The 222,609-nt window shown below is 67.0% G+C and carries 225 protein-coding genes and 4 tRNA genes (1 of these 229 only partly in view); 134 read left to right on the forward strand and 95 right to left on the reverse strand.

Going from position 1 to position 222,609, the window contains the following annotated elements; all coding sequences use genetic code 11:
* The first annotated feature begins 382 nt into the window (after positions 1-382).
* The 6 genes from BN948_RS00005 to BN948_RS00025 all read left to right on the forward strand — a co-directional run bounded on the left by BN948_RS00005 (position 383) and on the right by BN948_RS00025 (position 5,390).
* On the forward strand, positions 383-1,582 hold the full coding sequence (locus BN948_RS00005) for a tyrosine-type recombinase/integrase (RefSeq protein WP_009518509.1): 1,200 nt from the start codon (positions 383-385) through the stop codon (positions 1,580-1,582).
* Positions 1,583-1,692: 110 nt separating this feature from the next.
* The gene (locus BN948_RS00010) at positions 1,693-2,055 is read left to right on the forward strand and encodes a type II toxin-antitoxin system RelE/ParE family toxin (RefSeq protein WP_009518510.1); all 363 of its coding nucleotides are present in this window, start codon (positions 1,693-1,695) and stop codon (positions 2,053-2,055) included.
* Positions 2,055-2,375, forward strand: a complete 321-nt coding sequence (locus tag BN948_RS00015) for a helix-turn-helix domain-containing protein (protein ID WP_009518511.1) — start codon at positions 2,055-2,057, stop codon at positions 2,373-2,375. The genes BN948_RS00010 and BN948_RS00015 overlap by 1 nt, the downstream gene beginning before the upstream one ends.
* A 34-nt stretch (positions 2,376-2,409) precedes the next feature.
* Positions 2,410-3,375: an ABC-three component system protein gene (locus tag BN948_RS00020; protein ID WP_009518512.1), complete on the forward strand. Its 966-nt coding sequence runs from the start codon at positions 2,410-2,412 to the stop codon at positions 3,373-3,375.
* Positions 3,359-3,607, forward strand: coding sequence for an ABC-three component system middle component 8 (locus tag BN948_RS25955; RefSeq protein WP_009518513.1), 249 nt, complete (start codon positions 3,359-3,361; stop codon positions 3,605-3,607). Before BN948_RS00020 ends, BN948_RS25955 begins: the two co-directional genes overlap by 17 nt.
* Before the next feature lie 22 nt (positions 3,608-3,629).
* Positions 3,630-5,390: a DUF2326 domain-containing protein gene (locus BN948_RS00025; protein ID WP_236953862.1), complete on the forward strand. Its 1,761-nt coding sequence runs from the start codon at positions 3,630-3,632 to the stop codon at positions 5,388-5,390.
* Positions 5,391-5,421: 31 nt separating this feature from the next.
* Here the strand turns inward: BN948_RS00025 and BN948_RS00030 are convergent, their stop codons facing one another.
* Positions 5,422-6,117: a helix-turn-helix domain-containing protein gene (locus BN948_RS00030; RefSeq protein WP_035619921.1), complete on the reverse strand. Its 696-nt coding sequence runs from the start codon at positions 6,115-6,117 to the stop codon at positions 5,422-5,424.
* 485 nt (positions 6,118-6,602) lie between these two features.
* Between BN948_RS00030 and radC the strand changes: the two genes are divergently transcribed.
* The gene (radC, locus tag BN948_RS00035; protein WP_035619923.1) at positions 6,603-7,109 is read left to right on the forward strand and encodes a RadC family protein; all 507 of its coding nucleotides are present in this window, start codon (positions 6,603-6,605) and stop codon (positions 7,107-7,109) included.
* 279 nt (positions 7,110-7,388) lie between these two features.
* Complete coding sequence (locus tag BN948_RS00040; protein WP_035619926.1) at positions 7,389-7,775, forward strand: hypothetical protein; 387 nt, start codon at positions 7,389-7,391, stop codon at positions 7,773-7,775.
* Positions 7,776-7,849: 74 nt separating this feature from the next.
* Here BN948_RS00040 and BN948_RS00045 read toward each other — a convergent pair whose 3' ends face one another.
* A complete protein-coding gene (locus BN948_RS00045) occupies positions 7,850-8,683 on the reverse strand; it encodes a hypothetical protein (protein ID WP_035619928.1) in 834 nt (277 codons plus the stop codon).
* A gap of 624 nt (positions 8,684-9,307) precedes the next feature.
* Here BN948_RS00045 and BN948_RS00050 point away from each other — a divergent pair.
* Together BN948_RS00050 and BN948_RS00055 are read left to right on the forward strand one after the other, a co-directional pair.
* Complete coding sequence (locus tag BN948_RS00050) at positions 9,308-10,135, forward strand: DUF932 domain-containing protein (protein WP_035619931.1); 828 nt, start codon at positions 9,308-9,310, stop codon at positions 10,133-10,135.
* A 71-nt stretch (positions 10,136-10,206) separates the two neighbouring features.
* A complete protein-coding gene (locus BN948_RS00055) occupies positions 10,207-12,219 on the forward strand; it encodes a ParB/RepB/Spo0J family partition protein (protein WP_035619934.1) in 2,013 nt (670 codons plus the stop codon).
* A 143-nt stretch (positions 12,220-12,362) separates the two neighbouring features.
* On the opposite strand, the gene BN948_RS00060 is transcribed toward BN948_RS00055, so the two are convergent.
* The 3 genes from BN948_RS00060 to BN948_RS25960 all read right to left on the reverse strand — a co-directional run bounded on the left by BN948_RS00060 (position 12,363) and on the right by BN948_RS25960 (position 15,959).
* Positions 12,363-13,574 carry a PD-(D/E)XK nuclease domain-containing protein gene (locus BN948_RS00060; protein WP_238327217.1) on the reverse strand — a complete coding sequence of 404 codons (1,212 nt, stop codon included), beginning with the start codon at positions 13,572-13,574 and terminating at the stop codon, positions 12,363-12,365.
* Complete coding sequence (locus BN948_RS00065) at positions 13,508-15,691, reverse strand: argonaute/piwi family protein (protein ID WP_035619941.1); 2,184 nt, start codon at positions 15,689-15,691, stop codon at positions 13,508-13,510. Before BN948_RS00065 ends, BN948_RS00060 begins: the two co-directional genes overlap by 67 nt.
* A gap of 130 nt (positions 15,692-15,821) precedes the next feature.
* Positions 15,822-15,959 carry a ribbon-helix-helix domain-containing protein gene (locus tag BN948_RS25960; protein ID WP_236953864.1) on the reverse strand — a complete coding sequence of 46 codons (138 nt, stop codon included), beginning with the start codon at positions 15,957-15,959 and terminating at the stop codon, positions 15,822-15,824.
* Between the two features lie 698 nt (positions 15,960-16,657).
* Here BN948_RS25960 and BN948_RS00070 point away from each other — a divergent pair.
* From BN948_RS00070 to BN948_RS00080, 3 genes are all read left to right on the forward strand, one after another.
* Positions 16,658-16,969 carry a DUF736 domain-containing protein gene (locus BN948_RS00070; RefSeq protein ID WP_009518866.1) on the forward strand — a complete coding sequence of 104 codons (312 nt, stop codon included), beginning with the start codon at positions 16,658-16,660 and terminating at the stop codon, positions 16,967-16,969.
* A gap of 171 nt (positions 16,970-17,140) precedes the next feature.
* Positions 17,141-19,279 (forward strand): helix-turn-helix domain-containing protein, encoded by a 2,139-nt coding sequence (locus BN948_RS00075; RefSeq protein WP_009518865.1) that lies wholly within the window; start codon positions 17,141-17,143, stop codon positions 19,277-19,279.
* A 67-nt stretch (positions 19,280-19,346) separates the two neighbouring features.
* Positions 19,347-20,405: a hypothetical protein gene (locus BN948_RS00080; RefSeq protein ID WP_009518864.1), complete on the forward strand. Its 1,059-nt coding sequence runs from the start codon at positions 19,347-19,349 to the stop codon at positions 20,403-20,405.
* A 38-nt stretch (positions 20,406-20,443) separates the two neighbouring features.
* Here the strand turns inward: BN948_RS00080 and BN948_RS00085 are convergent, their stop codons facing one another.
* The gene (locus BN948_RS00085; RefSeq protein WP_009518863.1) at positions 20,444-20,734 is read right to left on the reverse strand and encodes a helix-turn-helix domain-containing protein; all 291 of its coding nucleotides are present in this window, start codon (positions 20,732-20,734) and stop codon (positions 20,444-20,446) included.
* A gap of 469 nt (positions 20,735-21,203) precedes the next feature.
* Here BN948_RS00085 and BN948_RS00090 point away from each other — a divergent pair, with 469 nt between their 5' ends.
* The 9 genes from BN948_RS00090 to BN948_RS00130 all read left to right on the forward strand — a co-directional run bounded on the left by BN948_RS00090 (position 21,204) and on the right by BN948_RS00130 (position 28,527).
* Positions 21,204-21,551: a DUF2958 domain-containing protein gene (locus BN948_RS00090; protein WP_009518862.1), complete on the forward strand. Its 348-nt coding sequence runs from the start codon at positions 21,204-21,206 to the stop codon at positions 21,549-21,551.
* 356 nt (positions 21,552-21,907) lie between these two features.
* On the forward strand, positions 21,908-22,690 hold the full coding sequence (locus tag BN948_RS00095) for a DUF2285 domain-containing protein (protein ID WP_009518861.1): 783 nt from the start codon (positions 21,908-21,910) through the stop codon (positions 22,688-22,690).
* Positions 22,691-22,773: 83 nt separating this feature from the next.
* Entirely contained in the window at positions 22,774-23,064 is a 291-nt protein-coding gene (locus tag BN948_RS00100; RefSeq protein ID WP_009518860.1) for a helix-turn-helix transcriptional regulator, read from the forward strand.
* A gap of 14 nt (positions 23,065-23,078) precedes the next feature.
* Positions 23,079-23,918, forward strand: coding sequence for a replication initiator protein A (locus BN948_RS00105; RefSeq protein ID WP_009518858.1), 840 nt, complete (start codon positions 23,079-23,081; stop codon positions 23,916-23,918).
* A 289-nt stretch (positions 23,919-24,207) separates the two neighbouring features.
* A complete protein-coding gene (gene parA / locus BN948_RS00110) occupies positions 24,208-24,846 on the forward strand; it encodes a ParA family partition ATPase (RefSeq protein ID WP_009518857.1) in 639 nt (212 codons plus the stop codon).
* Complete coding sequence (locus tag BN948_RS00115; protein ID WP_009518856.1) at positions 24,843-25,085, forward strand: hypothetical protein; 243 nt, start codon at positions 24,843-24,845, stop codon at positions 25,083-25,085. Before parA ends, BN948_RS00115 begins: the two co-directional genes overlap by 4 nt.
* The gene (locus BN948_RS00120) at positions 25,082-25,615 is read left to right on the forward strand and encodes a DUF2840 domain-containing protein (RefSeq protein ID WP_009518855.1); all 534 of its coding nucleotides are present in this window, start codon (positions 25,082-25,084) and stop codon (positions 25,613-25,615) included. Before BN948_RS00115 ends, BN948_RS00120 begins: the two co-directional genes overlap by 4 nt.
* Before the next feature lie 2 nt (positions 25,616-25,617).
* Positions 25,618-26,172, forward strand: coding sequence for a S26 family signal peptidase (locus BN948_RS00125; RefSeq protein ID WP_425444239.1), 555 nt, complete (start codon positions 25,618-25,620; stop codon positions 26,170-26,172).
* Between the two features lie 402 nt (positions 26,173-26,574).
* Positions 26,575-28,527, forward strand: coding sequence for a relaxase/mobilization nuclease and DUF3363 domain-containing protein (locus BN948_RS00130; protein WP_009518853.1), 1,953 nt, complete (start codon positions 26,575-26,577; stop codon positions 28,525-28,527).
* A 40-nt stretch (positions 28,528-28,567) separates the two neighbouring features.
* Here the strand turns inward: BN948_RS00130 and BN948_RS25970 are convergent, their stop codons facing one another.
* Positions 28,568-29,527 (reverse strand): LysR substrate-binding domain-containing protein, encoded by a 960-nt coding sequence (locus BN948_RS25970; protein ID WP_009518852.1) that lies wholly within the window; start codon positions 29,525-29,527, stop codon positions 28,568-28,570.
* Between the two features lie 274 nt (positions 29,528-29,801).
* On the opposite strand from BN948_RS25970, the gene BN948_RS25975 reads away from it, so the two are divergent.
* The 25 genes from BN948_RS25975 to nagZ all read left to right on the forward strand — a co-directional run bounded on the left by BN948_RS25975 (position 29,802) and on the right by nagZ (position 53,605).
* The gene (locus tag BN948_RS25975) at positions 29,802-30,179 is read left to right on the forward strand and encodes a cupin domain-containing protein (RefSeq protein WP_009518851.1); all 378 of its coding nucleotides are present in this window, start codon (positions 29,802-29,804) and stop codon (positions 30,177-30,179) included.
* A 120-nt stretch (positions 30,180-30,299) separates the two neighbouring features.
* Positions 30,300-31,715 carry an OprO/OprP family phosphate-selective porin gene (locus tag BN948_RS00135; RefSeq protein ID WP_009518850.1) on the forward strand — a complete coding sequence of 472 codons (1,416 nt, stop codon included), beginning with the start codon at positions 30,300-30,302 and terminating at the stop codon, positions 31,713-31,715.
* A gap of 254 nt (positions 31,716-31,969) precedes the next feature.
* Positions 31,970-32,911 carry a LysR family transcriptional regulator gene (locus tag BN948_RS25980; protein ID WP_081921843.1) on the forward strand — a complete coding sequence of 314 codons (942 nt, stop codon included), beginning with the start codon at positions 31,970-31,972 and terminating at the stop codon, positions 32,909-32,911.
* Positions 32,908-33,174 carry an EexN family lipoprotein gene (locus tag BN948_RS00145; RefSeq protein WP_009518848.1) on the forward strand — a complete coding sequence of 89 codons (267 nt, stop codon included), beginning with the start codon at positions 32,908-32,910 and terminating at the stop codon, positions 33,172-33,174. Before BN948_RS25980 ends, BN948_RS00145 begins: the two co-directional genes overlap by 4 nt.
* Positions 33,175-33,392: 218 nt before the next feature.
* Complete coding sequence (locus BN948_RS00150; RefSeq protein ID WP_009518847.1) at positions 33,393-35,387, forward strand: conjugal transfer protein TraG; 1,995 nt, start codon at positions 33,393-33,395, stop codon at positions 35,385-35,387.
* Positions 35,384-35,872, forward strand: coding sequence for a ribbon-helix-helix protein, CopG family (locus tag BN948_RS00155; protein ID WP_009518845.1), 489 nt, complete (start codon positions 35,384-35,386; stop codon positions 35,870-35,872). The genes BN948_RS00150 and BN948_RS00155 overlap by 4 nt, the downstream gene beginning before the upstream one ends.
* A complete protein-coding gene (gene trbB / locus BN948_RS00160; RefSeq protein WP_009518844.1) occupies positions 35,869-36,882 on the forward strand; it encodes a P-type conjugative transfer ATPase TrbB in 1,014 nt (337 codons plus the stop codon). The genes BN948_RS00155 and trbB overlap by 4 nt, the downstream gene beginning before the upstream one ends.
* Complete coding sequence (locus BN948_RS00165; RefSeq protein ID WP_009518843.1) at positions 36,879-37,265, forward strand: TrbC/VirB2 family type IV secretion system protein; 387 nt, start codon at positions 36,879-36,881, stop codon at positions 37,263-37,265. The genes trbB and BN948_RS00165 overlap by 4 nt, the downstream gene beginning before the upstream one ends.
* Entirely contained in the window at positions 37,262-37,534 is a 273-nt protein-coding gene (locus tag BN948_RS00170) for a VirB3 family type IV secretion system protein (protein ID WP_009518842.1), read from the forward strand. The genes BN948_RS00165 and BN948_RS00170 overlap by 4 nt, the downstream gene beginning before the upstream one ends.
* Positions 37,535-37,544: 10 nt before the next feature.
* Positions 37,545-39,983, forward strand: coding sequence for a conjugal transfer protein TrbE (trbE, locus tag BN948_RS00175; protein WP_009518841.1), 2,439 nt, complete (start codon positions 37,545-37,547; stop codon positions 39,981-39,983).
* On the forward strand, positions 39,980-40,711 hold the full coding sequence (trbJ, locus tag BN948_RS00180) for a P-type conjugative transfer protein TrbJ (RefSeq protein WP_009518840.1): 732 nt from the start codon (positions 39,980-39,982) through the stop codon (positions 40,709-40,711). Before trbE ends, trbJ begins: the two co-directional genes overlap by 4 nt.
* Before the next feature lie 11 nt (positions 40,712-40,722).
* Positions 40,723-42,084, forward strand: a complete 1,362-nt coding sequence (gene trbL / locus BN948_RS00185) for a P-type conjugative transfer protein TrbL (protein WP_009518839.1) — start codon at positions 40,723-40,725, stop codon at positions 42,082-42,084.
* A gap of 12 nt (positions 42,085-42,096) precedes the next feature.
* Positions 42,097-42,801: a conjugal transfer protein TrbF gene (trbF, locus tag BN948_RS00190; RefSeq protein ID WP_009518838.1), complete on the forward strand. Its 705-nt coding sequence runs from the start codon at positions 42,097-42,099 to the stop codon at positions 42,799-42,801.
* Positions 42,798-43,793 (forward strand): P-type conjugative transfer protein TrbG, encoded by a 996-nt coding sequence (gene trbG / locus BN948_RS00195; RefSeq protein WP_009518837.1) that lies wholly within the window; start codon positions 42,798-42,800, stop codon positions 43,791-43,793. The genes trbF and trbG overlap by 4 nt, the downstream gene beginning before the upstream one ends.
* Before the next feature lie 2 nt (positions 43,794-43,795).
* Positions 43,796-45,091 (forward strand): TraB/TrbI/VirB10 family type IV secretion system protein, encoded by a 1,296-nt coding sequence (locus BN948_RS00200; protein WP_009518836.1) that lies wholly within the window; start codon positions 43,796-43,798, stop codon positions 45,089-45,091.
* Positions 45,088-45,345, forward strand: coding sequence for a DUF2274 domain-containing protein (locus BN948_RS00205; RefSeq protein WP_009518835.1), 258 nt, complete (start codon positions 45,088-45,090; stop codon positions 45,343-45,345). Before BN948_RS00200 ends, BN948_RS00205 begins: the two co-directional genes overlap by 4 nt.
* A gap of 337 nt (positions 45,346-45,682) precedes the next feature.
* Entirely contained in the window at positions 45,683-47,491 is a 1,809-nt protein-coding gene (lepA, locus tag BN948_RS00210; protein WP_009518834.1) for a translation elongation factor 4, read from the forward strand.
* Positions 47,491-48,468, forward strand: coding sequence for a signal peptidase I (gene lepB / locus BN948_RS00215; protein WP_035619950.1), 978 nt, complete (start codon positions 47,491-47,493; stop codon positions 48,466-48,468). Before lepA ends, lepB begins: the two co-directional genes overlap by 1 nt.
* A gap of 25 nt (positions 48,469-48,493) precedes the next feature.
* Positions 48,494-48,841 (forward strand): DUF4845 domain-containing protein, encoded by a 348-nt coding sequence (locus tag BN948_RS00220; protein WP_009518832.1) that lies wholly within the window; start codon positions 48,494-48,496, stop codon positions 48,839-48,841.
* A 19-nt stretch (positions 48,842-48,860) separates the two neighbouring features.
* Positions 48,861-49,559, forward strand: coding sequence for a ribonuclease III (gene rnc, locus BN948_RS00225; RefSeq protein WP_009518831.1), 699 nt, complete (start codon positions 48,861-48,863; stop codon positions 49,557-49,559).
* Complete coding sequence (era, locus tag BN948_RS00230; RefSeq protein ID WP_009518830.1) at positions 49,556-50,569, forward strand: GTPase Era; 1,014 nt, start codon at positions 49,556-49,558, stop codon at positions 50,567-50,569. Before rnc ends, era begins: the two co-directional genes overlap by 4 nt.
* On the forward strand, positions 50,566-51,360 hold the full coding sequence (recO, locus tag BN948_RS00235) for a DNA repair protein RecO (protein ID WP_009518829.1): 795 nt from the start codon (positions 50,566-50,568) through the stop codon (positions 51,358-51,360). The genes era and recO overlap by 4 nt, the downstream gene beginning before the upstream one ends.
* A gap of 12 nt (positions 51,361-51,372) precedes the next feature.
* Positions 51,373-52,125 (forward strand): pyridoxine 5'-phosphate synthase, encoded by a 753-nt coding sequence (locus tag BN948_RS00240; RefSeq protein WP_009518828.1) that lies wholly within the window; start codon positions 51,373-51,375, stop codon positions 52,123-52,125.
* On the forward strand, positions 52,122-52,529 hold the full coding sequence (gene acpS, locus BN948_RS00245; protein ID WP_009518827.1) for a holo-ACP synthase: 408 nt from the start codon (positions 52,122-52,124) through the stop codon (positions 52,527-52,529). The genes BN948_RS00240 and acpS overlap by 4 nt, the downstream gene beginning before the upstream one ends.
* Positions 52,526-53,605, forward strand: a complete 1,080-nt coding sequence (gene nagZ / locus BN948_RS00250) for a beta-N-acetylhexosaminidase (protein WP_009518826.1) — start codon at positions 52,526-52,528, stop codon at positions 53,603-53,605. The genes acpS and nagZ overlap by 4 nt, the downstream gene beginning before the upstream one ends.
* Positions 53,606-53,618: 13 nt before the next feature.
* Here the strand turns inward: nagZ and BN948_RS00255 are convergent, their stop codons facing one another.
* From BN948_RS00255 to BN948_RS00345, 19 genes are all read right to left on the reverse strand, one after another.
* Positions 53,619-54,302 (reverse strand): LON peptidase substrate-binding domain-containing protein, encoded by a 684-nt coding sequence (locus tag BN948_RS00255; RefSeq protein WP_009518825.1) that lies wholly within the window; start codon positions 54,300-54,302, stop codon positions 53,619-53,621.
* The gene (accD, locus tag BN948_RS00260; protein WP_009518824.1) at positions 54,299-55,177 is read right to left on the reverse strand and encodes an acetyl-CoA carboxylase, carboxyltransferase subunit beta; all 879 of its coding nucleotides are present in this window, start codon (positions 55,175-55,177) and stop codon (positions 54,299-54,301) included. Before accD ends, BN948_RS00255 begins: the two co-directional genes overlap by 4 nt.
* Positions 55,178-55,213: 36 nt before the next feature.
* On the reverse strand, positions 55,214-56,023 hold the full coding sequence (gene trpA, locus BN948_RS00265; RefSeq protein WP_009518823.1) for a tryptophan synthase subunit alpha: 810 nt from the start codon (positions 56,021-56,023) through the stop codon (positions 55,214-55,216).
* On the reverse strand, positions 56,020-57,291 hold the full coding sequence (gene trpB, locus BN948_RS00270) for a tryptophan synthase subunit beta (protein ID WP_009518822.1): 1,272 nt from the start codon (positions 57,289-57,291) through the stop codon (positions 56,020-56,022). The genes trpA and trpB overlap by 4 nt, the downstream gene beginning before the upstream one ends.
* A 46-nt stretch (positions 57,292-57,337) precedes the next feature.
* The gene (locus BN948_RS00275) at positions 57,338-58,039 is read right to left on the reverse strand and encodes a phosphoribosylanthranilate isomerase (protein ID WP_009518821.1); all 702 of its coding nucleotides are present in this window, start codon (positions 58,037-58,039) and stop codon (positions 57,338-57,340) included.
* Positions 58,036-58,824: a tRNA pseudouridine(38-40) synthase TruA gene (truA, locus tag BN948_RS00280; RefSeq protein WP_009518820.1), complete on the reverse strand. Its 789-nt coding sequence runs from the start codon at positions 58,822-58,824 to the stop codon at positions 58,036-58,038. Before truA ends, BN948_RS00275 begins: the two co-directional genes overlap by 4 nt.
* A gap of 64 nt (positions 58,825-58,888) precedes the next feature.
* Positions 58,889-61,507, reverse strand: a complete 2,619-nt coding sequence (locus tag BN948_RS00285) for a FimV/HubP family polar landmark protein (protein WP_009518819.1) — start codon at positions 61,505-61,507, stop codon at positions 58,889-58,891.
* 246 nt (positions 61,508-61,753) lie between these two features.
* On the reverse strand, positions 61,754-62,884 hold the full coding sequence (gene asd / locus BN948_RS00290; RefSeq protein ID WP_009518818.1) for an aspartate-semialdehyde dehydrogenase: 1,131 nt from the start codon (positions 62,882-62,884) through the stop codon (positions 61,754-61,756).
* A gap of 246 nt (positions 62,885-63,130) precedes the next feature.
* Entirely contained in the window at positions 63,131-64,201 is a 1,071-nt protein-coding gene (gene leuB, locus BN948_RS00295) for a 3-isopropylmalate dehydrogenase (RefSeq protein WP_009518816.1), read from the reverse strand.
* 14 nt (positions 64,202-64,215) lie between these two features.
* Positions 64,216-64,866, reverse strand: coding sequence for a 3-isopropylmalate dehydratase small subunit (gene leuD, locus BN948_RS00300; protein ID WP_009518815.1), 651 nt, complete (start codon positions 64,864-64,866; stop codon positions 64,216-64,218).
* A 12-nt stretch (positions 64,867-64,878) separates the two neighbouring features.
* A complete protein-coding gene (locus BN948_RS00305; protein ID WP_009518814.1) occupies positions 64,879-65,073 on the reverse strand; it encodes a hypothetical protein in 195 nt (64 codons plus the stop codon).
* 23 nt (positions 65,074-65,096) lie between these two features.
* Positions 65,097-66,518, reverse strand: a complete 1,422-nt coding sequence (gene leuC / locus BN948_RS00310; RefSeq protein ID WP_009518813.1) for a 3-isopropylmalate dehydratase large subunit — start codon at positions 66,516-66,518, stop codon at positions 65,097-65,099.
* 124 nt (positions 66,519-66,642) lie between these two features.
* A complete protein-coding gene (locus BN948_RS00315; protein ID WP_009518812.1) occupies positions 66,643-67,950 on the reverse strand; it encodes a citrate synthase in 1,308 nt (435 codons plus the stop codon).
* Positions 67,947-68,258, reverse strand: coding sequence for an FAD assembly factor SdhE (locus BN948_RS00320; RefSeq protein ID WP_009518811.1), 312 nt, complete (start codon positions 68,256-68,258; stop codon positions 67,947-67,949). Before BN948_RS00320 ends, BN948_RS00315 begins: the two co-directional genes overlap by 4 nt.
* 23 nt (positions 68,259-68,281) lie before the next feature.
* Entirely contained in the window at positions 68,282-68,983 is a 702-nt protein-coding gene (locus BN948_RS00325) for a succinate dehydrogenase iron-sulfur subunit (RefSeq protein ID WP_009518810.1), read from the reverse strand.
* A gap of 23 nt (positions 68,984-69,006) precedes the next feature.
* The gene (sdhA, locus tag BN948_RS00330; protein ID WP_009518809.1) at positions 69,007-70,812 is read right to left on the reverse strand and encodes a succinate dehydrogenase flavoprotein subunit; all 1,806 of its coding nucleotides are present in this window, start codon (positions 70,810-70,812) and stop codon (positions 69,007-69,009) included.
* Positions 70,813-70,816: 4 nt separating this feature from the next.
* A complete protein-coding gene (sdhD, locus tag BN948_RS00335) occupies positions 70,817-71,182 on the reverse strand; it encodes a succinate dehydrogenase, hydrophobic membrane anchor protein (protein ID WP_009518807.1) in 366 nt (121 codons plus the stop codon).
* Between the two features lie 19 nt (positions 71,183-71,201).
* The gene (sdhC, locus tag BN948_RS00340; protein WP_009518806.1) at positions 71,202-71,636 is read right to left on the reverse strand and encodes a succinate dehydrogenase, cytochrome b556 subunit; all 435 of its coding nucleotides are present in this window, start codon (positions 71,634-71,636) and stop codon (positions 71,202-71,204) included.
* Positions 71,637-71,794: 158 nt separating this feature from the next.
* Positions 71,795-72,577 carry a GntR family transcriptional regulator gene (locus BN948_RS00345; RefSeq protein ID WP_035619955.1) on the reverse strand — a complete coding sequence of 261 codons (783 nt, stop codon included), beginning with the start codon at positions 72,575-72,577 and terminating at the stop codon, positions 71,795-71,797.
* A 200-nt stretch (positions 72,578-72,777) separates the two neighbouring features.
* Between BN948_RS00345 and BN948_RS00350 the strand changes: the two genes are divergently transcribed.
* Genes BN948_RS00350 through acnB form a run of 4 tightly spaced genes read left to right on the forward strand, consistent with a single transcriptional unit; the run spans position 72,778 to position 78,197 of the window.
* The gene (locus tag BN948_RS00350) at positions 72,778-73,764 is read left to right on the forward strand and encodes a malate dehydrogenase (RefSeq protein ID WP_009518804.1); all 987 of its coding nucleotides are present in this window, start codon (positions 72,778-72,780) and stop codon (positions 73,762-73,764) included.
* A 17-nt stretch (positions 73,765-73,781) separates the two neighbouring features.
* Positions 73,782-74,558: a trans-aconitate 2-methyltransferase gene (gene tam, locus BN948_RS00355; RefSeq protein WP_009518803.1), complete on the forward strand. Its 777-nt coding sequence runs from the start codon at positions 73,782-73,784 to the stop codon at positions 74,556-74,558.
* Complete coding sequence (locus BN948_RS00360) at positions 74,555-75,541, forward strand: HpcH/HpaI aldolase/citrate lyase family protein (protein WP_009518802.1); 987 nt, start codon at positions 74,555-74,557, stop codon at positions 75,539-75,541. The genes tam and BN948_RS00360 overlap by 4 nt, the downstream gene beginning before the upstream one ends.
* Before the next feature lie 37 nt (positions 75,542-75,578).
* Positions 75,579-78,197 (forward strand): bifunctional aconitate hydratase 2/2-methylisocitrate dehydratase, encoded by a 2,619-nt coding sequence (gene acnB / locus BN948_RS00365; protein ID WP_009518801.1) that lies wholly within the window; start codon positions 75,579-75,581, stop codon positions 78,195-78,197.
* A gap of 501 nt (positions 78,198-78,698) precedes the next feature.
* On the opposite strand, the gene BN948_RS00370 is transcribed toward acnB, so the two are convergent.
* The 13 genes from BN948_RS00370 to BN948_RS00430 form a co-directional block, all read right to left on the reverse strand.
* Complete coding sequence (locus BN948_RS00370; protein ID WP_009518800.1) at positions 78,699-80,186, reverse strand: Do family serine endopeptidase; 1,488 nt, start codon at positions 80,184-80,186, stop codon at positions 78,699-78,701.
* A gap of 26 nt (positions 80,187-80,212) precedes the next feature.
* The gene (locus BN948_RS00375; RefSeq protein ID WP_009518799.1) at positions 80,213-81,292 is read right to left on the reverse strand and encodes a MucB/RseB C-terminal domain-containing protein; all 1,080 of its coding nucleotides are present in this window, start codon (positions 81,290-81,292) and stop codon (positions 80,213-80,215) included.
* Positions 81,292-81,951 carry a sigma-E factor negative regulatory protein gene (locus tag BN948_RS00380; RefSeq protein WP_009518797.1) on the reverse strand — a complete coding sequence of 220 codons (660 nt, stop codon included), beginning with the start codon at positions 81,949-81,951 and terminating at the stop codon, positions 81,292-81,294. The genes BN948_RS00375 and BN948_RS00380 overlap by 1 nt, the downstream gene beginning before the upstream one ends.
* A gap of 28 nt (positions 81,952-81,979) precedes the next feature.
* Positions 81,980-82,621 carry an RNA polymerase sigma factor RpoE gene (gene rpoE, locus BN948_RS00385; RefSeq protein ID WP_035619959.1) on the reverse strand — a complete coding sequence of 214 codons (642 nt, stop codon included), beginning with the start codon at positions 82,619-82,621 and terminating at the stop codon, positions 81,980-81,982.
* A 55-nt stretch (positions 82,622-82,676) separates the two neighbouring features.
* Positions 82,677-83,126 carry a hypothetical protein gene (locus BN948_RS00390; protein ID WP_009518795.1) on the reverse strand — a complete coding sequence of 150 codons (450 nt, stop codon included), beginning with the start codon at positions 83,124-83,126 and terminating at the stop codon, positions 82,677-82,679.
* Positions 83,127-83,130: 4 nt separating this feature from the next.
* Complete coding sequence (gene fabF, locus BN948_RS00395) at positions 83,131-84,375, reverse strand: beta-ketoacyl-ACP synthase II (RefSeq protein ID WP_009518794.1); 1,245 nt, start codon at positions 84,373-84,375, stop codon at positions 83,131-83,133.
* A gap of 7 nt (positions 84,376-84,382) precedes the next feature.
* On the reverse strand, positions 84,383-84,622 hold the full coding sequence (gene acpP / locus BN948_RS00400; protein ID WP_009518793.1) for an acyl carrier protein: 240 nt from the start codon (positions 84,620-84,622) through the stop codon (positions 84,383-84,385).
* Between the two features lie 74 nt (positions 84,623-84,696).
* On the reverse strand, positions 84,697-85,458 hold the full coding sequence (gene fabG / locus BN948_RS00405; protein WP_009518792.1) for a 3-oxoacyl-ACP reductase FabG: 762 nt from the start codon (positions 85,456-85,458) through the stop codon (positions 84,697-84,699).
* Between the two features lie 14 nt (positions 85,459-85,472).
* Positions 85,473-86,423 (reverse strand): ACP S-malonyltransferase, encoded by a 951-nt coding sequence (gene fabD / locus BN948_RS00410; protein WP_009518790.1) that lies wholly within the window; start codon positions 86,421-86,423, stop codon positions 85,473-85,475.
* Positions 86,424-86,469: 46 nt separating this feature from the next.
* The gene (locus tag BN948_RS00415; RefSeq protein WP_009518789.1) at positions 86,470-87,447 is read right to left on the reverse strand and encodes a beta-ketoacyl-ACP synthase III; all 978 of its coding nucleotides are present in this window, start codon (positions 87,445-87,447) and stop codon (positions 86,470-86,472) included.
* Between the two features lie 10 nt (positions 87,448-87,457).
* On the reverse strand, positions 87,458-88,519 hold the full coding sequence (gene plsX, locus BN948_RS00420; protein WP_009518788.1) for a phosphate acyltransferase PlsX: 1,062 nt from the start codon (positions 88,517-88,519) through the stop codon (positions 87,458-87,460).
* Positions 88,520-88,644: 125 nt separating this feature from the next.
* A complete protein-coding gene (gene rpmF, locus BN948_RS00425) occupies positions 88,645-88,827 on the reverse strand; it encodes a 50S ribosomal protein L32 (RefSeq protein WP_009518787.1) in 183 nt (60 codons plus the stop codon).
* A 150-nt stretch (positions 88,828-88,977) separates the two neighbouring features.
* Positions 88,978-89,547, reverse strand: a complete 570-nt coding sequence (locus BN948_RS00430) for a YceD family protein (protein ID WP_009518786.1) — start codon at positions 89,545-89,547, stop codon at positions 88,978-88,980.
* Positions 89,548-89,581: 34 nt separating this feature from the next.
* Here BN948_RS00430 and BN948_RS00435 point away from each other — a divergent pair, with 34 nt between their 5' ends.
* Together BN948_RS00435 and BN948_RS00440 are read left to right on the forward strand one after the other, a co-directional pair.
* Complete coding sequence (locus BN948_RS00435) at positions 89,582-90,181, forward strand: Maf family protein (RefSeq protein WP_009518785.1); 600 nt, start codon at positions 89,582-89,584, stop codon at positions 90,179-90,181.
* Positions 90,178-90,951, forward strand: a complete 774-nt coding sequence (locus BN948_RS00440; RefSeq protein WP_009518784.1) for an SAM-dependent methyltransferase — start codon at positions 90,178-90,180, stop codon at positions 90,949-90,951. Before BN948_RS00435 ends, BN948_RS00440 begins: the two co-directional genes overlap by 4 nt.
* A 7-nt stretch (positions 90,952-90,958) precedes the next feature.
* Here BN948_RS00440 and galU read toward each other — a convergent pair whose 3' ends face one another.
* Positions 90,959-91,846, reverse strand: a complete 888-nt coding sequence (gene galU / locus BN948_RS00445) for a UTP--glucose-1-phosphate uridylyltransferase GalU (RefSeq protein ID WP_009518783.1) — start codon at positions 91,844-91,846, stop codon at positions 90,959-90,961.
* Between the two features lie 122 nt (positions 91,847-91,968).
* Here galU and BN948_RS00450 point away from each other — a divergent pair, with 122 nt between their 5' ends.
* A complete protein-coding gene (locus BN948_RS00450; RefSeq protein ID WP_009518781.1) occupies positions 91,969-93,408 on the forward strand; it encodes a mannose-1-phosphate guanylyltransferase/mannose-6-phosphate isomerase in 1,440 nt (479 codons plus the stop codon).
* Entirely contained in the window at positions 93,405-94,436 is a 1,032-nt protein-coding gene (galE, locus tag BN948_RS00455; protein ID WP_009518780.1) for a UDP-glucose 4-epimerase GalE, read from the forward strand. Before BN948_RS00450 ends, galE begins: the two co-directional genes overlap by 4 nt.
* On the opposite strand, the gene BN948_RS00460 is transcribed toward galE, so the two are convergent.
* The 7 genes from BN948_RS00460 to xdhC all read right to left on the reverse strand — a co-directional run bounded on the left by BN948_RS00460 (position 94,424) and on the right by xdhC (position 100,694).
* Complete coding sequence (locus BN948_RS00460; protein WP_009518779.1) at positions 94,424-95,464, reverse strand: S49 family peptidase; 1,041 nt, start codon at positions 95,462-95,464, stop codon at positions 94,424-94,426. The genes galE and BN948_RS00460 overlap by 13 nt on opposite strands.
* Positions 95,412-95,792, reverse strand: coding sequence for a Rieske (2Fe-2S) protein (locus tag BN948_RS00465; protein ID WP_009518778.1), 381 nt, complete (start codon positions 95,790-95,792; stop codon positions 95,412-95,414). The genes BN948_RS00460 and BN948_RS00465 overlap by 53 nt, the downstream gene beginning before the upstream one ends.
* 13 nt (positions 95,793-95,805) lie before the next feature.
* The gene (locus tag BN948_RS00470) at positions 95,806-96,471 is read right to left on the reverse strand and encodes an HAD family hydrolase (RefSeq protein WP_009518777.1); all 666 of its coding nucleotides are present in this window, start codon (positions 96,469-96,471) and stop codon (positions 95,806-95,808) included.
* Positions 96,472-96,475: 4 nt separating this feature from the next.
* Complete coding sequence (gene fghA, locus BN948_RS00475; RefSeq protein WP_009518776.1) at positions 96,476-97,324, reverse strand: S-formylglutathione hydrolase; 849 nt, start codon at positions 97,322-97,324, stop codon at positions 96,476-96,478.
* Entirely contained in the window at positions 97,324-98,430 is a 1,107-nt protein-coding gene (locus tag BN948_RS00480) for an S-(hydroxymethyl)glutathione dehydrogenase/class III alcohol dehydrogenase (RefSeq protein WP_009518775.1), read from the reverse strand. Before BN948_RS00480 ends, fghA begins: the two co-directional genes overlap by 1 nt.
* 101 nt (positions 98,431-98,531) lie before the next feature.
* Positions 98,532-99,728, reverse strand: a complete 1,197-nt coding sequence (locus tag BN948_RS00485; RefSeq protein WP_035619964.1) for a urate hydroxylase PuuD — start codon at positions 99,726-99,728, stop codon at positions 98,532-98,534.
* 138 nt (positions 99,729-99,866) lie between these two features.
* Entirely contained in the window at positions 99,867-100,694 is an 828-nt protein-coding gene (gene xdhC, locus BN948_RS00490; protein ID WP_009518770.1) for a xanthine dehydrogenase accessory protein XdhC, read from the reverse strand.
* A 140-nt stretch (positions 100,695-100,834) separates the two neighbouring features.
* On the opposite strand from xdhC, the gene BN948_RS00495 reads away from it, so the two are divergent.
* Positions 100,835-101,302, forward strand: a complete 468-nt coding sequence (locus BN948_RS00495; protein WP_238327218.1) for a hypothetical protein — start codon at positions 100,835-100,837, stop codon at positions 101,300-101,302.
* Between the two features lie 375 nt (positions 101,303-101,677).
* Here the strand turns inward: BN948_RS00495 and uraH are convergent, their stop codons facing one another.
* A complete protein-coding gene (gene uraH, locus BN948_RS00500) occupies positions 101,678-102,031 on the reverse strand; it encodes a hydroxyisourate hydrolase (protein WP_009519996.1) in 354 nt (117 codons plus the stop codon).
* Positions 102,032-102,102: 71 nt separating this feature from the next.
* Between uraH and BN948_RS00505 the strand changes: the two genes are divergently transcribed.
* The 10 genes from BN948_RS00505 to BN948_RS00550 all read left to right on the forward strand — a co-directional run bounded on the left by BN948_RS00505 (position 102,103) and on the right by BN948_RS00550 (position 113,940).
* Positions 102,103-102,777, forward strand: coding sequence for a GntR family transcriptional regulator (locus BN948_RS00505; RefSeq protein ID WP_009519994.1), 675 nt, complete (start codon positions 102,103-102,105; stop codon positions 102,775-102,777).
* Positions 102,774-103,721 carry an allantoinase PuuE gene (gene puuE / locus BN948_RS00510; RefSeq protein ID WP_009519993.1) on the forward strand — a complete coding sequence of 316 codons (948 nt, stop codon included), beginning with the start codon at positions 102,774-102,776 and terminating at the stop codon, positions 103,719-103,721. The genes BN948_RS00505 and puuE overlap by 4 nt, the downstream gene beginning before the upstream one ends.
* A gap of 4 nt (positions 103,722-103,725) precedes the next feature.
* On the forward strand, positions 103,726-105,507 hold the full coding sequence (gene uraD / locus BN948_RS00515) for a 2-oxo-4-hydroxy-4-carboxy-5-ureidoimidazoline decarboxylase (protein ID WP_009519992.1): 1,782 nt from the start codon (positions 103,726-103,728) through the stop codon (positions 105,505-105,507).
* A gap of 2 nt (positions 105,508-105,509) precedes the next feature.
* Positions 105,510-106,760 carry a M20 family metallopeptidase gene (locus BN948_RS00520; RefSeq protein WP_009519991.1) on the forward strand — a complete coding sequence of 417 codons (1,251 nt, stop codon included), beginning with the start codon at positions 105,510-105,512 and terminating at the stop codon, positions 106,758-106,760.
* Between the two features lie 75 nt (positions 106,761-106,835).
* Positions 106,836-109,112 (forward strand): NADP-dependent malic enzyme, encoded by a 2,277-nt coding sequence (locus BN948_RS00525; RefSeq protein ID WP_009519990.1) that lies wholly within the window; start codon positions 106,836-106,838, stop codon positions 109,110-109,112.
* 308 nt (positions 109,113-109,420) lie between these two features.
* Positions 109,421-110,455 carry an ABC transporter substrate-binding protein gene (locus BN948_RS00530; RefSeq protein WP_009519989.1) on the forward strand — a complete coding sequence of 345 codons (1,035 nt, stop codon included), beginning with the start codon at positions 109,421-109,423 and terminating at the stop codon, positions 110,453-110,455.
* A gap of 66 nt (positions 110,456-110,521) precedes the next feature.
* Positions 110,522-111,358 carry an ABC transporter ATP-binding protein gene (locus BN948_RS00535; protein ID WP_009519988.1) on the forward strand — a complete coding sequence of 279 codons (837 nt, stop codon included), beginning with the start codon at positions 110,522-110,524 and terminating at the stop codon, positions 111,356-111,358.
* A gap of 7 nt (positions 111,359-111,365) precedes the next feature.
* Positions 111,366-112,148 carry an ABC transporter permease gene (locus BN948_RS00540; protein WP_009519987.1) on the forward strand — a complete coding sequence of 261 codons (783 nt, stop codon included), beginning with the start codon at positions 111,366-111,368 and terminating at the stop codon, positions 112,146-112,148.
* Complete coding sequence (locus BN948_RS00545; RefSeq protein WP_009519986.1) at positions 112,145-112,621, forward strand: nucleoside deaminase; 477 nt, start codon at positions 112,145-112,147, stop codon at positions 112,619-112,621. The genes BN948_RS00540 and BN948_RS00545 overlap by 4 nt, the downstream gene beginning before the upstream one ends.
* A 107-nt stretch (positions 112,622-112,728) precedes the next feature.
* Positions 112,729-113,940, forward strand: coding sequence for a hypothetical protein (locus tag BN948_RS00550; RefSeq protein WP_009519985.1), 1,212 nt, complete (start codon positions 112,729-112,731; stop codon positions 113,938-113,940).
* A gap of 12 nt (positions 113,941-113,952) precedes the next feature.
* On the opposite strand, the gene BN948_RS00555 is transcribed toward BN948_RS00550, so the two are convergent.
* Positions 113,953-114,972, reverse strand: a complete 1,020-nt coding sequence (locus BN948_RS00555; protein WP_009519984.1) for an aromatic ring-hydroxylating dioxygenase subunit alpha — start codon at positions 114,970-114,972, stop codon at positions 113,953-113,955.
* 308 nt (positions 114,973-115,280) lie between these two features.
* Here BN948_RS00555 and BN948_RS00560 point away from each other — a divergent pair, with 308 nt between their 5' ends.
* From BN948_RS00560 to BN948_RS00600, 9 genes are all read left to right on the forward strand, one after another.
* On the forward strand, positions 115,281-116,312 hold the full coding sequence (locus tag BN948_RS00560) for an ABC transporter substrate-binding protein (protein WP_009519983.1): 1,032 nt from the start codon (positions 115,281-115,283) through the stop codon (positions 116,310-116,312).
* Complete coding sequence (locus BN948_RS00565; RefSeq protein WP_009519982.1) at positions 116,309-116,815, forward strand: nucleoside deaminase; 507 nt, start codon at positions 116,309-116,311, stop codon at positions 116,813-116,815. Before BN948_RS00560 ends, BN948_RS00565 begins: the two co-directional genes overlap by 4 nt.
* Positions 116,816-116,850: 35 nt before the next feature.
* Positions 116,851-117,879 carry an ABC transporter substrate-binding protein gene (locus BN948_RS00570; RefSeq protein ID WP_009519981.1) on the forward strand — a complete coding sequence of 343 codons (1,029 nt, stop codon included), beginning with the start codon at positions 116,851-116,853 and terminating at the stop codon, positions 117,877-117,879.
* Positions 117,880-117,895: 16 nt separating this feature from the next.
* Entirely contained in the window at positions 117,896-118,858 is a 963-nt protein-coding gene (locus tag BN948_RS00575; protein ID WP_009519980.1) for an isopenicillin N synthase family dioxygenase, read from the forward strand.
* Positions 118,855-119,325 carry a VOC family protein gene (locus BN948_RS00580; protein ID WP_009519979.1) on the forward strand — a complete coding sequence of 157 codons (471 nt, stop codon included), beginning with the start codon at positions 118,855-118,857 and terminating at the stop codon, positions 119,323-119,325. Before BN948_RS00575 ends, BN948_RS00580 begins: the two co-directional genes overlap by 4 nt.
* Positions 119,298-120,128, forward strand: a complete 831-nt coding sequence (locus BN948_RS00585; RefSeq protein ID WP_009519978.1) for an urease accessory protein UreD — start codon at positions 119,298-119,300, stop codon at positions 120,126-120,128. The genes BN948_RS00580 and BN948_RS00585 overlap by 28 nt, the downstream gene beginning before the upstream one ends.
* 134 nt (positions 120,129-120,262) lie before the next feature.
* Entirely contained in the window at positions 120,263-122,170 is a 1,908-nt protein-coding gene (locus BN948_RS00590) for a hypothetical protein (protein ID WP_009519977.1), read from the forward strand.
* 118 nt (positions 122,171-122,288) lie between these two features.
* Positions 122,289-123,962 (forward strand): response regulator, encoded by a 1,674-nt coding sequence (locus tag BN948_RS00595; RefSeq protein WP_009519976.1) that lies wholly within the window; start codon positions 122,289-122,291, stop codon positions 123,960-123,962.
* Between the two features lie 59 nt (positions 123,963-124,021).
* The gene (locus tag BN948_RS00600; protein WP_009519975.1) at positions 124,022-124,906 is read left to right on the forward strand and encodes a hypothetical protein; all 885 of its coding nucleotides are present in this window, start codon (positions 124,022-124,024) and stop codon (positions 124,904-124,906) included.
* Positions 124,907-125,118: 212 nt separating this feature from the next.
* On the opposite strand, the gene BN948_RS00605 is transcribed toward BN948_RS00600, so the two are convergent.
* From BN948_RS00605 to urtA, 6 genes are all read right to left on the reverse strand, one after another.
* The gene (locus BN948_RS00605) at positions 125,119-125,319 is read right to left on the reverse strand and encodes a hypothetical protein (protein ID WP_009519974.1); all 201 of its coding nucleotides are present in this window, start codon (positions 125,317-125,319) and stop codon (positions 125,119-125,121) included.
* Positions 125,320-125,486: 167 nt separating this feature from the next.
* The gene (gene urtE, locus BN948_RS00610) at positions 125,487-126,191 is read right to left on the reverse strand and encodes an urea ABC transporter ATP-binding subunit UrtE (protein WP_009519973.1); all 705 of its coding nucleotides are present in this window, start codon (positions 126,189-126,191) and stop codon (positions 125,487-125,489) included.
* A gap of 10 nt (positions 126,192-126,201) precedes the next feature.
* Positions 126,202-127,077 (reverse strand): urea ABC transporter ATP-binding protein UrtD, encoded by an 876-nt coding sequence (gene urtD, locus BN948_RS00615; protein ID WP_009519972.1) that lies wholly within the window; start codon positions 127,075-127,077, stop codon positions 126,202-126,204.
* Positions 127,074-128,201 (reverse strand): urea ABC transporter permease subunit UrtC, encoded by a 1,128-nt coding sequence (gene urtC / locus BN948_RS00620; RefSeq protein WP_009519971.1) that lies wholly within the window; start codon positions 128,199-128,201, stop codon positions 127,074-127,076. Before urtC ends, urtD begins: the two co-directional genes overlap by 4 nt.
* A complete protein-coding gene (urtB, locus tag BN948_RS00625; protein WP_009519970.1) occupies positions 128,198-129,796 on the reverse strand; it encodes an urea ABC transporter permease subunit UrtB in 1,599 nt (532 codons plus the stop codon). The genes urtC and urtB overlap by 4 nt, the downstream gene beginning before the upstream one ends.
* Positions 129,797-129,808: 12 nt before the next feature.
* Entirely contained in the window at positions 129,809-131,116 is a 1,308-nt protein-coding gene (gene urtA / locus BN948_RS00630; RefSeq protein WP_009519969.1) for an urea ABC transporter substrate-binding protein, read from the reverse strand.
* Between the two features lie 373 nt (positions 131,117-131,489).
* Here urtA and BN948_RS00635 point away from each other — a divergent pair, with 373 nt between their 5' ends.
* A complete protein-coding gene (locus BN948_RS00635; RefSeq protein WP_035619968.1) occupies positions 131,490-133,679 on the forward strand; it encodes an NEL-type E3 ubiquitin ligase domain-containing protein in 2,190 nt (729 codons plus the stop codon).
* Between the two features lie 37 nt (positions 133,680-133,716).
* Here the strand turns inward: BN948_RS00635 and BN948_RS00640 are convergent, their stop codons facing one another.
* Positions 133,717-134,733, reverse strand: coding sequence for a response regulator (locus tag BN948_RS00640; RefSeq protein WP_009519967.1), 1,017 nt, complete (start codon positions 134,731-134,733; stop codon positions 133,717-133,719).
* Positions 134,726-138,178, reverse strand: coding sequence for an ATP-binding protein (locus BN948_RS00645; RefSeq protein ID WP_009519966.1), 3,453 nt, complete (start codon positions 138,176-138,178; stop codon positions 134,726-134,728). The genes BN948_RS00640 and BN948_RS00645 overlap by 8 nt, the downstream gene beginning before the upstream one ends.
* A gap of 83 nt (positions 138,179-138,261) precedes the next feature.
* On the opposite strand from BN948_RS00645, the gene BN948_RS00650 reads away from it, so the two are divergent.
* From BN948_RS00650 to BN948_RS00690, 9 genes are all read left to right on the forward strand, one after another.
* Positions 138,262-138,564: an urease subunit gamma gene (locus BN948_RS00650; RefSeq protein ID WP_009519965.1), complete on the forward strand. Its 303-nt coding sequence runs from the start codon at positions 138,262-138,264 to the stop codon at positions 138,562-138,564.
* Between the two features lie 18 nt (positions 138,565-138,582).
* Positions 138,583-139,173 carry a HupE/UreJ family protein gene (locus BN948_RS00655; protein WP_009519964.1) on the forward strand — a complete coding sequence of 197 codons (591 nt, stop codon included), beginning with the start codon at positions 138,583-138,585 and terminating at the stop codon, positions 139,171-139,173.
* A 2-nt stretch (positions 139,174-139,175) separates the two neighbouring features.
* On the forward strand, positions 139,176-139,481 hold the full coding sequence (locus BN948_RS00660) for an urease subunit beta (RefSeq protein WP_035619970.1): 306 nt from the start codon (positions 139,176-139,178) through the stop codon (positions 139,479-139,481).
* Entirely contained in the window at positions 139,481-141,214 is a 1,734-nt protein-coding gene (gene ureC, locus BN948_RS00665; RefSeq protein WP_009519962.1) for an urease subunit alpha, read from the forward strand. The genes BN948_RS00660 and ureC overlap by 1 nt, the downstream gene beginning before the upstream one ends.
* A complete protein-coding gene (gene ureE, locus BN948_RS00670) occupies positions 141,214-141,723 on the forward strand; it encodes an urease accessory protein UreE (RefSeq protein WP_009519961.1) in 510 nt (169 codons plus the stop codon). Before ureC ends, ureE begins: the two co-directional genes overlap by 1 nt.
* Positions 141,689-142,405, forward strand: a complete 717-nt coding sequence (locus tag BN948_RS00675; RefSeq protein WP_009519960.1) for an urease accessory protein UreF — start codon at positions 141,689-141,691, stop codon at positions 142,403-142,405. The genes ureE and BN948_RS00675 overlap by 35 nt, the downstream gene beginning before the upstream one ends.
* Positions 142,402-143,070, forward strand: a complete 669-nt coding sequence (gene ureG, locus BN948_RS00680) for an urease accessory protein UreG (RefSeq protein WP_009519959.1) — start codon at positions 142,402-142,404, stop codon at positions 143,068-143,070. Before BN948_RS00675 ends, ureG begins: the two co-directional genes overlap by 4 nt.
* Positions 143,071-143,132: 62 nt before the next feature.
* A tRNA-Ser gene (locus tag BN948_RS00685) sits at positions 143,133-143,220 on the forward strand.
* Between the two features lie 77 nt (positions 143,221-143,297).
* Positions 143,298-143,831, forward strand: coding sequence for a DsrE family protein (locus tag BN948_RS00690; protein WP_009519958.1), 534 nt, complete (start codon positions 143,298-143,300; stop codon positions 143,829-143,831).
* Positions 143,832-143,840: 9 nt separating this feature from the next.
* Here the strand turns inward: BN948_RS00690 and BN948_RS00695 are convergent, their stop codons facing one another.
* From BN948_RS00695 to BN948_RS00705, 3 genes are all read right to left on the reverse strand, one after another.
* Positions 143,841-145,091, reverse strand: coding sequence for a serine hydrolase domain-containing protein (locus BN948_RS00695; RefSeq protein ID WP_009519957.1), 1,251 nt, complete (start codon positions 145,089-145,091; stop codon positions 143,841-143,843).
* 10 nt (positions 145,092-145,101) lie between these two features.
* The gene (locus tag BN948_RS00700; RefSeq protein ID WP_009519956.1) at positions 145,102-145,803 is read right to left on the reverse strand and encodes an aspartyl/asparaginyl beta-hydroxylase domain-containing protein; all 702 of its coding nucleotides are present in this window, start codon (positions 145,801-145,803) and stop codon (positions 145,102-145,104) included.
* A 133-nt stretch (positions 145,804-145,936) separates the two neighbouring features.
* The gene (locus BN948_RS00705) at positions 145,937-146,338 is read right to left on the reverse strand and encodes a DUF4148 domain-containing protein (RefSeq protein ID WP_009519955.1); all 402 of its coding nucleotides are present in this window, start codon (positions 146,336-146,338) and stop codon (positions 145,937-145,939) included.
* A gap of 214 nt (positions 146,339-146,552) precedes the next feature.
* Here BN948_RS00705 and BN948_RS00710 point away from each other — a divergent pair, with 214 nt between their 5' ends.
* Together BN948_RS00710 and BN948_RS00715 are read left to right on the forward strand one after the other, a co-directional pair.
* Entirely contained in the window at positions 146,553-147,236 is a 684-nt protein-coding gene (locus tag BN948_RS00710) for a heavy metal response regulator transcription factor (protein WP_009519954.1), read from the forward strand.
* Positions 147,233-148,621, forward strand: coding sequence for a heavy metal sensor histidine kinase (locus tag BN948_RS00715; RefSeq protein ID WP_009519953.1), 1,389 nt, complete (start codon positions 147,233-147,235; stop codon positions 148,619-148,621). The genes BN948_RS00710 and BN948_RS00715 overlap by 4 nt, the downstream gene beginning before the upstream one ends.
* 25 nt (positions 148,622-148,646) lie before the next feature.
* Here BN948_RS00715 and hemW read toward each other — a convergent pair whose 3' ends face one another.
* From hemW to BN948_RS00740, 5 genes are read right to left on the reverse strand one after another with little or no spacing between them, the layout of a single operon-like run.
* Complete coding sequence (gene hemW, locus BN948_RS00720; protein ID WP_009519952.1) at positions 148,647-149,867, reverse strand: radical SAM family heme chaperone HemW; 1,221 nt, start codon at positions 149,865-149,867, stop codon at positions 148,647-148,649.
* Positions 149,864-150,475 carry an RdgB/HAM1 family non-canonical purine NTP pyrophosphatase gene (rdgB, locus tag BN948_RS00725; protein ID WP_009519951.1) on the reverse strand — a complete coding sequence of 204 codons (612 nt, stop codon included), beginning with the start codon at positions 150,473-150,475 and terminating at the stop codon, positions 149,864-149,866. Before rdgB ends, hemW begins: the two co-directional genes overlap by 4 nt.
* The gene (rph, locus tag BN948_RS00730; protein ID WP_009519950.1) at positions 150,472-151,200 is read right to left on the reverse strand and encodes a ribonuclease PH; all 729 of its coding nucleotides are present in this window, start codon (positions 151,198-151,200) and stop codon (positions 150,472-150,474) included. The genes rdgB and rph overlap by 4 nt, the downstream gene beginning before the upstream one ends.
* Before the next feature lie 31 nt (positions 151,201-151,231).
* Positions 151,232-152,134 carry a PP2C family protein-serine/threonine phosphatase gene (locus BN948_RS00735; RefSeq protein ID WP_009519949.1) on the reverse strand — a complete coding sequence of 301 codons (903 nt, stop codon included), beginning with the start codon at positions 152,132-152,134 and terminating at the stop codon, positions 151,232-151,234.
* A complete protein-coding gene (locus BN948_RS00740; protein ID WP_009519948.1) occupies positions 152,131-153,141 on the reverse strand; it encodes a serine/threonine protein kinase in 1,011 nt (336 codons plus the stop codon). The genes BN948_RS00735 and BN948_RS00740 overlap by 4 nt, the downstream gene beginning before the upstream one ends.
* Positions 153,142-153,200: 59 nt before the next feature.
* Here BN948_RS00740 and BN948_RS00745 point away from each other — a divergent pair, with 59 nt between their 5' ends.
* The 4 genes from BN948_RS00745 (at position 153,201) to BN948_RS00760 (ending at position 157,364) form a co-directional block, all read left to right on the forward strand.
* Entirely contained in the window at positions 153,201-154,112 is a 912-nt protein-coding gene (locus BN948_RS00745; RefSeq protein ID WP_009519947.1) for a YicC/YloC family endoribonuclease, read from the forward strand.
* A gap of 7 nt (positions 154,113-154,119) precedes the next feature.
* On the forward strand, positions 154,120-154,740 hold the full coding sequence (gmk, locus tag BN948_RS00750; RefSeq protein ID WP_009519946.1) for a guanylate kinase: 621 nt from the start codon (positions 154,120-154,122) through the stop codon (positions 154,738-154,740).
* Positions 154,741-154,758: 18 nt separating this feature from the next.
* Positions 154,759-154,962, forward strand: coding sequence for a DNA-directed RNA polymerase subunit omega (gene rpoZ / locus BN948_RS00755; RefSeq protein WP_009519945.1), 204 nt, complete (start codon positions 154,759-154,761; stop codon positions 154,960-154,962).
* A 140-nt stretch (positions 154,963-155,102) separates the two neighbouring features.
* Complete coding sequence (locus BN948_RS00760) at positions 155,103-157,364, forward strand: RelA/SpoT family protein (RefSeq protein WP_009519944.1); 2,262 nt, start codon at positions 155,103-155,105, stop codon at positions 157,362-157,364.
* On the opposite strand, the gene greB is transcribed toward BN948_RS00760, so the two are convergent.
* A complete protein-coding gene (gene greB, locus BN948_RS00765; RefSeq protein WP_009519943.1) occupies positions 157,365-157,919 on the reverse strand; it encodes a transcription elongation factor GreB in 555 nt (184 codons plus the stop codon).
* Between the two features lie 123 nt (positions 157,920-158,042).
* Here greB and BN948_RS00770 point away from each other — a divergent pair, with 123 nt between their 5' ends.
* On the forward strand, positions 158,043-159,143 hold the full coding sequence (locus BN948_RS00770) for a CaiB/BaiF CoA transferase family protein (RefSeq protein ID WP_009519942.1): 1,101 nt from the start codon (positions 158,043-158,045) through the stop codon (positions 159,141-159,143).
* A gap of 111 nt (positions 159,144-159,254) precedes the next feature.
* On the opposite strand, the gene BN948_RS00775 is transcribed toward BN948_RS00770, so the two are convergent.
* Positions 159,255-159,331, reverse strand: a tRNA-Arg gene (locus BN948_RS00775).
* 329 nt (positions 159,332-159,660) lie between these two features.
* On the opposite strand from BN948_RS00775, the gene BN948_RS00780 reads away from it, so the two are divergent.
* The 6 genes from BN948_RS00780 (at position 159,661) to BN948_RS00805 (ending at position 164,599) form a co-directional block, all read left to right on the forward strand.
* Positions 159,661-161,160, forward strand: coding sequence for a site-specific integrase (locus BN948_RS00780; protein WP_156037817.1), 1,500 nt, complete (start codon positions 159,661-159,663; stop codon positions 161,158-161,160).
* 791 nt (positions 161,161-161,951) lie between these two features.
* A complete protein-coding gene (locus BN948_RS26905) occupies positions 161,952-162,203 on the forward strand; it encodes a hypothetical protein (RefSeq protein WP_162182735.1) in 252 nt (83 codons plus the stop codon).
* Positions 162,204-162,363: 160 nt separating this feature from the next.
* Positions 162,364-162,843: a hypothetical protein gene (locus BN948_RS00790; protein ID WP_035619979.1), complete on the forward strand. Its 480-nt coding sequence runs from the start codon at positions 162,364-162,366 to the stop codon at positions 162,841-162,843.
* Between the two features lie 118 nt (positions 162,844-162,961).
* On the forward strand, positions 162,962-163,300 hold the full coding sequence (locus BN948_RS00795; RefSeq protein WP_035619981.1) for a hypothetical protein: 339 nt from the start codon (positions 162,962-162,964) through the stop codon (positions 163,298-163,300).
* Complete coding sequence (locus tag BN948_RS00800; RefSeq protein WP_051755888.1) at positions 163,278-164,312, forward strand: phage terminase large subunit; 1,035 nt, start codon at positions 163,278-163,280, stop codon at positions 164,310-164,312. Before BN948_RS00795 ends, BN948_RS00800 begins: the two co-directional genes overlap by 23 nt.
* A 20-nt stretch (positions 164,313-164,332) precedes the next feature.
* Positions 164,333-164,599 carry a hypothetical protein gene (locus BN948_RS00805; protein WP_035619982.1) on the forward strand — a complete coding sequence of 89 codons (267 nt, stop codon included), beginning with the start codon at positions 164,333-164,335 and terminating at the stop codon, positions 164,597-164,599.
* A gap of 93 nt (positions 164,600-164,692) precedes the next feature.
* On the opposite strand, the gene BN948_RS00810 is transcribed toward BN948_RS00805, so the two are convergent.
* Complete coding sequence (locus BN948_RS00810) at positions 164,693-164,917, reverse strand: hypothetical protein (protein ID WP_035619985.1); 225 nt, start codon at positions 164,915-164,917, stop codon at positions 164,693-164,695.
* 58 nt (positions 164,918-164,975) lie between these two features.
* On the opposite strand from BN948_RS00810, the gene BN948_RS00815 reads away from it, so the two are divergent.
* The 3 genes from BN948_RS00815 to BN948_RS00830 all read left to right on the forward strand — a co-directional run bounded on the left by BN948_RS00815 (position 164,976) and on the right by BN948_RS00830 (position 167,625).
* A complete protein-coding gene (locus BN948_RS00815) occupies positions 164,976-165,431 on the forward strand; it encodes a Mu-like prophage major head subunit gpT family protein (RefSeq protein ID WP_051755892.1) in 456 nt (151 codons plus the stop codon).
* A gap of 625 nt (positions 165,432-166,056) precedes the next feature.
* The gene (locus tag BN948_RS26910; protein ID WP_035619991.1) at positions 166,057-166,269 is read left to right on the forward strand and encodes a hypothetical protein; all 213 of its coding nucleotides are present in this window, start codon (positions 166,057-166,059) and stop codon (positions 166,267-166,269) included.
* A gap of 330 nt (positions 166,270-166,599) precedes the next feature.
* Positions 166,600-167,625, forward strand: a complete 1,026-nt coding sequence (locus tag BN948_RS00830; protein WP_156037818.1) for a DNA adenine methylase — start codon at positions 166,600-166,602, stop codon at positions 167,623-167,625.
* On the opposite strand, the gene BN948_RS25420 is transcribed toward BN948_RS00830, so the two are convergent.
* Positions 167,612-168,637 carry a NotI family restriction endonuclease gene (locus tag BN948_RS25420; RefSeq protein ID WP_081921845.1) on the reverse strand — a complete coding sequence of 342 codons (1,026 nt, stop codon included), beginning with the start codon at positions 168,635-168,637 and terminating at the stop codon, positions 167,612-167,614. The genes BN948_RS00830 and BN948_RS25420 overlap by 14 nt on opposite strands.
* A 100-nt stretch (positions 168,638-168,737) precedes the next feature.
* On the opposite strand from BN948_RS25420, the gene BN948_RS00840 reads away from it, so the two are divergent.
* Positions 168,738-169,181: a hypothetical protein gene (locus tag BN948_RS00840; RefSeq protein WP_035619994.1), complete on the forward strand. Its 444-nt coding sequence runs from the start codon at positions 168,738-168,740 to the stop codon at positions 169,179-169,181.
* A gap of 235 nt (positions 169,182-169,416) precedes the next feature.
* Positions 169,417-169,662: a hypothetical protein gene (locus tag BN948_RS00850; RefSeq protein ID WP_035620000.1), complete on the forward strand. Its 246-nt coding sequence runs from the start codon at positions 169,417-169,419 to the stop codon at positions 169,660-169,662.
* 773 nt (positions 169,663-170,435) lie between these two features.
* Here BN948_RS00850 and BN948_RS00855 read toward each other — a convergent pair.
* Both BN948_RS00855 and hrcA read right to left on the reverse strand, forming a co-directional pair.
* Positions 170,436-170,512 (reverse strand) — tRNA-Ile (locus BN948_RS00855).
* 257 nt (positions 170,513-170,769) lie between these two features.
* The gene (gene hrcA, locus BN948_RS00860; protein ID WP_035620003.1) at positions 170,770-171,780 is read right to left on the reverse strand and encodes a heat-inducible transcriptional repressor HrcA; all 1,011 of its coding nucleotides are present in this window, start codon (positions 171,778-171,780) and stop codon (positions 170,770-170,772) included.
* Positions 171,781-171,869: 89 nt separating this feature from the next.
* Between hrcA and BN948_RS00865 the strand changes: the two genes are divergently transcribed.
* From BN948_RS00865 to rapZ, 3 genes are read left to right on the forward strand one after another with little or no spacing between them, the layout of a single operon-like run.
* A complete protein-coding gene (locus tag BN948_RS00865) occupies positions 171,870-172,787 on the forward strand; it encodes an NAD kinase (protein WP_009519911.1) in 918 nt (305 codons plus the stop codon).
* 33 nt (positions 172,788-172,820) lie between these two features.
* Positions 172,821-174,464, forward strand: coding sequence for a DNA repair protein RecN (gene recN, locus BN948_RS00870; protein ID WP_009519910.1), 1,644 nt, complete (start codon positions 172,821-172,823; stop codon positions 174,462-174,464).
* A complete protein-coding gene (rapZ, locus tag BN948_RS00875; RefSeq protein ID WP_035620005.1) occupies positions 174,464-175,351 on the forward strand; it encodes an RNase adapter RapZ in 888 nt (295 codons plus the stop codon). Before recN ends, rapZ begins: the two co-directional genes overlap by 1 nt.
* Here the strand turns inward: rapZ and mutY are convergent.
* The 3 genes from mutY to mutM form a co-directional block, all read right to left on the reverse strand.
* Positions 175,333-176,394: an A/G-specific adenine glycosylase gene (mutY, locus tag BN948_RS00880; protein WP_009519908.1), complete on the reverse strand. Its 1,062-nt coding sequence runs from the start codon at positions 176,392-176,394 to the stop codon at positions 175,333-175,335. The two genes, rapZ and mutY, sit on opposite strands and share 19 nt — an antisense overlap.
* Entirely contained in the window at positions 176,391-178,334 is a 1,944-nt protein-coding gene (locus tag BN948_RS00885) for a dynamin family protein (protein ID WP_009519907.1), read from the reverse strand. Before BN948_RS00885 ends, mutY begins: the two co-directional genes overlap by 4 nt.
* A 74-nt stretch (positions 178,335-178,408) precedes the next feature.
* A complete protein-coding gene (gene mutM, locus BN948_RS00890; RefSeq protein ID WP_009519906.1) occupies positions 178,409-179,224 on the reverse strand; it encodes a bifunctional DNA-formamidopyrimidine glycosylase/DNA-(apurinic or apyrimidinic site) lyase in 816 nt (271 codons plus the stop codon).
* 93 nt (positions 179,225-179,317) lie between these two features.
* Between mutM and BN948_RS00895 the strand changes: the two genes are divergently transcribed.
* The 7 genes from BN948_RS00895 (at position 179,318) to pth (ending at position 185,095) form a co-directional block, all read left to right on the forward strand.
* Positions 179,318-181,078, forward strand: coding sequence for a tetratricopeptide repeat protein (locus BN948_RS00895; RefSeq protein ID WP_009519905.1), 1,761 nt, complete (start codon positions 179,318-179,320; stop codon positions 181,076-181,078).
* Positions 181,075-181,569 (forward strand): lipoprotein insertase outer membrane protein LolB, encoded by a 495-nt coding sequence (locus BN948_RS00900; RefSeq protein ID WP_009519904.1) that lies wholly within the window; start codon positions 181,075-181,077, stop codon positions 181,567-181,569. The genes BN948_RS00895 and BN948_RS00900 overlap by 4 nt, the downstream gene beginning before the upstream one ends.
* Complete coding sequence (ispE, locus tag BN948_RS00905) at positions 181,566-182,423, forward strand: 4-(cytidine 5'-diphospho)-2-C-methyl-D-erythritol kinase (RefSeq protein ID WP_009519903.1); 858 nt, start codon at positions 181,566-181,568, stop codon at positions 182,421-182,423. The genes BN948_RS00900 and ispE overlap by 4 nt, the downstream gene beginning before the upstream one ends.
* An 82-nt stretch (positions 182,424-182,505) precedes the next feature.
* Positions 182,506-182,582 (forward strand) — tRNA-Gln (locus BN948_RS00910).
* Between the two features lie 94 nt (positions 182,583-182,676).
* The gene (locus tag BN948_RS00915) at positions 182,677-183,651 is read left to right on the forward strand and encodes a ribose-phosphate pyrophosphokinase (protein WP_009519902.1); all 975 of its coding nucleotides are present in this window, start codon (positions 182,677-182,679) and stop codon (positions 183,649-183,651) included.
* 85 nt (positions 183,652-183,736) lie between these two features.
* On the forward strand, positions 183,737-184,366 hold the full coding sequence (locus BN948_RS00920; protein ID WP_009519901.1) for a 50S ribosomal protein L25/general stress protein Ctc: 630 nt from the start codon (positions 183,737-183,739) through the stop codon (positions 184,364-184,366).
* 66 nt (positions 184,367-184,432) lie between these two features.
* Positions 184,433-185,095 (forward strand): aminoacyl-tRNA hydrolase, encoded by a 663-nt coding sequence (gene pth / locus BN948_RS00925; protein WP_009519900.1) that lies wholly within the window; start codon positions 184,433-184,435, stop codon positions 185,093-185,095.
* On the opposite strand, the gene BN948_RS00930 is transcribed toward pth, so the two are convergent.
* Genes BN948_RS00930 through BN948_RS00950 form a run of 5 tightly spaced genes read right to left on the reverse strand, consistent with a single transcriptional unit; the run spans position 185,053 to position 189,194 of the window.
* Positions 185,053-185,343: a YfhL family 4Fe-4S dicluster ferredoxin gene (locus tag BN948_RS00930; protein ID WP_009519899.1), complete on the reverse strand. Its 291-nt coding sequence runs from the start codon at positions 185,341-185,343 to the stop codon at positions 185,053-185,055. The two genes, pth and BN948_RS00930, sit on opposite strands and share 43 nt — an antisense overlap.
* Positions 185,344-185,353: 10 nt before the next feature.
* The gene (gene coaD, locus BN948_RS00935; RefSeq protein ID WP_009519898.1) at positions 185,354-185,866 is read right to left on the reverse strand and encodes a pantetheine-phosphate adenylyltransferase; all 513 of its coding nucleotides are present in this window, start codon (positions 185,864-185,866) and stop codon (positions 185,354-185,356) included.
* Positions 185,866-186,459 carry a 16S rRNA (guanine(966)-N(2))-methyltransferase RsmD gene (rsmD, locus tag BN948_RS26485; protein ID WP_009519897.1) on the reverse strand — a complete coding sequence of 198 codons (594 nt, stop codon included), beginning with the start codon at positions 186,457-186,459 and terminating at the stop codon, positions 185,866-185,868. Before rsmD ends, coaD begins: the two co-directional genes overlap by 1 nt.
* A gap of 24 nt (positions 186,460-186,483) precedes the next feature.
* Complete coding sequence (locus tag BN948_RS00945; RefSeq protein ID WP_009519896.1) at positions 186,484-187,821, reverse strand: M16 family metallopeptidase; 1,338 nt, start codon at positions 187,819-187,821, stop codon at positions 186,484-186,486.
* Positions 187,818-189,194, reverse strand: coding sequence for a M16 family metallopeptidase (locus BN948_RS00950; RefSeq protein ID WP_009519895.1), 1,377 nt, complete (start codon positions 189,192-189,194; stop codon positions 187,818-187,820). The genes BN948_RS00945 and BN948_RS00950 overlap by 4 nt, the downstream gene beginning before the upstream one ends.
* 29 nt (positions 189,195-189,223) lie before the next feature.
* Here BN948_RS00950 and ftsY point away from each other — a divergent pair, with 29 nt between their 5' ends.
* The gene (gene ftsY / locus BN948_RS00955) at positions 189,224-190,276 is read left to right on the forward strand and encodes a signal recognition particle-docking protein FtsY (protein ID WP_009519894.1); all 1,053 of its coding nucleotides are present in this window, start codon (positions 189,224-189,226) and stop codon (positions 190,274-190,276) included.
* Here the strand turns inward: ftsY and BN948_RS00960 are convergent.
* Entirely contained in the window at positions 190,269-190,481 is a 213-nt protein-coding gene (locus tag BN948_RS00960; protein ID WP_009519893.1) for a zf-HC2 domain-containing protein, read from the reverse strand. The genes ftsY and BN948_RS00960 overlap by 8 nt on opposite strands.
* Positions 190,478-191,050, reverse strand: a complete 573-nt coding sequence (locus BN948_RS00965; RefSeq protein WP_009519892.1) for a sigma-70 family RNA polymerase sigma factor — start codon at positions 191,048-191,050, stop codon at positions 190,478-190,480. Before BN948_RS00965 ends, BN948_RS00960 begins: the two co-directional genes overlap by 4 nt.
* A gap of 138 nt (positions 191,051-191,188) precedes the next feature.
* On the opposite strand from BN948_RS00965, the gene BN948_RS00970 reads away from it, so the two are divergent.
* Genes BN948_RS00970 through BN948_RS25430 form a run of 6 tightly spaced genes read left to right on the forward strand, consistent with a single transcriptional unit; the run spans position 191,189 to position 195,766 of the window.
* Entirely contained in the window at positions 191,189-191,470 is a 282-nt protein-coding gene (locus BN948_RS00970) for a BufA1 family periplasmic bufferin-type metallophore (RefSeq protein ID WP_009519891.1), read from the forward strand.
* A gap of 20 nt (positions 191,471-191,490) precedes the next feature.
* On the forward strand, positions 191,491-192,393 hold the full coding sequence (locus BN948_RS00975; protein WP_009519890.1) for an MbnB/TglH/ChrH family RiPP precursor modification enzyme: 903 nt from the start codon (positions 191,491-191,493) through the stop codon (positions 192,391-192,393).
* Positions 192,390-193,187: an HvfC/BufC N-terminal domain-containing protein gene (locus tag BN948_RS25425; protein WP_009519889.1), complete on the forward strand. Its 798-nt coding sequence runs from the start codon at positions 192,390-192,392 to the stop codon at positions 193,185-193,187. The genes BN948_RS00975 and BN948_RS25425 overlap by 4 nt, the downstream gene beginning before the upstream one ends.
* Positions 193,169-193,627 (forward strand): DoxX family protein, encoded by a 459-nt coding sequence (locus BN948_RS00985; protein WP_009519888.1) that lies wholly within the window; start codon positions 193,169-193,171, stop codon positions 193,625-193,627. Before BN948_RS25425 ends, BN948_RS00985 begins: the two co-directional genes overlap by 19 nt.
* Before the next feature lie 33 nt (positions 193,628-193,660).
* Entirely contained in the window at positions 193,661-194,830 is a 1,170-nt protein-coding gene (locus tag BN948_RS00990; protein ID WP_009519887.1) for an NAD(P)/FAD-dependent oxidoreductase, read from the forward strand.
* A 60-nt stretch (positions 194,831-194,890) separates the two neighbouring features.
* Positions 194,891-195,766 (forward strand): DUF4399 domain-containing protein, encoded by an 876-nt coding sequence (locus BN948_RS25430; protein WP_009519886.1) that lies wholly within the window; start codon positions 194,891-194,893, stop codon positions 195,764-195,766.
* Positions 195,767-195,775: 9 nt separating this feature from the next.
* Here the strand turns inward: BN948_RS25430 and BN948_RS01000 are convergent, their stop codons facing one another.
* The 3 genes from BN948_RS01000 to BN948_RS01010 are packed head-to-tail and all read right to left on the reverse strand — an operon-like array spanning position 195,776 to position 197,829.
* Complete coding sequence (locus BN948_RS01000; protein ID WP_009519885.1) at positions 195,776-196,471, reverse strand: haloacid dehalogenase type II; 696 nt, start codon at positions 196,469-196,471, stop codon at positions 195,776-195,778.
* Between the two features lie 27 nt (positions 196,472-196,498).
* Positions 196,499-196,993, reverse strand: coding sequence for a DNA-deoxyinosine glycosylase (locus BN948_RS01005; RefSeq protein ID WP_009519884.1), 495 nt, complete (start codon positions 196,991-196,993; stop codon positions 196,499-196,501).
* Complete coding sequence (locus BN948_RS01010) at positions 196,990-197,829, reverse strand: TatD family hydrolase (protein ID WP_009519883.1); 840 nt, start codon at positions 197,827-197,829, stop codon at positions 196,990-196,992. The genes BN948_RS01005 and BN948_RS01010 overlap by 4 nt, the downstream gene beginning before the upstream one ends.
* A gap of 78 nt (positions 197,830-197,907) precedes the next feature.
* Here BN948_RS01010 and BN948_RS25435 point away from each other — a divergent pair, with 78 nt between their 5' ends.
* Positions 197,908-198,333, forward strand: coding sequence for an META domain-containing protein (locus BN948_RS25435; protein ID WP_009519882.1), 426 nt, complete (start codon positions 197,908-197,910; stop codon positions 198,331-198,333).
* 3 nt (positions 198,334-198,336) lie between these two features.
* Here the strand turns inward: BN948_RS25435 and lolD are convergent, their stop codons facing one another.
* Positions 198,337-199,011: a lipoprotein-releasing ABC transporter ATP-binding protein LolD gene (gene lolD, locus BN948_RS01020; protein ID WP_009519881.1), complete on the reverse strand. Its 675-nt coding sequence runs from the start codon at positions 199,009-199,011 to the stop codon at positions 198,337-198,339.
* A gap of 84 nt (positions 199,012-199,095) precedes the next feature.
* Complete coding sequence (locus BN948_RS01025; RefSeq protein ID WP_009519880.1) at positions 199,096-200,352, reverse strand: lipoprotein-releasing ABC transporter permease subunit; 1,257 nt, start codon at positions 200,350-200,352, stop codon at positions 199,096-199,098.
* Between the two features lie 41 nt (positions 200,353-200,393).
* On the opposite strand from BN948_RS01025, the gene BN948_RS01030 reads away from it, so the two are divergent.
* Together BN948_RS01030 and recJ are read left to right on the forward strand one after the other, a co-directional pair.
* The gene (locus BN948_RS01030) at positions 200,394-201,344 is read left to right on the forward strand and encodes a hypothetical protein (protein WP_009519879.1); all 951 of its coding nucleotides are present in this window, start codon (positions 200,394-200,396) and stop codon (positions 201,342-201,344) included.
* Positions 201,341-203,062 (forward strand): single-stranded-DNA-specific exonuclease RecJ, encoded by a 1,722-nt coding sequence (gene recJ / locus BN948_RS01035; RefSeq protein WP_009519878.1) that lies wholly within the window; start codon positions 201,341-201,343, stop codon positions 203,060-203,062. Before BN948_RS01030 ends, recJ begins: the two co-directional genes overlap by 4 nt.
* A gap of 334 nt (positions 203,063-203,396) precedes the next feature.
* Here recJ and BN948_RS01040 read toward each other — a convergent pair whose 3' ends face one another.
* Positions 203,397-204,137: a LytR/AlgR family response regulator transcription factor gene (locus BN948_RS01040; RefSeq protein ID WP_009517417.1), complete on the reverse strand. Its 741-nt coding sequence runs from the start codon at positions 204,135-204,137 to the stop codon at positions 203,397-203,399.
* Between the two features lie 36 nt (positions 204,138-204,173).
* Entirely contained in the window at positions 204,174-205,235 is a 1,062-nt protein-coding gene (locus BN948_RS01045; RefSeq protein ID WP_035620010.1) for a sensor histidine kinase, read from the reverse strand.
* A gap of 96 nt (positions 205,236-205,331) precedes the next feature.
* Here BN948_RS01045 and argH point away from each other — a divergent pair, with 96 nt between their 5' ends.
* From argH to BN948_RS01065, 4 genes are all read left to right on the forward strand, one after another.
* Positions 205,332-206,783, forward strand: coding sequence for an argininosuccinate lyase (gene argH, locus BN948_RS01050; RefSeq protein ID WP_009517415.1), 1,452 nt, complete (start codon positions 205,332-205,334; stop codon positions 206,781-206,783).
* A 22-nt stretch (positions 206,784-206,805) separates the two neighbouring features.
* The gene (locus tag BN948_RS01055) at positions 206,806-207,693 is read left to right on the forward strand and encodes a LysR substrate-binding domain-containing protein (RefSeq protein ID WP_009517414.1); all 888 of its coding nucleotides are present in this window, start codon (positions 206,806-206,808) and stop codon (positions 207,691-207,693) included.
* A gap of 127 nt (positions 207,694-207,820) precedes the next feature.
* Positions 207,821-208,975: a mandelate racemase/muconate lactonizing enzyme family protein gene (locus tag BN948_RS01060; RefSeq protein WP_009517413.1), complete on the forward strand. Its 1,155-nt coding sequence runs from the start codon at positions 207,821-207,823 to the stop codon at positions 208,973-208,975.
* Positions 208,976-209,009: 34 nt separating this feature from the next.
* Positions 209,010-210,008 (forward strand): Bug family tripartite tricarboxylate transporter substrate binding protein, encoded by a 999-nt coding sequence (locus BN948_RS01065; RefSeq protein ID WP_009517410.1) that lies wholly within the window; start codon positions 209,010-209,012, stop codon positions 210,006-210,008.
* Between the two features lie 20 nt (positions 210,009-210,028).
* Here the strand turns inward: BN948_RS01065 and BN948_RS01070 are convergent, their stop codons facing one another.
* Positions 210,029-210,361 carry a DUF4124 domain-containing protein gene (locus BN948_RS01070; RefSeq protein ID WP_035620014.1) on the reverse strand — a complete coding sequence of 111 codons (333 nt, stop codon included), beginning with the start codon at positions 210,359-210,361 and terminating at the stop codon, positions 210,029-210,031.
* 150 nt (positions 210,362-210,511) lie between these two features.
* Here BN948_RS01070 and BN948_RS01075 point away from each other — a divergent pair, with 150 nt between their 5' ends.
* Both BN948_RS01075 and BN948_RS01080 read left to right on the forward strand, forming a co-directional pair.
* Positions 210,512-211,666 carry an alpha-hydroxy acid oxidase gene (locus BN948_RS01075; protein WP_009517408.1) on the forward strand — a complete coding sequence of 385 codons (1,155 nt, stop codon included), beginning with the start codon at positions 210,512-210,514 and terminating at the stop codon, positions 211,664-211,666.
* Between the two features lie 50 nt (positions 211,667-211,716).
* Positions 211,717-212,466: an AAA family ATPase gene (locus BN948_RS01080; RefSeq protein WP_009517406.1), complete on the forward strand. Its 750-nt coding sequence runs from the start codon at positions 211,717-211,719 to the stop codon at positions 212,464-212,466.
* Between the two features lie 10 nt (positions 212,467-212,476).
* Here BN948_RS01080 and BN948_RS01085 read toward each other — a convergent pair whose 3' ends face one another.
* Positions 212,477-213,202, reverse strand: coding sequence for an SIMPL domain-containing protein (locus BN948_RS01085; RefSeq protein WP_009517405.1), 726 nt, complete (start codon positions 213,200-213,202; stop codon positions 212,477-212,479).
* Between the two features lie 92 nt (positions 213,203-213,294).
* Here BN948_RS01085 and BN948_RS01090 point away from each other — a divergent pair, with 92 nt between their 5' ends.
* Together BN948_RS01090 and BN948_RS01095 are read left to right on the forward strand one after the other, a co-directional pair.
* Positions 213,295-214,533 (forward strand): Y-family DNA polymerase, encoded by a 1,239-nt coding sequence (locus BN948_RS01090; protein ID WP_081921851.1) that lies wholly within the window; start codon positions 213,295-213,297, stop codon positions 214,531-214,533.
* Complete coding sequence (locus BN948_RS01095; RefSeq protein WP_009517403.1) at positions 214,496-215,341, forward strand: enoyl-CoA hydratase-related protein; 846 nt, start codon at positions 214,496-214,498, stop codon at positions 215,339-215,341. Before BN948_RS01090 ends, BN948_RS01095 begins: the two co-directional genes overlap by 38 nt.
* 30 nt (positions 215,342-215,371) lie before the next feature.
* On the opposite strand, the gene BN948_RS01100 is transcribed toward BN948_RS01095, so the two are convergent.
* Together BN948_RS01100 and BN948_RS01105 are read right to left on the reverse strand one after the other, a co-directional pair.
* Positions 215,372-216,382, reverse strand: coding sequence for a porin (locus BN948_RS01100; RefSeq protein ID WP_009517402.1), 1,011 nt, complete (start codon positions 216,380-216,382; stop codon positions 215,372-215,374).
* 6 nt (positions 216,383-216,388) lie between these two features.
* Positions 216,389-218,044: a hypothetical protein gene (locus tag BN948_RS01105; protein WP_138819820.1), complete on the reverse strand. Its 1,656-nt coding sequence runs from the start codon at positions 218,042-218,044 to the stop codon at positions 216,389-216,391.
* Positions 218,045-218,378: 334 nt separating this feature from the next.
* Between BN948_RS01105 and BN948_RS01110 the strand changes: the two genes are divergently transcribed.
* Positions 218,379-219,440 (forward strand): histone deacetylase family protein, encoded by a 1,062-nt coding sequence (locus BN948_RS01110; protein ID WP_009517400.1) that lies wholly within the window; start codon positions 218,379-218,381, stop codon positions 219,438-219,440.
* A gap of 101 nt (positions 219,441-219,541) precedes the next feature.
* Here BN948_RS01110 and BN948_RS01115 read toward each other — a convergent pair whose 3' ends face one another.
* Both BN948_RS01115 and BN948_RS01120 read right to left on the reverse strand, forming a co-directional pair.
* On the reverse strand, positions 219,542-220,090 hold the full coding sequence (locus tag BN948_RS01115) for a DUF3455 domain-containing protein (protein ID WP_009517399.1): 549 nt from the start codon (positions 220,088-220,090) through the stop codon (positions 219,542-219,544).
* Between the two features lie 74 nt (positions 220,091-220,164).
* Positions 220,165-220,734: a ferritin-like domain-containing protein gene (locus BN948_RS01120; protein WP_009517398.1), complete on the reverse strand. Its 570-nt coding sequence runs from the start codon at positions 220,732-220,734 to the stop codon at positions 220,165-220,167.
* A gap of 278 nt (positions 220,735-221,012) precedes the next feature.
* Here BN948_RS01120 and BN948_RS01125 point away from each other — a divergent pair, with 278 nt between their 5' ends.
* Together BN948_RS01125 and BN948_RS01130 are read left to right on the forward strand one after the other, a co-directional pair.
* Complete coding sequence (locus tag BN948_RS01125; RefSeq protein ID WP_009517397.1) at positions 221,013-221,558, forward strand: RNA polymerase sigma factor; 546 nt, start codon at positions 221,013-221,015, stop codon at positions 221,556-221,558.
* Positions 221,559-221,568: 10 nt separating this feature from the next.
* Positions 221,569-222,357 carry an anti-sigma factor gene (locus BN948_RS01130; RefSeq protein WP_009517396.1) on the forward strand — a complete coding sequence of 263 codons (789 nt, stop codon included), beginning with the start codon at positions 221,569-221,571 and terminating at the stop codon, positions 222,355-222,357.
* A 55-nt stretch (positions 222,358-222,412) separates the two neighbouring features.
* On the opposite strand, the gene BN948_RS01135 is transcribed toward BN948_RS01130, so the two are convergent.
* Positions 222,413-222,609 carry the 3' portion of an RNA recognition motif domain-containing protein gene (locus BN948_RS01135; protein WP_272945530.1) on the reverse strand. The gene runs 166 nt beyond the window's last position, so the window shows 197 of its 363 coding nt (coding positions 167-363); its start codon lies off the right edge, out of view — the gene reads right to left on this strand; the stop codon is at positions 222,413-222,415.

A 222,609-nucleotide genomic window follows, 5' to 3' on the forward strand; every position in this document is an offset into this window, starting at 1 on the left:
GTCCACCAAGAGTTGAAGTGGACTCGAGGCTCCTATGAACCGCCTCGGCTTTCAAGATGGGCTGACTGGACGCTCACACTGAGCGCGCGCCGCGTGGCGGTCAGCTTGACATTGACCGTCGGCCCATTGAAAGCCTAACGCCTGGCCACCGGGACATTGACACAGTGCGAAAAAAGGCGCCATCCGCAGGGATGGCGCCTTTTTTATTTCACCATGACTCCAGCACCGAACTTCGCTGGACTACGCCACAGCTCGTTGTGGCAGGTTTATCAAGAACTTACGTGAGTTCATCCTATGCCGGTGCTTTCCGAAACTTGACCCGGCTTCCGTCCGCTTGGCTCCTAACAGGCTCCTGGAAACCGTGTCTTTCCCAGGAGTCATCATGGCCAAGATCAAACTCACCAAGTCCGCAGTCGATGCGGCACAACCCCAGGCGCAGCCCATCGAGCTGCGCGACACGCTTGTTCCCGGCTTCCTGTGCAAGATTACACCGGCCGGCCGCAAGGTCTTCATGCTCCAGTACCGGACGAATGCCGGCGAGCGCCGCAAGCCGGCGCTGGGCCTGTACGGAGAGCTGACCGTAGAGCAAGCCCGCTCGCTGGCGCAGAACTGGCTGGCTGAGGTTCGCCGGGGCGGCGATCCGGGCGCGGCCAAAACCGAGGCGCGCAAGGCGCCCACGGTCAAGGAACTCTGCGCGACGTTCATGGGGGACTACTCCAAGCAACGCAACAAGCCCAGTACGCAACGAGGCTATCAGGGCGTCATCGACCGCAACATCATCCCGATCCTGGGCCGCATGAAGGTGCAGGATGTGAAGCGCCCGGATGTCGCGGCGATGATGAAGAAGCTGGAGCACAAGCCGGCAGAGGCGAACCGCACCTTCAGCGTCATGCGCAAGATGTTCAACATGGCCGAGGTGTGGGGCCACAGGCCCGACGGCACGAACCCATGCCGTCACGTCCCGATGTATCCCGCTGGCAAGACAACCCACCTCATCAGCGACGAGGAAATGAGCAAGCTGTTCAAGCAACTCGACAAGGTGGAAGCCGAGGGTATCGAGCCCTATGTCATCCCGCTGGCGATCCGCCTGCAATTCGAGTTTGCGGCCCGCCGTTCCGAAATCGTGCTGCTCGAATGGGAGTGGATCGACCTGGAGAACCGCCGCGTGGTCTGGCCCGACAGCAAGACCGGCTGCATGTCCAAGCCCATGAGCGAGGAAGCCTACCGGTTGCTTTCGACAGCGCCGAGGCGGGAAGGCTCGCGCTATGTGCTGCCGTCGCCGCGCAATCCCCTCACGCACATGACCTATGGGGAGCATTACGGCGGTTGGAAGCGCACCCTCAAGGCGGCCGGCGTGACGCACGTCGGCACGCACGGCATCCGCCACCGCTCGGCCACCGATATCGCCAATTCGGGCATCCCGGTGAAGGTCGGCATGGTGCTGACCGCGCACAAGACCGTGGCGATGTTCATGCGCTACGTCCACACCGAGGACGACCCGGTGCGCCAGGCGGCGGAACTGGTGGCAAACCGGCGCAAGACGATCACTGGGGCGCAGCGTCGTGAGGAGGCAACGGCATGACTTGGGGCCTCATTTCTACCACTGCCGATCGCAGCCGGTGCGGGCCGAATTGTCGCGACGCTGACGCGACAATTCGGCTCTTGCGTCTCATATCCGAACGGGTATAATCTATGTCTGAGAAACGTAAGTTCCTGTATTGGGAGGGCTCCTCGAAGAAGGACTTCAAGGAGTTCCCCATTCCCGTTCAGAAGGACATGGGCGTCGCGCTGTTCGTCGTGCAGTTGGGCCGAACACCTGATTCGGCGAAACTCTGGAAAGGTCTCGGCCCTGGTGTTTATGAGCTAGTGGAGGACCACCGGGGCGACACCTTTCGCGCGGTCTACACCGTGCGCGTCGGCGATGTTGTGCATGTGCTACATGCGTTTCAGAAGAAATCCAAGTCCGGAATTGCTACGCCACAGCCGGACGTGGAGTTGATCGAGAAGCGGTTGAAGGCAGTGCTCGCCCGTTATGGGTTGAGCGGGAGATCGTAATGACGCGCAAAGCTAATCCTCAAGGCACCGACAACGTGTTGGCAGACCTCGGCTTCGATGATGCGGAGGAACTGTCAGCGAAGGCCGCTCTTGCGGTCAAGCTCAACGAGCTAATTGACAAACGCGATCTTAGCCAGACGGAAGCGGCCGCCATTACCGGTATGACGCAGCCCAAGGTGTCCCAAGTTCGCCGCTACAAGCTACAGAACATTTCTCTTGAACGGCTGATGCAGGCACTGGTGTCGCTCGACCAGCATGTCGAGATCGTCGTACAGCCTGCGCGTCGCGCGCATGCGGCCGGCATTACGGTTGCCGTGTGATGAGCGGTCCGCTGACACTTAGCTCGGGGGTGAGATGAAGTTCGCCTACGAGGATATGAGCGACGATCAGTTCGAAAAACTGATCGTTTTCTTGTGCCAGCATCTGCTTGGCATTTCCGTGCAAGGTTTCGCCAAGGGGCCTGATGGAGGACGCGATGCTAAATTCGTTGGCACGTCCGAGCTACATCCAAGCAAAGCTGCGCCTTGGGTTGGCACGACCATCGTCCAGGCCAAGCACACCAACGGCTACAACCGGAATTTCTCGGAGCCAGACTTTTTCAGTACGAACGCGGCGAACACGGTACTCGCCAAGGAGATTCCACGCATCAAGAAGCTACGTGAGGCCAAGCAGCTCGACCACTACATGCTGTTTGCCAATCGACGGTTGGCTGGCAATGCCGAGAGCGAGATACGCGCGTACATCGCAGCGCAATGCGGTATCCCTGATTCATCGATCTACTTGTGTGGCCTGGAGCAATTGGAAGTCCTGTTGAAGACGTTTCCTGACGTAGCAGGAAAGGCCGATCTCGACCCGGTCGATTCGCCCTTGATCGTTAGTCCGGACGATCTTGCTGAGGTCGTACAGGCGCTGGCCCGGCAGAAGGACAGTATATCGGCATTGCTCGACGATCCACCCACTGAGCGGGTCACCTATGAGCAGAAGAATCTCCTGAACAACATGAGCGCCGAGTACGCCAAGGCGCAACGCAAGAAATACCTGAAGGAAACTGCGCAGATTCGTGCATTCCTGGCCGCGCCGGAAAACCTTGAGCTGTTGCGCATGTATGAATCTGTGGTCGATGAGTTTCAACTCAAGATTATTGCCAAGCGCAAGGACTACCAGACCTTCGATGACGTAATGGAGTACTTGGTAGACCTCCTATTCAACCGCGATCCCGTGTTGCGACAGCATGCACACAAGCGCTTGACCCGTGCCGTGCTGTTCTACATGTACTGGAACTGCGATATTGGGGAGGTAAGCGATGCTGCGGCCGACTAAACACTCGCACCCGGATCGCACGGTTATTAACGTTGCGTTGTTGTTGCTGATGCGACTGAAAGATCGCCGCGTGGATGAATACGGCGCACTGCGCAAGTATGCGAAGAAGACCGTTACCGGAGGCGATGTGTTATTCCTACCGGCGCTAAATTTTCTCTATCTAATGGGACTGATCGACTATCGCCCCAAGACCGACGCCGTGGAATATGTGGGGCCAAATGAAGCTGTCTAGACTTTATTCAAACAAGCCGGACTTGTTCGAGCCCGTCGACTTTGTGCAGGGCTTGAATGTCATCATGGCTGAGATTCGTCTCCCGGAGAATCGCGAGAAGGATACTCACAATCTTGGAAAGACGACCCTGGGGCGTTTGCTCGATTTCGGATTCTTAGCTGGACGTGACGCCAAGTTCTTCCTTTTCAAGCACCTTGATCGTTTCAGAGATTTCGTTTTCTTCTTAGAGATCGAGCTGGAAGACGCCTCATTCGTTACGATACGGCGTAGCGTGGAGGAGGCAACCAAGATCAGCTTCAAGAAGCACGAAGCGGGACACCAGGACTTCTCTGCGTTGTCGATCTTGGCATGGGACCACCAGGATGTGGCTTTCGAGCGCGCCCGCGATCTGCTCGATGGCCTACTCGATTGGCGCGCACTAAAGCCATGGTCATATCGCAAGGGATTGGGCTATCTGCTGCGCTCGCAGGAGGACTTTCGCGAGGTATTCCAACTGCGCAAGTTCGCGTCCAAGCATGCCGATTGGAAACCATTTCTTGCGCATATGCTGGGTTTCAACGCGAAACTAATCGCTTCGCATTATGAGAAGGAAGATGAACTCTCCAAAAGGCAAGATACTGCCCAGACTATTAAGAACGAACTGGGTGGGTCGATTGAGGACATCAGCAAGATCGAAGGCATCCTCTTACTCAAGCAGAAGGAGGCAGAGAAGAAGCAGAAGCTTCTTGATGCCTTTGATTTTCGTGCTCAGGATAAGGATCGAACCAAGCAGTTGGTCGATGGCATAGATGAGCGTATCGCGACACTCAACAGCGAGCGCTATTCGCTAACTCAGAACAGAAAGAAGATACTGACTTCGCTGGAGGAAGATCAGATTCTGTTTAATCCGGAGGAAGCCCAGCGCTTGTTCGAGGAAGCGGGTGTCCTTTTCAAGGGGCAGGTCAAGAAGGACTTCCAACAATTGATCGCCTTCAACCGGGCGATCACGGATGAGCGTCGTGGCTATCTTCAGGAAGAGCGTGTGGAGATCGAAGCCGAGCTGAAGCGTGTCAATGCTGAACTCGGGTCGCTGGGTAAAAAGCGCTCGGACATGCTTTCATTTCTGAGCGAAACCGACATTTTCGGAAAGTACAGACAAGTTTCCGACGAAATGGTAACACTGCGCGCCGACATCACATCCCTAGAGCGCCAGCGCGGCTTCCTGCACCGTTTGCAGGAATTGCGCACTGACATTAGGGCGCTGACGGAGGCGCGCGGTCATCTGCAAACCCAGATAGAAGCTGACGTCGAAAAGCAGAACTCGGACCCGGATAGTTTGTTTTCGTCGATTCGGGTCTTTTTCAGCGAAATCGTTGAAGAAGTGATCGACCGCAAGGCATTGCTGAGCGTCTCGCCAAATCAGGCAGGGCACCTTGAGTTCAAGGCGGAGATTTTGGATGAATCGGGCAATGCGACCAGCGCCGACCTTGGATACACGTATCGCAAGCTACTGTGCATTGCCTTCGACCTTGCTGTATTGCGTGCCCACCTCGACGACAAGTTCCCGCGCTTCGTCTATCACGATGGTGTGTTCGAGTCGCTGGATGATCGCAAAAAGGAGAACCTGTTAGCGGTCATTCACCGATACGCCGAACTGGGGCTACAGCCCACCATCACGCTGATCGATTCGGACTTGCCAGCGCGTGCCGATGACGATGAGCCGGTGTTTGCCGCGGACGAAATTGTCGTGACGTTGCATGACGAGGGTGAGCGGGGACGGCTGTTCAAGTTTAAAGCATGGTGATGACCTCGAACCGACCCTGACGCATTCCGCGCTACAGGCGGATGCCGGCAGACTTCGGCGTTGCAAACTGCTCCGGCTCCTTACCGAGTGGGAAAGCCACCACGTACAACACGCTGGCAGGCATCGGCTTGCTGTCCTGCTCCAAACCCCACTTTACCTGCACCTTGCGCGTGGCACTGCGCAGTGAGACGCCGAGCGCCTTGAGCGCGTCGATGTGGGATTGCATCTCGTCGTATATCTCGAACTTCTGCGTTTCGCTGTAGGCATCGGCGCAGTCCCGGTAGTCGCGGAAGTAGTCCACCAGCATGGCGAATGTCTCGTCCGCTTCGCGGGTCAGCTCGAAGGCTGGCTCTGACAAGTCCATCGTGCAGGACTCGGCCAACTTGGCCAACTGCTTGCCTGTTGTCAGTGGGGTGGCCGTCAGCGTGACGTGCTCCCGATCGAACTTTTCTTTCTCGGCCTTGAATTCTTCCTCGGACGGAATGGTGAACGGCTTGTTGAGTGCGTCGATGTCCTCGAACTCGAACGCCCTAGCAAGAGCACGACGTGTATCAAGACTGGCGGACAAGCCTTGCTCGACCCGCTGGATCGTCCGCACGTTGAGGCCGGAAATCGCGGCCAACTGTTCCTGTGACCACTGCCGCATCTCGCGGAACATCTTGATGCACACGGCCAGTTCGGCCGGGGTCAGCAGACGGGTTTGTTGAGCATGTTCTGTAGTGTTCATGGGCGGCTCCTTCGTTTTCAGTAGACGTGGCGAAGTATGGGGAGCCAGGAACAAGGACAACACGACAGCAACCCGACAGCCGGCCGACAGACAACTATAAATGCCGCATAGGGTTCACTCCACAAGGATATTCAGGGAGGGAATCCGTGCGTCCCGGCGTGCCGCCGTCGCGCTGTCGTGCTGCGCATCGAGCCTCGCTGCGCGAGTCTCGCCCCATGCGGGCTTCCATCGTTCCCTCGCTCTGCTCGGCTGACGCCTCCGGCCCTTGAGGGCCTGCGCGCTCCGCTTGCCTACCCGTGCCTTCGTTGGAGGTGGGAATGGGCGGTCTTGCTGTTCCCTTCACCGTACCACGGCGTTCTCGCCGTCAAGGGCTGCGCGTGCTCGCACGCTTGCGGCCGTGGCCGTCCATGACCCTATGACAGCTTGCGCTGCGCCGTGCTGGCGCCGGTTCCGGGCAATTCCGCCCGAGCAACCGGAGCACGATCATGTCGCAACTCTCTCTCGCTTTCGATTCCTCGCTGCTGGTGCGTGACAGCCAGGGGCGCTACATGCTGGCCACCGCCGATCAGATCCTGGAGGCGGCCCGCCAGGTCATCGACCAGAAGATCCCGCGCGGTGCGCTGTTCACATCGCCGATGCTGGTCAAGGACTACCTGCGCACCAAGCTGGCCGGCTTCGAGTACGAAGTCTTCGCGGCACTGTTCCTCGACAGCCAGCATCGGCTGATCGAGTACGCCGAGCTGTTCCGCGGCACCATCGACTCGGCGGCGGTGTATCCGCGCGAAGTCGTGAAGACGGCGTTGCGGCTCAATGCGGCGGCTGTGATTTTCTCGCACAACCATCCGAGTGGGAACCCTGAGCCGAGTCAGGCCGACAGACAGATCACCCAGCGGCTCAAGGATGCGCTGGCGCTGGTGGACGTGCGTGCACTGGATCACATCGTTGTCGGTGGCGAGTCCACAGCGTCCTTCGCCGAACGGGGGCTGTTGTGATCGCGGGGGCTTCGGCCCCCTTTTTGCTGCGTCCGATGCCGACGATCTCCGGCCCTGCGGGCCTGCGCGCTCCGCTTGCCTGTCCGTGCCTTCGTTGGAGGTCGGGATGGGCGGTCTTGCTGTTCCCTTCACCGTATCACGGCGTTCTCGCCGTCAAGGGCGGCGCGCGCCTTGCGCGCTGGCGTCCTGGCGGCCGTCTTCGACCCTGTGACTGCTTGCGCTGCGCCGTGCTGGCGACGGTTCCGGGCAATTCCGCCCCTGCAACCGGAGATCGTCATCATGAACGACAAATCGCATGTTTCACTGGAACGTCATGTCTGCCTTGTCTGCGGCGTCGCTTACGACACTGGCAACCTTCTTCTCGACAAGCGCCTGCGCGCGAGCCTGGAACGCCACACGACGACAGGCTGGGGCCTGTGCACCGAACACCAGAAGCTGTCCGATGACGGCTTTGTCGCCTTGGTTGAATGCGACCCGCAGCGCAGTGGCTCGCCGGCGGGTGGTGGTCGCTTGAAGCCTGAACAGGCGCATCGCACGGGCCGCCTGGCGCACCTGAAACGCGAGGTGTTCGCCAAGGTGTTCAACGTGCCGATCGCGGACAAGCAGCCGTGCGTCTTCGTTGAGCCTGGCGTCATCGAGCAGTTGCAGTCGATGGTCGCGCACTGATCGCGCGGCAACCATCCGGCGCGTCGTCCTGCGGGGCGGCGCGCTTTTTTTCTGCTGCGCCTAGTGTCCTGATCTTAGCCGACGCTAGTTCTGGTTGGACTGCTCGACACCGCGCAGTTGATCCCGAAGCCTTGCAATTCGCTGCGGACTATTGCTTCGCCCCCATCGGACACAAAGGGGCCAACTACCACGCCATTGACCGCAGCAAGCCAATCGAATGGCACCTTTGCGAAGCGATCTACGATCCGAACATTGGACTTGGGCCACGCCCCATCAGTGTGGTCGTAGAGGAGCCTGACTTCATCTTCGCTCGAAAGATTATTGTTTAACCGCAAGAAGGACGCTGCAATCCCTTGCCCAAGGCTGTCGAGATGCTTCTCCCAGTTTTGATCGGAGAAATGCGCCTCTATTTCGGCGTCTGTGGCGTACTGCATCTTGCCGATGACGTGTTGCAGCATATAGAACTCGTTGCCTCTGCTCATCGCAGCGTCCAGTAGCTTCCTGGGTGTCGATTGCACGCGCACGGAGGGATTGCGACGAGAAAAAATTGCCCAGTCTGATTGCGCGTCAAGGGCCGTGGCCGACCAGCAGGAGCCGTAGACCGAGGCAACCACGCCATTGAGCGTCAGTGGTGCGCCCGTGACAACATCCTTGAACTCCCGGTCGAGCAGTGGATTCTCCGATGAATCGCCCCAGTTTGATTTGTCGATCTTGGTGTAGGTAAGACACTTTCTGCTTAAATCCTCGCGGAAGTATTGGAGTTCCATGATTCGATACACGGGGGCGTCAAGAGCTACCTCAAAGACATTCCGTTGGATGTAGAGATCCCTCATTTCTTCATAGGGAACGCCTCGGCAATCTGCCTGGACGATTGCCCCAACGATGTCGGTATTGAACCTCGGAATCATCTATGTCCCTCGCGCAAAATAGTTAAGTCGCTTCATCGGTTATTTATGTGCTTTGGCTACTTGACCCTTAACTTCCGCACGCCTGTTGTCTGCGACTTTACGTGATCGTAGGCGCACTGCACGACTCACACTTCGATTCGAGCGTCTCCGGCTAGTTAGCCGGTCGCGCTGTCGTGCTGCGCATCGAGCCACCTTCGGCGTCTCGCCCCGTGCGGGCTTCCATCGTTCCCTCGCTCCGCTCGGCTGACGCCTTCGGCCCGGCTCCTCGATCCGGGCCTGCGCGCTTCGCTTGCGTGGGGTCGGCGCCATCTGCGGCCGTTGCCACAACCGCCGTCTTCCCTCGCTCATCACCTCATCCGCGACTGTAGCCCGCGCCCGTGTGCCGTCAAGGCGCGCCGGGCCGTGTCCTCGCTGCGCTGCGGGCCGCACCAACCCGTCGCTTGTTTCCTTGACGGCCCCCGTCCGCGCGCTCCTGACCGTCGCGGGCGATGAACTCAGGAAAGACGGTGGCAACGAGGCCGGCCCAGGTCTCCGCGCCGACCCCACCGGAAAGCCGAAAGGCGGGCTCCGAATCTAGGAATCCGGTGGGGTTTCAACAGCAAACCCTTTGTCAGGAGAAAGACCATGCAACTTGCCTCCCGTTTCGCATCCCGATCCCCGGTGCTGCGCTCGGAACACCCCTTGTCGGATGACCAGATTCGCCGTGTGGCGCCGTCCATTTTCGCGGAAGCCCCGCACGGCAGCCGCTCCGAACGGTACAGCTATATCCCCACCGCCACGGTGCTGGCCGAACTGCGCGGCGAAGGATTCCAACCCTTCATGGTGTGCCAGACCCGCGTGCGGCAGGACGACCGCCGCGACTACACCAAGCACATGATTCGACTGCGCCACGCCAGCCAAATCAACGGCAGCGAAGCCAACGAAATCATCCTGCTGAACTCGCACGACGGCACCAGCAGCTACCAGATGCTGGCCGGGATGTTCCGTTTCGTGTGCAGCAATGGCCTTGTCTGCGGCGACACCGTGGCGGACGTGCGCGTGCCTCACAAGGGCGACGTGGCGGGCCACGTCATCGAAGGCGCTTATGAGGTCTTGCACGGCTTCGAGCGTGCGCAGGAATCCCGCGATGCCATGCAGGCCATCACGCTAGACAGCGGCGAGGCCGAAGTCTTCGCCCGCGCCGCGCTGGCTCTCAAGTACGACGACCCGGACAAGCCCGCACCGATCACCGAAAGCCAAGTGCTGGCCTCGCGCCGCTTCGACGACCGCCGCCCCGACCTGTGGAGCGTGTTCAACCGCACGCAGGAGAACTTGACGCAAGGCGGACTGATAGGCCGCAGCGCCAACGGACGCCGCCAGCGCACGCGCCCCGTGCAAGGCATCGACCAATCCGTGCGCCTGAACCGCGCCTTGTGGCTGCTCGCCGATGGTATGCGCCAGTTGAAAGCCTGAACCCCACGCGGAGGGGCGGGCAGCCCCTCCATTCATTCCCTCGTTTCTCTCATTCTCTAGGAGTCATCACCATGAACGCCGTAACCCAAACCGAAACCCGCGCCATCCACACCGCCGCCACGCTGGAAGTGGCCGACCCCACCAAGAACCTGATTCTGGTTCCGCTGTCGCAGTTGCTGCCGCGTCGCTCCAAGCGCAACGCGCGCACGACCCCGCGCCTGTCCATCCCCGAACTGGCCGCGAGCATTTCCCGCATTGGCCTGCTGCAAAATCTGATCGTCATCCTTGCCGCCGATGGCGAGCAGTACGAAGTGGTGGCCGGTGATCGTCGCCTCACTGCCTTGAAGCTGCTGGCGAAGAAGAAGCGCATCCCCGCCGACTTTGAGGTGCCGTGCCTGCTGGTGGCAGACAGCAGCGCCCGCACCGTGAGCCTCGCCGAAAACCTGCTGCGCGAGCAGATGCACCCCGCCGACCAGTTCGAGGCGTTCGCCGCACTGGTCGAGGAAGGCCGCCCCATCGAGGACATTGCCGCCGACTTCGGCGTGTCCCCGCTGGTGGTGCAGCGCCGCCTTAAACTCGCCAACGTCTCGCCGCGCCTGATGGCCGATTACCGGGCCGGAGCCGTGACGCTGGAACAGTTGATGGCGCTGACCATCACCGACGACCACGCCGCGCAGGAGGCCGCGTTCTACGGTGCGCCGGAATGGCAGCGCGGCGCATCCGCGCTGCGCGAACGCCTGACCGAACGCGAGATCGACGCCACGCACCCGCTGGTGCGTTTCGCCGGGCTGGACGCCTACACGGCGGCGGGCGGTGGCATCCGCCGCGACCTGTTCGCCGACGACGACAGCGGCACCTTTCTGGTCGATGCCCCGCTGCTGGAAAAACTGGTGCGCGGCAAGCTGGATGCGCTGGCCGAGGACGTGCGCACCGAGGGTTGGGCATGGGTGGAAGCCGTGCCGCACCTGAGCTACGCCGAACGGCAGGCGTTCCAGAACGCCCCGCGTGAGCAGCGCGAACCGAACGCCCGCGAGGCCCGCCGCATCGCTTCGCTGCAAGCCCGTCTCGACAAGATCGACCGGGCGCTGGAAGACGCCTACGACGCCGAGGACGAAGACAAGGCCGAGGCGCTGGAACAGCAGCGCGAGCTGGTGGCCGCAGAACTGCAAGCCGTGCAGGACGCCCTGAAAGGCTACGTCCCGGACGTGCGCGCCGTCGCCGGTGTCATCGTCACCATCGACCGCGACGGTGAGGCCGCGATTCATCGCGGGCTGCTGCGCGAGGCCGAGGCCAAGGCACTGCGCACACTGGAAAAGCTGCGCCAAGGCTTCACCGGAACGGAAGACGCGAACGACGACGAAGGCGAGGACGCCGCGCCGCCCAAGGCTGCGAACCTGTCCGACCGGCTGGCGCAACGCCTGAGCGCGCACCGCACCGCCGCGCTGCAAATCGAAGTGGCCCGGCACCCGCAGGTGGCGCTGGCCGCGCTGGTGCATCGCATGGTGCAGACCGTCTTGCAGGAAGATCACTACGGCCACGACTTGCCGCTCGGTGTGCGCCTGACCATGCAGGATAGGCTGGACACCCACGCGCCCGACTGGCCGGAATCACCCGCCGCCGTGGCGCTGCGCGAAGTGCGGCAGGCATGGGGCGAGCGGCTGCCGCAGGACAGCGCCGAACTGTTTGCCGCGCTGCTGGCGATGGAGCAAGGCGAACTGGTGCGGCTGCTGGGCGTATGCGTGGCCGCCAGCGTGGACGTGGTAACGCCACGCGCCACGCAGCACCAGCCCGGCGCGGAACTGGCGCAGGCGGTCGGGCTGGACATGGCCGCATGGTGGAAGCCGACCGCCGAAGGCTACTTCAACCATGTGTCCAAGGCCGTGATTCTGGAAGCCGTGCAGCAGTTCGCGCCGTCGCACGTCACCCGGCTGTCCAAGCTCAAGAAGACCGACATTGCCAGCGAGGCCGAGCGTCTGGCCGAAGGCACCGGCTGGATGCCCGCCCTGTTCGCGGCAGAGGGCAGCGCGGCGCAGGAAATCGACGCAGAGGCCGACACCGAAGCGGCGGAAACGCTGGCGGCATGAGGTAGCCGCGTGAAGCATGGCCCCGGCGCAGACCGCGCCGGGGCTTTTTGCTGCACTTCAAAATCCGGGCGCGGCAGGTCTCAACGACCAAAGCAGAACGTGCCGTAGCTCGCGATCACGGGTCATCAGGAACCTGAATCCCGCTAGCTCATTGTTGAGGGTGCGCTAATTACGACACACCCATCAATTCCGTCGATCTTTAAGACACCCTCCTTGAATTTGGCATGTTCTTGCGTCGCGCGCGTGCGGTCCCACAGGAAGCTGACGATCCGCGCATCCTTGTATTTCGTGTCGGCGCGATAGAGGGACGCGTCTTCGGCGATCTCGCCAATGAGCGTCGGGAAGGACTTCTTCACGTCTTTCCGGTATTTGACCTCAATGATCGTATGCAGCGACGGCAGGTAGAGATCAATGCGCGGATTTTTCTGCCCGACGGGCTGAAGGTTCACTTCGTCCGCGATGTCGTTGAAGATCGGCGCGAGTAGGACATAGAGCAAGTTTTGGACATGGTATTCGTTTTCTACCTGCCATTTGACGGGTTCCGCGCCTCTTGTGCGCCCGGCGTCTTCCCATGTCCACCGCTTTAGGCCGACGGGGATATGCTCCAGAAATCCCAGGAGGTCGTCGAGGCTCCAGCCTTTCGGCGGCACCACGGCCACGTCCTGATTGACCTGATCGAAGACGTAAACCATTAGGCTCAACAGCGCCGTCGAAGCGTCTTCTTGCGCCTGCGCCCGGAACTCGGCCATGAAGCGGCCGATCAGGGAAAGGCGAGTCTGGTGGTCTTCGATTCGCCGTATCTGCCGATAGTGAAGAAAGAGCGGCACGCAAGCGCTCGCATGGACAGCGGAGTCGCTGCTGCGGACATACATCGCGATATCTTTCTCGAACACATTGAGGTGGTCGCCGCTGACCTGCTGAGCCAGGAATCCTGAAATCCAGTTCTCGAACTCGCGGGCGATGCGCGCGTCGTTCATCTGCCCGGCCAGCCACTTCACCGCCATGACGCCGAACATGTCGGAGACCCACGGGCGTGGCGTGGAGTCGATCTTGGCGGCCTGGCCGAGTAGGCGGGAGACATCCAGACTCGAAACGGTTTCGTCCAAAACGCCGAGGCCCGCAATCGCGCACCGCTGATACAAGGAGAGTGTCGCAAAATCGAAGGACGGAACGCCGTCTTTCAACAATCCAAGAAAATACAGAAAGGAGGATTTGAAAGGATCGGCGTGCGCGCTCTCGCTCACCTTGTGGTGCAAATATTCGCGCAACTGGTACGCGTTTTCCTTCTCTACAGGAACCATTGGGATTGCCCGATCATCACCGAGTCGTTCCAGCCCGGAAGCTGATTTAGCCATCCAAGATTCCGGGCGATCAGGTCGGAATAGCTGATAGTCACTGGCATCGGATTGGGGAAGTAACTACGCCAGGAATGCGATGCGAAGCTGTATAGCTGGGCGCTCAGATACGTAATGTCCTTGAAGGTCGAGTCCTTGTGAACATCAAGGATCACGCCGCGCGGATGTCCGTCTGTGTCTTGCCGCAGTTCGCGCTGGCCGATCAGGTAGACAAGCATTTCGTGCTTGGAAAGCTTGAACGTCTTCCCGCGCGGCGGAGCCAGTCGTCCCTTCTGCACGCCGGCCGTCGCGGAGTCGAACATATGCAGACCATGATTCTCCGAGATTTTCAGGAAGGTGTACTCGATCTGATACTCACGGTACTTTTCGATTACGGCGCGGACGGCTTCGATCTCTTCCTTGTTGAACTTCTTGACCTGCGCATGAAAGATCAGGCGGATCGTGTCGCCTTTCTGCCAGTTCATCCGCTTCTGAATCTTCTCTATCGTCTCTCCGAGCACGGCGGTCAGCGCTTCGCAGTAGGCTTCCGGCACGACCGCCTTCGAAGTATTCGAGACGATGTAGCTGCCGTCTCCGGAGAAGACGGTGGTGATGCCCATGATCCGCTGATTGTCAGCGCCACGCTCCTGTCCGATATTCGCGCTGCCGATGCCGATCACGAGTTCGTGCGAGAGAGTCGGTGAGGATTTGAGAAGCCAAGGGACGCCGCCCATCTTCGCGTAGCAAGCCAGCGCCATATTGTTGAGCGAGTACCCGAGCGAATAGTCGGACTGCGCAAGAAGCTCTATCGTGAAATCCTGTACGGGAACCTGATGCAGGAAGAAAAGGCTCTTGCCGAGATAGTACGGATTCTCCGTGACCTTGAGCTTCTTGAAGGACTGCCGGACCTGCACGAGGGCCAGGTCCCAGCGCCCGCCGTCATCCGCTTTCTTCCGGATCGCAGCCTCGATGGCGTTCTTGTACGCATCCACGCTGTCGGTGGCTGTCGCGAACACTTCAACGCGGCTGGTTCCGAGCGTGAACTTGCCTTCAAGGCCGTTGCTGAAATACTTGCTGTTCGGGATGCCTTTCAGTAGCTTGCGAACGAATTGCTCGACGCGCCCCTTGTCGTGCTGGGCGCAGATCACGCAGATCGACGGATCGTTCCTATCGAAGGTGCGCTTCGTATAGGGGCCGCTCTGTGTCAGACCTTTCTCGGCCCAATCCGCTTCGCCGTTGTCGTTGAAGACGAACACCGGCTTCTGCATCTGCCCACAATCCTTCTGGATATTGGGTGAATCCTGGATCTCGATGCGCGTTCCGTCGATCAGCGGGATGGTCTTCGACTGGATGTACTTCTTGAGCGTGTCGATGCGGGCCTTCTTGTTCTCGCCTCCATTGAATACGGAAACGGATTGCCGGATACGCTCGACGATGGCGTCTTTCTGCGCGCGGTGCGTATGCAGAATGTAGTCATCGAAGTTCGTCCGGCTGGCCTCCAGATAAACGTTTTTCGCCTCGGCTTGAACGACCTGACCGTCGGGCCGCGTGACATAGAGCGTTTCACCCTTGCAGCCGCTCACCGACCCCAGAAGCTTTCTGTATCCGTCGTCCTGCTCGGTGACAACGTAGCGGCCCGCAAGATCGAACCCGGCATTCAGGAAGAACAGGCCGTTCTCTTTGAGCACGCGGCGCGTTGTGCAATCAATAACGAGGCATGGATGGCCCAGGACAGTGCGGGTGTCGATTGAGTATTTGGCGCAAACCTTAAAGGGGTAAGCGTCTCCAAGAATCGGAACCAGAAGATTGTCTTCCGGCTTGGCGCTCACCAGTTCGATGGGATTGAAGCCGGATGGGTTGCGGCCCAGCCCAGCGAGATGGCGGATCAGTCCGTCCTTGACCAGCGAATAGAAGACGCCGAAGTTGTCCTTGAGCGCGATCGTCTGCGGCGTGCCAGATGCCGGGAACGTGCCGTCCCCCGAGAAGATCAGGATGTTGTCGCCCTGCCGGCGAAAGGCGTGCGTCGCTTTATGAGCGGCGCGAAGGCCATCCAGGGTTTCCTTGTCGTAGGGAATCTGGCGGACTTCAAGCTCCAACTCGGGGACTTTCAGCGGAAATGCGTTCAGGACAATCGGCAAGGTCCACCCCTTTCATGTCCGTGACGCTTCCACCGCGCGGTGTCCCGCGAATTGGTCTCAGTCCGGGAGGTTATGGGTTCCAAGGTCGTCGTGGCCTGCCACTTGACCGGCCTCACAGCAAGCACTGCGTTCATTGCTGTTTCTCCAGAAGTGGCCACTGTTCAGCGACGTACTTCTCTGCTGCGTCGCGAACGACCCATGCTACGGAGACCTTCTTGCTCCGGGCGATGGCTTCCAGCATTTCGTAGAGTTCGGGCGGGAATGTCACGGACGCCCTCGGAGCCGGATCACGCTTGGGCTTTGAGGTTGCAATCGGCTTTGTTGCAGGCATGACCTAAACACTTTCGAATCAGATGATGCACCACTTTACACCAAGGTGGTGCACCGCTCCAGTTGTAGTCAGTGACGCCCGCATCCCGCCACGGTGGGCAGTGCGCCGGAGCACGCTGCACCTTGCTGCGCCCGGTTGTGCGAAAACGTGCCGTCCTCGACGCTGATGGTGGGCTGTCCGGGCCGTCACGCCGGCCTGTTCACCGACATGCCCCACGGCCTTGCCATGACGCATCCACACCACGCCTCAAACCGTCCGCCGCTGGATGCGGTGGGCATTCCGCCTGTCGCTGTGGGCCAGACCTTGCCAGCATTCGGGCGCGTGCCATCAACGCCTTCATGCGGAGCGCCGAGCTGGCCATCGCTCCATTCGGGTCAGTTCGGCCCGTTGCGTCCTTGGTTCGTTGTGAATCCTGGCGGGAGCACGGCTGCGCCTCGGGCTTCATGGCTGCAACCGTCCGGCGCAAACAATTTCCCCTGCGCTGCGCGCATTCCTCGCGGGACAAATTCTTTGCGCCTCCCGGTCCTCCACGCTGTTGCGGCCGCTGCGCGATGCAGCCAGCCCGTCCCCCGCCGACCGGATCACAACAAGGACGCGATGGGCGCGACCTTGGCAACCCGAAAGGAGCAAACATCATGGCCAACATCGGCACATTCACCGCACAGAACGACGGCTTCACCGGCACGGTCCGCACCCTGACACTCAACGTCAAGGTCAAGTTCGTCCCCAACGACAAAGGCAGCGAGAACGCCCCCGATTTCCGCATCCAGGCGGCGGGCGGCTACGACATCGGCGCGGCATGGAAGAAAGTCAGCCAGGCCGAGCGGCCCTACCTGTCGGTGACACTGGATGATCCGTCGTTCCCGGCGACCATCTACGCCCGCCTGATCGAAGAAGAAGACGGCTCGCACAACCTGATCTGGTCGCGCAGCAAGCCGGCGGCCTGACGGCCGCCCCGGCGCCCCGCCCATCGTGGCGGGGCGCCTCACTCCGAGAGCACAAGCGCCAGTATTGCCCGTGTCGGCTAGCGTCCGGGAGTGGCGCATGGCTTCCTGAAACGTTACTATTGACGTTTCAGAAACGTTTCTGTATCGTTTCCATAAATTCTGGAGGCAACGATGAACAGAGACGCGGCGATTGGTAAGCGCATTGCTGCCCTGCGCGATGAAGCAGGGCTCAAGCAGAACGAACTGGCAAAGAAACTCACCTGGAGCGCCGCAGTGCTATCCCGCGTCGAGAACGGCGACCGACCGTTGGCGCCGGAGGAACTTCAGACCGTGCTCGATGGCATCGGCACGGCTGACGCGCTGAAGCTGCGGGAGATACTGGAGCGCCAGTGGCAGATGATCCCGGAGCCGACCCTCGGCGATCCGGATGCCGACCTGCTGTGGGAAGCGGAACAGACGGCGCAACAGGTGCATGCGCTTGCCGAGCGCCCCGATGTGAAACAGTTCTACGAGCGCCGTCTGGTTCGCTATCAGGAAGAATTGCTCGCCAAAGCGGCGAGCGTGGCGGACAAGCGCTACCAGGCGGCCTTCATAGGAACCATTGCGGTGGGCAAGTCCACTGCGATTTGCCGCGCGGAAGGTCTTGAAATTCCGGGCAGCAAGGGAATGCCAAAAGCTGTCCTGGAAACCGGCGCTGGCGGCATAACTATCTGTGAAGTGCATGTACGGCGCGGTCCTGGATATGGGCTTATCGTGGAGCCGTGCACCGAAGATGAAGTACGGCGGCACGTTGCTGATTTCGCGAACTTTCTTGTGAATCCTCCACAAGCGTCGCGTTCAGTGAATGATGACGGCGAAGGCGGCGCGTCGCCGGGAATCTCCCGTGAGGTCGAGCGTGCCTTGCGGAATATGACCGGGCTTCGACGTCGCCGCAGCGAAAAACGCTCGGACGGCTCCGTCATTCCTGCGGTCGATGAAGCCCGTGAGCTGGCTGCGCGGTTCACCGATGCCAAGTCGCTGTCTGTGGAAATCCTGTCTCGCATGGAGTTGCACAAGCGCGATCGGCGCGACATCTGGCACGACGACACCCTGGGCAAGCCGCCGCTCGATTGGTTGCAGGAAATCTTCGAGCGCGTCAACAACGGCCGCAGCGAGGAATTCACTTTGCCGCGCCGGATCGAGTTGGTCGTGCCTGTCGCGATCCTGGGCGATGAATCGGTTTCGGTCACACTGATCGACACGCAAGGCATCGACGACATCGCTGAACGCGGCGATCTTGAAGTTCATTTTGATGACACGCATACCGTGGTCGTGTTATGCACCGTGTTCAATGAAGCGCCAGCTACTGCCGTGCGGCAATTGCTGACCCGCGCTCGGGAAGGAGGGGTTCGGACACTGGATAGTCACGCAGCCATCCTTGCGCTGCCGCGCCCCAGTGAAGCACTCGCTGTTAAGGACAATGGTTTCCCCGTGCAGTCGGCCGAAGAAGGCTATGAAGTCAAGGGCGAAGAAGTGCAGTTGAAGCTGCAACCTATGGGGCTCGACCACTTGCCTGTCATGTTCTTCAATGCCGCGGAGGATGCGCCTGAGCAACTGCGGAACTTCATCCGTGCCCGCATCACCGCCGTGCAGGAGTGGCAGCGCAATGGGTTGCGCGAAATCATCGCCGGCGCCAAATCCATGCTTGAGAACTACGAAAAAGACCAGGCTCGGGGGGCGATGGCGGCCGCAGCGCGTCGTCTGACGATCTGGTTGGACAACAACGAAGCAATTCCGGCACAAACCAAGCGGCATGTCCACGACAGTCTGGTGGCGGCTGTGGGCACCGCACACCCGCGCACCGTCTATGCCGCCATCGTAAGAGACGGCGATTGGTGGAATCTTAACTATGCCCACCAACTCAGTCACGGTGCCCGGCGCATCGCTGCCGGTATTGCCGAACCGAAGTTGCAGAAGTTCAAGGAGATCGCCGAGAACCTGCTGCAAGACGACCAGTTCAGTGATGCCCACGACCTCATCCATCAAACAGTCAGAACGATGGAGGCCGGCTTCGATGCGCTTGTCCGAAAGGCCCAACTGGTTGGACAAAGCATTCATTCGGATGAAATGACCGCTGACGCCAACTTCTGGAAGACGTGCTACAGCGAATGGGGAAGAGGTTCGGGCTATCGTGATCGCATCAACAATCACAACCAAAGCTGGTTTGAAGAGAAGAACGAAGGAGGAGCCGATGCTCGCGTGATGCAACTGGTCACGGACAGTTGGCATGAAGCGGTTGCGACCGTTCGCCATCTGCTAGCGCAAGACTGAGAAGGTCGCTGCCAAGATGAATAGCACTCCAGCGACCAGCATACGCGCTTCTGCAACGGCCAAGCTGATGGCGTTCTACCTCAGCCGCGACCGCATTCTCTCTTTGGTCAATACGGAGGGGCTGCCGCCCCACGTCCTCCATACGTTGCAAGGCAAGGACGTACCCATGACCTCAGCCATACTCGGCAGCGCTGTCGGCAGCTACGTGCTGGATGCGATTGCATCGGGTGGTATCAAGACCCTGCAACAGCTTGCGGTCGAGAACGCGATTCAGCCTGGCACTCCCTTCATCTACAACGGACATTTTTATGGCAAAGGCTTCGGCTACGCCAACAAGAAATCGGCGTTGACGTTGACCGAGAAACTCGACGAGCCAATGGAGGGAAAGAAGCTCGTCCTCGAATTCTCGAAGAACGGCCTTGTAAACGACACGGCCTACACCCGCATGGCGGGATCGACTCGGCTCTTCGCCTTCGCCTACATCGCCGACGTCACCGCAGATACCATCCGTGCGATTCCCTATGCAATCGGGGATCTGGTCAGCGGTCAGTCGTCGATGCCGTTGCCTTTCGCCTCAACCTTGGAGTTGCAGCCCAACGACATTGAGCAGTTTGCAGGCATGGATAGAACATGGATTCCTTCCAAGACCGAGTTTGCCCGTCTTGCTGATATTCCCGAGCACAAGATCAAGGAGTTGATCTGTCATCTGCTCAATGAGCACGATGTTCCCAAGGATTGGGGCGGAGAAGAGAGCGATTTGTTCTCTGACCGGCTCTTGATCGACGGCGAACGCAAGACCGGCGCCTTTCTGCTCAAAGGGCCGGCCAAATTCCATCCGATGACGCCGCGCGACCTGGGTAAGAACGCCGACCAGATTTATCGCCTCTTCAATACTCCCGCGCAGGTCTATATCGTTCAGCACTGCCACAACGTCGGCGCGGCCGTGCGCAAGACCGTGGAGGCTTACGCCCTACATCGCTCATTTACAGCCCCTTGCCGCTACGTGATTATGGACGGCGTGGCAACCGCGCAGTTGCTGCGAGCACATGGCCTTTGGGACACCGGAGTGCCTGCACAGCGCGGAAGAAAGTCAGCCAGGTCGGGTGGCAGTAGCAAGGCCGATTGAGCATCGCCCCCGCCCACCGTGGCGGGGCGCTTCTCGCACTACGACTCCGACGCCGCCAGGCGGCGTTCCGTCTCCGCCATCAGCTCGGCCGAACTGCACCCGAGCGCTCGCGCGATCTTGAGGATGAGCGCAAGCGTCGGCATATGCTCACCACGCTCCACCTTGCCCATGTGCGAGCGCTCGACGCCGGCCAGATGCGCCAGCGCCTCCTGCGCCACGCCATGCTCCGTGCGCAGCGCACGCACCGCCTCGCCGAAAGCCCGTGCCGGCTCGGCCTCGAAGGTGGTGGCGCCGGTTGGCCGGCCGCGCTGGATTGGACGCTTCTGCATGCATAGAAGCGTCGATTCACGGCACAATTAAAACCACGTTAAAGATAACTCTTTCCTCGCTTTTGCCCTACGATTCGAGCACTTGCTGCTGGCCCGCTCGGCCGGCTTTGGGTGGATGCGCAAAGGCGGATTGCCGCCTTCGTGCTTCCGTGGATTCGGTGATTGCCGCGAGTACGGTTCCGTGAGCTTCTGCAAATCCGCTTCGCCTGCTCCGAGGCTTTTCGTACTTCCGCAAATCCGGCTTTGCGGATTGGCGTGCAAGCACATGCGTGCTTCGTCGGCTTCGTGCGGATCAGTACCGCTTCCCCGGTTCTCCCCACAGCGAACAAGCACGCGAGCCTGGCGCACGCCGCTTGCCGTCAACCCCGGCCCGCACCGAACCGTGTTGGGGTATGACGGCCGCGCTGGCCGCGTGCGCCCTGTGTCGCCTCGCTCCGCCGTGGAGCGAACCCTTCAAGAGGAAGCGACCATGAAGACACTCATTACCGACGAACAACGCGCGCAACTGCTCGCCAACGGCCGCGCACGCGCCGAAGGCGCGGGCATCGACCCGCTGCCGGTGGTCAAGCTGTTCACCCCGGACGCGCACGCGACCTGGCTGCTGACCGAACTCGATCCCGAGGATGGCGACACCGCCTTCGGCCTGTGCGACCTGGGCCTGGGTATGCCGGAGGAAGGCACCGTGCGGCTGTCCGAGCTGGCGTCGATCGTTGGGCCGCTGAAGCTGCCCGTCGAACGCGATCTGTACTTCGTCGCCACGCGCACGCTATCGGAGTACACGCGGCTGGCACAGCGCAACGGGTCGATCATCGACTGACCGGCCCCGCTGGCCCGCGATCGTGGGTCAGCACAGTGCCGCCAAGCGCGGCGCACTGTGTCTATTTCGGTCTGAGTTCAGACCGCCCACGCATCAATCGGCACTCATGCACCGGCGAAGTGCGTGCATGACCAAAACAGTCCTGATTCCCGACGCGGCTTGCGGCACCGTGTCCATTGCTGCGCACCATCATCGTTCGCGCAGCCGTCGCATTCGGACGACCTGTGCAATGCCCTGGAGCCAATCGGTCTTGACACCGCCAGTTTAGCGAGTACCCGTGACGATACGCCGATGAAGCCGTAGCTCCCCCTGACGCCCGTGGCGACGAGCCCTGCTGTCCGACAGGAGGCTGCGTCATGGCAGAGTCCGATCACTGGCACCCCGGTGCCGCTTACCTTTACGTCCTGCACCTGGACGGCCCCGCGTTGGCGTGGGAATACCTGCGCCGCCACCCCGACTACCGGCGCGACTGGCTGCGCCGTCGCCGTCATCCCGGAGCGGCGCAGCACTGGGGCCTGCGCCTGCTGGAAGACCCGGCCCTGGATGCGCGCGACGCGCACCCGGCCTGGTTCCCCGATCACGACAGCGTGGTGCAGCTCTATCCCGATGCGGACCCGCCGCCCGATGCCGCACGCTTTGCGTTCTGGCATCTGCCGGGCCGCAAGCAACTGATCCACGACGGGCGGCGGCTGGTGCTCGCCACCCGCTGGGCCGGCTGCTGTCTGCGCCTGGCCTTCGCGTCCGATCTGGCGGATGGCATGGCCTACGCCTATGCCATGCGTGCATCGCCTGATCCCTGTTCCCGTTGCCGCGCACTGGTGGGAGAACTGGACAAACTGGTGGCGGTCGCGCCGACGGCACTGGCCGGGGCACGCCCTTCGACGACCGCGCTGTTGGAACTGCGCACCTTGCAGGCGCTCGACGGCACGCTGGCCGGTGCATCCCTGCGCGCCGTGGCTGACGTGCTGTTCGGCACTGCGGCGGTCGCCAAGGACTGGCACGCCGACGGCGCGCTGCGTGCCCGCGTGCGCCGCCTGGTGCGGCGGGGCCAGACCTTGATGCGCGGCGGCTACCGCCGTCTCGCGCAGCTTCATCCACACACGCAGGGACGTTTCGCATCCTTCGCAAAACGTCCCTGAGCACAGCGCCTTTCTTTTCTGAGACTGCCTCCATCCGGCCGCGCTGTCGCGGTCGGCGATTCAGACCGATGGAGGTTCACGCCATGAGACCCGCACCGCTGCGGCCGCAAGCCGCTCCCGCTGTCACGCAACAACCCGCCCAGCCTTCGCGCTACCTGACCAACGACGAAGCCGCCGACTACCTGCGCTTGTCGCCGCGCACGCTGGAGAAGCAGCGCGTCATCGGCGGCGGCCCGCGCTTTCGCAAGTTCGGCCGCCGCGTGATGTATTCGGTGGCCGACCTCGATGCCTGGGCCGACGCGCGCAGCTTCGAGGCCACGTCCGACCCCGAGTACGCCGAGCGCCACGCCGGTGACTACCGCGATGGCCGCTGACGACCGGCGCGCGGATGGTTCTCGTCGTGTCCAGCTCGGAGAAAGAGCGCGAACAGCTCGACCTGTTCCGCGCGCTGCCGGGCGACATGGCGCCGCGCGACGCACAAGACATGATGGCCTATCCGTTCTTCTCGCTGGCCAAGTCGCGGCGCACGGCGCCGATCGACTTCCGCTCCGGCGGCGTCACCGTGCGCGTGGAAGGCACACAGGAGCACGGCATCGCCACCATCTGGGATGCCGACATCCTCATCTGGGCCGCCAGCCAGATCGTCGAAGCGCGCGACTCAGGTCTGCGCCCGTCGCGCAGGATGCAGGCCACGCCCTACGAGATCCTGCGCTTCATCGGGCGCGGCACGTCGCTGCGCGACTACCAGCGCCTCAAGGCTGCACTGGATCGCCTGCAATCAACCACGATTGCCACGTCGATCCGCGAGACCACGGGGCGGCGCCTGCATCGCTTCTCGTGGATCAACGAATGGAAGGAGCGCACGGACGCCAGGGGCGCGCCGCTCGGCCTCGAACTCATCCTGCCGGACTGGTTCTTTGCTGGCGTGCTGGACGAAGCCTTGGTGCTCACCATCGACCCGGCCTACTTCAAGCTCACCGGCGGCATCGAGCGCTGGCTGTACCGCCTGGTGCGCAAGCACGGCGGCAAGCAGCGCGACGGCTGGCAGTTCGACTTCCCCTACCTGTATCGCAAGTCGGGCAGCCTGGCGCAGCCTCGCGACTTCGCCCGCGACCTGCGCACGTTGGCTGCTCGGCAATCGCTGCCTGGCTATGTGCTGTCCGTCGAGCGCTGGCCCGGCACGCCGGAGATTCTGGCCTTCCGCCCCGTGCCGTCCACGGCACGTTGATAACTGCGGGGATGAAAACGGGACAAGCTGTGAATGGGCTCGTGCTATCGGGCGCGCCGGGACTCGTGCTATCAGGCGCACCCCTATCGTGCTATCAGGCGCGCGAATCGCGCCTAACTTCAGCGGCCACAAGGATTTTTCCGGCCCTTAACTTTATATCTAACTTTAGAAGCTATCTAACGAGTAACAAGACCTTGCTATTGGGCCGGTGGATAACCGCTGAAGGTCAACAGCAAAGGCGTTTTTCAGGCCGTTCATCGAGCCGCTTTCCGCAACGGAGGGCTGCGCCATGATCGTCGCCTTGCTCAACCAGAAAGGCGGTGTCGGCAAGACCACGCTCGCCACCCACATCGCGGGTGAACTCGCGCTGCGCGGTCAACAGGTCATCCTGCTGGACGCCGACCCGCAGGGTTCATCACTGGACTGGACGCAGCGACGCAGCCAGCAGGGGCTACCACGGCTGTTCAGCGCCGTGGGCCTCGCACGCGAAACGCTGCACCAGGAAGCGCCGGAGCTGGCACGCCGCTGCGATCACATTGTCATCGACGGCCCGCCACGCATCGCCGCACTCGCGCGCTCCGCGCTGCTGGCGGCCGACCGCGTGCTGGTGCCGGTGCAACCGAGTCCCTACGACCTGTGGGCCAGCGCCGAGATGGTGGCATTGATCCGCGAGGCGCAACTGTTCAGGCCAGCGCTTCGCGCGGCCTTCGTCATCAACCGGCGTGTGGTGCGCACCGTCATCGGACGCGAAGCGCGTGGCGCACTCGCCGAGCAGCCGCTGCCCGCACTGCACGCGGAAATCCGCCAGCGCATCGTCTTCGCCGACAGCGTGGCCGCTGGGCGGCTTGCACGAGAAACCGCGCCAGACAGCGCTGCTGCACGCGAGATCACGGCGCTGACCGACGAGCTGCTGAGGTGGTCGCCATGAGTAGCAAGCGCATCGCCATCGGCGTGCGACCGCCGGCGAATCCGCAGGCCGAGGCCTGGATTCGCCAAGGCGACGCCAACGGCGTCCAGAAAAGCGACCTCTACACCGCGCGCCTGACCCTCGATGTAACGCCCTCCATGCGCGCCCGCATCAAGGTATCGGCCTTCACGCAGGGCGTGACGGTAGCCGAGCTGCTGCGTGCGCTGCTGGAACGCGAGTTCCCGGAGCACACGCCATGAACCCCGCCACGCAGGCGGTCATGGCTGCGCCACCGTCTTCACCGCAGCCGCTCGCATCACTCGACAGCCGCGTGCCGCTCACGCGCGTGTCGCTCGCCTACATCGAGCAGCGCATCAATCTCTATCTGCGCTTCGGCCATCCAGCTCGCACCGTGCAGCTCGACCGCTGGCGGCGCTGCGCGGTGTTCCTGCCGGCGGCGGTCTTTTGCCGCATCCGCTGGGAATCGAACGACTACGGCACCGTGCGCTGGCAGCTCCTGGTGCTGCAAGCCTGCACGCCGCTGGATGCCATGCAGAACATCCCCGGCATTCGTCCTGGTGCGCGCCTGCTGCTGCACGCCGAAGGCGAACAGAAAACGCGATCCGTGCTCGCACGGATCGACGCCATCGAAGCGCTGGGCATCGACCCCGCCGACGTGTCGCCCGCGTACTGGCGCACGCTCGGCAACCGTCTCGCCGCACGCCTGCCGCTGCCGGACTACACCGCCGAACGTCATGCGGCCTGGCTGGCCGGGAGGGCACTGCAATGAACATCACGACCGTCACCACAAGCGCCGTTCCTCGCTCGCGCCATCGCGCGCGCCTCGCACTGGCTGCACTCGCTGCCTGCGGCCTCGCTGCGCTGGCCTGGGCGGCCTTCGTGCAGCCATCGGCGCGCATCGTCTACAACCCGTCCGACAGCGTGCCGGTCGGCTGGTATCGCATCGAACCGGCGCACGCGCTGCACGTTGGCAGCATCGTGCTGACCACCTTGCCGGCAGACGCCGCCGCGCTCGCCGCGCAGCGCGGCTATCTGCCGTCGCACGTTCCGCTGCTCAAACGTGTTGGCGCGGTCGCGCCGCAACACGTCTGCATCGTGAATGGCATCGTGCGTATCGACGGCGTGCCCATAGCCGCCGTGCTGCGCACCGATCGCTGGGGCCGGCCGCTGTCATCCTGGCCACAGTGCCGTCCGCTCGCCGATGATGAGCTGTTCCTCCTGAGCAACACCAACCCGGCATCGTTCGACAGCCGTTACTTCGGGCCGGTCAGCGCCGTCGCCGTGCTCGGCGTGGCGCGACCGATCCGCCTGGAGCCACAGCCGTGACGGCGCACAGCAGCGCGCCGTTCGGCATGTCGTTCCCGTGTTCAGGCCGGTGCAGCGCGTGTGCGTTCGCACCGCGCAGCAACCGGCATTCCCCCGTGCAGACAGCTTGCCCTGAGCGCGCCATGCCGCAGGCATGGCGGGCGCTCGCCGGCGGCCAAGCTGCGCTATGCGCAGCGCCGCCGGGGCATCGCCCCCCCCCGTGCCGTCAGGCCGGGGGAAGATGCAGGGCAAGATTGAAGGGTGCGGCACCACGGTGCGCACAAAGCCAGTCTGCACGTGGGGTTGGCGCGGCACGCGCCCTATCGCGGCACCGTGCCGCGAGCAGCGTCAATGCCGCACGGGCATTGGCGAAACCGCGTGCATCACGCCCTGTGGTGCGCTGCACTTCGCCGGAGCTGCCGCATGAGCCGGCGCAGCAATGACGACGCCGACCGCTTCCGCCTGCGCCCCGGCGCGCCGAAGCAGCGCGGCGATGCCTTCGTCTCCAAGGTGCTGCGCCAGGCCAGCAAAGCGGCCAATGCCACCGGCGGCAAACGCGGCAAGGCACCCGGTTCGCGGTTGGGGCGCGGCCACGTCGCCGCGCGCTTCACCGGGCAGTCGCTGTCCGCGACCTCGCGCCGCGCCACCGTCAAGGTGCGGTTGGTGTATCTCAAGCAGGCCGGCGCGCGTTCGACCATCACGCACCTGCGCTACATCGAGCGCGAAGGCGTCGGCCGCGACGGCGAGCCGGGGCAGGCGTACAGCACGACCACCGACGACGCCGACCTGGCCGCCTTCGAGGAACGTGGCCGCGAGGACCGTCACCAGTTCCGCTTCATCGTCTCGCCGGAAGATGCCGCCGAGCTGGAAGACCTGCGGCGCTACACCCGCGACCTGATGACCCGCATGGAAGCCGACCTGGGCACGAAGCTCGATTGGGTGGCGGTGGACCACTGGAACACCGACAACCCGCACACCCATGTCGTCTTGCGCGGCAAGGACGACACCGGCAAAGACCTCATCATCTCGCAGGAGTACATCACGCGCGGCATGCGCGAACGTGCCGCCGAACTCGCCACCGAATGGCTCGGGCCTCGCACCGAGCTGGAGATCCAGCGCAGCATGGCGCGCGAGGTGGAACAGGAACGGTGGACGGGGTTGGACCGTACCCTACAGCGTGAAGCGGCGGACGGCCTGGTGCATGTCGAACACTTCAACGAACCCCGGCTGCAACGCCAGCGCCTGCTGCTGGTTGGCCGCCTGCAACGCTTGCAGCGCATGGGACTAGCGAGTGAAAGCCAGCCTGGTGTGTGGGCCGTTCATGCCGACGCGGAACCAACGCTGCGCGCGATGGGCGAGCGCGGCGACATCATCCGCACCATGCAACGGGCCATGAGCGGCCAGCCGCGCGAGCTGGCTGTCTTCGAGCCAGGTGAGGACGGCCGAACCGTCATCGGCCGGGTGGCCGCCAAGGGGCTGGCCGACGAACTGCTCGACCGGGGCTATCTGATCATCGACGGCGTGGATGGCAAGGCCCACTATGTCGCGCTCAACGCCCGCGACGCACCCGGCAACTACCCGACCGGCGCTGTGGTGGAAGTGCACGGTTCCGCCGAGGTGCGGACGGCGGACAGGAACATCGCCGCGCTGGCGAGCGATGGGCTGTATCGCACCGATCATCACCTGGCGATTGCACAAGGTCAGGCGCAGGCCGGCCGCGATCCGCAGGAAGTCGTTGCGGCCCATGTCCGTCGGCTGGAAGCCCTGCGCCGGGCCGGTATCGTGGAGCGTGTGGCCGAGGGGCTGTGGAAGGTGCCGGACGATCTGCCCGCACGCGGGCATCAGTATGACGCGCAGCGCCTGGGCGGCGTGGCCGTGGAGTTGAAATCGCACCTGCCCATCGAGCGGCAGGCTCACGTGATCGGGGCTACCTGGCTGGATCAGCAGTTGATCGGTGGCGGCAAGAGATTTGGAGATTTTGGCTTTGGCAGCGAGGTCAAGGACGCGCTACAGAATCGGGCAGATTTCCTGGCCAAACAGGGACTGGCCGAGCGGCGCGGCCAGCGGGTGATCCTGGCGCGCAACCTGCTGGCGACGCTGCGCAATCGGGAACTGACGCAGGCCGCGCAGGACATTGCCACCGAAACCGGGCTGGAGCATCGCTCAGTGGCCGACGGGCAGCGCGTGGCCGGCATCTATCGGCGCAGCATCATACTTGCCAGCGGGCGCTATGCGATGCTCGATGACGGCATTGGGTTCCGTCTGGTCCCGTGGCGGCCGGTGATCGAACAGAGACTGGGACAGCAGATCGCCGCCACGGTGCGAGGCGGTGGCGTGTCGTGGGAAATCGGACGTACCAAGGGCATATCCGTCTAGTGTCGGATGCCCCATGCAGCTCCACGTCTCGAAGCCGGCGTCAATCGCGCGGCGGGTGGCCTGCTGATCGCCGAGCGCTTCCGTTTGTGTTCGCACGCCCTAGCACGATCTCAACTTGACGCGCCAGATCAGCTTCCTGGTGCAACCAAGCGCGAAAAGCTAGAAGTGCCGGATCTTCCTTTCGAATAGCGCGGTATTCTAGAAGCCAACTCCCGACTGTGTGCGCGACGATCGGGAATGGCGCGACCAACCGGCCCGCTGCCAGGGCGTCGCTGACGTAAGGGATTTGAGCGATAGCGACTCCGACCCCGTCGAGCGCTGCCTGCATCGCCATGACATTGCTCTCGAACGACACTTCACTGGCGGGGTGCACGGGAGAACGCAAGCCCGCAGCCTCGAACCAGTACGGCCATTCATTGGGCATGTCGGACACGACGATGAGAATCGCGTCGCGCAAATCGTCAGGCGAGCGCAGCGTCGATGCGAGTTTAGGGGTGCAGACCGGCACGACGGCGCTCGGGAATAGGCGTTCTGCATCGTAGCCTGGCAACGCGTCGGTATCGCGTCGGATAGTGCAGGTCCAGTCATCGCGTACCGGACGAGTTGCGCCACCCGTCGCCATGCGCACTTCGACGTCGGGATGGCTGCGATAGAAGCTTGCCAGTCGCGGGATCAACCAAGTGATCGCCAAGGTTGGACCGACTCCAACCGTCAGCACCGGGCCACTACGCATTGCCGTAACGCTTTCGGTGAGCCGGGCAATGGAATCGAAAGCATCAGTCAGACCGGACAGCAGCGCCTGCCCTTGCGCCGTCAGTTCAAGCGCGTTCGCATGTCGCAGAAACAGAGGAAAGCCAAAACGATCTTCCAGCAGACGGACCAAGCGACTTACCGCAGTTTGGGTGACGTTCAGCTCTCTTGCCGCGGCAGTGAAACTGCCATGCCGGCCAGCCGCCTCAAAAGCCCGCAGTCCGTTCAGCGAGGGCAACTGTCGCATCATGTGAGACCCCAATTTTTTCTTGGGGGAATGGTAAGTTAAAGTCGTTTGTCTGACAATGCCTACTACCTTAATATGCCTTGAAAGAATCAAATTTCTTACGGAGGCTCACATGCACTACTTCGCTAATTCAGGCTCTGTTTTCAACTGGCTATCGCCAGCGCAATGTCCGGTTCCAGTCGGACCCGGCCTTTGGGCATCTCTGAAGGTTGGGAGGCAATGTGTGACCAAAGGCGCTCTCTTCAGCATCGTCATTGCGATAACAGGAGTTTTATGTATGGCTTACACCCAACCGGCCTCCGCTCAGGAAAGGCGAATCGGCGTGATCCCGCATGCGCCGCTGCTGAAGACAGCCGTGCCCGATACGGCTAACCAGGAAGTCGCCGTCTATCACGTCGAATATGAGCCGGGTGGCATCAATCCACGGCACCTTCATCCGGCTGCGGTCACCTTCCACATCCTTTCCGGCACTGGCATCTGGCAGGAGGAAGGTGAACCGCCAGTCACTCTACGCGCTGGCGACAGTCTGCTCGTTCCGGCCGGCACCATTCATGCTCACTGGAATCCGAGTTCAACGGAGAGACTCCGCTTTCTCGAATTCATCGTGGCTGAAAAGGACAAAGGGCGGTCCATTCCAAAACCATTGGAAGACTAGCGTGTGTCGGGGACTGGGCAATTCAGTACGAGCAGGATCTTCGTGAGCAGGCACATTAAGCGAAGTGGTTTGGAACCTGCACCGGACCATTCTTGTCCTCGCCCGCGTAAATGTAATTGCGTGAAACGATGCGGAATCTTCACGGCGACGGCGATTGTCGCTGCGATCCTCGCCGGCGGACCCGCCGCCGCGCAGGATTCCGCCAGCGCCCGGCTGGAGGCGCTGAAGGCGGAAATCAGCAAGCTGCAGAACGAAGTCGCGACCCTGAAAGGGGACGTTGCGGAGGGGCGGGAAGAAGCCAGAGGGGCCGCCGAACAGGTGGTTGCGGCCAGAACGGCGACGCCCGCCGACGCACCTAGCGTCCGGGTGTCCTCCAGCAACCGGCCGACGATCTGTAGCCCCGACGGACGAAACTGCATCTCTCTCACGAGCCGCCTGCAGCTCGACTTCGGCGGTTACAACTACCGGCCGAACACCATAGCCACGACGCCGCAGGACCTTGTCGGCGGCGCGATCGCGCGCCGAGCGCAGTTTGGCGTTATCGGCACGTTCCTGGACGACTGGGAGTACAACCTCGTCTTTGAGGGCGGCGGGTCCGGCGGCGCCACCAGCGCGGTCTTCGACAAAGGTTACCTTACCTATAGCGGTTTCAAACCATTCAAGATCTGGGGCGGCATTCTCAGCGTGCCTTACATGCTCGACCGAGCGACAAGTAACAACAACATCACCTTTATGGAGCGAGCCGCGCCCGTGGAAGTCGCCGCCGGCATCGGCGGAGCCACGCGTTCCGCTTTCGGCATTACCGCCAACGACCGGCAATGGTGGGCCGGCGCCTTCCTGACGGGACCGGCCTCCGGCAGGACATCGCACGATGCAAGGCAGACCGCCGCGACCGGACGGGTGGTGTTCCTGCCGGTTCTGACCGACAGCGCCTCGCTCCTGATCGGCGGCGACGTGCAGTACCTGTTCGATGCGCCGACGGGCGCCTCGGAACTGAACCTGCGAGACCGGATTGAGATGCGCATCGACGGCAACCGCATCTTGGGCACCGGTCCTCTTCCGATCGACTCCGCGCGCGTCTTGAGCGCGGAACTGGCCGGAACACTGGGCAGCTTCCACTTCCAGGGCGAATATTTCGATTTCAACGTCGAGCCGACCCCCGGCAACGGGCCCAGCCTCGACTTCAGTGGTTACTACATCCAGGGTGGCTACATCCTCACCGGCGAGAAGCGAAGCTACAGCGCAAGCTCCGGCTCTTATGGGAGCGTTGCGCCAAGTCGTCCCTTCGACTGGAGGATGGGCGACTGGGGCGCATGGGAGATTGCTGCGCGCTACAGCATGATTGATCTCAACGACAGGGACATCTTCGGCGGCCGGCAGGAGAACCTCACGCTCGGCCTGAACTGGTATGTGAACAGCAACATCCGCTTCATGCTTAATTACATCAACGGCACGGTGGACAAGCGAACGGGTGGCGGTGGCGACATTGGCGCGAGGTACCAAGCCGTTGGTGCCCGCACGCAGATCGCGTTCTGACCTCCATCCACGAAAGACCAAGGAATGACCGCCGCATCGACGCCTCTTCCTTGACCTACAGCGACGTGCCCCGCGCGAACACGAAGCTGCAACGTTCGCTAGTTCCAGCGCTGGGTTGAGGCGGTGCTGTTGCTCCTCGCACCTCTGACTGGGGACACCATCTTTACGGCTAACGCAAATGATGGCGATCAAGGCTAAGGCTTCCACAACGATCGAAGCAGTCGGTGGTGCTATCACACAAAGGAGATCGTCCAGTGGAATTTCGTCATCTGCGTTGCTTTCTGGCCGTTGCTGAAGAACTCCACTTTGCCCGTGCCGCTGAGCGGCTACACATCGAGCAGTCACCTCTATCACGTGCTATCAAGGAACTGGAAGAGGAGTTGGGCGTGCAGCTCTTTGTGCGCACTACTCGCAGCACGCGCTTGACTCTCGCCGGAAAGCTGTTCCTCAATCACATTCCGCGCGTGTTTGCAGTCCTGGAGCAGGCGCGTGAAAGCGTGAAATCGGCTACCAATGGCTTTCACGGGCAGTTGCGCATTGCTTTGTCTGATGGCATCACACCATCGCGCCTGCCGGCGCTACTGGCACGTTGCCGCGAAGAATATCCAGAAATCGAAATCCGGCTCTTCGAAGTGCCGCTGGATCAGCAGATCAAGGGCCTGCATGATGATCTGTACGACGCGGGCTTTTCCATGGCCGATGAGGCCGGCGACGGCATCATCGTCAATCCAGTTTGGGAAGACCAGTTGATGGTAGCCGTGCCCGCGCGTCATCCCGTGCTGGCTTACAAACGAATTCCGCTGGAAGAAGTGCTGCGCTACCCGATCGTGCTGGGTGATCCCGCAGCATGCGAAGGCCATGCTCGCCAAGTTGATCGCATCCTGCGCCGACAGGAACGGGAGCCGCTGATCGCGCAGCGTGTGGCGACGTTCGACGTGATGATGATGCTGGTATCGGCCGGCTTGGCATTGGGCCTTGCGGGTGGCGCGCACATCGCATTCAGTCGTGAGCTAGGCGTCGTGGCGCGCCCGCTTGCGGGACAGCCACCCTTGTTGACTACTTACCTGCTTCGTAGGGACGCCGAACCGTCGCAGATGCTGGCTCGCTTCATTGAACGGCTGGCGTCCATGGAGTCGAACGATCCTGATTGGCCTGCATCCTCAAAATCTGGTGCTTTGAAGGATATCGAGCTATGAAGAAGATCATCCTGCTTCTGCTCGCTTTGATGCTAACCGCATGCGGTCAGTCAAACCCGATCGCGACCAAGACCACCATTGAAACGGTGGAGTCCCTTGCAGCTAATCCCGAGCGCCTCAAAGAGCTGCGTCAGCAATGCAAGCTGGAACGAGCCAAGCTGGGCAATGAGTTGTGCAACCGGGTTTCTGAGGCAACGCGCAAGCGCTTCTATGGCGACGGCAAGGTGCCGTATACATCACTGGAGAATCCGCCCAAATTTTGATTGTAGGCAGTTCGCCACGAATCATTTAATTTCTGTCAAACACGCCGCAATGCGCCATCGCTTGCGGCTTTTTTTCTGCCTACGCCCCTGCGCGAGTTCTTGCTTTTTGTTCGACCTTTCTCCCGATAACGGTCTTTGACCGGCACTGACCCGGCACCGATCCTGACACCAGCGGCACGTTGAACGCAGTGCGCGCAGGGGAAATCGGAGGCCGGGAGATGCAAGGGACGAACGTGTTGTTCGGTCAGATTGCCGTGGTATTCAGCATCGTGATCGCCGGAGTGTGGAGCGCCACACAATGGACAGCTGCGACCCTTGGTTATCAGATACGTCTTGGCTCGCCGTGGTTCGATTTCCTTGGCACGCCGATCTACCACCCGTGGAAGCTGTTCGAGTGGTGGTTCCTTTTCGACGCCTATGCGTCGCACGTCTTTGACATTGGTGGCGCCATCGCGGGCGGAAGCGGCTTGGTGGCCGTGGTGGTCGCCATAGGCATGTCCATCTGGCGCTCGCGCCAATCTCGTCTGGTCACGACCTACGGCTCGGCCCGCTGGGCCGATGCCGCGGAAATCTGCAAAGCCGGGCTGACCCAGCCATCCGGAGTCTTCCTCGGCCTGCATGGCCGCCAGTACCTGCGACACGAAGGCCCAGAACACGTCCTGACCTTCGCGCCCACGCGCTCGGGCAAGGGCGTCGGCCTGGTGGTGCCCACGCTGCTGTCGTGGCCCGCGTCCGCCGTGATCCACGACATCAAGGGCGAGAACTGGGCTATCACCGCCGGCTGGCGCTCGCGCTTCTCGCACTGCCTGCTATTCAACCCTACCGATGCGAAGTCCGCCGCCTACAACCCGCTGCTGGAAGTACGGCGCGGTGCGCATGAAGTGCGCGACGTGCAGAACATCGCGGACATTCTGGTCGATCCCGAAGGCGCGCTGGAGCGGCGCAACCACTGGGAGAAGACTTCGCACGCGCTGCTGGTCGGCGCGATCCTGCATGTGCTCTACGCCAGCGAGGACAAGACGCTGCGCGGCGTCGCCAACTTCCTGTCCGATCCCGCGTGTCCGTTCGAGGTGACGCTGCATCGGATGATGACGACGAAGCACCTCGGCGATGCACCGCATCCCGTCGTCGCGTCTGCTGCGCGCGAAGTGCTCAACAAGTCGGACAACGAGCGGTCCGGCGTGCTGTCCACCGCGATGAGTTTCCTTGGCCTGTACCGCGACCCCACGGTGGCCGAAGTCACGTCGCGCTGCGACTGGCGCATCGCGGACCTGATTTCCGCGCAGCATCCTGTATCGCTGTACCTCGTGGTACCGCCGTCGGACATCAGCCGCACCAAGCCGCTCATTCGTCTGATCCTCAACCAGATCGGACGGCGCCTCACTGAATCGCTCGATGGCAGCGACGGCGTGGAGCGCAAGCACAAGCTGCTGCTGATGCTCGACGAGTTCCCCGCACTCGGCCGGCTCGACTTCTTTGAATCCGCGCTCGCCTTCATGGCCGGCTACGGGCTGCGCGCCTTCCTGATTTCGCAGTCGCTCAACCAGATCGACAAAGCCTACGGCCAGAACCATTCGATTCTGGACAACTGCCATGTGCGCGTGACCTTCGCCACCAACGACGAACGCACGGCCAAGCGCATTTCCGAAACGCTGGGCACCGCCACCGAGCTGCGCGCGCAGCGCAACTACGCGGGCCATCGGCTCGCGCCCTGGCTCGGGCACCTGATGGTGTCGCGGCAGGAAACGGCGCGCCCGCTGCTCACGCCCGGCGAGGTGATGCAGCTCCCACCCGACGACGCCGTGGTGATGGTCTCCGGCCATCCGCCGATCAAGGCGAAGAAGCTGCGCTACTACGCGGACGCCAACTTCAAGCGCCGCGTGTTGCCAGCACCCACGCTGGCGCAGGGCCGCTACGCCGATGCCCCGGCCGCGCGGCCCGATGACTGGAGCGCCTTGGCGATTCCCGCCATGCCTGCCGTGCCCGCTGTGGCTTCGGACTTGGGAGACGCCAACGAAGGCGGCCCGCGCCAACAGCCCGAGCTGTCCGAAGTCGTCGCCTACAGCTCTGAATCCGAGCACGCGGCCAGCGATCTGGCGCTGCTCGATGACGACGACGATCTGCCGCTTCCCCTGCCGTCCCAGCTCGACCCGCGCTTGCAGCGCGCGGCTCGGCTGGCCGCCCTCAACCCCGACGACGGAATCCAGCTATGAGCCATCTTCATTCCCGCCATCGCCTGAACCTGTTCATCGAGCGCGACCATGCGAAGCGCCTGGACGAGCTGGCCGCGAAGAAAGGCGTCTCGAAATCCAGCATCGTCGCGGCCGCACTCGCGTCCTGGCTGTCGCCGGATGCGGCCGACCAGCGCGAAGCGGCGATGGCCAAGCGGCTGGATCGCCTGTCGCGCCAGTTCGAGAAGCTGGAGCGCGACCAGAACATCCAGATCGAAACGCTGGCGCTGTTCGTGCGCTACTACCTGACCGTCAGCACACCGCTGCCCGAGGCCCATCAGGAAGCCGCGAAGGCACAGGGCAAGGCGCGCTTCGAGCAGTTCATCGAACAGCTCGGCCGCCACCTGCTGCGCGGGCGCAGCCTCGTGCGCGAAGTCTACGAGGAGATCCAGCCCGACACGCAGCGGCTGGACGAGACGGCGGCGCTGGCCGAAGCGCAGGAACGCGCGCAGGAGGCTGCCGCATGAGTGCCGTCCCGCAGCCGCCATCGTCCTCTGTCACCTCGCTGGATCGGCGCATTCGCATGTTGCGCACGGCGATGGGGCCGCTGATCGCTTCCGCGCTCGAAGACCCGGACGTGGTGGAAGTGATGCTGAACCCGGACGGTGCGCTGTGGATCGACCGGCTCTCCACGGGCCGTGCCGCCACCGGCGAGTCGCTGTCGGCCGCCGATGGCGAGCGCATCATCCGCCTGGTCGCGGCGCACGTCGGCACGGAGGTGCATCGCGGCCGGCCGCTGCTGACCGCCGAGCTGCCAGAGACCGGCGAGCGCTTTGAGGGCATCCTGCCGCCGGCCGCGCCGGGTCCGGCCTTCGCCCTGCGCAAGCGTGCCGTGGGCGTAATCGGCCTGGCCGACTACGTGGGCGACGGCATCCTGAGTGCGGAGCAGGCCGAGTTCCTGCGCCGCGCCGTGCGCGAGCGCCAGAACATCCTGATCGCCGGCGGCACCAGCACCGGCAAGACCACGCTCGCCAATGCGCTGCTGGCCGAAATCGCCAGCACTGGTGATCGCGTGCTGGTGCTCGAAGACACGGTGGAGCTTCAGTGTTCTGCCCGCGACCATGTGCCGCTGCGCACCCGCGCCGGGGTTGTGAGCATGCAGGAACTGGTGCGCGCCACGATGCGCCTGCGCCCCGACCGCGTGATCGTCGGCGAAGTGCGCGGCGGCGAGGCGCTGGACCTCATCAAGGTGTGGGGCACAGGGCATCCCGGCGGCATTGCCACGCTGCACGCCAGCTCCGCGCACGGCGCGCTGCTGCGCCTCGAACAACTGATTCTCGAAGTCGCCATGACGCCGCCGCGCGCGCTGATCGCCGAAGCGGTGAACGTCATTGTCTTCATTGCCGGGCGCGGCCGTGCCCGCCAGGTCCAGACCGTCGCCCGCGTGACCGGCTTCGACGGTCAGGGCTACCAACTCGACGACGCGCTCGCGCCGCTTCCTTCCCCGTCCTCAACCCACTCTGGAGAACTGCCATGACGCCTGCTTACGTTTCTCATGATTCCCGCATTTCCGTAAATCCGCTTTCCCTGCTCGCACGCCTACGGTGCCTGGCCGGGCCAGCACAACAGGGGCTGCTGCTGGCGGTCGTATTCCTGCTGGCGACCGGCACGGCGCACGCGGCCGGTTCCAGCATGCCCTGGGAAGGGCCGCTGCAAGCCATCCTCGACTCCATCCAGGGGCCGGTGGCGCGCATCGTCGCAGTCATCATCATCATTGCCACCGGCCTGGCGCTGGCCTTCGGCGACACGTCGGGCGGCTTTCGCAAACTGGTCCAGATCGTCTTCGGCCTGTCCATCGCGTTCGCGGCGTCCTCGTTCTTCCTGTCCTTCTTCAGCTTCTCCGGTGGGGCTGTCGTATGAGTGCGCCCGATGAGTTCGCCAGCGGCTTCGAGGTGCCGCTGCATCGTTCGTTGACCGAAACCATCCTGCTGGGCGGTGCGCCGCGCACGGTCGCCATTGCCAACGGCACGCTGGCCGCCGCCGTGGGACTGGGCCTGCAACTGTGGATTCCGGGTCTGGTGATGTGGATCGTCGGCCATTCGCTCGCGGTATGGGGGGCGCGCGTCGATCCGCAGTTCATGCAGGTGTTCGCGCGGCACATCAAGCACAAGCCTCTGCTGGACGTGTGAGGACGACGCCATGTTGCATCTCGCCGAATACCGTCAGCGTCCCGCACTGCTCGCCGACTGGCTGCCCTGGGCCGGGTTGATGGCGCCCGGCATCGTGCTCAACAAGGACGGTTCGTTCCAAAGGACAGCATGCTTTCGCGGGCCGGACCTGGACAGCGCGACGCAGGGCGAGCTGATCGCCACGTCAGCGCGGCTCAACAACGCGCTACGCCGCCTGGGTTCCGGGTGGGCCTTGTTCGTCGAGGCCGAAAGGCTGTCAGCGGCTGACTATCCGCAGTCCGAGTTTCCCGAACCGCTGTCCTGGCTGGTGGACGAGGAACGCCGAGCGGTGTTCGAGGAAGACCAGAGTCACTTCGATAGCCGCTATCACCTGACGCTGGTGTGCCTGCCGCCGGAGGAGTCCCGCGCACGCGCCGCGAATCTGCTCTACGAGAATACGTCGCAGCGTGGCGTGGATTGGCATGAACGCCTGATCGCCTTCATCGCGGAGACGGATCGTTGCTTCGACCTGCTCGACGGCGTGATGCCAGAGATTGCCTGGCTCGACGACAGCGAAACGCTTACCTATCTGCACGCCACCATCTCCACGCGGCGTTATCACGTGGCCGTGCCGGAGCATCCGTTTCACCTCGATGCGCTGCTGACCGACTGCCCGCTGACCGGCGGGCTTGCGCCGATGTTGGGCGATGCGCATTTGCGCGTGGTGTCGGTGCGCGGCTTCCCGACCTCGACCTGGCCGGGGCTGCTCGACGACCTGAACCGACTCGGCTTCGCCTATCGCTGGAGCACGCGCTTCCTCTGCATGGACAAGTCCGAGGCGGAAAAGGAACTCGGCCGCCTGCGCCGCCAGTGGTTCGCCAAGCGCAAGAACGTCGTCGCACTGCTGCGCGAGACGATCTTTCAACAGGAAAGCCCGCTGGTCGATACCGACGCATCGAACAAGGCGGTGGACGCCGATGCGGCCTTGCAGGAGCTGGGCAGCGATCAAGTCGCTTTCGGCTACGTCACCGCGACCGTGACGGTGCTCGATACCGATGCCGGCGCGGCCGACGAGAAGCTGCGCAGGGTGGAGCGCGTCATTCAGGGCCGGGGTTTCGTCACGATCCCTGAAACACTCAACGCGGTGGAGGCGTGGCTGTCGTCGATTCCGGGCAACGCCTACGCGAACGTGCGCCAGCCCATCGTCTCGACGCTGAACCTCGCGCACCTGATGCCGGTGTCGGCGGTGTGGGCCGGGCCGGAGAAGAATGCCCACCTCGACGGGCCACCCTTGATCGTCACGCGCACCGATGGCGCCACGCCGTTCCGTCTGGTGACGCACATCGGCGATGTCGGCCACACCCTTGTCGTTGGACCGACCGGCATGGGCAAGTCCGTGTTGCTCGCCACGCTGGCGATGCAATTCCGCCGTTATCCCGGCTCACGCATTTTCGCCTTCGACATGGGCCGCTCGATGCGCGCCACCATCCTCGGCCTCGGTGGCGAGCACTACGACCTGGGCACGGACAGCGGCATCGCGTTTCAGCCGCTCGCGCGCATCGACCAAGAAAGCTACCGCACTTGGGCCGCCGAATGGCTCGAAGGCCGGATGCTGCGTGAAGGCGCGAGCATCGGCCCCGACGAGAAGGCGGCCATCTGGTCGGCGCTGGAAAGTCTCGCCGGTGCGCCGGTGGAGCAGCGCACGCTGACCGGGTTTTCCGTGCTGTTGCAGAACAACGCGCTACGCCAGGCGCTCGCGCCCTACGTGCTCGGCGGCGCGCACGGCAGTTTGCTCGATGCCGATCACGACCGTCTGGGCACCGCCGACGTGCAGGGTTTCGAGATGGAGGAACTGATGGCGAGCCGCGCCGCCGTGCTGGCGGTACTCGGTTATCTGTTCGCGCGCTTCGACGAGCGTTTCGACGGCGCACCGACTTTGCTGATTCTCGACGAGGCGTGGCTGTTCCTCGACGACCCGGTGTTCGCCGCGCGCATCCGCCAGTGGTTGAAGACGCTGCGCAAGAAAAACGTGTCGGTGATCTTCGCCACGCAGTCGCTGGCGGACATCAAGGACTCCAGCATCGCGCCGGCCATCGTGGAGAGCTGCGCAAGCCGCATCTTCCTGCCCAATCCACAAGCCACTGAGCCGCAAATCCGCAAGATCTACGAAGGCTTCGGCCTCAACGCCCGGCAAATCGAGATCGTCGCCACCGCGCAGCCCAAGCGCGACTACTACTACCAGTCGCGGCTGGGCAATCGCCTCTTTGACCTCGACCTGGGGCCGGTCGCGCTGGCCTTCGCCGGTGCTTCGACGCCGCAGGACCAGCGCGACATTGACGCGGTGGAAGCGTCGGCTTCGTCTTCCAGCTTCGCAGCCGCCTGGCTGCGCCACTGCGGCCTGGACTGGGCGGCCGATCTGCTGCCGTCCGCACCTGCCGCTTCCAATCCACCACAGGAGAAACCGTCATGAAGAAGACACTTCTTGCGACCGTCGCTGCCGCTCTGTTCTGCACGCTGCCTGCCGCGCAGGCGCAATGGGCGGTGATTGACCCGACCAACCTGATCCAGAACACGCTGACCGCGATCCGCACGCTGGAGCAGATCAACAACCAGGTGCGGCAGCTTCAGAACGAAGCGCAGATGCTCATCAACCAGGCACGCAATCTGACGAGCCTCGACTACAACGTGGTCAATCGCCTGCGCTCGACGCTGGCGACCACCGAACGCCTGATCGCCGAGGCGCAGGGTCTGGCCTACGACGTGACGAACATGGATCGGGAATTCGCCCGGCTGTACCCGCACGAATACGCCGCGACCGTCAGTGGTGACCGCATGGCGCAGGACGCGCGCGAACGCTGGCGACACACGCTCGACGGCCTGCACACAGCCATGCGGATGCAGGCGCAGGTGTCGCAGAACCTCAACGAGGACGAAGGCGTGCTGGCCGATCTGGTCGGCCAGAGCCAGTCGGCCACCGGCGCGTTGCAAGCCATGCAGGCAACCAACCAGTTGCTGGCCTTGCAGGCCAAGCAGGCGATCCAGGCGCAGCAGCTCCAGTTGACGCAGGACCGCGCCGCGTCGCTGGAACTGGCGCGGCAGGCAGCAGCCACCGAGCGCGCCCGCGAAGTGCGGCGACGCTTCCACGGCGAAGGCACGCCCTACACGCCGCAGACCGTGCCGTTCTACGGCGGCGACTGAGGGCACGCGCCATGAACGACATCTCGGTGATCGACCGCTTCCTCATCGTCTTCTCCACCTACATCGACTCGGGCTTCGGTCTGCTGGGTGGCGAGGTTGCGTTCCTCACCGCCACCTTGATCGTGATCGACATGACCATCGCGGGCCTCTATTGGGCGATGAGCCATGCCACCGGCCAGGGCGACGATGTGATCGCCAAGCTGATCCGCAAGGTGCTCTACATCGGTGCCTTCGCTTACATCATCGGCAATTTCAACTGGCTGGCCAGCATCGTGTTCCGCTCGTTCGCGGGTTTGGGATTGATGGCTTCGGGATCGACCATCACGCAGGCGGAGTTCCTGCAACCCGGCCGGCTGGCCAAGGTGGGCGTTGACGCCGGCGCGCCGATCCTCGAACAGATCAGCGACATGGCGGGCTTTCCCGAGGTGTTCGTGAACGTGACACCCATCGCGGTCATGTTTCTGGCCTGGCTCGTGGTGATCGTCACGTTCTTCGTGTTGGCGATCCAGCTTTTCATCACGTTGATCGAGTTCAAGCTGACGACGCTTGCCGGCTTCGTGCTGGTGCCGTTCGCGCTGTGGAACAAGACCGCGTTCCTGGCCGAGAAGGTGCTGGGCAATGTGGTGTCGTCGGGCATCAAGGTGCTGGTGCTGGCGGTGATCGTCGGCATCGGCACCGGCCTGTTCGCCGAATTCCAGGTCGCGCCGGACGAACCCTCCATCGACCATGCGCTGGTCATCATGTTGGCATCCCTTGCGCTGCTGGCGCTCGGGATCTTCGGGCCGGGTATTGCTACCGGACTGGTGTCCGGTTCGCCGCAGCTCGGCGCCGGTGCGATGGCGGGAGCCACGCTCGGCGCGGCCGGGACCGCCGTTGCCGTGGGTGCGGTAGCCACCGGCGTCGGTGGTGCCGTTGCGGCCGGCGCGCGCATGGCACCTGGCGCTGCCCGCATGGCCGTCGGCGGCGCACGTTCGATGGCATCGACCGCGAGCAGCGCCAAGTCGGCCTTCCAAGCGGGTTCCTCTGGTGCCGGCGGTGGCCTCAAGGGCGCGGCGGCCGGTCTGGGCAATGTTGCCAGGACCGGCGCGCAGTCGGTCGGGCAGCGCGTGGCCGCCGGTGTGCATTCGCTGAAGGCGCGTGCCGCTGCCGCCATCAATCCCGATGCTTCCACGGGCAGCGCTGCTACCGGCTCGGCCGCTCAGGGCGGCAGTGCGGACGCCGCCGCCAGCACCGGACAACCCGCGTGGGCGAGGCGCTTGCAACGCCGCCAGCAGCTCACCCATGCCGCCACCACCGTCGCGCACACGCTGCGCGGTGGCGACGGCGGCGGCTCGGGCAGCGGCCCCAGCCTGCGCGACCCATCGAACTCATAAGGAGAACCTGCCATGCGATTCAAACGACCGCAGGTGCGCTATGCCGACACACCACAGCCGGCCACGCCGTACCAGGCTGCCGAACAGGTGTGGGACGAGCGCATCGGCTCGGCCCGCGCACAGGCGAAGAACTGGCGGCTGATGGCCTTCGGCTGCCTCGCGCTCGCGCTGCTGATGGCGGGCGGCCTCGTCTGGCGCTCGGCGCAGTCCATCGTCACGCCCTACGTGGTGGAGGTGGACCACGGCGGGCAGGTGCGCGCCGTCGGTGAGGCAGCCACGCCGTACCGGCCAACAGACGTGCAGATCGGCTATCACTTGGCACGTTTCGTCACGATAGTTCGCTCGTTGTCCATCGACCCGATCGTGGTGCGGGACAACTGGCTCGAAGCCTACGACTACACCACCGACCGCGGCGCGGCCGTGCTCAACGACTACGCGCGCACCAACGATCCCTTTGCGCGGATCGGCCGGGAAACGGTGACGGTGGAGATCAACAGCGTTGTACGCGCCAGCGACACGTCGTTCAACGTGCGCTGGACGGAGCGCCGCTACGTCAACGGCGCGGCGGCAGGGCTGGAACGCTGGACGGCGGTGGTCTCCATCGTGCTGCAAACGCCGCGCACCGAGGAACGGTTGCGCCGCAATCCATTGGGCATCTACGTCAACGGCCTGTCATGGAGCCGTGAACTCGACTCAACCGAAGGAGGCAGGCCATGAAACCGTCTTTGCGCTTTTATGCTGTTGCATTGATTGCCGTCACGCTGGCGGGCTGCGCCACGCCACGCAAGCCACCGAGCATCACGCTCGACGAGCCGGTGCAGGCGCAGCCCTTGCCCGAACCACCTCTGCCGATGGAAGTGGTTGCGGTGCCGGAGCCTTTGCCGCTACCGGGGCAGTTGATGCCGCTGCCCGAACTCGCGGAAACGGAGGTGACACCCGAGCCGGAGGACGAGCGCGTGCGCGTATCCCGCGCCAACGAGGAAGCGCGCATGGCGCCCACGCGCGAAGGCTACATCAATGCGATTCAGGTCTGGCCGTTTACCGACGGCGCGCTGTACCAGGTCTATACGAGTCCCGAGCGGGTCACGGTGATTACACTCCAGCCCGGCGAGGAACTGGTGACGGTCGCCGCCGGCGACACGGTGCGCTGGATCGTCGGCGATACGTCGAGCGGCGCCGGCGGCGAACTGCGCGTCAACGTGCTGGTCAAGCCGATCCGCACCGGCCTCAAGACCAATCTGGTCATCACCACCAGCCGCCGCACCTATCTGATCGAACTGACTTCGACCGAAAAGGCGTGGATGGCGTCGGTGTCCTGGGACTATCCGCGCGACCGCATGCTGGCCTTGCAGCGCCAGGCGCGGGCGGCGCAGACGGCGGCGCCGCTCGATACGGGCCTGTCGCTGGAGAACATCCGCTTCCGCTACGCGATCAGCGGTAGCAATACACCGTGGAAGCCGCTGCGCGCCTTCGACGACGGCGAGAAAGTCTACATCCAGTTTCCCGGCGGCATCGCACAGGGCGAGTTGCCGCCACTGTTCGTGATCGGCGCACAGGGCGATGGCCAACTCGTGAACTACCGCTTCCGGTCGCCGTACTACATCGTGGACCGGCTGTTCGGCGCGGCCGAATTGCGCCTGGGTGGCGACAAGGGCGACGTGGTGCGCATCGAGCGCACGGACGGCACGACGGGCGCGCGGAGGAACTGACCATGAGCCAGGACGATTCTCCGGACATGCTTGGCGCCGCCCCGAAGCTGGCGCCGGAACAAGTCGCCCTGCGGGCGCAGCCGCGTCCCGTCACGCGGTTGAACCGGCGCATGCTGGCAGTTCTGGTCGGCAGCGTGGCCGCCGCCGTATTGGGCGCAACGCTCTGGTCGCTGCAAGCACCGCAGCGCCGTGGCGCAGGCGAGCCGACCGAGTTGTACAACGTCGATCGCGTGTCGCGCTCCGAAGGGCTGGCGCAGTTGCCCATCGACTATTCGCAACTACCGCCGACCTTGCCACCGCTGCCGCCGGAGCTGGGCGAACCGCTACCCGGCGACCTCGGAGCACCGATCCTGCGCGCCGAACAGCGAGCGCAGGGTTACTCGCAACCGGGCTATGACCCGGCCGAAGCCGAGCGCCTAGCGCGGCTCAAGGAGGCCGAGGAAGCGGCGGCTTCGTCCGTGTTCTTCAGCACGGGCGGACAGCGCGCCGCCGTAGCCCCTCCCACTCAGAGCATGGCAGGAACCCCACCGCTGACCGGACTGGCGGGTTTCGATCCGCTGGCCGCCGGACCGGCTTCGACGGCCGCGCAGCCGGGCGATCCCACCGCCGTGCAGAACCGGCAGGACCAGAAGGAAGCGTTTCTGAGCAATGCCGGTCCTGTGCAAACCCGCAATTCTGGCAACCTGCAACTACCTGCCTCGCCGTATCAGGTGATGGCCGGCACGGTGATCGCGGGCGCACTGGTGACGGGCATCAAGTCCGACCTACCGGGCGACGTGATCGCCACGGTGACGGAGCCGATCTACGACACGGCCACCGGCCGCCATCTGCTGATCCCGCAGGGCTCGCGCATCCTGGGCCGCTACAACAGCCAGGTCAGCTACGGGCAGACCCGACTCCAGATGGTGTGGCACCGGCTGATCCTGCCGGACACCTCATCAAGCCAGCTCGACAACCTCGTGGGCACGGACCCGGCCGGTTACGCGGGCCTGGAGGATGGTGTCGATTGGCATTGGGATCGCATCTTCGCCGGCGCGGTGCTGACCACGCTGCTGGGCGTCGGCGCCGAACTGGCCGCCCCGGAGAATCGCCAGGGCGGGGATCGCGTCGTCATTGCCGGCCGCGACAGCGTGCAGGACAGCGTGAACCAGATCGGCCAGGAGATGACCCGGCGCAACATGAACATCCAGCCCACGCTGACGGCTCGCCCCGGCCTGCCGGTGCGCATCATCGTCAACCGCGACCTGGTGCTGCGACCGTACCAGCCGCTGTTCTTCCAGAGGGGTGCATCGCAATGAACACGAACAAGCTGCGGCTCGGGCCGTTGCCCAAGAGCGAGAGCGTCAAGCTGACATTCGCGTGTCCGGCCAGCCTGAAGGCCGACCTCGACCGCTACGCCGCACTGCACGCGCAGACCTACGGCGAGCCGGTCGATGCGATGACGTTGATCCCGCACATGCTGGAAGCGTTCATGGCACGGGATCGGGGGTTCAGGAAGGGGACGGCGGCGAAAGCGCCGTCAGTGCCCCGGCGGGACGCGCCGCCGACATAGGCGTGGCCACATCGGCGGCGACACGAAAGCGCAGGTCAGTGGCCTGCGCTTTTGTGTTTTTGGGCTATGGCTCGCAGGAGCCTTGTCATATCATCTGCACGGACATTGCCGGATGCTTGCTCAGCTACGCCGAGACCCGCAACCGCCTTGCTCTTATGTGGCTCCTAGCCTGCCAGAGCAGGACTGCCCGAGGGGCTGGCCCAGAAGCCAAAATCCTTGTCCGATATAGACTTAGGTGTTGTGCCTGTCAGCAGAGAGTTCTTGACAGGCGACATTTTTTATGGTCGCGCGCCTTGGCCCGGCGCACGATGAACATGGTCCCTGGCCTGGTCCTCTGATGAACCACATACGTAATTTCTCGATCATCGCGCACATCGATCATGGCAAATCGACGCTCGCGGACCGCATCATTTCCCGCTGTGGCGGCCTCTCCGATCGCGAGATGAGCGAGCAGGTGCTCGACTCGATGGACATCGAGAAAGAGCGCGGCATCACCATCAAGGCGCAGACCGCCGCGCTGCAGTACACGGCCCGCGACGGCCGTGTCTACAACCTCAACCTGATCGACACGCCCGGCCACGTGGACTTCTCTTATGAGGTCTCGCGCTCCCTGTCGGCCTGCGAGGGCGCCTTGCTGGTGGTGGACGCCAGCCAGGGCGTGGAGGCCCAGACGGTGGCCAACTGCTACACCGCGCTCGACCTGGGCGTGGAAGTGCTGCCGGTCCTCAACAAGATGGACCTGCCCAATGCCGACCCCGAGAACGCCAAGAGCGAGATCGAGGACGTCATCGGCATCGACGCGAGCGAGGCCATTCCCTGCTCGGCCAAGACCGGCATGGGCGTGGAGGAGATCCTCGAGGCCGTGATCGCCAAGGTGCCGCCGCCGCGCGGCAACCCCGACGCGCCGCTGCGCGCCATGATCATCGACAGTTGGTACGACGCCTACGTGGGCGTGGTGATGCTGGTGCGGGTGGTGGACGGCCGGCTGCTCAAGGGCGAACGCTTCAAGCTCATGGCCACCAACGCGGCCTACAACGCCGACAACCTGGGCGTGTTCACGCCGGCCACGCAACCTCGCGAATCGCTGGAGGCGGGGGAGGTGGGCTACATCATCGCGGGCATCAAGGAGCTGGCGGCCGCCAAGGTGGGCGACACCGTCACGCTGGAAAAGAAGCTGCCCAACAACGCCGGGCCAGCGGAGCAGCCGCTGCCTGGCTTCAAGGAGGTGCAGCCGCAGGTGTTCGCCGGCCTGTACCCCACCGAGGCCAACCAGTACGACGCCCTGCGCGACGCGCTGGAAAAGCTCAAGCTCAACGACGCCTCGCTGCACTATGAGCCCGAGGTGTCGCAGGCGCTGGGTTTTGGTTTCCGCTGCGGCTTCCTGGGTCTGTTGCACATGGAGATCGTGCAGGAGCGCCTGGAGCGCGAGTTCGACCAGGACCTCATCACCACCGCGCCCAGTGTGGTGTACCAGGTGGTCAAGGGCGACGGTGAGGTGCTCATGGTTGAGAACCCGTCCAAGATGCCCGACGCCGGCCGCATCGAGGAGATTCGCGAGCCCATCGTCACGGTGCACCTGTACATGCCCCAGGAATACGTGGGCCCCGTGATGACGCTGGCCAACCAGAAGCGCGGCGTGCAGATCAACATGGCCTACCACGGCAAGCAGGTCATGCTGACCTACGAGTTGCCGCTGGGCGAGATCGTGCTGGACTTCTTCGACAAGCTCAAATCCGTCAGCCGCGGCTACGCCAGCATGGACTACGAGTTCAAGGAGTACCGCGCCTCCGACGTGGTCAAGGTCGACATCCTGCTCAATGGCGAGAAGGTCGACGCCCTGTCCATCATCGTTCACCGCAGCCAGTCGCAGTACCGCGGCCGCGCGGTGGCGGCCAAGATGCGCGAGATCATCAGCCGCCAGATGTTCGACGTGGCCATTCAGGCGGCCATCGGAGGCAACGTTATCGCGCGGGAGACCATCAAGGCGCTGCGCAAGAACGTGCTGGCAAAATGCTACGGTGGTGACATCACCCGCAAACGAAAACTGCTCGAAAAACAGAAGGCTGGCAAGAAGCGCATGAAACAGATCGGCTCCGTCGAAGTGCCCCAGGAGGCTTTCCTGGCGATCCTGCAGGTGCAAGACTGATGAGGTCCGCCATGGGTGCGGTCACGGGGGCGATCCTCGCGGCGTTCGGGCTCTACGCCGTGGCCTGGTATTCGGGCGCGGTCGAAGGCAACTTCTCTCTGTTGCTGCTGCTGGCGACGCTGGTCACCGGCATCTACTGGGTGATCGACAAGCTCGTGTTCCTGCCGCAGCGCCGCCGCGTGGCCGAGCACCTGGTGAAGGAGCACCAGCAGCGCAAGGAAGCCCTGGCCAAGCAGGGTTTCAGCGAGATCGAGGGCGACATAGAGCCGGCGCGTCAGCGGGCGCTGGCACAGCCCTGGTGGTTGGACTGGACCGCGGGCCTGTTCCCCGTGATCCTGGCTGTCTTCGTGCTGCGCTCCTTCCTGTTCGAGCCGTTCAAGATTCCCTCGGGCTCCATGATCCCTACCCTGCGCGTGGGTGACCTGATCCTGGTGAACAAGTACCACTACGGTATTCGTCTGCCTGTCCTGAACACGAAGGTCTGGGACAACCACGCGCCGCAGCGCGGCGACGTGATCGTCTTTCGCTACCCGCCCAAGCCCAGCCTGGACTACATCAAGCGCGTGATCGGCCTGCCGGGCGACGAGGTGGCCTACCTGAACAAGCAACTCACGGTCAATGGCCAGCCCGTGCCCCGGGTGGCGCAGCCTGACTTCTTCGACAAGGACTCGATGCGCTACGCCAAGCAATGGCAGGAGAGCCTGGGCGGCAAGCACTACAACATCCTCAACGAGGACACGCGCCCGGCCTTTGTCGAAGGCGTCACGCAATTCCCCTTCGCCGACGGTTGCCGCTACAGCGTCGAAGGCATGGTCTGCAAGGTGCCGGCCGGGCACTACTTCATGATGGGCGACAATCGCGACAATTCGCTCGACTCGCGGTATTGGGGCTTCGTGCCCGAAGCGAATATCGTCGGCAAGGCCTTTTTCGTCTGGATGAACTTCGGCGATTTCGGTCGCATCGGCTCGTTCGAGTGACGGCGAGCTCTCTGGAGGAACGCGCATGAAGTTGAAGCGGCAACAACGGGGCCTGACCTTCGTCGGCCTGATCATCGTCGGCACCCTGCTGGCCTTGGCGGGCATCGTGGCGGCACAGGTGTTCCCCACCTACCTCGAGTACATGGCTGTTCAGAAGGCGGTGCAGAAGGCCGCGGCGGGCGATACCGTGGCCGAGGTGCGCAGCATCTTTGACAAGGCCGCCACGATCGACGACATCAAGACCATTTCGGGCAAAGACCTCACGGTCGGCAAGCAGGGCGATCGCGTCGTGGTGTCATTCGACTACACCCGCGAGATCCACCTGGCCGGCCCGGGTTGGCTGGTAATGAAGTACAAGGGCAGCTCGCAATGAGCGCGGCCCGTTTGATGGCTTGAGCCCCGATCTCACCGCGCTGCAGGGCCGGCTGCAGCACCGCTTTGCCAATCCCCGCCTGTTGGAGCGGGCGCTGACCCACCGCAGCTTTGGCGCCGACCACAACGAGCGCCTGGAATTCCTCGGTGATTCCGTGCTCAACCTGGCCATCTCCGGCCTGCTGTTCGAGAAGCTGGATGCCTTGCCCGAGGGCGACCTCTCGCGTGTGCGCGCCAACCTGGTCAAGCAGGACACCTTGTTCGAACTCGCCCAGGCGCTGGGCCTGTCGTCGGGCCTGCGGCTGGGTGATGGTGAAAAGCGCTCGGGCGGGCACAAGCGCCCCTCCATCCTGGCCGACGCGCTGGAGGCCGTGATCGGTGCCGTCTATCTCGACGCTGGCTTCGAGACCGCCTCGCAATTGGTGCGGCGCCTCTATGGCGGTATCGAGCTCAGCACCAACATGACGGCGCTGGGCAAAGACCCGAAAACCGAATTGCAGGAGTGGCTTCAGGGTCGCAAAATGAAGCTGCCCGTCTACCGCGTGGTGGCCACGCTGGGCGAGGCGCACAAGCAGACCTTCGACGTGGAATGCACCGTGCAGGAAACCGGCCACAGCGAGCGCGGCATCGGCGCTTCGCGGCGCGCGGGCGAACAAGCCGCCGCCGCTGCCATGCTGCAACACCTGAGCGCGCCATCCGCCGACAAAGCCACCCCATGAGCCAGAAGACTCCCGCCCCGCCGCCCGCTGACGCCCACCTCGAGGCAATGCTGGCGCGCGCGCTCGGCAAACCTGCTGCGGCCGACGCCGCCGACGCACCCGAGGCGCCGCACCCCGAGGTCGCCGAGGCCGATAAGCGCTGTGGTTACGTCGCCATCGTGGGCAAGCCCAACGTCGGCAAGTCCACGCTGCTCAATGCGCTGGTGGGTCAGAAGGTCAGCATCACTTCGCGCAAGGCGCAGACCACTCGCCACCGCATCACCGGCATCCGCACCGAGGGTGCGTCGCAGTTCATCTTCGTGGACACGCCCGGTTTCCAGACCCGCCATGGCAACGCGCTCAACCGCTCGCTGAACAAGACGGTGCTGGGCGCGGTGACCGACGTGGACCTGATCCTCTTCGTCGTCGAGGCCGGCCGCTTCAATCTGGCCGACGCCAAGGTACTCTCGCTGCTGCCGGCCTCGGCGCCGGTCATTCTGCTGGCCAACAAGCTGGACGAGGTGCACCGCCGCGGCGACCTGGCGCCCTGGCTGCGATCCATGCAGGAGCGCCACGCCTTCGCCGAGTTCGTGCCCATGTCGGCCAAGGCGCCCAAGGACATCCAGCGCCTGTTCGGCATCTGCGAGAAGTACCTGCCCCAGCAGCCCTGGATCCACGACGCCGAGGAACTCACCGACCGCAGCGAGCGCTTCATGGCTGCCGAGATGGTGCGCGAGAAGCTGTTTCGCCTCACCGGTGACGAACTGCCTTACACCTCCACGGTGATCATCGACCGCTTCGAGGAAGAGGGGCAGTTGCGCCGCATCGCCGCAACCATCGTTGTCGAGCGCGAGGGCCACAAGGGCATGGTGATTGGCGACAAGGGCGAGAAGCTCAAGCGCATCGGCACCGAGGCCCGCATGGAGCTGGAAAAGCTCTGGGGCGGCAAGGTGTTCCTGGAGCTGTGGGTCAAGGTCCGATCCGGTTGGGCAGACGACGACGCGCGCGTGCGCTCTTTTGGATACGAGTGAGCGCCTTGCGCCGCGTCGCCGACGAGTCCGCCTACGTTCTGCACCGCTACGACTGGAGCGAGACCAGCCTCGTTCTCGAGGTATTCACCCGCTACCACGGCCGCATCGCCCTGGTGGCCAAGGGCGTCAAGCGGCCCACCTCGCAGTTCCGCCCGGTGCTGCTGCCATTGCAGCCCCTGCAGCTGAGCTGGAGCGGCGACGCCGAGGTGCGCACGCTCAAGGCTGCGCACTGGGTGGGTGGGCATGTCATGCCGACGGGCGAAGCCCTCATTGCGGGCAGCTACCTCAACGAACTGCTGGTGAAGCTGCTGGCGCGCGACGACCCGTACCCGCGCCTGTTCGACTGGTTCGCCACCGCCGTACACACCCTGGCCGACCAGCCCGACGCCCGCACCGTGGTGCTGCGCGCCTTCGAGCTGCTGATGCTGCGCGAGATCGGTCTGCTGCCCGACCTGGTGCGTGAGGGCTCGACGCTGGCGCCGCTGAGCGAGGGCGAGCGCTACGTGCTGCAGGCCGAGTCGGGCCTGCGCGTGGCGCACGAGGACGATCACCACGCGCTGGACGCCGCCCGCTGGCGCGACCTGCAACAGGCCCTGGACGACCCCGCGCCTTTCGTGCCGGTGCTGCGCGTGTGCGCCGAGATCGCGCCGACCCTGCGCATCCCTCTGCGCAACCTGCTGCACTACCATGGTGGCGTGCGCGTGTTTCGCACGCGCCAGCTCATGCTCGATGTGCAGGCCATGCGCCGCCGCCGCGGGCATGCCCCCGACGCCGCTTCAACCGATTCCTGACCGAGCCCGAGCATGGTGCACCCCCGAACCGCGCTGTCCGTCAATCTCAACAAGGTCGCGCTGGTGCGCAACACCCGCCACCTGGGCATACCCTCCGTCACGCGCGCGGCCACGCTGTGCCTGCAGGCCGGGGCCGCCGGCATCACCGTGCACCCGAGACCCGACGAGCGCCACATCCGCGCGCACGACGTGCACGACCTGGCCGCCGTGCTCAAGGCCTGGCCCGGGCGCGAATACAACATCGAGGGCAACCCCTTCCACAACCTCATGGACTTCGTGCGCGCCGTGCGCCCGCACCAGGCCACCTTCGTGCCGGACTCGGAGGGCCAGTTCACCAGCGACCACGGCTGGCGTTTCCCCGACGACGCCGAGCGCCTGCGGCCCCTGATCGCCGAGTGCCAGGCGCTGGGCGTGCGCGTGAGCCTGTTCATGGACGCCGAGGCCGAGCAGATGGCCGCGGCCAAGGCGGTCGGTGCTGACCGGGTCGAGCTCTACACCGAGCCCTATGCGGCGGCTTTTGGCACGCCCGGACAGACCGAGCAACTGCGCCGCTTCGCGCAGGCCTCGCAGGCCGCGCTGGACGCTGGCCTGGCGGTGAATGCCGGCCACGACCTCAACCGCGACAACCTCACGCCCTTCCTGCGCACCGTTCCCGGCGTCAGCGAGGTCTCCATCGGCCATGCCCTGATCGCCGATGCGCTCGAACTCGGTTACGAGGCCACCGTCGTGGCCTACCAGCGCTGCATCGCCGACGCCTTCGCATGATCTACGGCATCGGCACCGACATCTGCGACGTGCGCCGCATCGCGGCCACGATGGAACGCCAGGGCGAGCGCTTCGCGAGCAAGGTGCTCAGTGAGGCTGAGTTTGCCGTCTGGCAGCGCCGCAGCGCGCGCTGGCCGCAGCGTGGCCTGCGCTACCTCGCCACGCGCTTTTCGGCCAAGGAAGCTTTCTCCAAGGCCATTGGCCTGGGCATGCGCATGCCCATGAGCTGGCGCCGCTGCGAGATCGCCAACCTGCCCAGCGGCCAACCCATCATCGTGCTGCACGGCGAGCTCAAGACCTGGTTCGAATCGCAAGGCCTGCGCGCGCACGTCACCGTGACCGACGAGACCGACTACGCGGCCAGCTTCGTGGTCGTCGAACGCACCGACCCTCCATCGCCATGAACCACCACGCCCCCCTGATCATCGACGTCGCCGGCCTGACGCTGAGCGACGCCGACCGCCAGCGCCTGGACCACCCTCTGGTGGGCGGTGCCATCCTGTTCGGCCGCAACTGGCATGACCGCGCGCAGCTCACGCGGCTGTGCGCGCAGATCAAGGCCGTGCGTGAGGACCTGCTCGTGGCGGTGGATCAGGAAGGTGGCCGCGTGCAGCGCTTCCGCACCGATGGCTTTACTGCTTTGCCTCCCATGGCTGCACTCGGCGAGCGCTGGATGGCCGGTGGCGCCGACGGTGACGCGGCGATGCGCGCGATCGACGCCGCCACGGCAACCGGTTTCGTGCTCGGCGCCGAACTGCGCGCCTGCGGTGTCGACCTGAGCTTCACGCCCGTGCTCGACCTCGATCACGGCGACAGCTCGGTCATTGGTGATCGCGCCTTCGCGCGCGACCCGCGCGTGGTGGCGATGCTCGCGCAGGCGCTCATGCATGGCCTGCGGCAAAGTGGCATGGGCAACTGCGGGAAACACTTCCCCGGCCACGGATTCGTGCGCGGCGACACGCACCACGAGATCCCGCGCGACACGCGTTCGCTCAAAGCCATCCTGGCCGACGACGCCTTGCCCTACGGCTGGCTCAGTGCCTCGCTGAGCGCGGTGATGCCCGCGCATGTGATCTACCCCAAGGTGGATGCACGTCCTGCGGGCTTCTCGGCGCGCTGGTTGCAGGACGTGCTGCGCGCGCGCCTGGGCTTCACGGGCGCCGTGTTCAGCGACGACCTGGGCATGGCCGCGGCGCGCCAGATCGAGGGACGCGCGGTGCGCTTCGCGGAGGCTGCCACCGCCGCGCTGCAGGCGGGTTGCGACATGGTGCTGCTGTGCAACCAGAGCGTGGTGGAGGGTGGTGCGCCGATCGACGAGGCCATTGACGAGCTGGCGCGCGCCGCGGTGCAGGGTGACTGGACACCATCACCCGCCAGCGAGGAGCGCCGCCGCACGCTGCTGCCGCAGGGCAAGGCCATGGCCTGGGACGATCTGATGGTGGACGCGCGCTACATGCACGCGCTGTCCTTGCTGCCTTGAAGCGGCAAGCTGCCTAGCGGTCGAGCCCCAGTTTTTCGAGCAGGTCGCCCACGAGTTCGAGGCGCAGCAGTGGGTTGTCCAGCGCCATCAGGCGCTGCTTGAGCGCGACCGGTGCGGGCACCAGTTCGCACCAGCGGTTGGCCACCCAGCCCGCGTCGTCCCAGTGGTAGGGCGGTTGGATCGGCAACTGCTCCTCGGCACCGGGCTGGCGCTCGCGCAGGTTTTCCAGCACGCGTTTCAGGCCAATGGCCACGGAGGTCAGTTCGTCGGGCACGGGCGCGTGAACGTCGGCGGGCAGCAGGTCCACGTCGGCCACCCACAGGCCATGTGGCAGGCGCGTGCGGCGCGTGACGTTGAAGCGCTGCAGTCCCTGGCAGCGGATCACGAACAGCCCGGGTTGCGGCTTCTCCAGCGACTCGATGCGCGCGAGCACCCCGACCGGATGGAAGACTTCCTTGGCGAAGCCGTCGCCGCCGGGCGGGGCGTTCGGGTCGAGGCGGCGAACCTCGCTGCCCTCGCTCAGGCTGACCACGCCGAAGGGCGCGCCGGCCTTGTGGCAGCGACCGATCATGTCGAGGTAGCGCACCTCGAAGATGCGAAGCGGCAACCAGCCGCCCGGAAACAGGACGGTCTGCAGCGGGAAGAGGGGCAGCTGGGCGAGCTTGAGCGGGTCAGCGGCCGCCGGGCCGTCGCTCAATCCTCGACCACCGCGTCGGCGCTCTGGCGCTGCATCATGGCCAGCAGATTGGCCACGGTGGCGCGCAGTTCGCGGCGGTCGCAGATGAAGTCGACCGCGCCTTTGGTCTGCAAGAACTCGGCGCGCTGGAAGCCCTCAGGAAGCTTCACGCGCACGGTGTTCTCGATCACGCGCGGGCCGGCGAAGCCGATCAGCGCCTTGGGCTCGGCGATCACCACATCGCCCACGAAGGCGAAGCCCGCGCTCACACCGCCCATGGTGGGGTCGGTGAGCACACTGATGTAGGGCAGGCCTTTCTTGGCCAGGCGCGTGAGCGAAGCATTGGTCTTGGCCATCTGCATCAACGACAGCAGGCCTTCCTGCATGCGCGCGCCACCGGTGGCGGTGAAGCACACGAAAGGCACCTTCTGCGCGATGGCTTCCTCGACGCCGCGCACGAAGCGCTCACCGACGACCGAACCCATGGAGCCGCCCATGAAGTCGAATTCGAAGCAGGCCGCGACCAGGCTCATGCCCTTGACCGCGCCGCCCATGACGATGAGGGCATCGGTCTCGCTGGTGGTTTCCAGCGCTTCCTTCAGGCGCTCGGGGTACTTGCGGCTGTCCTTGAACTTGAGCGCGTCCACCGGCAGCACCTCCTGGCCGATCTCGTAGCGGCCCTCGGCGTCGAGGAAGCCGTTGAGCCGCGCGCGCGCACCGATGCGGTGGTGATGCGAGCAGTGCGGGCAGACGTTCTGGTTCTTCTCCAGGTCGTTCTTGTAGAGCACGGCCTCGCAGCTGGGGCACTTCACCCACAGGCCTTCGGGCACGCTGCGGCGCTCGGTGGGGTCGGTCTGGGTGATCTTGGGAGGGAGCAGCTTTTCGAGCCAGGACATGCGGTTCTCCGGGGGAGTGGGGGGCGCGAGGCGGGATTATGCGTCCAGCGCTTTTCGGATGGTGCGCATGAACTGGACGGCCACGGGCACCACCTTTTCGTGCGGTTCGTCTTCTATGAGCTGGATGAGCTTGCTGCCGATCACCACCGCGTCGGCGGTGCGCCCGATGGCGCGGGCGGTGTCCGCGTCCCGGATGCCGAAACCCACGCCGACGGGGATGTTCACGTGCGCGCGGATGCGCGGCAGCATGGCTTCGACCTGGGACACGTCCAGCGTGCCCGCGCCGGTGACGCCCTTGAGTGAAACGTAGTACACGTAGCCACTGGCCACGCGCGCCACCTGGGCCATGCGCTCGTCGGTGGAGGTGGGGGCCAGCAGGAAGATGAGGTCCATGTCGCGCGCGCGCAGGGCGCGGGCAAAGTCCTCGCATTCCTCGGGCGGGTAGTCCACCACCAGCACGCCGTCGACGCCGGCCTCGGCCGCATCGTTCACGAACGCACCGGCGCCGTGTTTCTGGTCATAGCGCTCCACCGGGTTGGCGTAGCCCATCAAGACCACCGGCGTGGTCGTGTTGCGCTCGCGAAAGCGCTTGACCATGGCGAGCACCTGCGCGAGGCCGATGCCCGCAGCCAGCGCGCGGTCGCCGGCTTTCTGGATCACCGGGCCGTCGGCCGAGGGGTCGGAGAAGGGCACGCCCAGCTCGATGATGTCGGCGCCCGCCTCGGCCATGCCCTGCATCAGCTCGGGCGTGATGTCAGCAAAGGGGAAGCCGGCGGTGACGTAGGGAATCAGCGCCTTGCGGCCCTGGGACTTGAGTTCGGCCAGGGTCTTGTCGATGCGGCTCATTTGGCTTGGCCCCCCTTGACGGTGTGTCCGCGCATGGAGGGACGGTCGTAGAAGTCCACGCCCGAGAGGTCGGCGACGGTGCCGATGTCTTTGTCGCCGCGGCCCGAGAGGTTGACGAGGATCGACTGCGTGGGTTTCATGGTCTTGGCGAGCTTCATGGCGTGCGCCACCGCGTGGCTGGACTCGAGCGCGGGGATGATGCCCTCGGTGCGGCAGAGGTAGTGGAAGGCTTCCAGGGCCTCGGTGTCGGTGATGCCCACGTATTCGGCGCGGCCGATGTCCTTGAGGTAGGCGTGTTCCGGACCCACGCCGGGGTAGTCCAGGCCCGCGCTCACGCTGTGCGTCTCGGTGACCTGGCCGTTGTCGTCCTGCAGCACGTAGGTGCGGTTGCCGTGCAGCACGCCAGGGCTGCCACGTTGCAGCGAAGCCGCGTGCTTCTCGCTGTCCAGGCCCTCGCCGGCGGCCTCCACGCCGATCAGGCGGGTGTCCTTGTGCGCGATGTAGGGATGGAAGATGCCCATGGCGTTGCTGCCGCCGCCCACGCAGGCGATCACCGCGTCGGGCTGCTCGCCCGCGCAGTTCGCTTCACGTAGCATCTCCGGCATCTGCTTCAGGCATTCCTCGCCGATCACGCTCTGGAAGTCGCGCACCATCATCGGGTACGGGTGCGGGCCGGCCACGGTACCGATGATGTAGAAGGTGTTGTCCACGTTGGCGACCCAGTCGCGCATGGCCTCGTTGAGCGCGTCCTTGAGCGTCTTGCTCCCGCTTTCCACAGGCACCACGGTGGCGCCCAACAGCTTCATGCGAAAGACGTTGGGACTCTGGCGCTTGACATCCTCGCTGCCCATGTAAACCACGCATTCCAGACCGTAGCGCGCGCAGATGGTGGCGGTGGCCACGCCGTGCTGGCCTGCGCCAGTCTCGGCAATGATGCGTGGCTTGCCCATGCGGCGCGCCAGCATGGCCTGGCCAATGGTGTTGTTCACCTTGTGCGCGCCGGTGTGGTTGAGGTCTTCGCGCTTGAGGAAGATCTGCGCGCCGCCCATCTCGTGGCTCATGCGCGCGGCGTGGTAGACCGGGCTGGGCCGGCCCACGAAGTGGGCGAGCTCGTGGTGGAATTCGGCGAGGAAGTCCGGGTCGTGCTGGTACTTCTCGTAGGCTGCCTTCAGTTCGTTGATGGCGTGCGTGAGCGTCTCGCTCACGAAGCTGCCGCCGTAGATGCCGAAATGGCCGCGGGTGTCGGGTTGCTGGTAAGGGGTCTGCATGCGAAATCCTGTGCGGTGGATGGCCCGCGCGACCCGTGGCAAAGGGTCAGGATCGCTGCGGGGAGGGTGCTGGCGCCGGATCGGTCGCGCGATCGGCGGCGCGCACGGCGGCCACGAAGGCCTGCATCTTGTCGGCGCTCTTGATGCCCTTGGACACCTCGATGCCGGAGCTCACGTCAACGGCCCAGGGCCGGACGAGTCTGATGCCATCGGTCACGTTTGCAGGCGTGAGTCCACCAGACAAAACGAGGCGAGAGCTGGCGTTTAGTCGAGGGTGTGACCACGTGAAGGCCGTCCAGTCGAAGGATTGACCGCCGCCACCGAACCCCTCGACGTGGGCGTCGAGCAGGATGGCTTGGGCAGAGGCGAAATCATCCGCGAATTGTAGGAGATCGAAAGATTCCCCGGCCGCGCCGGCGGGGATGCGCGCGGCGCGCAAGTAAGGCCGGCCCGGGGCCTGGGCCTGGGCCGGCGTTTCGTCGCCGTGCATTTGCAAGAGGGCGTTGGGCACGGCGCGCACGCCGCGCGCGATCCATTCAGGACTGGCGTTGACGAACAGCAGCACCGGCGTGACGAAGGCGGGCAGGCGGCGTGCCAGTTCACCGGCGCGCTCGGGTGGCACAAAGCGCGGGCTGGGCTCGTACAACACGAAGCCCACGGCGTCGGCACCGGCCTGCACGGCCGCGTCCACGTCGGCCTCGCGGGTGAGGCCGCAGAACTTGATGCGCGTGCGGTGCGGGACGGTCATGGGAGCCAGTCGAAAGCGGGCGTGCGTTCCGGCAGGCCCCAGGCGGCATCGTAGACCGGGCCGAGAAAGTACAGTCCATCGGGGGAGAAGGTGGGGGCCGCGGCATCGCGGCTGCGCGCGGCCAGCACCTCGGCCATCCACCCCGGCGGCTGGTGGCCGCTGCCGATGGCGATGAGGCAGCCCATGATGTTGCGGATCATGTGGTGCAGGAAGGCGTTGGCTTCGAACTCGAAGCGCCAATAGGCGCCGCGACGCGCGATCTCGATGCGTCGCAGCGTCTTCACCGGCGTGTGCGCCTGGCATTGCGACGCGCGGAAGGAAGTGAAGTCGTGCTCGCCGAGGAGATGCTTGGCGGCCTGGCGCATGGCGTCGGCGTCGAGCGGGCGGAACACCCAGCCCACTTGGCCTTGTTCCACGCTTGGGCGCACGGGGGATTCGAGCAGCACGTAGGCGTAGCGGCGGGCGACGGCGCTGGCACGTGCGTGGAAAGCTGCAGGCACCTCACGCGCCCACTGCACGGCGATGTCGGGCGGCAGAAAGCTATTGGTGCCTCGCACCCAGGCGTACTCGGCCCGCTCCAGTGGCGTGTCGAAGTGCACCACCTGCATGAGGCCGTGCACGCCGGCGTCGGTGCGGCCGGCGCACAGCGTGTTCACGGCGGGCAGGGCGCTGAAGCGCGAGAGCGCGTCTTCCAGCTTGTCCTGAACCGTGTTGCCGCTGGGCTGGCTTTGCCAGCCGTCGTACGCCCGGCCGTTAAAGCTCACGCCCACCGCGATGCGGTGCATCGGGCTGGGCGTGGTGGGAGACTCTGCCGAGGATTCGGTCAAGCGGCGGCGTCGGGCGGGCGGGTCAGGTGGTCAGGTCGGCCAGGAAGGTGCTGGCTTTGGCCTTGAGCGGACCGGACGCCTCGGCGAGCACTTCTTCGGCCAGCGAGCGCGCGCCTTCGAAGTCGCCGATGGCGCGGAATTCCTCGGCCAGCGAAAGCTTGGTTTCCAGCGGGTTCTCTTCGGTGAGATCGCCTGCGGGAGCCATGGTCACAGGCTCCTTGTGGCCGCTGTCGAGGTCCAGGTTGAGGCCGTCGAGGTTGAAGTCCATCAGGCTGCCGGCGGGCTCGGGGGCCAGGCCGGCCTTGGTGGAGGTCGTCTTCAGGTCCAGGTCGAAATTGGGCGCGCTGATGCTGTCGGGTGCGCCTTGGCCCAGGCTGGGCACTTCGATGTCGGCCGGCGTGGTGGCCGAGCGCTCGGCCTCGTTGGCGGGCGACGGCAGGTCGAGGTCGAAGTCCATCGACATCGAAGCTGGGGCACTGGTCGGCGACGCTGAGGGCGCGGTCAGGGCTTCGGTGGCGTCGAGGTCGTCCAGGTCCGACATGGCGGCCATGTCGGGACGTTCGGCCGGTACGGGGCGCGAGGCCGGCGCGTCGTCCATCGGGATGTCGAGGTCGAGGTCCAGCGGGCCGGCGCCCGTGGAGGCTTGCGAATCGAGGTTGACGGTGCTGGGGCCAAAGGCGTGCAGGCCGCCTGCCGCGGTGGCGGCCGCCAGACCGGCTTTGGGCACGGGTTTGCCGCCGGGGTGGTACAGCGGGTTGGTGGGGTCGAGCTCTCGGCCGAGTTCGCAGGCGCGCTCCCACTCGGGGCCTTCGCCCTGCGTAAGGCCGAAGGCTTCGCTGGCGACCACCTCGAAGGCGCGCGCGTCGCGGCGCTTGGCATAGATCTCGAGCAGCTTGGTGTGGATGGCCACGCGCGTGGGCGTGCTGCGCATGGCCTCTTTGAGGATTTCCTCGGCCTGCAGGTCGCGGCCATAGGCGAGGTACACGTCGGCTTCGGCCACCGGGTCCACGTCGCCTGCGGCGTCGAGTTGGCTTGGCGAATAGACCATCGAAGAACCCGAAGCCATGGCCTCGGCGGTGTCGATGCGTTGGCCGCCGCTGGAGCCAAAGAACGAATCGGGCTGCAGGCGGCTTTCGAGGAAGGAGCTGTCGACGTTGGCGTTGGCCTTGCGTTGGCGCACGCGCCACAGGCCCAGGCCGGCAAGCAGGGCCAGCAGGCCGCCGGCCAGTGGCAGCAGCAGGGGGTTGTCGGTGAGGCTGCTGAGGAAGCCGGGCTCGTCCGCCGCGGGGGCGGGCATGGCGGGCGGGCGCGGGGCGGCCACTGCAGGCGCCGGTGCGGGCGTGGGCGCAGGAGCGGCAGCCTCGGCAGGCGCAGGTGCCGGGGGAGCGGCAGCCGGCGCCGGGGTGGGCGATGCCGCAGGGGCCTCGGCGGCGGGAGCCGGAGCGGGAGTGGTCGGAGTTGCAGGGGCCGGCGCGGCTGCGGCGGGCGCGGGGGCCGGCGCGGCAGGCGCCTTGGCCTGGCTGTCCAGCTTGGCCAGTTCGTCGATGTTGCGCTGCAGTTCGGCGCTGCGCTGCGCGGCGTCGGAAGACTGACGCTGTTGCGCGATCTGGGCTTCGCTGCCAGTGCCAGCCGCACCGCCTTGCGGGCGGCTCAGCGTGAGGCGGTCGCTGGACGGGGCAGGCGCGCCGCGGTCCTGCACCTCGGTCTGCACGCGGCCGGCGGCTTCACGCTGGGCGGTGTCGACCTGGGCGGCGGGCACTGCGCCGGCCAGGCGGCGGCGGTACTCGTCGAAGTCGCGGCTCTGCGCGGCGATGGTCTGGCGGGCTTCGCTCGCATCGATGGCGGATGCCTCGGTGCGGGACGGCAGATCGACGACCGCGCCGGCGCGGATGCGGTTGACGTTGCCGTCGATGAAGGCGTTGGGGTTGGCCTGCAGCATGGCCACCAGCATCTGGTCGAGCGACACGTTCGCCGGGCGGTTCGCCATGGCGATGCCGCCGGCCGTGTCGCCGCGTTGCACCGTGACTTGGCGTTGTGCCTCGCTGGCGGGCGCAGGCGCAGGCGCGGGGGTCGGCGTGGCGGCGGGCGCGGGCGCCGGGCGCGGAGAGGCGGTGACCGGTGCGGCGGGCGCGGGTGCAGGCGCAGCGGCTGCGGGGGGCGGTGCTGGTGCTGGTGTGGGTGTGGGTGCTGGCGCGGTGGCGCGCGGCGCGATGGGTGCCGGCTGCGGCGTGGACGCCCGCAGGTTGGGCGGATCGAACAGCAAGGTGTAGTCGCGCACCAGGCGGCCAGTGGCCCAGTTGGCTTCGACGATCAGGTCAACGAAAGGCTCGTTGACCACGTTCGGGCTGCGCAGGCGCAGATAGGAGCGGCCATCAGGGCGGCGCTGCAGCGTGATCTCGATGCCATTGAGGGCGGGGTTCACGTCAACGCCTGCGGCGCGGTAGGTGTCGCCGGGGGCGAGCGTCACGCGCAGGCTGGAGGCCTCGGCGGCGTTGATGTCGGGGACGTCGATTTCGGCCCGCAGCGGCTCACCCAGGGCCGACTGCACGGTGACCCGTCCGAGGGCCAGGGCCAGGGCGTCGTGCGGGCTGAGGACCAGCGTGGATACCAGGGCGGCGGCCGCGATGGCATGCAGGCCCATCAGCCCCCGCCGATTTGTGTGTTCCGACACGGACGAGGTCGACGGTGAAGGGGTGTGTCGGGTGTGGGATGGCACTGGAACCTCGATGGGAAAAACCGAGAAATGACCATAGCATCAACGGATTACGGTTACAAGCTGAGAATCCGCTTGAGTTTGAGAGGCTACCGTTCGTCCAGCAGAGACCACCCGGTCTCGTTGCACACCCGCAACGAGGCCAGACGGGCAGTGTCCGATCGGTGGCCTTGTTCAGGCCTGCAACAGAATCCGGAGCATGCGACGCAGTGGCTCCGCCGCGCCCCACAGCAACTGGTCGCCGATGGTGAAGGCGCCCAGGTATTCCGGTCCCATGGCCATCTTGCGCAGGCGGCCCACGGGTATGGTCATGGTGCCGGTCACCGACACGGGCGTGAGGTCGCGCAGGGTGTCTTCCTTGGTGTTGGGCACCACCTTCACCCACGCGTTGTCGGCGGCGATCATGGCCTCGATGTCGGCCAGCGGCACGTCCTTCTTCAGTTTGAAGGTGAGGGCCTGCGAGTGACAGCGCATGGCGCCCACGCGCACGCAAAAGCCGTCCACCGGCACGGCGGCATTGCCGAAGCCCTCGCCCTGGCCGAGGATCTTGTTGGTCTCGGCCATGCCCTTCCACTCTTCCTTGGACATGCCGTTGCCCAGGTCCTTGTCGATCCAGGGAATCAAGGAACCGCCCAGGGGCACGCCGAAATTGGCGACCTCGGCACCCGACAGCGCGCGCTGCTTGGCGATGACTTTACGGTCGATCTCGAGTATGGCGCTTTTCGGGTCGTCCAGCAGGGCCTTGACCTCGGCGTTGAGCGTGCCGTACTGCGTGAGCAGTTCGCGCATGTGCTGCGCGCCGCCGCCGCTGGCGGCCTGGTAGGTTTGGGTGCTCATCCACTCCACCAGGCCGGCCTTGTACAGCGCACCCACGCCCATGAGCATGCAGCTCACGGTGCAGTTGCCGCCGATCCAGTCGCGGCCGCCCTTGGCGAGTGCGTTCTGGATGACGGGCAGGTTCACGGGGTCCAGGATGATGACCGCGTCGTCCTTCATGCGCAGGCTGGAGGCGGCGTCGATCCAGTGACCTTTCCAGCCGGCGGCGCGCAGCTTGGGGTACACGTCGTTCGTGTAGTCGCCACCTTGGCAGGTGATGACGACGTCGCAGCGCTTGAGCGCCTCGATGTCGTTCGCGTCCTGCAGCTTCGTTTCGTTCTTCGCCATCGCGGGGGCCTGGCCGCCCGCGTTGGAGGTGGAGAAGAACAGCGGTTCGATGAGATCGAAGTCTTTCTCTTCGACCATGCGATCCATGAGGACCGACCCGACCATGCCGCGCCAGCCAACCAGTCCAACCAACTTGCTCATTGAGAAACGCCCTTTCGTTGAAGTCATCGGGTCCAGACCGGACCGACTTGCCCGGCTCGTCTGGCCGGGGAGGGCGCACGACGAACCAGGCTGAGTCAGCCCTTAATGGTCGTGGTTTTGGTGGAGATTGCGCGCACGGCCACACCCGCCGTGGCGGCGGATGCGATGTTCAAGGCGAACGGGCGGGCGGCAAACATGGAGCGGGATTGTAGTGGATCGCCGGGGCGCGCAAGGCCCCGGCGCGCCTCAGCGCAGCGCCTTCACCACAGCGGCACCCATGTCGGCGGTGCCGACTTTGGTGGTGCCGTCGCTGTGGATGTCGGGCGTGCGCAGGCCTTGGGCCAGCACCGCCTTCACGGCGGTTTCGATGCGCTCGGCGGCTTCGGGCTGGTTCAGGCTGAAGCGCAGCATCATGGCCGCGCTGAGGATGGTGGCCAGCGGGTTGGCCACGCCTTTGCCCGCGATGTCGGGGGCGCTGCCATGGCTGGGCTCGTACAGGCCCTGGTTCTTCGCGTTCAGGCTGGCCGAGGGCAGCATGCCGATGGAGCCGGTGAGCATGGAGGCCTCGTCGGACAGGATGTCGCCGAACATGTTGCCGGTGACGACCACGTCGAACTTCTTGGGCGCGCGCACCAACTGCATGGCGGCGTTGTCCACGTACATGTGCTCCAGCTCCACGTCGGGGTACTGCGCGTGCACCTCGGTGACCACGTCCTTCCAGAACTGGAAGGTCTCGAGCACGTTGGCCTTGTCCACGCTGGTGACCTTCTTGTTGCGCTTGCGCGCGGCCTGGAAGGCGACGTGGGCGATGCGCTCGACCTCGGGCTTGCTGTAACGCATGGTGTCGAAGGCTTCGTCGGCGCCAGGGAAGTGGCCATCGACGGCGGTGCGCCGGCCCCGGGGCTGGCCGAAGTAGATGTCGCCCGTGAGCTCCCGGATGATGAGGATGTCCAACCCGGAGATCACCTCGGGCTTGAGTGTGGAGGCGCCCACCAGTTCGGGGTAGCAGATGGCGGGGCGGAAATTGGCGAACAGGCCCAGGTGCTTGCGCAGGCCGAGGATGGCCTGCTCGGGCCGCAGCGGGCGGTCGAGCTTGTCGTACTTCCAGTCGCCCACAGCGCCGAACAACACGGCGTCCGCCTGCTGGGCTAGCTTGAGCGTGGAATCGGGCAGGGGGTGGCCATGCGCCTCGTAGGCCGCGCCGCCCACCAGGGCGGTTTCCAGCTCGAACTTGAGGTCGAGCGCCTGAAGAACTTTCACCGCCTCGGCGACGATTTCGGTGCCAATGCCGTCACCGGGGAGAACTGCGATTTTCATGAACAGGGGAGTGGTCAGCCGTTGAGGGTGTGGGCGAGCCAGGGCTTGGTGGCCAGGCGCTGCGCTTCGTACTGAGCGATCTTGTCCTTGTGGCGCAAGGTCAGGCCGATGTCGTCCAGGCCGTTGAGCAGGCAGTACTTGCGAAAGGGCTGCACGTCGAACGGGATCTCCTGGCCGTTCGGTTCCACGATCACCTGGCGCTCCAGGTCGATGGTGAGTTCGTAGCCAGGGAAGGCGGCGACTTCATCGAACAGGCGCCCGACGGTGGCCTCGGGCAACACGATGGGCAGCAGGCCGTTCTTGAAGCAGTTGTTGAAGAAGATGTCGGCGAAGCTCGGTGCGATCACCGAGCGAAAGCCGTACTGGTCGATGGCCCAGGGCGCGTGCTCGCGGCTGGAGCCGCAGCCGAAGTTCTTGCGCGCCAGCAGCACCGAGGCGCCCTCGTAGCGCGGCTGGTTCAGCACGAAGTCGGGGTTGGGCTTGCGCGAGGCCGGGTCCTGGCCGGGTTCGCCCTTGTCGAGGTAGCGCCACTCATCGAACAGGTTCGGGCCGAAGCCCGTCTTGCGGATCGACTTGAGGAACTGCTTGGGGATGATCGCGTCGGTGTCGACGTTCTCGCGGTCCATCGGGGCGACCAGCCCCTTGTGAAGGGTGAACTTCTGCATGTCGATGAGCGCCTATTTGGAGATGTCCTGGATCTTCTCGCCGGCTTTTTCGATGCCACGGCCCGTGGCCTGGCCCGCCTTCTCGATGCCGCGGCCGGCGGCATGGCCAGCATCCTTGGCGTCTTCCTTGACGCCCTGCCAGGTGTTGCACGCCGCCAGCGAGAGCGACAGTGTCAGCGCCGTGATCGTCCAGAGGGAGGTTTTCATGCGGATCTCCTTGGGTTGAAGGGTCAGGCCAGGGTGCGCACGTCCACGAAGTGGCCATGCACCGCGGCGGCCGCCGCCATGGCGGGCGACACCAGGTGCGTACGACCGCCTGCGCCTTGGCGGCCTTCGAAGTTGCGGTTGCTGGTCGAGGCGCAGCGCTCGCCAGGCTCCAGGCGGTCGGCGTTCATGGCCAGGCACATGCTGCAGCCGGGCTCGCGCCACTCGAAGCCGGCAGCCATGAAGATCTCGTGCAGGCCTTCGCGTTCGGCCTGGGCCTTCACCAGGCCCGAGCCCGGCACCACCATGGCCAGCCGCACGTTCTTGGCAACCTTCTGGCCCAGCTTCTTCACCATGGCCGCGGCCTCGCGCATGTCTTCGATGCGGCTGTTGGTGCAGGAACCGATGAAGACCTTGTCGACGAAGATGTCGTCCAGCGGCTTGCCAGGTTCCAGGCCCATGTACTGCAGCGCGCGCTCGATGGCGCCGCGCTTGCTGGCGTCCTTCTCCTTGTCGGGATCGGGCACGCGGGCGTCGATGCCCAGCACCATCTCGGGCGAGGTGCCCCAGGTGACCTGCGGCACGATCTTCGTGGCGTCGAGTTCGACCACGGTGTCGAACTTCGCATCTCCGTCGGAGTGCAGGGTGCGCCAGTAGGCGACAGCCTGGTCCCATTCCACGCCATTGGGCGAGAGCGGGCGGCCCTTCACGTATTCGATGGTCTTGTCGTCCACGGCGACCAGGCCGGCGCGCGCGCCGGCCTCGATGGCCATGTTGCACACCGTCATGCGGCCTTCCATGGACAGCGCGCGAACGGCGCTGCCCGCGAACTCGATGGTGTAGCCCGTGCCGCCGGCGGTGCCGATGCGGCCGATGATGGCCAGCACGATGTCCTTGGCGGTGACGCCCTTGGCCAGCGTGCCCTCCACCTTGATGAGCATGTTCTTCGCCTTCTTCGCCAGCAGCGTCTGCGTGGCCAGCACGTGCTCGACTTCGCTGGTGCCGATGCCGTGCGCGAGTGCACCGAAGGCACCGTGCGTGCTGGTGTGCGAGTCACCGCAGACCACCGTCATGCCCGGCAGTGTGGCGCCGCTCTCGGGGCCGATGACGTGCACGATGCCCTGGCGTTGCGACAGGAAGGGGAAGAACGCCGCTGCACCGAACTCGGCGATGTTCGAGTCCAGCGTGGTGATCTGTTCCTTGCTGATCGGGTCGGCGATGCCGGCGTAGCCGCGCTCCCAGCCGGTGGTGGGCGTGTTGTGGTCGGCCGTGGCCACCACCGAGCTCACGCGCCAGACCTTGCGGCCGGCCTGGCGCAGGCCTTCGTAGGCCTGTGGGCTCGTCACCTCGTGCACGAGATGACGGTCGATGTAGAGGACGGTGGTGCCGTCTTCCTCGGTGTGGACGACGTGTTCGTCCCAGATCTTGTCGTAGAGCGTGCGTCCCATGGCTTGTCTCACAGGGCCTCTGTGGGCCGGGCAGGCATTTTAGGCGTCAGTGCCAAAAAAGACGCCCGCCGCGGCAGGTGGCCGCGGCGGGCGCAGGGTCAGATGAGTGTGCTGGCAGGCCGCTTCACTTCTTGGCGCCGGGCACGTCGCGGCGCGGCGAGCCGGTGAAGAGCTGGCGCGGACGGCCGATCTTGTATTCGGGGTCGCTGATCATCTCGTTGAGCTGGGCGATCCAGCCCACGGTGCGGGCCAGCGCGAAGATGCCGGTGAACAGGTTGACCGGGATGCCGATGGCGCGCTGCACGATGCCGGAGTAGAAGTCGACGTTCGGGTAGAGCTTGCGCTGCACGAAGTAGTCGTCTTCCAGGGCAATCTTCTCGAGCTCCTTGGCCAGCTTGAACAGCGGGTCGTTGCCCAGGCCCAGTTCTTCCAGAACCTCGTTGCAGGTTTCCTGCATGAGCTTGGCGCGCGGGTCGTAGTTCTTGTACACGCGGTGGCCGAAGCCCATGAGCTTGACGCCGGAGTTCTTGTCCTTGACCTTCTCCATGAACTCGCCGACCTTGGCCACGCCGCCGTTGCGCTGGATGTCTTCCAGCATGTTCAGGCAGGCCTCGTTGGCGCCGCCGTGCGCGGGGCCCCACAGGCAGGCCACGCCGGCCGCGATGGCGGCGAACGGGTTGGTGCCGGAGGATCCGCACAGGCGCACGGTGGAGGTGGAGGCGTTCTGCTCGTGGTCAGCGTGCAGGATGAAGATGCGGTCAAGGGCGCGCTCGAGCACCGGGTTGACTTTGTAGTCCTCACAGGGCACGCCGAACATCATGCGCAGGAAGTTGCCCGCGTAGGACAGCTCGTTGCGCGGGTACATGTAGGGCTGACCGATGCCGTACTTGTAGGCCATGGACACCAGCGTGGGCATCTTGGCGATCAGGCGGATGGCGGCGATCTCGCGGTGCTGCGGGTTGTTGATGTCGGTGCTGTCGTGATAGAAGGCCGACAGGCCGCCCACCAGGCCCGTGAGCACGGCCATGGGGTGCGCGTCGCGGCGGAAGCCACGCAGGAAGAACTGCATCTGCTCGTTGACCATGGTGTGGTTGGTCACGAGCTTGTGGAAGTCGCCGCGCTGCTTGTCGTCGGGCAGCTCGCCGTTGAGCAGCAGGTAGCACACGTCGAGGTAGTCGCAGTGCGTGGCGAGTTGCTCGATGGGGTAGCCGCGGTACAGCAGTTCGCCCTTGTCGCCGTCGATGTAGGTGATGGCCGACTGACACGAGGCGGTGGACAGGAAACCCGGGTCATACGTGAACATGCCCGTCTGCGCGTACAGCTTGCGGATGTCGATGACATCCGGGCCGATGCTGCCGCCATAGACGGGCAGATCGACGCTGGGGCTGCCGTTGGAGAACGTCAGGGTGGCTTTGTTGTCGACGAGTTTCATGCGGGTTCCTCGGGTGATGGGGTGAAGCGGTCGGCGCGCAGCAAGGCAAGCACTTGCGTCACGTCGTCGCGGTCGAGAGCGCCCTCGGGGGGCTTGCGGCCGAGCAGCAGATCGAGCAGGTCGTTGTCCGACAGCTCCATCAACTGGCCCAAGGCATCGGCCTGCCGCACCGTCAGCCGGGTGGCGTGACGGGCGAAGAAACGCTCGATGAACAGATCGTTCTCGAGCAGTCCACGGCGGCACCGCCAGCGCAGCTTGCTCAGGCTGCGCTCGTCGAGCAGATCGTCAACGGAGGCGGTGGCGTGCATGGCGGGTGGGACGGTGGGTGCGCTCAGACGGCGCGCAACACCATCATTTCCTTGATCTTGCCGATGGCTTTGGTGGGGTTGAGGCCCTTGGGGCAGACATCGACGCAGTTCATGATCGTGTGGCAGCGGAACAGGCGGTACGGGTCCTCGAGGTTGTCGAGGCGCTCGCTGGTGGCCTGGTCGCGGCTGTCGGCGATGAAGCGGTAAGCCTGCAGCAGGCCGGCGGGGCCGACGAACTTGTCCGGGTTCCACCAGAAGCTCGGGCAGCTCGTGGAGCAGCTCGCGCACAGGATGCACTCGTACAGGCCGTTGAGTTCTTCGCGCTCCTCGGGCGACTGCAGGCGCTCTTTCTCGGGCGGAATGCTGTCGTTGACGAGGTAGGGCTTGATGCTGTGGTACTGCTTGAAGAACAGCGTCATGTCGACGATGAGGTCGCGCACCACCGGCAGGCCGGGCAGGGGCTTCAACACGATGTCGCCTTTGAGCGTGTTCATGTTGGTGAGGCAGGCCAGACCGTTCTTGCCGTTGATGTTCATCGCGTCCGAACCGCAGACGCCTTCGCGGCAGGAGCGCCGGAACGAGATGGACGGATCCACGGCCTTGAGCTTCATCAGCGCGTCGAGCAGCATGCGCTCGTGCCCGTCCAGCTCGACCTGGATGGTCTGCATGTAGGGCTTGGCGTCCTTCTCGGGGTCGTAGCGGTAGATCTTGAATGTGCGAAGCATGTGGGGCTCTCCGGGGGGCGTGCTCAGAACGTGCGGACTTTGGGCGGCACGGATTCGACGGTCAGCGGCTTGAGGTTCACCGGCTTGTAGCTCAGCGAGTTGTCGGCGCTGTGCCACAGGGTGTGTTTCATCCACTCGGCATCGTTGCGGCCCAGCGGGAACTGCGCGTCGTCGGCGGGGCGTTCGTAGTCGTACACGGTGTGCGCACCGCGGCACTCGCGGCGGGCGGCGGCCGAGGTCATGGTGGCCTGGGCGCACTCGATCAGGTTCTCGACCTCCAGCGCCTCGACGCGGGCGGTGTTGAAGACCTTGGACTTGTCCTTCAACTCGATCTTGCCCACGCGCTCGCGCATGGCGTTGATCTTCTGCACGCCTTCGTCCATGCCGGCCTGGGTGCGGAACACGCCCGCGTGCTGCTGCATGGCGGCGCGCATGTCGTTGGCCACGTCCTGCGCGTACTCACCGCTGGATGTGGCGTCCAGGCGGGCCAGGCGCGACAGGGTGAGGTCGGCGCCGTCCTTGGGCACGGGCTTGAAGTTTTTGTTCTTGTCGTTGTACTGGACGATGTGGTTGCCGGCCGCGCGGCCGAAGACCAGCAGGTCGAGCAGCGAGTTGGTGCCCAGCCGGTTGGCGCCGTGCACGCTCACGCATGAGCATTCGCCCACCGCGTACAGGCCGTTGACCACCTTCTGGCCGCCGCTGCCGTCGGGCGTGACGACCTGGCCATTGACGTTGGTCGGGATCCCGCCCATCTGGTAGTGGATGGTGGGCACCACGGGGATCGGCTCGCGCGTGATGTCGACGTTGGCGAAGTTCACGCCGATCTCGTACACCGAGGGCAGGCGTTTGTGGATGGTGTCGGCGCTGAGGTAGCTGAAGTTCAGCATGACGTAGTCCTTGTTGGGACCACAGCCACGGCCTTCCTTGATTTCCTGGTCCATGCAGCGCGAGACGAAGTCGCGCGGTGCAAGGTCCTTCAGCGTGGGCGCGTAGCGCTCCATGAAGCGCTCGCCTTCGGAGTTGACGAGGAAGGCGCCTTCACCGCGGCAGCCTTCGGTGAGCAGCACGCCCGCGCCGGCCACGCCGGTGGGGTGGAACTGCCAGAACTCCATGTCCTGCAGCGGGATGCCAGCGCGCGCGGCCATGCCCAGGCCGTCGCCGGTGTTGATGAAGGCGTTGGTGGAGGCCGCGAAGATGCGGCCCGCGCCGCCGGTGGCCAGCATGGTGGTTTTGGCTTCGAGCAGGTAGACGTCGCCCGTTTCCATTTCGAGCGCGGTCACGCCGACCACATCACCTTCGGCATCGCGCACCAGATCGAGTGCCATCCATTCCACGAAGAAGGTGGTGCGCGCAGCAACGTTCTGCTGGTACAGGGTGTGCAGCATGGCGTGGCCGGTGCGGTCGGCCGCGGCGCAGGCGCGCGGCACGGCCTTCTCGCCGTAGTTGGCGGTGTGGCCGCCGAAGGGGCGCTGGTAGATGGTGCCGTCGGGGTTGCGGTCGAACGGCATGCCCATGTGCTCGAGCTCGTACACCACCTTGGGCGCTTCGCGGCACATGAACTCGATCGCGTCCTGGTCACCGAGCCAGTCGGAGCCCTTGATGGTGTCGTAGAAGTGGTAGTGCCAGTTGTCTTCGCTCATGTTGCCCAGCGAGGCGCCGATGCCGCCTTGCGCGGCCACGGTGTGCGAGCGGGTGGGGAAGACTTTGGACAGCACGGCGACCTTGAGGCCGGCGCGCGCCAGTTGCAGCGAGGCGCGCATGCCGGAGCCGCCGGCGCCGACGATGACGACGTCAAACTGACGCTTGAGAAGGGAAGCGGTGGCGGTCATGGCCTCAGAGTCTCCAGAGAACTTGAACGGCCCAGCCCAGGCATGCCAGGAGCCAGACCAGGGTGAACACGTGCAGCACGAGGCGCAGGCCGGCGGGCTTGACGTAGTCCATCCAGATGTCGCGCACGCCGACCCACACGTGGTAGGCCAGGGCAATGAAGACGGCGAAGGTCAGGGCCTTCATCCATTGGGCAGCAAAAATGCCGGCCCAGCCTTCGTAGCCGAGCGGGCCGCTGACGAGCAGCACCTTGGCCAGCAGCACCAGGGTGAAGAGCGCCATGAGGGCGGCGGTGATGCGCTGCGCGAGCCAGTCGCGAGCGCCGTAGTGGGCGCCGGTGACGACGCGCTTGGAACCGTAGTTGACGGACATGTGGTGAACCTCGCAGCGATCAGTACAGGCCGAACAGCTTGGCGCCCAGCACCAGGGTCAGGCCGATGCTGAGCACCAGCGTGACCACGGCGGAGGTCTTGCCGAACTGCTTGGTCACGGCGTCGTGGCTCACGTCCATCCAGAGGTGGCGCACGCCGGCGATGAGGTGGTGCAGGTAGGCCCAGATGAGGGCGAGCACGACGAGCTTGAGGAACCAGGCCGGCACGAAGCCGATGCCACCGGCGAAGGCGCTCACGAAGCGCTCGTAGGAGATTTCGGACGACACGGAGGTGTCGAACAGCCAGACGATCAGGGGCAGGAGCAGGAACATCAGCAGGCCGCTGACGCGGTGCAGGATCGACACCCAGCCGGCTGCGGGCAGTCGGTAGGTGGTCAGGTCCTTGAACGCGTTGATGTTGCGGAACTCGGGCCGCTTGCGGGTCAACTCGGGCATGGGAAGGGCTTTCGTGGGGAAGGCACTCGGGCGGGGAGAGGGGTGTAACCCGTTGGTAACTGTGGTCACCGGGGCGGGCAAATTCTATTGCAATGCACCAAGCGATGGACTATGCCGGGCCCGGTATGCCCGACTGCGCCACGCTGGTGCACGCCGGATCAGCTCAATTCATTGCGGTAGTGCCGGGTGTCGGTGCGGTAGAGGCCGCGCCGCAGTTCCATGGGCGTGTCGTTGTAGGTGTAGGAAAGGCGTTCCACGCTGAGCAGCGGGTGGCCTTCGGCGATGTTCAGGCGTTCGGCGGTGTCGGCGTCGGCCGCCACCGCCTTGAGTTTCTCGACCGCGCGCACCATGCGAACGCCGAACTGCGATTCGAACAACGCGTACATGGGGCCGGTGTCGCTGGCCAGCGCGTCGACGGTGAGGCCTTTGAACGGGCCGCCGGGCAGCCAGATCTCTTCGAGGATGGCAGGCGTGCCGCCAAAGGCCAGCACGCGGCGCACCAGCAGCACCGGGTCGCCACTGCGCAGGCCCAGCGGGCGCGCCACCTCGGCGGGGGCGCGCAGGCGGCGGCAGTCGATGATGCGGCGCTCGGCCGGGCCCTGGTCGTCCAGCGTGCCCTGGTCGGGCAATAGCCGCAGGAAGCGGAACTGGATGTGCTGTTCGGCGTGCGTTGCCACGAACGTCCCCTTGCCCTGGCGGCGCACCAGCAGGTTGTCGGTGGCGAGTTCGTCGATGGCCTTGCGCACGGTGCCCTGGCTCACCTTGAAGCGCGCCGCGAGTTCGAACTCGCTCGGGATCAGGTCGCCGGGCTTCCATTCGCCGGCCTGCAGGCTGCGCAGGATCAGCCCCTTGATCTGCTGGTACAGCGGGCTGAACGCGGGCGCGACCGAGTCGGCGCTGGCGTCGGGGCTGGGGTCTTGGGGTGGAGGCGTGGTGGCCATGGGAGGGCGTTGCGGCGCCAACATGGGGCGTTGAATCATATCTTATATAAGACATAAGACAAATTGACTGCCTAGGGTTCACCCGGGTAAACTCGCCGTCCGTCACCCGACCCGCCCAGCCCGCTCGCCAAGCGCTTTCTGGCGCAGCGCCGGTGCCCGCGGTTGCCACGCTTTCCAACCCCATCCCTGGAGTCCTCCCCATGACCAAGAAGCCCGTTCGCGTCGCCGTCACCGGCGCCGCCGGCCAGATCGGCTACGCCCTGCTGTTCCGCATCGCCTCCGGCGAGATGCTCGGCAAGGACCAGCCCGTGATCCTGCAACTGCTGGAGATCCCGGACGAGAAGGCCCAGAAGGCGCTCAAGGGCGTGATCATGGAACTGGAAGACTGCGCCTTCCCGCTGCTGGCCGGCGTGATCCCCACCGGCGACCCGATGCTCGCCTTCAAGGACGCCGACTACGCCCTGCTCGTGGGCGCCCGCCCGCGCGGCCCCGGCATGGAGCGCGCCGACCTGCTGGCCGCCAACGCGCAGATCTTCACTGCCCAGGGCAAGGCCCTGAACGCCGTGGCCAGCCGCGACGTGAAGGTGCTGGTCGTCGGCAACCCCGCCAACACCAACGCCTACATCGCCATGAAGAGCGCGCCCGACCTGCCGCGCGAGAACTTCACCGCCATGCTGCGCCTGGACCACAACCGCGCGGCCAGCCAGATCGCTGCCAAGACCGGTGGCAAGGTCGGCGAGATCGAGAAACTCACCGTCTGGGGCAACCACTCGCCCACCATGTACGCCGACTACCGCTTCGCCACCATCGGTGGCAAGAGCGTCAAGGACGCCATCAACGACCAGGTCTGGAACGAGACCGTGTTCCTGCCCACCGTGGGCAAGCGCGGCGCCGCCATCATCGAGGCGCGCGGCCTGTCCTCGGCCGCCTCGGCCGCCAACGCCGCCATTGACCACATGCGCGACTGGGCCCTGGGCTCCAACGGCAAGTGGGTCACCATGGGCGTGCCCTCCAACGGCGAGTACGGCATCCCCAAGGACGTGATGTTCGGCTTCCCGGTCACCACCGAGAACGGCAAGTACAAGATCGTCGAAGGCTTGGCCATCGACGAGTTCAGCCAGAAGTGCATCGACAAGACCCTCGCCGAGCTGCAAGGCGAGCAGGACGGCGTCAAGCACCTCCTGTAATTCCCACACCGCCCGCGATGGCCGACTGGAACCCCGCGCTCTACAGCCGCTACGAGGACGAACGCACCCGTCCCGCGCAGGAGCTGTTGGCGCGCGTTCCACTGGCCTCGCCGCGGCGGGTGGTGGACCTGGGCTGCGGACCCGGCAATTCCACCGAGCTGCTGGTGCAGCGCTACCCCGATGCCCAGGTGCCGGGCATCGACACTTCCCAGGCCATGCTCGAGAGCGCGCGCCAGCGCCTGCCAGGCGTGGCCTTTGCGCTGGGCGACATCGCCAACTGGCAACCCGAAGGCGCGCCCGACCTCATCTACGCCAACGCCGCCCTGCAGTGGGTGCCAGGGCACGAGGTGCTCTTTCCCCGGCTGTTCGGCCTGCTGGCCCCGGGCGGTGTGCTCGCGGTGCAGATGCCGGACAACCTCGACGAACCCAGCCACCGCCTGATGCGCGAAGTGGCGGCTGAGCCGGCCTACGCCGGATGCATCGGCGATGCGAGCCGCCTGCGCGAGCCGCGCCGGCCCATCGCCGACTACTACGACCTGCTGGCGAAGGACGCCGTGCAGGTCGATGCCTGGCACACCGTCTACCAGCACCGCATGGAGTCTGCCGGCGCGATCGTCGAATGGGTGAGCGCGACCGGCCTGCGCCCGTTCGTCGATCCCCTGAACGCCGAGCTGCGCACGCGCTTCCTGGCCGACTACGAACGCCGCATCGACGCCGCGTATCCGCCTCGCGCCGATGGCCGCCGCCTGCTGGCCTTTCCGCGCCTTTTCATCGTGGCGCGCCGCCCGTCATGACCGCCGCCGCTCACCCCCGTGACGTGCTGCTGGGCGCCCAGGCCGGCGCCGTGGTGCTGCCCGTGTGCGACCACTACAGCGGCGTCGAGGCGCGCATGCGCAAGAGCCTGGCGCTGCAGACCGAGCTTGCCGCCGAATTCGGCGCCTGTGTGTTCGACGTCACCCTCGATTGCGAGGATGGCGCCCCCGTGGGCGGCGAGGCTGAGCACGCCGCGCTGGTGACCGAGCTCGCGCTGTCCGCGCCCGCCGGCGCGCGTGTCGCGGTGCGCGTGCACGCGGTCGACCACCCGGCCTTTGAGGCCGACATCGCGCACATCGTGGGCCGCGCTGGCGCGCGGCTGTGCCACGTGATGCTGCCCAAGGTCGAGACCGTGTCCGACCTCGATCGCGCCGCCGCCTTGCTCGACGCCGCCGGTGCACACGACCTGCCGCTGCACGCGCTGATCGAATCGCCCGCTGCCGTGCACCGCGCCTTCGACATCGCCGCGCACCCGCGTCTGCAAAGCCTGAGCTTCGGCCTGATGGACTTCGTCTCCGCCCACGGCGGCGCCATTCCTTCGGCTGGCATGAGCTCGCAAGGCCAGTTCACGCACCCCTTGGTGCTGCGCGCGAAGATCGAAATCGCCAGTGCCTGCCACGCGCACGGCAAGGTGCCCGCGCACGGCGTGGTCACCGAGTTCAAGGACGTGGCCGCGCTGCAGGACAGCGCCCGCCGCGCCGCACACGAACTCGGCTTCACCCGCATGTGGAGCATCCACCCCGACCAGATCCGCCCCATCGTCGCGGCCTTCGCGCCAGCGGCTGATGAGGTGGACGAAGCCGCCACCGTCATCGAGCGCGCCGCCGCCGCGGCCTGGGCCCCCGTGCAGGTGGCCGGCCGCCTGCACGACCGCGCGAGCTACCGCTACTACTGGCAAGTGCTGGAGCGCGCGCAGCGCACCGGCCGCCGCCTGCCCGAGCCCGTGCACGCCCTGTTCACCTGACCCCCTTTTTTGCCAGTCCCCCACGGAGAACCCCCCCATGTCCAACTTCCTCGCCGACTACCGCGCCCACGCCGCCGAACGCGCCGCGCTGGGCATCCCGCCGCTGCCGCTGTCCGCGCAGCAGGTGGCCGAGCTGATCGAGCTGATCAAGGCCCCGCCGGCCGGCGAAGACGCCTTCCTGCTGGACCTGCTCACCCACCGCGTGCCGCCCGGCGTGGACGACGCCGCCAAGGTCAAGGCCAGCTTCCTGGCCGCCGTCGCGCACGGGGACCTGAAGGTGGGCCTGGTGAGCAAGGCCAAGGCCACCGAGCTGCTGGGCACCATGGTGGGTGGCTACAACGTGCACCCGCTGATCGAGCTGCTCGACGACGCCGACGTGGCGGCCGTGGCCGCCGATGCGCTGAAGAAGACGCTGCTGATGTTCGACTTCTTCAACGACGTGGCCGCCAAGGCCAAGGCCGGCAACACCCACGCGCAGGGCGTGATGAAGAGCTGGGCCGAGGCCGAGTGGTTCACCTCCCGCCCCGAAGTGCCCAAGTCCATCACCGTCACCGTCTTCAAGGTGCCCGGCGAAACCAACACCGACGACCTCTCGCCCGCGCCCGACGCCTGGAGCCGCCCCGACATCCCGCTGCACTACCTGGCGATGCTGAAGAACACGCGCGGGGACTTCGGCGCGCCAGGCGGTGCGGTCTTCAAGCCCGAGGAAGACGGCAAGCGCGGCCCGATGCAATTCATCGACGACCTGAAGAAGAAGGGCCACGTCGTGGCGTACGTGGGCGACGTCGTGGGCACCGGTTCAAGCCGCAAGTCGGCCACCAACAGCGTGATCTGGGCCACCGGCCAGGACATCCCCTTCGTGCCCAACAAGCGCTTCGGCGGTGTCACCCTTGGCGGCAAGATCGCCCCCATCTTCTTCAACACGCAGGAAGACTCGGGCTCGCTGCCGATCGAGGTGGACGTGTCCAAGCTCGAGATGGGCGACGTGATCGAGGTGCTGCCCTACGACGGCAAGCTGACCAAGAACGGCGCCACCGTGGCCGAGTTCAAGCTCAAGAGCGATGTGCTGTTCGACGAGGTGCGCGCTGGCGGCCGCATCAACCTCATCATCGGCCGCAGCCTCACCGCCAAGGCCCGTGAATTCCTGGGCCTGCCGGCCTCCACCGTGTTCCGCCTGCCGCAGGCGCCCGTGGCCACCAAGGCTGGCTTCACCTTGGCGCAGAAGATGGTGGGCCGCGCCGTCGGCCTGCCCGAAGGCCAGGGCGTGCGCCCGGGCACCTACTGCGAGCCGCGCATGACCACCGTGGGCAGCCAGGACACCACCGGCCCCATGACGCGCGACGAACTGAAAGACCTGGCCTGCCTGGGCTTCAGCGCCGACATGGTGATGCAGTCGTTCTGCCACACCGCCGCCTACCCCAAGCCGGTGGACGTTAAGACCCACCGCGAGCTGCCCGCGTTCATCAGCAACCGCGGCGGCGTGGCCCTGCGCCCGGGCGACGGCGTGATCCACAGCTGGCTCAACCGCCTGCTGCTGCCCGACACCGTGGGCACCGGCGGCGACTCGCACACCCGCTTCCCCATCGGCATCAGCTTCCCCGCCGGCTCTGGCCTGGTGGCCTTCGGCGCCGCCACCGGCGTGATGCCGCTGGACATGCCCGAGAGCGTGCTGGTGCGCTTCAAGGGCCAGATGCAGCCCGGTGTGACCCTGCGTGACCTGGTGCACGCCATTCCCTACGCCGCCATCAAGGCCGGCCTGCTCACCGTGGCCAAGGCCGGCAAGAAGAACATCTTCTCCGGCCGCATCCTCGAAATCGAAGGCCTGCCCGACCTGAAGGTGGAACAGGCCTTCGAACTGTCTGACGCCAGTGCCGAGCGCTCCGCCGCCGGCTGCACGATCAAGCTCAACAAGGAGCCCGTGATCGAGTACCTGAACTCGAACGTCGTGCTCATGAAGAACATGATCGCCGAGGGCTACCAGGACAAGCGCACGCTGGAGCGCCGCATCCAGAAGGTGCAGGAATGGCTGGCCAACCCGCAGCTGCTGGAGGCCGACAAGGACGCCGAGTACGCCGCCGTCATCGAGATCGACCTGAATGAGCTGAAGGAGCCCGTGCTCTGCTGCCCCAACGACCCGGACGACGCCAAGCTGCTGTCCGACGTGGCCGGCACCAAGATCGACGAGGCCTTCATCGGCTCGTGCATGACCAACATCGGCCACTTCCGCGCCGCGGCCAAGCTGCTGGGCGGCCAGCGCGACATCCCGGTGAAGCTCTGGGTGGCCCCGCCCACCAAGATGGACCAGAACGAGCTCATCAAGGAAGGCCACTACGCCGCCTTCGGCACCGCCGGTGCGCGCACCGAAATGCCGGGCTGCAGCCTGTGCATGGGCAACCAGGCGCAGGTGCGTGAGGGGGCGACCGTGGTGTCCACCAGCACCCGCAACTTCCCCAACCGCCTGGGCAAGAACACCAACGTGTTCCTGGCCTCGGCCGAACTGGCGGCCATCGCGTCCAAGCTGGGCCACCTCCCGACCGTGGCCGAGTACCACGCCGAGATGGGGATCATCAACAAGGACGCCGCCAGCGTGTACCGCTACATGAACTTCGACCAGATCGAGGAGTACGCGGAGACGGCGAAGGGTGTGACGGTTTGAGGTTTGGCGGCTGAAGGGCCGCGCGGGAAATAAAAAAGGGCGCGTCAGCTGCTGACGCGCCCGTAACCAACAATCAATGGCAACTGCGATAGTTGGGGTTTCATTATAGGCAAAAAGCCCCCCGCAGACAGCCGCCACCGAGCTTCCAAGCCCTGTCGCCGGGCCGCAACAGGGCAGTTGTTTACAGCTTATTCACAGGCTCTGGGTACGAGCTGTGCAGCGGCTGTGGATCAGACTGGGACAAGGCGGCAAGGGCTCCCGCATCGTGAATTCGGGGCCCATGAAGCCGCTCCAATCTGTGGACAACGTGTGTGATTTTATCGAATCCGGTCATCAGTGACTGAATTCGCGTTAGTGCTGACTAACCTTCGTGCTGACCGACCGGTCGATCGGTCTCGGCGACCCGTGGCGCCCCCGAAACACTTGGCGACAGACGGCGCAGATGCCCAGTGAGGGCCGGGGTTATTGGCCCAAGTTCCCCAAAAGCCGCTCCACGACCATTCACCGGGCCTGCGGGCGCACGACCGCGTACTGCGCCCACTCGCCCCTGCGCAGCAGCAGATTCACGGGCTTGTTCTTCTCCAGTCGCGCGAGCGCCGCTTCCACATCTTTCACCGACGACACCTCGGTATTGGCCACGGCCACGATGACGTCGCCTTCGCGCAGGCCGGCGCGCGTGGCAGGTCCGGTGACGCCCATGACGCGCACACCGCCACGAACCTTGAGGGCCTTGGCCTCGTCGGCACTGAGTTCCGCCAGCGTCAAGCCCAGCGACTGCACCGCGTTGCTGCTGGGCACGGGGGTGGGCTCGGGTGCCGCTGCGCGGGCCTCGGGACGCTCGGGCTCGAGTTCGGCGACCACGATGTTGAGGTCCCGCTGGCTCCCCCGGCGCAACACCGTCATGGCGCTGCGCGTGCCCGGCTTGGTGTTGCCCACCAGGCGCGGCAGATCGACCGACTTGTCGATCTCCTTGCCGTCGAATTTGAGAATGATGTCGCCCGGCTCCACACCCGCCTTGGCGGCCGGCGAATCGGGTTCCACGCCACGCACCAGCGCCCCCTTGGGTTGCGCCATTCCCAGCGACTCGGCCACCTCTTTGCTGACCTGGTCGATGCGCACGCCGATGCGACCACGCGTGACGCGGCCGCTGGTGCGCAACTCGTTGGACACGCGCACGGCCTCGTCGATGGGGATCGCGAAGGAGATGCCCTGGAAGCCCCCCGATCGCGAGTAGATCTGGCTGTTGATGCCCACCACCTCGCCGCGCATGTTGATCAGCGGCCCGCCCGAATTGCCCGGGTTGATGGCCACGTCGGTCTGGATGAAGGGCAGGTAGTCGCCCGTGTCGCGCTGCTTGGCGCTTACGATGCCGGCCGTGACGGTGTTCTCCAGGCCGAAGGGCGAGCCGATGGCCATCACCCATTCGCCCACGCGCAGACGGTTGATGTCACCCACCTTCACGGGCACGAGGCCAGTGGCTTCAATCTTGACCACCGCCACGTCGGTTCGCGTGTCCGCGCCCACGATACGGGCCTTGAACTCGCGCTTGTCCGTGAGCGTCACGATCACCTCGTCGGCGCCATCCACCACATGGGCGTTGGTCATGACGAAGCCGTCCGCGCTCAGCACGAAGCCCGAGCCCACGCCGCGGGGACGCGCTTCGTCGGACGGTGGGCCCTGGCGCGGGCCGCGCGGCACCACGCCCGGCGGGATGGGAATGCCGAAGCGGCGGAAGAACTCGAGCATCTCTTCGTCCGGGCCCCCCTCGGCGCCGCCACGCGCCGAGGCCCGCTCGAGCGTGCGGATGTTGACCACCGAAGGGCCGACAAGGTCGACCAGATCGGTGAAGTCAGGCAGGCCGCGCGCATTGGTCGTAGGCGCCTGCGCCAAGGCGGGCGCGGGCGTCAGCACGGCGGCCGATCCGGCGACACCGAACGCAGTGGCCAGGGCCAGGGCTTGCAAGGAAAGGCGGAATCGGACGGCGGACATCGGCAACTTCCTTTTTTGGTCAGGCTTCATCGGATCCGTTCGAGGGCATCAGCGAAACGCCGCAGGGTCGAGGTGGGCACCTCGCCCAACGCCGTCACCCAATGGTCGCCCACGCGACGGCTGACGGAATGCGTGGCACCCATGGCCACCTGTTCTTCGCTGCCATGGCGCTGCGCGTCGTAGGGCTCAACGAACAGCGACACGGACGCCAGGCCATCGGAAAACACCCACTGCATGGGCGCCTGCCCCGGCGACACCGAGCCGCCGGCCACTTCTCGCGTGTGACAACTCATGGCACTGAAGCCGGGGATCGGCTCTTTCAATTGCCAACCCTCTGCCTGCGGCGTCGTCTTGCGCAGTGCGGGCTTGACGACGTCGTAGCCCCGCGTGTCCTTCATCAGGCGCGCGAGCTTGTCCATGCTCACGGGTGCGTCGAGCTGCAGTTCGGAGAACGCCACCTGCTCCAGCACCTGGCCTTGCGCGCCGAGCGTCTGTAGCTTCACGATCAGGCCGGTTTTCTTCTCAGACCAGATGCGGTAGCCGAAGCGCCACTCGTCGCGCGGCACGATCTCCACCATGTCAGCCATGTGCCCTGCCACGCGCTGAGCACCCACTTCGCGGGCACCGTAGTACTGGGCGACGGCGCTTGCTGGCGTGCGCAGCATGTCGGGGAAGACGCCGAGCGACTCGCGCTTCTCGACCATGGCCGTGCGGGTTTCGGGCTCGAAGGTGATCACCTCGCTATTGCGGCGGATGGTGGTGCGCGGCACGCCGGTGAGCGTCTCCACGCGCTCCATCTGCTGCGTACCATCGCACACATGCCAGATCTTGGAGGCCGACATCGCGCTGCCGGAACTGACGACCAGCGTGCCGATGTAGGAGCGCTGGCGAGACGCCTCGTGCATGCGCGCGAGCCATTCGGTCACACTGCGCGCCGGGGCCACCCCAGGCGACACCGCCCCTTGAGCCAGTGCCGTCCCGCCCCAGCCACCGGCACAGGCCAAGACGATGAGAGCGGCACCCAATCGACGCAACCGCGGCGCGCGGATGTGGCAGACCCTGGAATGCGCGGTGGTGGGGTGAGCGGTCGTCATGGGCGCGGCCATCAGCGTGCGTCCGTGTCGTAGGTGGCGTTGCGAATGAAGCCGGTCGAGGACTGGAACGCCGACATGCCGCCGTGCTGGCGGTGCTGGGACAGCAGGCGCTCAAGAGCCGGGTCGCGGATCAGCTTGCCTTGCGAAGTGGATACCACCACCGGCCGGGTGGGCATGGCGGCCACGGGAGCCGCAGACTGCGCCTCTGCGAGGGTGGTCGCCGGCGCGGTCGTGCGCTCCTGGGCGATCACAGGCCCCTGGTTGCCGCCAGGGGTACCCGTCAGCACGGTCCAGCCAACGGCGGCCACCGCCACCACGCTGGCCAGGCCTGACACCATCTTCCAGCGGAACAGGGCGTCGTTCGCGGCGGGTCCGCGCACGGCGCGAACCGGCATTGCCTCGGCATCGGCCGCGGGCTTGTGCTCGGCGTCGAGACGCTGGTTCAGCTCAGCCAGGAAATCCCGGGGCGCGCGGGCCGGCAGTACCGCCCCCTCGCCACGCAGCACTTCACCGATGAGCTGATAGCCGCGCCACTGGGCCAGGGGTTCGTCGCTCGCGCGACAGTGCGCGAACAGAGCGTCGAGTTCGTGCATGTCCAGGCGACCATCGCACAGGGCCGACACGTGGTCGGCACCCTGAAGGGCCGGATCGGGGAAAGTGAACTGGTTCATCGGGGCAACCTCTGCGTGACTGACCAACTCACCAGCGCTTGCCCGACTGACGGTCGAGCAAGGGCTTGATGCGAGTGGAAATGGCTTCGCGCGCCCGGAAGATGCGGGAACGCACGGTGCCAATAGGGCATTCCAGTGCTTGGGCGATCTCTTCGTAACTCAGGCCTTCGATCTCGCGCAGGGTAATGGCCATGCGCAGTTCCTCGGGCAAGGCCTCCATCGCGGCGTTGACCGCGTTGGCGATTTCCTTGCTCGCCAACACCGCTTCAGGCGTCTCGGTGTCGGCTATGTTCGCGTTTAGTTCGCGCTCCGGGGCGGAAGTTTCATCGTCTTCAGCTCCCTTTAGCTGCGATTGGAAGACCAGCGGGTCGCGCTTCAATTCCATCAGCTGCTTCTTCGCGGTATTTACCGCGATCCGGTACAGCCAGGTGTAGAACTGGGCGTCCCCGCGGAACTGGGCGAGGGCCCGGTAAGCTCGAATGAAGGTTTCCTGGGCGATGTCCTGGACCAGGTCGGAATCGCGCACCATGCGGCCTATAAGGCGTTCGACGCGGCGCTGGTACTTGATGACCAGCAGGTCATAGGCGCGGCGTTCGCCGGCCAGGGTGCGTTGCACCAGCATGACGTCGCTGTCGGGCGGCGGCGGAGCGGTGTGGTCTTCCGTTGTCATGCGCGCGGGACTATACCCCATGCCCCTGTCGCCTTCGGGGAGCTTTGGCACGGGTTCAGCCGAGCCGATCGGATGCCAAGGCGCGGCGCAAGGCCGGCCAGTCGGCGGGTGCGCGAGCGCGCTCCACCCACACCCAGACGGGTACGCCGGCCGCCCCTTTCAGGCGCAGCAGCATGCGACTTTGCAAATCCAGCGCCGGCTGCGCGGCATCAAGCTCGAGACCCTCATCCGAACCGTTCAGAACCCAGCGCCAGGCGCCGCCCTGCCCTGGCGCGCCGCTGAATCGCAACAGCCCAGTGGGCTGGTGCCGGTCATTGCGCGCCGCCCAGACCATCCAGACCAGCCCCGCCCCAGCCAGCGGGAGCCAGGCTTTCGGTGGCAGCGTGGCGGCCATCCAGGCCCCGGTCAGCGTCACGCCCAGCGCCAACGCCGTCAGCACACCTCCCCAGAAACGGCAACGCCCCACCGGGTACGAAACCGACGGGGCGTTGCGCGAGCCGATCAAGTGATCAGACCCGCTTGAACACCAGGGTGCCGTTGGTGCCGCCGAAGCCGAAGTTGTTCTTCACCGCGACGTTCACTTCCCGGTCACGCGCCGTGTTGGCGCAGTAGTCGAGATCGCACTCGGGATCCTGGTTGACGAGGTTGATCGTCGGCGGGATCTGCTGGTGCTGGATGGCCAGCACGGTGAAGACGCTCTCGATACCCCCGGCACCGCCGAGCAAGTGCCCAGTCATGGACTTGGTGGAGCTCACCACCATGCGCTTGGCGTGGTCGCCCAGCGCCGCCTTGATGGCGTTCGACTCGTTGATGTCCCCCAGGGGGGTGGAAGTACCGTGCGCGTTGAGGTAGTCCACCTCGTCCGTGTTGACGCCGGCGTTGCGCAGGGCGTTGAGCATGGCGCGGCGGGGGCCGTCCATGTTGGGGGCGGTCATGTGGCCGGCGTCAGCACTCATGCCGTAGCCCGCCACTTCGGCGTAGATCTTCGCGCCGCGCGCCTTGGCGTGCTCGTATTCCTCGAGCACCATGACACCCGCGCCCTCGCCAAGCACGAAGCCGTCACGATCCTTGTCCCAGGGACGGGAAGCGGCCGCGGGGTCGTCGTTGCGGGTTGAGAGGGCACGCATCGCAGCAAAACCGCCCACGCCCAGCGGCGACACCGTCGCCTCCGAGCCACCCGCCACCATCACGTCGGCATCGCCGTACTCGATCTTGCGGGCGGCCTCACCGATGCTGTGCAGACCGGTGGTGCAGGCCGTGACGATGGCGATGTTCGGGCCCTTGAAGCCGAAGCGCATCGACACATGGCCCGAGATCATGTTGATGATCGAGGCCGGCACGAAGAACGGCGAGATGCGGCGCGGGCCGCGGTTGGTCAACTCGGTGTGGGTTTCCTCGATCAGCGGCAGGCCACCGATGCCCGAGCCGATGATGCAGCCGATGCGTGTGGCCATTTCTTCATCCAGTGCCTCGCCCGTGGGCAGGCCGGAATCGACCACGGCCTGATGCGCCGCGGCAATACCGAAGTGGATGAAGGTGTCCATCGTGCGCGCCTCCTTGGCGCTCATGTAGGACTCCAGCTGGAAACCCTTGACTTCTCCCGCGATGCGACACGCGAAGTTCGACGGGTCGAACCGGGTGATCGTGGAGATGCCGGAACGCCCGGCCAAGAGGTTGGCCCAGGCGTCGGCCACCGTGTTGCCCACGGGGCTGATGCAACCCAGGCCGGTCACGACAACGCGACGACGGCTCATGGGGCAATCAGGCTTTCTGGTGCTTCAGCGCGTAGTCGATGGCGTGCTGCACCGTGGTGATTTTCTCGGCTTCTTCGTCGGGGATCTCGATGCCGAACTCGTCTTCGAGGGCCATCACGAGTTCCACCGTGTCCAGCGAGTCGGCGCCCAGGTCGGCCACGAAGGCTTTTTCGCTGCTGACCTGACCTTCTTCCACGCCGAGTTGTTCGGCAATGATTTTCTTGACGCGTGCTTCGATATCGCTCATAGGTCCCTCAAAGGGTGGGTTGGAATGCAGGGCGGCATTTTAGCCGGGGGACGGGGCCGCGGCCCCGGGGGAGATCAGGCCATGAACATGCCGCCGTTGACGTGCAGTTCCTGGCCAGTGATGTAGGCGGCGCGCGGGCTGGCCACGAAGACCACGGCGTGCGCGATGTCCGAGGGCTTGCCCAGGTGTCCCAGGGGGATCTGAGACAGCAGCGCTTTCTGCTGTTCCTCGGGCAGGGAGGCGGTCATGTCGGTTTCGATGAAGCCTGGGGCAACGCAGTTCACCGTGATGTTGCGGCTGCCCAGCTCGCGCGCCAGCGCGCGGGTCATGCCGGCCAGCCCGGCCTTGGCGGCCGCGTAGTTGGCTTGCCCCGCATTGCCCGAAGCGCCCACCACGCTGGTGATGCTGATGATGCGGCCATAGCGCTGCTTCATCATGGGGCGCATGACGGCGCGGCTGAGCCGGAACACGGCCTTGAGGTTGGTGTCGAGCACGGCGTCCCAATCCTCGTCCTTCAGACGCATGGCGAGCATGTCGCGCGTGATGCCCGCGTTGTTGACGAGGACATGCAGGGCTCCGTGCGCCTTGATGACCTCGTCGATGAGCGCCTCGGCGGCCTTGGCGTCGTTGACGTCGAGCACCGCACCCCGGCTGCCGGCGCCGGCAGCGTCAACGGCCTTGAGCGCCGCGTCGATCTTCGCCGCGCCGTCGGCGCTGGTGGCGGTGCCGACCACGGTGAGACCCTGCAGGGCGAGTTCGTGCGCGATGGCCGCGCCGATGCCGCGCGACGCGCCGGTCACCAGGGCCACCTGGCCCGCGAATTTCACGTCCGTCATGTTGTTCTCCTCGTTCAGGCCAGCAGGGCCTTGACCTCGGTCAGCGTGGCCGGGTCGTACAGGGCAGCGCCCTGGATGTTGGCGTCGATGCGCTTGGTCATGCCGGCCAGCACCTTGCCGGGGCCGCACTCGACGATGGCGTCGATGTCGCGCGCGCGCATGGCCTGCACGCATTCCACCCAGCGAACGGGCCCGAAGGCCTGGCGGTACAGCGCGTCGCGAATGCGGTCGGCGTCGGACTCGACGGCCACGTCGATGTTGTTGATCAAAGGGATGCTGGGCGTGGCCAGGGCCACCCCGGCCAGCTTCTCGCGCAGGCGCTCGGCCGCCGGCTTCATGAGGCTGGAATGGAACGGCGCCGACACGGGCAACGGCAACGCTCGCTTGGCGCCGTTGGCCTTGAGCACCTCGCAGGCCTTCTCGACAGCGGCCTTGCTGCCGGCGATTACGGTCTGTGCGGGATCGTTGAAGTTCACGGCCTCCACCACCTCGGCGCTGCCGGCGCCGAACGTGGCCTGCGCCTCGGCGCAACCGGCCCTCACGCGCTCGGCGTCCATGCCCAGGATGGCGGCCATCGCACCCGTGCCGACCGGCACGGCCTCTTGCATGGCCGCCGCGCGAAAACGCACCAGCGGTGCGGCGTCGGCCAGAGTGAGCACTCCGGCGGCCACCAGCGCGCTGTACTCACCCAATGAGTGACCCGCCACGGCCGACGGCAGCGCCCCACCCTCGGCACGCCACACACGCCAGGCGGCCACGCCGGCCACCAGCATCACGGGCTGAGTGTTGGTGGTCAGGCCCAGGGCTTCCTTGGGACCTTCGTGGATGAGCCGGCCGAGGTCTTCGCCCAGGGCGTCGGACGCCTCGCGCAAGGTGTCAGCGACAACGGGGTGATCGCCCCAGGCATCGAGCATGCCCACGGACTGCGAGCCCTGACCGGGGAAAACAAAAGCGAACGGTTTCATTCTTGTGTGCTTGCTGGCCAGCGGCGCGCGGCGCCGCGGCGTTCGTTCAGTAGTCGAGCAGGACCGCACCCCAGGTGAACCCCCCGCCCACGCCTTCGAGCATGAGGGTGTCGCCCCGCTGCACGCGCCCCGAGCGCACCGCGTGATCGAGCGCCAGCGGGATGGATGCGGCCGAGGTGTTGCCGTGCTCATCGACGGTGACGATGAGCTTTTCCAGCGGCAGGTGCAGCTTCTTCGCGGCCCCCTGCATGATGCGGATGTTGGCCTGGTGCGGTATCAGCCAGTCGATGTCGGTGTCCGCGCGGCCGGCCTTGTGCAGCACGTTGCGCGCCGCGCGGTCCAGCACAGTGACGGCCAGGCGAAAGACCGCCTGCCCGTCCATCTTGAGCAGCGGCTGGCCCGAGGCCTGGCCGCCGGACACATGCCCCGGCACGCACAGGATGCCCACGTGCTTGCCGTCGGCGTGCAAGTCGCTCGCCAGCAGGCCGGGCGTGTCGGAGGCTTCCATCACCACGGCGCCCGCGCCATCGCCAAACAGCACGCAGGTGGTGCGGTCGTTGAAGTCGAGCAGGCGCGAGAAGATCTCGGTTCCGATGACCAGGGCCTTGCGCGCCGTGCCGCTGCGGATCATCGCGTCGGCCACGGTGATGGCGTAGACGAAGCCGCTGCAGACGGCCTGCACATCGAAGGCCGGACAGCCCGCGACACCGAGCTTGTGCTGGATGATCGCGGCGGTGGACGGAAACACCATGTCAGGTGTGGACGTCGCGACGATGATGAGGTCGATGTCCTTGGCCGTGAGGCCGGCCGCGTCCAGCGCGGCGCGCGCGGCGTCGGCACCCATGTCGCTCGCGAACACGCCGTCGTCGGCGAAGTGGCGGGCCCGGATGCCGGTGCGCTCGATGATCCACTGGTCGCTGGTCTCGATGCCCTTGGGCGCCAGCATCGCCACCATGTCGTCGTTGGTCAGGCGGCGCGGCGGCAGATGGCTGCCCGTGCCGGTGATGCGGGAATAAGCGCTCATGCGGAGGGAATCAGATGGTCGGAATGCCGCCGCGTTCGCTGATGGTCGTATCGGGCGACAGCAGCGGCTGGGCGCGGGCAATGCGTTGTCTCACGTTGTCGAGCAGGCCGCGGGAGGCGGCATCATACGCGCGGGCCAGGGCTTGTTCGAACGCGAAGGCATCCGCCGAGCCATGGCTCTTGAACACCAGGCCCTGCAGGCCCAGCAGGGCGGCGCCGTTGTAGAGGCGGTGGTCGGCGCGCTGGCGGATGGCGTTGAGCACCGGCAAGGCCACCGCCGCCGCCAGCTTGCGCCACACGTTGCGCGTGAACTCCTCGCGGATGAATCCGGCAATCATCGAGGCCACGCCTTCGCTCGCCTTGAGCGCCACGTTGCCCACGAAGCCGTCGCAGACCACGATGTCGGTGGTGCCCTTGAAGATGTCGTTGCCCTCCACGTTGCCGTGGAAGTTCAGGTCGCCCGCGGCGGCGGCCTGGCGCAGCAATTGCCCGGCCTGCTTGATCACCTCGTTGCCCTTGATGACTTCTTCGCCGATGTTGAGCAAGCCCACCGAGGGGTCGTCGCGCCCGGTGGCAGCGGCCACCAGAGCCGAGCCCATTACCGCGAACTGCAGCAGGTGTTCGGCCGTGCAATCGACGTTGGCGCCAAGATCGAGCACGGTGGTGGCGCCCCCGCGCGCGTTGGGCATCCGGGTGGCGATGGCGGGTCGCTCGATACCGTCCAGCGTCTTGAGCAGATAACGCGCGATCGCCATCAGGGCCCCGGTGTTGCCGGCCGACACCGCAGCCTGCGCGTGACCGTCCTTCACCTGCTGGATCGCCACGCGCATGGACGAATCCTTCTTGCGACGCAGGGCGACTTCGATCGGGTCGCTCATTTCGACGACCTCGGACGCGGCCACGACGGTGCACCGCTCATGGTCCTTCAGCCGGGGCCAGTCGCGCAGTGCGTCGGCGCGCCCCACCAGCAGCAGGCGCGCCTGGGGATGGCTGGCCAGGAAGGCCTCGCAGGCGGGCATGGTCACGGCCGGCCCGATGTCTCCCCCCATGCAATCCACAGCGATGGTGATCATCTCGACTTCTCGCGGGGCGCGCTCGGCGACCTTGTTCTAATGAAAAAGGCCCGCATGCGGCATGCGGGCCCGTGTCTCCGTGGCCAGCGGACGCGCGCAAGCGCGCCCGGCGGGCAGCCCGTGGATCAGGCTTCGGACTTGTTCTTGAGCACCTGACGGCCGCGGTAGAAGCCGTTGGGGCTGATGTGGTGGCGCAGATGCACTTCGCCGGTGGTGGGTTCGACGGCGGTGCCCGGGGTGGTCAGCGCGTTGTGCGAACGGTGCATGCCCCGCTTGGAGGGCGACTTCTTGTTTTGCTGGACAGCCATGTTGGGCTCCTGGAAGGCGTTGGTGAGGATTCGAGGGCGTCATCGGCTGAAACACGGCGTGGAAACCACGCGCTGCCCGGCCCATCAGGCCCGCCCTGGCGCAAAGCCAAGCATTATAGCCCGAGTCTTCCCCCTGCGGCTGATCGCTGTTCACGACCGACCCTTGAGCTTGGCCAGGCTGGCGAACGGGTGCGGGCGCTCACTGCCAGAGCCCTCCCCCTCCTCAGCCTGCGTGCCGACGCCATCGGGCAGGGGTTGCGGGCATCTCTCGTGCACGGGCACCAGGGGCAAAGACAGGATGAGCTCGTCCTCGACGACCTCGATCAGGCTGGGCCGCGGCTCCAGCGCGAGCAGGTCTTCCTCGCTGTCGTCGTCCTGCGCCTCCGCCGTGGCCTCGTCGGCCACGAAGCGGAACCAGCGGTCCACCTCGATGGGGGTCTGCACGGGGCCCAGGCAGCGCTGGCAGGTCAGGGGCACGCAGGCCTCGGCGCGCAGGTGCAGCCAGGCCTGCGGCGCGCCGCCGGACGGCCCGGCGCGCATCTCGCCCTCGGCGCTCCATCGCACACGCTCCTGGGCGTCAGCGGGCGCATGCAGATCGCTCGCGAGGCGCCGGAAATCCGCGAGCGGCGGATCACCATCGAGTCGGGCGCCCGCCTGGGCGAAGCGCAGCGCGTCCAGGCGCTGCGGATTGAAAACGGACGTGGGGGGCTTGCTGGCCATCGGGGCATTCTAGGCAGGCCCTGACAATACGCCCATGAGCAACACCCCCTCCCCCACCCGGGCCGTGGTCCTGGGATCGACATCCCGCTATCGGCGTGAGTTGCTGCAGCGCCTGGGGCTGCCCTTCGAGGTGGCCGCGCCCGAGGTCGATGAAACCCCACTGCCCGATGAAACGCCGGCCGCCATCGCGCAACGCCTGGCGTTGGCCAAGGCCCGTGCCGTGGCCGAGCGCTTCCCCGAAGCGGTGGTGATCGGCAGCGACCAGGTGGCCGACCTGGCCGGCGAGCCGCTGGGCAAGCCCGGCACGCATGAACGCGCCGTGCAGCAGTTGCACCGCATGCGCGGACAGACCGTGGTGTTCCAGACCGCACTGGCCGTGGTGTGCCGTGCCAGTGGCTTCGAACGCCAGGACATCGCACCCGTGCGCGTGGTGTTCCGGGACCTCGACGACGGCGAGATCGAGCGCTACCTGCGCGCCGAACAGCCCTACGACTGCGCGGGCAGCGCCAAGAGCGAGGGGCTGGGCATCGCGCTGCTCGAGCGCATCGACAGCGACGACCCCACCGCCCTGGTGGGGCTGCCGTTGATCCGCACCTGCCAGATGCTGCGCGCCGCCGGCGTGCGCCTGCCGTGACGTCGGGCAGGCTGTACCTGGTGCCCACGCCGCTGGACTTCGGCGTGGCCGACAGCGCGGCGGCGCTGCCCGACCTGCTGCCGGGCGAGACCCTGGCCGTGGCCAGCCGGCTCACGCACTGGATCGCCGAGAACGCCAAGAGCGCGCGCGCCTTTCTCAAGCGCGTGGACGCGGCCACGGGCCTGGCCGCGCCGCTGCAAGAACAGCGGATCGTGGAACTGCCCCGGCAGGCACACAAGCGTGGCGACCATACGCAGGACGATCAGGCAACTCGCGACTGGCTCGCGCCCGCGCTACAGGGCCACGACATCGGCCTGCTCAGCGAGGCCGGCATGCCCGCCATCGCCGACCCGGGCAGCAGCGTGGTGCGCGCCGCGCACGCCATGGGTTTGCGCGTGTGCCCGCTGGTGGGCCCGGTGTCGCTGATGCTCGCGCTCGCGGGCAGCGGCCTCAACGGCCAGCACTTCGCCTTCGTGGGCTACGTGTCGCAGGACGCCGCCGAACGCGGCAAACGCCTGCGCGAGCTGGACACCCTGGCCACGCGCAGCGGCCAGGCGCAGATCCTCATCGAAACGCCCTACCGCAACGCGGTCCTGCTGCGCGCGCTCATCGATGCACTGCAGCCCGCCACGCGCCTGGCCGTGGCCAGCGGGCTGGCGCTGCCCGCGCAACGCATCCGCAGCGCGCGCGTGGCCGATTGGCGGCGCGACCCCTCGCTCGCGGCCGATCTGCCGCTGGACCTGCCGGCCGTGTTTCTCTTCGGCCCTTGAACGGGCCTCAGCCCTGGATGCGCTGCAGGTGCGCGCGCACCGCGCCGCTCAACTCGGGGTTGGCCAGCGCCAGATCGATCGTGGCCTCCAGGAAGCCTTCCTTGCTGCCGCAGTCGTAGCGCTTGCCTTCGTAGCGGTAGGCCTGCACGCGCTCCTTGCCGATCAGCGCCGCAATGCCGTCGGTGAGCTGGATCTCGCCACCCGCGCCGCGCGGTTGCTGGCGGATGCTCTCGAACACCGCCGGCGTGAGGATGTAACGCCCGGCCACCGCCAGCGTGGACGGCGCCTTCTCCGGCGCGGGCTTTTCCACCATGGCGAACACCTCGGCCAGGGCGGTGTTCGCGCCGTGCACGTCGACCACGCCGTAGCGTTTGGTCTCGGCGCGCGGCACGTCCTGCACGGCCAGCACCGTGCCCGGGCTGCTTTCGTAGGCCTTGACCATCTGCGCCAGCACCGTGGGCCCGCCCGTGAGCTGGTCCTTGCCCAGCATCAGGTCATCGGCCAACAGCACCGCGAAGGGCTCGTTGCCCACCATGCGCTCGGCGCACAGCACCGCATGGCCCAGGCCCAGCGCGCGCGGCTGGCGCACGTAGAAGCAGTCCATGTCGTCGGGCTTGATGGAGGTCACCAGGTTGAGCAACGCACCCTTGCCGGCCGCTTCCAGCTCGGTCTCCAGCTCGTAGGCCACGTCGAAGTGGTCCTCGATGGCGCGCTTGTTGCGGCCGGTGACGAAGATCATCTCGCGGATGCCGGCCTTGTAGGCCTCTTCCACGGCGTACTGCATCAGCGGCTTGTCCACCACCGGCAGCATCTCTTTGGGAATGGCCTTGGTGGCGGGGAGGAACCGGGTGCCGAGACCGCCCACGGGAAATACGGCTTTACGAATCGTCGTCATGTCTTGCAATGCTCCCGAGCGATTTGTCAAACAAGCTGCCCATAATACCCACGGCCCGTGACCGCGCCCCTGCGCGACACCGCACCGCCGCTTCGCGCGCGGTCCTTCCGGAAACAAAACGCATGAAGATCACACCCGTCATCCTGTGCGGCGGCTCGGGCACCCGCCTGTGGCCCTTGTCCCGCCAGAGTTTTCCGAAGCAGTTCGTCCCGCTGGTGGGCAACAAGTCTTTACTCACGCTTACCTTGGACCGCGTGGCCTGGAGCGGCCAGCCCGCCCTGTGCGTGGCGGCCGACGAGCACCGCTTCCTGGTGGCCGACGCCATCGAATCGGGCGGCCACGGCGGCACCCTGCTGCTGGAGCCGGCCGCGCGCAACACCGCCGCCGCCATGGCCCTTGCCACGCTGCAGGCTCTGCGCGATGGCGACGACAGCGGCCTGCTGCTGTTCTGTCCTGCCGACCACCACATCCCCGACGCCGTGGCCTTCGCCGACACGGTGCAGCAAGGCGTGGCCGCCGCGCAGGCCGGTGCCATCGTCACCTTCGGCGTGATGCCCAGCTTCCCCAGCACGGCCTACGGCTACATCGCGCAAGGCGATGCGCGCGCCGACGGCAGCCGCCGCGTGGCCCGCTTCATCGAGAAGCCCGCCGCCGAGGCCGCGCAGGCCCTGCTGCTGCAAGGCAACGTGCTGTGGAACGCTGGCATCTTCCTGGCCAGCGCGTCCACGCTGAAGGCCGCGCTGCAACGCCACGCCAACGACATCTGGACCGCCTGCGAGCAGGCCATGGCCGCGCCCAAAGAGGAAGCCGTGGGCCGCTGCCGCTTCGTGCGCCCCGCGGCCGAGCCCTTCCTGGCCTGCCGCTCGCAGAGCATCGACTACGCCGTGATGGAGCCGCACGACGACGTGGCCGTGGTGCCCTTTCAGGGCCAGTGGAGCGACGTGGGCAGTTGGAACGCCGTGGCCGACCTCGCACCCGCCGACGGCAACGGCAACCGCGTGCAGGGCCAGGGCCATGCGCTGCGCGCGGCCAACACCTTCATCCACGCCCCGCACCGCCCCGTGGTGGCCCTGGGCACGCACGACCTGCTCATCATCGACACGCCCGACGCCCTGCTGGTGGCCCAGCGCGACCACGCCGAGCAGGTGAAGGACGTGGTGGCCCACCTGGCCAAGAGCGACGTGCCGCAGGCCGCCACGCACCGCCGCGTGGCGCGGCCCTGGGGCTGGTACGACAGCATCGACATGGGCGCGCGCTTCCAGGTCAAGCGCATCGGGGTCAAGCCCGGCGCCTCGCTCAGTCTGCAGAAGCACCACCACCGCGCCGAGCACTGGATCGTCGTGAAGGGCACGGCCGAGGTCACACGCGGGCAGGAGGTGTTCCTGCTGTCCGAGAACCAGTCCACCTACATCCCCATCGGCGAGGTGCACCGCCTGCACAACCCCGGCAAGATGGAACTGGAAATGATCGAGGTGCAGTCCGGCGCCTACCTCGGCGAGGACGACATCGTGCGCCTCGAGGACATCTACGGCCGCGAGCCCAAACCCCAGACCGCCAAATGAAGATCCTGCTCACCGGCGGCGCCGGCTACATCGGCAGCCACACCGCCGTGGCGCTCGTCGAGGCCGGCTACGCGCCCATCGTGCTCGACAACTTCGCCAACAGCCACCCGGTGGTGATGGAGCGCCTGCAGCGCATCACCGGCCAGGCCTTGCCGCTGGAGCGCGGCGACGTGCTCGACACGCCCTGGCTCACCGACGTGTTGCGCCGCCACCGCCCGGTGGGCGTGGTGCACTTCGCGGGCGACAAGGCAGTGGGCGAAAGCGTGGCCGACCCGCTCAAGTACTACCGCAACAACCTGGGCGGCGCCACCAGCCTGCTGCAGGCCATGTCCACCGTGGCGGCCGACGACCCCTCGCTGCCGCCCACGCTGGTGTTCTCCAGCAGCGCCACGGTCTATGGCGACCCGGTGCGTGTGCCCATCACCGAGGACTTCGCGCGCAGCCACACCAACCCCTATGGCCACACCAAGCTGGTCATCGAGGACATGCTGAGCGCGCTGCAGACCGCACAGCCACACTGGCGCATCGGCACGCTGCGCTACTTCAACCCGGTGGGCGCACATCGGAGCGGCCTGATCGGCGAGGACCCGGCCGGCATCCCCAACAACCTCATGCCCTTCGTGGCCCAGGTAGCGGTGGGCGCGCGCGAGCACCTCAACGTCTTCGGCGACGACTACCCCACACCCGACGGCACCGGCGTGCGCGACTTCATCCACGTGATGGACCTGGCGCGCGGCCACGTGGCGGCCATCCAGGCCCTGCTGGGCCGGGGCGAGAGCTTCACCGTGAACCTGGGCACCGGGCGCGGCCACAGCGTGCTTGAGGTGGTGGCCGCCTTCGAGAAGGCCAGCGAGCGGCCCGTGCCCTACCGCGTCACCCCGCGCCGCGCGGGTGACGTGGCGCAGTGCTGGGCCGACCCCTCACTGGCGCGCCAGTTGCTGGGCTGGCAGGCGCGCCACACGCTCGACGAGATGTGCGCCGACGCCTGGCGCTGGCAGCGCCAGAACCCGAACGGTTACCGCAGCTGAACGCCGGCTGATTGTGCGGCCTTGAAAACGCCTTCGCCGATGCTGGCGCCGAACTGGCGCGCCAGACGCAGGCCCAGGTTCTCGCGCTGGGTGTAATCCACCACTTCCTCGGCCTTGATCACCTCGCGCGCCACGAAGTCGAGGTTGCCCAGACCGTCGGCCAGGCCGTTGGTGACGGCCTGCTGGCCGCTCCACACCAGGCCGGTGAAGGTATCGCCGTTCTGCTTGAGGCGCTCGCCGCGGCCTTGCTTCACCACATCGATGAACTGCAGGTGGATCTCGTCCAGCATGGCCTGCAGGTAGGCCTTCTGGGCCTCGTCCTGCGGGCTGAAGGGGTCGAGCATGGCCTTGTTCTCGCCCGCCACCATCAGGCGTCGCTCGATGCCCAGCTTGTCCATCAGCCCGGTGAAGCCGAAGCCGTCCATCAGCACACCGATGCTGCCCACCAGGCTGGCCTTGTCGACGTAAATGTCGTCGGCCGCCGCGGCGATGTAGTAGGCCGCCGAGGCGCAGGTTTCTTCCACCACGGCGTAGACCTTCTTCTCGTGCAGGCCCTTCAGGCGGCGGATCTCGTCGTTGATGATGCCGGCCTGCACGGGGCTGCCACCCGGCGAATTGATGAGCAGCACGATGCCCTGCGCGCCCTCGTCTTCGAAGGCCTGGCGCAGCGCGGGAAGCACGTACTCGGCGCTGGCCTCGGCACCGGCCGCAATGGTGCCTTCGATCTCGATCACGGCGGTGTGCGGCGTGGTGGTCTGGGTGCTGGCCATGCCTTCGGCCTTGACCGCGAGCCAGACGACGGCACCGATGACCAGCAACCAGAACAGGCGGAAGAACAGCTTCCAGCGGCGCGCGGCGCGCTGCTCCTTGATCTGCGCGAACAGCAGTTTCTCGATGGTTTCGCGTTCCCAGCCGGTGCCGGCGGAGCGGGGGGTGGCGGCGGTGTTGAAGTCCTCGTTCACGACGGGCTCTCTTTCAGAATTCCACAGGCTTGAGATGGTACTGGGCGCGCCAGTGCACGACGCCATCGTGCTCCACGAGTTCGATCTTGAAGAGCCCGCCGCGGCAGGGTCCGCCCCGGCATTCGCCGTTCCCGGGGTCATACACCGCGCCGTGCGTGGCACACAGCAGCCAGCGCGCGCTGTCGTCGAAGAAGTGGTCGGGCTGCCAGTCCAGCTCCATGGCCACGTGGGTGCAGCGGTTGAGGTAAGCGTGCGCCTGGCCCTGGTAGCGGATGGCGAAGGCCCGGCAGGTCTGGCCGGCGTAGTTCACGTCGAAGGACACGCCCTTGCCGCCATCGACCAGATCGCGGCTGTGGCACAGCGGGTGAAGGTCGTCGTCGGGTGCGGGCGCCATGGCGTGGGCCTCCTCAGGCGTGTTCGCTCAGCCAGTCGTGCAGTTCAGCCACCGAATGCGCCACGAAGCGCGGCCCCAGGGCGTGGAAGGCGTCGGGCTCGTGCGCGCCGTAGCTCACGCCCACGCTCGCGCAGCCGGCGTTCACTGCCATCTGCAGGTCGTGCGTGGTGTCGCCAATCATCAAGGTGCGATCGGGCTCGACGCCGAACTCGCGCATCAGTTCGTTGAGCATCACCGGGCTGGGCTTGCCCGCCGTTTCGTCGGCCGTGCGCGAGCCGTCGAACACGCCATGCAATTCCACCGTGCGCAGCACCTCGTCCAGCCCGCGCCGGCTCTTGCCCGTGGCCACGGCCAGCCAGTGGTGCCGCGCCTTGAGCGCCTGCAGCATGGTCAGCACGCCGTCGAACAGGCTCAGCTCGTTCTGACTGGCCAGGTAGTGGTGGCGGTAGCGCTCGCCCAGGCGCGGGTACAGGTCGGGTGGCACGTCCGGCGCGGCGTGCGCCAGGGCCTGCATCAGGCCCATGCCGATGACGTAGCTGGCCTGCGCCTTCGTGGGCACGGTGCCGCCCACGTCGGCTACGGCCAGCTGGATGCAGCGCGCGATCATGGCAGTGGAGTCGTACAACGTGCCATCCCAGTCGAAAGCGATGAGGTCGTAGGTGCGGCTCATGGGGCTCATGGGATCAGCCCAGCTTCTCGAGCGTTCGGTGGTGGTGCCGCAGGTGATCGGCCATCACGCTCTGGATGAAGTAGTAGCCGTGGTCGTAGCCATCGTGCCAGCGCAGCGCGAGCGGCTGGCCAGCGGCGCGGCAGGCATCCTCCAGCTTGTCGGGGTGCAACTGCTCGGCCAGGAACTGGTCCGCTCGACCCTGGTCGATCAGCATCAGCGGGCAGCGCTTGCCCGCCTTGATGAGTTCGGTGGCATCGTGCTCCGCCCAGCGGGCACGGTCCTCACCCAGGTAGCCGGTGAAGGCCTTCTCGCCCCAGGGGCACTGAGTGGGCGCGGCAATCGGCGCGAAGGCCGAAACGCTCTGGAACAGCGCCGGGTGGCGCAGCGCGAGCGTGAGCGCGCCATGGCCGCCCATCGAATGGCCGAACACGCCAACGCGATCGCGGCGCAGGGCGAAGCGCTCGAACACCAGCGCGCGCAGCTCCTCGACGATCCAGCTCTCCATGCGGAAGTGGTCCGCCCAGGGCGCTTGTGTCGCGTCGAGGTAGAAGCCCGCGCCGTGGCCGAAGTCCCAGGCGGCGCTGGCGCCATGAATGCCGGTGTCGCGCGGGCTGGTGTCGGGCGTGACGATGGCCAGGCCCAGCTTGGCCGCCAAGCGCTGCGCGCCGGCCTTGATGGCGAAGGTCTCTTCCGTGCAGGTCAGGCCCGCCAGGTAGAACAGCACGGGCACGGGGCCTTTGGCGGCCTGCGGAGGCAGGAACACGCCGAAGCGCATGGGCAGGCCGATGGTGGCCGATTCATGCCGGTAGAAGCCCTGCACGCCGCCGAAGCAGCGGTGCTCGCTCAGCGTTTCCACGGCCATCAGAACTCCACCACCGAGCGGATCGACTCGCCGCGCTTCATCAGCGCGAAGCCTTCGTTGATGTCCTCCAGCTTGAGCTTGTGCGTGATGAGGTCGTCGATGTTGATCTTGCCGTCCATGTACCAGTCCACGATCTTCGGCACGTCGGTTCGCCCGCGCGCACCGCCGAAGGCCGAGCCTTCCCACTTGCGGCCGGTGACGAGCTGAAACGGCCGGGTGCTGATCTCGGCGCCCGCCTCGGCCACGCCGATGATGATGCTGCGGCCCCAGCCCTTGTGCGTGCACTCCAGCGCCTGGCGCATCACCTTGGTGTTGCCGATGCACTCGAAGCTGTAATCCGCGCCGCCGTCGGTGAGCTGCACGATGGCGTCGACGATGTTCTCGTGGTCCTTGGGGTTGAGGAAGTGCGTCATGCCGAACTTCCTCGCCATCGCCTCGCGCTCGGGGTTGAGGTCGATGCCGATGATCTTGTCGGCACCCACCATCTTCGCGCCCTGGATCACGTTCAGGCCGATGCCGCCCAGGCCGAAGACGACCACGTTGGCGCCCGCCTCCACCTTGGCGGTGAACAGCACCGCGCCGATGCCGGTGGTGACGCCGCAGCCGATGTAGCAGACCTTGTCGAAGGGCGCGTCGGGGCGGATCTTGGCCAGTGCGATCTCGGGCACCACCGTGTGGTTGGCGAAGGTGCTGGTGCCCATGTAGTGCAGGATGGGCTTGCCGTCCAGGCTGAAGCGGCTGGTGGCGTCGGGCATCAGGCCCTTGCCCTGTGTGCCGCGGATGAGCTGGCACAGGTTGGTCTTGCGGCTCAGGCAGAACTTGCACTGGCGGCACTCGGGCGTGTACAGCGGAATGACGTGGTCGCCCTTCTTGAGCGATGTCACGCCCGGGCCCACGTCCACCACGATGCCCGCGCCCTCATGGCCCAGGATGGCGGGGAACAGACCTTCCGGGTCGGCGCCCGAGAGCGTGTAGTAGTCGGTGTGGCAGATGCCGGTGGCCTTGATCTCGACCAGCACCTCGCCGGCCTTCGGCCCTTCCAGATCCACGGTTTCGATGGTGAGGGGGGCTCCGGCCTTCCAGGCCACGGCGGCGCGCGTCTTCATGTGCGGTCTCTCTCGGGTGATGTTGATGCGGTGGGAACACCCGCGAGATTAACCCGCCCTCCATGCCCCAGCCCCGCCGCCGGGCATGGGGGCCGGCCGGTTCACTCGGTGGGCGCGCCCGCGCGGAACCACTCGCCGATCAGCGCGCGCTCCTCATCGGTGATGCCCGTGGCGTTGTTGATGGGCATGGTCTTGCTGACCACCGCCTGCTGGTACACGGCCTGCGCGTGGCGTTTCAGCTCCGCCGGGCTGTCCAGCCGCACGCCCTTGGATTGCAGGGCCTCGCCGTGGCACATGGCGCAGCGCTGCGCCACCACGGCCTGCACCTGGGCCGCGCTCACCGCCGGCCGCGCCGCCACCGGCGCCGGCGGCGCGGGCTTGAGCCACACGATCACCCCGATGAGCACCACCACGCCCGCTGCCGCGTATTTCCAGGGGTGCGGGTTGCGGCCCAGCTTGAAACCGTGACGCAGCACGAAGAACTGCCGGATCGCCGCGCCCGCGGCCATCATGGCGATCAGCACCCAGCCGTTGTGCGGATTGGCGTAGGTAAAGCTGTAGTGGTTGCTGAGCATGGCGAACAGCACCGGCAACGTGAAGTAGGTGTTGTGCACGCTGCGCTGCTTGCCGCGCTGGCCGTGGATCGGGTCCACCGGCTGGCCGGCCTTGAGCGCGGCCACCACCTTGCGCTGGCCCGGAATGATCCAGAAGAACACGTTGGCGCTCATGGCCGTGGCGATCATCGCGCCCACCAGCAGAAAGGCCGCGCGCCCCGCGAACAGCGAGGTCGCCAGCAGCGCCGCGACCACCACGAGCAACGCCACCGCAGCGCCCACTTTGGCGTCACCGTTCTTCGTCTGCCCCAGCGTGCGGCAGATGGCGTCGTAGGCCAGCCAGAACACCACCAGAAACGCCAGCGCGCTGGCGATGGCCACCGGCGGCGACCAGTCGAAGACCTGCGGGTCGATCAGGTAGACGCTGGGGCTCCACAAATAGGACACCAGGAACAGCGCGAAGCCCGAGAGCCAAGTGGAGTAGCTCTCCCAGAAGAACCAGTGCAGATGCCCCGGCAGCTGCGGTGGCGACACCGCGTACTTCACCGGGTGGTAGAAGCCGCCGCCGTGCACGGCCCACAGCTCGCCGGTGGCGCCCTCGCGGCGCAGCGACTCGTCCTCGGGCGTGGTGAGGCTGCTGTCGAGGAAGACGAAGTAGAAGGAAGAGCCGATCCAGGCGATGGCAACGATGACGTGCAGCCAGCGCAACAGCAGATTGGCCCAGTCGAGCAGGTAGGTTTCCATGGCACCTCGTTCAGGGGACGTGGGGTCCCGTTTTTCGACTCACCACCGCGGGCGCTCTGAGCCGACCGAGGGCCGCGATACGCAGTGCGTTGTTGCACCGGCTCCGCTGCGACCACAGACGGCCCGCAGTGTAGCGGCTCACGCTGAGCTTGCGGGTTCGTTCGACGTCATCAGCAACAACTGCGCCACCACCGCCGCCGCGATCACCGCCGGTGCCTTGCCGCTGATGCCGGGCAGGCCGATCGGGCAAGTCACGCCCGCGAGCTCGGCCTCGGTGAAGCCGCGTTCCAGCAAGCGGTGGCGGAAGGTGGCCCACTTGGTGCGGCTGCCGATCAGCCCGATGAAGCCGAGGTCGCCCCGCTCGCGCTGGCGGCGCAGGCAGGCGGCCACGATGTCCAGGTCCTCGGCGTGCGAGAAGCTCATGATCAGCACCAGCGAGCCGCTCGCCAGCTCAGGCACGGCCCCCTGCACCGGCTCGGAGTGCTCGGCCACCACACCGTCGGGCAAGGGATCGGGGAACACCTCGTCGCGGCTGTCGATCCAGGTAATGGCGAAGGGCAGCGGTGCCAGCGCGCGCACCAGCGCGCGGCCCACGTGGCCCCCGCCAAACAGCGCCACAGCGTGGCGCGCCGCGCCCAGGCGCTCGCTCAGGGCTTCGGCGTCGGCAGCCTCCACCAACTCATACGAAAGTTCCAAAGCACCTCCGCAGCACTGACCCAGGCTGGGCCCCAGCGTGACCGATTGCACGGAGGCTTCCACCGCGCGTCGCGCCAGCATCTCGCGCGCGCGGCGCATCGCGTCCCATTCGAGGCGTCCGCCGCCGATGGTGTCGATGGTGTCGTTCTCGAACACCGCCATCCAGGTGCCGGCCTCACGGGGCACCGAGCCGCGCGAGGCGCGCACCGTCACCAGCACGGCGGGCTCGTCGCGCAAGCGGCGAAGGAAGGTCTGCAGCTCACCCGCCATGTGTGGTGTCCATGTCGACAAAGCTGTATGGATCTGTAAGAGGACTCAAGGGCCGCCCAGTATCGGCCGTAGTGATTGGCACCGTGTGCGCTTTCGCACATACACTCCATCGGCCCCGCGGTATGGCTGGGCCGGCACCGTTGAGAGAAACGCATGAGCACCCGAGACAACTCCGCCGCCCCAGGCCGCTCCGACGCCCCCAAGGCATCCGCGCTGCGCTGGACCGGTCTGACGATTGCGGCCCTGCTGGCCGCCTGCGCGGCACCGTTGCCGCCTCGCCAACCGACTACCGCAAGGACGGCGCGCGGCACCTCTACGAGCGCAACGGCCACCGCATTTACAAAGGCAAGCTGCCGCCGCTGCTGCACGCGGTGGGTGTGCTGCAGGTCGAGGTCGACGACATCGGCGAGGTCAAGCAGGTGAGCTGGATGCGCGCGCCGAGTCACGCGCCGGATGTGATGCGCGAGATCGAGCGCACCGTTCGCGCGGCCGCGCCCTTCCCGGCTCCCGTCCGCATGGGGCGGGTCACGTACACCGAGGTGTGGCTCTGGGACAAGAGCGGCAACTTCCAGCTGGACACGCTGACCGAAGGACAGCGCAGCAAGTGATCTCCGTGGTTTGAGACGTTTTCGGGCCCGCTTCTTTGGCGGGCCTTTTTGTTTGTTTGCGCGGGTTTTCTCCGGGGGGGGCCGGTCATCGGCGCTCGGGTGTCCGGCTCCGCGACTGTCCCCCGGAACGGAGCGCTGGCGCGCTCCGTTCCTCCTCCTTTATGTCGCTACGCCGGACACCCGAGCGCCGACGACCTCGTTGGCACTCGGTCTGTTGGTGCGCCAACCGGCCTGTGGCTCGCGGACGCTGGGTGCCCTGCGTAGCGAAATAAAGGGGGAGGACGGCGCAGCCGTCCGGAGGACATTCGCGGAGCAGGGCACCCAGTGGCCGCGAGCCTCGCGAGGTGGTCGAGCGAAACGCCCAACGAAAGAAGCTCAACTCCCCCGATAAGTCGAATAAGCCCAGGGACTCACCAACAACGGCACGTGGTAGTGCTGATCCATCCGCGCCACCCCGAAGTCCAGCGCCACGCGATCGAGAAACCGCGGCTCCGGCAACTCCACACCAAGCGCGTCGAAGTAACCCTTCACCTCGAACACCAGCCGATACGTCCCCACCTTCAGCGACGCGTTGTCCAACAGCGCCCCGTCCGGGTTGCGCCCATCCGCATTCAGCGTGAAGCGCTTGATCAGCGTCGCCTGCTCACCCTGCGTGGCGTACAGAGCCACCTCCATGCCAGCGGCCGGGCAGCCGTGCATCGTGTCCAGAACGTGGGTGCTCAGGCCCATGGCGGTGTTCTCCTATGTCAGCGAGTTCGGTCGACCAAAAGTGTATACAGTTTGGCACGAATCTGGCTATCATGCACCGCATGGAAACGTCCAGCACGGCCCAGATCGTCGATGCGCTCACGCGCGCCATCGTGGAACACCGGCTACGCCCGGGCACCAAACTGGCCGAGCAGAAACTGGCCGACCACTTCGGCGTCTCGCGCACCCTGGTCAGACAAGCCCTGTTCCAGCTCTCGCAGAACCGCCTCATCCGCCTGGAGCCCGCGCGCGGCGCCTTCGTCTCCACCCCCTCGGCCGACGAGGCGCGCCAGGTCTTTGCCGTGCGCCGCATGCTCGAGGTGGAAATGACCCGCGCCTTCGTGCGCCAGGCCACCCCCGCCACGCTGCGCGCCCTGCGCGAGCACCTGGCGCAGGAGCGCCAGGCCGTGCAGCAGCAGGACGTGCCCGGCCGCACCGAACTGCTGGGCGACTTCCACGTGCGCATGGCCGAGCTCATGGACAACCGCGTGCTGGCCGAGCTGCTGCGCGACCTCATCTCGCGCTGCGCGCTCATCACCCTCATGTACCAGAGCAGCGAGGCCGCCGCCGATTCCTGCGACGAGCACGCCGCCATCGTCAAGGCCCTGGCCGCGCGCGACGAGGCCCTGGCCGTGCGCCTGATGGACGAGCACCTGCAGCACGTCGAGGCCAGCCTGGCCTTCGACCGGCCCCTGCCCGCGAACGAACTCTCATTGGCCCTGTCATGACCTACGACACCACCGCCCCCTACCCGCGCGACCTGATCGGTTACGGCCGCGACGTGCCACACGCCCGCTGGCCCGGCGGCGCGCGCATCGCCGTGCAGTTCGTCCTCAACTACGAAGAAGGCGGCGAGAACAGCGTGCTGCACGGCGACGACGCCTCCGAGCAGTTCCTCTCCGAGATGTTCAACCCCGCGGCCTACCCCGCGCGGCACATCAGCATGGAGGGCATCTACGAATACGGCTCGCGCGCGGGCGTGTGGCGCCTGCTGCGCGAGTTCGAGCGCCGCGGCCTGCCGCTCACCGTCTTCGGTGTGGCCCACGCGCTGCAGCGCCACCGCGAGGTGACGGCTGCCTTCGTCGAACTCGGCCACGACATCGCCTGCCACGGCCTCAAGTGGATCCATTACCAGAACGTGGACGAACTCACCGAGCGCGCGCACATGGCCGAAGCCATGCGCATCCTCACCGAGCTCACCGGCCAGCGCCCACTGGGCTGGTACACCGGGCGCGACAGCCCCAACACCCGCCGCCTCGTCGCCGACTTCGGCGGCTTCGAGTACGACAGCGACTACTACGGCGACGACCTGCCCTTCTGGATGAAGGTGAAGAAGAGCGATGGCAGCGACACGCACCAGCTCATCGTGCCGTACACGCTCGACTGCAACGACATGCGCTTCGCGCTGCCGCAGGGCTACTCGCACGCCGATCCCTTCTTCCAGTACATGAAGGACACGTTCGACGCGCTCTACGCCGAGGGCAACCCGAACGGCCTGGACCGGCCCAAGATGATGAGCATCGGCATGCACTGCCGCCTGCTCGGGCGGCCCGGGCGCATCACCGCGCTGCAGCGCTTCCTCGACCATGTGCAGTCGCACGACAAGGTCTGGGTGGCGCGGCGGCTGGACATTGCGCGCCACTGGCGCGCCCAACACCCGCTCGCTGTCTGACGCCATGGCCCTCACGCTCGACACCTTCAACGCCGCCGCGCCCGCCGAGGCCCTGCGCCTGCTCGACGGCCTGTACGAACACTCGCCCTGGGTGGTGGAGCGCGCGCTGGCCCGGCGCCCCTTCGCCAGCCTGGCCGCGCTCAAGTGGGCGCTGGTGCAATCGGTGGCCGGCGCCACGCGCGAGGAGCAACTCGCGCTGATCCGTGCCCACCCCGAACTCGCGGGCAAGGCCATGGTGGCCAACACGCTCACCACCGAAAGCACGGGCGAGCAGAGCCGCGCCGGCCTCACGCACTGCTCGCCCGAGGAGTTCGCCGCGCTGCAGCAGCTCAACGCCGACTACAACGCACGTTTCGGCTTCCCCTTTATCCTGGCGGTGCGCGGCCCGCGCGGCAGCGGGCTCACGCGCCAGCAGATCATCGCCACCTTCCAGCGCCGCCTGCACAACCCGGTGGACTTCGAGCGCGAGGAGGCCCTGCGCAACATCCACCGCATCGCCGAGATCCGCCTGGCCGACAAGTTCGGCGCCGAGCCCGTGCTGGGCCACCACGTGTGGGACTGGCACGACAGCCTCGCGCAGCACAGCGACCCGGGCTTCAAGGAGCAGGGCCAGCTCACCGTCACCTATCTCACCGACGCGCACCAGGCCTGCCAGAAGGAACTGACGGCGCGCATGCGCGAGTGCGGCTTCGACGAGGTCTCGATCGACGCGGTGGGCAACGTGGTGGGCGTGTACCACGGCGCCACGCCCGACGCGAAGCGCCTGCTCACCGGCAGCCACTTCGACACCGTGCGCAACGGGGGCCGGTACGACGGCCGCCTGGGCATCTTCGCGCCCCTGGCCTGCGTGCAGCGCCTGCGCCAGGCCGGCCGACGCCTGCCCTTCGGCATCGAGGTGGTGGCCTTTTCAGAAGAGGAAGGCCAGCGCTACAAGGCCACCTTCCTCGGTTCCGGCGCGCTCACGGGCGACTTCAACCCCGCGTGGCTGGAGCAGACCGACGCCGACGGCATCGCCATGCGCGAGGCCATGCGCGCCGCCGGCCTGCCCGGCACGCTGGACGCCATTGACGCGCTGCGCCGCGACCCGGCGCGCTACCTCGGCTTCGTCGAGGTGCACATCGAGCAAGGTCCCGTGCTCAACGAGATGGGCCTGCCGCTGGCGGTGGTCACCTCCATCAACGCCGGTGTGCGCCACGTGGGCGAGGTCATCGGCATGGCCAGCCACGCCGGCACCACGCCCATGGACCGCCGTCGCGACGCCGCCTGCGCCGTGGCCGAACTCGCGCTCTACATGGAACGCCGCGCCGCGCAGGACGGCGACTCGGTCGCCACCATCGGCCTGCTCAACGTGCCCGGCGGCTCCATCAACGTGGTGCCCGGGCGCTGCCAGTTCTCGCTCGATCTGCGCGCGCCCAACGACGACCAGCGCGACGCGCTGGAGCGCGACGTGCTCGCCGAGCTCAGCGCCATCTGCGAACGCCGTGGCCTGGGCCAGCGCCTGGAGCGCACCATGGCCGCCTCGGCCGCGCCCAGCCACCCGGCCTGGCAGACGCGTTGGGAGCAAGCCGTGGCCGCGCTGGGCCTACCGGTGCACCGCATGCCCAGCGGCGCCGGGCACGACGCCATGAAGCTGCACGAGGTGATGCCGCAGGCCATGCTGTTCGTGCGCGGCGAGAACAGCGGCATCAGCCACAACCCCCTGGAAAGCAGCACCAGCGACGACATCGAGCTGTGCGTGCGAGCCTTCGAGCATCTCCTCAATCAACTGGCCGTCGATCCCCTCTGACCATGACCACGCCCCACCAACAACTCGACGCCTGGATCGACGCCCACTTCGACGAGCAGATCGCCTTCCTGCAGCAGCTCGTGCGCGTGCCCACCGATACGCCGCCCGGCAACAACGCGCCGCACGCCGAGCGCACCGCCGAACTGCTGGCCGCCATGGGCTACGCCGCCGAACAGCACGCCGTGCCCGAGGCCGAGGTGCAGGCCGCCGGCCTGCAAAGCATCACCAACCTCATCGTGCGCCGCCGCTTCGCCGATGGCGGCCCGGTGATCGCGCTCAACGCCCACGGCGACGTGGTGCCGCCTGGCGAGGGCTGGACGCACGACCCCTACGGCGGCGAGATCGCCGACGGCGCGCTGTATGGCCGCGCCACCGCCGTCAGCAAGAGCGACTTCTCCAGCTTCACCTTCGCGCTGCGCGCGCTCGAATCGCTGAAGGCACCGCTCAAGGGCGGCGTGGAGCTGCACTTCACCTACGACGAGGAGTTCGGCGGCGAACTGGGTCCGGGCTGGTTGCTCGCCAAGGGCCTGACGAAGCCCGACCTGATGATCGCCGCCGGCTTCAGCTACCAGGTGGTGGTGGCGCACAACGGTTGCCTGCAACTGGAAGTGACCGTGCAGGGTGACATGGCGCACGCCGCCATCCCCGACAGCGGCACCGACGCGCTGCAGGGCGCCACGCACATCCTCAATGCCCTGTACGCGCTCAACCGCGACTACCTTCAGGTGCGCTCCGGGGTCGAAGGCATCACCCACCCCTACCTCAACGTCGGCCTCATCAGCGGCGGCACCAACACCAACGTCATCCCGGGCAAGGTGGTGCTCAAGCTCGACCGCCGCATGATCCCCGAGGAAGACCCGGTGCAGGTGGAGGCCGCACTGCGCGAGACCATCGCCCAGGCGGCGGCCAGCTTCGCACCGCCGCGCGGCGGCAAGGCGCTGCGCGTGGACGTGAAGCGCATGCTGCTCGCGCGCGCCATGCAGCCGCTGGCCGGCAACGCCGCGCTCGTGAAGGCGCTGCAAACGAACGGCGAAGCGGTCTTCGGCGAACCCATTCCCGCCGTCGGAACGCCGCTCTACACCGACGTGCGCCTCTACGTGGAGCGCGGCATCCCCGGCGTCATCTACGGCGCCGGCCCGCGCACCGTGCGCGAATCCAACGCCAAGCGGGCCGACGAGCACGTGCGCCTGGACGACCTGCGCCGCGCCACCAAGGTCATCGCGCGCACCCTGCACGACCTGCTGCGCGCCTGATACCCTGGCGTGGGGCCGACCGCAGGCGCTGCCACAATGCCGGCCCCGGCACCGCAGACAACGAGGAGATACGCCATGACGCCCGCCGAACAGGCCTTGCGCGACGCCGCGCTCGATTACCACCGCTCGCCCCGCCAGGGCAAGATCGCCGTCACGCCCACCAAGCCGCTGTCCAACCAGCGCGACCTGTCCCTGGCCTACTCCCCCGGCGTGGCCTACCCCTGCCTGGAGATCCAGGCCGACCCGAACAAGGCCGCCGACTACACCAGCCGGGGCAACCTGGTGGGCGTGGTCACCAACGGCACCGCCGTGCTGGGCCTGGGCGACATCGGCCCGCTCGCGGGCAAGCCCGTCATGGAAGGCAAGGGCTGCCTGTTCAAGAAGTTCGCCGGCATCGACGTGTTCGACATCGAACTCGCCGAGAAGGACCCGGACAAGCTGGTGGACATCATCGCCGCGCTGGAGCCCACGCTGGGCGGCATCAACCTCGAGGACATCAAGGCGCCCGAGTGCTTCTACATCGAGAAGAAGCTGCGCGAGCGCCTGAACATTCCGGTGTTCCACGACGACCAGCACGGCACCGCCATCATCAGCGCGGCTGCCCTGCTCAATGGCCTGGAGCTCGTGGGCAAGGCCATCGGCGAAGTCACCGTGGCCGTCTCTGGCGCCGGGGCCGCCGCCATTGCCTGCCTCGACGTGATGGTCGGCCTGGGCGTCTCGCGCGATCGCATCTACGTCTGCGACTCCAAGGGCGTGCTCTACCAAGGCCGCCCCGGCGGCATGGACGAATCCAAGCAGCGCTACGCGCAGGCCACCGACAAGCGCACGCTGGCCGACGCGGTGAACGGCGCCGACGTGTTCCTGGGCTGCTCGGCCCCCGGCGTGATGACGGCCGAGATGGTCAAGACCATGGCCGCCAAGCCCATCATCTTGGCCCTGGCCAACCCCGAGCCCGAGATCCGCCCCGAACTCGCCAAGGCCGTGCGGCCCGACTGCATCATCGCCACCGGCCGCAGCGACTACCCGAACCAGGTCAACAACGTCCTGTGCTTCCCCTACATCTTCCGCGGTGCGCTCGATTGCGGCGCCACGCGCATCACCGAGGAGATGAAGCTGGCCTGCGTGCGCCAGATCGCCGACCTGGTGAAGAGCGAGACCAGTGAAGAGGTGGCCAACGCCTACGCCGGGCAAGACCTCAGCTTCGGCCCCGACTACCTCATCCCCAAGCCCTTCGACTCGCGCCTGATCCTGCGCATCGCGCCCGCCGTCGCGCAGGCCGCGGCCGACTCCGGCGTGGCCACGCGGCCCATCGCCGACATGGACGCCTACCGCCAACAGCTCGGCCGCTTCGTCTACCAGACGGGCATCCTCATGCAGCCGGTGTTCAGCGCCGCCAAGGCGCAAGCGAAGAAGCAGCGCGTGGCCTATGCCGATGGAGAAGACGAGCGCGCGCTGCGCGCCGCGCAAATGGCCATCGACGACGGCCTGGCCCTCCCCATCCTCATCGGCCGCCCGGCCGTCATCGAGGCGCGCATCGCCAAGGCCGGCCTGCGCATGCGCCTGGGCACCGACGTGGAGAACGTCAACCCCGAAGACGATCCGCGCTTTCGCCAGTATTGGGAGCACTACCACCAGCTCATGGGCCGCCAGGGCGCCACACCCGAGGTGGCCAAGGCCGCCGTGCGCCGCTCCAACACCATCATCGGCTCGCTCATGATCTCGCTCGGCGACGCCGACGCGCTCATCTGCGGCCTGGTGGGCGGCTACATGACGCACCTCGAGCGCATCGACAGCATCCTGGGCCGCCGCGAAGGCGCCAGCCTCTACGCCTCGGTCAACGCCCTCATGACCGAGCGCGGCCCGGTCTTCATCGCCGACACCTACGTCAACGAGGACCCCAGCGCCGAAGAGCTCGCCGAGATCGCCGGCATGGCCGCCCAGGCGGTGCAACGCTTCGGCCACCCGCCGCGCGTGGCCTTCCTCTCGCACTCCAGCTACGGCTCCAGCAAGCGCCCTTCGGCGCGCAAGATGGCGCGCGCCCGCGACCTGTTCGTGGCGGCGCACCCCGGCATCGAATGCGACGGCGAGCTGCACGGCGACGCCGCGCTGCAGCCCGAGATCCGCGCCGCCTACCTGGCCGACGGCACGCTCAAGGGCTCGGCCAACCTGCTCATCTGCCCCAACCTGGACGCGGCCAACATCCTCTACAACGTGATGAAGACCACCACCAGCGGCGGCGTCACCGTGGGCCCCGTGCTCATGGGCGTCAAAGGCCGGGTGCACATCCTCACGCCCGCGGCCACCGTGCGCCGTGTGCTCAACATGACGGCGCTGGCGGCGGCCCAGGCCTGAATCCACGGCACCCCCGGGTTCCTCTCGGGGCGCGCCGCACCACATCGGGGCAAGAATGCGCCCCACGCCGGTGCCCGCACCGTCGTGGGGCGCGTCATTTCAGGGTATGTCAGGATGACCCTGGCCCGGCCGCGCGCGGAGAATGTGTATACAGATTCCGTGTGCAAAAGGCCTTTCGGCGACCTCGCCGCTGCCCCGCGCTTCAGGGCCTTGCCACTGGCACCGATGTTGCTATCCGTTCTTCACCGCGCCCACCCCCGGCGGGCGTGCCATCACAACGACGACCACCGCCCAGCCTTGGAGAAACCATGAACAAACGCCGCTTCCTCCAGACCACCGCCGCCCTGGCCCTGGCCACCAGCTTCGTGGGCGCCGCGCACGCGCAGACCCCCATCAAGTTCCAGCTCGACTGGCGTTTCGAAGGCCCCGCCGCCCTGTTCCTGCAACCCGCCGCCAAAGGCTATTTCAAGCAGGCCGGGCTGGACGTCACCATCGACGCCGGCAACGGCTCGGGCGGCACCGTCACGCGCGTGGCCTCGGGCACCTACGACATGGGCTTCGCCGACCTGGCCGCGCTGATGGAGTTCCACGCCAACAACCCCGACGCGCCCAACAAGCCCGTGGCGGTGATGATGGTCTACAACAACACGCCGGCCGCCGTGCTCGCACTCAAGAAGAGCGGCATCACCAAGCCCAAGGACCTGGAGGGCAAGAAGCTCGGCGCGCCCGTGTTCGACGCCGGCCGCAAGGGCTTCCCCGTCTTCCAGAAAGCCAATGGCATCAACAGCGTGGCCTGGACTTCCATGGACCCGCCGCTGCGCGAAACCATGCTGGTGCGCGGCGACATCGACGCCATCACCGGCTTCTCCTTCACCTCGCTGCTCAACCTGGAGGCGCGCGGCGTGAAGACGGAAGACGTGGTCATCCTGCCCTACGCCGACCACGGCGTGAAGCTCTACGGCAACGTCATCGTCGCCTCGCCCAAGCTCATCGCCGAGAACCCCGGCGCGGTGAAGTCCTTCCTGACCGCCTTCGCCAAGGGCGCCAAGGAAGTGATGGCCAACCCGGCCGGCGCCATCGACACCGTGAAGGCGCGCGACGGCATCATCAACGTGCCCCTGGAAACGCGCCGCCTGGCCCTGGCCATCGACGCCGTGGTCGCCAGCCCCGACGCGCGCAAGGAAGGCTTCGGCCAGGTCGTGCCGGGCCGCCTGGCCCTGATGGCCTCTCAGGTGTCCGACGCCTACGGCACCAAGACCCGCGTCGACCCCGCCAAGATCTGGAACGGCTCCATGCTGCCGACCAAGGCCGAGCTCGACATCCTGCCGCCGGCCAAGAAATAAGACCCTCGCTCAGCACAGGGCCAGCCACCACCGCGCGGCTGGCCTTTTTTTCGAAGAAAGCCGTCCATGTCGACCACCGCCCCAGCGAGCGACGCCCCCTTTGTCGATTTCGACCAGGTCTGGCTCGCCTACAACGAAGAGTTGCTCGCCAAGAACGTCTTCGCCGTCGAGGACATCAACCTCAAGGTGAAACAGGGCGAGTTCATCGCCATCGTCGGCCCCTCGGGCTGTGGCAAGTCAACCTTCATGAAGCTCACCACGGGCCTGAAGATGCCCAGCATGGGCAAGATCCGCATCGACGGCCAACCCGTGACCGGCCCGCTCAAGATCTCGGGCATGGCCTTCCAGGCGCCCTCACTGCTGCCCTGGCGCACCACGCTCGACAACGTGCTGCTGCCGCTGGAAATCGTCGAACCCTTCCGCCACCAGTTCAAGGACCGTCGCAAGGAATTCGAGGAACGCGCGCACAAGCTGCTGGAGAGCGTGGGCCTGGGCGGCATGGGCAAGAAGTTTCCCTGGGAGCTGTCAGGCGGCATGCAGCAACGCGCCAGCATCTGCCGCGCGCTCATCCACGAACCCAAGATGCTGCTGCTCGACGAGCCCTTCGGCGCGCTCGACGCCTTCACCCGCGAAGAACTGTGGTGCACCCTGCGCGACCTGTGGGAAGCGCAGCGCTTCAACGTCATCCTCGTCACGCACGACCTGCGCGAGTCGGTCTTCCTGGCCGACACCGTCTACTGCATGAGCAAGAGCCCGGGGCGCTTCGTCGTCAAGCGCGAGATCGAGATCCCGCGCACGCGCGAGCTCGATGTGACCTACACCAAGGGCTTCACCGACATCGTCCATGAACTTCGTGGGCACATCGGCGCCATGCGCAAGAGCGGCGCCGTCATCAACCAGTGAGCGCTCCATGTCCATGACGAGCAAACAACGCAAGAACATCGAGCGCTTTTCTCCGCTGCTGCTGCTGATCGCGATCATCGTGGTCTGGGAAGTGATCACCGCCGGCTTCGGCGTGTCCGAGTTCATCTTTCCCAGCCCCTCGCGCATCTGGGAACAGACGCTGGAGCACAAGACCACCATCCTGGGCCACGCCTGGCGCACCTACTGGGTCACCATGGCCGGCTTCGGCCTGGCCATCGTGGTGGGCGTGCTGTTGGGCTTCCTCATCGGCAGTTCGCGCCTGGCCTATGCGGCCGTCTACCCGCTGATGACCGCCTTCAACGCCCTGCCCAAGGCCGCCTTCGTGCCCATCCTGGTGGTGTGGTTCGGCATCGGCGTGGGCCCGGCCATCCTCACGGCCTTCCTCATCTCGTTCTTCCCCATCATGGTCAACATCGCCACCGGTCTGGCCACGCTGGAGCCCGAGCTGGAAGACGTGCTGCGCGTGCTGGGTGCCAAGCGCTGGGACGTGCTCACCAAGGTCGGCCTGCCGCGCTCCATGCCCTACTTCTTCGGCTCGCTCAAGGTCGCCATCACGCTGGCTTTCGTGGGCACCACCGTCTCGGAGATGACGGCCTCCAACGAAGGCATCGGCTACCTGCTGATCTCCGCCGGCTCGTCCATGCAGATGGGCCTGGCCTTCAGCGGCCTGCTGGTGGTGGGCGTGATGGCCATGGCGATGTACGAGCTGTTCAGCTTCGTGGAAAAGCACACCACCGGCTGGGCGCACCGGGGTTCCCAGAACGCATGACCGACGAGCAGATCGCGCGCCATCTGCGCCGCGCCAACGACGTGGCGCGGCGCGCCGCCGGCATGGGCCGCCACCCCTTCGGCGCGCTGCTGGTGGCGCCCGACGGCGAGACCGTGCTCGCCGAGCAGGGCAACATCGACACGGTGAACCACGCCGAGTCCACGCTCGCCCGGCACGCGGCCAGCACCTGGCCGGGCGCCTACCTGCGCGACTGCACGCTGGTGACGACCTTCGAGCCCTGCGCCATGTGTGCGGGCACGGTGTACTGGGCCGGCATCGGGCGCGTGGTGTACGGGGCGAGTGAAGAGGCACTGCTCGCGCTCACGGGTGACCACGAAGAGAACCCCACGCTCTCGCTGCCGTGTCGCGAGGTGTTCGCGCGCGGGCAAAAGCCGGTCGAGGTGATCGGCCCGGTCGACGCGCTGGTGGATGAGATGGTGGCGCCGCACCGGGGGTTCTGGACGGCACGCTGATTCGAGGACGCCCGTCCAGCGACGTGAACCGAGTCAGGCGACGGGGTTACGCAGGTGCTCAGAATCTCGTCCGTCCGGACGGGACGCAACACCGGGACCCCAGCGACATGATCTCCTCCCAGACCACGTCATTGACACGCGGCCACTACGCGTCCGGAGACAAACGCCCCAGAGAAAGTGGCGACGACCCGATCAAGAGCATTGGCCCGCAGCTTGACAGCACGGAGTCCGGTCGGGCGGTTCCCGAATGGCCTTCAGAAGTGGTCCAGTACCTGGTTACGCTACTTCTGGTCTCTGTCAAAGAATCCACCGATGCGGAGTCCACGCAGAAGATGCGCGTCAATCTTCTGAGCATCGCGCGCCTGTCGCTGGTCAACACGCGTTGGCGACACGCGCTGTCCGGCACCATGGACGCCCATTGCGCCAGCTACGCGCGCCTATTCGTCCTCGAGCACCACGAGACGCGCTCATTCCCCATTGAGTCCGGCGAAGACGACCGACCTCAGCAACCCATGCCGGCGGTATTCGAAGGCATGGAGGCTCAACACCTCGCCTCGGCTGTCCGCAATCTGCTGCAGCACCTGTTGCACACCGATCGATCGCACTTTGTCGGCGCCATGGTGGTGCGCGCCCTGTTGCAGGCGGCGTCCAAGCTCGCTCGCACGCCAGGCGTTCCCGAGGATGAGCTTGATGGCATGCGACGACTGCCACTGACCGTCCTGGCCTTCGCGTTTCAGCAAGGACTGTCCAGCGATCCACGGAGGTTCAATGACATCGTCTTGCTGCTGATGACACATTGGAACCACTATCCCATCGATGTTCAGGTGCGCGTGAACGAGGATCTGCAGTCGCTCGACAGGATTGGCCACGCAACGAACGAATACGTCAACAATGTGTGGCGAGAGACCTTGACGACCGAAACCCTCGAAGCCGCCAAGGTTCGCTGCAAGCGCCTGGACGATCTCAACAAGCGCTCCACGCGAGACGCCAGAGGCGCGCGCTTGTATGCCCTCATGGAGATGACATCCCCGCCCTGGTACCCAAGTTCGCCGACCCGCGTCCTGACACTATCGTGGATCGCCCGCCATTGGGACAGCCTCACCTGCCTGGACAATCGAGTGCAACAGCGCCAAGCCGAACTCGAAGCCAAAGTGCTCGAACTTTTCAACGAAGTCGCCCGAGGCACTCCGGCGCGCTCCCATGCGCAATGGCTTGCCGAGGCCTTCCCTGCGCCATTGCGAAAGCTCGTGCTCGAGCGGATGAACAACGAATCGCGCAAGACGCTGCTACTCGGCAGTGAGCACGAGGCCGATACCTGAAGACTCAGGCCGTCAGCGGTGCACCTCCGCCTCCCCCGCCGCCGCCAGCATCGCCATCAAGCGTCGCCTGATCAGGATCCCCGGCCGGTCCGACTCCATCGAAAACTCCACCCCGCGCCGACGCAGGTCCACCACCGCATCGGCGTCGGTGCTCTCCAGGATGTCCTTGTCCTCGCGCGTGATCTCCGCGTCGAAGTCGATCAGCATCTGCGCCGGGCAGTCTTCCTCCGTGTCGTTGCGGAACAGCCATTGGCACAACTGGATGCGCCCATCGTCGATGGGCGTGAAGCAATTGATGATGACGTGGCGCACGCCGCTGGGGTACTCGATGTCGAGCCGGCGTGAAAACGGCTGCATGTAGGCGTTGCGCATGTGGCGCTGCGTGATCGGATCGGTCACGCCGCTGATGCGCTGAAAGCGCTTCGGGTTCGCGGCGTCGATCACCGTCTCCGCGTAGAACCCCTGATCGTTTTCGATGAGCTCGTACTTGCTGGGCTTGGGCTGCGCCGCCACGCCAAAGGTGGCGCGGTGCACGAAGCTGAAGTGCGAGTTGTCGAACGAGTTTTCCAGCGCGCGCACCGGGCTGGTCTGCCAGGTCTCGTAGAACTGGAAGATGGTGCGCCAACCCGGTGCACCGAACTCGGGCATCTCGGGGATGTCGGCCTCGGGTTCCTCCAGCGCCACCCAGGCGTAGCCATGGCGCGCCACGCAGCGGTAGGCCGGTGTGCCGTAGTCCTTGGGGATCTCGCGGTCGGCCCCGTACTGCGGAATCTCGACCACGCGGCCTTCGCGGTTGTAGACCCAGCCGTGGTAGCCACACTGGATGTTGCCGTTCTTGCACCAGCCCTTGCTGAGCTTGGCCGTGCGGTGGCAGCAGCGGTCCTTGAGTGCGGCGGGCTCGCCGTGTTCGTCGAGAAAGAGAACGATGTTCTCGCCGAGCAGCGTGAACGGTTGGGGTCCGTCCTTCAGTTCCGTCAGCGGGATGACGGCGTGCCAGTGGCGGCGGAAGACGGCTTGCTGGGTGACGAGCATGGAAGCACTCCTGGGGGAAACGGCTTGGACTTGAACGTGGGGGCTCAAGAGCAATTTCCTGCTCGCGTGACGCGGGCTGAACGCTTCTACTCTGAGCCCGAACTGTAGCAAGACACAGGCCATTGCTGGCGCGCAACACGCGCACCGCGGCGGTGCAGGCAACGGCGCCGTGGGCTGGCACGGCTCGTGCAAGCCCGCTCGGCAGGAGTAGAAGCGTTCAGCGGGTCGCCCCACGCACCCGCCCGGAAATTGCTCTGTAGCCCCCGCTGCGCGCAGCGGGTTGCCAACAGCTTTGCCGGAGAACCGCCATGCAGCGCCGCCGCTTCCTCGCCCAGTCCCTCGCCTCCACTGCCGCGCTCGCGGCACCCGCCGTGTGGGCGCAGGGCGCCCCCAAGCCCACCCCCATCAAGTTCACGCTGGACTTCCGCGTCACGGGCCAGACATCGCCCTTCTTCCTCGCGCAGCAGCGCGGCCACTACGCGGCCGAGGGCCTGGACGTGAGCATCGACGTGGGCTCGGGCTCGGTGGCGTCCATCACACGCATCGTCAGCGGCGCCTATCAGATGGGCCTGGGCGACATCAGCTCGCTCATCGAGTTTCAGGCGGCCAACGGCGGCACGCCCGCGGTACAGGCCGTGTACCAGTACTACAACCGCGCGCCCTTCGCCATCATCGGCCGCAAGGACCGCGGCGTCACCAGCGACTTCAAGAGCCTGCAGGGCAAGAAGGTAGCGGCGGCAGCGGTTGAATCCACACGCCGCGCCTGGCCGATGGTGGCGCGCCAGTTGCGCGTGGGCGAGGACTTCTTCCAGTGGTCCACCACCGACTTCTCCGCACGCGACAACGTGATGGTGCGCGGCGACGTCGACGCCGCCACCTACTTCCACGACTCCGCCGTCTCGCTGTTCGCGCGCATGAAGCCCGAAGAGCTGTCGGTGCTGAAGTACACCGATGCGGGCGTGAACCTGTACGGCAACGCCATCCTGGCCAGCAACGCCATGATCACGCAGAACCCCGCGGCCGTGAGCGCCTTCCTGCGCGCCACCAACCGCGCCATTCAGGAAAGCTTCGCCGACCCGGTGGCCGCCATCGCGGCCACCAAGGTGCGCGAGCCCATCCTCAACGAGGCCGTGGAGCTGGAGCGTTGGCGCATCACGCGCGAGTACGTGGCCGCCGCCGACACGCGCGGCCACGGCCTGGGCGACGTGCTCAAGCGCACGCTGGAGCAACAGGTAGACGAGGTCAGCGAGGTCTTCAAGCTCAAGATGCGCCCCAGCGTGGAAGGCATCTTCCACCGCGGCTTCCTGCCCTCGCTGGACGCGCGGACGATCAAGGCATGAGCGTTGATCTGCTCGACGAAGTCGCGCTCGACGAACGCGACGGCCGCTACCTGCGCCAGGCCATCGCCTGGTCGCGCGTGGCGCGCGACCGCGGCAACCGGCCCTTTGGCGCGGTCGTCATCGCCGACGACGGCCGCGTGCTCGCCGAGGCGTACTGCAACACCACGGAAACCGGCGACTGCACCGGCCACGCCGAAACCAACGCCGTGCGCCAGCTCGGCCAGCGCGTCGACCGCGAGACGCTCGCGCGCGCCACGCTCTATTCCTCCGCCGAACCCTGCGTCATGTGCGCCGGCGCCATCTTCTGGAGCGCGATCGGCCGCGTGGTCTACGGCATCGACGCGGTGCGCCTGCGCGTGTTCCGTGGCGAACGCGCCGAGCAACGCGACGCCGAGCTGTCCTGCCGCGACGTTTTCGCCGCCTCACCGCACGCCATCGATTGCATCGGACCCGCGCTGATCGACGAATCCAGCGAAGCGCACGAAGGCTTCTGGAAAGCCTGAACCCCATCCCTGAACCCCACCCACCAGGAGCCTCCATGAAACGCCGTGCCCTCCTCCACTCCGCCGCCGCCGCGTCCTTGCTCGGCGCCACGCCCTTCCTGCGCGCGCAAGGCAGCCTGCAGCGCTTCAAGTTCAACCTCGGCTGGAAAGTGGAAGCGTCCGGCGCGGGCTTCGTGCTCGCGGCGCAGCGCGGCTACTACCGCCAGGCCGGTCTCGACGTAGCGGTGGACACCGGCAACGGCTCGGCCGCCGCCATCAGCCTGGTGGCCACCGGTGCGTACGACGCCGCCTCGGCCGACCTCGGCACCATGATCGAGTTCAACACCAACAACCCCGCCAACAAGCTCTCGGCGGTGGCCATCCAGTACGACCTCAACCCCAACGCGGTGATCGTGCGCAAGGACGGCCCGATCCGCAGCGCCGCCGACCTGGCCGGCCGAACCATCGTGGGCCAACCCTTCAACGCCTCGCGCAAAATGTTCCCCGTGCTGGCCAAGGCACAGGGCTTCGACGGCAGTGGCGTCAAGTGGGAGAACGTCGCGCCCGATATCGGCTACACGCGCTTCGTCAAGGGCGACTTCGACGCCCTGGCCATCTTCTACTTCACCGGCCTGCTCAACCTCAAATCGCGCGGCATGGGCGCTGACCAGTTGCGCGCCTTCCGCTACAGCGAGCTGGGCGTCAACTCCTACGGCAACGGCATCGTCGCCGCGCCCAAACCCATGGCCGAATCGCCCGAGGCCATGCGCGCCTTCGTCAAGGCCAGCACACAGGGTTGGATCGAGGCCATCGCCGACCCGCGCGCCGCCGCGTCCGCGCTCAAGGCGCGCGACCCGCTGCTCGACGAAGCCATCGAACTCGAGCGCCTGCAACTCATCATCGACACCACCATGGACACGCCCGCCACCCGCCGCGACGGCTGGGGCGCGGCCACCACGCCGCGCCTGCAGGCCACCATCGACGAGACCGTGGCGGCCTTCGGCCTGGCCAGCCGCCTGGCCATCGCCGACATGTGGACCGACCGCTTCCTGCCCGCGCCGGCCGATCGCCGGCTCAAGGCCTGATCGCCGGAGGCGCGCCATGGGCATTCCCGTCATCGACCTGAGCGGCGCCGGCACACCCGGCAGCCCACGAACCGCCGAGGTGGCGCGCGCCTTGCGCGAGGCCTGCACCACCTCGGGCTTCTTCTACCTCGTGGGCCACGGCGTGCCCGACGAGCAGGTGCGCGCGCAGTTCGAGCTCACGCGCCAGCTCTTCGAATTGCCGCCCGAGCGGCGCGAGGCGCTCTCGGTGCGGCACTCGCCCTCCATGCGCGGCTTCGAGACCCTGGGCGAACAGACCCTGGACGCCGAGGCCCGGCCCGACATGAAGGAGAGCTTCTACTGCGGCATGGCCTACCCCGACGACCACCCCTACGTGCGCGCGGGCTACCAGGGCTACGGCCACAACCAGTGGCCGGCCGAACTGCCGCACGCCCCGGCCCAGTGCGAGGCCTACATCCAGACCATGCTGGCCCTGTGCCGGCGGCTGATGCAGTTGCTGGCCGTCTCGCTCGGCCTGGACGAACACCACTTCGACGGCAGCGACGCCAACCCCCTCGTCACCCTGCGCATGCTGCGCTACCCGCCGCACCCGGCCGACGCCGACGAGCGCAGCTTCGGCGCCGGCGCACACACCGATTGGGGCGCCATCACCGTGCTCGCGCAGGACGCGCACGGTGGCCTGGAGGTGCGGATGCCCGACGGCCAATGGGTGGCGGCCACGCCGCTGGCCGGCAGCTTCGTCATCAACCTCGGCGACATGATCCCGCGCTGGACCAACGACCTCTACCGCTCCAACCCGCACCGCGTGCGCAACCTGCACTCGGGCGGCCGGGCGCGTTACTCCGTCCCCTTCTTCTACGACCCCGACTACCTCACGCGCATCGAGCCCTTGCCCGGCACCGTGCCCGAAGGCGAGGTCCCGCGCCACGAACCCTGCACCGCCGGTGAACACCTGCGCGACATGTACCTCAAGACCTATGGTCTGAAAGCGGCGGCATGAAACTCGTCTACAGCCTGTTCTGCCGCGATGTCGAGGCCCAGCTCGCCTTCTACCAGGGCCTGTTCAAGCTGCCCGAGGCCACGCACAGCCGCTCGCCCATCTTCCGTGGGTTGCTGGGGCCGGGCTTCCTGCTCGGCCTGCACGCGCCGCCCGCCTACGGCCTGCTCGGTCTCGCCGGGCGCGCGGGCGAAGCGCGCAACGCGCCGGTCACCTCCTACGCCACCTTCGAGCTGCCCACACCAGCCGACGTCGACCGCCTGGCGCGACTCGCCAGCGCATTGGGTGGCCGCGTGGTGCAAGGCCCCTTCCCCACCTACTACGGCCAATGGCAGGCCGTGCTGGCCGACCCGGAAGGCCACGTGCTGCGCCTGGCCTGCACGCGGCTGCCCGAGGGGGTGAGCGCGCCGGTACTCGACTGGAGCGACCCTACACTCGCCGCATGCCCTGGCACGCCACCCTCGACCTGAGCTACCGCCGCGACGGCGAACGCACCACGCTGCAGCACCGCCACAACGGCCCGCTGCGCATCCTCAAGAGCCTGTACCCCGAAGGCGCGGGCATCTGCCACAACGTGGTCGTGCACCCGCCAGGCGGGCTGGTGGGCGGCGACACGCTCGACATCTCCGTGCGGGCAGAGCCCGGCGCGCACGCCCTCATCAGCACGCCCGGCGCCACGCGCTTCTACCGCAGCGACGGCGCCGAGGCCGCGCAGCATGTGCGCCTGAGCGTGGCCGAGGGTGCTCGCCTGGAATGGCTGCCGCTGGAGACCATCGCCTACCCCGACTGCCGGGCGCGCAACGCGCTGACGATGGACATCGAACCCGGCGGCGAATGCCTGGGCTGGGACGTCTGCGCCCTCGGCCTGCCCGCTGCCGGCCAGGCCTTCACCCAAGGAACGCTGCTGCAGGAAGTGCAGTGGCCCGGCGTGTGGCTGGAACGCGCGCGCATTGATGCGGCCGACACGCGCTTGCTCAACAGCCCGCTGGGCCTGGCCGGGCAGCGGGCCATGGGCACGCTGTGGCTCGCGCAAGGCACGGCCTGGCACGACGCCCGGCGCGAGGCCTTGCTCGACACGGTGCGCGCCGCGCTGGCCGGCACCGCGCCCGAGGTGCAGGCGGGCGCCACCAGTCCCGAGGCGCGTCTGCTCGTGGTGCGTGCGCTCGCGCCGCAGGTCGAACCGCTCATGGCCGCGCTGCAGCGCGTGTGGGCGGCACTGCGCGAACAGGCCTGGGGGCTGGGGCACACGGCACCGCGCATCTGGCGGGTGTGAACGCGCGGGCAGCGCCGTGCCTCGGGCGTTGCCCGAAGGCATGAAGCCGGTTGACCGGAACCGGCCGATGGCGGGTATGCACTCATGGCGGCTTTGCGCGGCTGCCGCCGCGTCTCCTCCGCCATCGGTGTGCCATGCAAAAAAATCAAGTCCACTCCAAACACTCCCCCTTCCTGAGTTCGACGAGCTTCCTGCGGTACGACCGGCGCGCCCCGGAAAAAAAAGAGCCCTCCGCGGAGAACGCGACCGAGCTCGAGGAGGCGCAAGCCTCGCTGGACAGGGAAGCCCCTGATCTGCCAGCGGACCTGGACGCCATCGTGCTCACGCACTGGGCTGAACCCAACACCCCGACCCAACGAAGCCCGCTGGTCGACCACCTGCTGGCCAAGGTACCTGAGGTTCGCACCCAGAAAGACCTGGACGCGTTCGTGCAGACGGCACTCGAGTTCAAGCAGCGCCCGGGCATGGGCGAGTTGGTGGAACGGCTTGTCCAGCACGCCGAAAACCAGTCACTGATCCTGTCGGGCGCCATACGCTCCCTGCCGGGCGACATGCGCTCCCTGGCGATCGCCACACTGGAACGCGCCTATCCCAACCCCTATTCCGAACACCGTCTGCTGAGTCTGGGCGACCGCTGGGGAACCAACCCGCGCCAGTACATGGAGGCCTTGCTGAAACCGCTGCGCGACAACCAGAAACGGCCCTGGCCCGGTCAGAATTTGCCCGCCGGCTACCTGCCCCCCGGCCTCCTGAGCGCCCTCACACACCTGGAGAAGCCTCTGCAGGAGGCGTCCATCAATCAGCTAAAGGACATGCTGGACTTGCTGGTCACCCAATGCCCGGAAGAGGCCATCCAGGTGGCCCTGCTACCCAGCCTGCTGAAGGGCATCGTGTCGCGCTTTGAACAAAGGGCCCGCACGGGTGCACCGACCCTTGTGCTGGAGCCAGCGGACGAAAGCCGCGACAAAGCGGCACGGATCCATGGGCTGTTGCTCTGGCTGTGCGAACCCGCCCACCTCGCCGCCAATGCGCCCTGCTTCATCGATGGCCATCTGCTGCAGCTCAAAAACAGGTACGCCGTAGAGTCCAGCGAGCCAACAAGACAGAAGCAAGCGGCCGAGCATTGCCTGGCCGGCCTGCGCGCATTGTTGCCGCACGTGGAGTCAATGGAGGAACTGGCAAAGATCGAGGCCCTGGCCCGATCACTGCCCCCTGGCATCGACGCAAGCGACTACATGATGGACGTGATCTGGACGGAGATTCGTTGGGCACTTGGCCTACCGGATGAGTCCGACGATCACCATCCCACGGTCAATCAGCTCTCGAACCTGCTTCGCATCCTGTTGGTGGCACCCACGGCTGCGGCCTGGTTGAACACGCTGGAGTTCCGCCATGCCAAGTACCCGGTGTCGGATTGGGTGACCCAGGTCTTGAAGCGCATGACGCTCACCGAGTGGCTCAGCAGCAGCAAGACCTTGATGGCAGCCATAGACCGCCAGGCTGACTCAGCCTGCAATGCCTGCGCGCAAAACGGCCATGAACGCGAGCTGGTGAAACAACTGGCCGCCATCGTGGAAGGCCTGTCGGTGCCGGCCCGGCAAGCGGTGTGCGACTCGCTGTGCCAAAACATGGGCGTCCCGTGCATCACACTCACCGGCGCCCCATCCAACGGCCTTGACCCCAACGGCTTCAACGGCGCCATCCCGATCGCCAACCCGACGCAAGACCAGGGGCTGAGCTTCTCCAGCGAAGCGATGCGACTCCATTGGGCCTTGCGCCAGACAAGAACCGACCGACAGGTCACGTACATCGAGGACTACGTGACACGGTTGATCAACGGACAACACGACTACGACAAAAAGAAGCTGCTGCGGCAAGACTTGCTGACCGCCATCAAAGAGCACATCACCTACCTCCAACAGCAACTCCTTGTCCACAAGGGAATGCATTTCGTATTAGAAGAAAACTTCGACAAAGACGGCAATTTCTTCTACGCGATAAGAGTGCTCAGGAGTGCGACGACGGATCTGTACGGCCAATAAGCCACGCCCCACCTCTGCAACCGCAGATCAGCGCGCTCCTTGCCCCGCTTTTCTCCGCATTCCCGCGCCGGCCCTCCGGCAGAATGCCCACACGGCCCACTGCGGACCGTGCCCCTTCATGCTCGTCGCCGACAACCCCCTGCACACCGCCGCCGCCCTCGTCATCGAGGGCAACGCGCAGTCGCGCGCGATCATCGTGTCGCAATTGCGCGACCTGGGCGTGGGCAACGTTGCCCAGTGCGCGCGCGTGCACGACGCCCGCCGCCGCCTGGAGGCCCAGCACTACGACGTGGTCGTCTGCGAACAAAGCTTCGACAAGGAAAGCTACTCCGGCCAGGAACTGCTGGACGACCTGCGCCGCCACCAGATCCTGCCCTTCCACACGGTGTTCATGATGCTCACCGCCGAGGCCACCTACAGCAAGGTGGCCGAAGCGGCCGAATCCGCGCTGGACGCCTACCTGCTCAAGCCGCACACCGCCGCGAGCCTGGGCGAGCGCATCCAGCTCGCGCGCCAGCGCAAGAAGGTGCTGCACGCCATCTTCAGCGCCATCGACGCGCAGGACTTCGACCACGCCACCGCCCTGTGCCTGGCGCGCTTCGAGACCCGGCAGGACTACTGGCTGTACGCCGCCCGCATCGGTGCCGAACTGCTGCTGCGTGCCGGCCACATCGGCGAGGCACAGCGCCTGTACGAGGCGGTGATCGAAGCCAAGACCCTGCCCTGGGCCCGCCTGGGCGTGGCGCGCGCGCAGCTCGAATCCGGCGTGCCGGCCAAGGCCGTCACCACCATCGAAAGCCTGCTGGCGGACGACGACAGCTACGCCGACGCCTACGACGTGATGGGCCGCGCGCAGTTCGAGCTGGGGCAGTTCGATCAGGCCCTGTCCACCTACGCCATGGCCACGCGCCTGACGCCGCATTCGGTGAGCCGCCTGCTCAAGCACGGCATGCTGGCCTTCTACGGCGGTGACCGTGGCGAAGGCGTGGCCCTGCTGGACCGCGCCGCGCGCCTGGGCGTGGACTCCAAACTGTTCGACCCGCAGGCCTTGGTGCTGCTGGCCTTGGCGCGCTTCGACAACAACGACACGCGTGGTCTGCAGCGCTGCGTGGACCAGCTCGCGCGCACGGCAGACCGCAGCTTCGAGCCCGAGCGCCCACGCCGCCTGCATGAAGTGGCCGCCGCCATCAACAATCTGCACAACAAGGTGAACGCGGCGGCGCTGGACACCACGGTGCGGCTCATGCGCGAGGTGCTCTCGCCCGGCTTCGACACCGAAAGCGCGTGCAACCTCGTCACGCTGATGGTGCGCATGGCGCAGCGCGGCGCCACGCCGCCCGACGCCGAGACCGCCATCACCGCCATCGCCCTGCGCTTCGGCACCAGCCGCGCGATGAGCGAGCTGCTGGCCTGCGCCGCCAAAGGCAACGAGCCCTGGGCCGAAACCCTGCGCCAGGGGCACGCGCGCGTGCTCGGCCTGTCCGAACAGGCCATGCGCCTGAGCCTCAAGGGCGACCCCACCGGCACCGTGGAGCAGTTGCTCACCGAGGCCGAGCGCACGCGCAACGCCAAACTCATCGAATCGGCGCACCAGGTGCTGCAGCGGCACGCCGAACGCATCGCCACTAGGGAAACGCTTCAGCAGCGCGTGGACGCCATGCGCCAGAGCTACCGCGCGCGCCCGCTGCGGCTGGGCGACCACACCGGTGTGACGCCGGGCGGGGTGGCGCTGCCGGCGGGGTATCGGGCGCCGGAGCGCGTGGGCCTGCTGGACGCGCGCCCGGTGGACTGAGCCGGTGGGGGAACTCCGAGGGAGATCTGGTGACTGAGGCCCTCCCCTCTGGAGCCACCATGAACCGCACGACACCCGTATCCCAAACCCTATCCCTCGCCTTGCCCCGCACCGGGTTCAACGACCTGCATGCGGACGCCCAGTCGCAGGTCATCGAGCACGCGGCGGCGGATCCCTCCAGAGCCACCACCGTCGAAGACGCCTGGACCATCGCGCGCTTCAATGCCGGCCTTTGCACCGTCAGCAAGCAGTTTCAGGAACGCATCCAACCCTACGTTCACCTGTCCTGCTTCTACACGCTTGCACTCATCGGCTGCAAAGAGCCGACTTCCAAAAGACGCTTCCCGGTGAAGATGGATCTGATCAAAACAGCCCCCCGGATCCTGTTTCAGCGCCTGGAGAAGATGCCGGACCGCAAATGGCCATTGACACCCGTGCAACGGCTTCAGGTGTGGGTGGATGCACACATGGGCCTTGCTACGCCAGAAGATTTCGAAACTTGTCTCGGCCCATTGATGGGCCTTGTGAAAGCCGCGACCGCAGCGCCCAAGGCGCAATTGCCGTATCGCACCATCCCGACCCTGATGGCGATGTTTCTATGTCGGTCCTTGACGAACCCGCAGGAGGGCAACACCTGGCACTTGAGCGCGGTGCATCGGCTCATGGACGCATTGCGCGAGGTCCATGATGAAAACATCGCCGTTCCGGCACTGCTCCAGTTCGTGGTGATCGCCATGGTCTACGAACACATGGGCCGTCCGTTCATCAGGTTTCACGTTGGAAACAGCCAAGTGACGCTCACCACCCAAATGGTCCTCGATGCCTTGCGGAAGCATCTCGACTATCACAACGACAGCGATGTCGGCCTGCGCGCCGTGGCCGCGGTGCTTGCGGCCACGGCGCGCAGGCCCCAGCGGACGCGAACACCATCAACATTGCCCTGAACTGCCTGGAAACGCTCGACCATCCTCTGATCGGTGTCTGGGCCGCGACGCTGAACAAGCTGGAGGGTCTCGAACTGCCGCACGAGTCCCGGCAACGCCTTGATCGATGCGTTCAAAAGGCCGAGCAGAACGGCTGCGCACGGGGCTCTGCACCGCCTGGCGAGCTGTTGATCAAGTGGGTCTGGGCGAACTCGCCCAGTTGAACCGGGATACTAGGCCATCACCACCGCGATGAACGCCAGCATGAACATCTGCAGCACGGCCATCAGCGGCAGCACGAGCGGCATGATGGGCGTCACCTCGTCGAGGATGTCCTGCGCGAACTCGTCGGTGTATTCCTTGAGCTCGGGATCGGAATAGTCCTTGGGGTGCTCGGCCAGGGCCTGGTCGGGCGGTGGGTACTTGTGCGTCATGGCAGGGCCCTCACGACAGTTGATGGGCATTGCGCGCGGCAAGCGGCGTTCCTGCACGAACGTCCAGGGCCCGCGCGCCGCGCAGACCGAGACATGACCATGTTGCGCCCCATTCCAGGGGCATGGCGGAGAAACCCCGCCAGCGGCGCGGTCGGGTGTGGCTGGCTTCAGATCGCCACGAGTTGCCGCACGCCCTTCTCCTGCATCTCGCTGCCCGGCCCGCTGGCGATGACCTCGCCGCGCTCCATCACCAGGTAGCGGTCGGCCAAGGCTTCGGCAAAGTCGTAGTACTGCTCCACCAGCACGATGGCCATGGGCTCGCCGTCCAGGCCCTGCGTGGCTAGTTGGCGGATCACGCGGCCGATGTCCTTGATGATGTTGGGCTGGATGCCTTCGGTGGGCTCGTCCAGGATCAGCAGCTTGGGCTTGCTGGCCAGGGCGCGCGCGATGGCCAGTTGCTGCTGCTGCCCGCCCGACAGGTCCCCGCCGCGACGGCCCAGCATCTGCTTGAGCACGGGGAACAGTTCGAACAGTTGCGGCGGCACCGGCGTGCCCAGCGGGCGCGTGGCCAGGCCCATCTGCAGGTTCTCCTGCACCGTCAGCCGCGCGAAGATCTCGCGGCCCTGCGGCACGTAGCCCATGCCCAGGTGGGCCCGCACATAGGGCGGCGCGTGGCGAACGGACTGGCCGTCGAACACCACATCGCCGGCCTTGGTGGGCACCAGCCCCATCAGGCACTTGAGCAGCGTGGTCTTGCCCACGCCGTTGCGGCCCAGTACCACGCTCACCTCGCCCGCTCGGGCCTGCAGGCTCACGCCGCGCAGGATGTGGCTGCCGCCGTAGTACTGGTGAATGTCCCTGACTTCAAGCATGTCCAGTCCTTCAGCGGCCCAGGTAAACCTCGATCACGCGCTCGTCGGCCTGCACCTCGTCGAGCGTGCCTTCTGCCAGCACCGCGCCATCGCACAGCACCGTCACCTTCTCGGCGATGGTGCGGATGAAGGCCATGTCGTGCTCCACCACCATCAGCGAGTGGTGGCCCTTGAGCGAGAGGAAGAGTTGCGCCGTGCGCTCGGTCTCCTCGTCCGTCATGCCGGCCACGGGCTCGTCCAGCAGCAGCAGCTTGGGGTCCTGCATCAGCAGCATGCCGATCTCCAGCCACTGCTTCTGGCCGTGGCTCAGCTCACCCGCGCGGCGCGCCACGTGTTCGGCCAGGTGGATGGTGGTGAGCACCTCGGCCAGGCGGTCGCGCTGCTCGCCGTTGGGCTGGAAGTGCATGGACGGCCACACGCGCTTGTTCGTCGCCAGCGCGAGCTCCAGGTTCTCGTAGACGCTGAGCTGCTCGAACACCGTGGGCTTCTGGAACTTGCGGCCGATACCCAGTGCGGCGATCTCGGCCTCGCGGTGGCGCAGCAGGTCGATGGTGGAGCCGAAGTACACCGTGCCTTTGTCGGGCCGAGTCTTGCCGGTGATGATGTCCATCATCGTGGTCTTGCCCGCGCCGTTGGGGCCGATGATGCAGCGCAGCTCGCCGGGCGCGATATCCAGCGACAGGCCGTTGATGGCCTTGAAGCCGTCGAAGGCGACGTGCACGTCTTCCAGATAGAGGATGCGGCCGTGCGTGACATCGACCTCGCCGGCCACCACAGGCCGCGAGTAACCCGCCCTTCGCCCGCCCGATGCGGTGTTGCCCGAGGGCAGGAGGCCCGCGAACTTCTGCATGCGCTCCGCGCCGGCCTGCATGAGATCCGGTGTCATGCCTTGCCTCCGCGCATCAGTTTCTTCACCAGCCCCACCACGCCTTGCGGCATGAACAGCGTGACGACGATGAACAGGCCACCGAGCACGTAGAGCCAGAACTCGGGAAAGGTCACGGTGAGCCAGCTCTTGGCGCCGTTGACGAGGAAGGCGCCGACGATGGGGCCGATCAGTGTGCCGCGCCCGCCCACGGCCGCCCAGATGGCGATCTCGATGCTGTTGGCTGGCGTCATCTCGCTCGGGTTGATGATGCCCACCTGCGGCACGTACAGGGCGCCCGCGATGCCGCACATCACGGCCGAGATCGTCCAGATGCTGAGCTTGTAGGGCAGCGGGTCGTAACCGCAGAACATGGTGCGGTTTTCCGCATCGCGGATGGCCTGCAGCACGCGGCCGTACTTGCTGCGCACCAGCCAGCGCGCCATCAGGAAAAAGCCCAGCAGCGTCAGCCCCGTCAGCACGAACAGGAACATGCGCATGGGCGGCGTGGCGATGGCGATGCCCAGGATGCGCTTGAAGTCGGTGAAGCCGTTGTTGCCGCCGAAGCCCGTCTCGTTGCGGAAAAACAGCAGCAGCGCGGCGTAGGTGAGCGCCTGCGTGATGATGGAGAAGTACACGCCCTTGATGCGCGATCGGAAAGCGAAGTAGCCGAACACGAAAGCCACGCCGCCGGGCACCAGCACGATGAGCGCGAGCGTGGCGAGGAAGCTGTCGGACAGCGCCCAGTGCCAGGGCAGCTCCTTCCAGTCCAGGAAGACCATGAAGTCCGGCAGATCGCTCTGGTACTGGCCGTCTCGGCCGATCTGGCGCATCAGGTACATGCCCATCATGTAGCCGCCGAGCGCGAAGAACAGGCCGTGGCCGAGCGAGAGGATGCCGCTGTACCCCCAGATCAGGTCCATGGCCAGGGCACAGATGGCGTAGCACATGATCTTGCCGAGCAGGCTGACCATGTAGTCGCTCAGGTGGAAGGCGCTGCCGGCGGGCACCAGCAGATTGAGCACGGGCGCCAGCGCGCACACGGCCAGCAGCGCGACGAGAAAGGCGCTCCAGCCGGCGCGGGTGAGCAATGGCGCGCGCGGGGGCAGCACCACGGCGCTTGTCGACAGCGGCATCTTGCTCATGCTTCCACGCTGCGCCCCTTGAGGGCAAAGATGCCTTGCGGGCGTTTCTGGATGAACACGATGATGAAGACCAGCACCGCGATCTTGGCGAGCACCGCACCGGCCCAGCCCTCGATGAACTTGTTGAGCAGGCCCAGACCCAGCGCGGCGTACACCGTGCCCATGAGCTGCCCCACGCCGCCCAGCACCACCACCATGAACGAGTCCACGATGTAGGCCTGCCCGAGGTCGGGCCCGACATTGCCGATCTGCGAGAGCGCGCAACCCGCCAGGCCGGCGATGCCCGAGCCCAGCGCGAAGGCCCAGGTGTCGATGCGCGCGGTGTTCACGCCCATGCAGGCGGCGATGGGCCGGTTCTGGGTGACGCCACGCACGAACAGGCCCAGCCGCGTGCGCGCGATGAGCAGCGACACGCCGATGAGCACCGCCGCCGCGAAGGCCAGGATGACCAGCCGGTTCCAGGGCAGGTTCAGGCTGCCGAGCAAGGTGACGCCACCGCTCATCCAGCTCGGGTTCTCCACCGCCACGTTCTGCGCGCCGAACAGGCTGCGCACCATCTGCATCAGCACCAGGGAGATGCCCCAGGTGGCCAGCAGCGTTTCCAGCGGGCGGCCGTAGAGGAAGCGGATCACCGTGCGCTCCATCACCGCACCCACCAGGGCCGAGGCGGCGAAGGCCGCGGGCAGCGCGAACAGCAGGTAGAAGTCGAACCAGTCCGGCAGGTACTGGCGAAAGACGCCCTGCACGAGCCAGGTGGCGTAGGCGCCGATCATGATCAGCTCGCCATGGGCCATGTTGATGACGCCCATGAGCCCGTAGGTGATGGCCAGGCCCAGCGCCGCCAGCAGCAGAATGCTGCCCAGGCTGATGCCGGTGAAGGCCTGGCCCAGGCCGCTGGCCAGGGCAACGCGGCGATCGATGGCCGCGAGTGATGTCGCGAGCGCGGCCTTCACTTGGGCACTCGCTTCGTTCTTCAAACGTTCTTCTATCAGCGGACGCACGATGGGCTGGCGCGCCTCTCCCAGCTTCAGGGCGGCCGCCAGGCGCTGCGCCTCATCCTCGCTGGCGAGCTGCATCGCCGCCTGCGCCAGCTCCAGCGACTGGCGCGCCTGCGGGTCGAGTTCGATCGCGAGGGCCTTCTCGATCAAGGGCAGGCCCTCGGGGTCCGGGTCATTGAAAGCATTGCGCTGCAGGCTGCGCGCGGCCTCGCGCTGGCGATCGGGGCCGGCGCTGAAGAGTTCGATGCCGGCCAGCGCGGTGTCAAGCACGCCGCGCAGGCGGTTGTTGAGCATGGCGTCCTCGGCCATGTCGGGCAGGGTCGCGGGCTGGCCGCTGGTAGCGTCGAGGGCGGTCTCGCCCTCGACGATGAAGACCTGCGTTTCGGTGGACTTCAGCGACTCGGCGGCGAGCGCGCGCAGCAAGGCCGCGGCGCGCTCGTCCCCCGAACCAGCGAGGCGGGTGATGGCGGCGATGCGGTCGTCCGTGTCGCCCCGCGCCACCGCGAGCGCGTCGGCCGCGGTCAGCGCATGGGCGGGGCCCGCCAGCGCGCACCAGGCGGCCAGCAGCACACAACATCGGACGAACACACCCCGCATCACACCCCCGCCTTACTTGGATGCGACCTTGGCGGCCTTGGTGGGCACGTTCTTCTTGCCCTTGTTCTCGGGGATGAAGTCGCTCCACGGGTCGGCCACCACGGGGCCCGGCGTCTTCCACACCACGTTGAACTGGCCATCGGCGCGCACCTCGCCGATGAACACCGGCTTGTGCAGGTGGTGGTTTTCCTTGTCCATGGTGGAGATGAAGCCGCCCGGGGCCTGGAAGGTCTGGCCGTACATGGCCTGGCGCACTTTGTCCACGTCGGTGCTCTTGGCCTTCTCCACCGCCTGCGCCCACATGTTGAAGCCGATGTAGGTGGCCTCCATCGGGTCGTTGGTGATGGGCTTGTCCTTGTGGCCGGCGATGTTCTTGGCCTTGGCGTAGTCGCTCCACTTCTTCACGAACGCGGTGTTGGCCGGGCTCTTGATGCTCATGAAGTAGTTCCAGGCGGCCAGGTGGCCCACCAGCGGCTTGGTGTCCACGCCACGCAGCTCTTCCTCACCCACCGAGAAGGCGACCACGGGCACGTCCTTGGCGGAGAGGCCGGCGTTGCCCAGTTCCTTGTAGAAGGGCACGTTGGAGTCGCCGTTGATGGTGGAGACCACCGCCGTCTTCTTGCCCTGACCGGCGAAGGTCTTGATCTTGGCGATGATGGTCTGGTAGTCGCTGTGGCCGAAGGGGGTGTACTCCTCCATGATGTCGGCGTCGGCCACACCCTTGCTCTTCAAGAAGGCGCGCAGGATCTTGTTGGTGGTGCGCGGGTAGACGTAGTCGGTGCCCAGCAGCACCCAGCGCTTGGCCGAGCCGCCGTCCTTGCTCATCAGGTACTCCACCGCGGGAATGGCCTGCTGGTTGGGCGCGGCGCCGGTGTAGAACACGTTGGGGCTGAGTTCCTCGCCTTCGTATTGCACGGGGTAGAACAGCAGGCCGTTGTTCTCTTCCACCACCGGCAGCACCGACTTGCGGCTCACCGAGGTCCAGCAACCGAAGATGACGGCGACCTTGTCCTGCGTCAGCAGTTGCTTGGTCTTCTCGGCGAACAGGGGCCAGTTGGAGGCCGGGTCCACCACCACGGGCTCGAGCTTCTTGCCCAGCAGGCCGCCCTTGGCGTTGATTTCGTCGATGGCCATCAGCACCGTGTCCTTGAGCACGGTTTCCGAAATGGCCATGGTGCCCGACAGGCTGTGCAGCACGCCGACCTTGATGGTCTCCTGCGCGTGGGCGCTGAGGCCGGTGAAGCCGAGCGAGGCGACGGTGGCGGCCACCGCGAGGGTCTTGAGCGTCAGGCGACGCGGCTGGGAGGTGTTCGACGACATGGCGCTTCTCCTGGATGGAATGGCTGGAAGGTGGTGTGGAGTCGGGGTCCACCGCCGCCACGCACCATCGGGTGAGCGTGGCTGGTCGGTCGAGAGGGATGCTAGGGACGACCTCCGCCGGGGTCTGTACGCCAGGTGGCGTACAGACCCCACCATGGCGGGAGGAACCCTGGCGCGCGAGGCCGTTACCCAGCCCGCACCGCGAGGTGGGCCCTCGCACCGCCACCGCCTCGCCATGGTTCCGGACACAAAAAGAACTTCCCGCTCGCCCTCACGCCGGTCACCGGTTGATGAGCGCGCCCACCCCAGCGATGCCGCGCCCCGGATCACGAAGGCGCACCTGGACCCATCCGATCACCGAACCATCGCCTGCGTGGCCGTGGTCCTGGGCCCGGCGGACGCCTACGCGTTCCACTGCCTGGCCTCCTTGCAGACCTCACTGAGCGAACGCGTGCAGGTGGTTGAGATGGGCACCGAGGACGACCGCCTGTTGCACGTGCAACGCACGCTGGCGGGCCGCGTCGGGGCGGGCACGGTCGCGCTCGTCATCCAGTGCGGCACCGGTGGGCAAGCGCATCCGGATCTGGCGGGCCTGAAGGACACGCTCGGTGACCTGGCGCGCGACACAGGGGGCACGGGGCTGGCCGCGCCGGTCGTGGTCTTCAGCGGTGAGCACCTGCGGGAGGACACGTGCATCGCGCAGGTCATCGCACAGCATGCGCAGATTGACGGCCAGGTCGGGCCCTCATCGGACCTGTCGCCCCCGTCCCTGATCGACATGCCTTGGTGCACCCAGGTCACCGGCCCGCCGCTGGGCCTGGTGTTCATCAAGATCGGGCGCCTGAGCGCACTGGATGCGGATCTCGTGGACGACCTGACGTACACCATGGGCAACACGCCCCTGGTCTGCGCTCAGTTCGATACCGCATCCGCCGCCAGGGACACCCTGGCGGAGCTTCACGCGTATCGCGGCACGTCGCAAACGGCGTACGTCATCCTGTGCGATGGCTCCCGTGACGCGGAGGTACTGGCCCTTGGCGCCTCGCTTCTGAAGTTGCAGATCCTGGCGCGCACCTACTCGCATGGCGTCGATAGCCGTTCGATGCTGCACGGCGCGGCCAGGCGTGTGGCCGACGGCTACGAGGCCATCCTGATCGAGCACGATCAGCGGTACCTGGACAACTTAAAGGAATGGGCGAGCGACCCCGACAACCACAAAGGCGACCCCAAGGCCTTGTACCAACAGCTCATGCAGGTGCTGGCCCTGTCGCGCGACGATGTGCTCACCGACGTCGATCTGTGCCTCGCGGACCCGAACCTCTTGCGCCTGCCCCCGCTGCCCCCCAGGACCATCGGCCGGCTGGAGCTCATCGGTTGTCCGATCGGGTGCATCCTCGGCCTGCCCGTCACGCTGCGGGAGCTCACCATCAGCCACCCCGTCATGGTCACGGTGGACATCGACCCCAGGGAAGTGCCCATGCTCGAACGGGTCGACCTTCGAGGCCTTCGCCTGTGGCGGGCGCCACAGTGGGTGGACAAGTTGTCCGACAAGGTCCTGGTCTTGCTTCCTTATCCCTCCAGCGAAGACGAGTCGTTCGACGTCGATTCCGTATCGAATGACGAGCCGGATCGCTGCGCCGGCCCCATTGCCGAAGCGCTCGGGTTCTGGTCCGACACCCCAGCGTCGCACACCCGAGAACACGATTGGCAACAACTGGAAAGCTTGCCCGGTGCCGGCGAATTTGCGCGTCTGCTGGTGAAGTTGAGCGAGGACAAGAGGTTCGCGTCCCAGGCGCACGGCGCCCGCATCGCCAACCTGCTGTCCAGCATGAGGAAGGACCTCGCACTGGCCCGCCTGGTCATGGAAGTGGCGGTCGGCGCGGACGACACCTGCATCGACCGCGCCTCGCTCACCTGGCATTTCGTCGAACTGGCTTGCGAGAGCCATGCCTTGCTCCAGCAGCGGCCCCTCTCCTTGCCCACCATCCTCGAGCACGCCCGTCAGGTGTTGCGCCGCACTCTGCTGATGGACAAGGCCAACGACAAGATCAGGCAACTCAGGAATCTCTACATATCTCTGGGTGAAGATCCCGACGAGAAGGTGGATGAGGTCGAAGTCATTCTGGCGTTCCTTGAATGGAGCCAGGGCGCGCTGAAGATCCGCAAGAACCCCTACGCGCAGTTCACCCGAACCGCCATCTCCGAGGTGGAGATGCGCGAGGTGAGCGTCGCCGTGCGAGACATCCGCGCCTTCGAAGACGCGCAGTTCGAGGTGTTCCTGACGGACTGGAAGCCGTGGCGCGATGTACTGAGCGCCCTGAAGCCCGAGCGCATGGAAGCGATCGAGCAGGCCTGCAGCGACATCGATGGCATTGACGCCGCCGCGCGGCGGGAGCTGGCGCATCAGGGCGTGCCGAACGCCGACACCGCCACCATCAGCAGCGAGGACATCACGAGGGTCTCGAACGCGATCCGCCGTGAGGGGTTGATCCAGCTCACCCACGACGTGCTGGAAGAACACCGGCATGGTGATCTGCTGAGGCCCTATTGGGCCTCTCAGTGAAACCTCGACCACCACGGTCAACCGCGCGGCGTCGCCATCACCCCGCCGGCGCCTCCAGCTGCCGCACCCGGTTGATCGCCATCGCCGCCGCCGCCGTGCGCGTCTCCACGCCCATCTTGGCGTGGATGCGCTCCAGGTGCTTCTTCACCGTGGCGGGGCTGGCGCCCAGGATGTCGGCGATGTCGCGGTTGATCTTGCCCTTGACGACCCAGTAGAGCACCTCGGCCTCGCGCGCCGTGAGCCCGAAAGCATGCGAGAGCGCGCTGAAGGCCGATTCGTCCGAGCTTTCCTGCATCACGATGAGCCAGTCGCCCTGGCCAAGCGGGTCGCTGTCCTCGTCTCCCACGCGCTGGTGCAGGCGAAAGGTGAGGCGCCGCGGGCCGTTCGCCAAGGTGAGGCGCGGTGGCTCGCGCAGGGCCTGCGCGTCGGCCAGGTGGCGGCGCAGCCACTGCAGCACCGCGTCGGGCGCGTGCAGCGAGTCCCCCGCCCCGTGCTGGCGCAGCAGCTCGCGCGCCAGCGGGGTCTGCCACAGCAGGCGGCCGTCACTGGCGCGCACGGTGATGGTGGCGTAGCCGAAGGCATCGAGCGCGTGCCGCGCCTGGCTGCGCTCCAGCGCACCCTCGCGCTTCTCACGCGCTTGCTTGAGATGCACACCCATGCGGGCCATCACCTCGCGCGGCCTGATGGGCTTGGTCACGTAGTCCACGCTGCCGGCGGCGAACGCGGCCTCCAGGTGCTCGGTCTCGGTCAGGCCGGTCATGAAGATGATGGGGATGCCGGCGGTGGCCGGATCGGCCTTGAGGCGACGCGCGACCTCGAAGCCGTCGATGCCGGGCATCACCGCGTCCAGCAGCACCACGTCGGGCAGCGCTTGCAACGCGCGGCGAATGGCGCTTTCGCCATCCAGTGCGACGAGCACGGTGTAGCCCGCTTCGTCCAGCGCGTCGTGCAGCGGCGCCACGTTGTCGGGCACGTCGTCGACGATGAGCACCACGCGGTGCTCGCCGCGCGGCAGGCGCGCGGGCAAAGGGGTCGGGTCGAGGGGCTCAGGCATGGCCGTGCATGAGCTGGTGTTCGATGGCCTCGAAGCGGAACTCGCGCGCGAGCGAGGCCAGCGTGGCCGCGAGGCCGGCGCGTTCGGGGTGGCGGCGCACCCAGTCGTCCAGCCATTGCAGGATCCCGCGCGTGTAGCCCAGGCGCACGAGTTCGAGCAGGGGCTCGATCTCGTCGCGCGCGGGCCGCGCCGATGCGGCGGGAGCGGGCTGTGGCTGGGTATCGACCGGCGTCTCGGTCCAGCGCAGGTCCAGGCACTGCGCGAGCCAGGCCAGCAGTTCCGAGCGCCGCACCGGCTTGACGAAGAAGTCTTGCGGCGGCAAGGCCTCGCCGGGGTCCAGTTCGCTGTGCAGGCCCTTGTCGAAGGCGTTGGCCGAGACGATGGCCAGGGGCACGCCCGCCCAGCCACCCGCGCGCAGGCGGCGCCGCGTCTCCCAGCCGTCGATGCCGGGCATCGCGAGGTCGAGGAACACCGCGTGCGGGGCGCCTGGGTCGCCGGGCTGCAGGCCAGCCAGCAGCTCCAGCGCGTGGTCGCCGCTGCGCGCCAGTTGCACCTCGAAGCCCAGCGGCTCCAGCCAACGCTGCAGCAACTCTCGGTCGGCCTCTTCGTTGTCCACCACGAGCACGCGCCGGGCCGCGCCCTCGTAGCCCAGGGGCTGTTCGACGCGCTCGCGCACGGGCAGCGCGCCCTGCATCTCGGGCAGGAACAGGCGCACGGTGAACACGCAGCCCTGGCCCGGCGTGCTGCGCACCGTGAGCTCCCCGCCCATCAGGTCGGTGAGCATCTTGGCGATGGTGAGGCCCAGCCCGGTACCGGTGACTTCGGCGCCGCCCTGCCCGCGCGCGAAGGGTTCGAACACGCGCTCCACCTCGCCGCTGCTCATGCCGGGGCCGGTGTCGTGCACCTCGAACTGGGCCATCTCGCGCGCGTGGCGCACGCGCAGGCGCACCTCGCCGCGGCGCGTGAACTTCACCGCGTTGCCCAGCAGGTTGATGAGGATCTGGCGCACGCGCTTCTCATCGGCGCGCACGGCCTCGGGCAGTCGGCCGTCGGTGTCGTAGACGAAGCGCAGGCCCTTGGCCGCGGCCTGCAGCTCGAACAGGCCCGCCACCTCGGCCAGCGTGGCCGCAAAGGCCATGGGCTTGACGTCGAGCGCGAGCTTGCCGGACTCGATGCGCGCGATGTCCAGCGTGCCTTCGATGAGCGAGAGCAGGTGCTCGCCGCCGCGGTGGATGACGCGGATGGCCTGCGCGCGGTGCGGCGCCAGGCCGCTGTCTTCCTGCAGCAGTTGCGCGTAGCCCAGGATGCTGTTGAGCGGCGTGCGCAACTCGTGGCTGATGGTGCTGATGTAGCGCGTCTTGGCCTGGTTGGCCTGCTCGGCGGCGTGGCGCGCCTGCTGCAGGGCCTCGTCGGTGCGGCGGTGCGATTCGATTTCCTGCATCAGCAGCCGCGTCTGGCGGTTCGACTCTTCCTGCGCGACCTCGCGGCTCTTGTGCGCGAGCACCAGCCACCAGGCCACGGTGGCCGCGATGAGCAGCAGCACGGCGTACACGCGCAGAAAGCCCGATCGCAAGGCGGTGTCGAGCATGGAGGCGCTGCCGCCGATTTCGATGGCCAGCGTCTGCACCTCCTGCCGGTACATGAGGCCCAGCACGGCGGCCAGCAAGGGCGCCACGACGAGCATGAGCAGCAGGTAATGCGCCAGACCCGCGTCCAGGTAGGGCCACATGCGTTGCGGCAACAGGTGGCGCAGCGCGTCGCTCCACTGCACCGACAGGCGCGCGTGCGGCTTGCACAGGTCGCCGCAGCGCGCGTCCAGCGTGCAGCACAGCGAGCAGATGGGGCCCTGGTACGCCGGGCAGTGCGCCATGTCGGGGCCTTCATACACCTGCTCGCAGATGACACAGCGCTGCGGCACCAGGCGCGAGTAGCCACCGGGTTCGGTGCGCCGTGCGATGTAGAAGCGCCCCTTCGTGAGCCATGCGATGGTTGGCGCCGCCACGAAGGCCGTGACCATGGCGATCACCGCCGAGAAGGCCTCGGCCGCGGGCCCCATGAGCCCCATGTGCGCGACCACCGAGAGCACCGAGGCCAGCACCATGGCGCCCACGCCCACGGGATTGATGTCGTACAGGTGCGCGCGTTTGAACTCGATGCCGGGCGGGCTCAAGCCCAGGGGCTTGTTGATCACCAGGTCGGCCACCACGGCCATGATCCAGGCGATGGCGATGTTGGAGTACACGCCCAGCACCTGGCCCAGGGCCTGGAAGACGTTCATCTCCATCAGCAGGAAGGCGATGAAGGTGTTGAACACCACCCACACCACACGGCCCGGGTGGTGGTGCGTGAGGCGCGAGAAAAAGTTGCTCCAGGCCAGCGAGCCCGCGTAGGCGTTGGTGACGTTGATCTTGAGCTGCGAGACCACCACGAACAGCGCCGTGGCCGCCACCGCCCAGCCGTAGGGCATGAGGAAGTCGTACGCGGCCAGGTACATCTGGTTCGGGTCCACCGCGCGCTCGGGCGGCACCATGTGGCGGATGGCCAGGTAGGCCAGCACCGCGCCGCCCAGCATCTTGAGCACCCCGATCACCACCCAGCCCGGCCCGCCCGCGATGACGCCCGCCCACCAGCGCAGGCCGCGCCCAGGTTGGCGCGCGGGCATGAAGCGCAGGTAGTCGGCCTGCTCGCCCATCTGCGTGATGAGCGCGATGCCCACGGTGAGTGCGGCACCAAACAGGTGCCAATCGAACCCCACAGCGGTGCCGGATGCACCCGCGTAGTGCACCACCTCGGCGAATGTGCCGGGGGCGTGCACGGCCACGGCGATGAAGGGCACCACCATCATCACCAGCCACAGCGGCTGGGTCCACATCTGGAAGCGGCTGATGACGGAGACACCGTGCGTCACCAGAGGGATCACCACCAGCGCGCAAATGAGATAGCCCCAGGCGGGTGGGATGTCCAGCGCGAGTTCGAGCGCGTAGGCCATGACGGCGGCCTCCAGCGCGAAGAAGATGAAGGTGAACGAGGCGTAGATGAGCGAGGTGATGGTGGAGCCGATGTAGCCGAAACCCGCGCCGCGCGTGAGCAGGTCCATGTCCACGCCGTGGCGCGCCGCGTAGACGCTGATGGGTAGGCCGGCCAGGAAGATGATCAGGCCCGTGGCCAGGATGGCGAGCGCGGCGTTGGTGAAGCCGTAGGTGACCAGCAGCGTGGCGCCCACGGCTTCCAGGATGAGGAAGGAGGCCACGCCGAAGGCGGTGTTGGCCACGCGCCATTCGCTCCATTTGCGAAAGCGCTGCGGCGTGAAGCGCAGCGCATAGTCTTCCATGGTCTCGCTGCCGACCCAGCTGTTGTAGTCGCGCCGCACCTTGATGATGCGCTGGGGCGCGTCGGTCGCACGGGGCTCCGGGGCATTGGCGAGGTCGACGGGCGTGGCGTTCACGGGGCTGGCGGTGCAGCTTTCATGCCATTACCCTCACCGGGTATGCGTCTTGCTGACCTACCCTGGAGGAGAACCGCCAAACCATGGACCTGACCCCGCGCGAGAAGGACAAGCTGCTCATCTTCACCGCCGCCCTGCTGGCCGAGCGCCGCAAGGCCCGCGGCCTCAAGCTCAACCACCCCGAGGCCATCGCCCTCATCACCGCCGCCGTGATGGAGGGCGCGCGCGACGGCAAGACCGTGGCGCAGCTCATGAGCGAGGGACGCGCCGTGCTCACGCGCACCGACGTGATGGACGGCGTGGCCGAGATGATTCCCGACATCCAGGTGGAAGCCACCTTTCCCGACGGGACCAAGCTGGTCACCGTCCACCAACCGATTGCCTGAACCGAGGAGCACAGAAGAATGACCCGTTCGCATCTCATCAAGACCATCGCGACCCTGGCCCTGGCGGGCACGGCCTCGCTGACGCTGGCCCACGTGGGCGCCGACGGCGGCGAGCACCACGGCGGTTTCCTCACCGGCTTCCTGCACCCCATCACCGGGCTGGACCACCTGGCCGCCATGGTGGCCGTGGGGGTGTGGAGCGCGGAGACCACGCGCCGCTTCTGGATCGCGCCGCTGGCCTTCGCGCTGACGCTGTTCGCGGGCGCGCTGCTCGCGCAGGGCGGCGTTGGCTTTCCGGCCATCGAACCCATGATCGCCGTGTCGATGCTGGTGGTGGGCCTGCTGCTGGCGGCGCGCGCGAAGCTGCCGGAGGCCGCGGGCGCGCTGCTGGTCGGCGCCTTCGCGCTGTTCCACGGCGCGGCGCATGGCCAGGAGCTCGGCGGCCTGGCGGCGCTGCTGGGCATGGTGGCGGGCACGGCCCTGCTGCACGTGGCCGGCATCGGCCTGGGCCAGCTGCTGCTGCGCCACAGCGTGTGGTGGACGCGCACGGCCGGCGCGGTGGTGGCGTTGATGGGCCTGAACATGGGCTGGGGCCTGCTGGCCGGATGACCATGACGCCCGGCGAATACCTCCTCGATGAGGGCGAGCACGCCCTCAACCCCGGCCGACCCGCCACGACGCTGGTGGTGAAGAACACCGCGACGCGGCCCATCCAGGTCGGCTCGCACTACCACTTCGCCGAGACCAACGGCGCGCTCGACTTCGACCGCGCCGCCGCGCGCGGCAAGCGCTTGAACATCGCCAGCGGCACGGCCGTGCGCTTCGAGCCCGGCCAGCAGCGCACGGTGGAACTGGTGGACTACGCGGGCGATCGCATCGTCTTCGGTTTTCGCGGCCTCACGCAAGGGAAGCTCTGATGGCAAGCATCAACCGCCGCGCCTACGCGGACATGTTCGGCCCCACCGTGGGCGACCGCGTGCGGCTGGCCGACACCGAACTGATGATCGAGGTGGAGAAGGACTTCACACTGGCCGCGGGCGGCTACGGTGAAGAAGTGAAGTTCGGCGGCGGCAAGACCATCCGTGACGGCATGGCGCAATCGCAGCGCTCCCGAGCGCAGGGCGCCGTCGACACCGTGCTCACCAACGCGCTCATCATCGACCACTGGGGCATCGTGAAGGCCGACATCGGCCTGAAGGACGGCCACATCGCCGCCGTCGGCAAGGCGGGCAACCCCGACACCCAGCCGGGGGTGGACATCGTCATCGGCCCGGGCACCGAGGTCATCGCCTGCGAGGGCATGATCGTCACGGCCGGCGGCATCGACAGCCACATCCACTTCATCTGCCCGCAGCAGATCGACGAGGCCCTGGCCTCGGGCATCACCACCATGCTGGGCGGCGGCACCGGCCCGGCCACGGGCACCTTCGCCACCACCTGCACGCCCGGGCCCTGGCACATCGAGCGCATGCTGCAGGCGGCCGACGGCCTGCCGATGAATATCGGCTTCCTGGGCAAGGGCAACGCCAGCCGGCCCGACGCGCTGCGCGAACAGATCGACGCCGGCGTGATCGGCTTGAAGCTGCACGAGGACTGGGGCACCACGCCCTCGGCCATCGACCAGTGCCTGGCCGTGGCGGAAGAGACTGACACGCAGGTGGCGATCCACAGTGACACGCTCAATGAGTCGGGCTTCGTGGAAAACACGATCGAAGCGACAAAAGATGCGACGGGGAAAGGCCGCACGCTCTGCGCCTTCCACACCGAAGGCGCCGGAGGCGGCCATGCGCCCGACATCCTGCGCGTGGTGGGCGAGAAGAACTTCCTGCCCTCCTCCACCAACCCCACCATGCCCTACACCGTGAACACGCTCGACGAACACGTCGACATGCTCATGGTGTGCCACCACCTGGACGCGGGCATTCCCGAGGACCTGGCCTTCGCCGAGAGCCGCATCCGCAAGGAAACGATCGCGGCCGAGGACATCCTGCACGACCTGGGCGCCATCAGCATGATGAGCAGCGACAGCCAGGCCATGGGCCGCGTAGGCGAGGTGATCCTGCGCACCTGGCAGACGGCGCACAAGATGAAAGTGCAGCGCGGCACGCTGGCCGGGGATTCCTCGCGCAGCGACAACACCCGCGTCAAGCGCTACATCGCCAAGTACACGATCAACCCGGCCATCGCGCACGGCATCTCGCACATCGTGGGCTCCCTGGAGGTGGGCAAGTGGGCCGACCTGGTGCTGTGGAAGCCGGCCTTCTTCGGCGTGAAGCCCTTCATCGTGCTCAAGGGCGGCAGCATCGCGCTGGCGGCCATGGGCGACCCGAACGCGTCCATCCCCACGCCGCAGCCGGTGCACTTCCGCCCGCAATTCGGCGCGTATGGCGGGGCGCTGGCGCGCGGCAGCCTGAGCTTCGTCTCGCAGGCCGCGCTGGACGGGGGCGTGGGCGAGCGCTACGGATTGAAGAAGACCTTGTCGGCCGTGAAGGGCTGCCGTGGCGTGAACAAGACGCACATGGTGCACAACGCCTGGCTGCCGACGATGGAGATCGACGCGCAGACCTACAGCGTGCGCGCCGACGGCCAACTGCTCACCTGCGAGCCCGCCACCGTGCTGCCCATGGCGCAGCGCTACTTCCTCTTCTGATGCAACAAGCCTCGAAACTCATCGCCGGTGGCAAGGGCCTGGCGCCCGTACTGCTGAAACGCGCGCCCACGGTGGAACTGGACTGGGACATCCGCCAGAAGAGCCGCTTCGACGCGCGCCTGAGCGATGGCCGCGCCCTGGCCGTCTTCCTTCCGCGTGGCAGCGTGGTGCGTGGCGGAGACGTGCTGGTCACGGCCGAGGGCGAACTCGTGCGCGTGATCGCGGCGCCGCAGGCGGTGCTGCGCATCACCGCCTGCCCCGCGCACCCGCAGGCCGAGCAGGCCTTCGACCTGATGCGCGCCGCCTACCACCTGGGCAACCGGCACGTGCCGATCGAGCTGAAGCCCGACCACCTGAAGATCGAACCCGACCACGTGCTGGCCGACATGCTGCGCGCCATGCACCTGGACGTGGCCGAGGTGAGCGAGGCCTTCGAACCCGAAGGCGGGGCGTACGGCGGACAGGGCCACCACCATGACCACGAACACGGCCATTCGCACGACCACTGACGCGGGCCTGCTGCGCACGCTGTGGCTGGCCTCGCCGGCCCTGCCAGTGGGCGGCTTTTCCTACTCCGAAGGCCTGGAGGCGGCCATCGACGCCGGCCTGGCGAACGACGAGGCCGGCGTGGGCACCTGGCTCATCGACCAGTTGCACCTGGGCCAGGCCCGCAGCGACCTCGCGGTGATGGCAGAGGCGATCAGCGCTTGGCGTGCCCACGACCTGGACCGCGTGCGCGCGCTCAATCAGTGGGTACTGACCACGCGCGAGACCAGCGAGCTGCGCCTGCAGAGCGAGCAGATGGGCAAGTCCCTGCTGGCCTGGGCCCAGGCCCTGGGCGAACACGGCGCGGCCGTGCACGCGGCCTTGCGCGACGCCGCGCTGAGCCCACCCACCTGGCCCGTGGCCGCCGCCTGCGCCGCCGCGAAGGGCGAGGCCACCGTGCGCGAGGCCGTGATCGGCCTGGCCTTCGGCTGGGCCGAGAACATGGTGCAGGCCGCCATCAAGGCCGTGCCACTGGGCCAGGGCACGGGCCAGCGCCTGCTCGCGCGCCTGGTGGTCGAGATCCCCGCCGCCGTGGACGAGGCCATCGCGCGCGGCAGCGACGAGCAACGCCAGGCCTTCACCCCCATGCTCGCCATCCTCTCGGCGCGCCACGAAACCCAGTACTCACGCCTGTTCCGATCATGAGCACACCGCTGCACCACATTCCGAACCGCACCAAGCCCCTGCCCCCGCTGCGCGTGGGCATCGGCGGCCCGGTGGGTTCCGGCAAGACCACCCTGCTGGAGATGCTCTGCAAGGCCATGCGCGAGCGCTACGACCTCATCGCCATCACCAACGACATCTACACCAAGGAAGACCAGCGCCTGCTCACCGTGAGCGGCGCGCTGCCGGCCGACCGCATCCTGGGCGTGGAAACGGGCGGCTGCCCGCACACCGCCATCCGCGAGGACGCCTCCATCAACCTCGAGGCCATCGACCGCATGCTGGAGCGCTTCCCGGACGCCGACATCGTCTTCGTGGAAAGCGGCGGCGACAACCTGGCCGCCACCTTCAGCCCCGAGTTGAGCGACCTCACGATCTACGTCATCGACGTGGCGGCCGGCGAAAAGATTCCGCGCAAGGGCGGCCCCGGCATCACCAAGAGCGACCTCTTCGTCATCAACAAGACCGACCTGGCGCCGCACGTGGGCGCCGACCTGGAGGTGATGAAGGCCGACACCGCGCGCATGCGCCCCGACGCGCAGCGCCGCCCCTGGGTGATGACCAACCTGAAGACCCTGGCCGGGGTGGACGAGGTGGTGCGCTTCATCGAGACGCGGGGCTTGTTGAAGGCGGCGCAGCCGGCCTGATGGCCTCGGCCGCCCGCGCCGGTGCGCCCCGGGGCCGGCCGCACTAGAATCCCAGCCTCCGCGGAGACTTGGGTGAGCGGTTTAAACCAGCAGTCTTGAAAACTGCCGACCCGCAAGGGTCCGTGAGTTCGAATCTCACAGTCTCCGCCACTCTCGTGGCATCGCCGGTAAAGTTGACGGGTCAACTGACACACATTGACCCGTTCCATCGTTCACCGGAGATCCGAATGCCCCTCACCCGCCGCGCCCTCGCGCCTCTCGCCGCCGCCCTGCTCTTCAGCGGCACCGCCCTCGCCGGCCCCAACGACCCCTCCAAGTTCGACGGCACGCGCTACCTGCCCCAAAAAGCGCTGTACGACTTCAATTTTTCAAAGCCCCTGGAAGGCAAGGCCGCTTTCGGCTACGTCAAGAACCACCTGCGCGCCATCAAAGAGTACGGCGACCCGAAGTCGCACATCGTCATCGTGGCGCACGGCAATGAACTGCACGCCTTCTCCCGCCTGAACCGCGCGGCCTACCCCGACATGTACGAAGAGCTCAAGGCCCTGAGCGACGCGGGCGTGACGATCCGCGTCTGCGCCAACGCGGCGCGCTCGCGCGGCTACAAGCCCGACGAGTTCTACGACGTGATCACCGTGGTGCCGGCCGCCGTGATCGACCTGGCCAAGTGGCAGAACGAGGGCTACAGCTACATGTACGCCGAGATGTTCCCGCGCCTGACGCGCGAGGATCTGGTCAAGCAGATCCCCGAACTGCAGTAAGCCGGCGGCTTACCAGGTCCGCCCGAAGCGCCCGGGCGGACCGTGCTGCGCCAGGAGCGCCTGCCACAGCGCCGTGAGTTCGGCCGAGGCGCCCGGGTCGTTGGGGTTGAGGTTCACTGCCGTCTGCACCAGCACGAAGCGCGTGATGGGGTCGATGAGCACCGCCTGGCCCAGGATGCCGCGCATGGCGTAGTAGCGCGGCGTTTCGCCGGACAGCCAGATCTGATAGCCGTAATTCGCGCCCAGGCCGCGCGGCGGCGTGGTGGCCTCGTGGATCCAGGGGCGGGACACCACCTGCCGGCCATTCCAGCGCCCGTCGTGGGCGATCATGAGCCCCAGGCGCGCCCAGTCGCGCAGGCGGGCCACCACGCAGCAGAAGCTGAGCGCGTCGCCCGCGGCGTCCGCGTCCCAGGCGGCGTTCGCTTCCGCCCCCAGTGGGGCCCACAGGCGGCGGCTGAAGTAGTCGGGCAAGGGCATGCCCACCGCGCGGCTGACGGCCATGCCCAGCACCTGCGAGTCGGCGCTGGAGTAGTGGAACACCCGGCCCGGCTCGGCCACGCGCGAGTCGAACTGGCGCACCGCCGCCACCGCGCCCATGGCCGCGGGGCCGATGAGCCCGTCGATGAGGCGGCGCACGTCGTCGTCCGGCTGGTACGTTTCCCGAAAGCCGATGCCGGAGGCCATGGGCAGCAAGGCGTGAAGGGGCGTGGCGCCGTAGGCCGTGCCCGCCAGTTCGGGCACGTAGGCGGACACGGGGTCGTCGAGCGAGCGGATGGCGCGGTCTTCCAGCGCCGCGCCCACGAGCAGGCCGGTGATGGTCTTGGCCAGCGAATGGGACAGGAAACGGTCGCTGTCCTTGCGGCCGTACTGGTAGTGCTCGAAGAGGATGTCCGTGTCGCGCGCGATGAGCAGGCCCGTGACGGGGTGGCGGCGCAGGTAGTCGGCCAGGGTGTGGGTGCGGCCTTCGTGCTGGTACGTCAGCTCAAGGCTGCCCGACGCCCGCGACAAGGGCGACGGCGTGGCCGAGGTGGGCACCTCGCGCAGGGGGCGGAACTGGTCGTAGTGGCTGTGCAGGCCCACGTAGTGCTCCTGCTTGAGGCCCTCGCGCTTCGTGCCGGGCGGGGGCACCGGGTAGCCCTGGGCCTGCCCGTAAGCGGCGGCCTGCGGGCCGTCGGGCACGAAGCCGGGCTCGGCCCGCGCACCCAGCGCGGCCGCGCCGCACAGAACGGCGGCCAGCAGGCGCAAGGGGCGGTGCAACAAACCAGACCCCCTAGGCGTACTTCTTCAGGTTGGCCCGGATCGCCTTCACCTCTTCCGAGTAACGCCCCAGCACTCGGGTGAGAAGGAGGTTGAGCATGCGATAGGGCCAGGGCATGGGCCGCAGCACGTCCACGATGAGCACGACGCGGATGTCGCTGGCATGGTTGATGACCTCGTGGCTCCAGCTGTCGTCGAAGAGGATGCTGTGGCCGTTCGTCCAGGTGTGGAACTGGTCCTTCACACGCAGGGTGGGCGGGTTCTCGGCAGGCACCTTCAGGGCCAGGTGGTAGCGCAAGTAGCCGGTGTAGGGGCCATCGTGCGCGGGGATGGACTTGCCCGGGTCGAGGATGGAGAAGAAGGCGCCGAGCAGGTTGGGCACCTGGCGCAGCGCGGCCATGGTGTTCGGGCATTTGCCGGCGTTGGCGGACACCTCGCCATCCACCGTGGACAGCATGAACACGCGCCAGCTCTTGTCGGGATTGACGGTGCCGGAGATGTAGGTCTCGACCTTGGAGACCTCGTGGTAGCGGGGGATGCGCTCGCGCTCTTGCAACAGCGCCTCGAGCTCGGTGCGGATGGCGTCCTGGTGCCGGTCCAGCACGCGCAGGGCCGGGTAGGTCTGGTCGATGTCGAAGAACGCCGGCCGCTGCTGACCACCGGCCTGCCGCGAGAAGATGGCGTTGATGCGGCGCTGAACGGGGGTCTGCGACATCGCGTCTCCTGGTGAATCCCGAGGTGAGGAACGCGCGCATTATGGGCCGCATGCCCGCTGGTGGAACACACAAAAAAAGAGGCAGCCCGTGAGGGCTGCCTCAAATCCTTGGAGGAGACAAACGGTGACGGGATCAGTTGACCTGGACGCTGCCCTGGCCTTGCACCACGGCGTTGCCCTGCACGGCGCGCAGGCCGGCCAGGCGGATCAGCTCGGCCTGCTCGGGCGTGGCCACGGGCTGCAGTTCACCGCGAACCACCACGCCCAGACGGCGGGCTTCTGCGGCTTCGGCCAGCACCTGGGCGCGGGTCAGGCCGCTGGCGACCACGGTGGCCTGGGCTTGCGCGGGGTTGGCTTCGCCGCGGGCGATCTGGTCGGCCTGGTAGGCCGGTGCGACCTGGGCTTGCACTTCGGCGCGGCTCAGGGTCGACTGAAAGTTGAAGACTTCGTTGCCTTCGATGGGGCCTTCGGCGAAGGCGGCACCGGCGGTCAGGGCGAAGGCGATGGGCAGGAGGACGAGTTGCGAGGTTTTCATGACAGTTCCTTTGGAGACGACAGGTTGAAGACGGTGGAGAGAGGAGACACTTGGGAAGCCGGTCTGCGTCGGCATGGGAAGAACTGTAGAAACCGGGTCTGTCGTTTCCCGAACGCCTGAATTACGTATTCGTAACCCACTGCGCACTCACTTTCCGTGACAATTTCATAGCGCGCAATCGGATAGCGCGCCATCCATTCACCCACCCCACGCCATGCGCATCCTGGTCATCGAAGACGAAGCCAAGCAAGCCGACTACGTCAAACGTGGTCTGAGCGAAGCTGGCTACACGGTCGACGTTGCTCGCGACGGCATCGAAGGCCGCTACCTCGCCACCGAAGGCGACTACCAGCTCGTGGTGCTCGACATCATGTTGCCGGGCGTGGACGGTTTCGGCGTGCTGTCCGCCCTGCGTGAGAAGCGCAACACCCCGGTGCTCATGCTCACCGCGCGCGACCTGGTGGAGGACCGTGTGCGCGGCCTGCAATCGGGTGCCGACGACTACCTTGTCAAGCCGTTCGCCTTCTCCGAATTGCTCGCGCGCATCGGCGCCTTGTTGCGCCGGGGCCCGGCGGCCAATGCGGAAGCCACCAACAGCAAGCTCACCATCAGCGACCTGGAGATGGACCTGCTCAGCCGCAAGGCCTCTCGCGCGGGCCAGCGGCTGGAGCTGACGGCCAAGGAGTTCGCGCTGCTGGCTCTGCTGGCGCGCCGCAAAGGACAAATCCTGTCGCGCACCACGCTGGCCGAGCAGGTGTGGGACATGAACTTCGACTCCGATACCAACGTCGTCGAGGTGGCGATCCGCCGGCTGCGCGCGAAGATGGATGATCCCTTCCGGCCCAAGCTGCTGCACAACGTGCGCGGCATGGGTTATGTGCTGGAGGAGCGCGCGTGAACACCACCACCATGGCCCCGCCCACCAGTTCGGCCACCGCCGAGCTGCACGCCGAACCCACACCCTGCACCTACTCCATCGGCAAGCGCCTGTCGCTGCTGCTGGCGGTGCAGACCATCATTGGCCTGGGCGTTCTGCTCGCCGTGATCTATGCCGCCACGTGGATGCTGTTCGAATCGCGGCAGCAGGAGGAATTGCGCGGGTACTCCAACGTGCTCATCGAGGTGCTGAAAGAGTCCGACGCGCACGGCGGCGAGGCCGAGATGACGCAGAAGCTGCTGTGGCTGAGCGAGCGCCGGCCGGGCAATTTCGTGCAGATCAACCGCGCCGATGGCAGCACGTTCTACCGCGACCCCCTGCCCACCTTCGACCCGTACACGGCGCCGTCGAGCGAGTTGCGGTTCGACATTCCGCGCGCCGACGGAAGCGCACCCCTGCAAGGCCGGTTGCTGATCGACTGCTCACGCGACGCTCAGTATGGCCAGCGCATGGCCCTGCTGCTGGTGGCGGCCACGCTGGCGGGTGGCGCTTTCGTGGCCTGGGCCACGTTCTGGCGCGTGCGCTGCAGCTTGCGCCCGCTGGCGGACCTGGCGGCGCGGACGCGCGCCATCGATGTGCGCCGGCTCGACCAACGCCTGGCATTGTCCGAGCCCATCGAGGAACTGCAGCCACTGATCGAACAGTTCAACGGCCTCATGCACCGCGTGGAGCGCACCTACGTGCAGCTCGAGGGCTTCAACGCCGACGTGGCGCACGAGCTGCGCACGCCGCTGGCCAACCTGATCGGCCACACCGAGGTGGCGCTGAGCCGCGAGCGCAGCGCACCCGAGCTCGAGGAGGTGCTGCTGTCCAACCTGGAAGAACTCCAGCGCCTGGCCGGCATCGTCAATGACATGCTGTTCCTGGCGCAGGCCGACCGCGGCGTGAAGGCTCGCCGCGGCGCGGCCGTGAGCCTGGCTGAACTGGTGAACCAGGTGGTGGAGTTCCACGAAGCGCCGATGGAGGAAGCCGGCCTGGCGATCGACATCGAAGGCGATGTGCAGCTCGCCGTGGATGAGCCACTGTTCAAGCGCGCGCTGTCCAACTTGCTGGGCAACGCCATCCGCTACGCCGACAAGGACTCGCGCCTGTGCGTGCGCATCCTGCGCGAGGGCGACAACGGCGTGCGGCTGTGGGTGGAAAACACCGGCCCGGCGATCGAGCCCGAGCACCTGCCGCGCCTGTTCGACCGCTTCTTCCGCGCCGACGCCTCCCGCTGCGAGCTGGAGAAGCCGCACCACGGCCTGGGCCTGTCCATCGTGGCGGCCATCGCGCGCATGCACGACGGCTTCGCAGCAGCCGAGTCGGAAGCGGGCCGCACGCGCGTGGGCTTCAGCATGGTCTGACACAGGCCCGCCGCGCAGGCGTTTGTCAGCCAGGCAAGAACAGCGACTGCAGGTCGCTCAGGAAGTCGAAGCCGCGTTCGGTCGGGCGCACCTGGCGAGCGTCGCGCTCGATCAGGCCTTTCGCTTCGGCCTCGCGCAAGGCCGTGTCGATGCTGGACAGCGGCAGACCGGTGCTGGCCATGAAGTCGGCCAGGGCGAAGCCTTCGCGCAGGCGCAGCGCGTTGAGCATGAATTCGAAGGGCAGTTGCGCGCGCGGCACCTCGTCCATGCTGGCCACGGCGTCGCCGGCCAGGGCGCGTTCCATGTACAGGCGCGGTTCGCGCACACGCACCGGGCGCGCGATGCGGTGCGCGAAACTGAGCTTGCCATGGGCACCCGCGCCGATGCCGAGGTAGTCGCCAAAACGCCAGTAGTTGAGGTTGTGCCGGCAGGCGTGGCCCGGCCGCGCATAAGCCGACACCTCGTAGCGCTGCAGACCCGATTCGCCGGTGATCGCCGTGATGCGGTCCAGCATCTCGTAGGCCTCGTCGTCGCTGGGCAGGCGGGGCGGGAACTTGGCGAAGTAGGTGTTGGGTTCCAGCGTGAGGTGGTAGACCGACAGGTGCGGCGGCGCGAAGGACAGCGCGGTGCGCAGGTCGGCCTCGCACTGCGCGAGCGTCTGGCCCGGCAGGGCGTACATCAGGTCGAGATTGAAGGTGTCGAACACCTGCGCCGCCTCTTCCAGCGCGGCGCGCGCCTGCGCACCGTTGTGCACCCGACCCAGGGCCTTGAGCTGCGCGTCGTCGAAGCTCTGCACGCCGATCGACAGCCGCGTGACGCCGGCCTGGCGGAAGGCGCGGAAGCGGTCCTTCTCGAAGGTGCCGGGGTTGGCTTCCAGCGTGATCTCGGCGTCGGCCTCCAGCGGCAGGCGCGCGCGCACGTCGGCGAGCAGGCGGTCGATGGCCTCGGGCGAGAATAGACTGGGCGTGCCGCCGCCGATGAACACGCTGTGCACCGGCCGGCCCCACACCAGGGGCAGCGATGCCTCGAGATCGGCGCGCAAAGCGTCGAGGTAGCGCGCCTCGGGCATGTCCTCGCCTGGCGCGGCCGTGGCGCTCCACTCATGCGAATTGAAGTCGCAGTAGGGGCACTTCTTCAGACACCAAGGCAGGTGGATGTAGAGCGACAGCTGCGGCAGCGCGGCGAGCTGCAGCGTGCCCGGGCGCATCCAGTGGCGCGGGTCGCGGCTGATGGTCGGTTCGCTCATGCCGCGGGCGAGAACCAGCGCTCGCGCATGAGTTCCAGCATGGCGCGCGCGGCCTGGCCCCGGTGGCTGTGCCGGTTCTTCACCTCGGGGTCGAGCTGGGCGAAGGTCTGGCCCAGCGCGGGGATGAACATCACGGGGTCGAAGCCGAAGCCCCGGTCGCCCACGCGCTCGCGCGTGATGAGGCCGGGCGCGCGACCCGTGGCCACGAGCGGTTCGGGGTCGTCGGCGTGGCGCAAGGCCACCAGGGTGCTGACCAGCGCGGCACGGCGGTCACCCACGTCGCGCATCTGTTCGAGCAGCGCGGTGACGTTGTGGTCGTCGCCCTTGGGGTAGCCGTGCTGCGTCGCGTAGTAGGCGGTGTCCACGCCGGGCAGGCCACCGAAGGCTTCCACGCACAGGCCAGCGTCGTCGGCCACGGCCGGCAGACCGCTTTCGCGCGCGGCGTGGCGGGCCTTGGCCAGCGCGTTCTCGATGAAGGTGCAATGCGGCTCGGGCGCCTCGGGAATGCCCAGGTCGGCCTGGCGCACGAGTTGCACGCCCAGCGGCGCGAACAGCGTCTGCAGCTCGGCCAGTTTGCCCGCGTTGTTGGACGCCAGGACCAGCTTCATGCGCTGAGCGCGGCCTTTTGCAGGGCCACCAGTTCGGCGATGCCCTTTTCAGCCAGCACCAGCAACTGATCCATCTCGGCGCGCGTGAAGGCCACGCCCTCGGCCGTGCCCTGCACCTCCACGTAGTGCCCGGCACCGGTCATCACCACATTCATGTCGGTGTCGCAGGTGGAGTCTTCCACGTACTCCAGGTCGAGCAGCGGCGTGCCGTCGAGGATGCCCACGGAAATCGCGGCGACGTGGTCCCTGATCGGCGAGGCCGTGAGTTTGCCCGCGGCCATCAGGCGGCTCACGGCGTCTTGCGCGGCCACGAAGGCGCCGGTGATGGCGGCCGTGCGGGTGCCGCCATCGGCCTGCAGCACGTCGCAATCGAGTGAGATGGAGCGTTCGCCGAGTGCTTTCAGGTCGAACACCGCGCGCAACGAGCGGCCGATAAGGCGCTGGATCTCCTGCGTGCGCCCGCTCTGCTTGCCTTTGGCGGCCTCGCGGTCACTGCGGGTGTGGGTGGCGCGCGGCAGCATGCCGTACTCGGCCGTCACCCAGCCTTCGCCGCTGCCGCGCTTGTGCGGGGGCACTTTCTCTTCCACCGACGCGGTGCACAGCACCTTGGTGTTGCCGAACTCGATGAGCACCGAGCCTTCGGCGTGCATGGTGTAGCCACGGGTGATGCGCACCGGGCGCAGGGCGTTGGTGGCCCGCTGGCCCGGACGTTGGACAGCCGTCATGGGAAAACCTCAAAACAAGGGGAAACGAAGCTCAGGCGTTGCGCGCGGCCGCCGTGCGGGCGATCGCCGCGTTGATCTCGGCGATCGATTTTTCGATGGCCGCGTCGTCCAGGTCTTCGATGGTGGGGTCGGGCACGCCCGACTGGATCGTGGAGGCGAACACGCCGTCCTCGATGTCTTCGGTGGAAACGCGCGTGGTCTGGTACTCGTCGGCGGTTTCCCACTCCATGGCGAGCACGGTCACGTTGTCGCAGCGTTGGCCGCCGCGGCGCAGCGCGGTTTCCACAAGATCGGGCACGGCCTGCTCCAGCGGGCGCGTGGACAGCTCGTTGACGATCTCGTCGTCTTCGACCGTTCCCCACAGGCCGTCGGAGCACAGCAGCACGCGATCGCCTTGCATGAGCTGCACGGGGCCGGACAGGTCATAGACCGGTTTGGCCGGCGAGCCCAGGCAGGTGAAAAGGATGTTGCGGTTGATGTGCTCTGTGTTGCGGCCCAGGTGCGCCTGCTGCTCCATGTAGGAGTGATCGCGCGTGCGCGTGAGCAGCTCGTTGTCGCGCACCACGTACAGGCGCGAATCGCCGCAGTGCACCCAGTGGATGTGGCCGCGCTCCATGACGGCCGCCACCAGCGTGGTGCGCGGCGTGTCGAGCATGCCCTTCTCGGCGGCGTAGCGGATGATCTGGTGGTGCGCGGCCATGAGCGCGCTGGAGAGGAATTCGGGCACCTCGCGCACCGTGGGGTTGGCCGCCTTCTGGAAGTAGGCCGACAGCGTCTGCAGCGCGAGTTGCGCGGCCATGGCGCCTTCGGGGTGGCCACCCATGCCGTCGGCCAGCACGAACAGGCCGGACTCGCGTGTGTAGGCGTAGCCCATGCGGTCTTCGTTGCGCTCGCGACCGCCTTGTCGGCTGATCTGGTAGACCGAGAATTTCATCGGAATTTGGTGCCCACGTCGGTGGACTTGCGCAGCATTGACTTCTGTTTGTCGGAGACGATGTTGTCGAACTGCAGGCGCATCTTCTCGGCCACGGTGAGCTTGGTGTAGCTGCGCTCGGTTTCGCGGCTGAGTTCCTTCTGCAGCGCGAAGACCGATTGCGGGCGCGAGAGCGGGTCGAGCGACATGCACCACTCGACCACTTCGATCAGGTTGTCGGAGTACACCCCGCGCAGGCGCGACAGGGCCAGCGAGAGGCGGTCCTTCTCGAGGCGCTGCGGCGCGTCGTTGGGCGGGTAGCCCTGCATGCTGGCGTAGATGCACGCGCCGATGGCATAAATGTCCGTCCAGGGGCCCATGGACGAATCGCGGCGGTACATCTCTGGCGCGGCGAAGCCGGGTGTGTACATGGGACGGATGAAGTTGCCCTCTTTGCTCAGCACCTCGCGCGCGGCGCCGAAGTCGATCAGCACGGCGCGGTTGTCGTCGGTGACGAAGATGTTCGCGGGCTTGATGTCCAGGTGCAGCATCTTGTGCTGGTGAACGATGCGCAGGCCTCGCAGCACCTCGTCATAAAGCGAGCGGATGGTGGATTCGCGGAAGACCTTCTGCTTCTTCAATTCGCGCGCGGTGATGATGAACTCCTGCAGGGACGAGCCCTCCAGGTAGTTCATGACCATGTAGACGGTTTCGTTCTCGCGGAAGAAGTTGAGCACGCTCACCACCGACTGGTGGGAGATCTGCGCGAGCGCACGCCCCTCTTCGAAGAAGCTCTTGAGGCCCAGGCGATAGAGCGAGAGTTTTTCGGGCTGCACCTGCGGCAGCAGCTCGCCGGGGCCGCGCGAGGCCAGCGACGAGGGGAGGTATTCCTTGACGGCGACCTGTTGACCTTCGGTGTCGACCGCGAGGTACACGACGCCAAACCCGCCGGCGGCCAGCTTTCGAACGATTCGGTAGCCACCGATGACCGTGTCGGGTGGCAGAGGAGCGGGTTTGACCTTTGACATAATTCGACCGGTTTCCGAAACGCCCCGTTTTGGACCTCCAATACCACCGGCCCAGAGCGATGGCAGTTTACAGCATGACCGGCTACGCCTCGGCCCAGCGAAACGCTGGCGCGGAGCCGGCCGCAGCGGATTCCGGCCCGTCCGTCGGTGTCGAAATCCGCTCGGTCAACAGCCGCTTCCTCGACCTCAGCTTCAAGCTGCCCGACGACCTGCGCGCGAGCGAACCGGCCCTGCGCGAGCGCTTCACGCAGAAACTCAAGCGCGGCAAGGTCGAACTGCGTGCCTGGATCGAGGCCTCGTCCGATCAGGTGCCGCGCGCCCCGGGCAGCGCCGAACTGCAGCGCCTGCTCGCCGCGCAGGACGCCGTTCGCACCTGGTTGCCCCAGGCCCAGCCGCTGTCGGTGGCCGAGGTGCTGGGCCTGGTCGAGCGCCGCAGCGCCCCGTCGGCCGACCTGCACGAGCGCATCACCGAACTGCTCGACACCGCATTGGAGCAACTGCTGGACGCGCGCGCGCGGGAAGGCGCGCGGCTGGCCAGCATGCTGCTCGATCGCGTGGGTCAGTTGCGCACCCTGACCGATACGGCGCAGCCCCTCATTCCCGAACTCGTGGCGCAGCAGCGCCAGCGCTTCCTCGACCGTTGGCAGGAAGCGCTGGGCGCCGATGCCTCGGGCACCGTGGCCGGCAGCGAGGCCGCACGCGACCGCGCCTTGACCGAAGCCACGGCCTTCGCCATCCGCATCGACGTGGCGGAAGAGCTCACTCGACTGCGCTCCCACCTCGACGAGATCGAGCGCCTGCTGCAGCGAGGCGGCGAGGTCGGCAAGCGCCTGGATTTCCTGATCCAGGAGCTGCACCGCGAAGCCAACACCCTGGGCTCGAAGTCGTCGAGCCTGGACCTCACCCGCGTCTCGGTGGACATGAAAGTGCTCATCGAGCAGATGCGCGAGCAGGTGCAGAACCTGGAATGAGACCCTGATGCAGTACCCCGGCAATCTGTTCGTCGTGGCCGCGCCCAGTGGGGCGGGCAAATCCAGCCTGGTGAAGGCGCTGATGGAGCTCGACGCCCGTGTGCAGCCCTCCGTGTCGCACACCACCCGCCCGCCACGCGGGCAGGAAGTCCACGGCCGCGAGTACTACTTCGTGAGCCAGGAAACCTTCGACCAGATGATCGCCCAGGACGCCTTCCTGGAATGGGCGCAGGTCCACGGCAACCGCTACGGCACCTCGAAGACGGCGATCGAGCAGCGCATGAAGCAAGGCGCCGACGTGGTGCTGGAGATCGACTATCAGGGCGCGATTCAGGTCAAGCGCATCTTCCCCAACGCGGTGCTGATCTTCATTCTGCCGCCCAGTTGGGAAGAGTTGCGCTCCCGCCTGGAGCGCCGCGCAGAGGACACCGCCGACGTGATCGACCTGCGCCTGCGCAATGCCGCCACCGAGATGGCCTACGCCAGGGAATTCGACTTCGTTATAATCAACGAGTTATTCGAGCGGGCCCTGTTTGATCTCAAGGCCATCGTTCACGCCCAGCGCCTGAAGTACGCGGCGCAACGCAGCGCCAGAAGCGATACCTTCGAAGCGCTCGACATCCCCTGACACAGCCCGGAGCCCGCCATGGCACGCATCACCGTCGAAGACTGCCTGGAGCAGATCCCCAACCGTTTTCAGCTCGTGCTGGCCGCGACCTACCGTGCGCGCATGCTCAGCCAGGGCCATGCCCCCAAGATCGAGAGCAAGAACAAGCCGGGCGTGACCGCCCTGCGCGAAATCGCCGAAGGCAAGGTCGGCCTGGAGATGCTCAAGAAAGTGCCGACCTGAGCCGGTCCGTCGCCCCCTCCCCACAAAAGACACCGCCTGACGGTGTCTTTTTGTTTCTGAGAGCCCCGATTCCGGCCTGAGACCAGGGCCTAGGCCTGTGACCCAAAGCGGTGCATGCCGTCAGGCGCTACAGTTGCAGGATGACGCCCACCGTCGACGGCACCCTGGCGGCCAGCCCGCCCGACGCGGCCACTGCGGCCGCGAGCGCAGCTGCGGCCAGTTTTGCCGCACTGCTGGGCAAGCTCGACTACCTCGGCCCCACGGACATCGAGCACATCCGCCAGGCCTATCGATTCGCTGACGAGGCCCACCTGGGGCAGTTGCGCAAGAACGGCGATCCCTACATCACCCACCCCATTGCCGTGGCCGCGCAGTGCGCGGAATGGAAGCTCGATGCTCAGGCCCTCATGGCGGCGCTGATGCACGACGCCATCGAAGACTGCGGCGTGACCAAGCAGGAGTTGGTGGAGCGCTTCGGCGCGCCGGTGGCCGAACTGGTCGACGGGCTGACCAAGCTCGAGCGGCTGGAGTTCACCTCCCGCGAGCAGAACCAGGCCGAGTCCTTCCGCAAGATGCTGCTGGCCATGGCCAAGGACGTGCGGGTCATCCTGATCAAGCTGGCCGACCGCACGCACAACATGCGGACCATGGCCGACATGCCACGCAACAAGTGGCAACGCATCAGCTCCGAAACGCTGGAGATCTACGCCCCGATCGCCCACCGCCTGGGCCTGAACTTCACCTACCGCGAACTACAGGACCTGGCCTTCCGTTTCCTGCACCCCTGGCGCTACGAGGTGTTGTCCAAGGCGCTGAACAAGGCCCGCAACCGACGGCGCGACCTCATCGCGCGCGTGCAGCAGGAGGTCGAGGCCGCGTTCGGCCGGCACAAGCTCGGGGTGCGCATGATGGGCCGCGAGAAGACGCTGTACTTCATCTACCGCAAGATGGACAGCAAGCACCTCTCCTTCGCCCAGGTCACCGACATCTACGGCTTTCGCCTCGTGGTGCCGGACCTGACCGATTGCTATACCGCACTGGGCGTGCTGCACCAACTCTACAAGCCCCTGCCGGGCAAGTTCCGCGACTACGTCGCCATTCCCAAGGTCAACGGCTACCAGTCGCTGCACACCACGCTGGTCGGCCCCTTCGGCACCAACATCGAATTCCAGGTGCGCACGCACGCCATGGACGTGGTGGCCGAGTCGGGCGTGGCCGCCCACTGGCTTTACAAGGCCAACGAGCCTGGCAGCGACATGTCGCAGCGCCTGGGCACCCAGTGGCTGCAGTCCTTGCTGGACATCCAGCAGGAGACGCACGATGCCAGCGAGTTCTGGGACCACATCAAGATCGACCTCTTCCCCGACGCGGTCTACGTCTTCACGCCCAAAAGCAAGATCCTCGCGCTGCCGCGCGGCGCCACGGTGGTCGACTTCGCGTACGCGATCCACAGCGACATCGGCCAACGTACGGTGGCCGCGCGCATCAACGGCGAACAACGCCCTCTGAGATCCGAACTCGCCAACGGCGACGTGGTCGAAGTGATCACCGACGAGAAGGCCGAACCCAACCCGACCTGGCTGTCCTTCGTCAAGACGGGCCGCGCGCGCTCCAAGATCCGCCACCACCTCAAGACCGTGGCGCAGGCGAAATCCCTGGAACTGGGCGAGCGCATGCTCAGCCAGGCCTTGCGCTCCGAGGGCATCGCGCAACTGCCGGGCGAAGACGGCGACCATGGCACCGTGTGGGACAAGCTGCTGCGCTTCACCGGCAACAAGAGCCGCGGCGAGCTGCTGTCCGACATCGGCATGGGCCGGCGCATCGCCAGCATGGTGGGCAAAAAGCTGGCGGTGCTGCTGGCGGAAACCGGGCTCAAGCCCGACGCGGTGCTGATCAGCACCGAGCGCTACGCCGCCGGCCAGGACGACGGCACGCTGCAAGGTGTGGTCACGCTCGACGGCAGCGAAGGCCTATCGGTTCAGTACGCCCCCTGTTGCAAGCCCATTCCCGGCGACCGCATCGTGGGCTACCTGGGCCGCGGCGAAGGCCTGGTGGTGCACGCAGAGGATTGCCCCACCGCGCGCCGCCTGCGCGACCGCGACGCCGAGCGTTTCCTCGAAGTCGAATGGGCCGACGAGCCGGTGCGCTCCTTCGACACCACGGTCATCGTCACGGTGGCCAACGGCAAGGGCGTGCTGGCGCGCGTGGCCTCCAGTATCGCGGCGGCCGAGGCCGACATCACCCACGTGGACATGGGCGACGAGCCCGCGCAAACCGCCACGGACATCCGCTTCTCGGTGTCGGTGCGCGACCGCCAGCACCTGGCCGACGTGCTGCGCAGCCTCAAGCGCACACCCTCCGTCATCAAGGCGCAGCGTTACAAGGCCGCCGCCAAGGCCTGATCAGGCGCCGGGCGCCGGGTAGCTCACCTCGAGCACTTCCAGTTCCTGCGCGCCGCCCGGCACCGCGAGCTTCACCACATCGCCCACGCGGGCCTTGAGCAGGGCCCGCGACACGGGCGCCACCCAGCTCACCTGACCCTGGGCGCTGTCGGCCTCGTCGGTGCCCATGATGGTGATGGTGGTCTCTCGCCCCGACTCGTCGGCGTAGGTGACGGTGGCGCCGAAGAACACCTGGTCGCTGCCGTGATGCGCGGACGGATCGACCACCTCGGCGATTTCCAGGCGCTTGGTGAGAAAGCGGATGCGCCGATCGATCTCGCGCAGGCGCTTCTTGCCGTAGAGGTAATCGCCGTTTTCCGAGCGGTCGCCGTTCTTGGCGGCCCAGTGCACGGCCTCCACCACCTTCGGCCGCTCCTCATCCATCAGGTCCAGCAGTTCACGGCGCAGGCGCTCGTAGCCGGTGCGCGTGACGTAGTTCTTTCCGCCGGGTGCCGCCGGCACGGCGGCGTCTTCGTCGTCCTCGTGATCGGACTCGCGAGTAAAAGCCTTGCTCATCGTTGGTCGCCGCCTCGTAGGCGTTTCAGCAGGCGATCCTAACCCGCCCGCTCGGCGCTGTCCGTTACCCTTGGCTGGAGCTGAGCGAGGAACCAACGCCGCGCCCACACAAGGACGACCGACATGACCTCTGACACGAAGGGCGCCGGCCCCCTCGCCGGCCTGCGCGTCGCCGAGTTCGCCGGCATCGGGCCCGGCCCGTTCGCCTGCATGCTCCTGTCGGACATGGGCGCGGACGTGGTCACCATCGATCGCCCGACGCGCAAGCCGACGGACCGAGGCAACGTCACCGGGCGGGGCCGCACCGTGGTGACGGCCGACCTGAAGGACCCCTCGGCGCGCGAGACAGTGTTCGCGCTGCTGGAGAAAGCCGACGTGCTGGTCGAGGGCTTTCGCCCCGGCGTGATGGAACGGCTCGGCCTAGGACCCGACGCGGTGCTCGCGCGCAACCCGCGCCTCATCTACGGCCGCATGACCGGCTGGGGCCAGCACGGACCTCTTGCGCAGGCGGCCGGGCACGACCTGAACTACATCTCCATCACGGGTGCGGCACACGCCATCGGTCCTGCCAACGGCGCGCCGGTGCCGCCGCTCAACCTCGTTGGCGACTACGGCGGCGGCAGCCTGTACCTGCTGGTGGGCATCCTCGCCGCGCTGCACGAGGCCGGCAGCTCCGGCCGGGGCCAGGTGGTCGACGCCGCCATCACCGACGGCACCATCAGCCTCATGGCCAACTTCGTCGGTCACGCGGTGCGCGGCAACTTCCGCGAGCAACGCGGCAGCAACATGCTGGATGGTGGCGCACCCTACTACGGCGCCTACGAAACAGCCGATGGCCGACACGTAAGCATCGGCCCCATCGAGCCGCAGTTCTTCGCTGAGCTATGCGAGCGCATCGGCGTGAACGACGGCCTGCGCGACGCACAGAACGACCGCGCGCGCTGGCCCGAACTGCGCGCCGAGTTGGAGCACATCTTCCGGGGCGAGACACAGGCCGAATGGACGCGCCGCCTGGAAGGCACCGACGTGTGCTTCGCACCCATCCTGCCACTGTCGGAAGCGGCCCGGCACCCGCACAACGTCGCACGACAGGCCTTCATCGACATCGACGGCGTGGGCCATCCCGCCCCCGCCCCCCGGTTTTCGCGCACGCCCGGGCGCATTCAGGGCCCGGCACCGCGCGACGTGACCGACGTGGACGCCGTGCTGGAGCGATGGAAGTGACAGCGCCTGCGCCTGTGGGGAGCATCCTCAGGCTGGCCACGGCGAAGGCATCGCGCAAAGAAAAACGGGCCAGCCCTTGTGGAGCTGACCCGATTCTTTAGAACGATGTTCTGGCGCGGCTGGCAGGATTCGAACCCACGACCCCTTGGTTCGTAGCCAAGTACTCTATCCAACTGAGCTACAGCCGCGAAGCCTCGCAGTATAGCAGGCTTTTTTGGTAGGCCGTGTTGGGCTTGAACCAACGACCAAAGGATTATGAGGCTACTGTTCCTACGCCCACCATTCTGTTCACTTCAAGGACTCGGGCGGAATGCTCTGCAAGTACTTGATTTGATTCAGCTTGATGCTCCAAACCGGATACGTTACGTCGGCAAGCAGCTATCAGCGGTCCTACTTTCCGTGGAAAGCCGTGCGATTCGGTCTTTATACTGCGGAAAGGTCACGGAAAGCATATCACGACCGCGGAAAGCAGGTGCACAAGGGTGCGCACGCGGTCAAACACACACAGGAGGAACAGATGGCAGACACCTTCAAGTCAGTCGTCGACATCATGGGCATCGAGCCGCCCACTGCTCGCCCATCACGCGAGGTGTGGCACGAGACACAGCCAGGCTTCGGCGTGCGGGTGATGAAGGCCAGAGCCGACGGCACCGTGCGGCGCACGTACATCAGTCGTGTCCAAGTGCTGCAGCCGGACGGCACGTTCAAAGAAGAGAAGCCCACGCTTGGGCTGGTCACGGACATAGGCAGCGGCGATGCCGTGCTCAAGTTCAAGGACGCGTCAGACTTGGCGCGCAAGCGGTTCGAAGCTGCGAAGCGCCTGAAAGCTGGCGGCTCTGTGCGCATGACCATGGGTGATGCGTACGAGAAGCTGTGCGAAGGCCTGGCCAGTCCGATGAGTGTTGACTCCCCGGACTACTCACACAAGCTGAAGTCACTGTACGAGCGCTTCCTGGCGCACCTTCGGAATCGCTACCTGGACGACCTCAAGGAAGCGTTTTGGATTGACTACTTGATGCAGCTGCGCGCCGGCACGCTGTCGGTTGGTACGGAGAAGGACGAACACGGCGACGACAAGCCCGCGCTCCGGCGTGCGCCCAGCGCGAGTTACTCGCTCGCTGTGCTCAACGCGGCCTCGAGGCTCTACAAGATTGCGCACGAGCGCAGGGGCATCGAGGGAGAGGACAAAGACTGGGACCCGACCAGGGCTGCGGTCAAGAAAATCGAAGCGCCGAACGAGAGAGACTCGTTCATCAAGTTTGAAGACCTGCCCAAAGCCTGGGCGGCAACAGACCAGCTTATGAGCCCGTGGTGGCGCGACATGTGGCGTGTCTACGTGCTCACAGGCTTGCGGGACCGGCTGGTGATGGACATGAGGTTCGAACACATCGACTTCGAGCGTGGGCTGTACTTGATTCAGCCGCTCGCACCTGGTGCAAAGAGGCGTCGCAAGAAGTTGTCCATGGACGAGCGCAAAAAGCCGATTGAGATGCCCCTGTCGATGTACGTCGTCGAGGTGTTGCGGAAGCGCAAGGAATTTGCTCCGGCGGGCCCGGCGGGTGAGTGGGTTTGGTACAGCACGGAGACCACCAGGCGCAGCAAAACCAAGGACTTGCCCAGGCTCACTGACCCCCGCGCAAGCTGGCAGCGGATGACACCGTACCTGGGGTACTGGTGCTACAAGCACGACCTGCGCCGGACATTCGCGTCCATTGGCGCGACCGTGGACCCCGCTTCAGTGCTCTCGCTGTCGCTCCTGCTGCTTCACAGCAGTAAGACGGTGTCGAAGGCCCTAGGCGTGCCGCAAATCACCGTGGATTACATCAAAGGCCAGCAGCGCAGCATGCGTGCGCTCACAGAAAAAATCACCCAGGCGGTTCTGGAGTTGGTCGGCGAGCGAGAACAGACGCAACTGACGGAGCACCTGCGCTCGTATGAGAAGCTACCGCGCACAATCGAGAGTGCGCTTGCGCTCGAAGAAAAAGCACCGGCGAAGGCTGAAGAAGTACCAGACTGACATGATTCTAGGCCCCCTCTCGGGGGCCTTTTTCTTGCGCCTGGCGGTCCGTAATGAGTCAAATCAGGAAGGGCTGAAAAGAGAAATCACCCCACCTTCTCGCGCGTTGGTGGGGTGATTTCTCTCTTTTATGTCCACCAAAGTAGGCGACGGGGAAGCGAAAAGAGAAATCACCACACCAAACCCTCTCGGAAGCCGCGGCCCTGCTGGGGGTTTTCACTCCAAGAATACATAGGCGCTCTGCATTTTTCGGAGTCCCGGTTTTTGAGGCTTCAGGACTCGATGTCGCGGGATTGGTTGGGTGAGGGGAGCCGCTTGGTAGAGGCCCAAGCGCAGCCTTGGCAACGGGAGAGGGGTGGCCTGTCCTGCCCAGGCTAAGGGCTCTACGCAGCAGCGTCAGCTACTCGTGCACAGCGACGCTTTCTCCACAGCCAAGGGCTTCAAATTGCCAGACAAGAAGCGGCGTAGCCGCCCTCTGCCTGCACACCCAATTCTCCTCACCTCTCCACGCATAGGCCCTTCACGTCACCCGACGGGCGGAGCATCTAAACCAGTGGTTTCCAGGGGGTCCGGTTGCTACACGAAGAACAACCTCACCCCACCAACTGGAGCCCACCATGCTTGTCCCCCAATCAGACACCCTCCTCCCCCTGCACTACCCTGGCCGCCGCAAAGGCCCCCCGCGCGCAGTCAAGACCCCTCACCCCCTCTCGCAAATCTCCCACGCCTTCTACCCCGGGGCTCAGATTCAGCAGCACGTCGTACCGACTGACCTCAACAGCCTGCTCTCAATGCTCGACGCCCCGCGCCCCGAGGGCCAGCGCTACATCGTGACCAGCAAGCAGTGCACCCGCACCCCCTCGGGCAAGGACCATTACCACACGACCGTCTTGGATGAGGCGTCGGGCATCTTCTACCGGGCCGGCCACCTCACCGGCATCATGAGCCTGCTGAAAGGCGTGGCCAAGCGCCGCGGGCCCGCTGTCCTGCTGCTCCGCGGCAGTGAGCGATACACCGGTCCAGCTGCAGCGTGCGAAGCCTGAAACCAAGCCCCTCTCCGCAGGGGCTTTTTCACGCCTGTTCGCAAAACCTTACCACTCGTCGGAATGTTGGCGGACCCCCTGATTTTTAAGGGGTCGTGTTGCTACACGAAGTAGGCCAGCAGCTTTTTGCTGTCCTACACAACTCATCACTGGAGACAACATGCACACCTTCCACCACACCACCCGCCACGACCCAGCCCTCTTGATGGCAGTCCTCTACCCCAAGGGCTACACGCCCCCGCCGGCAGACCCGCTCGACGACGTGCCTCGCCTGCACATCGCGCCGCTGTCTGTGCTGGACCAGGACCTCGATGAGGCCTCCGCTTACGTGGCAGCACTTTCAATCCGCGGCCGCCAGGCTGTGAGCAAAACGGGCTGCGCACACGAGGACTCAGACCGCTATTGGTCGGCCTGCGCTGACACGCACGAGACTTGCGTCGAGGCCGCCCGGCACGTGGCGTCGACGGAGCCCGTCGTGGCAGCCCTGGTGCTCGAAATCAACCGGAGAGCGCAGTCCCACCACGTCTACGGCCCTACACACCTGCGTGCCCAGGTGGATACCTGGTCGCAAAGGTGGCCAGGGCTGACGTCTTGGACGTGTTTGTGGTCAACGCTGAGGCGGTGGATGCCTGGCGGCTGACGACTTTTCTCAGAGGCGCTTCACTCGACCCCCGGCGGTACTACTACAGCGCCCAGCTGCCCAGGCTTGAGGCTCTGCCTGAGGAAGTTGAGGCCTGAACCGTGAAGAAGCCGTCGAGGTGCGGCGCCAGCAGACCGCACGGCTCGAGTCCCGCCTGAAGCAGCTGCAAAAAATCATCGATGAGTCCAAGGACCACGGTGTCATCGTGAACGCCATCGCAAAGATGGTTGCGATTGACGTTGAGACGGCCAAGCTGTGGGGTGCGTATGCGCCTGCCAAGACCGACATCACGTCGAATGGCGAGACCATGCAGGGTGCCTTCGCGGTGCCGCTCGGCGACGTCGACCCCGCAGCATGGGCCGCAGCTGCCCTTGCACAGTCTGCTGGGGAAGAAGCCGAGGCTGAGCGAGTCCTGAACGCCCGGGGCGTGCGCAATGAAGCTGCGCCCGCCGCCTGAGCCCGCGCACGTAGTCTGGAAGCCGCTGCCGAAGCAGCTTCTCGCGCTGCAATGTCCCGTTGACGACCTGCTGTTCGGTGGGTCTGTCGGCGGTGGAAAGACGGACTTCCTTCTCGGCGCCTGGGTCCAGCACGCTGCGCTCTACGGCGAGCACGCCATGGGCCTCATCGTGCGCCGCACGCTCCCGGAACTGCGCGACATCGCAAAGCGCGCTGCCCGCCTGTTCCCAAAGCTTGGCGCTGTCTTCATCAAGAGCGAGCGCCAGTGGACTTTCCCGAACGGGGCGGTTCTGCTGCTCTCGTACCTGGAGAGCGACGAGGACGCCACCCGGTACCAGGGCCAGGAGTTCACCTTCATCGGCGTTGACGAGGCCGGCGCCTTCAAGTCGCCCGCCCCCATCGACTACTTGCGCAGCCGCCTTCGCTCTGCCCAGCCTGGTGTCCGCAAGCGCCTCATCCTGACGGCTAACCCTGGCGGCCGCGGGCACAAGTGGCTGCTCGAGCGCTACGTGAAGGGGCGCACCCCGTACGTGCCGTTCGAGGCCACCGACGACGAGTCGGGCGAGGGTCTGGACTTCCAGCGCGTGTACATCCCCTCGCGCCTGACGGACAACCCTTTCCTGATGTCCGACCCGGACTACGTGAAGCGCATCCGCGGCTCAGGTCCGTCCTGGCTTGTGCGCGCGCTCCTCATGGGCGACTGGAACATCGCGATTGCCGGCAAGCTGTTCGTCCGCAGCTGGTGGCGCTACTTCAAGCCGATTCCGCCTGACACCGAGCGCCCTGCGGACTATGCCGCCAAGCACCTCGGCGTCTATCACATCGTGCAGTCCTGGGACTTTGCCGCGCGCGCCAAGGAGACCAACGACCGCAGCGTCTGCACCACCTGGGGCTGTACGCCTCGGGGGTGGCTGCTGCTCGACTGCTGGGCGGGCAGGCTCCTGTTCCCAGACCTGAAGCGCCAGGCCGTGGCTCTCGCCGACAAATGGAACTGCTACCTACACAAGGCATAGGCCACCAACAACGAAAGCACATGACCCTGCCAGCCAACCCTCTTTTCAGAATCGTCGACCAAGCGACCGGTAAGCCTGTCTTTGTCGTTCAAGCAAGTGACCGCTCTCAGGCAGACGAACGCATAGCCGTCGTTCTGTCGCTCCATCAAGACGCCCCCTGGCTAGCAGAGCCCGAGGCCTTCGACGTACAGGAGCAAAGCCCTGTCGAGCCCCTCCACTGCGCCACCTTCCTCGACGGCTACTTCTCTGTGCTCGCCGAGGCCTACTGCGGAAGGTCCACTCACTAGCCAGGCCCTCGCCTCACCCTCACCCCCCCTCATTTATGACCGCCACGGCGCGGCCTGCAGCCCCTCTCACCAGGGGCTGTTTTCTTTTCGGCTTTAGTAGCCCATGCCGCTGTCGAAGCCGCCGCCACAGTGGTATCCGTTGTCCATCGCGCTGGGGTACGCGTCATGCGACTCCGCAGGGACTTGATAGTCCGCCGCCGTGCCGTACGCGTTGTGCCAGCTGATGTCAGCCTGGCTGGCGTCGCTGGCCGGCTCCTGGGCGCAGCTGGGCGCCATTGCGATGTCGAGAATTTCAGTAAGGGTGTTCCAGAAAGACATGTTTTCTCCAGTTTGAGGGCCCATCACTCTGCCGCGCGTGCCTCGAGTTGAGAACCCCGTGTTCGCGACGCAGTCGAACATCGTCGGCAACCCTGCAGACGGCTTGACCGCCGTCCTCATCTGCACCCGCAAGCCGTTCAAGCCTTTCATCGTGCAGCCCCGCCGGGACTTCACCCTGACGGCTCAATTCGACCCCACCAACCCGACCGTGTTCAACAAGAACAAGTTCGAGTTCGGCTCTGACGGTCGCGTGGGCGTGGGCTTTGGTCCCTGGATGCTGGCTGTCGGCATCTTCGGTGAACTGACCCCGGCCAAGTACGCCGAAGCCCGCGCCAAGATGCACGGCTTCACCAGCGACGTCGGCCGCAAGCTGGGCGTCACTGGCGACGTGCTGATGGTTGGCACCGCCAGCGAAGCAGCTGCTCTGGAAATCCTGAGCGCCGACCGCACCACCGGTGGCAAGACCAACATCTGGCGTGGTACCGCTCAGATGATGCTGTACCCGTACCTGTAAGCAGGCGGTTCGCTACACATGAAAAGGGGCTGGGGCCGCGAGCCTCGGCCCCTTTCTTCTGACATCAACACTTTCCATTCCTGGAGCACTAATGCACGACGGCGCTCGCCACCTCTACCGTTTCGACAGCACCGCCGAGCAGCTGTCGAAGACCTTCGTACTGCCAGTCGCAGGGCCTGCCACCATCGTTGTGCAGCCCCCGGCTGCGGGCTCCGTCACTGTTGACCTCTCCTGCTCGAACACCTCCGACCTTGCAGCGGGCAACGGACTGTTCAGCTGGTCGCTCACTGCGGACGGAGGCTCTGGCGCATTCGATGACCCAGCGCTCGGCGGCCTTGGCGGTGATGCCTCGGTACAGACCCTGCCCGCGGGCTCTACGTTCTACACAGCCCGCGGCACAAACGGAGGCGCTCCAGCCTCGGGCGACGCCGGCGGACCGGGTGGCAGTTCACCCTTCGGCGGCGGGGGCGCTATGCCCGGCGTTGGCCAAGCAGGTGGCTCGCCCGGCGGGGGCGGCGGCGGCGCACCCAGCGGCGGTGTTGCGAACAGCGGCCCAGGTGCCGACGGCCTCGTGGTGCTGACGTATCTCGAGCCGATGGGCTGAGCCTGACGCTATCCTCTACGGATGGCTTGGCGACGCTACCCTGGCGGCATCCTTGGCTGGGTGCTCTTCATCGGCTTTCTGCCGTTGATGTGGCCCGTGCTCGCTATCGACCTTCTTTGCGGGGTGTCCTACGTCGAGCGACTACGGGACCGGCACCCCGACCTCTTCAAGCTGCTGTATGCCGGGAGTTTCCTCGCATGGGCGGTCTTTCTCTTCAGCGGCGGATTGAGTTGACCTATGGGACGACGCAAATACACACCACGGCGGCCTGGCGATACTCTTGCGGCCATCGTATTCCTGCCGGTGCTCTGGCCAGCCTGTCTGGTCTACTACCTGCTTTCGCTTGACGTGGCACTGCCACTCCAGCGGTTGAGGATTCGCTACGGGTACTGGATTGGCGACGTTCTCGCCTGGTCTGCGGTAGCCGTGTACTTCTACGTCGTTTTCAACTGGGACACGCTCACAGCGTGACGCAAAGACCACTGCACGCGCTGTGCGTCGCAGAAAGCGCTTCGTAATACAGGGGAGTCCGTCTACAATACCGTGAACGTTCACGGAGACAAAATGACGGATACAACAACCCTCGCCCGCCAAGAACGCCGCCTGGGCAGGATGGCCGAGCGAGGGCTCAAGCGCACGACCGTAGTCGTGCACGAGAAGAACGAAGCTGCTCTGGCCCAGCTGCGCCCCCACTTCGCGAACCCCGACGCGTCGCAGGCAATCACGGTTCTCGCGAACGAGGCATGCGCCCAGTTGCAGACAGTCAACGTCAGCCAAGTCCAGCAACTCTCCCCGTTCCGCTATGCAGGCGGCAAGACGTGGCTCGTCCCTGAGGTCCGAGCCTGGGTTCAAAGCCTGGGCTTCCGCCCTTCGGTGTTCGTGGAGCCTTTTGCCGGTGGGGCCATCGTCGGCCTCACGATGGCTGTGCAGAACCTTGCTGACAAAGTGGTGCTGTGTGAACTGGACCCAGACGTTTCGGCGGTCTGGAAGGTCGTTTTCGGCAAGAGCAACGCTGACGCCAAGTGGCTGTACGACCGAGTGCTTGAGGCTGACCTCACCGAGCAGTTCGTGCGCGACATCATTGAGGAGGAGCCGAAGTCGACCAAGGCGATGGCCTTCCGCACTCTCATCAAGAACCGGTGCCAACGCGGGGGCATCCTAGCCCCTGGGGCGGGCCTCGTGAAGGCCGGCGAGAACGGCAAAGGGCTGCTCTCACGCTGGTACCCCGAGACCCTCGTCAAGCGGATGACAACGCTGCGTGCCGTTCGTGCCCGGGTGGAGTTCATCGAAGGCGACGCCTTCGACGTGATTTCTGAGCACGCTGACAACCCAACGGCAGCGTTCCTAGTCGACCCGCCCTACTCACTCGGAGGCAAGAAAGCCGGCGCTCGGCTGTACCTGCACAACGTCATTGACCACGACCGCTTGTTCGAGTGGATGGCAGGTGTCGAGGGGCAGTTCCTGCTGACGTACGACGATGCCCCTGAGGTAGTCGCGCTCGCCGCTGAGCACGGGTTCGTCATCGCTCGCGTGCCGATGAAAAACACGCACCACGAGACGCTCTACGAGTTGCTCATCAAGAAAGCCTGAAGACTTTGTCCGGACGGGGAGTCTTGGGCTTGCCCTTCGCATCTTTCGGCTGCACCAAGCTGTCGACAACCTCTTCAAACTCGGCCTGTGACATAGGAGCCACGGCATCCAGCGCAGCCCTGGCAGCGTCAATGGTCGTGTAGAGCGTCTTCTTGATGGTCAGCCCTCCGTTTTCGAGGGACACGATTACGAAAATGACCTGGCAACCCTCAAGTTTGTGGCGCTGAGCGCGCGCAGGGTCAGCAGCATAGGCAACTGGAACGCCGACCTCAGCCAGTTCGGACATGTTAGACAAGACAAATTCGTCGACGATTACGACTGTCTTGCGTGATGTGCTGCTGAGATGGCGAGCCTTGCTCTCCAGCTGAGGAGCAAGCCTCTTCGGAACTGAACTCTTGTAGTCTGGGTGGCGGTAGTCTGGGGGCATCGCCATCTCACCCCCAGCGTCTACGAACGCCTTAAAGGTGCCGTCTTGGCTCTTTCCGCTCATGTAGACGGCTTGGGTTTCCACTGCGGCAAATCGCTTCGGGTTATTCCCGTCAACCAGCAGCCAGTCGATACGCCCGGCCCAGCTGGGCTCGCCGGACTTCTTCACCTTCGTCATGTTCAAGGAATAGGGCACTTCCTTGACGAGCATGACACCCTCGTCAAGCCCCAGCACAGTCTTCGCAATCGACCTCAGCACGTCCCGACTCACGAGTCTGGCTGGACAGATTGCAACCGCCTGGCCGGTGGCCTTCACTCCCGCAGCATCTGCCGCGTACCGCTGCACAGTGCACACGCCTCCAGCCTTCGAGCAACCGTACGGCGCATTGGTAAGCGCCGTTAGGTGCGGGCACTCGCGGTCAGCCTCTTTGTGAGGCTTCAACGCGTCTTGGGCGACGGCTAGCCGCTCTTCATTTGAGAGGCTGTTGACTTGCAGGCCGAACCACTCGGACGGGCCCCACTTGAAAGCGGCAACCGCCGGGGCGTCGTCTGGCAGGACATCAGGGATTTCTTGGGCGTCAGGCATCCCAGAAATGTAAACCAGCCGACTTTAGACGGCCGTTATAGACCGGTGCCTATACGAAATGTGAGCAGTCCTGCTCACGCAAACCACACCGGAGAAACCAATGCTCACCACCATCATCACCGCCATCCTCGCGGGAACCCTCGCCGGCCTCGCCGCCGCCTGGCTTGTCGTCAAGCTGAACAAACCGTTCGCCACCGGGGGATATGCCCCCGCAGGCGCCCCCTACGCGGTCGGCTCGCAGCCCATCGTCGACTACTTCTCTGCCCCTTGGGAGACGCCGGACTACTGGCTCACCGTCACCGGCGACCCCGCCACTGAGCGCGCGTTCGACACTGCAGCGGAGTGCGCTGACTACAAAGAGCGCTACGACCGGGACGGCAGCTGGACTGTGCAGCCTGCGTACCGCAGCAAGCCCGCGACCCTTGGGCAGTTGGCTGAGCGCTTGGCCGTGGCAGAGGAAGCCCTGGGCGAGGACGCTCTGGTGGCTAACCTACACCCAGCGGTGCTCGGCGGCAAGCTTGCCCAGGAAGGCGGTGCCGCATGAGTGCCGCTCTCGTTGTTCTCACCGGAGCAGCTGGGCTCTTGGCCCTCTGCTTGGTCTTCGCCTTTGCCCTGGGGCACCTGCACCTCTACTTCCTTCGCAAGCAGCGAACAGAGAGCGCATTCGCGCAGCTGGCCAGGGAGTACGACAGATACTGCCAGAGCAAGGAAGCGCTCGAGTCTCTGCTGCGCAAGTCAGGTGTTGGTGCCAGCTGCGCTGCACGGGAAGGCGGTGCAGCATGACCATCACCGAACTGATTGCAAAGCTGGAAGCCGTGCGTGCAGAGCATGGCGACTGCAGGGTGCTCACCTCGAACGGGCCCTATGGCTACCAAGATGACTTGCAGCTAGACCACGGTCTGCACATTGATTGCGGTGAGTACGTTGGATGGCGGTCACCTGACGAGATTGCAGGGTTCCGACAGCCGGAGCAGTTCGCTGACGAGACAGCCGAGTACTGCGTACGCATTCTGGGGTGGAGTTGACATCAAGCCCCTTCAGGGGGCCTTCCCCCACCCCTCAACCAAGGAGAACACTTTGACTGTTGAAGAACTACACGAACTGACTGGCCGAGCAATCGAGGGCGGCGACGGCCACCTGACCGTGATGGTTCTGTCCCCGGACGGCAAGGGCTACGCCATTTGTACGCAGGCCAAGTCCGCAACGCGGCTGCGAAGCTTGCTGCGGAGAACAACGAGGCCTGGGGTGCTCAGTGACTCGAGCACAGACCGCGCGACTGTTGCTGACGCTGTTCGTCACTGCAGTGGGCTTCGGTGCAGGAGTCCAGGCAGTGGACCGAGTGCATGCCGCCCTTGCGGGGGACGTGCGCGCCTGCTCCCCTGCGGAGGACGCAAGCAATGACCGCAACCCCGCTTCATGAGCGTTACCCCCTGCAGCGGATTCGAGTCCGCCGCGGTGGACGCACGTCCACTGTCTGCCTGGAGTGGGACCTTTACCTCAAGCTGCTCACAATGACGCCTGGTCAGAGCGGGCTGACGCTCTCGCGCATCTTTCGAGATGAAGTGAAGCGCCTAGAAGCGGCAGGAGTGACAAAGGGGTTCTCGGCTGCGGCCAGGAACGCTGTCCTGGAGCGGCTGAGGAAAGAGCAGACTCCGCGGCATTGACCGTGAGCCTCGCTGGGCAGGGAAGCTGCAGCAAGCGTGCCAAGTAGAAGGGGCCCTCTCAGGGGCCCCTTTTTCACGTCTACTGTCAACCCCAGGCAGAAAACTCGTGCTCCGGCGTGCGCGCACTTTGCAGGTGGTGGGACGGGTCGGACTTGAACCGACGGTCAACGAATTATGAGTTCGCTGCTTTAACCAACTAAGCTACCGTCCCGGTGCGAACAAGGCAACCTTTAACTGTATCACCGAGGCGCCGCCCTCGCGCACGGAAATGGTGCATCTTTAGATTACGGAAAGTATGCGGAAAGTCATGCGCTGAAATGTTTATACCGACTGCCATTTTCTTGTTCGGTGACAGGCACTTACCGCTCTCGCAGCTACCCGACAACAACAGCTTATGAGTCCTCTGCTCTGACCAACTGAGCTAACGGCCCGAGCGCGCGATTGTAGGTGGGCACCGTCCGCGGGTATCTACTTCGTGTGGCTGAGAGCGTTACTCACCAACTTGGCTGTCACGTCCACGATCTGGATCATGCGGTCATAAGGCATGCGCTGCGGGCCGATGACGCCCAGCGTGCCGACGACCTGCCCATCCACCTCGTAGGGCGCGGTCACCACCGACAGGTCCTCGAACGGCACGACCTGGCTTTCGCCGCCGATGTAGATGCGCACACCGTCGGCCTGGTTCGACACGTCGAGCAGGCGCACGAGCTGAGTCTTCTGTTCGAACAGATCGAACAGACGCCGCAGGTTGCCGAGGTCGCTGCTGAACTCGCTCACCGACAACAGGTTGCGCTCTCCGGCCACCACCACCCCGTCCTGCTCGGCGGGCTGGGCGCCGATGTCCACGGCTTGCTTCATCAGGTCGGCGATCTCCCCGCGCAGCGCGTCCAGTTCGGTGGTAAGGCGCTCGCGCACGGCCTCGATCGTGAGGCCCGCGTAATGCATGTTGAGGAAATTGGCGGCCTCCACCAGCTGCGATTGCGTGAAGTTGGCCTGGGTCTGGACGATGCGGTTCTGCACTTCGCCATCGGGCGAGACGATGATCACCAGCACGCGGCGCTCGGACAGGCTCAGGAACTCAATGTGCCGGAACACCGAACTGCGGCGCGGTGCCATTACCACGCCCACGAACTGCGACAGGCTGGACAGCAGGTGGGCGGCCTGGCTGATGACGCGTTGCGGAGACTCCACCCCCGGCACGCCGAACTCGGCGACGCGGGGCATCTCTTCGCGGCGCACGGTGAGCATGGTGTCGACGAAGAGCCGGTAGCCCCGCGCGGTGGGAATGCGGCCGGCAGAGGTGTGAGGGCTGGCGATCAGGCCCAACTCCTCCAGGTCACTCATGACGTTGCGGATGGTCGCGGGCGAGAGGTCCAGGCCGGCGGCCCGGGCCAGCGTGCGCGAGCCCACCGGTTGCCCATCGGCGATGTAGCGCTCCACCAGCGCCTTGAGCAGCAACTTCGCGCGGTCGTCCATCATCCGGATCATTCTAAGGAAAGCCTCGGCAGGCCGTGTCCAACCCGGCCGGAGCCCGCGTGGAGCGCAGCACCGTGTGATGTAATTTGCGCATGAATGCCCCGCTGGATCCCCTCGCCACGACACCCGCCGCGAAACGCCCTTTGCGCTTCGCCCACGTGGCCATCGTGGGCAAGTACCAGGCGCCGGGCGCGCGGCACGTGGTCGACGAGATCGCCCAGTTCCTGCACGCGCAGGGCTGCGAGGTGTCGCTGGAAGAGCAGACCGCGCAGAACACGGGGTTGACGGACTACCCCTCGCTCGACGTTCCCGGCATCGGCAGACACGCGCAACTGGCGCTGGTCATCGGCGGCGACGGCACGCTGCTGGGCATCGGCCGGCAGATGGCGCGCCAGGGCGTGCCGCTGGTGGGCATCAACCAGGGCCGGCTGGGCTTCATCACCGACATCGCCTTCGACGATTACCGCGAAGCCCTGTGCCCCATCCTGCGCGGCGAATACCAGGAAGAAGCCCGCGCGCTGATGGCCGCGAGCGTCTGGCGCGACGGGCAGTGCGTGTACGAAGCGACGGCCCTCAACGACGTGGTCGTCAACCGCGGCGCGGTGGCCAGCATGATCGAACTGCGCGTGGAGGTGGACGGCCGCTTCGTGGCCAACCAGCGAGCCGACGGCCTGATCATCGCGTCCCCCACCGGCTCCACGGCCTACGCCCTGTCGGCCGGCGGGCCGCTGCTGCACCCGAGCATCGGCGGCTGGGTGATGGTGCCGATCGCACCGCACACGCTGTCCAACCGCCCGGTGGTGCTGCCCGCGCATTGCGAGATCGCACTGGAGTTGGTCAATGGCCGCGACGCGAGCGCGAACTTCGACATGCAGACCTTCACAAGCCTGTTGCACGGCGACCGTATCGTGGTGAAGCGCTCGGAACACGCGCTGCGGCTGCTGCACCCGGTCGGCTGGAACTACTTCGACACGCTGCGCCGCAAGCTGCACTGGAACGAAGGTGCCTGAGTCCGGCGACATCTTCCACGACCCTACCCTGCCATGAGCCTCCGACGCATCGTCCTGCGCGACTTCGTCATCGTCACTTCGCTGGACCTGGAACTGGCCAGCGGCTTCGGCGTGCTCACGGGCGAAACCGGCGCCGGCAAGTCCATCCTCATCGACGCGCTGCAGCTGGCGCTGGGCGCGCGCGGCGACGCGGGTGTGGTGCGCGAGGGCGCGCCTCGTTGTGAGATCGCGGCCGAGTTCGACCGGCCCGAAGTGCTGCGCCCCTGGCTCGATGAGCAGGGCTTCACCGACGACGAGGTGCTGCTGCTGCGCCGCACGATCGACACGGACGGTCGCAGCCGCGCCTGGATCAACGGCAGCGCGGCCACGCTCACGCAGCTGCGTGCGGCGGCCGATGCGCTGGTCGACATCCATGGCCAGCACGCCTGGCAAAGCCTCACGCGGCCGGAAGCGGTGCGCGAACTGCTCGACGCCTACGCGGGCGTGGACGCCTCGGGCTTGAATGCTGCGTGGTCCGCCTGGCGACAGGCCGCCATTACCCTGCGCGAGGCGCGCGAACGGCAGGACGCCGCGCGCCAGGACAGCGAGCGCCTGGCCTGGCAGATCGGCGAGGTCGACAAGCTAGGCCCGCAGGCCGGCGAATGGGATGAATTGAACACCCGACATGGCCGACTGGCCAACGCCCAGGCCTTGCTCGACGCCGCCGAGAGCGCCGTGCAGGTACTGGACGAGCAGGACGACAGCGCGGCCAGCCTGCTCAGCCGCGCCATCGCGGCGCTGCAGGCGCAGGCGCACATAGAGCCGGCTTTCGCGCAGACCATCGATTCGCTGGAAAGCGCGCTGGCACAAGTGCAGGACGCCGTGCACGAGTTGCATCAACACCAGCGCCACGTCGAACTGGATCCTTCGGCCCTCGCTGCGCTGGACGAACGGCTGGCGCTGTGGTTGTCCCTATCGCGACGCTACCGCACCACGCCGGAGGAATTGCCCACGCTGCACGCGCAGTGGACACGTGATCTGCAGCAGATCAACGACACGCTCGACCTCGCCTCACTCGAGCGGCGCGAGGCCGCCGCTCGCGCGGCCTTCGACCAGGCAGCGCGTGCTGTCAGCCGCCAGCGACAGAAGGCTGCGCCGCGCCTGGGCGATGCCGTGACCGAGGCCATGCAGACCCTGGGCATGCAGGGCGGCCGCTTCGAGGTGGCCCTGCCCCCGCTGGCCGAGCCCCAGTCGCACGGGCTGGAGCAGGTGGAATTCCGCGTTGCCGGCCACGCTGGCAGCACGCCCAAGCCGGTGGCCAAGGTGGCCTCAGGCGGTGAGCTCTCCCGCATCGCCCTGGCCATCTCGGTGGTCACCAGCCGGCTCGGCCAGGCGCCCACCCTGATCTTCGACGAGGTAGACGCCGGCATCGGCGGCGCCGTGGCACACACGGTGGGCCAGATGCTGCGCCAGCTCGGCCAGGACCGCCAGGTGCTGGCGGTAACGCACCTGGCCCAGGTGGCCGCCTGCGCTGACCACCACCTGCTCGTGGCCAAGCGGCGCCAGGGCCAGCAGACCCTGAGCACCGTGCAGGCCATCGACACCGAGCCGCGCGTGCGCGAACTGGCGCGCATGCTCGGCGGCAACGAACGCTCCGAAATCTCTCTCGCGCACGCGCGCGAACTCCTGTCGGCCTGATGGACAACGCCCCCGCCACCACCGAACTCGTCGTCATCACGGGCATGTCCGGCTCGGGCAAGTCGGTGGCACTCAACGCGCTGGAAGACCTGGGCTTCTATTGCGTGGACAACCTGCCACCCGAGCTGCTCGAGGCCTTCATCGACCTCGACCGCCACGACCGACTGCGCAAGGTCGCCATCGCCATGGACGTGCGCAGCGCCAAGTCGCTGCCCGGCCTGCCCCGGCGCCTGGCCGCGCTGCGCTCGCGCGACGTGCAACTCACCACGCTGTTCCTCGACTCCACCACCGACACCCTGGTGCGGCGTTTTTCCGAGACGCGTCGCCTTCACCCGCTGTCGCTGGAGGAAACCGATGACCAGCGCCGTGCGCTGACCGACGCCATCGAGTACGAGCGCGAGCTGCTGGCCGAGCTGCGCGAACAGGCCCTGGTGCTCGACACCAGCCTCACGCGCGCTGCCCAGTTGCGCAGTCAGGTCAAGGAACTCGTGGGCGCGACGCGCACGCCCATGACCCTGGTGTTCGAGTCCTTCGCGTTCAAGCGCGGCATTCCCATGGACGCCGACTTCGTGTTCGACGTGCGCATGCTGCCCAACCCGCACTACGAGCCACTGCTCAAGCCACTGACGGGGCGCGACGCGCTGGTGGCGCGTTTCCTGGAGGCCAGCCCCGACGTGCTGGCCATGGAAGACCAGATACGCGGCTTTCTTCAGCACTGGTTGCCCCACATGGAGCGCGACCACCGCAACTACGTCACCGTGGCGATCGGCTGCACCGGCGGCCAACACCGGTCCGTGTTTCTGGTGGAGCGCCTGGCCGCGTTTTTCGGTGGAGACTGGGTGGCGCGCGTGCGCCACCGCGAGGCCGACTACTGGTCGAGGACCTGAGTCGCCCAGTCGCCGGACAGCAGGCTTCGCACCGGCGCGGGCAGCCCCACAGACGCCAGCGCCGACAGGCTCACCCACTCACCGACCCAGTCGGCCGGCACCCCCTCTACCGCCACCCAGTGCGGCAGCAACTGCAGTTCGCGGTGCGTGAGCGCGTGGGCTACGGCGTCGGTCGCGATCCAGCGCGATGGCCAATCGGCGGGTGACACGACCTGCATCGCCTCCTCGCTCGTGAACACCGCAGGCGCGTGCAGCCCCGCCCAGATGCCGGGCGCCGGTCGGCGCTGCAACCACACCTGGTCCCCGCGGATGGCAAACAGCAGCCACCAGCGCTCGAAGCGCCGCTGTGCGCGGCGCGCCTTCACCGGGTATCTGGCGATGTCCTGCCGCTTCAGCGCCTCGCAGAGTTCGCTGGCGGGGCAAGCCTCGCAACGTGGCCGGGTGCGCGTGCACACGGTGGCTCCCAGGTCCATCAGGCCCTGGGTGTAGGCGCGCATGTCGTCGTGCTCGACTTCGGCCGGCAGCAGGCGCTGTGCCAGGTCCCACATCGCGCGCTGGCTCGCCGCCTGGCCCACGTCACCCTCGAAGGCCAGCAATCGGGCGAGCACGCGCTTGACATTGCCATCGACGATGGACACGCGCTCGCCGAAACAGAACGCGGCGATGGCCGCCGCCGTGGACGCGCCGATGCCGGGCAGGGTTTCGAGCTCCCTTGCCGTGGCGGGAAAGCGTCCACCGTGTTCAGCCACCACCGCCTGCGCGCAGCGGTGCAGATTGCGCGCACGGCTGTAGTAGCCCAGCCCGCTCCACAGGGCCATCACCTCGTCGATGGGCGCCGCCGCCAAAGCAGCCACATCGGGAAAGTGGTCCAGGAAGCGCGCGTAATACGCCAGCACGGTGGACACCTGCGTCTGCTGCAGCATGATCTCGGAGAGCCAGACGCGGTAGGGGTCGCGCGTGCCCTGCCAGGGCAGGCCGTGGCGCCCGGCGTGGCGCTGCCAGTGGATGAGTCGCGGCGCAAATTCCGCGGGCAGGTCCGTCATGCCGCCAGGGCTTCGGCGGGTTCCTCGGCGGGCGCCGCCAGCAGATGCGCGGTGAGTTCCTCGAACTTGATCTCGAGCTGGTTCAGCGCGGCCTGCTGCGTCTGCAGCTCGCGGATGCGCTCGTCAAGTCCGCTGGCGGCCTGCTGGATGCGCGAGACCGCCTCAATGCGGCGCGTGAAGTTGCGGCGCCGCTCACGCAGTTGCGCGTCGAGCTGGGCGGCGGCCGATTTGTTCCAGAGTTCCACCTCGTTGACCGCCGTCTCGTAGACCACGCGCAGGCGGCTCATGAGCGCGCGCGCCAGCCGCTCGGCGAACTCGGGTTGCGCCAGGCGCAACGCATTGCCCAGACTGAGGTACTGCAGGTGGCTCTTCTCGATGAGGTCGAGGTCCTTGCGGTACAGAGCCAACTGGGGCGACGACGGCGCCTGCAGCGAGAAACCGTATTCGGCGTTGAGGTTCTTGAAACTGCCCTCGAGCATCGACTGGATCTCGCCGGCCATCTCGTCGGCGTGGGTCAGGTCGTCGCGCAGGCGGTTGAAGGTACTGTCGTAGGCGCGGCGCACGCCGAGCTTGATGCCGGGGCTCTTGAGCTGGCGCGCCAGCGTGGAGACCTCGGCCTTCAAGTGCGAGGGACTCAGCAGCGCGAACAGGTCTTTCAGCAGGCGCAGGTGCACCGAGCGCACGGCCTGGATCTTGGCGCCGCTGGCGTCGAAGTCGGCCTGCTCCTGCTCGATGCGCAGGCGCATCTGCTTGATCACGCCCGCGTTCTTGCCACGCAGGCCGTCGAGTTCCTGGATCTGCTCGACCAGATCGCGCAGGCGCGAATGCACCATGCGACCGGCCTCGCCGCGCAGGGCCTCCACCCCGGCGGCCACCGCTGAGCCCAGGATGCGGCGGCGCTGGCCCAGCAGGCCCTCGCTCAGCGCGCGCTCCAGATCGAGCAATTGGCTGGCCTTGAGCAGCTCGTCGTCGCGGTTGACCTTGGCGAGCAGGCCCTTCTGCGCCGACACCGCCAGCACCTGCGATTGCGGCACACCCAGGATCTCGGCCGAATCGGCGCGTTGCGCGGCGATCTGCAGTTGCACTTGCTCGGGCGAGCTCAGCGCGTCCCACATGGTGTCGATCTTGTTGAGCACCACCAGGCGAGAGGCCTGGCCGTCGCCCAGCGTGGCCAGGTGTTGGCGCCAGATGCCCAGATCGGATTTGGTCACGCCGGTGTCGGCCGCCAGGATGAACACCACTGCATGCGCCTGGGGGAGCAGGCTCACGGTGAGTTCAGGCTCGGCCCCAATGGCGTTGAGGCCAGGGGTGTCGAGAATGACCAGTCCCTGCTTGAGCAGCGGATGCGCCATGTTGATGAGCGCGTGGCGCCAGCGCGGCACCTCGATCAGGCCGTCGGGGCCGGGCAGCGGGTTGTCCTCGGGCACCTCGTCGTGCCAGAAGCCCAGGGCACGCGCCTCGTCCACGGGCACGTGCCGCACCTCGGACACCTTCTGGATGGCCTTGGCCAGTTGCTTCGGGTCGTTCACATCGAGGTCGACTCGCTCCCACTTGGCGGGCGCGTTGCGCCAGTCGAGCAGGGACTGCGGCTGCAGGCGCGTCTCGATGGGCAGCAGGCGCAGGCAGGGCGGCAGCTCGGCGTCGTAGGCCAGTTCGGTGGGGCACATCGTGGTGCGCCCCGCGCTGGCCGGCATGATGCGACGGCCGTAACCCGCGAAGAACACCGCGTTGATGAGCTCGGACTTGCCGCGCGAGAACTCGGCCACGAAGGCGACGGTGATCTTGTCGTTCTTGATCTGGGCGTGGAGCTGATCGAGCCGCTCTCGGATGCCCGGCTCCATCAGCTCGTGGTCGGCCAGCCATTCGGACAGCAGCTTCAGGCGCAGCGCGAACTGCTTGCGCCAGGCGCCGTGTTGATCGAAGGCTTGAATGAAATTCATGCGGCAATGTCTTTCGGGCGATCGACCAATATAGCACCCACCCCATAGCGAGGCCGCCCATCGCGGACGCATGGTCAACGGGCCTGGCAGAGCGGGCAGAAGTAGGTCGAACGTTGACCTTGCCGAATGGTGCGGATCGCCGTGGTGCACTGCCGGCAGGGCTGGCCGGCGCGGTCGTACACCATGGCGTCGAGCTGGAAATAGCCGCTCTGCCCTTCGGCGCTCAAGAAATCGCGAAGCGTGCTGCCGCCCAGTGCCAGCGCGCGCTGCAACACGTCCACGATGGCGCCATGCAAGCGCGCGGCGCGCGGACCGCTGATGCGGTCGGCCCGCGTGGTGGGGCGGATACCGGCGCGAAACAGCGCCTCGCTGGCGTAGATGTTGCCCACGCCCACCACGATGTCGCCGGCCAGCAGCACCTGCTTGATGGGCGCACGCCGCAGGCGCAAGGCCTGGTGAAAACGCACCGGATCGAAGCCCGCCTCCAGCGGCTCCACGCCCAGGCCGCCCAGCAAGCGCACGGCACGTGGGTGATCGAGCGACGGAACATGCACCACCGCACCGAAGCGACGGGGATCGTGCAGGCGCAGCCGCCCCCGGCTGGTGTCGAGTTCGAAGTGGTCATGCGGGCCGGCGGGCGGCAGCACCGGCGCGAATTGCAGGCTGCCCGACATGCCCAGGTGCAGCAGCAACCAACCCCCGTCCAGTTCCATCAGCAGGTACTTGCCTCGCCGACCGACCGAGCGCACGCACTGGCCGACCAGCGCGTCGGGCTCGACACCCAGCGGCCAGCGCAGTGGCTTGCCCAGCGCCACGCCGCGCACCGTCCCCCCGGCGATGCGGTCGGCAAAGCTGCGTCGGGTGACCTCGACTTCGGGCAATTCGGGCACGGTGATGGGGCGGAAATTGGGGCGCGGGGAACACGCGCCGGGGTCTTTGGATCAAGACACAAAGGCCTTGAACCCTTCAATTATCATGACCCGATGAAACCCCTGCCGCTGCATTCACGTCTTCGTCGCTCGCTGGTGGCGCTGGCCTGCACCGGCGTCCTGGCCAGCCCGGCGGCGCTGGCGCAGAGTCCGCTGAAACCTTCGGTCACCAGTTCCCCGCTCGACGCCCCGCTGTTCTACCAACTGCTGCTCGGTGAGCTCAATGTGCGCGGGGGCGACCCCGGCGCGGGCTACTCGCTCATCCTCGAAGCAGCCCAGCGGGAGAAGAACCCCGAGCTCTTCCGGCGGGCCGTCGAGGTCGCACTGCAGTCCCGCCAGGTGGATGCCGCGCTGGCCGCCGCGAACACCTGGGCGCGCGATATCCCCGGCGACGCCGACGCCAACCGGTTCACGCTGCTTACGCTGCTGTCGCTGGGGCGCGTGAGCGAAACGGCGCAACCCCTGCGCGCCGTGCTGCAGGCCACGCCGGCAGAAGAGCGCAACAGCGCCATCGCGGCCATCCCTCAGATGTACGCGCGCGCCACGGACAAGGCCTTGGTACTCGCCGCCGCCCGCGAGGCATTGACCCCCTTCCTGACCCAGCCCGCCCATGCCGGTGCCGCCTGGGCCACCATCGGCCGGCTCGAACTCGACCTCGACCGCCCTGTGGCCGCCACCGACGCCGTGCGACGCGGCCACGCGGCGGACCCGGCGTCGCCCTACCCGGCCCTGCTCGCGCTGGAGTTGCTCGAACGCGGTCAAGCCGACACCGAACCGGTGGTGCGACAGCACATCGACGCCGCGCGGGCGAAAGACCCGCAGGACACGGCCATCGCCACCGCCTACGCACGCGTGCTGCTTGATCTGGGCCGCTTGCGCGACGCGCGCGTGCAGCTGGAGCGCCTGACCACCCAGGCACCGCAGCAGGCCGACCCCTGGCTGCTGCTGGGCATGCTGCAGGTGCGGGACAACGCGCTGCCCGCCGCCAACGTCTCGCTCGACACCTACCTGCAGCTCGCCCGCGACGCCAAAGACGAGCGCGTGCGCCGCGGCCTCACGCAGGCCTACCTGCTCAAGGCCGAAATCGCCGAGAAGCAGCAGGATTTCGTCGCCGCGAACGCCTGGCTCGACCGCATCGACAACCCCGAGGAAATCATGGCCGCGCAGTTGCGCCGCGCCTCGGTGCTGGCGCGCCAGGGCCGCCTCGACGAGGCCCGCGCACTGCTGCGCAGCCAGCCCGAGCGCCGTCCCGACGACGCGCGCCTCAAACTGATCAGCGAGGCCCAGTTGCTGCGCGAATTCAAGGCCTGGCGCGAGGCCTATCAGGTCTACGGCGAAGCGGTCCAGCGCTTCCCCGACGACCCGGACCTGCTCTACGAACAGGCCATGATGGGTGACCGGGCGGGCATGCCCGCCGAGATGGAGCGCCTGCTGCGCGAGCTCATCGCCGCCAAGCCCGACCACCACCACGCCTACAACGCGCTCGGCTACTCCCTGGCCGACCGCAACGAGCGCCTGCCCGAGGCCAAGCAGCTCATCGAAAAGGCCGTGTCCATGGCGCCGGACGACGCCTACATCCAGGACAGCCTGGGCTGGGTCGAATTCCGGCTCGGCAACACCGAACGCGCGCTCGGCATCCTGCGCGACGCCTACGGCAAGCGCCCCGACCCGGAGATCGCCGCCCACCTGGGCGAGGTGCTCTGGACCAAGGGAGCGCGCGACGAGGCACGCCGCATCTGGCGCGAAGGCCTCGCACTCGCCAGCGACAACGAAACGCTGAAGAGCACGCTCAAGCGACTCAACGTCGAGCCGTGAGCCTGCGCCCCCCCCTCACCCGCCGCACGGTCGTCATCACCCTGGCAGCCGGCCTCGCCGGCTGCGCCACACCACGGCCCCGCCTGCCCGGCGAAGCCGCCTGGTCCGGCAGGCTCGCCCTGCGCGTGGACAGCACGCCGTCACAAGCCTTCTCAGCCCTGTTCGACCTGCGCGGCAGCGCGACCCAGGGTGAACTCCAGCTCAGTTCCGCACTGGGACAGACCCTGGCCACGGTGCGCTGGTCGACGCAGGGCGCCGAGCTGCAACGCGGCAACGAGACCACGCGCCGCGACAGCCTCGACGCACTCACCACCGAACTCAGCGGCGCCCCCTTGCCGGTGCTGGCCATGTTCGACTGGCTCCAGGGCCGGGACGCCCAGGCTGGTGGCTGGCGCGTCGATCTGTCGGCGCACGCCAACGGCCGCCTGGTGGCGCGGCGCGAGCAGCCCCTGCCCTCGGCCGAGTTGCGCCTCGTCTTCGAGCAGCCATGAACGCGCTGTACGACGTTCCCGCGCTGGCCAAAGTCAACCTGTTCCTGCACATTGTGGGCCGCCGCGACGACGGCTATCACGAGCTGCAGTCCGTGTTCATGCTCATCGACTGGTGCGACCACTTGCACTTCGAGCGACTGGACAACGGCGCAATCGAGCGCGTGGACAGCACACCCGGCGAGTTGCCCGAGGACGATCTCTGCGTGCGCGCCGCGCGAGCGCTGCGCCAAGCCACGGGATGCGCCCACGGCGTGCGCATCACGCTCGACAAACGCCTGCCCACCCAGGCCGGCCTGGGCGGCGGCTCGTCCGACGCCGCCACCACACTGCTTGCGCTCAACCGCCTGTGGGGCCTGGACCTGCGGCGCGACGCGCTGGCGCGCATCGGGCTCACGCTGGGCGCCGACGTGCCCTTCTTCATCGGCGGGCGCCACGCCTGGGTCGAGGGCATCGGCGAACGACTGACCCCCATCGAATTGCCTCGCGGCCACCTGGTGCTGATCAAGCCACCCGGTGGCGCGTCCACGCCACGCATCTTTGCCGAGCCTTCGCTCAAACGGGACACGGAAACTGCTACAATCCAAGGCTTTGCTGCAAACGGCAACCTCGAATCGATGATGACCTTCGGTCACAACGATCTGGAGCCGGTGGCACGGGCCCTGTGCCCCGAAGTCGGTGAAGCCATTCACTGGCTGGCAGACCAAGGTCTGTCGGGGCGCATGACCGGTTCCGGAACAGCGGTGTTCGCACCATGCGCCAGGAATCAGGTCCTCAGCCCGGCGCCAGCGTCCTGGCAGGTGCGGGTCTGCAGCAACATGGATGTCCATCCATTGCTCGATTGGTGCGACGGCTGAAAGCCTGCACGCCAGACGGCGCAACGGTTGTGCAACCTGCGACAATTCGGTGGTTCGTGACATTGGCACGGACCTCCTGTGTAGGGGAGTCGCCAAGTTGGTCAAGGCACCGGATTTTGATTCCGGCATGCGAGGGTTCGAGTCCTTCCTCCCCTGCCACCGTTTTTCTGACATCACACACACTGGCCATCGTTGATGGCCGTTGTTTTTTGATCGCGGCCCCGCCGGTGGCCGCCAGACCGCTGGGAATGCCATGCAAGTTCAGCCCCCGGATTACATGATCTTCACCGGCAACGCGAATCCCGTGCTGGCATCCGAGATCGCCCAACACCTGGGCACGCAGCTCGGCGCGGCCACCGTGGGCCGCTTCTCCGACGGTGAGGTCACCGTCGAAATCACCCAGAACGTGCGCGCCCGCCACGTGTTCGTCGTGCAGTCCACCTGCGCGCCCACGAACGAGAACCTGATGGAGCTGCTCATCATGGTCGACGCGCTCAAGCGCGCCTCGGCCGAGCGCATCTCCGCGGTCATCCCCTACTACGGCTACGCCCGCCAAGACCGCCGCCCGCGCTCCAGCCGCGTGCCGATCAGCGCCAAGGTCGTGGCCAACATGCTGCAGACCGTGGGCGTCCAGCGCGTGCTCACCATGGACCTGCACGCCGACCAGATTCAGGGCTTCTTCGACATCCCGGTCGACAACATCTACGCCTCGCCCGTGCTGCTGGGCGACCTGCGCACCAAGAACTACGAAGACCTGCTGGTGGTCTCGCCCGACGTGGGCGGCGTGGTGCGCGCGCGCGCGCTGGCCAAGCAGCTCAACTGCGACATGGCCATCATCGACAAGCGCCGCCCCAAGGCCAACGTGTCCGAAGTCATGCACGTGATCGGCGACATCGAGGGCCGCAACTGCGTGATCATGGACGACATGATCGACACCGCCGGCACCCTTGTGAAGGCGGCCGAGGTGCTCAAGGAGCGCGGCGCCAAGAAGGTCTACGCCTACTGCACGCACCCCATCTTCTCGGGCCCCGCCATCGAGCGCATCGCCAAGGGCAGCGCGCTCGACGAGGTGGTCGTCACCAACACCATCCCCCTGTCGCAGTCCGCCCAGGCCTGCGGCAAGATCCGGCAAGTTTCCGTGGCCCCGCTGATCGCCGAGTCGATCGCGCGCATTGCCTCGGGCGAGTCGGTCATCAGTTTGTTCGCCGATCAGGACAACTTGTTCTGATCAGCGATCAATATCCGGCCGCCGCGAGGCGGCCTTCATCAACCCGAGGCGTTCTGGTCGCGGAACCCCTCAATTGGAGTCAGTCATGCAATTCGTCGCTTTTGAGCGCGCCAAGCAGGGTACGGGTGCGAGCCGCCGTCTGCGCATCACCGGTCGCGCGCCCGGTATCGTTTTTGGTGGCACCGCCGCCCCCGTCTCGATCGAACTCGATCACAACGCGCTGTGGCACGCCCTGAAGAAGGAAGCCTTCCACGCCTCCATCCTCGACATGGAGCTCGGCGGCAAGGTTGAAAAAGTGCTGCTGCGCGATGTGCAGTACCACCCCTTCAAGCCGCAGGTGCTGCACGTGGACTTCCAGCGCGTGGACGACAAGACACGCCTGCGCAAGAAAGTGCCGCTGCACTTCACCGGCGCTGAAGAATCGCCTGCGGTCAAGCTCGACAAGTGCCTGGTCAACCACGTGATCAACGAGATCGAGATCGAGTGCCTGGCCACCCAGTTGCCCGAGAACATCACCGTGGACCTGAGCCAGGTCACCAAGGGCGCCACCGTGCACGCCGGCGACATCAAGCTGCCCAAGGGCGTGAAGATCGTCACCCACGGCCGCAAGGACATCACGGTCGCGACCGTGGTGGAGCCGGTGGAAGAAGTGGTGGCAGCACCCGTCGCCGCCGCGCCCGCCGACGACAAAAAGAAAGGCAAAGGCAAGAAGTAATTCTTCGCCTCGCCCCGAACAAGGCCCGCCCCGCGCGGGCCTTTTCTTTTGGGACAATCTCTCTCTATGATCAAGCTCATCGTCGGCCTGGGCAACCCGGGCCCCGAGTACGAGGCAACGCGCCACAACGCCGGTTTCTGGTGGGTGGATGAGGCCGCGCGCCTGCTCAAGGCCTCGCTGCAGATGGAGCGCTCGCATTTCGGCCTGGTGGCGCGCGCCAACGTCGGCGGGCAGTCGGTCTGGCTGCTGGAGCCGCAGACCTTCATGAACCTGTCGGGCAAGTCGGTGGGCGCGCTCGCCCGCTTCTTCAAGATCGCACCGGAGGAGGTGCTGGTGGTGCACGACGAGCTGGACCTGCCCCCGGGCGAGGCCAAGCTGAAGAAGGGCGGCGGCCACGCGGGCCACAACGGTCTGCGCGACATCCACGCGCAGATCGGTGCCGACTACTGGCGCCTGCGCCTGGGCATCGGCCACCCGGGCAACAAGAACGAGGTGGCGAACTGGGTGCTCAAGAAGCCCTCGCCCGACGACCGCATCGCCATCGAGCAGACCGTGGACCGCAGCCTCAGGGCCCTGCCCCACCTGATCGCGGGTGAGATGGACAAGGCCACCGCGCTGATCCACACCAGCAAACCGCCCCGGCCCAAGCCGCCGCGGCCCGCCGCGCCAGCATCGACCACCCCCGCTCAGGCGGCCGGCGCCTCACCCGAGGCCGACGACAAGCCTTGACCGGCCTTCTGCAGGCGCTGGTACTTCTGCCACAGCGTCTCTTTCGATTCGATGTGCGCCGGGTCCACCGGAATGCAGGATACCGGGCAGACCTGCACGCACTGGGGCTCTTCGAAGTGCCCCACGCATTCGGTGCAGCGCCCGGGGTCGATCTGGTAGATCTCCTCGCCCATGGAGATCGCCTGGTTCGGGCACTCGGGCTCGCAGACGTCGCAATTGATGCATTCGTCGGTGATCATCAGCGCCATGGCGATCCCCTCAGGCCTGCAAGGGCGGTGGCGGCTCGAGCCGCGCGGCCACCGATGGGTCCACCATGGCCGACACGTCGCCGCCGAGCTTGGCGATCTCGCGCACGAGGGTGCTGCTGATGCACTGCAGATCGGCCTGCGGCAGCAGGAACACCGTTTCCACTGCAGGGTGCAACTTTCGGTTCATCGCCGCCATCTGCGCTTCGTAGTCGAAGTCGGTGATGTTGCGGATGCCGCGCACCACGGCGTGTGCGCCGTGCTCGCGGCAGAAGTCCATGATCAGACCGTCGAAGGGCAAGGCGCGCACGCGGCCCGGCAGTCGACCGGCAGCCTCCGCCACCATCGCCAGGCGCTCGTTCAGGGTGAACTGCGTTTTCTTGTGATGGGCCACCGCCACGGCCACGATGACCTCGTCGAACAGGCCGGCGGCGCGGCGCATCACGTCCTCGTGGCCGAGCGTGATCGGGTCGAAGGTGCCGCTGTAAACGGCAGTGCGGGCGGAGGTCTCGGGCATGGGGGGCATTATCCCGTGGCGCCGGGCAGGGCCGGGTGCAACAGGTGAAAGGCCACGGCGCCTGCGCGGCCGTGCCGGTGCAGGCTCAGGCCCAGGGGCGCCAGATCCGCTTCGACCCAGGGACGCGGGGCTTCCAGGTAGACGAAGCCTTCGGCCGACACCGCCTCGCGCGCGGCGCGCAGCGCGGGCTCGAACAGATTCACCGCATCGAAGGGCGGATCGAGAAAGACAACGTCCAGACCCTGCCCCGCCGCCGCGCGCAGGGCCGCCAGGCCATCACCGCGCTGAACGCGCACCGCCTCGGCTTTCAGGCGCGTGCGGATGGTCTGGAGTTGCACCACGAGCGTGGGATCCTGCTCCACCATCACCACCTCGCGCGCGCCGCGAGAGGCGGCCTCGAAGCCCAACGCGCCCGTGCCCGCAAAAGCGTCGAGGCCACGCCAGCCCGTGAGGTCCTGCCCCAGCCAGTTGAACAGGGTTTCGCGCACGCGCGAGGGCGTGGGTCGCAGCCCCGGCCGATCGGCCACGGGCAGCTTGCTGCGTTTCCATTGCCCACCCAGGAGGCGGACTTCCTGCGGCGGGGCACCGGCGGGCTTCTTCATGCCGGCGAGCTTAACCGTGTGCCCTCAGGGCCGGGCTCCCACCACGACGGTGGCCAATCGGTCCGGCTTGACGACACGCTGCATCGCACGGCGCACCTCGTCCACCGTCAGCGCGCGCACGCGTTGCGTCCAGGTGTCCAGGTAGTCCAGCGGCAAGCCGTTCCAGCCAATGTTGACCACGTTGTCGAGCAGCTTGCGGTTGCTGTCAAAGCGCAGTGCGAAGCCGTTGATGAGGTAGTCCTTGGCGGCTTGCAGTTCAGCTTCGCTCGGGCCTTCGGCGATGTAGCCCGCAAGCGTGTCGCGCACCACGCGCACGGCCTCGTCGGCCTGGTCCGGCCGCGTGTTGAGCCCGATCTGGAAGGCCCCCGCGTGGCGGCCCGGCGAGAAATAGCTGTACACGCCGTACGTGAGGCCGCGCTTCTCGCGCACCTCGATCGTCAGGCGAGAGGTGAACCCGCTGCCGCCGAGGATGTGGTTGCCCACAAAGAGCGGAAAGAAGTCCGGGTCGTCCCGCTTGATGCCGGGTTGGCCGATCAGCACCTGCGCCTGCGCGGCAGCCATGGGCAGGCGCTGCACCGAGGCGGCGCTCAGGGGTTTCACCTCCGGCACGGGCGGCAACGCGGCGCAGCCATGCGGCGCGATGGCGCGCACCATCGCATCGACGATGCGCTCGGCGCCCGCGCGGTCCACGGCGCCCACCATCACCACCTGCGCGCGGCAGGCGGTGATGTGGCGGCGGTAGAAGGCGCGCATGTCATCCACACGGATCGCAGCAAGGGTCTCGGGCGTGGTGAAACGCCCGTAAGGGTGGTCGCCGTACACGGCGCGCCCGAAGGCCTGGCTGGCCACCGTGGGCGGCCGGTTGAGCGCTTCGCGCAGCGCGGCCGATGCGCGCTCGCGGTCGCGTTGCCACACGGCCTCGGGCCAGGTGGGCCGGGCCAGTTGCTGCGCCGCCAGCGCCACGGCGCGCGAGAGGATGGCTGGATCGGTGAGGCTGCGCAGTTGCACCGAGAAGCGGTCGCTGCCCGCGCTCGCACCGAACTCGGCGCCCAGGTCCACCCAGGCCGCGGCCAGGGCGTTTTCGTCGCGCGCGGGCTGGCCTTCGTAGGCACCTACGCCGCCGTCCATCAAGCCCGCCACCGCATTGGCCAGCCCCGCCTGCGCGGCCGGCTCGCGCCGGCTGCCGCCGTCGAAGTCCATCTGTACGTCGACCATGGGAATGGTCGGGCTGTTCACCAGGTACACCCGCGTGCCGCTGGGGTGCACCCAATGCTCGATGGGGATGGCGGCCGAGGCCACGCCCGCGACCAGCGCCAGGCCCGTTGCGGCCAGCGCACGCTTCACCGTTGGCCAATGCCTCATTGCGCGCCCTCCGCCGCCCGCGCCTGGGGCACCAGCACGCCCGTGTTGAGCGTGCGATCGATGAAGTAGCGCTGCGCCACCGCGCGCACCCGCTCGGCCGTCACGGCCTGCAGGCCCGCCATCAGACGCTCGCCGGCATCCGTGGGCAAGCCATTGAGCCAGTACGTGCCCTGCTCCTGCGCCTGGTTGAACACCGAGTCGAGCTTGTAGACCTCGGACGCGGTCCATTGCGTCTTCACGCGCTGCAGTTCCTCGGCGTTGACACCCTCGCGCGCGATGCGCTCGATCTCCGCCTTGAGTGCGCCGATCGCCATCTCTGCCGTGACGCCGCGCGCCGGCACAGCGGAGGCGGTGAACACCTGCGGCCCGCGGCCCATCAGCCCATAGCCCGAACTGGCGCTGTCGGCGATGCGCTTGCCGCCCGTACCCTGGCCCTGCACCAACGCGCGCTCCAGGCGCGCACCGCTGTAGCCATCGAGCACGCCCGAGAGCACGGCGAGCGCCAGCGCATCGCGGCTGGCCTCGTCGTCGCCGCCGGTGTAGCGGGGCGCGTGCCAGGCCAGCACCACCAGGCCCTGGTCGGCCACGGCGCGGTATTCCAGGCGGCGCGGCCCGTGCTGCGGCGGCTCCGTGCGCGGCTTGCGCGTGGGCACGGCGTGCACGGGGATGCGCCCGTAGGTGCGCTCCGCGATCTCAAGCACGCGCTGCGGGTCCACGTCGCCCGCCACCACCACGGCCGCGTTGGCCGGCACGTACCAACGCTGGTGGAAGTCGCGCACGTCCTGGGGTGTCATCGCGTCGATGTCGCTCATCCAGCCGATGATGGGCCGCCGGTACGGGCTGGCCTGCCACACCATGGCGTTGAAGGCTTCGAACAGGCGCGCGCGCGGCGACTCCTCGGTGCGCTGGCGCCGTTCTTCCTTGATCACCTCGATCTCGCGCGTGAATTCGATGTCGGGCCACTGGTTGGTGGCGAAGCGATCGGCATTGAGCGCCATCACCTCTTCCAGCCGCTCGGCCGGCACCTGCTCGTGGTACGCGGTGGCGTCGCGGCTGGTGAAGGCGTTCTGGCGCCCGCCCAACGCGGCGACGCGCTCGGAGAACTCGCCGGGCTTGAGGGCCGCGCTGCCCTTGAACATCATGTGTTCGAGCGCGTGCGCCACGCCGGAGGTGCCGTCGACCTCATCGATGGCGCCGACGCGCACCCACAGCATGTGCACCGCCGTGGGCGCTCGGTGGTCGGGCCGCACGATCAGCGACATGCCGTTGGCGAGGGTGAAAGACTGGACCGCCGGGGCGGAGAGGGCTGGCGAGGCGGCGTGCACGAGGGACGCGGTCAGCACCAACCCCAGAAGCGTCGAAAGGCGTTTCATAGAATCCCAAGGATTCCAGAGATTCTCAAATGTTCTCGTTCTTTCGCAAAAAAAATCCCGCGCCCGCCCCTGAGGCACCGGTGGTCACGCCCGATGCCCCCCCGGCCGTCGAGCCTGTTGCGGCGCCGGCACCGGCACCGGAGCACCCACCGACGAGCGCTGCACGACCCGCGCCAGCCGCTCCCCGCGAGAGCTGGCTGAACCGCCTGAAGAGCGGACTGCGCCGCACCGGCAGCGGCATTGCCACGGTGTTCACCGGCACGCGCATCGACGAGGACCTGTACGAAGAGCTCGAGGCCGCCCTGCTCATGGCCGACAGCGGCGTATCGGCCACGCAGCACCTGCTGACCGACCTGCGCCGCCGCGTGAAGGAGGCCAAGGCCACCGAGCCGGCCGCCGTGAAGGCCTTGCTGGCCGACGCCATCGCCGATCTGCTGAAACCCTTGCAGAAGCCGCTCGTCATCGGCGAGCACAAGCCCACCGTCATCATGGTCGCCGGCGTCAACGGCGCGGGCAAGACCACGTCCATCGGCAAGCTCACGCGCCACCTGGCCGACGATGGCGCCAGCGTGCTGCTGGCCGCCGCCGACACCTTCCGCGCGGCCGCGCGCGAACAGTTGGCCGTATGGGCCGACCGGAACACGGTGGACATCGTGACGCAGGAAGGCGGCGACCCGGCCGCCGTGTGCTTCGACGCCGTGAGCGCCGGCAAGGCGCGCGGCAAGGACGTGGTGCTGGTGGACACCGCCGGCCGCCTGCCCACGCAATTGCACCTGATGGAAGAGCTGCGCAAGATCCGCCGCGTGGTGAACAAGGCGGACGCCTCCGCGCCGCACGAGGTGCTGCTGGTCATCGACGGCAACACTGGCCAGAACGCGCTCACGCAGGTCAAGGCCTTCGACGAGGCCCTGCAGCTCACGGGTCTCATCATCACCAAGCTTGACGGCACGGCCAAAGGGGGCGTGCTCTGCGCCATCGCGCGCGAGCGGCCCGTGCCGGTGTACTTCATCGGCGTGGGCGAGAAGCTCGAAGACCTCGAGACATTCGACGCGCGCGAGTACGCGCAGGCCCTGCTCAGCTAGCGTCTTCCTCGCTGTAGTGGCGCCAGCGGCCCATGGCCTGGCGCATGGTGAGCACCTGCCGTTCGAACGTGGGGCAGGCCTGGCACATCGCCATGTGCAGGCGCAAGGCCCAGCGCTCCAGGCGCGGCAGCTCACGGTCCTCGCGCGCGATGATGAGCGCGGTGACTTCTTTGCAGGTGCGGCGCAGCGGGTAGATGGGCTTCATGCGGCGTCTCGGCGGGCGAACCAGTTGAGTTCCAGGCATTCGCGCAAGCGCAGGCGGGCCCGGTGCAACTGGACGTACAGGTTGGTCGGCGTCAGCGACAGCTCCTTACAGATCTCCTCACTGCCCATCTCCAGCCACTCACGCATCAGGAACAGGCGCCCCTGCACGGGCGGCAGCTTCTCGGTGCAGGCCTCCAGGATGCGCATGAACTGGCGATTGTCCAGATCCTGCTCGGGGTTGCCCCAATCGGCCGGCCGCTCGGCGAAGTGGCCGTCGGCCTTGAAGGGCAGGTAATCCAGCGGGTCGGCCTCGTCGTCCTCGCCCTGGCTCAGCGTCACTTCGCGACCGTGCTGGCGCAGCGCATCGACGATCTTGTGCTTGAGGATGCCGACGAGCCAGGTCCGCAATTGCGCGCGGCGCTCGAAGGCCTGCGGCTTCGCAATCGCCGCCAGCACGGTCTCGGACACCGCGTCCTCCGCCCATGATTCGTTGCGCAGTTGCAAGCGCGCGAACTTCATGAGGTAAGCGCGCGACTCGGCGACTTCCTGCTCGAACGTTGGGGACGACATGGCGCGCGAGTGTAGTGAATGGCGAAGACCGTGCAGCGACAGGCGGTGTAAGAACCCGCGTCTGACCACGACACAAGCCCACCAGAGCGCTTGCACCGGGCCATCGCACGGTGGGCACTGGGTTTGAGGAGTCATCCCATGAACCAACGCCAATTCCTGGCCGCCGCCGCCGGCTCGCTGATGTCGCTCGCGCTGCTGTCCACGCCCGCGCTGGCGCAGAACAGCGGCAAGGAGAAGTGCTACGGCATCGCCAAGGCCGGGCAGAACGACTGCGCCAACCTCGCCGGCACGCATTCCTGCGCGGGCCAGGCCAAGATGGACATGGACAAGGGCGACTGGAAGTACGTGCCCGCGGGCACCTGCAAGCAGATGGGCGGCCTGTCGGCCGACGATGCCAAGAAGGCCACGATGAAGAGCTGATTGCCAGCCGAGCACGCGCCATGCCAGCCCCCCCGACAAACGACGCCGACGCGCCCGAGGTGGGCATCGGCTGGCGCGCGCCGCACCAGCGTGCTCTGCTCGAACAGCGGCCCGCGCTCGACTTCATCGAGGTGCACGCGGAGAACTTCTTCGCGCCCAACGCCGCCACGCGCGCGCCTTTGCTCAAGGCCCGCGAGTCCTACGGCCTGAGCCTGCACGGCGTGGGCCTGTCGCTGGGCTCCGCTGATGGCATCGACCCCTGGCACCTGGACCGCCTGGCCACGCTCGTCGCTGACACCGAGCCCCGCTTCGTCAGCGAACACGCGAGCTTCGCGCGCGGCACCTGGCAAGCCCGTGCCGTGCACGCGGCCGACCTGCTTCCCCTGCCCTTCACCCGTGAGGCGCTGGACGTGTTGTGCGCGAACGTGCAGCGCGTGCAGGACCGCCTGCGCCGGACCATCGCGGTCGAGAACCTCTCGGCCTACCTCGCCTGGCCCGAGGCCGACATGGGCGAGGTCGATTTCCTCGTGGCCCTGAGCCAGCGCACGGGCTGCCAGTTGCTGGTGGACGTCAACAACCTCGTCGTCAACGCACTCAATGACCAGCGCGCCGCCCGCATCGACGCCCCCTTGCCCGCCGTGCACCGCTGGCTTGATGCGATCCCGCCCGACTGCGTGAGCGAGCTCCACCTGGCGGGCCACCACGACCGCGGCGACCTCGTGATCGACGACCACGGCAGCCGCGTACACGCCCTGGTGTGGCAGGCGTACCGCCACGCCGTCGCGCGCTTCGGCGCGGTGCCCACGCTGATCGAATGGGACACCGACATCCCCGCGCTGGACGTGCTGCTGGACGAGGCCGCTTCGGCACGGCGCCTGGGCCGCGACGCCCTGCGCGCGCCGGCCATGGAGCCGGCCGCATGAACACCTCGCTCGCGCAGCGGCAGCACGAACTGCTCGACGCCCTGCTGCAGGCGCACCCGCCCGGGCCCGAGGCGCCCTGGCACGGCCCGGGGCTCGGCGCCTACCGCGCCAACGCGCACGCGCACGCCGAGCGCGCGCTGCTCGCCGCCTACCCCGTGGTCGCGGCGCTGCTCGGCGAAGAGGCCTTCCAGGCGCTCGCGCGCGCGCTGTGGCACCACCGCCCACCCGAGCGCGGTGACCTGTCCGAATGGGGCGCGGCGCTGGCCGGCTTCGTCGCCGCACAGAGCGACCTGGACAGCCTGCCCTACCTGAGCGACGTGGCCCGGCTCGAGTGGGCCTTGCATCTGGCCTCACGCGCCGCCGACACCACTCCCGACGCCGCGAGCTTCGCCTGGCTCGAGCGCGAGCCCCCCGAACGCCTGCTCCTGAGGCTGGCCCCCGGCACGGCGATCGTGCGCAGCCCCTGGCCGGTGCTCAGCGTGCTCGACGCCCACCTGCACGGCGAACCCGACTTCGCCACCGTGGCCCGGCGCCTGGCCGCCGGTGTCGCCGAAAACGTGCGCGTGTGGCGCCAGGGCCCGGCCCTGCGGCTCACACCCATCGACGACACGATCGCCGGCTTCGAGGCCGCGTTGCTGGACGGTCACACGCTTGGCCAGGCGCTGGACCACACCCCGATCGATGCCCTCGCCTGGCTCGGCGACGCCGTGCGCAGCGGCCTGTTCGCGGGCGTGGCGCCTACCCCCGACGCAATCGACAACGAAGGAGAACCGCCATGTCCACCCAGCCATTGATCCACCGCATCGCCACCTGGTGGCAGCCCATCGACCGCCTGCTCGACGCCGCCCAACCCCTGGGCGCGCTGCTCGCGCGGCTCTATATCGCGCAGGTGTTCTTCCTCTCGGGCCTCACCAAAATCCGCGACTGGGACACCACCCTGTTGTTGTTCACCGAGGAATACCACGTGCCCCTGCTGCCGCCCGCCATGGCCGCCGTCATGGGCACGGTGGGCGAGCTGGCCCTGCCGGTGCTGCTGGTGCTGGGGCTGGCCGGGCGCTTCTCGGCGCTCGGCCTGTCGGTGGTCAACGTGGTGGCCGTGCTGAGCCTGAGCGAGATCGCACCGGCGGCGTTTCAGCAACACCTCACCTGGGGCGCGCTGCTGGCCGCGCTGGCGCTGTTCGGGCCGGGGCGCTGGTCGCTGGACCACTGGCTGGGCGGTCGCCTGCGTTCCTGAGGCCATGCGTGCGGGGCCGTACCATCGCGGCCCATGCGCAGCGGCATCACCCGACTTGTCCTCATCGGCGCAGGCCCGGCCCACCGAGAGGTGCTGGCCCGCCTGACGCGGCACCACCCCGCCGACCTGCAGGTCACCCTGCTGGCCCCACCCCCCGCACCCGTGCACGAACCCCTGGTGCCCGCCGTGGTCGCGGGCAGGTACACGGCCGACTCCTGCCGCGTGGGCTTGTCGGGCCTGCTCACCCTGGCCCACGCGCGCTGGGTTGGCGGCCGGTGCGCCGCGCTGGACGTGGAGGGCCGCCTCGTGCGCGCCGCGCCGGCCGACGGCGGAGCGCCCATCGACCTGCCCTTCGACCTGCTCTCGCTGGACACCGCCGCCACCACCGACCGCGAGGCGCTGGAGCAGCGCCTGCCCGGCGCGCGCGACCTGGCGCTGCCGCGCTACCCCACCGAGGCCTTCCTGGGCCTGTGGCCGCGCGTGGTGTCGCTGGCACACAAACGGCCGCTGTCGGTCGCCGTCATCGGCGCGGGCGCGGCCGCCATCGAACTGGTCTTCGCCGCCGCGCAGCGTCTGCGAGCCGAGGGCCATGCCGGCACCATCCTCACCCTGCTCACCGACGGCGGTGTGCTGGCCGGTGACTTGCCCCCCGCCGTGGCCTCGCGCGTGCGGCGCGAGCTCAAGCGCCAGCGCATCCACGTGCTCAACGAACCCTGCACGGGCCTCACGGTCGACGGCGTGCGCCTGGCCAACGGCGCGCTGCTGCGCTGCGACGTGCCCCTGGTGGCCGGTGTCGCGCAGGCCCCGGTGTGGCTGCGCGACACGCCGCTGGCACTTGCCGAGGGCGGGCAGGTGCTCGTCAATCGCTTCCAGCAGAGCCTGAGCCACCCGAACGTGTTCGCCGCCGGCCACGCCGCGCGCCGCGACGACCACGCCTATCCCGAAGCCGCCACGGCCTCGGCGCGCGCTGGCGCCGCGCTCGCGCACAACCTGCTCGCGGCCTTCGAGGGCCAGCCCCTCAAACCCCATTGGCCGGCGCAGCGCGTGTTCACGCGACTGTCGTGTGGCAGCGACCGGGCCATCGCCGCCTGGGGCCCACTGCGCACCCAGGGTGCCTGGGTGGCGCGCTGGAAGGACCGCGATGCGCGCCGCGAGGTTGCGGCGCCGGCACCACAAGGAGAGGATGCGGCGCCCCAGGCGTAAAGCGGTTGCAACGCACGGCCCGTAAACTTAGGGACTACTCCCTACTGGTATCGACCGACCATGCGCCAGAGCCCCGCCCCCTTTCTTCGCTCCGGCGTCGCCCTGATGGCCGCCCTGGGCACCAGCGCCGCGATGGCGCAGGCCGCACACGGCCCCGGTGCGCACAACCACGCCGCGCCGACCCAGGCCACCCCCGCGGTGGGCACGCCCGAACCCGCGCGCGTGCTGCACCCCTGGCAGGCCGCGCCGCCGCGTCTGTCGGCCGAGGCGTACTTCACCAACCTCAAGGATGGCGACCGCATCGAGACGCCCTACGTGCTCAAGTTCGGCCTCTCGGGCGGTTGGGGCCTGGCCCCCATCGCCCAGACTGGCCAGGGCAAGAGCGGGCACCACCACCTGCTGGTCAACCGCGACCTGCCGCTCAACTTCAAGCAGGCCCTGCCCTTCAACGAGCAATACATCCACTTCGGCAAAGGCCAGATGGAGACCGTGCTCACGCTGGAGCCCGGCGAGTACACGCTGCGCATGCTGCTGGCCGACCAGCAACACCTGCCGCACTTCGTCTTCAGCAAGCCGACGAAGATCACCGTCACACGCAAGAACGCCACCGACCCGGCCACACTGCAGAAGAAGGGCCTCGCGATCGACGTGGTGCAAAGCAACAGCCAGCGCCCGCCCTTCCTGGTGCGCTTCCACGCCTCGCTGTTGAACGTGGCGCAGGTGACGCAGAAGATCCCCGAGACCGGTCACTTCAAGCTGACCGTGGCGCCCGTGGCGGGTGGCGCCCCGGCGGTGATGGACTTCCGGGACGGGCAGACGGAGGTGTGGCTGGCGCCACCCGCGGGCGCCTACAACCTCAGGCTGGAGATGCTCGACAACCTCGACCCCGGCAAGGCCCTGGCCGAGGCCGCGACGGCGCGTGTCGAGGTGCGCTGAGGCCGGCGCTCAACAGCCAAGCTGATTCGCCAGGTCCAGCAGGTCGCGCGCGTGGTAGGTGTTCGCCGGATCGGGCGACACGTCCTTGATGTGTGCGGCGCCGAACTCCATCGGGCGCTCGATGTAGGCCGTCGCCAGGCCGCAGTCGCGCGCGGCGGCCAGGTCGTCCTGATGCGCGGCCACCATCATCACCTCCGCCGGTGACACGTCGAATACCCCGGCCGCGCCGAGGTAGACACGCGGGTCGGGCTTGTAGGCGTGGAACACCTCGGCGGAGAGCACGCAATCCCAGGGCAGGCCACCGCGCTTGGCCATGTTGGTGAGCAGGCCGATGTTGCCGTTGGACAGCGAGCAAATGGTGAAGCGCGACTTGAGCCGCGCGAGCCCGGCCACGCTGTCGGGCCAGGGGTTCAGCCGGTGCCACACGCGGTTGAGGTGGGCGCGCTCGGCTTCGTCCAGATGCTCCAGCCCGAAGCGCGGCAGGATGTCTTCCAGCATGCCCCGGTGCAGTTCGTCGAGCCGCGTCCAGCCGATTTCGCCGCTGCGCACACGCTGCATGGCGGGTTGGTAGCGCTCGCGCCAGGCGCGCGCGAAGGCGTCGGCGTCCACCTGCGGGTAAACGGCCTGCACCTCGCGCACGATGCTGCCGTGCCAGTCGACGACGGTGCCGAAGATGTCGAAGACGAGGATGGAAATCGGGGGCATGGTGGTCTCCTTTTTGATTGGGCGTGGTCACGCCACGCCATACGCCCGCAGCAAGTCTCCCCAGGCCTCGAGCTTGCGCTCGAATGACCAGCTCGCGTTCGCCGGGCTCGTCGACGGCAGCCGGTGCACGGGCAGGCCGAAAGCGCCCGTGAGCCGCGCGTGGCGGAAGCTCTCGCCGCCGTTGTGGGCGATGGCGCGCAGCGCGGGGCACCGCTGGCGCAGGTGCGCGAAGTCGTTGAGCTCGGCGTCGCGGATGGCGGTGTCCAGGCTGCCTTCGCGCTCGCAGCTCGCGTAGACGTCCCAGATGCCCAGCCCACGGGCCAGCACGGCCGCCACGCGCTCGTCGTAACCGGCCTGCGCCAGCGGCACGTTCCACAAAGCGCCCAGGATCTTCCAGAAGGCGTTCTGCGGGTGCCCGTAGTACTGCCGCGCGCGCAGCGAGGCCACGCCGGGGAAGCTGCCCAGCACCACCAGCCGCGTGTTCACGTCGGCGATGGGGGGCAGACCGAAGAGCCGCGTCATGCCAGGGCCGCCAGGCGCGGCAGCACGCGGCGCGCGTTGTCGCTCGTGGCCCTTGCAAGTTCGTCCGGCGCCACGCCGCGCAAGCCGGCGATCACCTCGCCGATGCGCGGCAGCTCGCGCGGGTGGTTCACGCCCTGCGGCCGGCCCGCCGCACGCTCGGCCGCCGTCGCGTAGAGCCACTGCGGCGGGATGTCGGGCGCGTCGGTCTCCAGCACCAGCGCTTCGACCGGCAGTTCGCTCGCCAGCCGGCGAATCTGCCGCGCCGTGTCGAAGGTGGACGCGCCACCGAAGCCCAGTGCGAAGCCGCGCTCGACGAAGGTCTGCGCCTGCTCCAGGCTGCCGTTGAAGGCGTGGCCGATGCCGCCGTCCACCGGCAACTCACGCAGCCCCTTGAGCAGTGCGTCGGCGCTGCGCCGCACGTGCAGGATCACCGGCAGGCCGTGGCGGCGCGCCAGCCGCAGTTGCGCGCGGTAGAAGCGCGTCTGGCGCTCGCGCATCGCGGGTTCGGTGAGTTCGGGCACGAAGAAGTCGAGCCCGATCTCGCCCACGGCCACCAGGCGCGGGTCGTCGCGGTGCGTGTGCAGGGCGTCGTCCAGCGCGTCCAGGTCGGTGTCGTGGGCGGTCGGCACGCACATCGGGTGGATGCCCAGGGCGTAGGCGTCGTCGAGCCGGTGCGCGAGTTCGCGCACCGTGTCCCAGTTGGAACGCGCCACAGCGGGGATCACGCAGCGCGCGACGCCGCGCTGGCGCGCCTGCATGCGCCAGGCGGCCACCTCTTCGGCGGCGAACTCGGCCGCATCGAGGTGGGCGTGCGTGTCGATCCACAGGGCTGACATCGTGGCGCGTATCGGTTGCGCGTATAAGCTCGGGCTGGCATTGTGACCGCAACACCCAAGCCACCAAGGAGGACCGCCATGACACCCCGCTGGATCGCCACGCTCGCCCTGCCCTTGTTCGCCGGCCTGAGTGCCTGCGCCATGCCCCCCGGCCCCGGCGGCGCGCCCTCGCTGGTGGGCACCGAGTGGCGGCTGGAAGACCTGGGTGGCGCGGGCGTGCTCGACCGCGTGCCCGCCACGCTGGCCTTTCCCGAAGCGGGCCGCGTGGCCGGCAACGGCTCATGCAACCGCTTCTTCGGCAGCTACACCCTGGTGCAGGACCGCATCGCCTTCGGGCAGATGGGCATGACGCGCATGGCTTGCGTGGGCGCCGTGGGCGAGCAGGAGAACCGCTACATGGCCGCGCTGCAGAAGGCGCAGCGCGTGCAGGTGCAGGGTTCGACGCTCACGCTGAGCGTCGAAGGCATGGACAAGCCCTTGCGCTTCGTCCGAACCAAGCCCTGAGGTTCAGCCCAGTCGACCGGCATTCAGGCGCAAGACACGGCCGCAGCGCGCCGCCAGGCCCTCGTCGTGCGTCACCACCACGAAGGCCGTGCCCTGGTCGCGGGCCAGGGCCATCATCAGTTCGAACACGCCGTCGGCGGTGGCGCGGTCCAGGTTGCCCGTGGGCTCGTCGGCCAGCACGCAGGCCGGCTGCGTGACCAGGGCGCGCGCGATGGCCACGCGCTGGCGCTCGCCGCCGGAGAGCTCGGCCGGGCGGTGCGCGAGCCGGCTGGACAGGCCCACGCGCGCCAGGGTCTCGCTTGCCCGCTCGGCCGCCTCGGCGCGCGGCTGCCGACGGATCCACAGCGGCATGGCCACGTTGTCGCGCGCGCTGAACTCGGGCAGCAGGTGGTGGAACTGGTAGACGAAACCCAGGTGCTGGTTGCGCAGCTCACCCTGGCGCGCGGCGCCCAGGGCCGACAGCTGCTGCCCCTTCAACGCGACCGTGCCGCCGCTGGGCGCGTCCAGCCCGCCCAGCAGATGCAGCAGCGTGCTCTTGCCGGAACCCGAGGCGCCGACGATGGCCACTGTCTCACCCGCGCGCACCTCCAGGTCCACGCCCTGGAGCACGCTCACGTCGAGCCGGCCTTCGATGAAGCGCTTGGTCAAACCACGGGCGCAAAGAACGGTATCGGTCATGGTTGTTTCGCCGCCGGGCCGCCCCAAGGCGAAACGCACCCCCTCGGGGGGCAGCGACCCGCGCAGCGGCGGAGCGTGGGGGTTCTATTCATATCGCAGCGCCTCCGCGGGATTGACGCGGCTGGCGCGCCAGCTAGGGTACAGCGTGGCCAGGAAGGCCAGCACCAGCGAGATCACCGCCACCGGCACGATGTCACCCTGTTGCGGGTCGCTGGGCATGCGGCTGATGAGGTAGATGTCCTGCGGCAGGAAGCTCGCGCCCAGCAGGCGCTCCAGCGCGGGCACGATCGTGTCGATGTTGAAGGCCACCCCAAGGCCCAGCAGCAGGCCCAGGCCGGTGCCGATGACGCCCACCGCCGCCCCCTGCACCACGAAGATGCCCATGATGCTGCGCGGGCTGGCGCCCAGGGTGCGCAGGATGGCGATGTCGGCACGCTTGTCGGTCACCGTCATCACCAGCGTGGACACCAGGTTGAATGCGGCCACCGCCACGATCAGCGTGAGGATGATGAACATCATGCGTTTCTCGAGCTGCACGGCCGCGAACCAGGTGCGGTTCTGGCGCGTCCAGTCGCGCACCAGCAGGCCCGGCGGCAGGTCGGCCGCCATCTTCACGGCCACCTCGCGCGCGGCGTGCAGATCGCGGATCTTCACGCGCACGCCGGTGGGACCTTCCACACGAAAGATGCGCGCGGCGTCGTCCTGGTGCAGCATGGCCAGGGCCGAGTCGTATTCGTAGTGGCCCGAATCGAAGGTACCCACCACCGTCATGCTGCGCACGCGCGGCACCACGCCGGCCGGCGTGACCTGCCCGCTCGGCGCGATCAGCGTGACGGTGTCGCCCGCGACCACACCCAGACCGCGCGCCAGTTCGCCGCCCAGCACGATGCCGAATTCGCCCGCCTTCAGGCGCGGCAGCACGGTGTCGGACAGGTCGGCGGCGAGGTCGGTCACCTTGGGCTCGAGCGCCGGGTCGATGCCGCGCACCAGCACGCCCTTCATGTCCTCGCCGCGCGCAATGAGCGCCTGCGCACCCACGAAGGGCGCGGCGCCCAGCACTTCGGGCCGCGCCTCGATGGTCGACAGCACCTTGGGCAGGTCGGGGATGGCTTGGCCGCCGGCCTCGAACACCTCGATGTGCGAGAGCACACCGAGCATGCGGTCGCGCACCTCCTTCTGGAAGCCGTTCATGACGGACAGCACGATGATCAGCGCGGCCACGCCCAGCGCGATGCCCAGCATGGACACGCCGGAGATGAAGGAGATGAAGCCGTTGCGCCGTGTGGCGCGGCCGGCGCGCGTGTAGCGCCAGCCCAGCAGGAGTTCGTAGGGGGTTTGCATGGGTGATCGGCGGGCATTGTGGCATCCCCGACAATCGCGACATGCCCGACGAGCCCTTGGTCCTGGATCCCGCGCACCACTGGCTGGTTCCCTTTGCCACCCCCCACGAGGGCGTGGATCCCCCCGCCCTGCCTGCGCTCGACGCGCTGCTGGCGCAACTGCGCGAGATCGAGCGCGACGCCGACGACGGCCTGAGCCTGAGCCCGCCGCACGAGCGCGCGCTGGCCCGCGCCCAGGGCCTGCCAGTGCGCGACGGCGCCCTGCCCTGGGCCGCTCTGGCCAGCGTCACCCCCCACACGCCGCAGGCCTGGGTGCACCCCGTGCACCTGCAGGTAGGCACGGGCCAGGTGACGCTGCAGACCGCCGAACAAGCCGGCGGACTCGACGAGGCCGAATCGCGCGCCCTGTTCGACGCCCTGGCTCCGCTGTGCACGGAGGACGGCGTCGACCTATGCTTCGATAGCCCCACGCGCTGGCTGGCGCGCGGCGAGCGCCTCGGCGCCCTGGCCTGCGCGAGCCTGGACCGCGTGAGCGGCCGGTCGCTGGCCACCTGGCTGCCGCGCGGCGAGCAGGCGCGCTGGCTGCAGCGCTTGCAGAGCGAGGCGCAGATGCTGTTCTACACCCACGGCGTCAACGACGCGCGAGAGGCCGCGCGGCGCCTGCCCATCAACGGCGTGTGGCTCAGCGCGCCCGGCGCGGTGGACGACGCGCTTCGGCTGCGTCCGCCGCCCACCGTGGACGACCGCCTGCGAGCGCCCGCCCTCGCGGGCGACGCCGAGGGCTGGCGCCGCGCCTTCACCGCGCTCGACCAATCCCTCTTCACGCCGCTGCTCGAAAGCGCCCGCCGCGGCGAGCCCCTGGCCCTCACCCTCTGCGGCGAACGCGCGGCGGCCACGCTCGTGACCGAGCGCCCCGGCCTCGCGCAACGCCTCGCTCGCGCGCTCGGGCTGCGCCCGCGCGCCAGCGCCCAAGACCTGCTCAAGACCCTATGAAAATCATCACCCGCGACGTCCCCCCGCGCGCCGCCTGGGCGCTCGAACAGGCCGGCCTGCACCCGCTGCTGGCGCGCCTGTTCGCCGCGCGCGGCGTCACCACCAGCGACGAACTCGACGACGCGCTCGGGCGCCTGCTGCCGCCCGACACCATGACCGGCGCGCGCGAGGCCGCGCGGCAACTGGCCGACGCCATGGCCGCGAAGCAGCGCATCTGCATCGTGGCCGACTACGACTGCGACGGCGCCACCGCCTGCGCCGTGGGCGTGCGCGGCCTCAAGCTGCTCGGCGCGCCGCTGGGCTTCGACAGCGTGGGCTACCTCGTGCCCGACCGCGTCGTCGACGGCTACGGCCTCACGCCCGCCATCGCGCGGCGCGTCAAGGACAGCGGCGCCGACGTGCTGATCACCGTGGACAACGGCATCGCCAGCGTCGAAGGCGTGCGCACGGCACACGAGCTGGGCCTGCGCGTCATCGTCACCGACCACCACCTGCCCGGCCCGCAACTGCCGGCCGACTGCGTCATCGTCAACCCCAACCAGCCCGGCTGCGCGTTCGAGAGCAAGAGCATCGCCGGCGTGGGCGTGATGTTCTACGTGCTGCTGGCGCTGCGCGCGGAGCTGCGCGAGCGTGGTGTGTTCGATGCGAAGAACCAGCCGCGCATCGACGCGCTACTGCCCCTCGTGGCTCTCGGCACCGTAGCCGACGTGGTGAAGCTCGACGGCAACAACCGGCGCCTCGTCGCGCAGGGCCTGAAGCGCGTGCGCGCGGGCGCCTTGCCGGCCGGCATGGCCGCCCTGTTCGGGGCCGCGGGCCGGCGCGTGGAGGCCGCCAGCGGTTTCGACTTCGGCTTCGCCCTGGGCCCGCGCCTGAACGCGGCGGGCCGGCTGGCCGACATGACGCTGGGCATCGAATGCCTGCTCACCGACGACCCTGCGCGCGCCGACGAGTTGGCGCGCACGCTCGATGGCATCAACCGCGAGCGCAAGGTCATCGAGGGCGAGATGCGCGAGCAGGCGCTGGAACTGGCAGAGGCCATGTTCGACGAGGGCGAAGAACCGCCGCCCGCCATGGTGCTGTTCGACCCCGACTTCCACGAGGGCGTGGTCGGCATCGTGGCCTCGCGTCTGAAGGACAAGCTGCACCGGCCCACCTTCGTCTTCGCCGCCAGCGCGGCACCGGGCAAGGAGCACGAACTCAAGGGCTCGGGCCGCTCCATCCCGGGTTTTCACCTGCGCGACGCGCTGGACCTGGTGGCCAAGCGCCACCCGGGCGTGCTGCTGCGCTTCGGCGGCCACGCCATGGCGGCGGGCTGCACCATCGACGAGGAGCACCTGGACACCTTCGAGCAGGCCTTGCAGCAGGTGGCGCACGAGTGGCTGGACGCTGCCACGCTGCAGCGCCGCCTGGAGGCCGATGGCGTGTTGGACCGGCAGTACCGGCGACCCGACCTGGTGGACGTGCTGCAGTCGCACGTCTGGGGCCAGGGCTTTGCGCCACCGGTGTTCTGCGAGGAGGTGCGGGTGGTGAGCCAGCGCATCGTGGGCGAGAAGCACCTGGCGCTCAAATTGCAGCACCAGGGGGATGCGGTGGACGGCATCTGGTTCGGGCACACCGAGCCACTGCCGGAGCGGGTGAAGATCGCGTTCCGGCTGGAACTGGACGAGTGGCAGGGGCAGCGGCGGGTGCGGTTTCTGGTCGAGGCAGCGGAGATCTGAGTTCTTGCTTACCTGCGGGCTTCAGGCCTGCACCTCGCGGTTGCTCGGGGCCACTGGGTGCACTGCTCCGCGACTGTCCCCCGGACCGGGCTGCGCCCGGTCCTCCTCCTTTATGTCGCTACGCAGTGCACCCAGCGTCCCCGAGCAACAGGCACCTGGGCGCGCCAACAGACCGAGTGCCAACGAGGTCGTCGGTGATCGGGTGTCCGGCGTAGCGACATAAAGGCGGAGGATCGGAGCGCGTCAGCGCTCCGATCCGGGGGACAGTCGCGGAGCCGGACACCCGGTCACCGACGACCGCACCAGCCGGAGAAAACCCAACAAAAGAAAAGCGTCAGCCCATCAGCGCTTCACGCACCGCCGCCAGTTGCCGACGAGAAACAGCCAGCCGCTCCTCCACCCCATCGAGCCGCACCGTCCAGCCTTCCCCCTCGACGGGGTCGCTGTGCTTCTCCACCGCCCGCACTGCCCGACGCGACACCAACGCATTGCGATGCACCCGCACGAACAGGTGCGAATAGCGCGTCTCCAGGTCGCTCAACGCGCCGTCGTAGATGTGCTCCTTCTCCGCCGTGCGCACCGTGATGTACTTGAGCTCGGCCTTCAGGTAAATGATGTCCGACAGCGCCACGCGCTCGCTTCGCCCACGCTCCTGGATGATCAGTGCCTCGGGCGGGCCCGAATCGCCACCGCCTTCCTTCCCCGCGCGCACCTTCACCACCTTCTGCAGCGCCTGCTGCAGCCGCTCGCGCCGCACCGGCTTGGTCAGGTAGTCCACCGCCTCCACCTCGAACGCGCTCACCGCGTGCTCCGGGTAGGCCGTCACGAACACGATCGAAGGCGGCGCAGACATCTGCCGCAGGGTATTGGCCAGGGTGATGCCATCCACCCCCGGCATGTGCACATCCAGCAGCACCAGCTCGCAGTGGGTGCGCTGGATCATGTCCATCGCCTGCACCGCGTTGCCCGCTTCGCCCACCACGTCGGTGCGCGGTTCGGTGCATTCGCTCAGCAGGGTGCGCATGCGCGAACGCGCCAAGGCTTCATCGTCAACGATCAGAACCTTCAGTGCCATGTTTGTTCTCCGTGATCGGTCTTTGCCATGCCGCGCTTATACCGGGATTTCGAGACGGACCTGAAACACGCCGTTGACCAGCGCACTCTGGAAGCGCCCCTGCACATCATGCAACAAGGTCAGCCTCTGCCGCACGTTGTCCAGCGCCAGCCCGTTGCCCCGCTTGCCGCTGCCCGCCGGCACGGTGTTGGTCACCTTGATCACCACCACCCCGCCCCGGCGCTGCGTGCTGATGCGCACCGTCGCGCCGGTGGGGCTTGGCTCCACGCCGTGCTTCACCGCATTCTCCACCAGCGGCTGCAGGATCAGGGGGGGCAGGCGGGCCTTGGAGGCCGCCTCGTCGATCGCCCATTCCACCTGCAGGCGGTCGCCGAAACGCACCTGCTCGATGGCCAGGTAGTGCTCGGCAAGCTCAAGCTCCTGCCAAAGGGGCACCGCCTCCTTCGGGTCGGCCAGCGCGTGGCGAAACAGTTCACTCAGGTCTTCCAGCAGGCTTTCGGCCTTCGCCGGCTCCTCGCGCACCAGGGCAATGGCGCTGTTGAGCGTGTTGAACAGGAAGTGCGGGCGGATGCGCGCCTGCAACTCGGCCAGCCGGGCCGTGGTGCCCGCTGGCATGCGCGCTTTGGCGCGCCACACCAGCCCGGCCACCAGCACCGCCGCCACCAGGGCACCCGCCGCGGCCGAGGCGAACCACAGGTTGTGCGTGAGGATGCCCAGCCAAACCACCAGCGCGCAGCCGTACAGGCCCGCCACGGCCCCGAGCGCAACGGCCACCGTCCATTGCCATTGCGTGGGCATGCGCCCGAGCTGGCGCTTGAGCGCGCAGATGGCCAGCAGCCAGGCCAGCACGGCGGGCAAGGCCGCGCCGGTGTAGATGGCCAGCGATGCGCCCCAGCTGGCGAAACTGCTGGCCGTGAACAGCGCCGCCACGGCCACGACGGCCTGCACAAACAGCACCGCGCGCAGCACCACGCCGACCTGGCAGGTGTCGAACACCTGCACGCGGGCCCGCACGTACTCGGGCATCTCGGTGAGCGGGCGTGCCCCGGCTGCGTGGGGCAACTCCTGGAAGGTCGATAAAATCCGCGAATCTTTCATGGGAAGCGATGCCGTTTTCCGATCGGTCGGCCGCCCAGGCCCGCGCTTGGTTGCCCAGGCGCTCTCACACTCCCCCGTCCAGCCGCTGACAACACCATGTCATCCAACCAACTCGACAAGAAATCCGAAGCCTGGTCCGCCCTATTCTCGGAGCCGATGAGCGAGTTGGTCAAGCGATACACCGCGAGTGTTTTCTTCGACAAGCGACTGTGGCAGGCCGACATCCAGGGCAGTCTCGCACACGCCGAGATGCTCGCGGCGCAAGGCATCATCGCCCAGTCGGACCACGCGGATATCCAGCGCGGCATGGCGCAGATCACCCAGGAGATCGAGAGTGGCGCGTTCGAGTGGAAGCTCGACCTGGAAGACGTGCACCTCAACATCGAGGCGCGCCTGACCCAACTGGTGGGCGACGCCGGCAAACGCCTGCACACCGGCCGCAGCCGCAACGACCAGGTCGCCACCGATGTGCGCCTGTGGCTGCGCGGCGAGATCGACCTCATCCACGGATTGCTGAACGAACTGCAACGCGCGCTGGTGGAGGTGGCCGAGAAGAACGTGGACGTGATCCTGCCCGGCTTCACGCACCTGCAGGTGGCGCAGCCGGTGAGCTTCGCGCACCACCTGTTGGCCTACGTGGAGATGTTCTCGCGCGACGCCGAGCGTTTCGCCGACGTGCGCCGCCGCACCAACCGCCTGCCGCTGGGCAGCGCGGCCCTGGCCGGCACCACCTACCCACTGGACCGCGAACGCGTGGCCAGGACACTGGGCATGGTCGACGAGAACGGCGCCCCCGTGGTCTGCCAGAACAGCCTGGACGGCGTGAGCGACCGCGACTTCGCGATCGAATTCACCGCCGCCGCCTCGCTGTGCATGGTGCACATCAGCCGCTTCAGCGAGGAGCTGATCCTGTGGATGAGCCAGAACTTCGGCTTCGTGAAGATCGCCGACCGCTTCACCACCGGCTCGTCCATCATGCCGCAGAAGAAGAACCCCGACGTGCCGGAACTCGCGCGCGGCAAGACGGGGCGCGTGGTGGGCCACCTCATGGGCCTCATCACCCTGATGAAGGGCCAGCCCCTGGCCTACAACAAGGACAACCAGGAAGACAAGGAGCCGCTGTTCGATACGGTGGACACGCTCACCGACACGCTGCGCATCTTTGCGGAGATGGTGGGCGGCCAGTTGAACCCGGCCACGGGCGCCAAGGAAGGCGGCCTCACCGTGAACCCGCAGGCGATGGAAGCCGCCGCCAACAAGGGCTACGCCACCGCCACCGACCTGGCCGACTACCTGGTGAAGAAAGGCCTGCCCTTCCGCGACGCGCACGAGACCGTGGCGCACGCGGTGAAGGCCGCCACCTCGCACAACTGCGACCTGTCCGAACTGCCGCTCACCGTGCTGCAGGGCTTTCACCCCGGCATCGAGAAGGACGTGTACGAGGTGCTGAGCCTGCGCGGCTCGCTCTCGGCGCGCAACACCCTGGGCGGCACGGCGCCGGCCCAGGTGCGCGAGCAGATCGCCCGTCACCGCGCCCGCCTGGGCTGAGACCCGGGCAGGCCACCGCCGCATGCACGAGCCCATCGACCTCGGCACGCTGCGCGTGGTGATCGCCGCCGCCGACCTGGGCTCCATCAGCGCCGCCAGCGAACGCCTGCACCTGGCGGTGGCCGCGGCCAGTTCGCGCATCACCACGCTGGAAGATGCACTGGGTTTCCGCATCTTCGAGCGCTCCTCGCGCGGCGTGCAGCTCACGCCGGCCGGCCAGATGCTGGTGCAGCGCAGCCGCGCGCTGCTGACCGACGCCGACCGCCTGGCCCAGCACCTGCAGGGCTACAGCCAGGGCCTGCAAGGCCAGGTGCGCGTGCTGGCCAACACCTCCGCTCTGCTGGAGGTGCTGCCTCAGCGGCTGCAGCGCTTCCTCTCCAGCCACCCGCTGATCCGCGTCGACATCGAGGAGCGCGGCAGCCCCGAGATCCCGCTGGCGCTGATCGAGGGGCGTGCCGATTTCGGCGTGGTCGACCTGCCGGTGCCTCCGGCGGGCCTGGCCTTCACGCCCTTTTTCAGTGACACGCTGGTGCTGCTCGCGCCGGCTTCGCACCGCCTCGCGGGCCGCAAGAAGCTGCGCCTGGCCGACGCGCTGGACGAGCCCTTCATCACGCTGAGCGACGGCACCGCGCTGTCCAACCGCCTGCTGGCCTCGGCCACCGACGCGGGCCGCCCGCTCAACGTGCGCATGCGCATGCGCGGCTTCGACGCCGTCTGCCGCATGGTGGCCGCCGGCCTGGGCGTGGGCGTGCTACCGCTGGAGGCCATCGCGCCGCAACTGGCGCACCTGCCGCTGGCGGCCGTGCCCTTGAGCGACGCCTGGGCGCGGCGCACGCACAGCATTGCCACGCGCACCGACGCCCCACTGGCGCCAGCCGCGGCCACGCTGGTGCGCGCCCTGACGCGCTGACCCGCTTTCGCCAAACGCGAAAGCCGCCTTCCGCGCAGGCCATTGCCGCGCGCGGGAGGCCCTTCCTACACTGCCCGCGAACCCCACAACGCACACGCCGCCATCCACGCGCGGCGCAGGAGACAAGATGAAGATCGCCCGCGTCTGGGCCACGCCGTTGAACCTGCCCGTCACCGTGCAGGCCGCCCGTGGCAGCAAGACCACCAGCCTGTCCGTCTGCCTCGTGTCCATCGAGACCGACACCGGCCTCGTCGGCACCGGCATGACCGCCATCACCGAGGAAGAGGTGATCGGCAGCATCGTCAACGACATCGCGGCCCACCACCTGGTGGGGCTGGACCCGCTGCGCCACGAGCAGATCTGGGAGCGCCTGTACTGGCTGCTCACGCCGCGCGGCCAGTCGGGCTACGCCAGCCACGCCATCGCGGCCATCGATCTGGCGCTGTGGGACATCAAGGGCCAGGCCCTGGGTGAGCCTTGCTGGCGTCTGCTGGGCGGCGCGCGCGACGAGGTGCCGGTGTACGCCACCTTCGGCTTCGCCTTTTTCGACCGCGACGAACTCGCCGCCGCCGCCAAGGCCTGGGTGTCGCGCGGCTTCACGCGGCTGAAGATGACCGTGGGCCACCACGCCCTGGCGCGGCGCGACGAGCCGCGCCCGCTGGATGTGGTGATCGCCGAGGACGTGCAACGCATCCGCGCCGTGCGCGAGGCCGTGGGCCCGGACGTGCAGATCTACATCGACGCCAACTGCAGCCTGGACTACTTCCACGCGCTCAAGCTGGCGAAGCAGGTGGAGCCCTTCGACATCAGCTTCTTCGAGGAGCCGGTGACGCACAACGACATCCCCAACCTGCAGAAGCTGCGCGCCAAGACATCGATTCCCCTGGCCGCCGGCCAGAACGAAGGCCTGGCCACGCGTTTCCGCGACCTGCTGGTGGCGCAGGCCGTGGACGTGGTGCAGCCCAACGCCTGCATCAGCGGCGGCTTCACCCAGTGCGGGCGCATCGCCGGCATGGCCGCCGCGTTCAACACGCGCTTCGCAAACGGCGGCGCCTGGCCGCACCACAACATGCACCTGCACGCAGGCCTGGCCAATGGCTCGCTGGTCGAATACCACTCGGTGGCGGTGCAGTGCTGCGAACTGGTGTTCGACGACCTGCCCAAGCCCGAGCGCGGTGTGCTGCGCCTGCCCGAGGCACCGGGCCTGGGCTTCAGGCCCAACCCTGAGCGACTGGCCGAACTCGCGCGACGGCCCGGCTCGCGCGGCGCCGGCAAGGCCTGACCGCATTTCCCACGACCAACACAGGAGACAAGACATGCACGACACGACCCGCCCATCCTCTTCCAGCCGCCGCGCTCTGGTCGCCGCGCTGCTGGCCGCTTTCGCCACCACCGGCGTGGCCACCAGTGCCTCGGCGCAGAACTGGCCCACGCGCCCGATCCGCCTGGTGGTGGGCTACTCCGCTGGCGGCGGCGTGGACGCGGTGGCGCGCCTGGTTGCGCCGCGCCTGTCCGAGCTGCTGGGCCAGCAGGTGGTGGTGGACAACCGCACCGGCGCGGCCGGACTGATCGCCGGCGACACCGTGGCGCGCGCCGCGCCCGACGGCTACACGCTGATGCTGGGCGACAGCTCGCTGCTGATCGCCCAGTACCTGAAGCCGCAGATGAGTTTCGACCCAGTCAAGGCCTTCACCCCGGTGGCCGGCCTGTTCACGCTGCCACTGGTCATCGTGACCGGCAACGACTTCCCCGCGAAGACACCAGCCGAGTTCATCGCGCTGCTCAAGAAGAACCCCGGCCGCTACTCCTACGCCACCTCGGGTGTAGGCACGGTGCACCACCTGGGCTTCGAGATGCTCAAGGGCCAGACCGGCTCGTACGTGCTGCACATCCCCTACCGCGGCGCGGCGCAGATCGTGCCGGACGTGATGAGCGGCCAGGTGCCGATCGGCGTGGTGAGTGCGGCCTCGGCCATCGCCCAGGCGCGCGCGGGCAAGCTGCGTGCGCTGGCGGTGATGAACCCGGTGAAGCTGCAGGGCGGCGAGGACATCGCGCCGCTGTCGGATGCGCTGCCGGGCTTCTCGGCCGTGCCGCGCCTGTATGTGCTGGCGCCCGCCGGCACACCCGCGCCCATCGTCGAGCAACTCAGCGACGCCCTGCGCAAGGTCATGGAGGCGCCGGACCTGGCGCAGGCCACCGCGCACCAGGGCGCCGTGCCGGCTTACATGCCGGCCGGTCCGCTGGCCGCCGACGTCGTGCGCGAATCCGCCGCCTGGGGCAAGGTCATCCGCGAGCAGAAGATCACGGCGCAGTAAGGCCGGCCCTGCCCGCCGCCTCAGCGGCAGGGCGGGGGCTCGGGCAATTCCTTGCAGCGCTGGAATGCCTCGGGCTTGAGGCCGCCGCCCACCACGCGGTAGGCGTCGAAACAGGCCTGGCTGGCCGCGTACCGGTGCCAGGCCACCTCGCAGGCGGGCACACCCGGCGGCAGCGGCGCATCGGCCGGCACGGCCGTGGCGCGGTAACGCTCGGGGATGTCCACCGCCTGGGTGTAGTGGGTGTAGCCGTCGCGGTCCACCCAGCGCCAGATCTCGGCTGCTGCGGCGCACAACGGCGCCAGCGCGGCGGCGGCCAGCAGCAGGGCGGGAGGGGTGATTCGGCGCATGGACATCAGACCGCGCAGTATCCGCCCGGTTCCCCGGCCCCGCCCTTCTGAAAATGTTTCAATCCGCGCCAGCGCGCTTTCACGCGCGGCCGGTGGGCCGGCTCGCTACCATCGCCGCCACGCCGAGCCGACACACACAACGAGGAGACCCCGTCCATGACCGTGATCACCAACATCGAAGACCTGCGCGTGCTGGCGCAAAAGCGCGTGCCGCGCATGTTCTACGACTACGCCGACTCCGGCTCCTGGACCGAGGGCTCCTACCGCGCCAACGAGGCCGATTTCCAGAAGATCAAGCTGCGCCAGCGCGTGGCGGTGAACATGGAGAACCGCAGCACGCGCACCACGCTGGTGGGCGTGGACGCGGCCATGCCGCTGGCCATCGCGCCCACCGGCCTCACCGGCATGCAGCACGCCGACGGCGAGATCCTCGCGGCGCGCGCGGCGCGCAAGTTCGGCATCCCCTTCACGCTGTCCACCATGAGCATCTGCTCCATCGAGGACGTGGCGCAGCACGCGGGCGAAGGCTTCTGGTTCCAGCTCTACGTGATGAAGGACCGCGCCTTCATCGAGCGCCTGATCGACCGCGCCAAGGCCGCCAACTGCGGCGCCCTGGTGCTCACGCTGGACCTGCAGATCATCGGGCAGCGCCACAAGGACCTGAAGAACGGCCTGACCGCGCCGCCGCGCCTGACCCTGCCCAACATCCTCAACATTGCCAGCAAGCCGCGCTGGGCCCTGGGCATGCTGGCCACCAAGCGGCGCCAGTTCGGCAACATCGTGGGCCACGTGCAGGGCGTGAAGGACATGGCGAACCTGGGTGCCTGGACCTCGCAGCAGTTCGACCCCTCGCTCAACTGGGGCGACGTGGAGTGGATCAAGAAGCGCTGGGGCGGCAAGCTCATCCTCAAGGGCATCCAGGACGTGGACGACGCGCGCCTGGCCGTGCAGACCGGTGCCGATGCGCTGATCGTGAGCAACCATGGCGGGCGCCAGCTCGACGGTGCGCAGAGCAGCATCGAGGCGCTGCCCGCGATCGTGTCCGAGGTGGGTTCGCAGATCGAGGTGCACATGGACGGCGGCGTGCGCAGCGGGCAGGACGTGCTCAAGGCCCGCGCCCTGGGCGCGCGCGGCTGCTACATCGGCCGCGCCATGCTCTATGGCCTGGGCGCGATGGGCGAGGAAGGCGTGAGCAAGGCGTTGGAGATCATCCACAAGGAACTCGACCTGACCATGGCCTTCTGCGGCCACACGAAGATCGAGAACGTGGACAAGTCCATCCTGCTGCCGGGCACCTACCCGACGGCCTGAGGCCCCCGCGCATGTCATGCTTCGCGGTCTGAGCCCCAGCGCCGCGAACCATGATCTCCAGCCAGTTCATCAGCCGCATCAGCCTGCGGCGCGACCAGGTCGAGTCCTTCGACCGCTACCCGTTCAGTCTGCCGGCAATCCGCACGCTGGAGCCGCTCGAGCCGCACCCGAAGGTGAGCTTCTTCATCGGCGAGAACGGCTCGGGCAAGTCCACGCTGCTGGAGGCCATCGCGGTGGCGATGGGCTTCAATCCCGAGGGCGGTTCGAAGAACTTCCACTTCGGCACGCGCGCCTCGCACTCGGTGCTGCACGAGTACCTGCGCATCGCCAAGGGCGTGAAGCGCCCGCGCGACGGCTACTTCCTGCGCGCCGAGAGCTTCTTCAACGTGGCCACGGAGATCGAGCGACTCGACGCGGAACCCACGATCGGCCCACCCGTCGGCCCGGCCTATGGTGAGCGCTCGCTGCACGAGCAGTCGCACGGCGAGTCCTTCCTGGCGCTGCTGATGGAGCACTTTCGCGGCGACGGCCTGTACCTGCTGGACGAACCCGAGGCCGCGCTCTCGCCGCAGCGCCAGCTCGCCGCGCTCGCGCGCCTGCACGAACTCGTGCGGGACGGCTCGCAGTTCATCATCGCCACGCACTCGCCCATCCTCATGGCCTACCCGGACGCCTGGATCTTCCAGTTCTCGCGCGGCGGCATTCAGCGCGTGGCCTATGAGGACACCGAGCACTTCCAGGTGATGCGCAGCTTCATGGCCGACCCGCAGCGCCTGCTGCGCCAGTTGCTGGCGGACTGACGCCGCGCGTTCAGCGCAGCTCGTACACGAAGGTGCTGACCACGCGCAGCCGCTTCTCGCGCGAGCTGCCGTCGTCGTAGTCGCTGCCGGCGGCGCCGCTGATCTGGATCACGCCCTGGTTGGCGCTTTTCAGCGCGCCCAATTGCGCGCCCGCCTCGGCGGCGAACTTCTCGGCCTGCTCGCGCGCGTTGCGCGTGGCCTCGGCCAACAGCGGGGCCTTCACGTCGTTGAAGCCGCGCAACTGGAACTGCGGGCCGCCCGAGCCCGGGCCCTCGCCGCCCAGTTGCACGCCGGCCTGGATCAGCGGGTCCACCGCCAGCGCCGCGGCCTGCACCTCGGCCACGCGCGGCGACTTCACGATCACCTGCCCGGTGCCATTGAAGCGCAGGGGCTGGTTTCCCGAGCCGTACTCGCGCGCGAAGAGATCCTGCACGCCCAGCGGCCGCACCTCGATCTCTTCGTCCTTGAAGCCGCGGCCCTTCAGGAACGCGACCACCGCGTCGCGGTCGCCCGCGAGCGCCTTCTGCACCGCGTCGAAGGCGTTGCCGCCGCGGCGAAAGCCCAGGGTCCAGACGGCGAAATCGCTCTCCACGTTCTTCTCGGCCAGGCCCTTGACGGTGACGCTTCGGTCGGCCAACCGAAAGCGCTCCAGACCCTGGCTGACGGCCAGGCCGGCGACGGCGACGCCGGCGCCAACCAGCGCGGCCGCGAGCAATCGGGTGAGGGGATGGGTCATGAGGGCCTCCTTCGTGATGACGACATACCCGGGCATGGTAAGCGGGCTACGATTCGCGCGTGAACGCCCAGCGCCGCATCGCCCACCTCGACATGGACGCCTTCTTCGCGTCCGTCGAACTGCTGCGCTACCCGCAGCTCAAGGGCCTGCCCATGGTCATCGGCGGCGGGCGCCGGCGCGAGGTGGCCATGTTCGAGCGCCTGCGCGAGGCCTTCCCGGACACCGACTGGGGCCCGGACACGCTGGACCGCATCCCGGTGGAGTTCTTCCCGCGCCTGAGCGACTACGCGGGCCGGGGCGTGGCCACCACCGCCACTTACGCGGCGCGCCAGTTCGGCGTCGGCTCGGCCATGGGGCTCATGAAAGCCGCCAAGCTGTGCCCGCAGGCCATCCTGCTGCCGGTGGATTTCGACGAGGTCAAGCGCCTGTCGCGCACGTTCAAGCGCGTGATCATGGACATCGCGCCGGTGATGCAGGACCGCGGCGTCGACGAGGTGTACATCGACTTCACCGACGTGCCCGGCGGCCAGCGCGAGGGCGGGCGCGTGTTGGCGCGACTGATCCAGAAAAGCATCTTCGACGCCACGGGCCTCACCTGCTCCATCGGCGTGGCGCCCAACAAGCTGCTGGCCAAGATGGCCAGCGAGTTCAACAAGCCCAACGGCATCAGCATCGTCATGCCCGAGGACCTTCAGCGCCTGATATGGCCCCTGCCCTGCCGCAAGGTCAATGGCGTGGGGCCCAAGGCCGATGCCAGGTTGCAGTCGCACGGCATCCACACCATCGGCGACCTCGCCGCGCGCGAGCCCGACTGGCTGGTGGCGAACTTCGGCAAGAGCTATGGCGCCTGGCTGCACGAGGTGGCCTGGGGCCGCGACGACCGCCCCGTGGTGACCGAGAGCGAGCCCGTGGGCATGAGCCGCGAAACCACCTTCGAGCGCGACCTGCACGCGGTGCACGACCGCGCCGAATTGGGCGCCATCCTCACCGAGTTGTGCGAGCAGGTGGCCAGCGACCTGCAACGCAAGGGCTACCTCGCGCGCACCATCGGCATCAAGCTCACCTACGTGGGCTTCACCAAGGTCACGCGCGACCTCACCCTGGACGAACCCACGGCCGACGCCGCCACCATCCGCCGCGCGGCGGGCCAGTGCTTGAAGCGCGTGGACCTGACGCGGCGCTTCCGGCTGCTGGGCGTGCGCTCGTCCAAACTCGTCAAACCGGGGACACACGAGGCCCACGGCCCCGACCAGAATGCCCGCCACCCCAAGCCCCGAGACAAGGCCCATCGCGATGAACACACCGACCTGCTTTTCCCTGAGCTGGACTGACCCGGACGTGGCGCACCTGGCGCTGAACCGGCCCGAAGCGCTCAACACCATGGGCCCCGCGTTCTGGCGCGAACTCGACGCCTTGCTGAGCGATATCAACGCCGAGGGCCGCGCCCGCGCTCTGGTCATCAGCAGCACCGGCAAGCACTTCAGTGCCGGCATGGCGCTGGAGACCTTCGGCGGCGCCATCACCATGGACGACCAGAGCCCCGAGGGCCGCGCCGCCATCTTCGATCTGCTGTCGCAGATGCAGGCCACCTTCACGCGGCTGGAAACGCTGCGCGTGCCGGTGGTCTTCGCCATCCAGGGCGGCTGCGTGGGCGGCGCGGTGGACCTCGTCACCGCCGGCTGCATCCGCTACGCCAGCGCCGACGCCTTCTTCTGCATCCAGGAAATCAACATCGGCATGGTGGCCGACGTGGGGACGCTGCAGCGCCTGCCGAAGCTCATTCCGCTGGGCGTGGTGAAGGAACTGGCCTACACCGGGCGGCGCCTGCCGGCCGTGCGCGCCCAGGCCCTGGGCCTGGTGAACGAGGTTTTCGACAGCCACGCTGCCACGGTGGAAGCTGCGTTGCAGTGCGCGCGCGAGATCGCCACCAAGCCACCGGTGGCCATCTGGGGCACCAAGCAGGCCGTGAACTACGCGCGCGACCACTCGGTGGACGACAGCCTGCGCCAGATGGGCTGGCTGCAAGGCGCGATATGGAGCAATGCGCACGTGCGCGAGGCCATCGTGGCGACCAAGGAGCGGCGCGCGGGCCAGTTCCCGTCGCTCACGCCGCTGAGCTCCTTTCAGGACAGCGACTGAGAGCCTTGCCCGCGCCTTCAGGCAACCCACTCAGAAGTGGTGCCGGACACCGGCCTGCACGCCCGATGAGGCACAGCACGGTACGGGGTTGTTGAAACCCAGCGCGGAGTGCGCCCCGTTCTGGACACGGGTGAAGTGCGCGTACAGCGCGGTGCGATGTGACAGCTTGTGGCAGCCTTGCAGCGTAAAGAGGGTCGCGTCATCGTCGGACGCTCCGAGGCCTGCCACGTCGCGCGCCTTGGCCACCCCCACCGACACCGTGTTGGCACCCCAGCCGTAGGCCCCGGCCAGACCGTAGACCTTCATCTTGCCCACACCTTTGTCCTCCGAATCGACGTAGGCCGTGAGTGTGAAGGCGTCGAAGCGGTAGGAGCCCGCCAGCAGCGCCGCGTTGATGCGCTGATCGCCTGGGGTGGAGCCGTCAGCGTCGGCCACGCGCTGCAGGCCCAGGCCCAGCGTGAGAGGACCGCTCGTGTACAGCGCGTGGGCGCCGGTCTGCTGCTGGAAGTCCGGGCTGGCGTCGGTACCTGCGCGCTCGGCACCCAGGCTGTGTTGCAACTGCACACTCAGGCCGTTGAACGCCGGCGACAGGTAGGTGATGGCGTTGTCGGCCCGGCGTTGGTCGCCGTTGCCGATGGTGGGCACCACGGAGAGCACGTCGTAGGGTTTGGTGCCCACGATGTTGGCGACGTCGTTCATGGGCGTGTACTGGCGGCCCAGTCGCACGCCGCCAAAGCGGCCGCTCAGGCCCACGAAGGACTGGCGCCCGAAGGCCCGGCCGTCCTCAGCCAGGGTGCCCCGGTCCAGGTCGAGGCCGCCTTCGATCACGAACTGCGCGTTCAAGCCGCCCCCCAGATCTTCAACGCCTCGAAAGCCGATTCGCGAGGCGAACTGCTGTCCCGATGCCATGCGCGTCGTGGTGGTGGCGCCCTCGACACGTTCCAGCGCCATGTCTGCGACGCCGTAGAGCATGACGTAGCTTTGCGCCTGAACGGCGCTGAAGGTTGGCAACAGGGCCAGCATCAGGAGGTGTTTTTTCATGGTGGATCAGTAGAGGTAGACCGCGCCAGACGCCGGGACCGAGGTGTCCGTTGTCGGTGTGGCGCCGATGCCGGTCAGGCCGCTGTTGTCACGGCCGAACACCGCCAGCGTGCCCCGGTGGGCGCTGAGGGCCAGGCTGGCGCCGAAGCGCAGATTGGGCTGGTTGTTGGGTGCCTTGACGGGCACCGGTGCGGACCATGCCCCCATGCCTTCGCGGCGGTACACGAAGGCACTTCCCGACGAGACGGTCAGGCCATCGGGCGCCGGTGCGGCGGTGAGCCCGGACCCCGCCGTGTTTTCATTCGGATCGGTGATCACCAGCGTGGCGCCGTCGGCGTCGGTCGCGAGCGCCACCTTGGTGCCGAAGGCGCCATCGGCAAGGCCCAGGGGCGAGATGAAATCGAGCTCGCGAACCCAGGTCGAGCCCACCAGATGGAACAAGTGGACCCTGCCCAGCACCAGCCCTGCGCCAGCAGTGGTGCCCACGATGGCGCCTGGCTCACCCACCACCATCGTGGTGCCCGCGGACGACAGGGCCACCGAGGCGCCAAAGGCATTGAGCTCCTCGGGCACCGGCGCCTTCAGATAGGTGCTCTGCTCCCATGTAACGCCGTTGCGCTTGAAGACGTACACGGCGCCCGCCGCGCTGGCCGCGTCGTTATCGGTGGCGGGGCTGTCCGGCACCGCCACCAGTGCCCCGTCTTCACCAGCGGCACCGACCACCAGGGTCGCCCTGGTGGCATCGAGTTGCAGGGCTTCACCAAAGGCGTCGTCGCTCTCGGTGTTGCTTCCCCGCAGCGCCTCGCGGTATTCCCAGCCGGCTGGTGTGCGCTGGTACAGCAACACCGATCCCCCGTCGGGACCGTACGGTTGCCCGACCGCCGCCCACTGCCGGTCCTGCGACAGGCTGACCGAGAAGCCGAATTCCGCGCCCGCGACCGGCGTGTCCGCCTTGAAGTAGCTGTCTTGCGCCCACCCACCATTGGCGGCACGCTCGAACACGTAGAAGGCCCCGCTGCGCCCCACCGCGGGCGTTCCGTTGGCGTCTTCAGGCGCGCCCACCAGCAACGTGTAGCCCTGGGCATCGCCTGCCAGGGCCACAGAGGCACCGAAATAGCCGCGCGTCTGCGCGGTAGCGGGCTTGATGTAGGCGTCCCGCACCCAGACACCGTCACTGCGACGAAACACATACACCGCACCGATGCGCGGATCGTTTTCGCCAATGATCTCGGAGAACACCGAATCGATGCCCGCGTTGTCGCCGTTCTCACCCGGAACGCCAACAGCAAAGAGCTGGCCATCGGCCGAGATGGCCAGGCTGGCGCCGAACTGGTCGTCTTCTGCCACCTGCGAGGCCTTGAAGAAGCCGATGCCTCGGTCAATGTCCACGACCCCCGTCGGCGCCGACTCCGTGCAGCCCGTCCCGTTGCAGGCGAGCACCTGGTAGCTCGCGTTGATCCGATCGGGCAGGAAGACCTCGGTCGAGAAGCTATGCTGATCGGCGGGCACTTCGGCGATCACCCGCCCGGCTTGCGGCCCCGCCGGGCCATCGATGTCCTCGATCAGGCGGTAGGTGGTAGCGCCCGCTACCGCACTCCACGCCAGGCTGAAGGTCTTGATGTAGCTCACGTCCACGGTGAGCTGGGGTGCCTGCAGGAGCACGGTGTCACCACCCGTACCGCCCGCGCCGCCGCCTCCCGGCGCGCCGGCTGCGGGGCCGGCTGCCTCGGGGTCGCACCAGGGTTGACCCCCACAGGCGACAAGCACCAGGCACGCCAACACCCCACCGACCGACAGCACACGCATAAGCATTCCTTCGACACGCACGAAGCAGGCGCGACGAGGAGTACGCGCGACCGCGGGCGCATCTTCGAAACAGATGCCTCGACTATTCGCCCATGGGCGACGGAGGTGCACACTGCGGGCGTCAATGTGCCGGTCCTACTCCGGTGGCAGTAGCGGCGCGCGCCTCCAATTCCTTCCGCACCACAACAACATGCACACCTTCCTGAACCCCCTGCATGGCGCCCACGTCGGCCGGCACGAGATGTTTCGCGGCCGACTGGTGGACAGCCACGAAAGCCCAGCGCGGGTGGAACACGTACTTTCCGAGTGGCGCCGCCGCCCGCTGGGCGAGCTGCGCGAACCGGCGATGAGCGACGACGAATTGATGCCCGCGCTACGGGCCGTGCACGAGCCGCGCTACCTCGACTTCCTGCGATCCGCCTGGGACGACTGGGTGGCGCTGGATCCGGCCAACGCCGCCATCGACGCCCTGCCCTCGGTCTGGCCATTGCCGAATCGCCACGGCTTCCGCCAGGATGGCTGGCCCGAGAACATCGCCGCGCGCCTGGGCCAGTTCGCCTTCGATTCGGGCACGCCGCTCACCGCCGGCAGTTGGGTAGCCGCGCGCGCGGGCGCTGCCTGTGCGTTGAGCGCCGCGCAGGCCGTGCTTGGCGGTGATCGGTGCGCCTTCGCCCTCACGCGCCCGCCCGGCCACCACGCGGGCCCGGGTTTCTACGGCGGCTACTGCTTCCTCAACAACGCGGCCATCGCGGCACAGGCCCTGCGCGACGGCGGCCATGCGCGCGTGGCCGTGCTCGACGTGGACTACCACCACGGCAACGGCACGCAGACGGTGTTCTATGAGCGCGCCGACGTGCTGACGCTCTCGATCCACGGCGACCCGCGCACCGAGTACCCCTTCTTCCTCGGGCACGCCGACGAGCGCGGCGCGGGCGCCGGCGAAGGCTTCAACCGCAACTGGCCGCTGCCGCGCGGCACGGGCCTGGCACCCTGGTGCGCCGCGTTCGACGAAGCCCTGCAGGCCGTGGCCGACTTCGGCGCCACCGCGCTGGTGGTGCCACTGGGCCTGGACACCTTCGAGGGCGACCCGATCTCGGGCTTCAAGCTGCGCTCGGCCGACTACGCGGGCATCGGCGCGGCCCTGGCCTCGCTGAAGCTGCCCACCGTGATCACCTTCGAGGGCGGCTACGCGGTGGCCGAGGTTGGCATCAACACCGTGAACCTGCTCGAGGGCTTCGAGCGCGCCGCCTGAGCACGACCGCGCGAGAAAAAGCGCCCTGCGACGATCCACCGTTCGCAGGGCCAAAAGGGCCCGGAGGCCCGCACCCGTGGAGGCCCTGCGAACGCGGGCGCTCAGCCCGCCTTGTAGAAGATGTAGTCGGCGCGGTATTGCACGATCTGCTTCGCACCCACATTGCCTGCGCCGCACGCCATGGCCGGTGCCACGCCGCCCATGGTCGCCACGCGCTGGATGTAGGTCACGCCCTGCATCGCGCCCATGCCCATGGCCGGGTTGGCTTTGACGAGCTGCATGGGAATGTTGCCGGTGCCACCGGGGGCCACGGCCAGTTGCGTGCCGGTGATCTTCGAGCCGTCCATGGACTCCCAGGTGGCGGGCGGGCCGTAGTACTTGCCCACCTGCTTGCCGCCACGGTCCATCAGCTTGGCGTCGGGGCCGGCGAAGACCCATTCGAACTGGCCAGCCATGCCCTGTTTGGCGCGGCACTCGTACGTGATGTCGCCCGCGCCCACGGTCTCCATGGCCACGCGGTGGCCAGCAGGGACTTTCACGGCATCGGGCAGACCGGCCTGCGAATACATCATGGGCTTGCCCCCCATGGAGGAAGCGCAGGCGGTCATGGCGAGAACGGCCGAAACGGCCAGGGTGGTCTTGAGGATCATGGAAATGCTCCGGTCAAAGGTTGAGGGAGGGAAACGTCGGGTGGGTGCATGGCCCACCCGTGTAGGAATGGCGTTCAGGCGCCGAAGGACAGCGCGCTGGCGGGCAGCGGGCGCCCCAGCGCACTGGTGAGGACGGTGAAGTGCATGGCCTCGTCGGCCGCCAGGCGGGAGGCGACCTGGGCGAGTTCGCGGTCGCCCAGCGCGGGGATCACGCTGATGTAGGCGTTGGTCGCGCCCAGCTCCAGGCGCGTGGCCAGCGACAGCACGTCGGCCTGGCTTTTGAGCGTGTCGGCCTTGAGGTCCTTGGCGTACTCGTCGAGCTTCTTCTCCGCCACGGGTTGACCACCGAGCTTGCGGATGGTGGCGGCCAGCGCATCGCGGTGCGCCTTGTGGTGGCCCTGGAACTGCACGGCCACGTCCAGCACAGGCTTCTTCAGCAGGCCACTGCCGGCCCCCAGCTGGTAGGCGTTGATGGCCTCGTGCTCGAGGCCGAGCGCGATGTTGAGGATGTCGACGTCCTTAGACGTGTCTCCTTTCATGCCCTGGGCCAGGGCCGGCCGCCCGGCGAGCAGCGCCAGGCCGACGGCGGACAGGGTGGTGCCGGAGCGCAGAAAGGCACGGCGTTGTTCGTGGGTGGTGCTCATGGTCTTGTCTCTCGTGAAGGTTGTGAGTGGGGAGAACGACGGCCGTCGAAGCGAATACGCGGGGCGCCCCCGCAGCGGATTCAGGGAACCCGACTGTTTTGCTCGGTTGTGCGGATCCGCTCGGTGGCGTTGAATCCACACGGGACAAGCCGGCGTAGTGATGAGAGACAAGACCCCCCACAATGCGCCGCATGAGCGCCGCACGGCCGCCCGATGGCGCTCGCATCGCAGCGCATTGCGCGGAGGACTCATTGCCCGCTGACCAAGACGACCTCCTCATGGACCTGATCGACCGCATCGCCCGGCGCGACGAAGCCGCGCTGAAGGCGCTCTACGACCTCACGGCGCGCAAGCTGTACGGCCTGTCGCTGCGCGTGGTCGGATCGGCTGAGCGGGCCGAGGACGTGCTGCAGGAGAGTTACCTGCAGATCTGGCGCAACGCGGGCGAGTACCGCGCCGCGCTCTCGCCGCCCATGGCCTGGCTGGGTCTCATCGTGCGCAGCCGCTCGCTGGACAACCTGCGCCGCCGCGCGGCCGAGCGCGCGCACCTGACGCAAGACCTCGACGAGACCCTGTCCGACACCCTGGAAGGCGATGCACCGAACCCCATGGACACCAGCCTGGCGAGCCAGCAGGCCTGGGCCCTGCACCAGTGCCTGGGGCAACTGGAAAACCGGCAGCGCGAGGTGATCAGCCTGGCCTACCTGCGCGACCTGAGCCATGGCGAGTTGGCCGAGCGCCTGGCTCTGCCGCTGGGCACGGTGAAGACGTGGATCCGCCGCGGCCTGGACAAGCTGCGCGATTGCATGGCGCGTTTCGCCTGAGGCCACGACCATGCAACCGCAACGCCACCCCGAACTCCTGCAGCGCCTGGCCGCCGCGTACGCGCTGGGCACGCTGCGCGGTGGTGCGCGCCGGCGCTTCGAGACCATCGCGCGAGAACAACCTGTGGTGCGCGCGGCGGCCATCGAATGGCAGACCCGTGTGGCCAGCCTGAACGAGCTGCAGGCCAGCGCCGAACCCGCGCCACAGGTGTGGACCCGCATCCAGAACCTGGTGCGCGCCGAGGGAGAGCGCATCGCCATCGAGCAGCAGCGCGCACCTTCGGCCACCACGTCACCACGCGGCTGGTGGCACAGCCTCGCGCTGTGGCGCGGCGCGGGCCTGGCGGGCCTGTGCACCGTGGTGGCGGCGCTGGTGCTGTTGCCCGGGCTGCGGGGCGAGTTGGACCGGCGTGGCGCCGAGGTGGCCGAACTGCAACGCCAATTGCTGGCCACTCCCGACGTGCGCTACGTGGCCGTGCTCAACGACGACCAGGCCAAGCCGGCCGTTCTGGTCACCTTCGACACCCGGCACAACCGCTTGAGCCTGCAGCGTGTAGGCGGCTACCAGGAAGCGGCCGACCGCTCGCTGCAGCTCTGGGCCCTGCCACCGGGCGCGGCGCCGCGCTCGCTGGGCGTACTCTCGCCCGAGCGGCTGTTGCAGTTGGCGGCGAGCGAGAACGCGGTGAGCGAGGTGCCTGCGCTGGCGATCAGCCTGGAGCCGCTGGGCGGCGTGCCCAGCGAACGCGGCCCCACCGGTCCGGTGCTGTTCCATGGACCGCTGATCCAGAAGCAGATTTGAAGCGGCCAAGGAAAAAGCCGGCGCGGGCGCCGGCTTTTTATGGAGCGGTCAGGGCTTAGTAGCGCGGACCGTTGCTGCGGTAACCACCGCCGCCGCCGCCTTCTTTCGGGCGCGACACGTTGACGACGATCTGGCGGCCGTCGACCGATTGGCCGTTGAGGCCGTTGATGGCGGCTTGCGCCTCGGCCTCGGAGGCCATTTCCACGAAGCCGAAACCCTTGGAGCGGCCGCTGTCGCGGTCGGTCATGACCT

Origin of the sequence: Hydrogenophaga intermedia, assembly GCF_000723405.1 — a bacterium.
GTDB lineage: Bacteria > Pseudomonadota > Gammaproteobacteria > Burkholderiales > Burkholderiaceae_C > Hydrogenophaga > Hydrogenophaga intermedia.

Bases quoted from the DNA above. Each gene is read 5' to 3' on its own strand.
- BN948_RS00520 (WP_009519991.1), top strand. From the start codon at position 105,510: ATGACCACGCCCCACCAACAACTCGACGCCTGGATCGACGCCCACTTC.
- trpA (WP_009518823.1), bottom strand. From the start codon at position 56,023: ATGAGCCGCATCGACAAGACCCTGGCCGAACTCAAGTCCCAGGGCCGC.
- xdhC (WP_009518770.1), bottom strand. From the start codon at position 100,694: ATGGCGGGTGAGCTGCAGACCTTCCTTCGCCGCTTGCGCGACGAGCCC.
- radC (WP_035619923.1), top strand. From the start codon at position 6,603: ATGTCGCAACTCTCTCTCGCTTTCGATTCCTCGCTGCTGGTGCGTGAC.
- BN948_RS00705 (WP_009519955.1), bottom strand. From the start codon at position 146,338: ATGAAAACCTCGCAACTCGTCCTCCTGCCCATCGCCTTCGCCCTGACC.
- BN948_RS01075 (WP_009517408.1), top strand. From the start codon at position 210,512: ATGACCGTGATCACCAACATCGAAGACCTGCGCGTGCTGGCGCAAAAG.
- pth (WP_009519900.1), top strand. From the start codon at position 184,433: ATGATCAAGCTCATCGTCGGCCTGGGCAACCCGGGCCCCGAGTACGAG.
- coaD (WP_009519898.1), bottom strand. From the start codon at position 185,866: ATGCCCCCCATGCCCGAGACCTCCGCCCGCACTGCCGTTTACAGCGGC.
- sdhC (WP_009518806.1), bottom strand. From the start codon at position 71,636: ATGCCCGAGTTGACCCGCAAGCGGCCCGAGTTCCGCAACATCAACGCG.
- BN948_RS00595 (WP_009519976.1), top strand. From the start codon at position 122,289: ATGCTCGTCGCCGACAACCCCCTGCACACCGCCGCCGCCCTCGTCATC.
- urtC (WP_009519971.1), bottom strand. From the start codon at position 128,201: ATGAGCAAGATGCCGCTGTCGACAAGCGCCGTGGTGCTGCCCCCGCGC.
- tam (WP_009518803.1), top strand. From the start codon at position 73,782: ATGGCCGACTGGAACCCCGCGCTCTACAGCCGCTACGAGGACGAACGC.
- uraH (WP_009519996.1), bottom strand. From the start codon at position 102,031: ATGGGCCTGAGCACCCACGTTCTGGACACGATGCACGGCTGCCCGGCC.
- BN948_RS00450 (WP_009518781.1), top strand. From the start codon at position 91,969: ATGAAGATCACACCCGTCATCCTGTGCGGCGGCTCGGGCACCCGCCTG.
- rpoZ (WP_009519945.1), top strand. From the start codon at position 154,759: ATGGCACGCATCACCGTCGAAGACTGCCTGGAGCAGATCCCCAACCGT.
- leuC (WP_009518813.1), bottom strand. From the start codon at position 66,518: ATGGGACGCACGCTCTACGACAAGATCTGGGACGAACACGTCGTCCAC.
- fabF (WP_009518794.1), bottom strand. From the start codon at position 84,375: ATGAGCCGTCGTCGCGTTGTCGTGACCGGCCTGGGTTGCATCAGCCCC.
- BN948_RS01055 (WP_009517414.1), top strand. From the start codon at position 206,806: ATGCACGAGCCCATCGACCTCGGCACGCTGCGCGTGGTGATCGCCGCC.
- ureC (WP_009519962.1), top strand. From the start codon at position 139,481: ATGGCAAGCATCAACCGCCGCGCCTACGCGGACATGTTCGGCCCCACC.
- BN948_RS00465 (WP_009518778.1), bottom strand. From the start codon at position 95,792: ATGGCGCCCGCACCCGACGACGACCTTCACCCGCTGTGCCACAGCCGC.
- urtA (WP_009519969.1), bottom strand. From the start codon at position 131,116: ATGTCGTCGAACACCTCCCAGCCGCGTCGCCTGACGCTCAAGACCCTC.
- BN948_RS00655 (WP_009519964.1), top strand. From the start codon at position 138,583: ATGACCCGTTCGCATCTCATCAAGACCATCGCGACCCTGGCCCTGGCG.
- BN948_RS00945 (WP_009519896.1), bottom strand. From the start codon at position 187,821: ATGAGGCATTGGCCAACGGTGAAGCGTGCGCTGGCCGCAACGGGCCTG.
- BN948_RS00770 (WP_009519942.1), top strand. From the start codon at position 158,043: ATGACCTCTGACACGAAGGGCGCCGGCCCCCTCGCCGGCCTGCGCGTC.
- BN948_RS00850 (WP_035620000.1), top strand. From the start codon at position 169,417: ATGACCATCACCGAACTGATTGCAAAGCTGGAAGCCGTGCGTGCAGAG.
- BN948_RS25955 (WP_009518513.1), top strand. From the start codon at position 3,359: ATGCTGCGGCCGACTAAACACTCGCACCCGGATCGCACGGTTATTAAC.
- BN948_RS00740 (WP_009519948.1), bottom strand. From the start codon at position 153,141: ATGTCAAAGGTCAAACCCGCTCCTCTGCCACCCGACACGGTCATCGGT.
- BN948_RS00580 (WP_009519979.1), top strand. From the start codon at position 118,855: ATGAAACTCGTCTACAGCCTGTTCTGCCGCGATGTCGAGGCCCAGCTC.
- BN948_RS01010 (WP_009519883.1), bottom strand. From the start codon at position 197,829: ATGTCAGCCCTGTGGATCGACACGCACGCCCACCTCGATGCGGCCGAG.
- trbG (WP_009518837.1), top strand. From the start codon at position 42,798: ATGAAACCGTCTTTGCGCTTTTATGCTGTTGCATTGATTGCCGTCACG.
- BN948_RS01090 (WP_081921851.1), top strand. From the start codon at position 213,295: ATGGACGCCTTCTTCGCGTCCGTCGAACTGCTGCGCTACCCGCAGCTC.
- BN948_RS00840 (WP_035619994.1), top strand. From the start codon at position 168,738: ATGCTCACCACCATCATCACCGCCATCCTCGCGGGAACCCTCGCCGGC.
- trbE (WP_009518841.1), top strand. From the start codon at position 37,545: ATGTTGCATCTCGCCGAATACCGTCAGCGTCCCGCACTGCTCGCCGAC.
- BN948_RS00375 (WP_009518799.1), bottom strand. From the start codon at position 81,292: ATGGCCGCGCCCATGACGACCGCTCACCCCACCACCGCGCATTCCAGG.
- fabG (WP_009518792.1), bottom strand. From the start codon at position 85,458: ATGACGGACGTGAAATTCGCGGGCCAGGTGGCCCTGGTGACCGGCGCG.
- BN948_RS00985 (WP_009519888.1), top strand. From the start codon at position 193,169: ATGTCCACCCAGCCATTGATCCACCGCATCGCCACCTGGTGGCAGCCC.
- truA (WP_009518820.1), bottom strand. From the start codon at position 58,824: ATGCACCGCATCGCGGTGGGCGTGAGCTTTAACGGCCGGGCGTACGAC.
- ureG (WP_009519959.1), top strand. From the start codon at position 142,402: ATGAGCACACCGCTGCACCACATTCCGAACCGCACCAAGCCCCTGCCC.
- BN948_RS00350 (WP_009518804.1), top strand. From the start codon at position 72,778: ATGACCAAGAAGCCCGTTCGCGTCGCCGTCACCGGCGCCGCCGGCCAG.
- BN948_RS25975 (WP_009518851.1), top strand. From the start codon at position 29,802: ATGGCTTACACCCAACCGGCCTCCGCTCAGGAAAGGCGAATCGGCGTG.
- BN948_RS01115 (WP_009517399.1), bottom strand. From the start codon at position 220,090: ATGATCCTCAAGACCACCCTGGCCGTTTCGGCCGTTCTCGCCATGACC.
- hrcA (WP_035620003.1), bottom strand. From the start codon at position 171,780: ATGATGGACGACCGCGCGAAGTTGCTGCTCAAGGCGCTGGTGGAGCGC.
- BN948_RS00040 (WP_035619926.1), top strand. From the start codon at position 7,389: ATGAACGACAAATCGCATGTTTCACTGGAACGTCATGTCTGCCTTGTC.
- BN948_RS00345 (WP_035619955.1), bottom strand. From the start codon at position 72,577: ATGGCCACCACGCCTCCACCCCAAGACCCCAGCCCCGACGCCAGCGCC.
- BN948_RS00080 (WP_009518864.1), top strand. From the start codon at position 19,347: ATGGCGTTCTACCTCAGCCGCGACCGCATTCTCTCTTTGGTCAATACG.
- BN948_RS00320 (WP_009518811.1), bottom strand. From the start codon at position 68,258: ATGCACGCCACCGCCTCCGTTGACGATCTGCTCGACGAGCGCAGCCTG.
- acnB (WP_009518801.1), top strand. From the start codon at position 75,579: ATGTCCAACTTCCTCGCCGACTACCGCGCCCACGCCGCCGAACGCGCC.
- BN948_RS00660 (WP_035619970.1), top strand. From the start codon at position 139,176: ATGACGCCCGGCGAATACCTCCTCGATGAGGGCGAGCACGCCCTCAAC.
- BN948_RS01080 (WP_009517406.1), top strand. From the start codon at position 211,717: ATGATCTCCAGCCAGTTCATCAGCCGCATCAGCCTGCGGCGCGACCAG.
- fghA (WP_009518776.1), bottom strand. From the start codon at position 97,324: ATGGCCGTGGAAACGCTGAGCGAGCACCGCTGCTTCGGCGGCGTGCAG.
- parA (WP_009518857.1), top strand. From the start codon at position 24,208: ATGATCGTCGCCTTGCTCAACCAGAAAGGCGGTGTCGGCAAGACCACG.
- BN948_RS00165 (WP_009518843.1), top strand. From the start codon at position 36,879: ATGACGCCTGCTTACGTTTCTCATGATTCCCGCATTTCCGTAAATCCG.
- greB (WP_009519943.1), bottom strand. From the start codon at position 157,919: ATGAGCAAGGCTTTTACTCGCGAGTCCGATCACGAGGACGACGAAGAC.
- BN948_RS00200 (WP_009518836.1), top strand. From the start codon at position 43,796: ATGAGCCAGGACGATTCTCCGGACATGCTTGGCGCCGCCCCGAAGCTG.
- lepB (WP_035619950.1), top strand. From the start codon at position 47,491: ATGAGGTCCGCCATGGGTGCGGTCACGGGGGCGATCCTCGCGGCGTTC.
- urtB (WP_009519970.1), bottom strand. From the start codon at position 129,796: ATGCGGGGTGTGTTCGTCCGATGTTGTGTGCTGCTGGCCGCCTGGTGC.
- BN948_RS00735 (WP_009519949.1), bottom strand. From the start codon at position 152,134: ATGAAATTCTCGGTCTACCAGATCAGCCGACAAGGCGGTCGCGAGCGC.
- BN948_RS00285 (WP_009518819.1), bottom strand. From the start codon at position 61,507: ATGGGCCTGCATGCCATCGCGGCCGCCGCCCTGGTATCCACGCTGGTC.
- BN948_RS25420 (WP_081921845.1), bottom strand. From the start codon at position 168,637: ATGCCTGACGCCCAAGAAATCCCTGATGTCCTGCCAGACGACGCCCCG.
- BN948_RS00085 (WP_009518863.1), bottom strand. From the start codon at position 20,734: ATGCAGAAGCGTCCAATCCAGCGCGGCCGGCCAACCGGCGCCACCACC.
- BN948_RS00430 (WP_009518786.1), bottom strand. From the start codon at position 89,547: ATGGCCAGCAAGCCCCCCACGTCCGTTTTCAATCCGCAGCGCCTGGAC.
- urtE (WP_009519973.1), bottom strand. From the start codon at position 126,191: ATGCTTGAAGTCAGGGACATTCACCAGTACTACGGCGGCAGCCACATC.
- BN948_RS00305 (WP_009518814.1), bottom strand. From the start codon at position 65,073: ATGAAAACCTCCCTCTGGACGATCACGGCGCTGACACTGTCGCTCTCG.
- BN948_RS00555 (WP_009519984.1), bottom strand. From the start codon at position 114,972: ATGCTCGTCACCCAGCAAGCCGTCTTCCGCCGCCACTGGCACGCCGTC.
- BN948_RS01065 (WP_009517410.1), top strand. From the start codon at position 209,010: ATGCACGACACGACCCGCCCATCCTCTTCCAGCCGCCGCGCTCTGGTC.
- BN948_RS00590 (WP_009519977.1), top strand. From the start codon at position 120,263: ATGCAAAAAAATCAAGTCCACTCCAAACACTCCCCCTTCCTGAGTTCG.
- BN948_RS25970 (WP_009518852.1), bottom strand. From the start codon at position 29,527: ATGATGCGACAGTTGCCCTCGCTGAACGGACTGCGGGCTTTTGAGGCG.
- BN948_RS01025 (WP_009519880.1), bottom strand. From the start codon at position 200,352: ATGCAAACCCCCTACGAACTCCTGCTGGGCTGGCGCTACACGCGCGCC.
- BN948_RS00565 (WP_009519982.1), top strand. From the start codon at position 116,309: ATGAGCGTTGATCTGCTCGACGAAGTCGCGCTCGACGAACGCGACGGC.
- BN948_RS00550 (WP_009519985.1), top strand. From the start codon at position 112,729: ATGATCTCCTCCCAGACCACGTCATTGACACGCGGCCACTACGCGTCC.
- BN948_RS01095 (WP_009517403.1), top strand. From the start codon at position 214,496: ATGAACACACCGACCTGCTTTTCCCTGAGCTGGACTGACCCGGACGTG.
- BN948_RS00075 (WP_009518865.1), top strand. From the start codon at position 17,141: ATGAACAGAGACGCGGCGATTGGTAAGCGCATTGCTGCCCTGCGCGAT.
- BN948_RS26905 (WP_162182735.1), top strand. From the start codon at position 161,952: ATGCTCGACGCCCCGCGCCCCGAGGGCCAGCGCTACATCGTGACCAGC.
- BN948_RS00460 (WP_009518779.1), bottom strand. From the start codon at position 95,464: ATGGCGTCGTGCACTGGCGCGCCCAGTACCATCTCAAGCCTGTGGAAT.
- BN948_RS01070 (WP_035620014.1), bottom strand. From the start codon at position 210,361: ATGTCCATGCGCCGAATCACCCCTCCCGCCCTGCTGCTGGCCGCCGCC.
- rph (WP_009519950.1), bottom strand. From the start codon at position 151,200: ATGACGGCTGTCCAACGTCCGGGCCAGCGGGCCACCAACGCCCTGCGC.
- urtD (WP_009519972.1), bottom strand. From the start codon at position 127,077: ATGACACCGGATCTCATGCAGGCCGGCGCGGAGCGCATGCAGAAGTTC.
- BN948_RS00170 (WP_009518842.1), top strand. From the start codon at position 37,262: ATGAGTGCGCCCGATGAGTTCGCCAGCGGCTTCGAGGTGCCGCTGCAT.
- rsmD (WP_009519897.1), bottom strand. From the start codon at position 186,459: ATGAAGAAGCCCGCCGGTGCCCCGCCGCAGGAAGTCCGCCTCCTGGGT.
- BN948_RS00970 (WP_009519891.1), top strand. From the start codon at position 191,189: ATGAACCAACGCCAATTCCTGGCCGCCGCCGCCGGCTCGCTGATGTCG.
- BN948_RS00540 (WP_009519987.1), top strand. From the start codon at position 111,366: ATGTCCATGACGAGCAAACAACGCAAGAACATCGAGCGCTTTTCTCCG.
- BN948_RS00010 (WP_009518510.1), top strand. From the start codon at position 1,693: ATGTCTGAGAAACGTAAGTTCCTGTATTGGGAGGGCTCCTCGAAGAAG.
- galU (WP_009518783.1), bottom strand. From the start codon at position 91,846: ATGACGACGATTCGTAAAGCCGTATTTCCCGTGGGCGGTCTCGGCACC.
- trpB (WP_009518822.1), bottom strand. From the start codon at position 57,291: ATGCAGACCCCTTACCAGCAACCCGACACCCGCGGCCATTTCGGCATC.
- BN948_RS00810 (WP_035619985.1), bottom strand. From the start codon at position 164,917: ATGTCTTTCTGGAACACCCTTACTGAAATTCTCGACATCGCAATGGCG.
- lepA (WP_009518834.1), top strand. From the start codon at position 45,683: ATGAACCACATACGTAATTTCTCGATCATCGCGCACATCGATCATGGC.
- BN948_RS00690 (WP_009519958.1), top strand. From the start codon at position 143,298: ATGCCCCTCACCCGCCGCGCCCTCGCGCCTCTCGCCGCCGCCCTGCTC.
- BN948_RS00570 (WP_009519981.1), top strand. From the start codon at position 116,851: ATGAAACGCCGTGCCCTCCTCCACTCCGCCGCCGCCGCGTCCTTGCTC.
- BN948_RS01130 (WP_009517396.1), top strand. From the start codon at position 221,569: ATGCAACCGCAACGCCACCCCGAACTCCTGCAGCGCCTGGCCGCCGCG.
- leuB (WP_009518816.1), bottom strand. From the start codon at position 64,201: ATGAAAATCGCAGTTCTCCCCGGTGACGGCATTGGCACCGAAATCGTC.
- BN948_RS00240 (WP_009518828.1), top strand. From the start codon at position 51,373: ATGGTGCACCCCCGAACCGCGCTGTCCGTCAATCTCAACAAGGTCGCG.
- lolD (WP_009519881.1), bottom strand. From the start codon at position 199,011: ATGACCGATACCGTTCTTTGCGCCCGTGGTTTGACCAAGCGCTTCATC.
- BN948_RS01000 (WP_009519885.1), bottom strand. From the start codon at position 196,471: ATGCCCCCGATTTCCATCCTCGTCTTCGACATCTTCGGCACCGTCGTC.
- ftsY (WP_009519894.1), top strand. From the start codon at position 189,224: ATGTTCTCGTTCTTTCGCAAAAAAAATCCCGCGCCCGCCCCTGAGGCA.
- BN948_RS00605 (WP_009519974.1), bottom strand. From the start codon at position 125,319: ATGACGCACAAGTACCCACCGCCCGACCAGGCCCTGGCCGAGCACCCC.
- BN948_RS25435 (WP_009519882.1), top strand. From the start codon at position 197,908: ATGACACCCCGCTGGATCGCCACGCTCGCCCTGCCCTTGTTCGCCGGC.
- BN948_RS00155 (WP_009518845.1), top strand. From the start codon at position 35,384: ATGAGCCATCTTCATTCCCGCCATCGCCTGAACCTGTTCATCGAGCGC.
- BN948_RS00600 (WP_009519975.1), top strand. From the start codon at position 124,022: ATGAACCGCACGACACCCGTATCCCAAACCCTATCCCTCGCCTTGCCC.
- asd (WP_009518818.1), bottom strand. From the start codon at position 62,884: ATGAGCAAGTTGGTTGGACTGGTTGGCTGGCGCGGCATGGTCGGGTCG.
- BN948_RS00830 (WP_156037818.1), top strand. From the start codon at position 166,600: ATGACGGATACAACAACCCTCGCCCGCCAAGAACGCCGCCTGGGCAGG.
- BN948_RS00020 (WP_009518512.1), top strand. From the start codon at position 2,410: ATGAAGTTCGCCTACGAGGATATGAGCGACGATCAGTTCGAAAAACTG.
- BN948_RS00575 (WP_009519980.1), top strand. From the start codon at position 117,896: ATGGGCATTCCCGTCATCGACCTGAGCGGCGCCGGCACACCCGGCAGC.
- BN948_RS00760 (WP_009519944.1), top strand. From the start codon at position 155,103: ATGACGCCCACCGTCGACGGCACCCTGGCGGCCAGCCCGCCCGACGCG.
- trbJ (WP_009518840.1), top strand. From the start codon at position 39,980: ATGAAGAAGACACTTCTTGCGACCGTCGCTGCCGCTCTGTTCTGCACG.
- BN948_RS01030 (WP_009519879.1), top strand. From the start codon at position 200,394: ATGCCCGACGAGCCCTTGGTCCTGGATCCCGCGCACCACTGGCTGGTT.
- trbF (WP_009518838.1), top strand. From the start codon at position 42,097: ATGCGATTCAAACGACCGCAGGTGCGCTATGCCGACACACCACAGCCG.
- fabD (WP_009518790.1), bottom strand. From the start codon at position 86,423: ATGAAACCGTTCGCTTTTGTTTTCCCCGGTCAGGGCTCGCAGTCCGTG.
- BN948_RS00965 (WP_009519892.1), bottom strand. From the start codon at position 191,050: ATGTCGTCCCCAACGTTCGAGCAGGAAGTCGCCGAGTCGCGCGCTTAC.
- BN948_RS00975 (WP_009519890.1), top strand. From the start codon at position 191,491: ATGCCAGCCCCCCCGACAAACGACGCCGACGCGCCCGAGGTGGGCATC.
- BN948_RS00120 (WP_009518855.1), top strand. From the start codon at position 25,082: ATGAACCCCGCCACGCAGGCGGTCATGGCTGCGCCACCGTCTTCACCG.
- BN948_RS00480 (WP_009518775.1), bottom strand. From the start codon at position 98,430: ATGAAGACGCGCGCCGCCGTGGCCTGGAAGGCCGGAGCCCCCCTCACC.
- uraD (WP_009519992.1), top strand. From the start codon at position 103,726: ATGGCCCTCACGCTCGACACCTTCAACGCCGCCGCGCCCGCCGAGGCC.
- BN948_RS00930 (WP_009519899.1), bottom strand. From the start codon at position 185,343: ATGGCGCTGATGATCACCGACGAATGCATCAATTGCGACGTCTGCGAG.
- recN (WP_009519910.1), top strand. From the start codon at position 172,821: ATGAGCCTCCGACGCATCGTCCTGCGCGACTTCGTCATCGTCACTTCG.
- BN948_RS00005 (WP_009518509.1), top strand. From the start codon at position 383: ATGGCCAAGATCAAACTCACCAAGTCCGCAGTCGATGCGGCACAACCC.
- BN948_RS00325 (WP_009518810.1), bottom strand. From the start codon at position 68,983: ATGCTTCGCACATTCAAGATCTACCGCTACGACCCCGAGAAGGACGCC.
- rdgB (WP_009519951.1), bottom strand. From the start codon at position 150,475: ATGAAGCTGGTCCTGGCGTCCAACAACGCGGGCAAACTGGCCGAGCTG.
- BN948_RS00315 (WP_009518812.1), bottom strand. From the start codon at position 67,950: ATGAAACTCGTCGACAACAAAGCCACCCTGACGTTCTCCAACGGCAGC.
- BN948_RS00920 (WP_009519901.1), top strand. From the start codon at position 183,737: ATGCAATTCGTCGCTTTTGAGCGCGCCAAGCAGGGTACGGGTGCGAGC.
- rapZ (WP_035620005.1), top strand. From the start codon at position 174,464: ATGGACAACGCCCCCGCCACCACCGAACTCGTCGTCATCACGGGCATG.
- gmk (WP_009519946.1), top strand. From the start codon at position 154,120: ATGCAGTACCCCGGCAATCTGTTCGTCGTGGCCGCGCCCAGTGGGGCG.
- BN948_RS01005 (WP_009519884.1), bottom strand. From the start codon at position 196,993: ATGACGCGGCTCTTCGGTCTGCCCCCCATCGCCGACGTGAACACGCGG.
- BN948_RS00885 (WP_009519907.1), bottom strand. From the start codon at position 178,334: ATGAATTTCATTCAAGCCTTCGATCAACACGGCGCCTGGCGCAAGCAG.
- BN948_RS00915 (WP_009519902.1), top strand. From the start codon at position 182,677: ATGCAAGTTCAGCCCCCGGATTACATGATCTTCACCGGCAACGCGAAT.
- BN948_RS00090 (WP_009518862.1), top strand. From the start codon at position 21,204: ATGAAGACACTCATTACCGACGAACAACGCGCGCAACTGCTCGCCAAC.
- BN948_RS00485 (WP_035619964.1), bottom strand. From the start codon at position 99,728: ATGGAAACCTACCTGCTCGACTGGGCCAATCTGCTGTTGCGCTGGCTG.
- acpP (WP_009518793.1), bottom strand. From the start codon at position 84,622: ATGAGCGATATCGAAGCACGCGTCAAGAAAATCATTGCCGAACAACTC.
- BN948_RS00100 (WP_009518860.1), top strand. From the start codon at position 22,774: ATGAGACCCGCACCGCTGCGGCCGCAAGCCGCTCCCGCTGTCACGCAA.
- BN948_RS00675 (WP_009519960.1), top strand. From the start codon at position 141,689: ATGACCACGAACACGGCCATTCGCACGACCACTGACGCGGGCCTGCTG.
- trbB (WP_009518844.1), top strand. From the start codon at position 35,869: ATGAGTGCCGTCCCGCAGCCGCCATCGTCCTCTGTCACCTCGCTGGAT.
- BN948_RS00585 (WP_009519978.1), top strand. From the start codon at position 119,298: ATGCCCTGGCACGCCACCCTCGACCTGAGCTACCGCCGCGACGGCGAA.
- BN948_RS00700 (WP_009519956.1), bottom strand. From the start codon at position 145,803: ATGTCGCAGACCCCCGTTCAGCGCCGCATCAACGCCATCTTCTCGCGG.
- sdhA (WP_009518809.1), bottom strand. From the start codon at position 70,812: ATGACCGCCACCGCTTCCCTTCTCAAGCGTCAGTTTGACGTCGTCATC.
- BN948_RS00380 (WP_009518797.1), bottom strand. From the start codon at position 81,951: ATGAACCAGTTCACTTTCCCCGATCCGGCCCTTCAGGGTGCCGACCAC.
- rpoE (WP_035619959.1), bottom strand. From the start codon at position 82,621: ATGACAACGGAAGACCACACCGCTCCGCCGCCGCCCGACAGCGACGTC.
- BN948_RS00505 (WP_009519994.1), top strand. From the start codon at position 102,103: ATGCACCGCATGGAAACGTCCAGCACGGCCCAGATCGTCGATGCGCTC.
- acpS (WP_009518827.1), top strand. From the start codon at position 52,122: ATGATCTACGGCATCGGCACCGACATCTGCGACGTGCGCCGCATCGCG.
- BN948_RS00790 (WP_035619979.1), top strand. From the start codon at position 162,364: ATGCACACCTTCCACCACACCACCCGCCACGACCCAGCCCTCTTGATG.
- BN948_RS00130 (WP_009518853.1), top strand. From the start codon at position 26,575: ATGAGCCGGCGCAGCAATGACGACGCCGACCGCTTCCGCCTGCGCCCC.
- BN948_RS25430 (WP_009519886.1), top strand. From the start codon at position 194,891: ATGCGCCAGAGCCCCGCCCCCTTTCTTCGCTCCGGCGTCGCCCTGATG.
- BN948_RS00435 (WP_009518785.1), top strand. From the start codon at position 89,582: ATGAGCAACACCCCCTCCCCCACCCGGGCCGTGGTCCTGGGATCGACA.
- BN948_RS00205 (WP_009518835.1), top strand. From the start codon at position 45,088: ATGAACACGAACAAGCTGCGGCTCGGGCCGTTGCCCAAGAGCGAGAGC.
- BN948_RS00115 (WP_009518856.1), top strand. From the start codon at position 24,843: ATGAGTAGCAAGCGCATCGCCATCGGCGTGCGACCGCCGGCGAATCCG.
- BN948_RS00050 (WP_035619931.1), top strand. From the start codon at position 9,308: ATGCAACTTGCCTCCCGTTTCGCATCCCGATCCCCGGTGCTGCGCTCG.
- puuE (WP_009519993.1), top strand. From the start codon at position 102,774: ATGACCTACGACACCACCGCCCCCTACCCGCGCGACCTGATCGGTTAC.
- BN948_RS00950 (WP_009519895.1), bottom strand. From the start codon at position 189,194: ATGAAACGCCTTTCGACGCTTCTGGGGTTGGTGCTGACCGCGTCCCTC.
- BN948_RS00745 (WP_009519947.1), top strand. From the start codon at position 153,201: ATGGCAGTTTACAGCATGACCGGCTACGCCTCGGCCCAGCGAAACGCT.
- BN948_RS00710 (WP_009519954.1), top strand. From the start codon at position 146,553: ATGCGCATCCTGGTCATCGAAGACGAAGCCAAGCAAGCCGACTACGTC.
- BN948_RS00070 (WP_009518866.1), top strand. From the start codon at position 16,658: ATGGCCAACATCGGCACATTCACCGCACAGAACGACGGCTTCACCGGC.
- trbL (WP_009518839.1), top strand. From the start codon at position 40,723: ATGAACGACATCTCGGTGATCGACCGCTTCCTCATCGTCTTCTCCACC.
- BN948_RS00060 (WP_238327217.1), bottom strand. From the start codon at position 13,574: ATGGCTAAATCAGCTTCCGGGCTGGAACGACTCGGTGATGATCGGGCA.
- BN948_RS00960 (WP_009519893.1), bottom strand. From the start codon at position 190,481: ATGAAGCCCATCTACCCGCTGCGCCGCACCTGCAAAGAAGTCACCGCG.
- BN948_RS26910 (WP_035619991.1), top strand. From the start codon at position 166,057: ATGGCTTGGCGACGCTACCCTGGCGGCATCCTTGGCTGGGTGCTCTTC.
- BN948_RS01125 (WP_009517397.1), top strand. From the start codon at position 221,013: ATGGACCTGATCGACCGCATCGCCCGGCGCGACGAAGCCGCGCTGAAG.
- BN948_RS00275 (WP_009518821.1), bottom strand. From the start codon at position 58,039: ATGACCGTCCCGCACCGCACGCGCATCAAGTTCTGCGGCCTCACCCGC.
- BN948_RS00800 (WP_051755888.1), top strand. From the start codon at position 163,278: ATGAAGCTGCGCCCGCCGCCTGAGCCCGCGCACGTAGTCTGGAAGCCG.
- rpmF (WP_009518787.1), bottom strand. From the start codon at position 88,827: ATGGCTGTCCAGCAAAACAAGAAGTCGCCCTCCAAGCGGGGCATGCAC.
- recJ (WP_009519878.1), top strand. From the start codon at position 201,341: ATGAAAATCATCACCCGCGACGTCCCCCCGCGCGCCGCCTGGGCGCTC.
- accD (WP_009518824.1), bottom strand. From the start codon at position 55,177: ATGTCCTGGCTCGAAAAGCTGCTCCCTCCCAAGATCACCCAGACCGAC.
- BN948_RS00805 (WP_035619982.1), top strand. From the start codon at position 164,333: ATGACCCTGCCAGCCAACCCTCTTTTCAGAATCGTCGACCAAGCGACC.
- BN948_RS25425 (WP_009519889.1), top strand. From the start codon at position 192,390: ATGAACACCTCGCTCGCGCAGCGGCAGCACGAACTGCTCGACGCCCTG.
- BN948_RS00990 (WP_009519887.1), top strand. From the start codon at position 193,661: ATGCGCAGCGGCATCACCCGACTTGTCCTCATCGGCGCAGGCCCGGCC.
- BN948_RS01110 (WP_009517400.1), top strand. From the start codon at position 218,379: ATGCACACCTTCCTGAACCCCCTGCATGGCGCCCACGTCGGCCGGCAC.
- BN948_RS00525 (WP_009519990.1), top strand. From the start codon at position 106,836: ATGACGCCCGCCGAACAGGCCTTGCGCGACGCCGCGCTCGATTACCAC.
- BN948_RS01085 (WP_009517405.1), bottom strand. From the start codon at position 213,202: ATGACCCATCCCCTCACCCGATTGCTCGCGGCCGCGCTGGTTGGCGCC.
- galE (WP_009518780.1), top strand. From the start codon at position 93,405: ATGAAGATCCTGCTCACCGGCGGCGCCGGCTACATCGGCAGCCACACC.
- BN948_RS00560 (WP_009519983.1), top strand. From the start codon at position 115,281: ATGCAGCGCCGCCGCTTCCTCGCCCAGTCCCTCGCCTCCACTGCCGCG.
- BN948_RS00145 (WP_009518848.1), top strand. From the start codon at position 32,908: ATGAAGAAGATCATCCTGCTTCTGCTCGCTTTGATGCTAACCGCATGC.
- BN948_RS00530 (WP_009519989.1), top strand. From the start codon at position 109,421: ATGAACAAACGCCGCTTCCTCCAGACCACCGCCGCCCTGGCCCTGGCC.
- sdhD (WP_009518807.1), bottom strand. From the start codon at position 71,182: ATGTCCGTCAACTACGGTTCCAAGCGCGTCGTCACCGGCGCCCACTAC.
- BN948_RS00415 (WP_009518789.1), bottom strand. From the start codon at position 87,447: ATGAGCGCTTATTCCCGCATCACCGGCACGGGCAGCCATCTGCCGCCG.
- BN948_RS01045 (WP_035620010.1), bottom strand. From the start codon at position 205,235: ATGAAAGATTCGCGGATTTTATCGACCTTCCAGGAGTTGCCCCACGCA.
- BN948_RS00370 (WP_009518800.1), bottom strand. From the start codon at position 80,186: ATGTCCGCCGTCCGATTCCGCCTTTCCTTGCAAGCCCTGGCCCTGGCC.
- BN948_RS00105 (WP_009518858.1), top strand. From the start codon at position 23,079: ATGGTTCTCGTCGTGTCCAGCTCGGAGAAAGAGCGCGAACAGCTCGAC.
- BN948_RS01100 (WP_009517402.1), bottom strand. From the start codon at position 216,382: ATGAAAAAACACCTCCTGATGCTGGCCCTGTTGCCAACCTTCAGCGCC.
- BN948_RS00470 (WP_009518777.1), bottom strand. From the start codon at position 96,471: ATGAGCCCCATGAGCCGCACCTACGACCTCATCGCTTTCGACTGGGAT.
- era (WP_009518830.1), top strand. From the start codon at position 49,556: ATGAGCCAGAAGACTCCCGCCCCGCCGCCCGCTGACGCCCACCTCGAG.
- plsX (WP_009518788.1), bottom strand. From the start codon at position 88,519: ATGATCACCATCGCTGTGGATTGCATGGGGGGAGACATCGGGCCGGCC.
- BN948_RS00650 (WP_009519965.1), top strand. From the start codon at position 138,262: ATGGACCTGACCCCGCGCGAGAAGGACAAGCTGCTCATCTTCACCGCC.
- BN948_RS00640 (WP_009519967.1), bottom strand. From the start codon at position 134,733: ATGCCTGAGCCCCTCGACCCGACCCCTTTGCCCGCGCGCCTGCCGCGC.
- BN948_RS00030 (WP_035619921.1), bottom strand. From the start codon at position 6,117: ATGAACACTACAGAACATGCTCAACAAACCCGTCTGCTGACCCCGGCC.
- BN948_RS00535 (WP_009519988.1), top strand. From the start codon at position 110,522: ATGTCGACCACCGCCCCAGCGAGCGACGCCCCCTTTGTCGATTTCGAC.
- BN948_RS01040 (WP_009517417.1), bottom strand. From the start codon at position 204,137: ATGGCACTGAAGGTTCTGATCGTTGACGATGAAGCCTTGGCGCGTTCG.
- BN948_RS00015 (WP_009518511.1), top strand. From the start codon at position 2,055: ATGACGCGCAAAGCTAATCCTCAAGGCACCGACAACGTGTTGGCAGAC.
- ispE (WP_009519903.1), top strand. From the start codon at position 181,566: ATGAACGCGCTGTACGACGTTCCCGCGCTGGCCAAAGTCAACCTGTTC.
- mutY (WP_009519908.1), bottom strand. From the start codon at position 176,394: ATGACGGACCTGCCCGCGGAATTTGCGCCGCGACTCATCCACTGGCAG.
- BN948_RS00545 (WP_009519986.1), top strand. From the start codon at position 112,145: ATGACCGACGAGCAGATCGCGCGCCATCTGCGCCGCGCCAACGACGTG.
- BN948_RS00095 (WP_009518861.1), top strand. From the start codon at position 21,908: ATGGCAGAGTCCGATCACTGGCACCCCGGTGCCGCTTACCTTTACGTC.
- hemW (WP_009519952.1), bottom strand. From the start codon at position 149,867: ATGAGCGAACCGACCATCAGCCGCGACCCGCGCCACTGGATGCGCCCG.
- nagZ (WP_009518826.1), top strand. From the start codon at position 52,526: ATGAACCACCACGCCCCCCTGATCATCGACGTCGCCGGCCTGACGCTG.
- BN948_RS00150 (WP_009518847.1), top strand. From the start codon at position 33,393: ATGCAAGGGACGAACGTGTTGTTCGGTCAGATTGCCGTGGTATTCAGC.
- BN948_RS00220 (WP_009518832.1), top strand. From the start codon at position 48,494: ATGAAGTTGAAGCGGCAACAACGGGGCCTGACCTTCGTCGGCCTGATC.
- argH (WP_009517415.1), top strand. From the start codon at position 205,332: ATGTCATCCAACCAACTCGACAAGAAATCCGAAGCCTGGTCCGCCCTA.
- BN948_RS00865 (WP_009519911.1), top strand. From the start codon at position 171,870: ATGAATGCCCCGCTGGATCCCCTCGCCACGACACCCGCCGCGAAACGC.
- BN948_RS00045 (WP_035619928.1), bottom strand. From the start codon at position 8,683: ATGATTCCGAGGTTCAATACCGACATCGTTGGGGCAATCGTCCAGGCA.
- BN948_RS00780 (WP_156037817.1), top strand. From the start codon at position 159,661: ATGGCAGACACCTTCAAGTCAGTCGTCGACATCATGGGCATCGAGCCG.
- leuD (WP_009518815.1), bottom strand. From the start codon at position 64,866: ATGCAGAAGTTCACCCTTCACAAGGGGCTGGTCGCCCCGATGGACCGC.
- BN948_RS01120 (WP_009517398.1), bottom strand. From the start codon at position 220,734: ATGAGCACCACCCACGAACAACGCCGTGCCTTTCTGCGCTCCGGCACC.
- BN948_RS01060 (WP_009517413.1), top strand. From the start codon at position 207,821: ATGAAGATCGCCCGCGTCTGGGCCACGCCGTTGAACCTGCCCGTCACC.
- BN948_RS00895 (WP_009519905.1), top strand. From the start codon at position 179,318: ATGAAACCCCTGCCGCTGCATTCACGTCTTCGTCGCTCGCTGGTGGCG.
- BN948_RS00055 (WP_035619934.1), top strand. From the start codon at position 10,207: ATGAACGCCGTAACCCAAACCGAAACCCGCGCCATCCACACCGCCGCC.
- ureE (WP_009519961.1), top strand. From the start codon at position 141,214: ATGCAACAAGCCTCGAAACTCATCGCCGGTGGCAAGGGCCTGGCGCCC.
- BN948_RS00360 (WP_009518802.1), top strand. From the start codon at position 74,555: ATGACCGCCGCCGCTCACCCCCGTGACGTGCTGCTGGGCGCCCAGGCC.